This is a genomic window from Mobilicoccus caccae (assembly GCF_030161635.1).
Classification (GTDB): domain Bacteria; phylum Actinomycetota; class Actinomycetes; order Actinomycetales; family Dermatophilaceae; genus Mobilicoccus; species Mobilicoccus caccae.
Map to the genome: position 1 here is coordinate 2,912,590 of NZ_BSUO01000001.1, position 228,705 is coordinate 3,141,294.

Consider the following 228,705-nt stretch of genomic DNA (forward strand, 5'->3'; position numbering starts at 1 on the left):
CGGACTCGTTCTGACTCCTCCAGCCACAGCCCGTCACCGGGCGACACGTCGAACGCGTCGTGGAACTCGGTGAGGTTGCGCACGATGTTGGCCCGGAACTCACCCGGGGAGTGGGGGTCGATCGCGAGGAGCCGCTTGGCCTCCTCCGTGCGGGCCTTGAGCCGCCAGATCTGCGCCCAGCCGGCGAAGAAGCGCTGCTCACCGGTGAGGTCGTCGATGACCGGCGCGGACTCCAGGCCGCCCTCCCCCAGGCTCAGCCGGTAGGCGAGGTGGGCGATGGTGACCCCACCGAGGTCGCCGATGTTCTCGCCGACGGTGAGCGCCCCGTTGACCGTCTCTCCCGGCAGGTCGCGGGGTTCCAGCACGTCGTACTGGGCGATGAGCTTGCCGGCCCGCTCGTCGAACGCGGCGCGGTCCTCCTCCGTCCACCACTCGGCCAGGTTGCCGAGGCCGTCGTAGCGCGAGCCCTGGTCGTCGAACCCGTGCCCGATCTCGTGCCCGATGACCGAGCCGATCGCGCCGTAGTTGACGGCGTCGTCGGCCTCGGAGTCGAAGAACGGGGGCTGCAGGATCGCCGCGGGGAACACGATCTCGTTCATGCCGGGGTTGTAGTAGGCGTTGACCATCTGTGGCGGCATGAACCACTCGCCCCGGTCGACCGGCCCGCCGAGCTTGGCCCAGTCGCGGTCGGTCTCGAACTCGTTGGCCCGCCGGACGTTGCCGAGGAGGTCATCCGCGGTGAGCACGAGCGCGGAGTAGTCGCGCCACTCGTCGGGGTAGCCGATCTTGGGGACGAAGGTGCCGAGCTTGTCCAGCGCCTTGGCCTTGGTGGCCTCACCCATCCAGTCGAGGTCGGCGATGTCGATGCGGTAGGCCGCGATGAGGTTGTCGACGAGTTCGACCATGCGTTCCTTGGCCTGCGGCGGGAAGTGCCGGTCGACGTAGAGCCGCCCGACGCCCTCGCCGACGAGCATGTTGACGAGGTCGACGCCCCGCTTCCACCGGTCGCGCTGGGAGGGCGTGCCGGACAGGGTGCGGCCGTAGAAGTCGAAGTGCTGCTCGTCGATCTCGCGGGTGAGGAACGGCGCGGACGCACCGAGAACCCGCCAGGTCAGCCACGCCTTCCACCGTTCCAGCGGGATGTCCTGAGTGGCCGCCGACAGGGCTTCGAGGTAGCTGGGCTGGCGCACGACGATGCGGTCGAGCTTGTCGGCTGGCGCGCCGAGAGCCTCGAGCCACGCTCGCCACGGCACGTTCGGGGCGAGCTCGGCGAGTTCGTCGAGGGTCATCGCCGTGTAGGAGGCCACGACATCGCGGGTGCGCACCCGGTCCCAGTGCGCGGCGGCGAGGGTGCGTTCGGTCTCGTACACCTCGTCGTTGCCGAACGAACCGTGTTCTCCCACGAGGTCGTTCACCCGGGCGAGGTGCGCGAGGTAGGCGGTGCGCACGTCGGCGTACTTGTCCTCGCGGTAGTAGGACTCGTCGGGCAGGCCGATGCCGGACTGCTGCAGATAGGTGGTGTAGGTCTGCGAGTCGCGCTTGTCGGTGTCGACGTAGGCGGACACCGCGCCGCCGATCCCCTGGCGCTGCAGGCGTCCCATGAGCACCCACAGCCCCTCGACGTCGCTCACGGACGCGATGGCCGCGAGGTCGTCGGCCACAGGCGCGAGTCCGAGCCGCTCGATGCGGTCCTCGTCGAGGAAGGAGCGGTACAGCGCACCGACCTGAGCGCGCATGCGAGCGACCGCGTCTCCGTCCGCCACGTCACCGGACGCGGCATCGGACGTCGCCGCCTCGGCCTCCTCCAGGAGGGCGCGGACGTCTTCGCGTGCCTTCTCGGCGAGGATGTCGAACTCGCCGTAGCGTCCCTTGTCGGCCGGGATCTCGGTGCCCGCGATCCACGTGCCGTTGACGAATCCGAACAGGTCGTCCTGTGGTCGGATCGAGGAGTCCATCGCCGTGATGTCGATCCCCGACCGCTGCCCCGATGCCTTCACGCTGCCCCATTCCTTCGCCGACGGTGTTTCCCCTCACCGTAGCGAGGACCACCGACAACGCCATCGGCGGCGGATGTGTGAGGCTCGGTCAGAGACGACCCCCGACCCGTCCGAAGAGAGCGTGTTCGCAGCGTCACAAGGCCAGATGCAGCCGGAGCGCGGCGTCGACCTCGGCCATGACGTCGCTCGGCAGATGCCCGGCCGCTCCTCGCAGGCGGGACACGTCGACCGAACGGACCTGTTCGGCCTGTGCCTTCGAGTCGCGTGCCAATCCGGTCGCCGAGGCAGGAAGAAGCGCCTGAAACGACAGCACGCGGGCGGTGTTGCTCGTGAGCGGAACGACGGTGACCACGCCGCGTTCCAGTTGGAGGCTGGTCCGGGTGTGCGAGTCACGCCCCACGACCACCGCCGGACGCACCTTGTCGGCCTCACTTCCCACGGCCGGGTCCAGGGCGACCCACACGATGTCACCACGCCGCATTCGAGATCCCGTCTGCATCTGCGGCGGACCACAGCCGGCCTTCGCCCGAGGAGTCCCATTCGCGAGCCGCCTCTGCATACTCCTCGGCCAGTCGTTTCTCTCTGAGCAGCTCCACGGCCTCGTGGACCACCGCAGACCGTCCTGTCGACCGCTCGGACGCCACGGCATCCAGAAGGGCGACGTCCTCTTCCGGGAGACTCACACTGACCTTCATACTTTCCATACTACTGGCGCGGATACCAGCTTTCCTCCCCGAGCTCCATGTGGTCGGAACTGCCGGTCGCCGCAACTGCTCCCCGTCACAGCTCCTTCTTGAACCCCGTGTGGCTGGCGACGAAGCCCAGGTGCTCGTAGAAGCGGTGGGCGTTGCCGCGCGAGGTGTCGGAGGTGAGTTGCACGAGACTCGCCCCACGGCTCTTGGCCTGCGCGAACGCCCACTCGAACAGCGTCTCGCCGATACCGCGCCCGCGCAGGCTCGACAGGGTGCGCACGCCCTCGATCTGCGCGCGGGTGGTGCCGCGGCGGGTCAGGCTCGGGATGATGCTCAGTTGCAGCGTTCCGACGACCTGGCCGGACAGTTCGGCCACGGCCAGCATCTCGCCCGGGTCGGCCGTGAGCCGCGCGAACGCCGCCGCGTAGGGCGCGAGGTCTCCGCCCTCGCGGCCGGCGCCGATGGAGTCGTCGGCGAGCAGGTCGACGACGGCCTCGAGGTCCTCGATCCGCGCCTCACGCACCGTCACGGTGTTCTGCCCGTCGGCGTTCTGCCCGTCGGCGTTCTGCCCGTCGGCGTTCTGCCCGTCGGCCGCCGACGTCACGCCGGAGCCCCCAGCGCCTTGACCACCGCGGAGGCCGGCGGCTTGCCCAGTTGCTCCGACATCCACATGCTCGTCCCGACCATCGCGGGCAGGTCGATCCCGGTCTCGATGCCGAGTCCGTGCAGCGCCCACAGCAGGTCCTCGGTGGCGAGGTTGCCGGTCGCACTCTTGGCGTAGGGGCACCCGCCGAGGCCACCGGCGGAGGAGTCGACGATCGTCACGCCCTTGCGCAGCGCGGTCAGCGTGTTCGGCAGCGCCTGCCCGTAGGTGTCGTGGAAGTGGACGGCGATGGTGTCCAAGGAGATTCCCGCCTCCACCAACCCGTCCAGCACCGACTCCACCTGGCCCGCGGTGCCCACACCGATCGTGTCGCCGATCGAGAGTTCGTCGCAGCCGAGATCCATGAGCCGCCGCGCGACCGACACGACCTGATCGGGCGCCACATCGCCCTCCCACGGGTCGCCGAAGCACATCGAGACGTACGCCCGCACCCACAGGCCCTCGTCCTTGGCCCGCTTCGCGACCGGGCCGAACATGTCGAACTGGCCGTCGACGGTGGCGTTGAGGTTCTTGGCCGCGAAGGCCTCGGTGGCCGAACCGAAGATCGCGATGGCGCCGACCCCCGCCTCGAGCGCGCGGTCGAGCCCCTTCTCGTTGGGCACGAGCACCGGTCGATTGCGTCCGCGGGCGGATTCCCCCAGCGCGGTCAGCAGCTCGGCGGCGTCGGCGAGCTGCGGCACCCACGTGGGCGAGACGAACGAGGTCGTCTCGATGGTCTCGACGCCCGCGGCCTCGAGCCGCCGCACGAATTCGGCCTTGACGTCGACGGGAACGATGTTCTCCTCGTTCTGCAGGCCGTCGCGCACCCCGACCTCGTAGATCCGCACCCGCTCGGGCATCCCCTCGGCGCGATCGACCTGCGGTGTCCTCATGAGTTCCTCCTCGGGGTGCGGGCAACGGGCCCATCCTCGCGCATCCGGGCACGGCGCGGACGAACGAGCGCCCGGAACAACGACCACGACCCGCGGCGTTGTCATCTGTCGTCATGCCAGGAGCCCTCATCGTCCAGAGCGACAAGACCCTGTTGCTCGAAGTCGACCACGACGACGCCACCGCTGCGCGCCGCGCGATCGCGCCGTTCGCCGAGCTCGAACGCGCGCCCGAGCACATCCACACCTACCGCGTGACTCCCCTGGGGCTGTGGAACGCCCGCGCGGCCGGGTTCGACGCGGAGCAGGTGGTCGACGCCCTCGTCACGCACAGCCGCTACCCCGTCCCGCACTCCCTGCTCGTCGACGTGGCCGACACGATGGACCGGTACGGCCGGCTCGTGCTGACCAAGGAACTCGCCACCGACGGGGAGGTCGCGCGCCCCGGCGACGGCGGTCGGCTGGTCCTGCGCAGCACCGATCGGGCGGTGCTCGAAGAGGTCCTGCGGCACAAGAAGATCACCCCGCTGACCGGCGAGCGGCTCGACGAGCTGACCGTCGTCGTCCACCCCAGTGAGCGGGGACATCTCAAGCAGGAGCTGCTCAAACTCGGCTGGCCGGCCGAGGACCACGCTGGTCACGTCGACGGTGAGGCCCACCCCATCACCCTGGCCGGTGACTGGTCGTTGCGTCCATACCAGGACCAGGCCGTCGACGGGTTCTGGCACGGCGGATCGGGCGTGGTCGTGCTGCCCTGCGGCGCCGGCAAGACCCTCGTCGGTGCCGGGGCGATGGCCCGCGCGGAGACGACGACGCTCATCCTCGTGACCAACACCGTCTCGGCCCGGCAGTGGCGCGACGAACTGCTGCGACGCACGAGCCTGAGCGAGGAGGAGATCGGTGAGTACTCCGGCGCCCGCAAGGAGATCCGTCCGGTCACCATCGCCACGTATCAGGTGCTGACGACCAGGCGGAAGGGCTCCTACACCCACCTGGATCTGCTCGACGCCCGCGACTGGGGCCTGGTCATCTACGACGAGGTGCACCTGCTCCCCGCGCCGATATTCCGGATGACGGCCGACCTGCAGACCCGCCGCAGACTCGGACTCACCGCCACCCTCGTGCGTGAGGACGGCCGCGAGAACGACGTGTTCTCCCTGATCGGCCCCAAGCGGTACGACGCTCCGTGGAAGGAGATCGAGGCGCAGGGGTGGATCGCGCCGGCCGACTGCGTCGAGGTGAGGGTCGCCCTGCCGGAGGCCGAGCGGCTCGCGCACGCCACCGCCGAACCGGACGACCGCTACCGCCTGGCCGCGTGCAGCGCGGCCAAGGACCAGGCCGTCGAGCGGATCGTCGCGAAGCATCCCGACGAACCGACCCTCGTCATCGGCCAGTACCTCGACCAGCTCGAAGGACTCGCGGGCCGCCTCGCCGCCCCGATCGTCACGGGCAAGACGTCGGTGGCGCAGCGCACCCGCCTGTTCGCGGAGTTCCGCGAAGGCCGGATCCCCCGCCTGGTGGTGAGCAAGGTGGCCAACTTCTCCGTCGACCTGCCGGAGGCCTCCGTGGCCGTGCAGGTCAGCGGCACCTTCGGCTCACGCCAGGAGGAGGCCCAACGCCTCGGACGGCTGTTGCGCCCCAAGGGCGACGGGCGCACCGCGCACTTCTACACCGTCGTCGCCCGAGACACCGTCGACGCCGACTTCGCCGCCCACCGCCAACGCTTCCTCGCCGAACAGGGCTACGCCTACCGGATCGTCGACGCCGAAGACCTCTGAACACCCCCTCCCGGGATCACTCCGTGACCCACTGGTCGCCCAGAGTTCACCCAGTTCGGCCGCAGGTGCGCTGTGGGCCGGGTACGGTCACGGACACATGTTCACCTTCAGGCGTTCGCGCCTGCCTCGATCGGGGGATCGCATTGTTCCGTCAAGCCGGGTTCGCCCTGGGAGTCGCCGTCGTGGCTCCTCTCGCCTTCTCGCCGGTGGCGTTCGCCGCCGAGCTGACACCTGTCGACCCGAGGCCCGCGCCCGGCCTCCCTGCCCAGGTCAACGCACAGATTCGCGGCCTCTCCGCCGCTCCGGGGCCGACGCGTCCCAAGACCTCGATGACCATGACGCAGTACCGCGCGCAGAAGGTGCGCTGGAGCGCGAAGAACTGCACCAAGGCGACCCTGGCGGCCAAGGTCGCCGTCAAGGAGATCACGCCGAAGGTCGTCGTCGAGTGCGCCACGGTCAAGACCCCCTTGTCGTGGAGCGACCTGTCCAAGGGCTCGATGGACCTGCACTTCAGCCGCGTCCGGTCGACCACGCCGACCAAGAAGGCGAAGGCGCGCGTCCTGTTCGTCAACCCCGGCGGCCCCGGTGGCGCGGCCGGCCCGATGGCGGTGTCCGTCGCGGCCACCGCCACGGCGCTCCGCAAGACGCACGACATCGTCGGCGTCGACCCTCGCGGCACCGGCGGCAGCACGGCGCTCAACTGCCCGCCCAAGGCCCTGGGCGTCAGCGACTCCCGCGTCCTCACCTCCAAGGTGCGCAACGAGGCGCGCACCAACCTCAAGAACTTCGTGGCGGGCTGCGTCAAGAAGTACGACGCCTACCTGCCCCACATCACCACGCTGAACACCGTCTCCGACCACGACCTCGTCCGCCAGTTGCTGGCCGGACGCACGGTCAAGGCCGACTGGTACGGCGTCTCCGGCGGGTCGTGGATGGGCGCCTGGTACGCGCAGCGCTACCCCAACTCCCTCGAGCGCGTCGTCCTCGACGCCAACACGGAGTTCACCGCCGACTGGCGCACCAGCTTCGCCGCGTTCCCGATGGGCTTCCAGCGCCGCTTCGAAGGTCAGTTCCTGCCGTGGATGGCGCGCCAGAACAAGGAGTTCAAGGCGGGCAGCACCACCAAGCAGACCAAGGCCGCCTACGAGCGCGTCCGTGCGGCTGCCGGCAAGGGCAAGGTCACCGGCATGCGCGCCGACGACGTCGACGCCATCGTCATGATGCTCATGTACAACGACGAGTCCTTCCCGCTCGCCGCCCAGTTCATCGCCGGCACCGACGCCGCGCTGCGCAAGAACGGCAAGACCGACCCGGCCATCCCCAAGGAGTTCCTCGAGGCCATGGGCGACGACGCCGACGCCTCGGCGCTGACGGTGCGCACCGCCATCCTCTGCAACGACACCCCCTACACGCGCACCCCGGCCTCCTACGAGCGGGAGTTCCGCGGCAACATCGCTCGCTACCCGCTCGTGGCCGGGATGCACGACATGGTCATGGCCGGCTGCGCCTACTGGCCGTACAAGCCCGCCGCCGCACCCAAGATCGACGGCACCCGCGGGCCGGTCAAGCTCATGGTCCAGACCGAGTTCGACCCCGCCACCCCCATCGAAGGCGCCCGCAAGGCCCACGCGGCCAACGCGAGCACCCGGATGATCACGGTCGCCGGAGCCGGCGGCCACGGCGGCTACCTCGCCATGAACCCCTGCGTCGACAAGGCCGTCAACGCCTACCTGACCAAGGGCACGATGCTCACGCGGGACCTCACCTGCGCGGGCACTCCGCTGCCGAACGAGAAGAAGGTCTTCCCCGTCACCTGGAAGCCCTGACCCCCACTGCCGCAGACCGATGCCGCCGTCGCCCTCCGGGGTGGCGGCGGCATCGTCGTCCCCTCCCGCGCCCCCGCTCGTCCACAGGCCACGGCACACATCCCGCAAGCATTCAGCGAACTTACAGACAACCCGCGCATGCTTGTCGGGTGAGCACTCCGTCATCGTCCCCAGAAGCGCGGCTCCTCGTCGTCGAGGACGAGCCGAACATCCGTGAACTCCTCGCCACCTCGCTCCGGTTCGCCGGGTTCGAGGTCGTGACGGCCGCCGACGGCGCCACCGCCATCACGGTGGCCTCCGCCGAGCAGCCCGACCTCATCGTGCTCGACGTGATGCTCCCCGACATGGACGGATTCGCCGTCACCCAGCGCCTGCGGGAGAACGGCCGGCACATGCCCGTCGTCTTCGTCACCGCGCGGGACTCGGTGGAGGACAAGGTGACCGGTCTGACCGTCGGCGGCGACGACTACGTCACCAAGCCGTTCAGTCTGGAGGAGGTCATCGCCCGCATCCGGGCCGTGCTGCGCCGCACCCGGGGCGAGCAGACCGAGGACGCCGTCCTCCGCTTCCACGACCTCGAACTCAACGAGGACTCCCACGAGGTCCGCCGCGGCACCCGCGTCATCGACGTCTCCCCCACCGAGTTCAAGCTCCTGCGCTACCTGCTGCTCAACCCCAACCGGGTCCTGTCCAAGGCGCAGATCCTCGACCACGTCTGGGACTACGACTTCCGCGGCGAGGCGGGCATCGTCGAGTCCTACATCTCCTACCTGCGCCGCAAGATCGACCAGCCCGACGCGCCGGCCCTCATCCACACCCGCCGCGGCGTCGGATACGTGCTGCGGCTCCCGCCCGAGACGGTATGAGCCCGGCCCAGTTGGGTCGCCGTGCGGCCGGGGCGGCCGGGAGCGCGCGAACGCGGTTCACCGACATCTTCCGACGCTGGTCCCTGACCTGGCGACTCATCGCCGTCCTCGTCGTGCTGCTCGTGCTGGCACTGCTGCTGTCGAACGCGGTCACCACCATGCTGATGCGCTCGTACCTGCTCGACCGCACCGACGCCGAGTTGCAGTTCGCGGCGGCGCCGATCGCGGGGTCGGTCCTCGAGCAGTACCGGTACACGACCCGGGTCGACGAGATGCCGCGCAGCTACGCCGTGGTCGTCATGCGCGCGGACGGCACACCCGAACTCATCGTCACCCCGCGCGGCAGCGACCAGCCGGCCGTCCCACCGTTGTCCCGCGACGATCCCCGCATCCTCACCGGCAGCACCTTCACGGTCGGTTCGGTCGAGGGCGACGGGGAGTGGCGTGTCCTCGCCGGCTCGCTGCGCAACGAGACCGGCACGTACGCGGTGGCGTCCTCCCTCGACGGCGTCGAGGAGACCGTCTCGCGGATGCTGCTGGTCAGCACCGTCATCGGAGGCGTGGTGGTGACGGCCTGCCTCGTCATCGGATGGCTCGGGTTCCGGCGGGCGTTCCGGCCCCTGCGCCACATCGAGGACACCGCCGCGGCCATCGCCGCAGGAGACCTCAGCCGACGCGTGCCCGACCACAGGGCTCACGACGAGGTCGGCAGCCTGTCGCAGTCGATCAACGTGATGCTCAGCCAGATCGAGAGTTCGTTCACGGCCCGCCAGGCCTCCGAGGCCCGCATGCGCCGATTCGTCACCGACGCCAGCCACGAGCTGCGCACCCCCTGGCCACGATCCGCGGGTACGCCGAGCTCTACCGGCAGGGCGCGACCACCTCTCCCGAGGACGTCGGTAGTTCGATGCAGCGCATCGAGGGCGAGGCCACCCGCATGAGTGGGCTGGTGGAAGACCTGCTCACCCTCGCCCGGCTCGACAACCGGCGTCCCATGCAGATGGAGCCGATCGACCTCACCGTCATCGCCGGCGACGTCGTGCAGGACGCCCGCGCCCGCGACACCACGCACACGCTGCGCCTGACCGGCCTGGCCGGGCAGCGCCTCGGGCCGGCGACCGTGGACGGCGATGATGCCCGACTGCGTCAGGTCGTCACCAACCTCGTCGCCAACGCGCTGCAGCACACCCCTGCGGGCACGTCGATCACCGTGTCGGTCGGCACCGAGGACGACCGGTGTCGCGTCGAGGTCGCCGACAATGGCCCCGGCGTCGCCCCCGAGGCCATGCCTCACCTGTTCGAGCGGTTCTACCGAACCGATCCCGCCCGTGGTCGACAGGCCACCGGTGGTCACGGTCTCGGCCTGGCCATCGTCGCCGCCATCGCCCAGGCCCACGGAGGACGGACGGGAGTCGCGCCCACACCCGGCGGCGGCGCCACGTTCGTCCTCGACCTCCCCGTTCCGCACAGACCCCTGATGACCTGTCCGAGGAGATGCCATGAGCAGCACCCCGAACTCCCCCACGGCTCCCCGGAGCCGACCTGGCACAGCGAGCCGCATGGCCCCGCTTCGGGCCAGGCACCCGTGTGGGAGTCGCCGCAACAGCAGAAGCCGCCGCGCAAGCGGCGCCGGGGCGTGTGGGTCGTTCTCGCCGTCATGGTCCTGGTCATCGCCCTCCTCGGAACGGCGGCGATGATGACCCTGCGATCCGGGGTCCAGACCTCGGACTTCTCCCAGAACAGCGGCCTGCCGCAGGGCGCCGACGCCCCGCGCGCGCCCGTCGAGCAGGCGGATGCCTCGGCGCCCGACTGGTCGGCCACGGCGGCCGCGGTGTCTCCCAGCGTCGTGTCGATCGCCGTCGCATCGGGCCGTTCGGGCGGTGAGGGATCCGGGGTCGTCTTCGACAGCGAGGGCCACGTGCTCACCAACCACCATGTCGTCGCCGCGGCCGGCAACGGGGGGACGATCCTCGTGACCCTCGCCGACAAGCGGGTCTTCGAGGCCAAGATCGACGGGAGCGACGCCGCCACCGACCTCGCCGTCCTGTCCCTCCAGGGCGCTCCGGAGGATCTGCGTCCGATCTCCGCCGGCGACGACCGTCAGCTCAAGGTGGGTCAGCCGGTCATGGCCATCGGTAACCCGCTCGGCCTGTCGGGCACCGTGACCACCGGTATCGTCAGCGCGCTCAACCGACCGGTGAGCACCACCCAGGAGTCGCAGGGGCAGAACCCCTTCGGCGGGCAGCAGCAGGGTGAACTCGTGGTCACCAACGCCATCCAGACCAGCGCCGCCATCAACCCCGGCAACTCCGGTGGTGCCCTGGTGGACGCCTCGGGCAAGTTGGTCGGCATCAACTCCTCGATCGCCTCGCTCAGCCAGCAGTCGGGCAACATCGGCATCGGGTTCGCCATCCCCGTCACCGAGGCTCAGGCGGTGGCCAAGCAGCTCATGGAGTCCGGCAAGGTCAAGCACCCCTACCTCGGCGTGCGTCTGACCGACGCCATCGCCACCGAGGGTCAGACCAAGCGTCGTGCCGCCGGAATCGCCTCCGTCGAGACCGGAACCCCCGCCGCCGCCGGCGGTCTGCGCGACGGCGACGCCGTCATCGCGATCGACGGCACCCCGGTGGATTCCTCCCTGTCCCTCACCGCGCAGGTGCGGGCCCGGACCGTGGGTACGCCCACCAAGCTGACGATCCTGCGCGACGGTCAGCGCCAGGACATCCAGGTCAACCTCGCCGAGCGCAACTGACCGATCTCCGCCTCATCGTGAAGGCCGCCCGCGGATACCGCGGGCGGCCTTCGTGATGGTGAGGGAAAGGGAAACGCTCGCCCACCTTCCACCTCGGACAGTAGGTGAGGACGAAACCGTAGGGCAGGCGCTACTGTCCGAGACTTCTCCTGCTGTCTCGGGTGGGATGAGGTGTGCTCACAGGCCTGGGGGTTCGATCGCCGGGCGTCCGGAGGGGCGATCCGTCCAGCCCTTCCCGACGCCCAGCGCCATGAGGACGCCGACGATGACGATGGCGCCGCCGATGACCCCGAGGACGCCCGGCTGCTCGCCGCTGTAGAAGAACGCCGCCACCATGCCGAGTGGGGGGACGAGCATCGACCAGGGCGCGACCGACGAGGCGGCATGACGGCTGAGCAGCAGGTTCCAGATCCCGTACCCCGCCATCGAGGCCAGGTAGGTGATGAAGGCCAGTCCGAGGACGGACCGCAGGCTCATGTGCGTCATGGCCTGGGTGATCGCCGGCCACCCCTCGAGGAGGACCGAGAGGCCGAAGAGCGGGATCGGCGGGACGAGCGCCGACCACACCACGAGCGAGAAGCCATCCCGCGGAGGCCGTCTGCGGACCACGACGTTGCCCAGTGCCCACGACGCCGCCGCCCCGATCGTCATGAGGAACGGCAACGCCGGCGCTTCGGCCATGTGCTTCCACCCGACCAGCGCCATCCCCGCCAGGCCGATCGCGATGCCGACCACCTGGTAGGTCGTCGGACGCTCCCGCAGGATCACGGCCGCGATGACGACCGTGAACACCGTCTGCACCTGCAGCACCAGCGACGCGAGTCCGGCGGGCATCCCGAAGTTCATGGCCGTGTACAACAGCGCGAACTGCAAGAGACCCATCGTGGCCCCGGCAGCGACGACGGTCTTGATCCCGTTGCCCGGCGGTTTGATGAAGAGGACCGCGGGGAGGGCGACGAGGGCGAAGCGCAGAGCCGCGAGAAGCAGTGGCGGAAAGGTCTCCATCCCGATCTGGGCCGCCACGAAGTTCACACCCCAGATGACGGCGACGACACAGGCCAGAGCCTTGTCACGGGGAGGCATCACGCAGGACACCGTAACGGCCCCACGATGCACGCTTCGTGGCGGTCTCGACCGGCGGCGGGGATCTCGGGTCCCACCACCGGCGAAGAACGCCTCAGGCCCACCGGCATCCCCCCGAACCATCGGGTGGGCGGACGCCCAACGGGAAGGCTCACGAGTTGAAGAACAACACGAACAACATCGAGGACACGTCGACGAGGATCTCCGCAGGTCAGAAGCTCAGCGCACCGACGAGGACGTGATCGATGTCGTTCGTGTTGTTCTTCGCTCCGCGAGAGCCCCTCGGGGGACGTCCGATACCACCACGACGAACACCCCTCCCCGCCCTGCGGCGTGCACACCCGCGGCAGGCCTACGCTGCGGTCATGAGCGGATTCATGACACAGGCCGTGGCCGCTCTCGCCGGCCGCTACGACGAGCCGTGGCGCAGCTACCACACCCGCGAACACGTGGCGGAGCTGCTGGCGGCGTTGCGCTTCCTCACCGGCACCCCGCTGCATCCGAGTCTCGAACTCGCCGCGTGGGCGCACGACGCCGTCTACGACCCGCGTGCCGCCGCCGGGGACAACGAGCGCGCCAGCGCCGAGCTGGCCCGCGAGGTCCTGGACGGCGCGGGTGTCCCCGCAGAGATCACCGAGGAGGTTGTGAACCTCACCCTGGCGACCATCACGCACGCGCTGCCCGCGGGACCACTCGACCCCGAACTCGCTGCGCGCACCGAGGCCTTCCTCGACGCCGATCTGTGGATCCTGTCGGCCCCTCCGGAGCGATTCGCGCGGTACGAGGACCAGGTGCGGCGGGAGTACGCCTTCGTGCCCGACGACCGATTCGCCGAGGGTCGGGCCGCCATCCTGGCGGAGTTCGCCCGGCGCGAGCGGATCTACCTGACGGGCCGGGCCCGCGAGGCGTGGGAACCGTCGGCCCGCCGCAACCTCGCAAGGATCGGCCACCACGGCGAGCCCCCACACCGGGACTCGAGCTCGTCGCCGCCGAACCAGCCGAGTTCGTGACCCTCCGGCCCGTGCGCCGAGGCGGGTCCGCTGCCGGCCACCGTCGCCGCGAACACCGCGATGTGGCTGACGGGATGCAACCTCCCCGCGCCCGGACCCGACGTGAGCTCCTCGTGCAGGATGATCCGCTCGTACGCGCATGCCGCCAGGTCACCGGGCGCCACCTGCATGCCCGACTCCTCACGTAGCTCGCGGGCGGCTCCGTCGCGCACCGGCTCTCCGGGTTCGCGCCAGCCGCCCGGCCCCTCCCAGGAGTCGCGGTGCGTCGACCGGATCAGCAGGGTGCGGCCCCGCTCGTCGGCGACGAACGTCACCGCCGCCACCGTCGTCTCCTCTGGGGGCTCACGGTCGGAGGCGATGAGGTCGAGGCGGTGGCTCACCGGCAGGTAGGGCAGGCCGTCGGGGATCGCCGCGAGGGGCCGCTCTCCCCGCCTCTTGCGAAAGCGCAGCCCCGCCGCGTGCACGCGGCTGAGGATCTCCCGCGCCGAACTGGGCACGGCGCCGGCGGCGAGGACCTCCTCGTACCGTTCGCTCGGCACGTCGTAGTGGTCGCCGTCGTAACTGAGCGGGTGCAGGCCGACGCGCGCGGCGAACTCGTGCAGTTCCGCGTAGGAGGTGTCCGAGGCGACGTGACTCCACACGCGCCCGCGGGCCTCCCACGCGGGTGGGTCCACGAGGATCATCGGCGCCTCCTTCCGGCAGACGGTCATCCTGCCACCGCGGACCTCGGATCGGCGCACGGATCCGGGCCACGTCGCCACGACCATTTGAAGTCCATTGCCTTCACTTATTGACGCCAACGCGGCGCGAGCGCATGATGACGAAATGAATGCCCCCGCCGCCGACCGCCGTGTCAGGGGCAGTGGGTCACAGCGCGCACTCCGTGCCGCGAATCGGTCCCGCTTGGTCCGCGCCCTGCGCGATCACGGACCCTCGACCCAGGCCGACCTGTCCCGAGGCACCGGCCTGTCCGCCGCCACCGTGTCCAACCTCGTCCGCCTGCTGCTGTCCGAGGGGGTCGTCGAGACCGAGACGACCACGAGCTCCGGGCGGCGGGCGGTGCTGGTCAGTCTGTCGCGCCGAGCCGGGGACCGGTTCGCCGTCGGCATCGACATCGGACGCCGCCACCTGCGCGTCCTCGCGTGCACTCCCGCCCGGCAGATCCTCGGCGAGCGCGTCCGCCCCCTGCCGGTCGGCCACCTCGCCGAGGACACGATCGCCTGCGCCTCGACGATGCTGGACGAACTCCTCGTCGAGGCCGACCTCGACCGCGCGGACATCATCGGGTGCGGCGTCGGGATCCCCGGCCCCATCGACGAACGCACCGGCCAGATCGCGCACGGCGTGATCCTGCCCGAATGGGTCGGGCTGCCCCTGGAGGACCACCTGACCACGCAGCTCGGCCTCCCGGTCCACGTCGAGAACGACGCCAATCTCGGTGCGATCGCCGAGATCTGGTGGGGCGAGCACGGAGTCTCCGACCTGGAGGAACGCAGCGGAGGCGAGAACCTCGTCTTCGTCAAGATCGGGTCGGGCATCGGCGCCGGCCTCGTCATGGGTGGGCGCTTGCATCGCGGGCACATCGGCATCACCGGCGAGCTGGGGCACGTCGGGGTCACCGAGTACGGCCCGGTGTGCCGCTGCGGCAGCCGCGGATGCCTCGAGACGGTGGCCTCGGTGAGCACGATGCTCGACCTCATGAGGCCGGGCGACGCCGGTCCGGAGCCGACGATCGACGACCTCATCCGCCTGGCCCACGCGGGAGACCCGGCTACGTTGCGCATCGTCGAGGACGCCGGACTGGCCATCGGCCGCGTCCTCGGGGGCGTCGCCAACCTTCTCGGTCCGCGGATGATCGTCCTCGGCGGTCCCGTCATCCCGCTCGGCGATCTGCTCGTCGACAGCGTGAAGCGGGGCTTGGCGCGCTGGTCGAGCCCGGTCGTCGCCGGCGCGACCGACATCGTCATGTCGTCCTTGGACGGCCGCGCCGAAGCGCTCGGTGCGTGCGCACAGGTGCTCCACGAGGCCTCCGACGAGTCGTGGACTCCCCGCCGCGCCACGCGGGTCCCGGTGGCACACCGGTGAAGTCGCGACCACGGGTCCGGCGGGTCGGGCCGACGCCCTCGACGACGACCGCGCGACGTCACCGACGACCGACCTCGGCACTTGCCTTCAGTACTTGACAGCAACACGACTCTAGTCGTTCACTTTGTGAAATCAGGCCACGCCGACGTGGCCACACCAGGAGGGGCCACGCGAATGGCGAGTGGGACGAATGTGCTGGAGATGCGCGGGATCACCAAGGAGTTCCCGGGCGTCAAGGCACTCTCGGACGTCAACCTGAGCGTCCGCCAGGGCGAGATCCACGCGATCTGCGGAGAGAACGGCGCGGGCAAGTCCACGCTCATGAAGGTCCTGTCGGGGGTCTACCCGCACGGCACGTACGCGGGCGACATCGTCTACGACGGCCACGTCGTGCAGTTCAAGGACATCCGCGCCTCCGAGAAGGCGGGCATCGTCATCATCCACCAGGAGCTCGCGCTCATCCCCGAGCTGTCGATCGCCGAGAACATCTTCCTCGGTAACGAGATGACCAAGGGCGGCGCGATCGACTGGGTCGCCACCAACCGGCGGGCCATCGAGCTGTTGAACCACGTGGGCCTGCGTGAGGACCCGGAGACGCCCATCAAGAACATCGGCGTCGGCAAGCAGCAGCTCGTCGAGATCGCCAAGGCCCTGAGCAAGGACGTCCGGCTGCTCATCCTCGACGAGCCCACCGCCGCCCTCAACGAAGAGGACTCCGCCCACCTGCTCGGGCTCATCCGCGAGCTGCGCGACCGGGGCATCACCGCGATCATCATCAGCCACAAGCTGAACGAGATCCGCGCCGTCGCCGACTCCGTGACGATCATCCGCGACGGACGCACCATCGAGACCCTCGACGTCGCTATCGGCGACGTCGACGAGGACCGCATCATCAAGGCGATGGTCGGGCGCTCGCTGACCTCCCGTTTTCCCGACCACACCCCGAACGTCGGCGAGACGTTCTTCGAGGTGCACGACTGGACCGTCGAGCACCCCAACATCCCGGGCCGTCTCGTGTGCAAGGGGTCGACGTTCCACGTGCGCCGCGGTGAGATCGTCGGGTTCGCCGGGCTCATGGGCGCCGGACGCACCGAGCTCATGCGCTCGATCTTCGGCCGCTCCTACGGCACGCTGCGTGGTGGCCGGCTGATCATGAACGGCAAGGAACTCCGCCTCAAGAACGTCTCGCAGGCCATCTCCGCCGGCATCGGGTACGTGACCGAGGACCGCAAGACCCTGGGGCTCAACCTCCTCGACGACATCAAGACGACCACCTCCTCGGCCCGGCTGCGCAAGATCTCCAAGGCCCTCGTCGTCGACCGTGCCAAGGAGTTCGCCGCCGCCGAGCAGTACCGCAGGTCGTTGCGCACCAAGACCCCCTCGGTCGAGGAGGGCGTGGCCAAGCTGTCCGGCGGCAACCAGCAGAAGGTCGTCCTCGCCAAGTGGCTCTTCGCCGAGCCCGAACTGCTCATCCTCGACGAACCGACCCGCGGGATCGACGTCGGCGCCAAGTACGAGATCTACGGCGTCATCCAGCAACTCGCCGATGCCGGCAAGGGCATCGTCGTCGTCTCCTCCGAACTGCCCGAGCTGCTCGGGCTGTCGGACCGCATCTACACCATCTGTGAGGGCCGCATCACCGGCGAGCTCACCAGGGCCGAGGCGACACAGGAGAACCTCATGCGCCTCATGACCACGACGTCGCAGACCGCCACCTCGGCCCGATGACCCCGAACTTCCGAGCAAGAAAGCCTCGCCGACCATGAAGCACCTCAAGGCCATCTTCGGCAACGACACCCGCCAGTTCGGGATGATCTTCGCCCTCATCGCACTCATCGTCCTGTTCCAGGTGATGACCGACGGCCTGTTGTTGACGCCGACCAACGTCATCAACCTGTTCCAGGGCAACTCCTACATCCTCGTGCTCGCCATCGGCATGGTGCTCGTCATCATCGCCGGGCACATCGACCTCTCGGTCGGGTCGGTCGCCGCCGCGGTCGGCATCTGCGTGGCGATCGCCATGCGGGACTGGGGCATTCCGTGGTGGGCGGGCATCCTGCTCGGCCTCGGCATCGGTGCGCTGATCGGCGCCTGGCAGGGATTCTGGGTCGCCTACGTCGGCATTCCGGCGTTCATCACGACGCTGGCGGGCATGCTGATCTTCCGCGGCGTCAACCAGAAGATCGGCCAGTCCCTCACCGTTCCCGTGCCGAACGAGTTCCAGCAGATCGGCCGCGGATATCTCCCTGAGTTCGGACCGGTGACCGGCTACAACAACCCCACACTGATCCTCGGGTTCCTGCTCATCGCCGCCATCGTGTTCGGCGCGGTGCGCAACCGCATCAACCAGAAGAAGATCGGCGCCGACCTGCAGCCGGCCTGGACGCTGGCCGTGCGTCTGCTCCTCATCTGTGGCCCGCTGCTCGCCGTCACCCTGCTGTTCGCGTCCGGCCGGCGCGGCACCTCCTTCCCCGTCTCCGGCATCATCCTGGGGCTGCTCGTCGTCATCTACAGCTTCGTCAGCTCCCGCACCGTGCTCGGCCGTCACGTCTACGCGGTCGGTGGCAACCGCAGCGCGGCCCGGCTCTCCGGCGTCAACAGCAAGGGCATCGACTTCCTCGTCATGATGAACATGTCGATCCTCGCCGCCCTCGCCGGCATGATCTTCGTCGCCCGGTCCACCGCCTCCGGCCCGTTCGACGGCACCGGCTGGGAGCTCGACGCCATCGCCGCCGTCTTCATCGGTGGCGCGGCCGTCAGCGGCGGCGTCGGCACGGTCGTCGGATCCATCATCGGTGGACTCGTCATGGCCGTGCTCAACAGCGGGATGCAGCTGCTCGGCGTCGGCGCCGACGACACCGCCATCATCAAGGGCCTCGTGCTCCTGGTCGCCGTCGCGTTCGACGTCTTCCAGAAGTCCCAGGGCCGCCCTTCACTCATCGGCAACCTCATGGGACGGCGGCCTGCCATCGCCGAGGGCCAGGAGCCCACGACGCCGGCCACGAACGGATCATCGGCGGCCCGCTCCGACAATCCCAGGGCCCCGCAGACGGCCGACGGCACCTCGAATTCCGTGACCACCGGACGCAACTCCGACACGACCCCCGAACCACGCCCGACATCCAGTCGGTCGTCGACGACAATCACTGACCGTCCCGCCCGAAGAGAAAGAGAACGACATGCGCAGGATCACCACGATGGCCGTCGCCCTGACGGCGGCCTCAGCCCTCGCACTCGCCGGCTGCGGCCGCGCGGAGGAGAACCCTGGCAACGGTGGCGGGGGCCAGCCCGGAGCCACCGGTGGCGGCACCGGCGCCGCGGGTGGCGGGTTCGAGGGGAACGCCCTCATCGGCGTCGCCCTCCCGCAGAAGACGTCGGAGAACTGGGTGCTCGCGGAGAGCCTGTTCAACGAGGACCTCAAGGCCGCCGGCTTCCAGGCCGACGTCCAGTTCGCCAACAACGGCGTCTCCGAGCAGCAGAACCAGATCCAGTCGATGGTCACCAAGGGTGCCAAGGTCATCGTCGTCGGCGCCATCGACGGCGGGCAGATCTCCTCCCAGGTGCAGGCGGCCAAGGACGCCGGCGCCACCGTCATCGCCTACGACCGCCTCATCAAGAACACCGAGGCCGTCGACTACTACGTGGCCTACGACAACTACAAGGTCGGCCAGCTGCAGGGCCAGGCCCTCCTCGACGGCATGAAGGCCAAGAAGCCGAACGGCCCGTACAACATCGAGCTGTTCGCCGGATCCCCCGACGACGCCAACGCCAAGGTGTTCTTCGACGGCGCGATGAACATCCTCAAGCCGAAGCTCGACGACGGCACGCTCAAGGTGGCCTCCGGTCAGACGGACTTCACCCAGGCCGTCACGCAGGGGTGGAAGGCCGAGAACGCCCAGAAGCGCATGGACACCCTGCTCGCCGGCAGCTACTCCTCGGCCGAGCTCGACGGCGTCCTGTCGCCGAACGACACCCTCGCCCGCGCGATCATCACCTCGGTCAAGCAGGCCGGCAAGGACGTCCCGGTCGTCACCGGTCAGGACTCCGAGGTCGAGTCCGTCAAGTCGATCGTCGCCGGTGAGCAGTACTCGACGATCAACAAGGACACCCGCAACCTCGTCAAGGCCACCGTCGGCATGATCAAGGCCCTCCAGGCCGGTCAGCAGCCCGAGGTCAACGACACCCAGCAGTACAACAACGGTGTCAAGGTCGTCCCGGCCAACCTCCTCGAGCCGATGATCGTCACCAAGGAGAACGTCAAGGAGGCGTACGCAGGCGACCCGACGCTCTCCAAGCTGACCAACGGCTGACACGAGTTCGCCCGTCGCAACCACGCCGACGACACGAAGGGCCGGGAGGAACATCCTCCCGGCCCTTCGTCTGTGTCGTCGTACCGACAGCTGGGATCAGAAGCCCCTGTCGTTCTGGCTTCTTCCTCCCCTCTCCTACGGCCGAGGGCCCGGGCGCTACGCGCCAAGGCCCTCAACCTGCGGTTCGGGATACGTCAGAAGCCCATGCCGCCCATGCCGCCCATGTCGTCGCCACCCGGCATCGCGGGAGCAGCCTTCTCGGGCTTGTCCGCGATGACCGCCTCGGTGGTGAGGAACAGGGCCGCGATGGAGGCCGCGTTCTGCAGCGCCGAACGCGTCACCTTGGCCGGGTCGATGATGCCCGCAGCGATGAGGTCGACGTACTCGCCGGTCGCGGCGTTGAGGCCGTGACCGTCCTCGAGACCGCGCACCTTCTCGGCCACGACTCCACCCTCGAGACCGGCGTTGATCGCGATCTGCTTGAGCGGGGCCTCGATGGCGACCTTGACGATGTTCGCACCCGTGGCCTCGTCACCCTCGAGGTCGAGACCCGCGAACGCCTTCGCGCCGGCCTGGATGAGCGCGACGCCACCACCGGCGACGATGCCCTCCTCGACGGCGGCCTTCGCGTTGCGGACGGCGTCCTCGATGCGGTGCTTGCGCTCCTTGAGCTCGACCTCCGTGGCCGCGCCCGCCTTGATGACGGCGACGCCACCGGCGAGCTTGGCGAGACGCTCCTGGAGCTTCTCACGGTCGTAGTCGGAGTCGCTCTTGTCGATCTCGGCGCGGATCTGGTTGACCCGACCCTGGATCGCGTCGGCGTCGCCGCCGCCCTCGACGATCGTCGTCTCGTCCTTGGTGACGACGACCTTGCGGGCGGTGCCGAGCATGTCGAGCTCCGCGGAGTCGAGCTTGAGGCCGACCTCCTCGGAGATGACCTGGCCACCGGTGAGGATGGCGATGTCGCCCAGCATGGCCTTGCGGCGGTCACCGAAGCCGGGAGCCTTGACGGCCACGACGTTGATGATGCGGCGGATCTGGTTGAGCACCAGGGTCGCCAGGGCCTCGCCCTCGACGTCCTCGGCCACGATCAGCAGCGGCTTGCCGGCCTGCTTGGTCTTGTCGAGCAGCGGGATCAGGTCCTTGATGGAGCCGATCTTGCTGTTGACGATGAGCACGTACGCGTCCTCGAGGACGGACTCCATGCGCTCGGTGTCGGTGACGAAGTACGCCGAGATGTAGCCCTTGTCGAAGCGCATACCCTCGGTGAGTTCGAGGTCCAGCCCGAAGGTGTTGGACTCCTCGACGGTGATGACGCCTTCCTTGCCGACCTTGTCCATGGCCTCGGCGATCATCTCGCCGATCTGGTTGTCGGCGGCGGAGATCGACGCGGTCGCGGCGATCTGCTCCTTGGTCTCGATGTCCTTGGCCATCGCCAGGAGTTGGTCGGTGACCGCCGTGGCGGCCTTCTCGATGCCGCGCTTGAGCGACATGGGGTTCGCGCCGGCCGCGACGTTGCGCAGGCCTTCCTTGACGAGAGCCTGGGCGAGGACGGTCGCCGTCGTCGTGCCGTCACCGGCGACGTCGTCGGTCTTCTTCGCGACCTCCTTGACGAGCTCCGCGCCGATCTTCTCGTAGGGGTCCTCGAGCTCGATCTCCTTGGCGATGGACACACCGTCGTTGGTGATCGTGGGGGCGCCCCACTTCTTCTCGAGGACGACGTTGCGACCCTTCGGGCCGAGCGTGACCTTGACGGCGTCGGCGAGCTGGTTCATTCCCCGCTCGAGACCGCGGCGTGCCTCTTCGTCGAAAGCGATGATCTTGGCCATGTGCGGTGGTTCCTCCCACACGTTGCGGTTGACGAAGACCGGGCGATGCCCGCGACGGACGAGTCCCCCCGTCGGCACGCCGTTCGCGCGTCCGGGTGAACCCTCATCGGTACCGGTCGATCGGATGCGTCCCGACCCATGCGATGACACGCCGCCGGAACGGCACGATTCTGTCACTCACAGGCCGAGAGTGCTAACCCCATGATTAGCACTCGGGTGGGGTGAGTGCAAACGCCGAGACCGCCGGCTATAGGCGGCGGTCTCGGCGTGTGGGTGGGTTGCGGTCAGCTACCCAGGCGTCGCGCGCTGCGGGCGCGCTGGCGGGAGCTGCGCATCCGGCGCAGGCGCTTGACCAACATCGGGTCGTGTGCGAGCGCCGTCGGGTCGTCGATGAGGGTGTTGAGCATCTGGTAGTAGCGCGTCGAGGTCATGTCGAACAGCTCCTTGATGCTCTGCTCCTTGGCGCCGGGGTACTTCCACCACTGGCGCTCGAAGGCGAGGATGCGGCACTCGAGGTCGCTGAGCTGGGCCTGCTCCGGTGCGGTCGCCGTCGCCCTGTCCTGCATGCGTCCTCCTTCGCTCACCGTCGGGAGCAGGCAACGCCCCCGACGTCGGCCCCCGGTCGGGGCACCGGCTGCCATCGTGCCAGCAAACGACAGCGATGTCATTCACCGCCACCCCTCGACCTCCAGGCGCGTCGCGCCGCTCTGTCTCCCGCGAGGTCGCCGCGTCCGGCCCCGCGAGTCCACCGGGACAGGAGGCGCCGCGCGCCCGCCGCATCGTCCCGATATCGTCGGCCCCATGCCCGCCCCGCTGTCCGAACTCGTGCACCCCACCTGGGCGAAGGCCCTCGCCCCGGTCGAGGAGGACATCACCCGACTCGGGGAGTTCCTGCGTGCCGAACTGGCGGCGGGACGTCCGTACCTGCCGGCGGGCGCGCACGTGCTGCGCGCCTTCGAGCGGCCGCTGGACGCGGTGCGGGTGCTCATCGTCGGCCAGGACCCCTACCCCACCCCCGGTCACGCTGTCGGCCTGTCGTTCTCGGTGGCCCCCGACGTCTCCCCGATCCCGCGCAGCCTGGTCAACATCTACAAGGAGATGCAGTCCGACCTCGGGATCCCCGCCCCGAGCACCGGCGACCTCTCCCCGTGGGCCGACAGCGGCATCATGCTGCTCAACCGCGTCCTCACGGTGCGCCCCGGCGCGTCGGCCAGCCATCGCGGGAAGGGATGGGAAAAGGTCACCTCCTGCGCCATCGACGCCCTGGCGCGGGCGCACGAGTCCGGACAGCCGTTGGTGGCGATCCTGTGGGGACGCGACGCCCGCTCGCTCGCACCGGCGTTGGGAGGCATGCCGCGCGTGGAGAGTGCTCACCCCTCTCCCCTGTCGGCGAGTAGCGGGTTCTTCGGTTCCCGCCCCTTCAGCCGCGCCGACGCCCTCCTGCGCGAGCAGGGCGCCGACCCGATCGACTGGCGACTCCCGTGATCTCCTTCCTCACCCCACCCGAGCAGGGGTGGAGCCGCTACGTCGCCATCGGGGACTCCTTCAGCGAGGGCATGTGCGACGACGACCCGCAGCGCCCCGGGGAGTTCATCGGATGGACCGACCGCCTCGCGGCGCACCTGCACCGGATGTCACTGCAGGCCGGCGGGAGTCTCGAGTACGCCAACCTCGCCGTGCGGGGTCGCAAGCTCGACGACGTCGTCGGCCGGCAGCTCGACGCGGCACTCGAGCTGCGGCCCGACCTGGTCAGCATGGTCGGCGGCGGCAACGACATCCTCCGTCCGCGCGCCGACATCGACGCGCTGGCCACCCGCCTGGAGGACGCGGTCAAGGCCATCCGCGCGACCGGCGCCGACGTGCTCATGGCCACTCCGACCGACCCTCGCGACGCCCCGCTGGTTCGCGCGGTGCGCGGACGACACGCGATGTATACGGCCTGCATCTGGTCGATCGCGCGACGTCACGGGTGCGCGGTCATCGATCAGTGGGGATTCACGGCACTGCAGGACTGGCGGATGTGGGCGACGGACCGCATCCACATGAACGACGAAGGCCACCGCCGGGTCGCGCTGGCCGGATTCACCGCACTGGGGTACCGGCCGGAGGACGTCGACTGGGAGACCCCACTCCCCCGGCCCCGCCGCTGCCGCGCGCCGACCGCATCCGCGGGGATCGCGCGTGGGCCAGGTCCTACGTCGTGCCCTGGGTCGGACGCCGGCTGACCGGCCGCTCCTCCGGCGACGGACGCGACGCGAAGCGACCACAACCCCTCCCGCCGATCTGAACCGGCGGCGACTCACGCCCCACCCCGCCTCGCCGACATCGACACTCCTGCGGGAGGGTCTGGGCCTCGTAGACTCCTTCTCGTTTCGACCGCCACGTTCGGCCACAGGGGGAGTCATGGAATACAGGACCACGGTGGAGATCGCCTCGGACATCGGCACCGTCTGGGCCGCTCTGGCCGACCCGGAGGCGTGGCCGATCTGGCAGAAGGACGTCAAGAGCGTCGAGGCGGCTCGGCCCGGTACGCCGATGCGGTACGGGTCGGAGTACACGGTCAAGCAGGTGTGGTGGAAGTTCGACACCCAGAAGATCCAGATCCGCGAGGTCGAGGACCGGCGCCGACTGGCCTTCGGGGCGACGACCACGGCCGGCGAGTTCGTCTTCGAGTACCTGCTGAGCGAACGCCCCGACCGGCGCGTGGTCGTCGAGTCCGTGCTGCGGGCGGCGGACATGACGGCCCAGGCGAGCGGCTTCATGGGCGGCGCGGAGATCGAGAAGCAACTCGTGGCCGAGTCCACGATGTTGCGCGACCACTGCGAGTCGGCATCGCCGCAGGACGTCATCCGCGGCTGAGTCCACAGGGGGCCGGGCCGACCTCCGGCCCGGCCCCCGACCCCTCACCCGCGAGCGTCGCTCCCCCGAGGTGCGGCGAACTTGCGGATCTGTGAGGAGGCTCCGATGAGCGCCAGCCCGGTGAGCACGAAGAGCACGGCGCGCAGGATCCCGTCGACGGCGTGGAGGTCGATGAGGAACAGCTTGGCGACGGCCGCGACGAGCACGAGGTACCCCGCACGGGTCACGGGCGAGGCCGGCCGCAGGATCATCGCGACGGCCACGGCCACCCAGATCACGGTGGTCACCACGGCCGCGCCCATCTCGCGCGTCTCGGAGGCGCCGGGCAGGAGGCCGACGGCGACGACGGCCGAGCTCGCGCCGTAGAGCAGGAACGCGACGCCGACGAGCGTCCGGACGTCGTCGCGGACCTTCGGCACCTGGATGCGCTTCACCGTCGCCGTGTGCGCCGCACCGATCGCGGCCACGAGGACGCCGACCACCACGGCCTCCCACCGCGTGGACTCGACGGACCAGGACGTGACGAACAGGGCAGACAGAGGCACCATCGCGGCGAGCCTCAGGCAGGCGATCGCCGACAACACCAGCGAGGCGCACCAGAGCGCGGTGGACCGTCCCGACCTCGCCGCGAGGAGGAGGACCAGTCCCTCGAAGGCGAGCGCGATGGCGATCACGTCGTCGGAGGCCGGCAGCGCGACGGTGGCGAGGAAGAGATGCAGCACCGCACCGGCCGTCAGCACGGCGCGCAGGCGTGCCCGGTAGCGCCAGGCGGCGATGCCGCACGCCAGCGCGAGCACTGCTGCCGCGCCCGAGTCGAGGGAGACGCCTGCGAAGGCGACCTCCTGGCCGCGCAGACTGAGCACCGTCAGGGACGTGACGCCGAGGGCCGCCCCGACGACGACGACCTCCCCGAGCGCGGTCGCCACCCCCGCGACGAGGGCGGCTGCGGCCAGGGAGGCGAGCAGCCGGACGACGGCGGCGGTGTCGCCGACCGAGTCCGTCAGCAGGCCGACGAGGGCCACGAGGAGCAGCGCACCGGCGGCGAATCGGTACAGGCGCATCCACCGGTGTTCGACGACGACGAGCACGATGGGCAGGAAGGCGATGGTCGCGAAGATGGTGAGCCGGCCCATGGCCGCGTCGTCGAGATCTCCGAGCACCATCGGCAGGACGAGCAGGACCTGGGCATAGGACAGTCCGGCGAGGACGGGCCGACCCCAGCGATGGGCGACGAACACGCCGGCGCCCGCGATGACCAGCGCCGCCACGATGCCCGCCGATGCGGGCAGCCAGCCGTAGATCGTCGTCATGGCGACGACGACTCCGAACGCCGCGGCCGAACTCGTGGCGGCCAGAGCGACCGCCGCGTCCGGCGCGCGGTCCCGCAACCGCGCGGCCACGGCTCCGAGCGCGACGGTGAGCAGCGCCAGGCTGACCACCCGGGGAACCGGCCCGAAGATCCCCGCCGCGATGGCGACGGCCAGCAGGAATCCGACACCCAGGATCGTGACGAGTGCCCCGCCGATGGCGAGCAGACGCTCGGGGGTGAGCACGGTGCGCCGGGGCTGCCGAGGCAGCGCGGCAGCGCCAGAACCGCTCTCGTCGGCAGCACCGACCGTCGGCGCGGCCGAGGTCGGCCCACTCGCGGGGGCGCCTCGGGACGAGCGGCGGCGTCGGCACCTGCAGCGGCGGGTGCGGCAGCGCCGACGTCCTCCGCCGAGCCGCCCTTCCCCGGCGGGGACCACAGGTCGCGCCTGGCGCTCGGCCTGGCCTCGGCCGTCACGGACTCGCTCGGGGATTCCCCGGGGGCGGACGGAACGCGCGGGGCACTCGGGCCGGGCTCTCGCGGAAAGCTCGGGCCGGACGCGGCGCCCGGCGTCGTCCACGCCGGCGGTGGAGGCGGCGACGCAGTCGGCCAGGAGGTCGATCCGGTGCGCGACTGCGGCGCCTGCCCGGTGGACTCGCCCGGAGCCTCGAGGTGAGCGCCGGCCCGGGGCGCTGTCCTGGCCTGCGGCGTCGCGAGCGAGGCGAGCAGACCCTCACGGGCGTCGTCGTCGGTGGTGAGGGTCCGTCCGATCTCTTCGAGCTGCCGACGGATCCCGACGACCTCCTCCAGGAGGGCGCCGACGCGGGGATCGGTGGCGGTGCGGCCGAACATGGGAGCCTCCTGCGAGAGCGGGTATCGACTCCCCCATCGCACCAGGCCGCACCACCTACCGCCTGAGCCCCGATACCCACCTGTGGACGACGAACCTACTCATCCACCGTGATGTCGGCCCCCTCGACGCCGAAACCGCCGGCAATAGGCGGCGGTCTCGGCGTGGGAGAGGGTCGCGTCAGCCCCGGGCCATCTCCTCGTGCACGGCGGCGGCGAAGGCGTCGATGTCGGACTCGCTGGTGTCGAATCCGCACATCCAGCGGACCTCGCCGGTGCTGTCCTCCCACACGTAGAACGCGAAGCGCTCCTGCAGACGGGCGGTCACGGCCGGCGGCAGGATCGCGAACACCGCGTTGCCCTGCGGCTCACGGGTGATCTCCACGACGTCCCGCACCGAGTCCGCGAGTCGCTGAGCCATCGCGTTGGAGCGCCGGGCCGTGGTCAGCCACAGGTCGTTCTCGAACAGGGCGAGCAACTGCGCCGAGACGAACCGCATCTTGGAGATGAGCTGCCCGCTGAGCTTGCGCATGTACAGGGGTCGCTTGACCTTGTCGGGGTCGAGGACGATGACCGCCTCGGCTCCCAGCAGGCCGTTCTTCGTCCCGCCGAACGACACGACGTCGACGCCGATGTCGCTGGTGAACGCGCGCAGCGGCACGTCCAACGCGGCTGCCGCGTTCGCGATTCGGGCGCCGTCGAGGTGTACCGCCATGCCCTTGCCGTGCGCGTGATCGACGACGGCCTTCAGCTCCTCGACCGTGTAGACCGTGCCCAGCTCGGTGCTTTGGGTGACCGACACGATGTTCGGCTCGGAGTGGTGCTCATCGCCCCAGCCGTAGGCGACGGAGTCGATGAGTTCCGGGGTCAGCTTGCCGTCGGGGGTGTCGACGACCTCGAGCTTGAGCCCGGCCAGACGCTCGGGCGCACCGCACTCGTCGACGTTGATGTGCGCCGACCGGGCGCACACCACCGAGGTCCACCGGTCGGCCAGCATCGCCAACGACACGACGTTGGCCCCGGTGCCGTTGGCCACCGGGTACACCTGCGCCCGGTCGCCGAACTGCTCGCGGACCACCGCGCCCAGGCGTTCGGTGTACACGTCCGCGCCGTACGCGCCCTGGTGACCGCCGTTGACGATCGCGAGGGCCTCCAGCACCTCGGGCAGCACGCCGGAGTAGTTGTCGCTGGCGAAACCCCGATGCTCGGGGTCGTGCAGGCGAGGGATCACTGCGTCAGACACTGGCGGGTTCCGTTCAGGTCGGCTGCGGGGGTCTCCCACAGTGTGACCAGATGGGCCGCGAGGTCGTCCACGTGGGTGTACCCGGGGAACTTGCGGTCCGGGCGTTCCTCACGCATCGCGTCGGTGAGGAGCGCCTTGATCTGCACGACCACGGCAGCGGCCTCGGAGTCCGTGAAGGAGTCCGCGACGGCCAGCGTCCACGCCTCGGCGGCCGCCTTGGCCGCAGCGTAGGAGGCGTTCTTGGCGGTCGGCTTCTGCGCCTGGGTCGTCGAGACGATGGCGAACCGGCCGCCCGAGGCGATCAGCGCGTCGTGGGCGCCGCGGGTGGTGTGCTGCAGCGTCCGGATGAGCAGGTCGTGCAGCAGCGCCCAGTCCGCGAGGTCGGACTCGACGATGCCTTTGCCGCCGCGCCATCCGCCGACGAGGTGCAACAACCCGTCGATGTGGCCGTGCTCCGCGAGGACCTTCTCGATCGCCGACCTCGTCGCCGCCTCGTCCAGGAGGTCGACGACGAGCGGGGTCGCCCGGCCCGGGCCACCGGCCTCGTTCGCCCGCTCCACGACCGGGTCCAGCCGCTCGGCGACGTTGTCGATCGCCACCACGGTCGCGCCGCGACCGACCAACGCCGACACGGTCGGCGGCCCGGCCGCCCCCGCCGCACCCGCGACGAGGACGACCTTGCCGTTCAGTCCGTTCGTCTCGCCCCGACCCACGGGTGAGTTGGCCACCGCGCTCATACGGCGGCTCCCGCAGCCTTGGCTCCGCCGGCCACCGGCTCGGCGGCGCCCGCGAGGCCACCACCCACCGTCACGTCGGCGGCGGTGATGCCACGCGTCGACGCCACGACCGGGCCGAGCTTGCGGCTCAGGGCCTCGAAGAAGACGTTGAGCGGGAACTCATCGGGCAGGACCGCGTCCACGAGTTCCTTCGGCTTGCCCTCCAAGGGCAACGCATCGGCCCCCTTGGCCCACACCGACCGGGGGTGCGGCGTGACGTACGCCGAGACGAACTCGTAGGCGGCGATCCAATGCCCGGTCTTGCTGCGGTCGATGCCCTCGCGGTACAGCGTGCCCACGGCCTCAGCCAGCTCACACACGCTCTCCGGCACGCGCCGCCAGTCGAAGGACAGCCGGTTGTCGGTCCAGCGCAGCACGCCGTGCTTGTGCAACCACGCGAACAGCAGCTGACCACCGAGTCCGTCGTAGTTGCGCACCCGGCCGCCGGTGATCGAGAACCGGAAGATCCGGTCGAAGACCACCCCGTACTGCACACCCTTCGCGAACGGCTGGCCCTGCTTCTCCAGCTTGGTCGCCTCCACGAACGTGTTGAGGTCGCACCGCAACTCCTCCAGGGAGTACATCCAGTACGGCATGCGCTGCTTGATCATGAACGGGTCGAACGGCAGGTCGCCGCGCATGTGCGTGCGGTCGTGGATCATGTCCCACATCGCGAACATGCCCTGGCAGTACTCCTGACTGACGAGCAGCCGCTCGGCGTCGGGCGGCAGGTCCAGGTGGAGCAGGTCGGCGGCCGCGGTGGTGACGCGGCGGAACCGCGCGGCCTCACGGTCGGAGAAGATCGCGCCCCACGTGAACGTCGGCACCTCACGCATGGCGACCGTCTCGGGGAACAGCACGGCCGAGTCGGTGTCGTAACCGGGCGTGAAGTCGATGAAGTCGATCGAGAGGAACGCCTTGTTCGTGTAGGTGCGCTCGAGCTCGGCCAGCCAGTCGGGCCAGTACACGCTGACCAGGACGGCCTCGATGTTGCGGTCGAGGTTGCCGTTCTGGGTGTACATGGGGAACACGACGAGATGGACGAGCCCGTCCTCGCGGTGCTCTGCCGGACGGAACGCCAGGATCGAGTCGAGGAAGTCCGGCACCCCGAAGCCGCCCTCGGCCCAGCGGCGGAAGTCCTCCGCGCACTGGGTCAGGTACTCGGCGTCGTGGGGGAACTCGGGCGCGAGGGCGTCGATGCCCGCGCAGATGCGGTCGACGATCGCCGCGGCGGCGCCGAGGTCGTGCTGATCACCGTCGATGGAGCCGTCCTTGCGCTGCAGTGGACGGATCTCCTCGACGGCGGCCTTGAGGTCGAGCCATCGCTGGTCGACGGCGAGCCACGCGCCCGCCAGGCTCGCGCCGGCCTGTCCGCGGCCGGCGCCGGCGGCCCAGGTGACCAGGTTGATCCACAGGGCGCGGTGGTCGAAGTCGTCGATCGAGTCGTCGCCGAACAGGTCGGAGTCGCCGAGCACGACGAGACGACCCTCGCCCGGGCGGGCGGTCAGCGCCAGAGGCGCTCCTGCCGGGTCGGCAACAGCGCTGGTGCGCAAGAGGATTCGCACGTCCTCGGCCTTGCGGGAGTCGCCGTCCTGCACCGTCAGCGTGCCCGCACGGTAGAAGCACACCTCGTCGATACCGGACAGCACCCCGCCGCGCCGGTCGGCCGCGTCGGCGTCCGGGGCTCCCATGACCCACGCCGAGACGCCGTTGAACCGGTGGGTGCCGTCGTGCGCGGTGTCGTTGCGGATCCCGACGCCGAACCGGTCGAGCAGCTCGAGCAGGTTGGAGCCGTACGACCCCTGCTGGCACTCACCGAGGACGACGAGCCCTCCGCCGCCGCGGACGTAGGACTCCAGGGTGTCAAGTTCGGCGGGCGTGAACACGGGGCTGCCCGACCCGCTCGTGCGCTCGGAGCCGGAGTCGGCGGGGTGGGCCACCACGAGGACGTCGGCGTCGCGGAGCACCCCCTCGTCGATCTCGCCCTCGGTGTGCGGCACGACCTCGTACCCGCGGTGACGGAGGGTCTCCGCGGCCTGGGCGTAACTGGCGTCGGCCGGCTGGGCCGGATTGATCAGGGCAGCGGCCTGCAGGTCCAGCGACCATGCCTCGCTGTGTGATTCATCGACGACGACTCGCGGGAAAACGCTCATCGAGCGACACCTCCTCCTGTTGTTCGGGCGATCGGGGTCCACCCATCTCGACTGTACCGTCCGGACGGTCAGTCAAGGGTGGCGCATATCCCCGACGCTTGTCCATACCCTGCGCGCGCCGAAGGGGCCCGACAAGGGGGCCGGTCGCCCCACGTCGACGAACGGTCGCGGTAGCCGAGACTCACCGTCCACCACGAGCCGAACCGGTTGCTCCGCCGCGGTCGAACACACCGGCCACACCGGGCCCGACGCGCCGGACGGAAAGAGCACGTCTCGGAGAGACCCCGGGCCGGGCGCGGCTACAGTGACAGTCATCACGAAACGAGGTGAGGGCATGTCGATCACTCAGGCTTTCCTCGGGTGGCCGGTTCTCCGGCAACTGAAAGAGGGCGACTTCCTCGGGCGTGGGCCCGCGGTGGCCACGCGTCACACGAAGTCGTTGACCACCCGCACGAACACGGCGGATCGGGTCGCCAAGAGCGTGTGCCCCTACTGCGCCGTCGGGTGCGGCCAGAACATCTACGTCAAGGACGAGAAGATCGTCCAGATCGAGGGCAACCCCGACTCGCCCATCTCCCGTGGGCGCCTGTGCCCCAAGGGCAGCGCGAGCGAGCAACTCGTCAACTCCACGACCCGTCAGACCACGGTCCTCTACCGCGCACCGCACGCGAGCGAGTGGACCGAGCTGAGCGCGGCCGAGGCCACCGAGATGATCGCCGACCGCATCCTCGAGACGCGGCGGCGCACGTGGCAGGACGAGGACGAGCAGGGCCGCGCGCTCAACCGCACCATGGGCATCGCGTCCCTGGGCGGGGCGACGCTCGACAACGAAGAGAACTACCTGATCAAGAAGCTCTTCACCGGTCTCGGCGCCGTCCAGATCGAGAACCAGGCCCGTATTTGACACTCCGCCACCGTCCCCAGTCTGGGGGCCTCGTTCGGGCGCGGCGGCGCCACGCAGTTCGTGCAGGACATGGCGAATGCCGATTGCATCGTCATCCAGGGTTCCAACATGGCCGAGAACCATCCGGTGGCCTATCAGTGGGTCACCGAGGCCAAGTTGCGTGGGGCCAAGGTCATCCACATCGATCCGCGATTCACGCGTACGTCGGCCGTGGCCGACAAGCAGGTCTCGATCCGCGCCGGTAGCGACATCGTGCTGCTCGGTGCACTCATCAACCACGTGCTGAGCAACGACCTGTACTTCGAGGAGTACGTGCGCGCCTACACCAACGCGCCCACGCTGGTCGACGAGGACTTCCAGGACACCGAAGAACTCGACGGCATCTTCTCCGGCTACGACCCCGAGACCGGCACCTACGACATGACGTCGTGGGGGTACGACTCGGCCGCCGGCGACGACACGGTCGAGGGCTCGAGCGAGGACCAGCAGGACGAACACGGCAGCGAGAAGCGCGAGCGTTCCTCCGGTGACGAGTACGGCTCCGGGGGCCCCTCGCTCGAGCACGCGATCGTCAAGCGCGACGAGACGATGCAGCACCCCCGGTGCGTCCTGCAGGTACTCAAGCGGCACTTCGCCCGCTACACACCCGAACTCGTGGAGCGCACCTGCGGTGTCTCCCAGGACGACTTCGCCTACATCGCCGAGGCCGTCACCACCAACAGCGGCCGCGATCGCACGACGTGCTTCGCCTACGCCGTGGGCTGGACCCAGCACACGTTGGGAGCCCAGTTCATCCGCACGGCGGCGATCCTGCAGCTCCTGCTGGGCAACGTCGGTCGTCCCGGCGGCGGCATCATGGCGCTGCGCGGACACGCCAGCATCCAGGGCAGCACCGACATCCCGACGCTGTTCAACCTGCTCCCCGGCTACCTGCCCATGCCGAAGGCCGGCACGCACGACACGTTCGACGACTACATCAAGGCCATCTCGAGCAAGGACCAGAAGGGATTCTGGACCGAGGCGGACACGTACACCGTCAGCCTTCTCAAGGCCTGGTACGGCGACGCCGCCACCCAGGACAACGACTGGTGCTTCGACCGGCTGCCGCGCATCAACGGCAACCACAACACCTACGCCACGATGATGGGGATGATCGACGGGACGGTCGAGGGGTACTTCCTGCTCGGCCAGAACCCGGCGGTCGGCTCCAGCCACGGACGCCTGCAGCGCGAGGCGATGAGCAAGCTCAAGTGGCTCGTCGTCCGCGACCTGGCGCTCATCGAGTCCGCGACGTTCTGGAAGAGCGGACCCGAGATCGCCACCGGCGAGATGAAGACCGAGGACATCGGCACCGAGGTGTTCTTCCTGCCCGCTGCGGCCTACGCCGAGAAGTCGGGCACGTTCACCCAGACCCAGCGGCTCGTGCAGTGGCGCGAGGCGGCCGTGGCCCCACCGGGCGACTCCACCTCAGAGCTGGAGTTCTTCTTCGAGCTGGGCAACATCATCCGGCGCAAGCTGGCCGACAGCGCCGACCCGCGCGACCGGGCCGTCCTCGACCTCACGTGGGACTACCCGCTCGACGAGCACGGCGAGATCGACGCGCAGTCCGTCCTGCAGGAGATCAACGGGCGCTACCTCACCGGTGAGAAGGCCGGGCAGATGCTGCCGCTGTTCACCCAGATGAAGGCGGACGGCTCCACCAGTGGTGGCTGCTGGATCTACTGCGGGGTGTACGCCGACGGCATCAACCAGGCCGAACGCCGCAAGCCCGACTCCGAGCAGAACTGGGTCTCCCCCGAGTGGGGCTGGGCCTGGCCGGCCAACCGCCGCATCCTGTACAACCGCGCCTCGGCCGACCCCGAGGGCAAGCCGTGGAGCGAGCGCAAGGCCTACATCTGGTGGGACGCGGAGGCCGGCAAGTGGACCGGGCACGACGTCCCGGACTTCCCGGTCGGCACCCCGCCGGACTACCGGCCGGAGCCTGGAACGGGCGGACCTCGCGGTCTCGCCGGCGACGACCCGTTCATCATGCAGGCCGACGGCAAGGGCTGGCTGTACGCACCCAAGGGCATGCTCGACGGGCCGATGCCGACGCACTACGAGGCGCAGGAGTCACCGGTCGACAACCCGCTGTACACGCAGCAGCGCAACCCCTCACGGTTCGTCTACCCGCGCAAGGACAACCTGTCGGCGCCGTCGTACGGCGAATACGGCGTGGGCGTGTACCCGTACGTCTTCACGACCTACCGGTTGACCGAGCACCACACCGCTGGTGGCATGAGTCGCTGGCTGCCCTACCTGGCCGAACTCCAGCCGGAGTTCTTCTGCGAGGTGTCCCCGGCGCTGGCGAAGGAACGCGGTCTGGAGAACGGCGGGTGGGCGACGATCGTGTCGCCGCGCTCGGCGATCGAGGCCCGCGTGCTCGTGACAGAGCGCCTGCGCCCCCTGCGGATCGGTGAGCAGACCATCCACCAGATCGGTCTGCCCTACCACTGGGGTGTCGGCGGTGACGGCGCGGTCGTCTCCGGTGACGGCGCCAACGACCTGCTGGGTGTCACGCTCGACCCGAACGTGGCGATCCAGGAGAGCAAGGTCGCCAGCTGCGACATCCGGCCGGGGCGTCGCCCCACCGGGGAGGCCCTGCTGCGCCTGGTGGAGGAGTACCGGTCGTTGTCGGGCATCACCACGCAGACGGGCAACATCAGGCGCCATGTCGACGCGGAGCCGCGCGACTCCTACACCGACGACGCCTTGATCGCGCAGCGCGAGGCCGAGGAACAGCCGAGCCCTGAGGACGACTCGGCCGCCTCCGCCTCGGACGTCCCGGACGTCCCGGACGTCCCGGACGAGAAGGACTGAGTCGATGGGTTTCTGGCGCAACCAACTCTCGGGACCGACCGACCCGGCGCGCGACGCCGGGTGGGAGGATCCGCCGCCGCGCAAGGGCTTCTTCACCGACACCTCGATCTGCATCGGGTGCAAGGCGTGCGAGGTGGCGTGCAAGGAGTGGAACGCCCTCCCCATGGACCGCTTGGGGATGACGGGCGACTCCTACGACAACTCGATCTCCCTCGGCGCCAGCACGTGGAGACACGTGGCGTTCGTCGAGCAGACGACCGAGCGGGTCGAGAAGGCCCGGGAGTCGGGCCGCCGGTTGGTCGACCTGGGGATGCCGTCGATGCGCACCTCCGAGCCGGTCCCCGGCGTGCTGCCGAGGGCCACCGAACAGCTCGTCGGGTCCGCCGCGCGCACGGGACTCCCGCTCACCGGGCCCGGCACCGCCGCGTCGGTGGACATCGCCGATCTGTTCGCCGAGGCGCCCACCGACCTCGACGACACCGACGCCGCGCAACGGGCCGCGGAGGCCGCACTCGCCTCGGGCACCCTGCCCAACTTCCGCTGGCTCATCGCCTCGGACGTGTGCAAGCACTGCACCCACGCCGCCTGCCTCGACGTATGCCCCACCGGCTCACTGTTCCGCAGCGAGTTCGGCACCGTCGTCGTGCAGGACGAGATCTGCAACGGCTGCGGATACTGCGTCGCCGCTTGCCCGTTCGGTGTCATCGAACGGCGTGAGCGCCCCGACGGCGAGACCGGCGTGGTCAAGAACGAGGGCATCGCCCAGAAGTGCACCCTGTGCTACGACCGCATCGGCGCCGACCAGTTGCCGGCGTGTGCGCAGGCATGTCCGACGACGTCGATCCAGTTCGGCGACCTCGAGGAGATGCGCCGCCGGGCCTCCGAACGGGCTCAGACGCTGCAGGCCAAGGGGTACACCGAGGCGCGCGTGTACGGCGCCGACGAGAACGACGGCGTCGGCGGCACCGGGTCGATCTTCCTGCTGCTCGACGAGCCGGAGGTGTACGGCCTTCCGCCGGACCCGATCGTGACGACGGCCGACCTGCCCGACATCTTCCGCAAGGCCGGATTCGCGGGGCTCACCATGCTCGCGGGCGCGGCCCTGAGTTTCATCGGACGGCGAGCATGAGCACCCCTTTCGGTCCCCACTCCGAACCCGGCTTCGATCACCCCGGCCCCTCGACGTCCACCGGCGTCGGGCAGGACGAACCCCCGCCCTCCCCCGGGGTCATCGCCCCCGAGTTGGGCACCGTCGGCGCCGAGCCCACGCCGCCGCGCACGTTCGCGCAGACACGCTCGCGGGTCGACGACGCGACGCCTGCCGTCAAGCGCTCCCTGATCCAGGCCCGCGACACCGCCCGCACCGCCGTGGCCGGGCTCGGCAGCACCGTGCCCCACCTCGTGCGCTCGGTCACCGGCGGAACTGCGCCCTCGGACGCCGAGGCGCGACGCACCCGACCCGCCGAGGAACCGCAGGCGCGCGGTGGCGGTGGCCGTCGCAAGCGGCAACGCGAAGAGATCATGGTGCCGCCGGCGGAGTTCAGCTCCTACTACGGCCGCAACATCGTCAAGCCGGCGCCGTGGAAGCACGAGATCCCCGCCTACCTCTACATGGGCGGCCTGGCCGCGGGCTCGGCGTTGGTGGCGGCCGGCGGTGAGTTCACCGGCCGGCACGAGCTGCAGCGCAACAGTCGCCTCATCGCGCTCGCCGCGCTGGTCGGCAGCACGGGCGCGCTCATCGCCGATCTCGGCAAGCCCAGCCGGTTCCTCAACATGATGCGCACGGTCAAGCTGACCTCCCCCATGTCGGTGGGCTCGTGGATCCTCGCCGGATTCGGTGCCTTCACCGGTACTGCGGCCGTGTCCGAGGTGATGCGCTTCGTCGTCCCCAAGGACGTTCCCGGCCAACAGTTCTGGCCGATCGGTGACCGCCTCGCGAGCCTCGGGGCGGGAGCGTTCTCGGCCCCGTTGGCCGCGTACACGGCCGTGCTCCTGTCCGACACGGCCACTCCGACGTGGCACGCCTCGTACAAGCAGCTCCCGTTCGTCTTCGTCGGCTCCGCGCTGGCCGCGGCCGGCGGCGCCGCGATGACCTGCACGGATCCGGTCGAGTGCGGCCCGGCACGGCGCCTCGCCGTCGGTGGGTCCGTCCTCGAACTCGCCGCGTTCCAGATCATGCAGCGCGAACTCGGGATGCTGGCCGAACCGCTCCACGAGGGCAAGGCCGGCCGGTACCTCACCACCGCCAAGGCCCTGACGATCGGCGGCGCCACCCTCGCCGCCCTGTCCGGGCATCGGCGCAGCACGGCGATCCTCGCCGGGCTCGCCCTCAACGTCGGGTCGGCCCTCACCCGCTTCGGCGTGTTCGAAGCGGGGATGACCTCGGCCCGCGACCCCAAGTACACGGTCGTCCCCCAGCGCGAACGGCTGGAGAAGCGACTCGAACAGCGGCGCCTGGGTGAGCCACCCGAACGCAGCGAACAGGACCAGCGCGTCGCCCACCACAGCGGCATGGCCGTCAACCCCTTCTGAGCCCACCCCCTCACCTCCGCGGAACGCCTCGTCGCCTCCGCCCGACTCATCGGAGGCACCATGTCGAGTGTTCCCACCTCCTCCTCGACCGCCGAGCCGGCGAAGACCCGCAACCGGTGGGTGATCCTCGCCGGTGGCGTCCTCGTGCAACTCGCGATCGGCGCGGTGTACGCGTGGAGCGTGTTCAGCCGGGCGTTCCAGAGCGATCAGTCGGCTCTGCAACTGACCAAGGTGCAGGCGGCCATCCCGTTCGAGGTGGCCATCGGCATGATCTTCGTCGGCACGTTCATCGGTGGCCGCATCCAGGACCGGCGCGGTCCACGCACGGTCGCGCTCACCGGTGTCGTCATCTACTCCATCGGGATCATCCTCAGCTCGTTCGCCCGTGACGCGGGCGATTTGTGGATCCTCATCCTGGGCTACGGCGTGCTGTCCGGCTTCGGCCTCGGCCTGGCCTACATCGTGCCTATCGCGATGCTGCAGAAGTGGTTCCCCGACAAGGCGGGCCTCATCACCGGTATCGCGGTCGGTGGTTTCGGCTTCGGCGCCGTCATCACCGCACCGGTGGCCGAGTGGCTGCTGGGCGGCAACCGTGCGGAGCCCGCGGCGGCCTTCCTGCCGCTGGGTATCGCCTACCTCGTCCTCGGTGTCCTCGGTGCGCTCACGTTCGCCAACCCGCCGGCGAAGAAGACGGACGCCACGGCGACCTCCGGCACGACGCAGCAGCACGCCGGGCGCGACTTCACGCAGGCCGAGGCTCTGCGCACCCCGCAGTGGTTCCTCCTCACCGCCATCCTCGCGTTCTCGGTCACGGCCGGCATCTCGCTGATCTCGGTCGCGAGCGCCACCGCCGTCGACGTCGCGGGATTCTCCGGAGCCGCCGCCGCGGCCCTCGTCGGATTCCTCGGTCTGTTCAACGGCGCGGGACGCATCTTCTGGGCGTGGCTGAGCGACAAGATCGGCAAGATGCCCGCGTTCGTCGGCATCCTCGCCATCCAGGGTCTGGCGCTCATCGCCATCCCGCACGCGACGGCGGCGTGGGCGTTCGTCATCCTCGCCGCGCTCATCTACACCTGCTACGGCGGCGGATTCGGCGCGATGCCCTCGACCGCGGGACAGTTCTTCGGCGTCAAGAACGCCGGCGGTATCTACGGCCTCATGCTCATCGCGTGGAGCATCGGTGGCGTCGCCGGCCCGCTCATCACCACGGCACTCATCGGCGCGGAGCAGAACTACACCCTGGCCTTCACGGTGATCGGCGCCATCGCCGTCGTCGCGGCGGTCCTCCCGCTCATCACGAAGAAGCCGGCCCGCCCCACCACGTCCTGACGCACGAGCCTCACCTCGAGAACTCGAGCCGCCTCCGATCGGAGGCGGCTCGAGCTTGTGTGGGGGCTTCGCGCCGCGTGTGGGCGCGTCAGCGGGTTCCAGGCCGTCGCTCCTGGGTCGACGCGGACGGACAGGGTGTCCGGAATCCGAGAAATCAGCCCGACGTGATGGACGGCGACCCCTCGGACAAAGTTCTATTGCGTTATGTCTTTCATAACGCGACGTGAGGTGTCGATGGGTGGCCGAATGTGTCGGCCCCTGTGCTGTCGTCTCTGACCGCTCCCGTCCGCCTCCGCTCGATCCGAAAGACATCCGCCATGACTGCGACTGCCCCCGACACGACCGCGCCCGCCGTCGATCACGCCACCGTGACCGCCCTGCTGACCTCCCTGTTCGCCGGAACCACCCTGAAGGGCGCGGGCACGACCAGTGCGCGGGCCGCCTATCAGGACGCGCTCTACGGCCGGGCCGTCATCGTCGATCTGCGACCGACGCCCGCTCGTCTCGCCGACGGTGATCTCGGGGTCGACACCGTGCTGCTCGACCCCGCGCACCCAGCAAAAGGTCTGTCCCAGGTCCGGCGGATGGCCGAGGACTCGGCGGTCGTGCTCGTCTCGACCGACGGTGTGCTCGCCCGGCGCATCGCCGACCACCTGCACAGCGCGGGACTCCCCTGGGTCGACGCGGTCGACGGCGGATTCGCCGCCTGGCGCGCCGCAGGTCTTCCGATCACCGCCCAGGCGGCGTGAACCTGCCGAGCCGAACCAGCTCGTAGCCGCCGGCGCCGTCGCGCAGGTCGGCTGCGCAACCTCGCAGGTCAGCGCACGACCAGCGTGGCACCGTCCCGGGGCCGGATCGTCTCGCCGATGACGGGCGCACCGGGAATCTCGCCGACGACGAGCAGCCCGCCGGAGGTCTGCGCGTCGGCGAGCAGGACGAGTTCGTCCTCACCGACCGCCTGGTTCTCGACGGACAGGTGCGGGCGCACCCAGTCGAGGTTGCGGCGGCTGCCGCCGGGGACGAATCCGTCGCGCAACGCCTCCCGCGCGGCGTCGATGACGGGGACCGCGCGGTGGTCGATCATCGCGCTCACCCCCGAGGCCCGAGCCATCTTGTGCAGGTGCCCGAGCAGACCGAACCCGGTGACGTCGGTCGCCGCCCGCGCGCCCGCCGCGAGCGCGTCGCGGCTCGCCTGGGCGTTGAGCCGGGTCATGGAGTGAACGGCCTCCTCGAACCGCTCGCCGGTGGCCTTGTGGCGGTTGTTGAGCAGTCCGACGCCGATGGGTTTGGTGAGGCTGATCGGCAGGCCGGGTTCGGCGGCGTCGTTGCGCAGCAGGTGGTCCGGGTCGGCGATGCCCGTGACCGCCATGCCGTAGATGGGCTCCGGTGCGGTGATGGAGTGGCCGCCCGCCACCGGACACCCCGCCTCACGGCCGACGTCGAGACCGCCGCGCAGCACCTCGGTTAGCACCTCGTTGGGGAGCAGATCGGTCGGCCAGCCGACGAGGTTGATGGCGAGCACCGGGGTCCCGCCCATGGCGTAGACGTCGGAGAGCGCGTTGGCCGCGGCGATCCGCCCCCAGTCGTAGGGCGAGTCGATCATCGGGGTGAAGAAGTCGGCCGTCGAGATCACGGCGGTCGACCCCCACCCGGGCCGACCTCGACCCGCACGGCGCACGCGTCGTCACCGGCGTCCAGACCGACGAGCAGGTCCGGGTGACTCTGACCGATGAGCCCCGCCACCACCTCCTCGAGCTGGCCCGCGGGCAGCTTGCAGGCGCAACCGCCACCGGCGGCGAACTGGGTGAGGCGCAGTGCGTCGGACATGGGGTTCCCTTCCGGATCGCCCCCTCGTGAGCGGATCCGTCACCGACCCTACGTGTTGCCGGGAGCGGTAGAGGATCTGCGCCGCCGCCCTCCGAACGCACGCGCCAAACCCCACCGTGGCCTGGAGCCGGGGAACGCCTGCGACTTCTGCACTAGTTCTGCATTGATGGGATCATGCGCACCGCCACGTTCAGCGACTTCATCCGCCGCCCCACCCAGGTGCTGGCCGATGCCGCCGGTGAGGACATCCGCCTGACCCGGCGCGGCGAGGAGGATCTCGTGGTCTCCAACGCGACCCGGCACGATGGCCAGATCGGCGTGCTCGATCAGCTCTCTCGGCTGATCGCCGCGAGCCTGGACGAACGGACTGCAGACCGAATTTCCGACAGCATGTCCGACGTGCTGCCCTGGATCGATTTCCTCCCGGATGAGCACCGGCGCAGTTTCGTCGGGGAGTACCTCCGGACGGCCCGTGCGTGCGCCTCGATCGGCGATTTCCGCAAGCTCTCCATCGAGATCGAAGCCTGGAAGGAGAGTGCGACTGCCTATGCGGCCGGGATCGACCCCGCCGGTGCTGATCTGAATCTCCTGGACGAGCCGGTCGCAGTACAGCGCCCCGTCCTCACGTGAGCAAGAAGCAGGCTCCGTCCCGCGACCGGTGAACGAATCGAGTACCGCGTCGAGTTTCACAGCAACGCTGCTGCCAAGGGTTGGACCGATCTGCTGTCCACCACACGTAGCGCCACCACCGATGCCTGGGACCGGCTGACGGCAGCCCCCTTGGATGAGACGCAACGCCAGTACAAGCTCAAGGCCGACTATGCCCGGGTCTCTTGGCAGGGCGTGACCTACGGCCGACGGCAGTACAAGGTGTCTGACGGAGGCCGGATCTGGTACTTCGTGGTCACGCCCGACCCGCAGGGAAAGTGCGCGGGGTCGTCCGGTTGGAGCGGTGTTCGACAGGGCATCCCAAGGAGACCGACGCATCAGCGTCGGCAGGCTGACCGGGGCCGCGCAGCTCTCGGCTGACCGGCGGGGCATGGCGCCCGCACCGATTCGAGGAGGACGCAGTCGCACGGCCCGACAGGGGCACTCACAGCCGCTGGTGGCGGTGGTCTGAGGTGATCGATCATCACGCCAGGACTCACGAGGGCCGGTACCGCATGGCCACCACCCCCGACCGGAACTCGTGACGATCCACGAGGTCGAGCTGAATGCGTTCGCGCAGACCGGCGAACAACGTCGGCCCATGTCCGGCGAGGACCGGCTGCACGAGGAAGACGTACTCGTCGATCAGCCCCAGCTCCGCCAGTGCCAGAGGGAGCGTCACGCCGCCCACGTACAGGTACTCGCCCGGTTCCTGCTTGAGCCTCTGAACCGCTTGCCCCAGGTCGCCGCGCACCAGCTCGGCGTTCCAATCGACCCCGCTCAGCGTGCTCGACACCACGTACTTCTTCGCCGGATCGATGGACTCGGCGAACGGCAACTCCCGCTCACTCATCCATTCAGGCCACGTGCCCGTGGCGGGACGGCGCCATGCCGACTCCATCATCCCGTAGGTGACCCGGCCGAACAGCAGGGCGTCGGCCCGTTCCATCTCCTCGGCGGCCCAGTACCGCATCGACTCCTCGTCGGGAGGGAGGCCCGCCTCGTGGTGGCAGCAGCCGTCGAGGGTGACGTTGATCGAATATCGAAGTGCTCTCATGTCGTTGCATCTCCCTTGATGCGCGCAGTGTGCTCACGTGGATTCACGTCGGAGCGTCCTCGACGTAGGGCCGGCGCCCCCGCTCACGCCTCCACCGAGCCGCCGGCGGGGCTGAGCCGATCGGTGGACGCGCCAGGTCGCCCACGGGGGGACCGTGGACCGCATGGACATCATCGAAGTGGCGGGTCTGCGCAAGAGTTACTCGGGCCGCGCCGTGGTCGACGGGATCGACCTGACCGTCCGCGAGGGCGAGGTGCTCGGCATCCTCGGCCCCAACGGAGCCGGCAAGACGACGACCGTCGAGCTGATCGGCGGTCTGCGCCCCCGCGACGGCGGATCGGTGCAGGTGGCCGGCTTCGACCCGACCCACGAGGATCGCGTACTCCGTGAGCTGCTCGGGATACAGCTGCAGGAGGCCCGGCAACCGGCCAAGATCACCGTGCGTGAGGCGATCGACCTCTACCGCACCTTCTACCGGGCTCCCCGCGACACCGCAGAGCTCTTGGCCCGGTTCGGTCTGACCCGGCATGCCGACACCAGATTCGAGCACCTCTCCGGTGGCCAGCGGCAGCGTCTGTCGGTCGCCCTCGCCCTGGTCGGCCGGCCGCGGATCGCCATCCTCGACGAGCTGACCACCGGCCTGGACCCGGCGGCCCGGCGCGAGATCTGGCGGTTCCTCGTCGATCTCAAGGCAGACGGCCTGACGATCGTGCTCGTCACCCACTCGATGGAGGAGGCCCAATTCCTCTGCGATCGGGTCGCGATCGTCGCCGAGGGCAGGATCACCGCTCTCGACAGCCCGGCCGAGCTGGCCCACAGTGGAGGGCACACGCTGATCTGCTTCACCACGGACCAGCCGCCGTGCACCCTCGACGGGCTGCACGACCTGCCCTCCGTCCGGGAGGTGACGGTGACGGGATCACGGGTCGCGGTGCGCACCACCGCCAGAGGCCCCGAACAGGTACTCGCGTACCTCACGCGCGCCGACATCCGGTTCGACGGACTGCGGATCACCGGCCCCACCCTCGACGACGCCTACCTGGCCCTGACCGCCGAGGAGGTCGACCGATGAGCACCCGCCGGCCCTTCACGGCGTTGCTCGGCAACGAGACTCGCCTCCTCGCCCGCGAGCCGGGCCCGATCATCTGGGCCGTCCTGCTGCCGCTCCTGGCGGCCGTCATCACTCCCCTGGTCCCTCCCGTGGCGGCTCCGCGGCCGTTCCTGGACGGGCTGAGCTTCGCCCAGGTCTACCAACCGGTGCTGGTGCTCTTCACCTCCTCCGTGCTCGCGCTGCAGGTGCTGCCCACGATCGTCACGCAGTACCGCGAGCACGGAGTGCTGCGACGGTTACGCACCACGCCGGCTCCGGCCTGGCAGCTCCTCGCCGCGATCGTGGTCCTGGTGCTCGGTCTGAGTCTGGGCATGTCGTTCGTCCTCGTGGTGGTGCCGGCGCTGCTCGGCCTTCCTCTTCCGGCGAATCCGGCCGCCTTCGCCCTCACGGCCACGTTGGCCGCGCTGTCGTTCCTGGCCGTCGGTGCCCTGTTGTGCGGGATCGCCCGCACCTCCCGGGTCGGGGCCGGCCTCGGCGGGTTCGTCGCCGCCTGCATGTGGTTCATGGCCGGGATGTGGGTCCCGCGGGCGCTGTTCCCTCCGGCCCTGACCGCCGTCGCCGACCTCACTCCCGGAGGCGCCGCCGCCGACGGGATGCTGCGGGCGATGTCGGGGCAGTGGCCCGGTCCCGCCTCCATGGCGATCCTGCTCGTCTGGACGACGGTCGCATCAGCCGTGGCCGCCCGCACCTTCCGGTTCGAGGCGCCATGACCCACGTCGTGCAGTCCCGGACGCCCGGTCCACGGCACGCTCCTTCGGGGCCGCCGCTGGGCCGGGCGTTGGCGTGGACCCCGTACGTGCTGCTGGCCCTGGCGTTCATCGGTGTCGCGGCGGTCGACACCCGCCCTCGTGGCTCCGTCTGGTTCGCCTCGGTGCTCGGCCTCACAGCGGTGACGGTCGCGCTGCGACTGTGGTGGGGGCATCGGGCACGGTCCAGGCGGGCACTGGTGGCCTGCTTCGTGCTGAACCTGCTGCTCACCCTGGGCCTGCTGACCCTGAGCCCACTGTTCGGCGTGTACGCGTTCGTCGGCTACCTGGACGCCGTCGCGGTCTTCTCCGGAGCCGCCCAGCCCGCCGCTCTCGTCGCCGCGGCCTCGCTCAACGCCCTGGCCCAGTCGGGAGGGCCGCAGGGGGCGCTGGAGCGGCCGGTCCTCTTCGCGCTGCTGCTCGTCGTCAACGGCGCCCTGGCGGTCTTCATGGTGCAGGTCGACGGCCATCGACAGCGGACGGTGACCCGCCTCGAGCAGGCCCTGGCCGACCTGCAGGAGGCCGAGCGGGTCAACGCCGAGCTCCGCGACCAGGTGGTCCGGCAGGCCCGGGAGTCCGGCGCCTTGGAGGAGCGGCAACGGATCTCGCGCGAGATCCACGACACCGTCGCCCAGGGACTCATCGCCCTCCTGCGCCAGATCGAGGCGGCCGCCGAGGCGACGACCGTGCAGGACTCCCGAGGACATCTCGGCGACGCCGACGCCACGGCCCGAGAAAGCCTGGGCGAGGCCCGCCGTGCCGTGGCCGCGCTGGCCTCCCCGAGGTTGGACGAGACCGATCTGCCGGGGGCTTTGCGGACCCTCGTGGCCGGGTGGTCCGCCTCCAGCGGTGTGACGGTCGAGTTCGAGGTCGTCGGACGGCCGGTCGACGGCGCTCACGACGCCGACCTGCTGCGGGTGTGCCAGGAGGCGCTGTCGAACGTGGCGCGGCACGCTCGGGCCGCCCGCGTCGACGTGACCCTGGCCTACCTGTCCGGCGACATCCGATTGACGGTCCAGGACGATGGAACCGGGCTGCCTCGACCTCACCGGGAGGGGTGCGGCCTGCCCGGCATGCGTCACCGGATGTCCGCCGCGGGCGGCTCCCTCACCCTGCAGACTCGTGAAGGAGGCGGCTGCGTCCTGACCGCGGCCATCCCACGATGAGCACCGACGACCCACGCCCACGATCTCGCGCCGAGGACCTCGCCGACGCGACTGATCCGGTCGTCCCGGCGCTCTCCGCCGAGCGCGTGGTCCGGCTCGTCGTCGTGGACGACCATCCGGTGGTCCGCAGCGGGCTGGTCGGCATGTTCGAGGCCGAGGCGGGCATCGAGGTCGTGGGGCAGGCCGCCGACGGACGCGAGGCCTTGGTGGTCATCGACGCGACCCGGCCCGATGTGGTGCTGCTGGATCTGCGGATGGCCGGCGGGGACGGGCTCGACGCGATCGTCGCTCTGCGCGCCGGAGGTCGCACCACCCCGCGCATCCTCGTGCTCACCACCTACGACACCGAGCGCGACATCCGCACCAGCCTCGAGGCCGGGGCCGACGGCTACCTGCTCAAGGACGCCCGCCGTAGCGAGTTGGTGCACGCCGTCACCGAACTCGCTGCCGGCCGACCGGTGCTCACGGCCGAGGCGCTCGCCGTGCTGGCCCACCGCCGCACCGAACAACACCTCACCGAGCGCGAACTGGCGGCGCTGCGCCTCGTCGCCGAAGGCCTCACCAACAGCGCCGCCGCGGCCCGCATGCACGTCGGTGAGGCCACCATCAAGACCCACCTCAATCACGCCTTCGCCAAGCTCGGCGTCAACGACCGCGCCGCCGCCGTCCGCGTCGGCTACCAACGCGGGCTCCTCTAGAAGGTGCCGATCCCGCCGTCTTCCGCCGCTGATCGACGGGACCGATCGGCAGCCACCTAGTCTCGTGCGGGTGATCACTCTCGACATGTACGCGGACGTGCTCTGCCCCTGGGCCTACATCGGGCTTCGGCGGCTGGGCCTGGCTCTGGAGGAGGTCGGGCACGACGTCGAGGTGCGCTGGAAGCCCTACCTCATCGACCCCTCCGCCCCGCGTCCGTCCGAGTCGTTGGACCAGGTCCTCGGGGATGCACGCGCCTGGGAGGACCTGCAGGACCGGACGCCCGCCGGCGGTTCCCGCAGCGATCGCACGTTCGAGGTCCGTCGGCTGGCGGCCGACCTCGGCATCGGACCGGGATGGGGTCCACGGTGGCGCGCCAACAGCTGGGGCGCCCAGCGTCTGATCACCGCGGCCGGGCCGGCGGGGCCGGAACTCCAGTGGACTGTCGCAGAGGAGTTGTTGCACGCCCACTTCGTCGCCGGATGCGACGTGGCACGACTCGACGTGCTGGACCCGATCGCCGAGCGCCACGGCCTCCCGCGTCCGCGCCCTTCGGTGGACGGGGTCGACGCCCCGGCCTACCTCGAGCCGGGCGACGACCTGCGCGACGACCCGCTGGAACGAGCGACCAGGGAGGCGCTCCTGACCGGCCGCGCCCTCGGTGTGCAGAGTTCCCCGACGTTCGTGCAGGCAGATCGGATCGTCGCGGCCGGCGCGCAGCCGCCCGAGATCCTCGCCGAGGCGATCGCGGCCCTCACACCGGCGCGGGAGGTGCCGGATGAGGTCCGCCGCCTGCGGTCGGCCAGGGCCCTGCTCGAGATCCCCGACCCGCTGGGATGCCTGTACCTGCTGGAGCCCCTGCGACCCGAGCTCGATGGTGACCGCGGGCTGGAGTTGCTGACCGCTCGCGCTCTGCTGGCCTCGGCCAGCCTGGGCGCCGCCCGCGACAAGCTCGCGCAGCTCCTGGACGAGACGCCCGACGACGGTGAGGTCCACCTGCTCATGAGCCAGGCCCTGCGCCGCTCGGGAGACACCGCCGGAGCGGACCGCCACCTGCGCCGCGCGGGAGCGGTGTCCGACTGACCGGTCCGCTCAGGCCCCGAGGGCATCATCGTGATGCTCGCCCAAGCCCTGCGGTAGGGGTTCAGATCCAGCCGTGGTCCCGGGCGAGGCGGTAGGCCTCGACGCGGCCTCGCGCCCCCAGCTTGGCCGCAGCGGTCGTGAGGTGGTTCCGCACCGTGCCGGTCGCGAGATGCAGGGCACGCGCGGCGTCCTTGACCACCCCGTCGGCGCCGGCCGCCAGCAGTACCTCACTCTCCCGGGCGGTGAGTGGTGAGGGCGGTGCGGTCAACGCGTCCGCGGCCAACAGCGGATCGACGTAGCGGTTTCCCTCCTGCACCCGCCGCACGACGTCGGCCAGCGCGGTGCCGGGCGCCCCCTTGGCGAGGAACCCCCGCGCGCCCGAACTCAACGCGCGCCGGATCGCGAGCGGGTTGCCGTATCCGGTGAGGATGACCACCGCACAGTCGGGCAGCACCCGGCTCAGCTCACGCACGACACCGAGACCGTCGAGGCCCGGCATGGTCAGGTCCGCGACGACCACGTCCGGGCGCTGACCCCGGGCGGCCTCCACCGCCGACCTCCCGTCGGCGGCGCAGGCGACGACCTCGATGTCGGCCTCGCGCTCCAGGAGCGAGCGAAGGGCTTCGCGGATCAGCTCCTCGTCGTCGACGAGCAGCACCCGGATCATGCGGAACCCCTCGGCACGTCGACCTGAAGGACGAAGCTCTCCCCCACCACCGCCGACGACACGCGGGCCCCCAGCGGGTGACCCCGTTCGGCGAGACCGCGCAGGCCCGTCCCGCTCGGCCCGGTCGGTGGGTGCGGCCGGTCGTTGGTCATGGCCAGGCGGGCACCCCCGGCCCGGTCGTCACGGTGATCGCGCAGGTCGTGGCCCCGCTGTGGCGCAGCACGTTGGTCGCACCCTCCCGCACGACCGCTGCCAGGTACCGCGACGCATCGCCCGTCCCGACGGGGGTGGCATCGACCTGGGTGGCGATGCCTGCCGAGGCGAGCACACGGACAGCGGTGCGCAGTTGTTCGTCCAGGTCGAGCGGATCGTGGCCCCGCAGCGTCGCCCGGGCCCGCTGGAGGCCGGCCTCGGCCAACGTGCGGATCTCCCTGGCCTGTCCCGAGCTCGCTGCCGGGTCGGCGACCGTGAGGTCGGCGACCAGCTCGGCCTTGAGGGCGATGACCGTGAGGTTCTGGGCGAGGACGTCGTGGAGGTCGCGGGTCAGCCGCAGCCGCTCCTGGGTGACGGCCAGGGCCGTGCGTGCCTCCCGCCCGGTCTCGCTCGCGATGAGCAGGCGCAGGAGCCATACGGTCAGGGCACCCATCCCGGCCACGCCGACCGCGGTCACGAGGGTGAGGACGAGCAGATCCCTGAGGCCGCCGCCGAGAAGCACGCTCACGGCGCCGCCACCCAGGACGACGGCGGCGACGAGGACTGCGCCCCGACCGCAGGGGTGCAGCACCACCAGGGCACCGACGGCGAATCCGGCCACCCATGACCAGGGAACGGCCGACGGTTCGGCCAGGAGGGTGAGCGGTCCTGCGAGCGCCACCGTGGAGAGCACCAGGCCGAGGTCGGCGACCTGCGGCCCAGCGCCGTCCACCCAGGGCGTGACCGCACCGTGGAGTACCAGCCCCTGCGTCACGGCGTACCCGAGCAGCAACAGGGTGACTCCGAGGGCGGGCGCGCCGGGGACCCAGCGGACCTGGCTCGAGGCCAGCAGCAGGACGATGGGCAGGTTGAGCAGCAGCAGCGTCAGGACCAGGAGCCGCGCCTGCTGCGCCCGCGGTGAGTCGGTCACGGTGAGGTCATCGCCCGCGGCCCTCGCCCCGGGAAGACACCGTGGCGCGGTAGCTCAGGATCGGCATGTCCGTTCTCCTTCGACGAGCGGTCACGGCGTGGCGTGAACACCGTGGGGGGTGTGACGCCGTGGCGGCAACGATGCCCGCTGTGCCCGTCGAATCAATCAACCGATCCGCCCTCGTCACCCGTCCGATCGGAGGACGTCACCGTGGACGCCGCGCCACACCCCCGTGAGCTCGTCCCCGAGGAGGCGGGCGCTGTCCCCGTCGAGGGGGCGGGTGGGGGCGCGGGAGGCGCCACGTTCGGGCGCTGCGTCGAGTCGGCGCACCATCGGGGGCGCGGTCGACTCCGCCGACCGCGATGGGCGCGCAGGGCAGGGGTGACCCCATCCGGCAGCGCCGTGAGCGCGGTGGAAGGGACGACGGGACCTGGTCACAGCGGTTGCATCGCCCAGGCCGTCACCAACAGCGCGACGCCCAGACCGAGGTCGAGGACGAAGCAGGCCTCGGTGAGCGAGCGACTGACGACCTTGTCGCGGACCCGGTGGATCACGTCCCAGACGGTGTGCCCGAGCGCTGCGGCGGCCGCCAGGTACACGGCGAGCGCCGGCCCGGACAGCATCGCCGTGAGCGCGATGGCGGCGAAGCCGACGAATCCCGCGCTCTGGAGGCCGACCTCGCGTCGGGCCGATCCCGTGTGACGGAGGAGGCCGTAGACGGCGAATCCCACTCCCATCACCAGAGGCGTGGCGGTCACGTCGAGTCCGGTGAGGCGGGCGAGGACGACGGCGATGCTCACGACGACGACCATCACCCAGGAACTCCGTCGCGAGCCGACGGCGGCCGCGCCGAGGTAACACGTCGAGGCCAGGATGATGATCATCGCGGTCAGGTGGGGATCGGGGTCGGAGATGTTGCCGGCGAGTGCGAGCAGACCGAGGACCGACGGCCACCGTGCGAGCAGGTGATGTCCGACTGCGGCGGCGCGGCCGGATGGATGCGGTTCGTGCGTGCGGGTGTCGAGGTTCGTGGTGATCTTCATGTCCGACAGCGTCTGCTCGGCCACCGCCCGGTGGACCCGTGCATCTGTCACGGACGAACCGTGCGCCACGCCCTACAGTGGTGCGCGGAGGCGTCTGGGTTCCTGGTGGGCCCCGCGGTCTTCAACACCGACGAGGTCGAGCATCTCGGCCTGGCGGGTTCGATCCCCGTCCGCCTCCGCCACGTCGCAGCAGGGGTCGCCGACACGTTGTCGACGACCCCTGCTGCGTGTGCGGATCCTCAGTGTCCGGAACGCCTTTCGCCCTCGGACGTGGCGGTCTCGTCGACGACGATGGGCCGGACCTTGACCCAGACCAGGAAGATCCCGCCGGTGACGAGCAGCGCGATCCCGGCGATGAGGTTGGCGTTCACGCCGCCGGTCTTCTCCAGCGCGGGATCGGCGAACATTCCCATCGCGACGAGGATCACGCCGTAGATCGCCAGGAGCAACCCGATGATCGAGCGGATGTCGAAGATGCCGGCGGTGTGCGCCGTGGGTGCGGAAGTCGACATGGGTCTCTCCTCTTAGAACATCAGGTTGAGCGCGGTCACGAGCACGAGGGCGATACCGGCCAACGGCAGCGTGCGCCGGTACCAGGGCATCCCGGCCTCGTGGGGATCGACGAGGTCCTCCTTGGGCGTGGCCGAGTAGACCAGTCCGCGGAGTTGTTCGACGGGCTTCGGCTTGGTCATCAGCGAGACGACGATGCTGACGAGGATGTCCATGACGAAACCGACCGAGGCCGCGACGAACGCCATGCCCTGGCCGGGCAGGTCGATGACGCCCCACTGGCCGAGCAGCCAGATGAAGACGGCGCTGCCGGTACCGGTGACGAGCCCGACCCAGCCCGCGGTGGGGGTCATCCGCTTCCAGAACATACCGAGGATGAACGTGGCGAACAGCGGGGCGTTGAAGAAGCCGAACAGCGTCTGCAGGTAATCCATGATGTTGCTGAAACTCGCCGCGATCAACGCCGTGAAGATGGCCGCGACGGTGGCGAGCACCGTGGCCACGCGACCGATCTTGACGTAGTAGTCGTCGGGACGACCCTTGACGACGTAGTACTCCCAGATGTCCACGCTGAACACCGTGTTGAAGGCCGAGACGTTGGCCGCCATGCCGGCCATGAACGCCGCGAGCAGACCGGTGATCGCGAGCCCGAGCAGACCGTTGGGCAGCAGGTCACGCATCATCAGCAGGAGCGCGTCGTTGTAGGTGACTCCGAGCCCGGAGGCGCCGCCGGGCGGGCTTCCGCCGGCCTTGAGCTGGGCGATCTCGACGACGAGGACGCCCGCGATCATGCCCGGGACGATGGTGATGAACGGGACGAACATCTTGGGGAAGGCGCCGATGATCGGCGTCTTGCGGGCCGCGGACAGCGACTCCGAGGCCATGGCGCGCTGGACCTCGACGAAGTTGGTGGTCCAGTAGCCGAAGGACAGCACGAAACCGAGGCCGAACACGATGCCGACGACCGACAGGATCGGGCTGTCGAAGCCCGAGAGCGCCTGTCCCGGCCACGAGTTGAGCTGCTGGGCGGCGGGCGCACCGGCACCGGCGGCGGATGCCTCGGTGATGCGGTCGACCATGCCCTGCCAGCCACCGATCCGGTGCAGACCGAGCAACACCAGCGGGAGCAGCGAGGCGACGATGACGAAGAACTGCAGGACCTCGTTGTAGATCGCCGCCGACAGTCCACCGAAGGTGATGTAGGACAGCACGATCGCCGCCGCGACGATGAGCGCCACCCACAGCGGCCAGCCGAGCAGCGCGTGCACGATGCTGCCGAGCAGGTACAGGTTGATGCCGGCGATGAGCAGCTGGGCCAGCGCGAACGAGATGGCGTTGACCAGGTGAGCGCCGGGGCCGAAACGCCGGAGCATGAACTCCGGCACCGACCGCACCTTGGAGCCGTAGTAGAAGGGCATCATCACGACGCCGAGGAAGATCATGGCCGGGATGGCCCCGATCCAGAAGTAGTGGACGGTCGGGAGTCCGATCTCGGCGCCGGTGGCCGACATCCCCATGATCTCGACCGCGCCGAGGTTGGCCGACACGAAGGCCAGACCGGTCACCCAGGCCGGTAGCGACCGGCCCGAGAGGAAGAAGTCCAAGGAGTCGGAGACCTGACGTCTGGCCAGGACCCCGATCCCGAGGACGAAGGCGAAGTAGATCGCCAGGATGAGGTAGTCGACGACGCCCGCATCGATGAGCGTTTCGGTGGCCATGAGGTCCCCTCTCTGATCGGCCGGTGGGTCGCCTCGACGTGGCGCTCGGGCCGGGCTCCGGGGAGCTCATGTTTGCGTCACCATCGTCGCGATGGGAGCGATCCTCTGCCCCTATTCCCGTTCTGTCAAGAGGAGATCGGGTATTGCCCACGAGCGGCCGTCGTGCCATGATCCTGGCAACTGTTAGCGCAAACATGGGCGGGCGAGGTTCCGGCATCAGGTGGTCGGTCTCCGGTGGTGATCCCCGGTCTCGTCGAGGCCCGTCAGGGCGTGTGGACGAGGGAGTCGACATGGGCGAATGGGAGCAGGCCTGGACCGACGACGAGGCCGCCGCGCGGGCGACGGCGTCGTTCGCGGCAGCCTTCGGATCGGAGCCCGAGGAGGTGTGGGCCGCCCCCGGGCGCGTCAACCTCGTGGGTGAGCACACCGACTACAACGGGGGCCTGTGCCTGCCCATCGCGCTCCCGCACCGCACCTACGCGGCCGTGACCCGCAGGGACGACGATCGCGTCCGCGTGGTCACCGACCTCGGCGCCGAACAGCGGTGGGAGGGAACGCTCGCCGACATCGCCCCTGGCCGGCTCGACGAGGGCTGGGTCTCCTACTGTGCGGGGCCGGCCTGGGCGCTGGGCGAGGACGGGCTCGACGTCCCCGGGTTCGATCTCGCGCTCGTGTCGTGCGTTCCGCTGGGCGCCGGCCTCTCCTCCTCCGCGGCCGTCGAGTGCGCGGTCGGTCTGGGCCTGGCCTCGCTCGCCGGCACCCCGCTGGATGGTGACGACGCCGGGCGCGCGCGGCTGGCCCGGGCGTGCGTCCGTGCGGAGAACGAGGTGGCCGGAGCCCCGACCGGCGGGATGGACCAGGCGGCGTCGTTGCGCGCCCGGGCCGGCCATGCCCTGCTGCTGGACTGCCGCGACGGGTCGATCCGTCAGGTCCCCCTCGATCTGGACCGCGAGGGGCTGGCCCTCCTCGTCATCGACACCCGCGCCGACCACGCGCTCGTCGACGGGCAGTACGGGCAGCGGCGGGCCACTTGCGAGGCCGCCGCGGCGCGCCTCGGGGTGCCGACGCTCGCCGACATCACGGCCCTGGACGAGGCGCTCGCGTCCCTGGAGGACGAGACCGCCCGTCGCCGAGTTCGGCACGTGGTCACCGAGATCCAGCGGGTGCGCGACCTCGTCGGGGCGGCGGAGGCCGGTGACTGGCCCGAGGTCGGCAGGCTGATGAACGACTCGCACACCTCGCTGCGGGACGACTACGAGGTGAGCTGCACCGAACTGGACGTGGCCGTCGAGGCCGCCCGCGTCGCCGGTGCCCTGGGCGCGCGCATGACCGGAGGAGGGTTCGGTGGCAGCGCCATCGCGCTCGTACGGTCGGCCGACGCCGAGAAGGTCGGGGAGGCGGTGATTCGCGCCGCGGCGCAGGCCGGGATCGCGACACCGTCACTACACCTCGCCGTGCCGTCCGCGGCCGGGGAGCGCGTGGCATGACCAGCACGAAGACCCCCTCGTCCACGGGCCGCCAGTACGAGCTCCGCCACGGCGATCAGGTGGCGATCATCACCGAGGTCGGGGCCGCCCTTCGCCTGTACCGGGTCGGTGATCGCGACGTCGTCGTGCCGTTCGGCGAGCACGAGCTCCCGCCGGCCGTGCACGGCGCCGTCCTCCTCCCCTGGCCCAACCGGATCGGCGACGGCACGTATGAGTTCGACGGTGCCACCTACCGACTCGACCTCTCCGAGCCCGAGCGACACAACGCGATCCACGGGCTCGTACGCCACACCCGGTGGCGTTGTGTGGAGGCCCACGACTCCGCGATCGAGATGGCGCTCGAGCTCGTCCCCCGGGCCGGCTACCCGTTTCCTCTGGAGAGCCGGGTGCGCTACGACCTCGGAGCCGACGGCCTGTCGGTCTCGCTGGTGACGACGAACCTCGGTGACACCGACGCGCCGTACGGTGCCGGCTTCCACCCGTGGCTCTCCCCCGGCACGCACCGCCTCGACGACTGCCAGTTGTCCATGGACGTCGAGACTCGCGTCGAGGTCGACGACCGGCTCCTGCCCGTCGCGGAGTCCACCGACATCCCCCCGACGTCGACTTCCGCAGCCGTCGCCGGATCGGTGACACCCGGCTCGACGACGGCTTCGCCGCGCACGGCCCTCACCCGGAGGTGCGCCTCACCGATCCCGACGGGGTGACGGCGTTCGTGCTGGCCGTCGAGGGGGTCCGGTACTGGCAGGTGTTCACCGGCGACGGACTCCCGCAGCGTTGGCTCCGCAGCGGCCTGGCCGCAGAGCCGATGACCTGTGCGGCGGACGCGTTCCGCACGGGCCGGCATCTGGTGCGACTCGGCCCGGGGCGCAGCCACACCACGCGCTTCACCCTCGGGCTGCGGGCCTCATGACATCCGCGTCGGGCTCGCGTCGTGGTGGCGTGGGCTGGTCCACACAAGCCACGGCCCGCGACGTCGCGGCACTGGCGAATGTCTCGGCACAAACGGTGTCGCGTGTGGCCAACGGCGCCGAGAACGTCAGCCCGGAGACACGCGCGCGGGTGCTGGAGGCGATGGCCAAGGTCGGGTACACGCCGAACGGCGCGGCCCGCGCCCTGCGGTCGGGTCGCTCCGACATGATCGGCATCGTCGTCCATCACCTCACCCGCACCGGCGAGGCCAATATCGTGCAGGCGGTGGCGACGACCGCGCACGACCGCGGGTACGCCGTGACGCTCATGGACGCCTCCACCGGAGCGGCGAGCGACCTCAACGAGGCACTCGCCCGCATCGGGCCGGGCGTGGCCGGCGTGGTCGTGCTGGGCCTGGAGACCTCCGACGTCGACCGCCTGAAGGCTCCCGGCCGGTTGCCGGTCGTCGTGGCCGACTCCCGGTCCCTGGCCCACCCCGCCGTCGGGTTCGACCAGCGCGGCGGGGCTCAACAGGCCGTGGGTCATCTCCTGGGATTGGGCCACGCATGCGTGCACATGCTCGCCGGTCCCCAGAGCTCGCTCCAGTCACGGCTGCGTGAGCACGCCTGGCGCGAGTTCCTCACGGCGGCAGGACGTCCCGTTCCTCCGGTCCTGCGGGGCGATTGGAGTCCCGCATCGGGGTACGCCGCCGGTCAGGTGCTCGCGGCAGACCGCGAGGTCACCGCGATCTTCGTGGCCAACGACGAGATGGCGGCCGGGCTCATGCGCGCGTTCCACGAGGCGGGGCGGCGCATCCCGGACGAGGTGTCGGTCGTCGGATTCGACGACGTCCTGGCCGAATACCTCTGGCCCCCGTTGACGACGGTGCGCCAGGACTTCTCCGCGGTGGGCGACGGACTCGTCCGGCTCCTCTTGCAACGGATCGGCTCCCCCGTCGCCGACCCCGACCCGGTCTCCACGGTCGTCCCCGCCCACCTGGTGATCAGGGCCAGCAGCGGACCGCCGCCGGGTCACCGCTGACCCGCGGCCGCTCGAGCAGCGAACTGTGCCTGGAGACGGTGGGGCGCCAGGCCCTTCAGAGCACCCGGTAATCCGGGCCGAGCTCGGATCCCATGAACCAGCGCAGTTCCTCGGCCTCGACCTCGTCGCCACCGCCGGACTCGGCCCACGCCGACAGGCGCGTGTTGACCTCCGAGGAGAAGCAGCCCACCGTGCCGGCCAAGGTGACGATGTCGCCACGGACGGGCAGATCGCCGTCGACGCGGGGGTCGAGCTCGACGATCTCGGGGTCTCGCTCGTCGGCGGCGGGGATCTCGGTGAGGCTGGAACGCCCCAGGTGGGCGAGCTGCAGCGTGACCGTGAGTCCGCCGACCTCGTCCTTGACGCGCCGGCCCAGCCATCGGCCGAGGGCCTCGTAGTCGCCGATGACCGCCCGCGGATGCCACCCACGCACGGGATCGAAGTCGCGGTTCCATCGGTCGGTCCAGTCGCGCAGGTGGTCGGCGAGTTCTCCGGTGATGTCGACCTCCTCGGGGTCGACCGAACGCCCGTCGAACCAGAGCGGCGACTCGCGCCCGGTCTCGGTCGTCACCAGGAGCCCGGTGATCTCGCTCGGATCGACAGGGCTCGTGTCGATGCCCTCGACGTCGGCGAAGTCACGCGCCACCGACGGCCCGGAGTGCGGGTAGTCCGCCTCCCCCGAGGCGTACGGCGCCGAGTTCCACTCGACGTCGTCCTCGACCGGGAGATCGTCGTCCTCCCGCTCGATCTCGACCGCGGGTCCGTCGTCGGCCTCCACCTCGGGCACGAGGGGACGGTCACGATTCTCGTCGGCCCACACGGCGAGAAGATCCTCCTCGCCGGTGTCGTCGACCTCGGCCGGGTGCTCGGCCACCGGGGGCGCGGCCTGCTCCGCCGGCTCGGGCGCCTCGAACGTCCAGGAGGCGTCCTCGGGCGGATCCTCCACCGCCACATCGGCGTCCGGCTCCCGATCGACCACGGCCCGACCGGCCTCGTCGCTGCTCACGCGCTCGCGACAGAACGAGACCCAGCTCTCGGCGACCTCCTCGAACGGCTCTCCGCGCGAGCGCAGGCGGTCGTACAGCATCGTCGCCGTGTTCCGGGCGCCCTCGACGAGGTCGGCCGGATACCCCATCTGCCGGCGGTGGTCCTCGAACTCGTCCTCGTCGTCGACGAACACCTCACCGGTGAACCGGCGGATGACGTCGAGGTCGAGGTCGGCCGCGCTCACCTGCAGGACCCCGTCGGGACGGTGCCACCACGACGCCTGCGTGGTCACGTCGACGTAGACCCGCGAGCTGAACGTGCCGCCGGTGTCGTTGATCGTCGCCACCCACATGCCCTCGTGGGGGTACAGGCTCACCCAGTACGCGTCGGACGTGAACTCCAGTCCGGGCCGGGCGATGTGCCCGCCGGGGGCTCCGCCGACCCACACCCCGTACTCGTCGACGCCGAGGACGACGAGGTCGTACTCCCAGTGCGGCCGGCCGTCGTACTTGGTGAACACGGCACGTACCCGCGCGCCGAAGGGGAGTTCGGCCGGTGACAGCGTCCCCGCCTCCATGGATGCTCCTCTCGTCGCCCCCATCATGACCGGCCGGAACGCCGGGAAACAGCCGGACGCGCTGATGGCGACTAGTCTCGCCGGAGTCGTCACCGCACCAGCAGGAGGGATCGTCGATGACGGACCCGGATCGAAGGCGCCGGATCCCCCGCACCGACACCGTGCTCGCCGACCTCGGCGATCTCGTGGCGCGGCAGGGATCGGACCTCGTCAAACGAGCCGTGATCGCAGCGCAGGAGCGCGCGCGGGCCGGTGAGATCGCCCCCGAGGACGTCGCCGCCGAGGCGCGCCGGTCGGTGAGCTCCAGGCCGTCGACGACGATGAAACCCCTGATCAACGCCACCGGTGTGGTGCTGCACACGAACATCGGGCGTGCCTGCCTGTCCGAGGACGCGAAGGCGGCGTTGCTCCGTGCGGCCGGGCACGTCGACGTCGAGTTCGACACCGCCACCGGCCTGCGGGCACGACGCGGGCGCGACACCCTCGCGGCCCTCTCGGCCGCGGTGCCCAGCGCCGAGGACGCCCTCGTCGTCAACAACGGTGCCGCCGCACTCGTGTTGGCCACGACCGCACTGGGTGTCGCGCTCGGTCGCCCCGAGGTCGTCATGAGTCGCGGTGAGATCGTCGAGATCGGCGACAACTTCCGGCTGCACGAGCTCATCGCCTCCACGGGCGCGACGATCGTCGAGGTCGGTACGACCAATCGCACCTGGGCGCGGGACTATTCGGAGGCGATCACCGACCGCACCGGCCTCGTCCTCAAGGTGCACCCGAGCAACTTCGTCGTCCAGGGGTTCACGCACGGGGTCGACGTGGCCGAGCTGGCAGACCTCCTGCGCGACCTGCGCGAACGCCCCGACTCCCCGGCCGCCGGCGTGCCCCTCGTCGTCGACATCGGCAGCGGGCTCCTGCGCCCCGACTCCCTCCTGCCCGGAGAACCCGACGCCGCCACGACCCTGGCAGCGGGCGCCGACCTCGTGACGGCCAGCGGGGACAAGCTGCTCGGCGGTCCGCAGGCCGGGATCGTGCTCGGCCGGGCCGATCTGGTGGAGCGGATGCGCCATTCTCCCCTGGCGCGAGCCCTGCGGGTCGACAAGCTCACCCTCGCGGCGCTGGAGGCGACCCTCACCGGCGGCGTGACGCCCACCCACGCGGCGCTGCACGCCGACCTCGACGTGCTCCGCCGCCGCTCCGAGGCCCTCGCCGAACGGCTGCAGGGCAGCGGGGTCGACGCGCAGGTCGTCGACCACGTGGCGGCCGTCGGAGGCGGCGGCGCTCCCGGTGTCGTGCTGCCGAGCGTGGCGATCGCCGTGGCCGCGGACCGGGCCGAGCCGCTGCGCCGCGACGGCATCATCGCCCGGGTCCGCGGTGGACGGTGCCTGCTCGACCTGCGGGCGGTCGCTCCCACCGACGACGACGTGATCCACGACCGGCTCAGGGCCATCGCCGCCGCGAACGGGGACGTCTCGTGAGGATGCACGTCGTCGCCACGGCCGGGCACGTCGATCACGGCAAGTCCTCCCTCGTGCGGGCGCTCACCGGCATGGAACCGGACCGCTGGGAGGAGGAACGCCGGCGCGAGCTCACGATCGACCTCGGATTCGCCTGGACCACACTGGACTCCGGGGACCGGGTGGCGTTCGTCGACGTGCCCGGGCACCGCCGCTTCATCGGCAACATGCTCGCCGGCCTCGGGCCCGCCCCGGCGGTGGTGTTCGTCGTCGCCGCCGACGAGTCGTGGATGCCGCAGAGCGCCGAACACCTCGCGGCAGCAGCGGCGCTCGGCGTCCGGCACGTCGTCGTGGTCGTCACCCGGGCCGACCTCGCCGACCCGGCCCCGGCCCTCGAACGGGCGGTGACCGAGCTGCGCGCCGTCGGCATCGAGCCACGCGAGGCCCTGGCCGCCTCAAGCCGCACCGGCGAGGGGATCGCGGCGGTCAAGGAGGCCGTCCTCGGTCTCGTCGGCTCACTGCCGGTTCCCGATCCGGACGCCCGCGTGCGGCTCTGGGTCGACCGGGCGTTCACGATCCGCGGGGCCGGCACGGTGGTCACCGGCACGCTCGGCTCCGGGCGGATCCGCGTGGGCGACACCCTGGATCTCGCGGGTCGCCGCGTCACCGTCCGCGGCCTGCACGCCTTGGAGGAGCCGCACGAGGAGGTCCTCGCGCCCGCCCGGGTCGCGGTCAACCTGCGCGGGATCACCACCGACGACATCCACCGGGGGCACGCTCTGCTCACGCCGGACTCCTGGCCGACGACGTCGGTGCTCGACGTCAGGCTCACGCTGCCCGAGGGCGTGGCGGGGGCCGCCGAGCTGCCGGAACACCTCATGCTGCACATCGGGACCGCGGGCGTGCAGGCGCGGGTGCGTCCCCTCGGTACCGACGTCGCCCGCCTCACGCTGCCCGTCTCGCTCCCGCTCGCCCAGGGAGACCGCGCCCTGCTGCGCGATCCGGGCACCGGCACGGTCACGGGGCTGATGGTGTTGGACGTCGCACCGCCGGCCCTGACCCGGCGCGGGGCCGGGGCCCGCCGTGCGGCCGATCTCACGACGCGTTCGGAGGCGGCATCCCTCGCGACCGAGGTACGTGACCGTGGCCACCTCACGCCGGAGCAGGCCCGACGGCTCGGCGTGTCCCAGGACGAGATCACCGCTCCCCCGGCCGGAATCGCCTTGCGGGCGGGGGTGTTCGTCGACGACACGACCTGGCGGGAGTGGGGCGAGGCGTTGCGCTCGACCACCGCCGCCTACGCCCGAGAACACCCGCTCGAGCCGTGGATGCCGGCGGAGGCGGCACGTCGCGCGGTCGGTCTGCCGACGCTGGATCTGCTGGCACCCCTGGCCGCCGAGGCCGGCCTCACCCACGCACGTGGCCGCGTGCACGAACCGGGGTTGACGGCACACCTCGGCGCCGCCGAGGCCGGGCTCGCGTCGATCGAGGCGCGCCTGCGGCAGACGCCGTTCGCCGCCCCGGAGAAGCCCGACCTGGACGCCGCCGGTCTCGGCCCACGACAGATCGCCGCGGCGGTCGACGCCGGCCGGCTGATCCGCCTCCCCGACGACGTCCTGCTCCTCCCGCTGGCCCCCGCCCAGGCCATGCGGGTCCTCGCGGGCCTGCCGCAGCCCTTCACCACGAGCCAAGCGCGCCAGGCACTCGACACGACGAGACGCGTCGTCATCCCCCTACTGGAACACCTCGACTCCCGAGGGTGGACCCGCCGCATCGACGCAGGTCACCGCGAGATCGCCCGCTGACGCGACCTCGGAGGGTGTTCCACAGGTTGCTCCGGAAGATCGTCCCGTCGGTGGCCTCCTCCTCGAGCCGCTCCAGCGAACGGCCGCGAGTCTCGGGCACGACCAGGATGAAGACCAGCGCCACCGCTCCGATCAGCGCGAAGCCGAAGTAGGTGCCGTCGATGCCGAGCACCGCGAGCGCGTCGTCATGGCGTCCCTTCTCCACCAGCCAACGCGCAGACCACCCCGTCTCCCGGGCGCCGACGATGACGGCTCCGGGTGTGCGCGTCGCGTTCTTCAGGTGGTCGCGAGGTCCGCGCGGGGAGGAGCCACACGAGGCCCGCGCCCAGTGCGGTGAGGGCTCCGCCGACGGTGAAGAGTCCCGTGATGCCGATGACGTCGAGGAGGAGTCCGGAGACGCCGCCACCGGCCCCCTGACCGACTGCGATGGTCGCGAACAGGATGGCGGTGCCGGTTCCCATGGCGTGAGGCCACGCCTGACGGGCGAGCTCGATGGTCAGCCCGCACGCGATGACGTAGACGGCTCCGAACACGCAGCCACAGGCAGCAGCCATCGGGAGCCCCGTCGCGAAGGGGAGGCCTGCGATGCTCGCGCCGAGCAGGAGTGAACTCACCGACCACGACGTGCGGGTGCCGAACCTCGCGGAGAGATCGCCGGAGAGCGCGCCGACGACACCTGCGGCCCCGATCGCTCCCCAGAAGAGGAGGGAGGCGCCTTCGTCGAGGGACGCGGCGTCCTCTGCGGTGCTGCGACCGAAGGTCCAGAAGACGGAGCTGCCGAACCCCATGAGCATCGTCAGCGCCACGGGGAGCGCCAGGGCGGCCACGCGGCCCGGCGTCTCGGAGCCTTGCGTGGGGGTATCGGGGCGGGTCGTCTCCCGCGTGAGTGCGAGGAAGCCCAGGACCGACAGGATCGCGAGCACTGCCGCGGCCGTGAACAGTGTCCGCCAGCCGCCGGGCAGCATGATGAGCGCCGTGGCGAGCGCGACCCCGGCCCCCGTCCCGGCATTGGCGACGGCCTGCGCGCGGGGCTCGATGTGTGCGGGGGTGTCACGGGTGATGCGGTAGGCGATCGCGCCGGAGGCGAACCCGGCTGCAGCGCCGGCGACGGCAGCTCCCGTGAGGAAGACCCACGCGGTCGTGGCGGAGGCAAGAACGAGGCATCCCCCACTCCCGGTGAGAAGGCACATCAGCAGGCTTGCCCGCCACCGGCCCTGGCCCAACAGCACGCCGCTGAGGGCGCACGCTGCGACATACGTGACGAACGCACCGGTCGAGGCGAAGGCCAGCTGTGACGCGCTGACGATGCCCTCGTCCACGATTCGGGGGCTGCCAAACCGACGCCGAACCGCGCCATGCCGTAACAGACCGCCACGATCCCCATGCCCGCTCCGACGAGTGCGGTGCCGCGCGTCATGATGTGGGCCGGCAGAAGATCCGGCGCTTGGTCCACAGGCTGTCGAGCTCATACCTCACGTGATCACCACCGGAGGAGATCCGCGTGGGCAGGAGCGCGGGTACGACATCGGCGGGCGGCGCTCCACGATCGAGCGGAGAGTTCTCCCGCGCTCGGGGCATGAGATGTCTCCTGGCTGCGATTCGAGCGGGTAGCGGACTCGTCCCAGGCTGCCGTGGTTCGATCGGCCCTTGCTGTGGCCCTGAGCCACGAGTCGCTAGATTTGGGCCATGGTGCCTCGAGTGGCAGTACTCCCCACGCAGGGATCGACGCTCTTCGAAACGGGTATCCCGGGGGAGGTGTTGGGGGTCGACTGGGATGGGGAGCGGTTGTACGACGTCCGGGTTCACGCACCCACCGGACCGTTGGCCTTCGACGGCGGCGTCACGATGACCGGCGCGGGATCGCTGGCCGAGGCGGCCGACGCCGATACGCTCATCGTGCCCGGGACGTCCAACCGGCACGGTCCCTACGATCCCGCTCTGCTCACGACACTGCGTGACGCCTTCGAGGCAGGACGTCGGATCGTCTCGATCTGCACCGGCGCCTTCGTCCTCGGTGCGGCCGGGCTCCTCGACGGCCGAAGCGCCACCACGCATTGGCGTCATTGCGCCGAACTGCGACGCACCTACCCCCGCACCCTGGTCATTCCCGACAGGTTGTACGTCGACGACCTCGTCGTCACCGGGGCCGGGTGCAGCGCCGGCATCGACGTCTGCCTCCACCTCGTCAAGACCGACCATGGCATGTCGGCCGCGAACCGGCTGGCGCGCAACCTCGTCGTCTCCTCACATCGGCCGGGCGGCCAGACCCAGTTCGCCGGGCCGGATCCACTCGCCGTCGAGGCAGCCTGGCTCGAAGACCTCCACGCGTGGGTCCGAGACCAGGTCTGCGCGGTCACCGTCGAGGACCTCGCCTCCGCCGCCCACGTCTCCCGCCGCACGCTGACCAGACGATTCGATCGCGAACTCGGCACCTCTCCCGCTCGCTGGCTCAACGACGTCCGCATCCGGCGGGCCCAGGAAGTCCTCGAGACCACCACGCTCCCCATCGACATCGTCTCGGCCCGGAGCGGCTTCAGTTCTCCTTCGTCATTTCGGGCGGCCTTCCGCCGAGTCGTCGGCGTGAGCCCCTTTCAGTACCGCCAGGCGTGGAACCGCACGAGTCCGACCTCGGACCACCGAGCACTGCTTCACCCCCTGTCATCGACACCGGGAGTCCGGTAGACCCACACCCCGCCATCCGCTCGGTTCGGCGGCGCCGCGGCAGCGGATCGGTGACACCTCGGCGGCATCACTGTGGATCGCCGAGACGATCAGAGGTGCACGGACGCCCGCTCGGCCCCTGCAGGCTCGGGCTGCGCGGCGATGTCCGAGATGGTGGTCACGGTGACGGACAGCCCTGCTCCCAGCGCGGCGAGCGCCGCGGCCACGAAGACGCCGGGGGTGCCGCTCACGACCGCCGTCACGAGCAGGACCAGAGAGATCCCCGCCAAGACGACGGCTTGGGGACCGACGAGGTCGCGCGGTTCCGTCCGGTGGGGGTGGGGGTAGCTGTGGATCATCGGGGGCTCCTTCACTGCTCGCGCAGGAGGAGCCACGACGGCTGATCCTGCACGGCCGTCGTGCGCCCGGATAGGGCGGCTTTCATCGGGGTTTCGATGTCAGCTCAGGTAGCTGACACGTCAATCGTGCTACGGCCCCCTGGGTCTCTGTCAACTCGCCTCGTGCGCGATCGGCCTGGCCGACACACAGAGCACCGCGAACCACGAGGACTGATCGAGGACTGATCGAGGACTGATCTCGAGCCACCCCTCGGAGGCGGTCCGAACCGGGCGAGGCGGGTCGAGAGCCGCTGCCCCGAGTACCGTCGCCGGTCACCCTCGCGTGGGGTGGAGGCGGATCTCCTGGGCCTTGACCACGGCGTGGACAGCCGAGCCCGGAGCCAGTCGGAGGTCGGCGACGGCGCCCGGGCTGAGGTCGGCGGCGATTCTCGGGCCTGCTGCGAGCTCGACGCCCACCCGGATCACTCCCCCACGGTCGGCGAGGTCCGTGACGACCCCCGGCCACACGTTTCGCGGGCTGCCCGCGGGTGGCTCGGCGTAGAGCGCGACGGCCGCGGGGGACCACACGGCGACGGCCGTCGGGTCGGTCCCCAGCGCTTCGTCGCGGACGCCACGGACCGCGAGACCCGATTCGGTCCGCAGCACGTCTCCCCCTCGGTGCGGCCACGGACGTGATTGACCCCCGCGAGACCGGCCGCGAACGCACTCGACGGCGCGCGCAACACCTCTGCCGTCGGTGCGCACTCGACGATGCGGCCGTTCTCGATCACCGCCAGGTCGTCGGCGAGGGCGAGCACGTCGAGCAGGTCGTGCGTGACGAGCACGGCCGGCACCGACGACCGTCGCAGCTCGGCGCCGAGGACGCGGCGCATCTGGGGAGCGGCATGGACGTCGAGGGCAGCGAACGGCTCGTCGAGGAGCACGGCCCGTGGTTGCGACGCCAGCGCCCTGGCCAGGGCGACCCGCGCTGCCTGCCCCCCGGAGAGCTGGGCCGGGAACCGCCGGGAGAACCGTGCCGCGTCGACCTCCTCCAACAGGTGGGTCGCCCGACGCCGCGCCTCCTCGCGCGACCTCCCCTGCGATCGCGGACCGAACTCGACGTTCGCCTGCACCCGCAGGTGAGGGAAGAGCAGCGGTTCCTGCCCGAGGACGGCGAGGCGCCGCTCGTGGGGTGGGGTGAACCGGCCGCGGGCGGAGTCGACCAGCACCGTGTCACCGACCGCGAGGTAGCCCTCGGCGGCCCGCAGCAACCCGGCGATGAGATCCACCGTCGTCGACTTGCCGGCACCGTTGGGGCCGACGAGCGCGAGCGTCCGACCGGCCTCGACAGCGAGCTCCGCGTCGTAACCGCGCTCAGGGACGACAGCCCGAAACCTCAACCCGCTCATGCATGCTCCCGCGCGGGCGCGTCGGCGGCGACCCGGCCCCGCCACGGTGATCCGCCGTGGTCGTAGGACACGGTCACGATCGCGATGGCCACGGCGACGAGCAGGAGCGAGAGTGCCACGGCGGCGTCGGGGTCCACCTCCCGCTGGAGGTAGATCTCGAGCGGCAGCGTGCGCGTGACCCCCTGCAGCGACCCGGCGAACGTCAGCGTCGCCCCGAACTCCCCGAGGCAGCGCGCGAAGGCGAGGGTCGCGCCCGACCGCAGACCCGGCCACACCAGCGGCAGCGTCACCCGCGTGAGGGCGCGCGTCGGGGAGGCTCCGAGGGTGGCCGCCGCCCGCTCGTATCGGGTGCCTGACGTGCGCAACGCCCCCTCGACGCCGACGACGAGGAAGGGCAGCGCGACGAACGTCTGCGCCAGGACGACGGCGAGGGTGGTGAACGCGATGCTCACCCCCAGCGCCTCGATGTGCCGGCCGATCAACCCCATCCGCCCGAACGTCGCGAGGAGGGCGAGACCACCGACCACCGGGGGGAGCACGAGAGGCACGAGGACGATGCCCCGCAGCCACCGCACCCGGCGATCCACCCGGGCGAGGACGAGCGCGAGCGGCACCCCCAGGAGGATGCAGAGCAGCGTGCTCACGACCGCCGTGCGCAGGCTGAGCCACAGTGCGGCGAGCGAGGACTCGCTGGACAGCAGGGTGGGCAGGCCGGCCCAGTCGACCCGGGCGAGGAGCCCCGCGAGCGGGCCGGCGACCAGGCAGAGCGCGAGGGCGGCCGGGATCCACACCCATCTGGGCAGGGGCGTCACGGGCGTCCGAACCCTGCGTCCTGCAGCACGGCACGGCCCCGCTCACCCAGCACGTAGGCGACGAACGCCTCGGCCGTGGCTCGCCGCCCGGGCTCCGCTGCGCCGAACTCGGTGACCGCGATCGGGTACCGGTTGACCAGCGCCGTCGCCTCGGGGATGTCGACGATCTCGACCCGGCCCTTCGCACGCTTGGCGTCGGTGACGTAGACGATGCCGGCGTCGGCCTGCCCGGAGGTGACCTTGCCGAGGACATCGGTGACGGACTGCTCCTCGCTCACCGGTTCGATGTCGATCCCGGCGGCCTGCTCCAGCTTGCGCGTGGTCGCACCGCACGGCACCTGCGGTGCACACACGACGGTCTTCACCCCCGGCCCCGCCAGCGCGGCGAGGGAGGTGAGCCCCGCCGGGTTGCCCGAGGGCGTCACGGCGGTGAGCGTGTTCGTCGCGAAGACCCGCGCGCCCTCGCCCGCCACCGACCCGTTCTCGACGGCGGTGCGCATCTGTTTCTCGTCGGCCGAGGCGAACACCGCCCCCGGCGCGCCCTGACCGAGTTGTGCGGCGAGGTCGGAGGATCCCGCGTAGGAGAACGACACCCGCGCGCCGTGGGCCTTCTCGAACTCGGGGCCGAGGGTGTCGAAGACCTCGGTGAGGGACGCCGCGGCGAAGACGGTGATGTCGGCCGGCGCCGCCGCCTGGGTGGCTCCGCCCGTCGCGGCCGGCGACGGGGCCTGAGCCCCGCACCCCGCGAGTACGACCGCGCAGGCGAATCCGAGCGCGACGGCACGGACGGGCGCGAGCGCAGCCCTCCGGGAGGTGAGGCTCATGCGAGTTCTCCCAACGATTCCACGACGACGGTCGTGGCCTTGACGACGGCGGCGGCGAGACATCCGGGGCGCAGCCCGAGATCGCGGACCGCGTCGCTACTCATGAGGGACGTGATGGTGAACGGCCCGCAGCGCAGTCGGACCTGCGCCATCACCGAGTCGACGCGGACGTCGGTGACGATGCCGACCAACCGGTTGCGGGCCGACGTCGCGGCCCCACCATCGGGCGCCGCCCCTTGTCGCGATTCGGCGAACGCGACGAGATCGACCCCGGTGACGGTCGTGCGGCCGGAGTCGTCCTTGTCGGCCGCGAGATCGCCGCGAGTGATGGCGCGCCGCAGTGTGTCGTCGCTGACACCGACGAGGAGCGATGCCTCCCGCAGCCCGAACCGATCGCGCGTCTCCACGTTCCCCATACCGAGGATGGTATCCGCATATGCGGGAGCCTGATCGACAGATGATTCGCATCTGCGTTTCTCGCCCCACTGACAACACCGCAGTAGCGGGAAACTCGAGGTCGCCGCGTGTGAGCAGGGAGACCCACGAGAGTCGCCGAAGCCCGCCTGGTCACGCCGACCGGGCGCCGATCACCGAACGAGAGGCCGCCACCGCCCGAGGACCCGCTCCACCGTTCGCCCGATCCGGCTCCCTGAGCGGGCCTAATCTGGCCGCATGACTGCCACGCGACTGCTGCCGAGCTCGGAGGCCCACGACCTCATCGCCATGACCCGAGAGGTGTGCAACGAGCGCCTCCGGCCCATCGTCGACGAGATGGAGGCGAAGGCCGAGTTCCCGCGCGACATCTTCGCGTTCCTGGGCGACCAGGGCCTGCTCACCCTGCCCTACCCCGAGGACGTCGGTGGCGGTGGGCAGCCTTACGAGGTCTACCTGCAGGCGCTGGAGGAGATCGCGTCGGCGTGGATGAGCGTCGCCGTGGGGGTGTCGGTGCACTCGCTCACCTGCAACCCGATCTTCGCGTTCGGATCGGACGAGCAGAAGGCGCGCCTCCTGCCCGAGATGCTCGACGGGTCGAAGCTCGGCGCCTACTGCCTGTCCGAGCCCGATGCCGGTTCGGACGTGGCGGCCATCTCGACCCGCGCGCGTCGTGAGGGCGACGACTACGTCCTCACCGGCGTCAAGGCGTGGATCTCGCACGCGGGGCACGCCGACTTCTACACGACCTTCGCCCGCACCAGCGATGACGGCCCGCGCGGCCTGTCCTGCTTCCACGTCCCCGCAGGCACGCCCGGGATGGAGTTCGCGCCGCCGGAGCGCAAGATGGGCCTCGACTGCGACACCGTCGGCCAGGTGATCTTCGACGACGCCCGCATCCCTGCGGACCACCTCATCGGCGCCGAGGGGCAGGGCATGACGATCGCGCTGTCCGCCCTGGACGCCGGCCGTCTCGGCATCGCCGCCGCCGCGACCGGACTCGCCCAGGCCGCTCTCGATCAGGCCGTGGCCTACGCCAAGGAGCGCAAGGCATTCGGCAAGCCGATCTCGGAGTTCCAGGGCCTGGCGTTCCTGCTGGCGGAGATGGAGGCGGCGGTGACGAGCGCCCGCGCGAGCTACCTGCACGCGGCCCGCCTCAAGGACGCGGGCAAGGCCATGAGCAAGGAGGCCTCGGTCGCCAAGATGATCTGCACCGACGCCGCGATGCGGGTGACGACCGACGCCGTCCAGGTGCTCGGCGGCTACGGCTACACCAAGGACTACCCGGTCGAGCGGTACATGCGCGAGGCCAAGGTCACCCAGATCTTCGAGGGCACCAACCAGATCCAGCGCCTCGTCATCTCCCGCCACCTGCTCAAGTGAGGTCGTGAGGTCGTGAGGGCGCGGGCGCGGGCCTCCGCCCTCGTCCCGCGCCGAAACCGGCACCCTTCTGTGTCAAGCGGGGGTCTTGAGGGGGTCGTATTCTGGGTGGTGACGGGTCCGGGAAGTGATTGATCCGAAGTGTCGGTGTGGGGCTGTGAGCCGGCCGCGCTGGATGACAGTGACGCGCCCCGGTGTCCTCCTGGGCCCGTCCTTTGTGTGGTGAGGACGTCGTTGAGCATGGTGCGGTAGAGGATGTCGGATAGGCGTCGTTTCAGGCAGCGCATTGCTTCGCTGGGGCGTTTGCCGGCGGCGATTTTCCGGTCGTAGTAGGCCCGTCCTTGGGTTGTGGGGGTGCGCAGCTGGACGATGGCCATGATGTGCAGCACGTGGTTGATCTGTCGGTTCCCGCCGCGGGAAAGGCGGTGGCGGGTGTTGTCACCGGAGGAGGCGTCGATCGGGGCGGTACCGTTCCAGGACGCGAAGTGGCCTTTGCTGGGGAACCGGGTGATGTCACCGATCTCGACCAGCAGCCGGGCGGCGCCGGTGGGCCCGATGCCGTGCAACCTGAGCAGGGCGGTTCCGGTGCTCTTGAGGAGCTCGATGAGTTCCTTGTCCGCGCTCTTCTTGCGGGTGTGGATCCGTTCCAGGTCGACCACCAGTTCCAGGGCGACCCGTTTGCGGGTCTTGCCCAGGGCGTCCTTGGGTCGCACGCCGGTCAGGATCGTGCGGGCCTGGGCGGCGGACAGGTCTTTCTTGGCCCCACCAGGGACGATCGCAAGCAGCAGGGCGTGCAGCTGGCAGATCTTGCGGACGTGTTCCTCCCCGATCCGGCGGCGCCGGTCGACCAGCAGCCGCAGGACTTCCAGCTGTTCGTCGTGGGCCACCGACTGCAGCCCCGCGATCCGGGCCCCGACCAGGGCGATGGAGTGGGCGTCGGTGTCATCGGTCTTGCGGCCCTGGCCGGTGGCGAAGATCCGCATCCGGGCGGACAGCTTGGCCGGCACGTTGAATCGCCCCGGGTCTGATGGAGGCTCTCAATCCTGGGAAGGATGATGAGAGTCATGGCAGCACCGAGGAAGTACAGCGTCGAGCTCCAGCAGCGAGCCACGCGGATGGCGATGGACGCAAGGAAGGACCCGGAGTCGGCGCGTGGGGCGATCAAGCGGGTCGCTGACCAGCTCGGGGTTCACCCCGAAGCGCTGAGAAACTGGGTACGTCAGGCCGAGATCGACGGCGGTGTGCGGCCCGGCACGACCACCGACGATGCGACCAGGCTGGCCGAGCTTGAGCGCGAGGTCCGCGAGCTGCGCCGGGCGAACGAGATCCTGAAGACGAGCGCAGCTTTTTCGCAGCTGCGGAGCTCGACCGCAAGATCAAGTAGAGGTGCCCACCGCGGTGCTGGTCGACTACATCGACCAGCACCGCGACCGGTTCGGGGTCGAGCCGATCTGCGCCGTCCTGAAGGACGCCGGCGTCCAGATCGCCCCGAGCACCTACTACGCCGCCAAGACCAGGCCACCGTCCGCACGCGCGGTCCGCGATGCCGAGTTGGTCGTCGACATCAAGACCGCTCACAAGGCGAACCTGGGTGTCTACGGCGTTCGGAAGATCCACGCCGAGCTCAACCGCGAGGGCGTCAAGGTCGCCCGCTGCACCGTGGAGCGGTTGATGCGAGCCGAGGGCCTGCGCGGGATCCCGCGCGAGAAGACCCGCAAAACCACCATCGGCGACGGCGCTGAGACCGAGCGTCCCGAGGACAAGGTCAACCGGAAGTTCGTGGCCACGGCGCCAAACCAACTGTGGGTGGCCGATCTGACCTACGTCCGCACGAACGCGGGCTGGACCTACGTCGCGTTCGTCCTTGACGTCTTCAGCAGGATGATCGTGGGTTGGCAGGTGTCGACCAGTCTGCGGACCGACCTGGCGTTGGATGCTCTCGACATGGGCCTGTGGGCCCGGCAGCGAGCCGGCCAGGACGTCACCGGCCTGATCCACCACAGCGACCGCGGAGTCCAGTATCGAGCGATTCGCTACACCGAGCGACTGGCTGAGGCCGAGGCTGTCGCATCCGTCGGATCCAAGGGGGACAGCTACGACAACGCCATGGCCGAGGCGCTGAACTCGTTGTTCAAGGCCGAATGCATCCGCAACCCGGTGATGCGGCCCAAGGGCGGCTGGAAGTCGGTCGTCGACGTGGAGATCGCCGTCGCCGAGTACGTCGACTGGTTCAACCACCGGCGCCTTCACGGCGAGATCGGGCTCGTCCCGCCCGCCGAGTGTGAGGCCGACCACTGGGCATCACAACCCGCGAAGCATTACCATCAGAACCCGGTCCTCACCGAGGTCGGATCCAACTAACCGAGCCTCCACGAAACCCGGGGCGATTCACGTCGAGCCTGTCAAGTTGTCTGTGTAAGTGACCTGGGTCTCATGGGGTGTTACAGGTAGGGGTTGATGCGGTCGGGATAGATCAGGGCGAGCTCTCCCAGGGCGGCTTTCCAGCCTTGGATGACGGAACCCTCGACGAGCTTGCCGGGCGCCTTGCGGGGAGTTCCTCTGGGGGCGCCGGCTTCCTTGGCGCGTTCACGGGCCCGCTTGTCCTCGATGTTGCGGATGGCCAGCCACAGCAGCTTGATCGCGGCCGTGTCGCTGGGGAAGTGGCCGCGGTTCTTGATGATCTTGCGTAGCTGGTAGTTGAGCGACTCGATCGAGTTGGTCGTGTAGATGACCTTCCTCAACGCCGGCCCGAACGCCAGGAACGGGGTGAACCGCTCCCATGCGTTCTCCCAGGAGGCCACGGCGGCGGGGTACTTCTTGCCCAGGTTCGAGTCGGCGAACGCGGTCAGCGCCATCAACGCCGCGTCCTCGTTCGCGGCGGTGTAGATCGGACGCAGCATCGCCGCGACGGCCTTGCGGTCGGTGTAGGAGACGAACCGCATCGAGGCCCGGATCAGGTGCACGACGCACGTTTGGACCATCGCGCGGGTCCAGGTCGCCTCGATCGCCTCGGGGAAGCCGGTCAGACCGTCGCAGCAGACGATCAGCACGTCCTTGACGCCGCGGTTGGCCAGCTCCGCGCACACCGAGGCCCAGAACTTCGCGCCCTCGACGGCTTGGACCCAGATGCCCAAGACGTGCTTGACGCCATCCAGGTCCACGCCGACAGCGATGTGCGCAGCCCGGTTGGCCACGTGCGCGCCGTCACGGATCTTCACCACCAGCGCGTCGAGGTAGATCACCGGGTAGAACGCCTCCAACGGCCGCGTCTGCCACGCGGTGACCTCCTCGGCCACGGCGTCGGTCACGTTGCTGATCGTCTCGTGGGACAGCTCAGTGCCCAGCGTCGCAGCCAGATGATGCTGGATGTCGCGGATGGTCATCCCGCCCGCGTACAGCGAGATGATCATGTCCTCCAGTCCACCCAGACGCCTTGCGCCCTTGGGCACCAACGACGACGCGAAGGTGGAGTTACGATCCCTCGGCCGGTCCAAGCCGACGTCCCCGACCTCGGTCCCGACCGTCTTCGGGGTCGTGCCGTTGCGCGAGTTGCCCGAGCCGTTCCCACCCGGGTCGCCCTTCTCATACCCGAGGTGGTCGGTCAGCTCGGCCTGCATGCCCCGCTCGAGGACTGCCTTGATCATCTCGGGCAGGAATCCGCCCTCACCCGTCAGCGACAGGCCCCGCTCGTCGGTGGCGGCCATCAGCTTGTCGAGCATCTCGTCGTCGAAGAACTCACGACGCAACTGACGCGCTTCAGGCTCCTGCCCGGGCTCGTCGCTCTTCTTCGGCTTGGTCATAGCCATAGTCAATCTCCTTCAGGTGGGAGACCCCTCGCTTAAACAGACCATCTGACACCCCCGGCACGTCCACGACCTGCTCGCCCAGCGGCAACAACCTGGCCACGACATGTCGACCGATGCCCTCACAGCCCTCGACCGCCCACCTCCGTTGGGGCCAACGCCTGACGTACTCCAGCATCGCGGCGAAGCCGTCCTCGTCGGTGGTGAACTGTCCGTGTCCGAGGATCTGCTCCTTGGGAGTCATCACCTCGATCGTGACGGTGCGCTTGTGCGGGTCCATCCCGATCACGACCGGACCCGGTGCCTGCTCGTTCATCAGCTGCCTCCTGACATCCTCGACATCGGTTGTGTCGGTCCGGAGGGCACCGCTACTACCAGCAGAGCAATCCCTTCTTCAGCCTCTCCCGACCATGTCGGTGGCCGGAGCAGCGCAAGCCGGTCGAGAGTCACACCACCAGGATGGACAGCCGGAAAAGAGCGACTACCCCGACCACCTAGACCGAGCCTGGCCAGGCACCGATCCTGAGGTCAATAGAACTAGTAGCCGGTTATAGGCGGCGGTTTCGGCGGAAATGCTCCGCGTGCGGGCTCAGGGCTTGGCCGCCACCTGGGCCAGCTTCGCGGCGAGTTCGGCGTCGGTGAGCAGGCCCTTGGCGTGGAGGTCGGCGAGGACACCCATGAGCACGCCCTTGTCGGCCTCGGCCGACTTGGCGGAGGTGTTCTCGGCCTCCGGCTCCTGCGGCGAACCGGCCGGGGTCACCGCATCGACGACACCCTGGGCTGCGGCGTCCTGATCGAGCACCGCCTGGGCCGGGGCGTCGGCGACGGGTCGGGCGGGCACGGGAGCGATCGGCGCGGGCCGGATCGGGACCCGGCCGTGAGCACCGGGACGGGTCACCTCGAGGACGAGCCCCGGGACGATCTCCCGCAACCGCCCCACGAGGCGCCCGGAGTCCTCCACGTGCATCTTGCGCACCACCAACCGGCCCGAGGCCGTGGTCAGCGCGAACCCGTCGTGCACCACCGGGTCGTAGTCGAGCTTCTGCGCGCCCGCGAGCGCGTGGTCGCGGTAGTGGTACTTCGAGTAGTCGTCCCGCAGGCCGATGATCCGCCGGTCGGTGAGGATCAGCAGCCCGTCGCCGCCCGAATACAGGCAGGCGGCGAGCTCCTGCACGATCTCCTCGGGATCGATGATCTCGTGCAGGTTCTTGATGGCGGTGCGCGTCCCGAACGTCACACGCATGCGGGCCTCGGCCTCGGCGATGTCACGGCGCGGCGAACTCATGTGTCCCCGTACGGCAGATCGGCGAGCGACCTGAGCCTCTCACGACGTGCAGCGCAGGGAATCTCAGCGCGAGAGTGCCCTCTTGACGGCCGCGGCCACCCGTCCGCCGTCGGCACGCCCGGCGACCTCGGCCTGCGCGGCCTTCATGACCTGCCCCATCTGCGCCATGCCGGTGGCGCCCGTGGACGCGACCGCCGCGGCGGCGATGGCGTCGAGTTCGTCGTCCTCGAGCTGGGCCGGGAGGTAGGCCTCGAGGACGACGAGCTCGGCCCGCTCACGCTCGGCGAGCTCGGGACGTCCGGCGCCGTCGTAGGCCGTCGCCGACTCCTTGCGTTTCTTGGCCTCCTTGCCCAGCACGGCCAGGACCTCGTCGTCGCTCAGCTCACGCGCCTGTTTGCCGCCGACCTCGGCGTTGGTGATGGCGGTCAGCGCGAGACGCAGAGTCGCCGAGCGCACCTGGTCACGCTCACGGATGGCGGTGTGCAGGTCGTTCTGGATCGTGCTCTTGAGGCTCATGCGCCCATTCTCACCGACAGGGCGCTCAGGCGAGCTCAGTGGCTGTCGGCGCGCGTGAAGACGCTGGTGTCGCTCCATCGGCCGCGGCCGGTGAGGGCGCCGACGAGTTCGGGCCCGTGGCCGAGTTCGACGGCGATGCGGGAGGCGAGCGAGACGGTCTCGGTGACGGCCTCGGGGTGAGGCGCGAACTCGATCCCCGCGGCCCGCGCGATGTCGTACCCGTGCACGATGAGCTCGAAGGTGCGCGTCGGCAGGTACGTCGAGAGCAACATGCCGCCGGCGAGGGTGGAGACGACCGGGTCGACGTTGGCGGGCACCTTGTCCAGGACGCCCCTGACCTGCCGCGCCAGCCCGGCGAAGGCGGCGGGGATGTCGTCGCCGAGGGACTGCCCGGCCTCGACGCCACGCGCGGCGATCTTCTCGTCCTGTTGGGGTGAGTCGGCGACCCACACGTAGTAGGAACGCGCGTCCGGGCACGTGACGCTCGTCGCCGGCATCTTGAGATACGTGATGACCGTCGACATGGCACGGCTCGTATGGCCGATCAGCCCACGCATGTCCCACACACCCAGGCCGGGGCCGGCCAGAGCGTCGGCGGGAACGCGCGAGACGAGTTCTGCTACAGCGTCGGTCGTGTCGAGGAAGCTCCGTCGGGGGTCCATGGACGAAGGATGGAACAGGCCGCGCTCCCCCACAAGACCCCTGCCCACTGGGCGGGCATCCGAGGCACTCACATGAGGCCCATCAACGAGGGCAGCCCGGTCGACAGCGCGGGCACGTACGTCACGACGAGCAGCAGCGCGACCAGGGCGACGAGGTAGGGGATGAGCCTTCGCGTCACCTGTTCGATCGTCACCCCACTGATGCTGCACGCGACGAACAACACCGATCCGACGGGCGGGGTCATCGTGCCGATGCACATCGAGAACACGAGGACGACGCCGAAGTGGACGGGGTCCATGCCGAGCTCGGTGGCCATGGGCAGGAAGATCGGCGTGAAGATGAGGATCGCCGGCGTGATGTCCATGAACGTGCCGACGACCAGCAGCACGACGACCATGAGCAGATAGACGACGTACGTGCTGCCCGAGACCGACAGGACCGCGGCGCTGATGGCGTCGGGGATGCCCGTGTAGGCCATGACCCAGGACAGGGCCGAGGAGGCCGAGATGAGGAACAGGATGATGCCGCTGGTCGCCGCCGTGGCGAGCAGCACCTCCTTGAACGCCGACCACGACATGCTGCGGTAGATCAGCGACAACACCAGGCAGTAGAGCACCGCGACGGCCGCACCCTCGGTCGCGGTGAACACGCCGGCGACGATGCCGCCGACGACCACGACGATGAGCAGCAGGCTGGGGATCGCCCGCAGCGTCACCCGGCCGGCCTCGGCCAGGCTCGGCCGCGGCGACGTCGGATACCCGGCCTTGCGGGCGTGGACGTAGGCGATGGCCATGGTCACCAAGCCCATGAGGATGCCCGGCACATACCCGGCCATGAACAGGGCCGAGACCGACACCCCGCCCGCGATCATCGAGTAGACGATGAACGCCGTGGTCGGAGGGATGAGCAGCCCGGTCGGCGCGGAGGCGATGTTGACGCTGGTCGCGAAGGCGGGGTCGTAACCCTCGTCCTTCTCGCGGCCGTGCAGCGTCCCGCCGATGGCGGCGGCCGCCGCGACCGCCGAGCCCGACAGGGATCCGAAGATCATGTTGCCGATGACGTTGGTCTGGGCCAGCGATCCGGGGATCCGGCCGGCGATGACCTGGGCGAGGTCGATGAGCCGCCCGGCGATGCCGCCGTTGTTCATGATGTTGCCGGCGAGGATGAACAACGGGACCGCGATCAGCGAGAAGCTGTCGAGGCCGCTGTTCATCTTCTGCATGACGATGAAGACGACCTGTTCCCACGTGAGGAAGAACAGCGCGGTGACGATCGAGCTGATGGCGATCGCCACCGAGATCGGCACGCTGAGGACGAGCAGCAACAGGAAGACGGCCAGGAGCGCGAGGGCCGCGAGGGTGACGCTCATGCCGTGCCCCCCGTCGTGTCGCCGTCCTCGGATCCGGCGAGCGCCGCGTCGGGGTCCACGACGTCCTCCCAGACGTTGACGAGCTGCACGAGGACGATGAGAGCTCCCGCGATCGGCGCGACGCCGTAGACGATCGAGCGGGGGATGCCGAGCAGCGCGGACGTCTCGTGTCGCGCCGCGTAGGCGAGCAGTGCACCGCCGATCGTGATGACGGCCAGGGCGAACACGAGGACGAGCAGGTCGACGGCGACGACCAGCGCGCGACGTCCGGCCGTGGGCAGTGTGTCGCGGACCACGACCAGCGCCATGTGGCGTCGGGTCGCGAAGGCGTAGGCGGCGGCGACGAACCCGGTCCAGATCAGGCAGTACCGCACGAGCTCCTCCGTGAAGTCCGCAGGAGCGCCGAGGACGTACCGCGTGAACACCTGGTAGAGCACCAGCAGCGTCATGGCGATCAGCAGTGCCGCCGCGGTCCAGGCCAGGACGGCGGCGAGCACCTCCCGGGCGCGCAGGAGCACCGGTGGCATCCGACCTCCCGCGCTCGTGGCCGTCGACGTGGTGGTGCTCATCGCCTCGCGCTCCTCACCGTGGTGGTCACGTGCTCGTGCGGGGTGGCGGTCATCGTGCCGCGGAGATCGACTCGAGCACCCGGGCGACGCCGGGATACTCCTGCCGGTAGCGATCCACGAGCGGCCGCGTCGCCTCACGGAAGGCCCGGGTGTCGACGTCCTCCACGAACGTCACGCCCATGCCGCGCGCCTCCTCGATCGCCTTCTGCGTCTCGGCCTCCCAGGCCTTCGTGTGCGCCTCGGTGGAGGCGGCTGCCGCGTCGGTGAGGAGCTTCTGGTCCTCCGCGGACAGTCGCTCCAGCACGGGGGTGCCGATGACGAGGACGTCGGGGATCCGGGTGTGTTCGTTGACCGAGAAGGTCTTGGCGACCTCGCCGTGCTTGCTCTGGGTGAGCACGGTCTCGTTGCTCTCGGCGCCGTCGACGATGCCGGTCTGCAGCGCCGTGTAGGTCTCCCCCAGGGGCATGACGACGGGCGTGCCGCCGAGTGTGGAGACCATGTCGGTCTGCGAGCGCATGTCCTGCACACGGATCTTCAGGCCTTTGAGGTCCTGCGGCCGCCTGATGGGGCGGTCGACGGTGTAGAAGGACCGCGCGCCGGAGGTGTAGTAGGTGAGGCCGACGAACCCCTTGTCCGCGGTGGAGGCGAAGAACTCGCGCATCCCCGGCGACGTCATCGCCCTGCGGTAGCTCTCGGCGTCCTCGAACAGGTACGGCAGACCGAAGGCGTGGTAACCCTCCTCGACGGTCGCGAGCCCGGGCGCGCTGACCCTGGTCATGTCGACGACGCCCGCCATGAGCTGCTCGAGGACCTCGGTCTCGGAGCCGAGTTGCCCGTTGGGGTGGATCCGGACCGTGATGCGGCCGCCGCTGTCGTTCTTCACACGGTCGGCGAAGTCCTGCAGGGCCGTGGACGTGACGTGTGTGTCGCCGAGGCTGTGGGCGAGGGTCAACACCAGGGGGTTCTGCGGCGTGGCGTCCTCGCTGCGTCCGGCCCCACGACCGGCACAGGCGGTGACTCCGAGGAGGAGGAGGGCCGCGACCAGCACGGTCCACACCCGAGCGGTCGTCGATCGGCCCTGGTGGCGGACGGGGATCGGCCTCGCTGCGTGATCCCTGCGACTGCGGTGGCGCACGGGGTGATGCTCCCTCCGACGAGGCCCTCAGGGGCCCGGATGGGTCCGGATGCGCCCGACCCTACCGGCGCAGACCGCGCACGTCACCGACCTTCGGAGGACCGCCCGTTCGGCGCGATGCGGTATCCCATCCCGCGGACGGTGACGATCCGGTCGGCGCCGAGCTTCTTGCGCAGGTAGCCCACGTAGACGTCGACGACGTTCGAGCCGGGGTCGAAATCCATCCCCCACACCTGGGAGAGCAGTTGCTCCCGGCTGAGGACCCGGCCCGGGTGACGCAGGAAGGTCTCCAGGAGCGTGAACTCGCGCGAGGACAGGTCGAAGAGCCGCCCACCCACGCTCACCTGTCGGCCGTGGAGGTCGAGGACGACGTCCCCGGACTCCAGGGTCGAGGGGGACTCGGGGCGGGCGTCGCGCAACCGCAACCGGATTCGAGCGAGGAGCTCCTCGAACCTGAAGGGCTTGGCCATGTAGTCGTCGGCGCCCCCCTCGAGGCCGGCGATCGTGTCCTCGGCGGAGTCGCGGGCGGTGAGCACGATGACCGGGACCGTTCCGCCCTGGGCCCGGATGCGGCGCAGCACCTCGAAGCCGTCGATGTCGGGCAGCCCGATGTCGAGCACGACGAGCCCGACGTCACCGTGCAGCGCCACCGGCACGGCCGCGTGCCCTGAGTCGACGACGATCGGGGCGAACCCGGCGGCCTTGAGGCCCTTGGACACGAACGAGGCGATGCGCGGCTCGTCCTCCACGACGAGGATCGACGTCATGAGCTCTCCTCCAGGGTTCGATCGGAGTGACCGGACATCTCGGAGCGGTCCGGGCCGACCCCAGGGGCGGCCTGGGTCGACTGGGCGGGGATCGAGATGACGAACGTGGCGCCGGCGCCGGGCATGCCACGGTAGTCGACCCGCCCGCCGTGCGCCTCGGCGATGGCGGCGACGATGGAGAGCCCGAGGCCGGAGCCCGACCCGGACGGTGCCGAGCCGCGCTGGAAGCGCTCGAAGATGGCGTCCTGGTCCTCCGGCGGGACTCCCGGGCCGGTGTCGCGGACCCACACCTCGACCTCGTCGCCGGACCGCACGGCGCCGAGGGCGATCCGGTCGCCTTCGGCCGTGTGCCGGATGGCGTTGGACGTGAGCTGCAGGAGCGCCTGGGTGAGCCGGTTGGGGTCGACGTCGATCACGGCCCCGGAGGTGGCGTCGATGCCCCACGTGCGGTCGGCCAGCGGGCGGACCCGGTCGAGGACCCCGGTGACGACGTCGTCGATGTCGGTCGGGCGGAGGTCCACGAAGTCGGGCCGGGCGGAGCGGGCGAGCAGGACCAGCTCGTCGACCAGGCGTGACATGCGGTCGAGCTCGTCGAGGCAAAGGACGCGGGTCTCGGCCACGTCGTCGGGGTCGGTGGCGTCCATCATCTCGAGGTGGCCGCTGACGATCGTCAGGGGCGTGCGCAGTTCGTGACCGACGTCGTCGAGGAGCGCACGCTGGTCGCGGAAGGCGCGATCGAGCCGGTCGAGCATGCCGTTGACGGTGCGGGTGAGGCGGGCGAGGTCGTCGGCACCCTGCTCGGGGATGCGTTCGGAGAGGTCCTCCTCGGTGATGCGTTCGGCCGTCGCGGCCAGGCGGCGCAGGGGCCGCAGCTGTCGCCACAGCAGGAGGGTCGACACGACGCCGACCACGAGGAGCGCAAGGCCCGCCGAGACCGCGTACGCCCGGTGCATGCCGGTGGCCTCGTCGTACTCGGCGTCGAGATCGACGGCGGCGACGAACACGCCCTGACTCGGATCGCCGGCGACTCTGACGGGGACGGCCACGTACCGGATGCGTCGGCCCTCGTGGTCGAGGTCGGCGAGCTGCGGCGCCGTGTCGGGGGCGATGCGCGAGGCCGACGCCGCGAGCGCCTGCACCTCGCGGTCGGTGAAACGCGGCTCCCAGCTCGCGACGAAGGGGATCTGCCCGTCGATGAGCACGAGGAAGTCCTCGTGATGATCAGGCACGTTGCGCCGCAGCGCCTCGAACAGCAGGTGCTCGAGCGTGGCGAACCGCTCCCCCTCGGCGTCGCGCCCCTCCTGGGCCAGGGTGCGCAGCTCGGCCACCTCCTGGGACAGCGCCTGATCGACGCGGGCGTGGACGACCCGCTGGTGGACGATGCCCGCGACCACGGCCGAGAACACCAGACCCAACGCGGTCAGGACGACGACGCCGACGATGATCCGGGTGGTGACGCCGACGCCGCGGCGTTCACCCCGCATGGGGCGGCGGGGGCGTGATCGCGGACCGGGCATGAACACGGTGGTGCTCAGTCGTCATCACCGTCATCGTCATCGTCGTCATCATCATCGTCGTCATCGTCATCATCATCACGGTCATCATCGCCCGCGGAGGCCGGAGGGACGTAGCGGCGCGGCTCCGGCGGGGCGACCGTGCGACGGGGCGCGGCCGTGCGCGCCGGCCGGGCGTCGTCCCGAGCGCGCGACGAACTCTGCGTGCGTCCGGAGGAGCCCGAGCCGGATGACGAGCGGGTCGCGCGGTCACGATCCGCGGTCGTCCGTGGCTCCCCCGTCGCCGTGGCCTCGGCCGGGGAGGTCGTTGCCGTCGTCGGAGTGGCGGGCGTGGACGGGGAGGGGCTTGCCGGCGGGCTCGTCCCCTCGAGGTCACGGCCGTCGACGACCACGGCCCCACCGAGGGTGGGCGGCGGCTCCCAGGGCCGCAGCAGGGTCGTGACGGCGATCGCGAGGGCGATCCCGACGGCACCGAGGACGAGGGCGAGGACGAGGGCTGATGTGCGACTCACACCTCGACTGTGCGCCACGGGTGTTGCGCCCTCGTGAGGCGAGGATGAGAGCCGTCTCATGTTTCACGGGCCCGCAGGCGCCGGGCGCTCAGGCGTACCGCGCGAGCGCGTCGAGCGCCGAGGCGCCGTAACCCCCGCCGAACAGGATGGCGTGCACGAGCAACGGCGGCAGCTGGTACCAGGCGATGCGCTCCCGCCAGCCGTCGGCGAGGGGGTGGACCTCGTCGTAGGCGGCGTAGACCTCCGGTCCGAACCCGCCGAAGAGGTGCATCATCGCGATGTCGATCTCGCGGTGGGCGTAGTGGCAGGCCGGGTCGATGAGCCAGTTGCGGCCGGCGGTGTCGACGAGCCGGTTGCCTCCCCAGAGGTCGCCGTGGACGAGCGTCGGAGGCTCGGCCGGACCGCACAGGTCGGAAACGCGGGGGGCCACCGCCTCGAGGAGGTCGCGTGCCCGCGGCGAGATCCGTCCCTCCTCGATCGCGCGGGTGACCAGGGGTTCGAGCCGCCGGGTCAGGTAGAACTCCGGCCACGAGTCGTGCGGGGTGAGGTCGACGGCGACCGACCCGAGGTACCCGCCGGGGTCGTCCTGCAGACCGCCGAAGGTGTCCCGGGTGGCGCGGTGCAGGTGGGCCAAGGAGCGCCCGAGCTCGGCCTCGGTCGCCCCCGAGCGGCGAGGGGACTCCTCGATCCACTCCAGGACCAGACCGGTGGGGCTCTGCCGGATCACCTCGGGGACCCCGAGCGTCTCGGGGGCGTGCTCGCGCAGTGCCCGGAGCCCGGCCGCCTCCCGCTCGAAGAGGTCGGGCGTGGGTCGCCGCAGGGTCTTGAGGAAGAGCGGACCGTCGGTGGTGGCCAGGCGGTAGGCCTCGGCGATGTCGCCGCCGGACAGCGGCGTCACCTCACCGATGTCCAGTCCGTCCACGAGCTCGGGAGGCAGGGAGTCGGCGCGCATCCTCCATCCTTACCTCAACGCCGACGACGGCCGTCGACACACCCGGCGATCCCCGCGTCGGCCGAGGTCTGCGGCGTCGGATCAGGCCGAGGTGCCGTGGCGGAGGCGTTCGTCGTCGTCGAGGCCGGCCATGCCCCACCGCACCGCGGCGACGCCGAACCGCCCGGCCGCGCGGGCGGCAGGACGTGCCGCCGCCGGGAGCGTGATGCCGAGTTCGTCTCGGGCCCACCCGGGTAGCAGGACGATGCCACCGGCCGCGAGCAACGCGTACCCGGGTTTCGCCGCCAGTGGTAGCGGCGGCTCGCGCAGGAGGAAGGCTGCGGCCTCCTTGGCCGCCGGGGAGGCCTCGAGTTCGGGCCGGAACGCCTCGAGCTGCGCGTCGAGTTCGGCCGCGGTGCGGGGCAGGTCGTGCGCACCGAGGAGTTCGGCACTCGTGCGGGCCTGATCGACGAACCGGTCCGCGTCGGCGGCGGACAGCGGCCGGTCGGAGTACGCCTGATGAGCGGCGAGGAAGCACCACGTCTCGGCCACGTGGACCCAGCGCAGCAGGTGCGGGTCGCTCGCGCGGTAGGGCCGACCGCGGTGATCCTTGCCGCGGACCCGCTCGTGGATGGCCTTGACGTGCTCGATGGCCTCGGTCGCGTGGTCGACGGTGCCGAACGCGACGGTGGCCAGGTAGTGACTCGTGCGCTGCAGCCGCCCCCACGGGTCGCCCTTGTAGCCCGAGTGCCCGGCCACCCCCGCCATGGCCTGCGGGTGCAGCGACTGCAGCAACAACGAGGCGATGCCACCGGGGAACATCGCGGAGTCCTGGTTGACGATCCAGATCGGGTCGTCCTTCGTGAACCACCTCGGCCCGGGCGTCTGCCAGATGCGCTTGGCCGCCGTGGGGGCGTCCTCGCCGGCCACCCGGTCGCGCAGGGCACGGCCGAGGCGTCGCTGGGCACCGCGCGGCAGCGTCCGCAGACGCCCGATCACGTGGTCGACCTGGCCGGAGACGGGAGTGGTGGGCACCTCATGAGCCTACGGAAGGCGCGCGAGGTAGGCGAACCGGCGGGGGGCACATGCCCAGGGACGTCAGCCCGCCTGCCCATGGCGGACCACCACGCCCGTGACCAGGGTGATCGTCGCCGCGACGAGAACCAGGCCGACGCCGACGGGCACCTCCGGCACCCAGAGCCACAGGTAACGCAGGGGGACGTCGAGGAGCGGCGGGGCCGCGATCATCAGCGCGAGCGGGGTCAGGGCGAGGACGATCCCGCACACGCGCATCAGGCGGCCACGGGTGAGCAGGGCACACGCCACGACACCGACGAGACCGAGCCCGCCCAGGACTCCCCAGCGCAGTGTCGGCGGCGGGATCTCGGTGGGCACGTCGCCCCCGGCGACGTCGAGGAGCCGGTGGGCGGCGGCGTACAGGCGTTCCTCGTCCATCACCCCCGAGACCGGCAGGGTGACCGCTGCCACCCGGCCCTGCTCCGGCTCGAGGAACAGCGCGGTGAAGGAGCCCGGCACGGTTCCGGTGTGCCACACCACGGGACCGTCGGCAGCGGCGCTGACCCGCCACCCCAGGCCGGTCACCGCGCCGTCCGCCGGGCTCACGTCGGTCATCCGCCGCAGTCGCTCCGGATCGGCGAGCATCGCGCGCCCCACCTCGGCGAGTGACCGCGCCGACCCACCGAGGTAGCCGTAACCGGCGCCCGCGCCGTCACGGGGAGCCGGTTGCGCGACCGGGGACCACGGCGAGCGGTATCCGGGAGGGATGCTGCCGGGGTCCGTGACGAGGTGGGCCTGCGGAAAGGTCTCGTTCGCGAGGTCGCCCAGCGACCGGCCGGTCGCGCGTTCCAGCACCGCCGCGACGACGACGTAGCCCAGGCTGCTGTACCGGTAGGTCTGCCCCGGGTCGCCCTCGAGAGGGGTGTCCGCGGTCTCCGCGACCACCGACGCCGGGGTGCGCGCCGGGTCGTCGACGTCGAGTCGGTCTGCGCCGAAAGGGAGTCCACCGGTGTGGGCGAGCAGGTGGCGGAGCGTGACGTGGGCGCGGCGCTGATCCTCTCCCGCGAACTCCGGCAGCACCTGCACGACGGGGGCGTCGAGATCGAGGGTTCCCTGGTCGGCGAGGCGCACGGCGACGGTGGCGGCGATCGGCTTCGAGACCGACCCGACCAGCACGGGTGAGTCGGGTCCGAACGGGCTTCCGTGGCCATCCACGCCGGTGGCGCCCTCGCGGACGGTGCCGTCCTTCTCGACGACGACCCAGGCGGCACCGGGCGCACCCACCTCACGCACCGCCTCCCGCATGACGGCGTCGACGTCGCCGTCGCTCGCCGCGGTCTCGACGGCGCGGGACGGGCCGGGGCAGAGAAGCACCCCGGTGACCAGCACGATCAACCCCAGCAGGGCGTGTGCGCGTAACCATATAGCCATATGGTCAAGTTACCGTATGACTATATGGTTGACCTATGCCACGCCTCGTCGACTCGGAAGCCCGCCGCCGCGATCTGGCCGAATGCGCTTTGGCCATCGCCGAATCCGACGGCCTGGAGGCCGTCACCGTCGCCCACGTGGCGAGACGGGCAGGGGTATCCGTCGGCCACGTCCAGCACTGGTACCCCGCCAAGGAGAACCTGCTCATCGCGACGTACTCCGCGGCCCTGGCGCGGTCGACCGATCGGATCGACGACCTCGTCACGACCGGTGAGTCCCGCGGCGCGACGATCCGCGACATGCTCGGCGCCGCCCTGGCCGAGCTGCTGCCGACCGACGAGACCCGCCGTGGGGAGGCGCGTGTCCGCGCACAGTTTCACAGCCGGTCCGTCACCGACGCCCGCTTCGCCGACACCGAACGCGCCGCGATGCGGCTGCTCGCCCGACGCATCGCGACCGCCCTGGCCAACGGGTACGAGTGCGGCGAGACGGCCGCGGGCGTCGATCCCGACCGGGCGGCCTCCGAACTCCTCGCGCTGGCCACAGGACTCGCGACGTTGTCCCTGACCGACGACCACCCGGCCGAAGAGCTCATCACCGCCCGACTCGCCGAGCTCCTCCCCCACCGCTGCCGACGACGCTGACACGGTGCCGGATCGGCCGCGGGCCCCGTGAACACCGGACAGAATGAGGCGCAGCAGGGTGACGAGTGCGTGCGGCACGCCGAGGTCGCCGCCATTTCGCCTGATCCGAGGACTCCAGTGACGAACACGAACACCACCGACCAGGGCCCCGACATCGCCCGCCTCATCGACGCCGTCCCGACCGGCCTGTTCATCGACGGCGCCTGGCGGAAGGCATCCGGCGGTGGAACCCTCGAGGTGCGCAATCCGGCCACCGGCGAGGTGCTCACGAGCGTCGCCGACGCCACCGAGCAGGACGGCCTCGCCGCACTTGCGGCCGCCGATGAGGCGCAGTCGCGGTGGGCGGCGACACCCCCGCGCGAGCGCTCGGAGATCCTGCGCCGCGCCTTCGACCTCCTCGTGGAGCGCACCGAGGACGTCGCCACCCTCATGACCCTCGAGATGGGCAAGCCGCTCGCGGAGTCCCGTGGCGAGGTGGCCTACGCCGCCGAGTTCTTCCGGTGGTTCGCCGAGGAGGCCGTACGCATCCACGGCTCGTACATGACGGCGCCCAACGGCGCCTCCCACCTGCTGACGATGAAGCAGCCGGTCGGCCCGTGCCTCATGGTCACTCCATGGAACTTCCCGCTCGCCATGGGCACCCGCAAGATCGGGCCGGCGCTGGCGGCCGGCTGCACCATGGTCGTCAAACCCGCCTCGGAGACGCCGCTGACGATGCTCGCGCTCGCCGCCCTGCTCGCGGAGGCCGGAGTGCCGGCGGGGGTCGTCAACGTCATCACGACCAGCTCCTCGGGCGCGGTCATGGAGCCGCTCATCCGCGACCCGCGGGCACGCAAGCTCACGTTCACGGGCTCGACGGCCATCGGTCGCAAGCTCGTGGAGCAGTCGGCCGAGCAGTTGCTGCGGGTGTCGATGGAGCTCGGCGGCAACGCGCCGTTCATCGTGTTCGACGACGCCGACCTCGATGCCGCGGTCGACGGGGCGATGGCCGCGAAGATGCGCAACATCGGTGAGGCCTGCACCGCGGCCAACCGGTTCTTCGTCCACGAGTCCGTGGCGAGCGAGTTCGGCACGAGGTTCGCCGAGCGCATGTGCGCGATGACGGTCGGGGACGGCCTGGCCGAGGGCGTCACCGTCGGACCGCTCATCACCGAGAAGGCGGTCGGCGAGGTCACCGCGTTGGTCGAGGGTGCGGTCGAGGCGGGCGCCACCAAGCTGTGCGGCGACGAGGCGGTGCCGGAGGTCGGCAACTTCCTCGCCCCGACGGTCCTGGTCGACGTTCCGGGACAGGCCGACATCGCGCGGCAGGAGATCTTCGGGCCCGTGGCCGCACTGCAGACCTTCACCGACGAGGACGACGCGATCGCCCGCGCCAACGACACCGAGTACGGCCTCGCGTCGTACTTCTACACCCGTGACCACGCCCGGGCGATGCGGGTCGCCGAGAAGCTGCAGTACGGCATGGTCGGGGTCAACGCCGGCGTCATCTCCAACCCGGCGGCGCCGTTCGGGGGCGTCAAGGCCTCCGGGTTCGGTCGCGAGGGTGGCTTCGAGGGCATCGAGGAGTACCTGGAGACCAAGTACGTCGCGATGCCGCGCTGAGGACGGGGGACCTGCGCGTCGGCGCGTCGGCGCTGATCAGCGCCGGTCGCCGGGGTCTCCGTAGACGGTGCCAGACGCGCCGTAGGCGGGTCCGCCCGGGGCTGCGCCGGTGCCGAGGGCCAGCAGCGACATGAACTCGTAGACGACGTGCGCCGCGGCCAGGCCGGTCAGTTCGGCGTGGTCGTAGGCGGGGGCGACCTCCACGACGTCGGCGCCCACGAGGTGGCATCCGCGCAGGCCACGCAGGATCTCGTAGAGCTCGCGGCTCGTCATGCCGCCGGGTTCGGGGGTGCCGGTGCCGGGCGCGTGCGCGGGATCGAGCACGTCGATGTCGAGGGAGACGTACAGCGGACGATCTCCGACCCGCTCGCGCAGCAGCCGGGTGACCGCGTCGACGCCGAGGCGCATGACGTCGTTGCTGGTGACGATCCCGAAGCCGAAGCGGGCGTCGTCCTCGAGGTCCTGCGTGCCGTACAGCGGGCCGCGGGTGCCCACGTGACACAGGGCGTCGGTGTCGATCAGGCCCTCCTCGAACGCGCGCCGGAACGGGGTGCCATGGGTGTACTCGGCCCCGAAGTAGGTGTCCCAGGTGTCGAGGTGCGCGTCGAAGTGCAGCAGCGCGACGGGCCCGTACTTCTCGGCGTGGGCGCGCAACAGCGGCAGCGCGAGGGTGTGGTCGCCGCCGATCGTGATGAGCGAGGTACCGCCGGCGAGGAACTCGCTCGCGGTCCGCTGCGCCGTGGCGATGGCCTCGCCGATGTCGAAGGGGTTGAGCGCCACGTCGCCCGCGTCGGCGATCTGCACGCTCGCGAACGGCGATGTCGACTGCGCCGGATTGAAGGGACGCAGGAGTCGGGAGCTCTCGCGCACGTGCGTCGCGCCGAACCGCGCGCCGGGGCGGTAGGAGACCCCGGTGTCGAACGGCATCCCCAGGACGGCGACGTCGGCGTGGGATACATCCTCGATGCGCGGGAGGCGGGCGAAGGTGCCCAGACCCGCGTACCGGGGCGTGAGGGCGGCGTTCACCGGCCCGATCAATCCGTTCGACTCGACGCGAGGGTGGTCCATGACGTGCTCCTTCACCAGGCTCTGGGGATGCGCGCGCGGCGGGCGCTCGGGGGTCCGGCCCGTGAGAGGAGGCGCCGCGGAGGGATCGAGATCGTCGTGCGGGGCCGATATCCCTCACACGGTCTGCGCTCAGGATAGCCCGGATGTTCACCTGTGGACACCTCGTGTTTCTCTGAGGTCGATCTCCTACATTGGCCGAAATCGTGGCGGGGGGACGATGGTCCCCCGAGCCCCTGACCCGTGGAGGCACAACGCCGTGGACCTCAATCTCGCCATCGTCGTGTTCTACCTGGTGACGATGCTCGCGTTCGGCTTCTGGGGACGCTCGCGCACCAGAACCAGCTCGGACTACCTCGTCGCCGGTCGTCGGCTGGGCGGGTTCTTCTACACCGGCACCATGGCGGCGGTCGTCCTCGGTGGCGCGTCGACGGTCGGCGGTGTCGGACTCGGCTACCAGATGGGCCTGTCGGGGATGTGGCTCGTGGTCGCCATCGGCGTCGGAGTCCTGCTGCTGTCACTGCTGTTCGCGGGCCGGTTGCAGCGCCTGCGCATCCACACCGTCAGCGAGATGCTCGAACTGCGGTACGGGCACCGCGCCACCGACGCCTCGAGCATCGTCATGCTCGCCTACACGATCTTCCTCTCAGTCACCTCGAGCGGCGCCTACGCCACCGTCCTTCACGTCCTGCTCGGCTGGGAGCGTTGGGCGTGCATCCTCCTCGGCGGCGTGGTGGTGCTCGTCTACTCCGTCGTGGGCGGCATGTGGTCGATCACGCTGGCCGACCAGGTGCAGTTCTTCATCAAGACGATCGGCATCTTCTTCCTCATGCTGCCGCTGATGCTCGTCGCGGCCGGCGGCTGGTCCGGCCTGGCCGAGCGCCTGGACGCCGGCTACTTCGACCTCGTGGGCAACGCCGATCACGGCGCCGACACGCAGACGATCATCACGTGGTTCGTCATCTACATGTTCGGCATCCTCATCGGCCAGGACATCTGGCAGCGCGTGTTCACCGCCCGCACCCCGGGGGTCGCGAAGTGGGGCGGCACCGTCGCCGGCGTCTACGTCATCGCGTACGGCGCCGCGGGCGCGATCATCGGCATGGCCGCGCGGGCGACGATGGGTGACGCGATCAGCGCCCGCGACGACGTCTACGCCGAGGTCGCCAACACGGTCCTGCCGGTGGGTGTCGGCGGGTTCGTCCTCGCCGCGGCCGTCGCGGCGATGATGTCGACGGCCTCCGGCGCGCTCATCGCAGCGGCCACGGTGGCCCGCAACGACGTCGTCCCCATGCTCACCGGCAGCGGCCGGGCGACCAGCGACGACGAGAGCGATCCGCACAGTGAGCAGCACGTTCGTGAGAACCGCAGCTGGGTCCTCGGCCTGGGCGCGCTCATCATCGCCATCTCGGCGTGGATGTCCTCCCTCGAGGGCGGGTCGAGCATCGTCGTCGCCTGGCTCACGGTGGCCTACGACATCCTCGTGGGCGGCCTGCTCGTGGCGATCCTGGGTGGCCTGGTCTGGCGTCGTGGCAACGGACTGGGTGCCGGAGCCTCGATGATCGTCGGCACCGTCGTCACCCTCGCCACCATGGCGTTTCAGGCGCGGCAGCTCGGCTCGGTGCTCGACGGGATCCTCTCGAACGAACCCATCTACTACGGGCTGCTCTCCTCGCTCGTGGTCTACGTGGCCGTGTCGTTGCTGACCAAGCCCGTCGAGGTGGAGGTCCGCCAGGAATGGGAGCGTCGGGTCGCGGGTGCACGCCCCGACCTGCCGGGTCTGCGGAAGCACTTCCAGCACGACCTGCCGGAGCAGCCGGATCAGGCGGATCAGGCGGTCTCAGACGAGGCTCGGCGCCGGTCCTGATCGGCGGGGTCTGCGCGCAGATCGGTCGCCGGTCACGCCAGGCGGACGCCGCCGGATCCGGCGTAGGGCAGCAGGACGAACAGCACCACCGACTCCCCCTCGGCGAGGTTGCGCCACGTGTGCGGTTCGCGGCCGGGAAAGGTGAGGGTGTCGCCCGTCTCGAGGACGTGGGTGTCCTCGTTCAGCCTGACCTCGATGCGGCCGTCCACCACGTGCCACACCTCGGTCTCGCAGTCGAGGGAGTACAACTCCTCCTCGCCGTGCGCGCCGGGCTGCATGACACCCCGCAGGAGCTGCACGGATCGTTCGTCGCGGCCCGTGACCAGCCGCTCCTCCATCCCGACGCCGCCGAGGTCCACGGGCAGGGAGTCGGCGAGGCGGACCAGGGAGATCCGCGGCGAGGCGAACAGGGATCCGATCTCGATCTTGAGCACCTGGCAGAGGGTGACCAGGGAGGCCACGGACGGCGAGGTGAGGTCGCGCTCGACCCGGCTGAGGAATCCCTTTGTCATGCCGGAGAGTTGGGCCACCTGGTCGAGGGTGTAGCGGCGTTCCTGTCGTGCGCTGCGCAGACGCGCGCCGACCTGAACGACCTCTCTGGCACCCTGCACGGGAAGGGACTTCACGGCTTCCCCCGGTCTTTCGTCGATGAACTGCCTGGTCGGCGTGGCAAGCATAGGCTGCCACGGATCGCTGAGCGGGTCATCGGAGCGCCCCAGATGTTCGACCTCCGTCGGAGGACTCCTCGACCTCCGACCGGTGCGGCGCGGAGCTCGACGCTGCTTCACTGATGAGTGTGGAGACGACGCAGGAGACGACCGTGGCGACGACGCCGAAGACCGCAGTGACCTGGACCTGCACGCTGGGCGGACGGTTCTACGAGCTCGACGTCACCCCTGGACTCTCGACGCGGACGGTGCTGCGGGTCGACGGGCAGCAGGTACATGACGAGAAGGTCTCCGGCGACCGCCGCACGATCACCCTCGATGCGGACCGTCGCGTGGAGGTGCGTCTGTCCTCGCTGGGCAAGGTGCGGCGGGCCACGGTGCACGACGGCCCGGTCGATCTGGACTTCGACGCTCCGGCCGGCAGCCGCGCGGCACGCACCCAGGAGTGGGGACGCACCCATCCGACGCTCTTCGCGTTGCGGCACGTGGTGATCAAGGGCGGTGTCATCGTCGTCGCGCTCCTCGGACTTGGCGCCCTCGTCAAGGCCGTCGTCGAGCCCGTCGTGCGATGGATCGCCGAGCGGATGCCGGACATCCCCCTGCCCGACATCGACCTCCCCGACATCCCCTGGCCCTCCATCCCGCGGCCGGACATCACCCCGCCCGACTGGCTCGCAGCGTTCCTCACCTGGTTCGGCCAGTACGACCACATCGTCAAACCGCTGCTCATCGGCCTGGCCATCGCCCTGTTCGAGATCCGCCGGCAGCGACGCCAGAGACGCCTACGGGACTCGGCCACCGCGGACAGTCCGGACGAACCACCCACGGCGGGCGACCGCGGAGCTCCCGCGCCCTGATCGGCACCTGTCCCGACATGTCGACGTCACGGCCACGTCACCCGGTGTCCACATCGCGGGGATGAGGTGGACCAGACCTGGGCGGGCCCCAGACCCATTGCCGTAGAGGGAGACCGACATGGAACTCGATCGTCGTCACGTTCTGACGGGAGCGGGGGTGGGTGTCCTCGGTGGCGCCGCGGCCCTCGTCGCGCCCTCGGCCGCTCAGGCGGCGCCGTCACCAGCACCGGCCTCGCCCCGTCGCCCCGGCCCCATGCCTAAGGCCCCGAACGTGCCGGCCGCGCAGTTGGCGAAGGACGAGCGCTTCTGGCGTCGGGTCCGTGCGGAGTACGACGTGCCGCGCGACTACGTCAACTACGAGAACGGCTACTTCGGCACGATGCCGTTGCGGGTGGTGGAGGAGTACAAGCACCACATCGACGTGCTGGCGCGCGACAGCTCCTACTTCATGCGCAAGACCTACCCCGCCAAGGAGGAGGCCGCCCGCGCGCGGATCGCCGGCCTGCTGGGGGCATCGGTCGAGGAGATCGCGATCACCCGCGGCGCCACGGAGGCGCTGCAGAACCTCATCGGCGGCTACAACAAGCTCCGCGCGGGCGACCAGGTGTTGTACGTGGATCTCGACTACGACTCGATGCAGTACGCCATGGATTGGCTCGAGCAGCGGCGGGGCGTCACGGTCGTCAAGGGCGCCATTCCGGAGCCGGCCACGCACGACTCGGTGCTCGCCTATTACGAGTCCTTCTTCGCGGCCAATCCGCGGGCGAAGTTGCTGCTCCTCACGCATCTCTCGCACCGCACGGGACTCGTCGTCCCCGTGCGTGAGATCGTCGCGATGGCCCAGAAGCGTGGCGTGGACGTCATCGTCGACGCGGCGCATTCCTGGGGTCAGATCCCTTTCACCGCGAAGGATCTCGGTGCGGCCTTCGTCGGGTACAACCTGCACAAGTGGATCAGCGCGCCGTTGGGGATCGGCTTCATGTACATCCGCAAGGACCGTCTGGCCGACATCGACCGCGATCACGCCGACCAGGACTACCCGGAGTCCGACATCCGCTCCCGTGTGCACACGGGCACCTCCAACAGCGCCAATTTGTTGAGCCTGGAGGTCGCCCTCGACCTGCACGAGTCCATCGGCGTCGACAACAAGCACGCCCGCCTGCAGTACCTGCGTGACCTGTGGGTGCGCGAGGTCCGCGACGTGCCGCGCCTGCAGATCCTCACCCCGGACGACCCGCGCATGTACGGCGCGCTGACGTCGTTCCGCGTCGAGGGCCGCACCACCAAGGCGGACACCACGGCCATCACGAACTGGCTCATGGACCGCCACCACATCTTCACCGTGCGCCGAGGCGGCGTGGCCAAGGGCGAGGTCGTCCGCGTCACCCCCGGCCTCTACTCCAGCGCCAAGGACAGCGCCCGCATGGCCCGAGCCCTCCAGGAGATCACGCGGGTGTTCTGAGGGGAGCCAGCCCGTGCCGGCACGGCGCAAGCGTCAATCCGGCGACAGGCTCCGATGCGCGACCCAGAAGGTCAGAACAGGCGGTACCTGTCCTTGCTCACCGTGAAGCCGCGGCGCGTCGTGGTGTTGGTGCAGGTGACACCGGTCTTGGCCGACGCGCACGAGAAGCTGCTATTGCGCAGAGTCCAGCCGTATGGGAGCACAGCCTGCGGACTTCCCCACGATGAGAATGGCTTGACCCCGGTCCTGGCGAACCAGGGGCTGGCGGACGCGGGGGCGGTACCCATGATCGTGTCGCCGGCGCACAGGAACGCCGCGGTGCGGCCCAGTGCGAAACCGTTCCCCCAATCGAGGTCGCACCAGGACGGACGCTGAGGGGCCCGATAATTGCGCTGGGTGATGTCGCATCGCAGATTGGACGAGCCCATGCACATGATGTTGCCGCTCGGGGAGACGAAGGCGATCGGGCCAGAGGTCGTGATGACGCGGCCCTTGATCGTCGCCTTCGGCGCCGCGGGGCGCGTGGTCGGTCGCGAGGAGGTCGATGCACGGCCGGTGTGCTTCTCGCAGGCGATACCGTCACGGTCGCGGTCAAGGGTCTTGGGGAGGGACGCGTAGAGCCTGGAGTCGACCTTGAAGCTTCGAACGGGGTTGGCCTTGGCGCGGCCGGAGACCTTGTCCTTCGCGCCACGCTTGCCGACGCCGTTGGGGTAGTCCCGGTTGAGCATCGCACAGTTCTTGTACCTCGCCGCGGTCGCGGACGTCGGTGCGGCGTCCGCGGGTGCCGCCGCCAGGGGAACCGCCGCGACGGCGATCACGGCAGCCATCACGTACCTGGGAGTCCAAGACATGGAGCGCTCCGATCGCGTGCTCAAGGGTGCTGGGCCGCGCGCGACGGATGTCGGACGGCACTCTGCCTGGACACATCGGCACTCCCCCGCAGTCGTTACGGCCGTTTCGCCTGGGAGACGGGGGATCTCCTCGTCGAGATCCGTCTCAGGACACTCGAGTCCATGGCGCACGCGGTGATGGGCCTCGTCGTAGGCGGCCACCAGTCGTAGGCGTCGAGTCCGACGATGTCTGACGCCCACGGGACGGGATCGCCGTGGGCGAGCGCTTCGGCGCAGGCCCTCCCCCACTTCGGAGGGATCCGCTCGGGGCCGGAGAGCTGGCGAGGGGACTCGAACCCCTAACCACCTGTTTACAAGACAGGTGCGCTACCGATTGCGCCACGCCAGCGTGCGTCACGCGGCTCAGGCGAAACGCCGGGCCAGTCTACCGTGCCGGCATCCTCCGGACGGAGCGCCGCGCTCCGCCCGCACCCTCTCCGCGGACGTGCCCCACAGTCCCACCGACAGCCCTCGCGACATGGACGACGGCAGCGAAATGGTCGTCATGACGACCACATCGATGCCATCTGGCATGTCACCACGCCCGCCACCGCATTCGTCACCCAATTTTCGCGAGAAACCTTGCAGTCCAACGTGTCTCACCACGAAATCCCTGCAGACACGGACCCGAGAACCGCGGTTTCCCGGACACAACCTGAACGAATGTCGACAGAACGCGCGTCAGAACGCGCGTCAGAACGCGCATGAACGGGTATATGACGCCATCATGAACATAGATCGACACCTGTCGATCGCTGCCGCTCCGCCGAGCGGAACACGAAAGGAGCCGACATGATCACACTCGGACTCATCCTGCTCATCCTGGGCTTTCTGATCGAGGGCATGGCCATCCTCAAGACGATCGGCGCGATCCTGATCGTCGTCGGACTCATCCTCAACCTCGTGCCCATCGGCGGTCAGCGCCGACGCGTCTTCTAGGCGTCACGGGTCCCAGGCAGACAGACGAAGGCCCGGCTCCCACGTCGTGGGGGCCGGGCCGTCGTACACTCCCGCACCGATCAGGCGCGGATGAGGCGCCACGCACCGGTGAGCGTGGAACCGTTGAGGTAGCTCGCACCGGTGACGCGCTGGCCGAGGTGACGCTGCGTCTTGCGCACCGTCTCCGGGCCGACGATGCCGTCGACGCGCGCGCCGACCGTGCGCTGGAGCACGCGGACCTGCGAGCGGGTCGGGATCGGACCCTGCGAAGCACGCTGGGTGCTGCGCGAGGCGACCTTGGCCTTGGCGGCGCCGCCACCGGCGGCCGCACCGTTGGCGCGGGTCAGGCCGGCGCGCGGGCCACAGCTCGGCCATGCGCGCGGACCCTGCATGCGCAGCAGGTTCTTGGCGGTCGCGATCTGCTCCGACTTGGACGCGCGGTGCGGCAGATTCGCGTAGCGCGCGCCACCGGCGGCGCGCCAGCTGCTGGCGGAGAACTGCAGGCCACCGTAGTAGCCGTTGCCGGTGTTGATCTTCCAGTTACCACCGCTCTCGCACGCGGCGACGCGGTCCCACACGTTGCCGGCAGCGGCGACGCGGGTCTGGGGCTGGACAGGGGCAGCCGAGGCCGAGGGGGCCACGGCGATCGTTCCGCCGACGACGGTCGCGCCACCGATGATCGCGGTCACGATCGAGCGGCGCAGACGGGCAGTGGTGCCGGCGGCACGGTGCTTACCGAAGTAGTGCATAGGGATGGTCGAATCCTCTCCTGACGGCGCCTGTGGGGTTAGCTGTCGGGTTCGGGCGTCAGGTTGCCCGGCCGAAGAGAATCGGCTTCACCCCCAGATCGTCAGTCGACGATCATTGGCCGGATCGCGGCCTCTGGGTCCCCCACCTTCGTCTGCCCGGTCTCTCCGGCGAAGCACCCCCTGACGAAGCTCGGCGCGAGGGCGCGCAGATGTACGGATATGTGCAGTTGTTCTCGTCGGGCCCCCGAGGACAGGACCATGAACCTGTCGGCCAAACGCGAGTGACTCTAAGCCAGAGACTTGACCTGAGCAATACCTGGATCACATCTGCGCAACGATCCGGCAACCGGAATGTTGCGGGCGACGGCATCGTCGCACGTGGCAGGCACGCGCTGAATCCTCGACCGTGACCGTGCTGTGACCAAAGCGACATGAACACAACCCCGGCACGGACACCCCCTCACCATGCGGTGAACAGCGACGAGACGGTCTCGATGACCCCCTCCAGCGGCCACCACGACAGGGCCCAGCCGCTCGACTGGGTCATCAGACCGAGCACCCCGCCCGCCACGACCAGAACGACGACGCCCGCGACCGCACCGATCCGCCCGGGTGCGAGGCCACGCACGACACTGCGCGAGCCGCGCCGCAGGGTGCCGCCTCCGGGCCCCCACCACGCGACGATGAGCGCGGCCGACGCCCCGACCATGATCGAGGACGCCAGACCGAGCGGCACCCCCGCCACCCCGTTCGACAACGAACGCAGCCCCACCGAGAACGCGACCCCCACCAGCAGCGGCAGGATGCCCGCCACGACGGCCGAGAACGCCGACCCCAGCAGATGCCACGGGCTCGCGAGCACCGCCAGCGGCACGTCACGGTCGCGCGGCCCCCGGTGCATCCGCCGCAGCGCGACGGAGGTGACGACACGGTCGACGAACCGCGCCAGCCACGACCAGCCCAGCGCCACGAGCAGCCCGAGCGCCGGCAGATAGCCCGTCAGCGTGACCAGGACGAACCCGACGCCGAACAACGTGCCCATCCGGCGGGAGATCGGCGCCCGGGCCGCGAGCTCCTGCTGCGCCGGGTGCGCGAGTTGCGCCGGGTGAGCCCCGCCAGGCCCCGGATACCGCGGATCAGGAGGACGCCCGGAACCGGGATGACCGTAGGTCGACACGACCGGGTGTGGACGGTCCTCGAACGCCGCGTAGCGCTGCTCGGGAGGCGGGGAGGTCTGCGCCTCCGAGGGCCGCTCGCGCGGGGGTACGACGGGCATCACCCTCGTCGAGACCACCGGGTTGACCATCGTCGCCGGGTCCGTCGAGGCGGTGGGAACTCCGCCGGCACCACCTGCGCGTGCCGACCACGCCCGCGCTCCCGCGGCGGCAGCCGCGCCCCGCAGCGCGTGTCCGTGCCGCGCGGCGAACCCCTGCGTGCGCCCCTCACCCGTCTCGGCGCGCGGCATCGCCTCGGTGCGCGCCTCGCCGGGAGTCGGCATCGCCTCGGTGCGGGGAGGCGCCGTCTCGTCGGCCTCCGGACGCGAATGCGCGCCGGACACCGCCTCGGTCGGTGGGATGTCCGCGCGTCCCTCGTCACCCGTCTCCGTCGTCGACGACCAGGCCGACGACGCGACGAGGTCACGGCCCGGCGTGCCGATGGCGGCGCGGAGCTCGGCCAACGACGGACGACGCCCGGGATCGACGTCGAGCGCGGCCCGCAGCACGTCGACGAACCACGGCGCCAGCGGACGCAGATCGGCGGCTCCACGACGCACGCGGTCGAGCACGGCGCTGGTGTGTCCGGTGCCGAACGGGGACCGGCCGGTCGCGGCGAACGCCACGGTCGCCGCGTACCCCCACAGATCGGTCGCGACCGAGACGTCGTGCCCGTCGAGCAGTTCGGGGGCGATGTAGCCCGGCGTGCCCATGACCAGCCCGGTCGAGGTGAGCCGCGACTCGTCGGCGACGTGGGCGATGCCGAAGTCGATGACGACCGGCGAGGCGTTCGGCATGAGGACGTTGCCCGGCTTGAGATCCCGGTGCACCACGCCGGCCGCGTGGATGGCCTCGAGGGCGTCGGCCAGGGTCGCCCCGAACCTGCGCAGCGCATCGCCGGAGAGCGGGCCGTGCTCGCGCACCCACGCGTCCAGCGGATCGCCGGGCACGTACCGGGTGACGACGTAGGGCCGGGGTCCGTCGACGTCGGCGCCGAGGAAGGGGGCGACGGCCGGATGATCGACGCGCCGCAGCGTGGCGACCTCGCGGGCCAGCCGCGACCGCGCTCCGGGGTCGTGGGCCACGTGATCGCGCAGGACCTTGACGGCGACCGCGCGACCGGAGGAGTCGACACCGAGGTGGACCACCCCCATGCCGCCCTCGCCGAGGACGCCGTGCAGCCGGTAGGCGCCGATGCGCGTGACCTGCGCACCGGACGGGTCGATGGGTTGTGTGGCCACGGCACCTCCTCGCGGGCCCGTCCCCCGGGCCGGCCTCCCGGGCAGGACGTCCCTGCCGGGCCTCGTTCGGCTCCCACTGTAGAGACCGCCGGCGAGAGGATCCTGAAGGACATCTGAGAGCGCCTTCATCCGCGCGTCGCCGCGCCACCCGCGTTCGTGCGCGCCGACGCTCACGCCCGTCGACCCTCCGCCGACCCCTGATCTCCCCCGGGTCCGACGGGTGCCGCGCCACCCGCCCGCATAGGATGACGACGAACCCGGACGCGCGCAGGAGTTGATCACCCATGACTGGGGACCAGGCCACGTACGACTTCGTCATCGCAGCCAACCGGCTGCCGGTGGACCGCGGTGACGACGGTGAGTGGAAGCGGAGCCCGGGTGGCCTCGTGACGGCCATGGACTCGGTGATGCAGAACCGGGACGGCGCGTGGGTCGGCTGGGCCGGGGAGCCGGGCGAGGCGCCCGAACCCTTCGACGACTCCGGGATGCACCTGCACCCCGTGGCGCTGTCGGCCGAGGAGGTCCGCGACTACTACGAGGGCTTCTCCAACGACACGCTGTGGCCGATCTACCACGACGTCATCGTGCCCGCCACGTTCCATCGACGCTGGTGGGCCAACTATCGGGCGGTCAACCAGCGGTTCGCCGAGGAGGTGGCCAAGGTCGCCGCCGAGGGCGCGACGGCCTGGATCCACGATTACCAGCTGCAGCTCGTGCCGGCGTTCCTGCGCAAGCTGCGCCCCGACCTGCGGATCGGCTGGTTCAACCACATCCCGTTCCCGCCGGTCGAGCTGTTCGCCCAGTTGCCGTGGCGAGGTCAGATCATCGACGGCCTCCTCGGCGCCGACTTCCTCGGGTTCCAGCGGGAGGACGACTCCTGGAACTTCCTGCGTGCCTGCCGTCAGCTCGAGGGTCACGAGACCGACGGTGACACCCTGCGCCTGGACGGACGCACCGTCCGCGCCGCGGGCCTGCCGATCTCGGTGGACTTCGCCGGTCTGGACGAGCGGGCCCGACGTGAGGACGTGCAGCAGCGGGCCGCGGAGATCCGCGAGCAGCTCGGCAACCCCGAGGTCCTCATGCTGGGCGTCGACCGCCTCGACTACACCAAGGGCATCCGGCACCGGCTGAAGGCCTACCACGAGCTCCTGCTCGACGGGGAGTTCACCCCGCCCGACGTGGCCCTCATCCAGGTGGCCGTCCCCAGCCGCGAACGGGTCGAGGCCTACCAGACCCTCAAGGACGAGATCGAGCTCATGGTCGGCCAGATCAACGGCGACTTCTCGACCGTGGGGGCGAGCGCGGTGCAGTACCTGCACCAGTCCTTCGACCGCGACGAGATGGCCGCCATGTTCCAGGCCGCCGACATCATGCTCGTCACCCCCTGCGCGACGGCATGAACCTCGTCGCCAAGGAGTACGTCACCTGCCGGCACCGCGAGGACGGTGCGCTGGTGCTCTCGGAGTTCACCGGCGCCGCACACGAACTGCGCGAGGCCTACATCCACAACCCGCACGACATCCAGGGGTTGAAGAACCGCATCGTCCAGGCGATCCGCGACACCCCCGAGGAGCAGCACCGCCGCATGAAGGCCCTTCGGGCGACGGTGCGTTCGCACGACGTGCAGGAGTGGGCGGCCAAGTTCCTCGCCTCGCTGCAGTCGGCGCCGATCGAACCCGCCCAGAAGGACGTCGAGGACCTCACCGACGACGCACGGGCCTGACCGGCGACCGACACGCAGGAGGACGATCGATGCTCCCGCCCGACCTGATCGCCCGGCTCCGTGCGGTGGCCGACCTGCCTCGGGTCGTGCTGGCGACGGATTTCGACGGCACCCTGGCGCCGTTCGTCGAGGACCCCATGGCGGCGGCACCGATCGAGGGCGCCCTGGACCTCCTGCGGGCCGCGGCCCGGTTCGAGGGGGTCACGGTCGCGCTCGTCTCTGGACGGGACGTCGACACCTTGCGGCGTCTCTCGACGGTCACCGCGGAGTGTGGGATCGATCTCATCGGATCCCACGGCGCGCAGAGTTCCCGCGACGACCTGGCCGCCGGTGACCTGCTCGACGACGCCGCACGCACTCGTCTGGCCGACCTCGACGCAGCCCTCGTCGCGGTCCAGGGCCGGCACCCGCAGGCACGCATCGAGCGCAAACCGGCGGCCGTCGCCCTGCACACCCGAGGCCTGTCCCCCGACGTCGCCACCGCCGCCCTCGCGGACGCCTCCGCACTGGGCGAGCGCGACGGAGTCCACGCCCTGGCCGGCAAGAGCGTCGTCGAACTCGGTGTCGTGCAGGCGAACAAGGGGCTCGCGCTGCAGGCGCTCAAGGCGGCCGTCGGAGCCGACGCCGTCATCTATCTCGGCGACGACGTCACCGACGAACACGCCTTCACCCGCCTGTCGGCGGCGCGGAACGACGTGACGATCAAGGTCGGTGAGGGCGAGACGGCCGCCGCCCACCGGGTGCCCGCGATCGAGGACGTCGTCGCGGTCCTCGCGCTGTTCGTCGGCGAACGAGGACGTCGCTGACCCCACCCCGTTGCGCAAGCGGCGCCGGGCTCGCACCACACGGCGCGACCCCTGCGGCCTCCAGGGATGCCATGATGACGAGCACCGCGTCGTCGCGCCTCCCGGTTCGGCGGTCCGGTACTGCCTTTACGACGGATCGTCCGGCACGTTCCTGCCGGTGAAGGAAAGGACAACGACGTCATGGCTACGGTCAGGTTCGACGGTGCCACCCGCACCTATCCGGGTAACGACAAACCCTCGGTCGACGCGCTCGACCTCGAGATCGGCGACGGGGAGTTCCTCGTGCTCGTCGGCCCTTCGGGGTGCGGCAAGTCCACCAGCCTGCGCATGCTCGCCGGCCTGGAGGAGGTCAACTCGGGTCGCATCTACATCGACGACACGGACGTCACCGATCTGTCCCCCAAGGACCGTGACGTGGCCATGGTCTTCCAGAACTACGCGCTCTACCCGCACATGTCGGTGGCCGACAACATGGGCTTCGCGCTCAAGATCGCGGGAGTGAGCAAGACCGAGATCCGTCGTCGCGTCGAGGAGGCGGCCTCGATCCTCGACCTCACCGAGTACCTGGACCGCAAGCCCAAGGCGCTCTCGGGTGGTCAGCGTCAGCGTGTGGCGATGGGGCGGGCCATCGTGCGCGAGCCCAAGGTCTTCCTCATGGACGAGCCGCTGTCCAACCTCGACGCCAAGCTGCGCGTGCAGACCCGCACGCAGATCGCCTCGCTGCAGCGCCGGCTGGGCATCACCACGGTCTACGTCACCCACGACCAGGTCGAGGCCATGACGATGGGGGACCGCGTCGCGGTGCTCAAGGACGGCCTGCTGCTGCAGTGCGACACGCCCCGCCGCATGTACGACCACCCGAACAACGTCTTCGTCGCCGGCTTCATCGGCTCCCCGGCGATGAACCTGTTCGAGGTGCCGGTCGAGGGAGACGGGGTGCGCTTCGGTGACGCCACGATCCAGGCCGACCTCGGCACCCGTCCCGAGAGCGGCACGGTCACCCTGGGCATCCGCCCCGAGGACCTCACCATCGCCGACCGTGGCCTGCCCGTCACCGTGCAGGTCGTCGAGGAGCTCGGCGCCGACGCCTACATCTACACCCAGCAGGACGACGACCCCGCCACCGAGCGTCCCGTCGTCATCCGCGTCGACGGCCGCACCCCACCGGCCAAGGGCGACCGGGTCCACCTGGTGCCCAAGGGTGACCACGTGCACTACTTCGACAGCCGCACCGGGGAGCGCCTCGGCGACTGATCGTGCGCGTCCGATCCGCGACGCCACCGCGACACCCGAACGACGGCGACGCCCGAACCATGGACAATGACTACGGTCGGGCGTCGCCGTCGTCTGCGCCCGGGCCGCCGTGGTCGAGCCCACCGAGGGGAGGAAAGCCGTGCAGTTCATGACGTCTCACGCCGATCCCAAGCTGCTGGATCTGCCCTGGTCGACGCCGTTGGAGGAATGGGACCGCAGCCACCTCGCGGCCCTGCCCCGCGGCATCTCGCGTCACATCGTGCGGTTCGTCAAGGTGGGCCGGCGCATCATCGCCGCCAAGGAGATCCGCGACGACATCGCGGCCCGCGAGTACGACATGCTCCGCAACCTCGGGCGCATCGGGCTCCCCTGCGTCGTCCCCTACGGCGTCGTCAGCGGCCGCCAGAGCGTGGACGGGGAGCCGTTGGACGGCATCCTGCTCACCGAACACCTGCAGTTCTCCCTGCCCTACCGGGCGTTGTTCAGTCAGCGGCTGCAGCCCGACACGGTCCTGCGCCTGCTCGACGCCCTGGCCGTGCTGCTCGCGCGTCTGCACCTCGCCGGCTTCTGGTGGGGTGACGTCAGCCTGTCGAACACCCTGTTCCGTCGCGACGCGGGCGCCTTCGCCGCCTACCTCGTCGACGCCGAGACGGGGCAGTTGTTCCCGTCGCTGTCCAACGGGCAACGGGAGCACGACCTCGACATCGCCCGCGTCAACATCGCCGGCGAGCTCATGGACCTGGCCGCCGGCGGCGCCATCCCCGACGACGCCGACCCCATCGAGATCTCCGATCGCATCGTCAGCCGATACCGCCGGTTGTGGACCGAGCTCACCGGCCTCGAACGGTTCGAGCGCGGCGACCGCTGGCGCCTGGAGGAGCGGGTGCGCACCCTCAACCAGTTGGGTTTCGACATCGACGAGTTCGAGATCTCCACCGACGTCGACGGGGCCACGATCCAGATCCAACCGAAGGTCGTCGACGCCGGACACCACCGCCGCCGGCTGCTGCGCCTCACCGGCCTCGACGTGCACGAGAACCAGGCCCGGCGCCTGCTCAACGACCTCGACGCCTTCCGGGCCGGCGAGGGCCGCGGTGACGAGCCGGAGGAGTTGGGCGCCCACGACTGGATGCTGCGCGTGTACGAGCCCGTGGTGCGCAACATCCCCGAGGAGTTGTCGGCCAAGCTGGAGGCCGCGCAGATCTTCCACGAGGTCCTCGAACACCGCTGGTACCTCTCGGAGCGGACCGGCCACGACGTCACCACGCAATGGGCCTTCGCCGACTACCTCACCCACGTCCTGCCCGCCAAGCCCGACGAGAAGTCGGTGGTGGGTGTGGACACGGTGGAGATGCCGGTCATCGCGATGTTCCCGCCGGACGAGAACTGACCGCCTGCTCCGCCGCCAGGACCTACGTCGTCAGCCGTTCTCGGCCCGGCGCCGGGCCACCTCGTACAGCGCGACACCGGTGGCCACACCCGCGTTGAGCGACTCGATCTCCGCCGCCATCGGGATGGACACGATCTGATCGCACGTCTCACGCACGAGGCGGGACAGGCCCTTGCCCTCGGAACCGACGACCACGACCAGGGGTTCGGTGGCCAGCTCGAGGCCGGGAAGTTCGACGTCGCCGTCCATGTCGAGCCCGACGACGAAGAACCCGGCCTTGCGGTAGGCCTCCAGCGCACGAGTGAGGTTGGGCGCCTGAGCCACCGGGATGCGGGCGGCAGCCCCGGCGCTCGTCTTCCACGCGGAGGCGGTCATACCGACCGATCGGCGCTCGGGGATGATCACCCCGTGCCCACCGAACGCGGCCAGCGAGCGCAGGATCGCACCGAGGTTGCGCGGGTCGGTGATGCCGTCCAGGGCGACGACCAGGGGGATTCCGGGCGTCTGCGGGTCCACGAGGTCGGCCGGGTCGGCGTACTCGTACGGCGGCACCTGCAGGGCCAGACCCTGGTGCACGGCGCCGTCGGTGAGCCGGTCGAGCTCGCCGCGCGGGGTCTCGAGCATGGGGATCCCGCGCTCGGAGACGGTCTTGATGGCCTCACGGACGCGGTCGTCGGAGTCGATCCGGCTCGCGACGTACAACGTGGTGGCCGGGATGTCGGCCCGCAGCGCCTCGACCACGGAGTTGCGGCCGGCGACGATCTCGCTGCTGCGCGGTCCACCTCGCCGGGCCCCGCGCGCCGGGCCGGACGACTGAGGGCGGCCCTGGCGGGTCGTCGGCGCCTTCTTGCCCTTGTACGCCTTGTGGTTGACGCGGTCCTCGGCCTTGGGCGTGGGGCCACGACCCTCGAGGCCACGACGCCGGTTGCCGCCGCTGCCGACGTTCGCACCCTTGCGCGAGGCGCCCTTGCGGATGGCGCCTCTACGTTGTGAATTTCCGGGCATGTCAGTCCTCGTCGGGTCGGCGGGCGATCGACCATCGAGCACCCGCGGGGTGTCCTCGACGACGATGCCCGCATCGGTCAGGGCGTCACGGATGGCGTCCGCGGTGGCGAAGTCGCGCTCCTTGCGAGCGGCGGCGCGCGCGTCGAGCCGGTCCTGGACCAGCTTGTCGAGGGCGCCTTCGAGACCGGACCGCTCGCCCCCGCCCGCGTGCCAGGAGGTGTCGAACGGGTCGACGCCGAGCACGTCGGTCATGGCCAGCACCTGGCGCGCGGCCAGCGTGGCCCCGGCGGTGTCGCCGGAGTCGAGCGCGGAGTTGCCCGCGCGCACGGTGTCGTGGATGACGGCAAGCGCTCCGGAGACGTTGAGGTCGTCGTCCATGGCCGCGGTGAAGCCTGCGGGCAGATCGGCGACCGGCAACCGCTCCTGATCGGCGAGGGCGGATCCGCCCGCCCGCTCGAGGAACCCCTCGATGCGCGCGACGGCGGACTCGGCCTCGGCCAGCGAGGTCGGGTGGTACTCCAGCGTCGAGCGGTAGTGCGAGGACCCGATGTAGTACCGCACGGCCAGCGGACGCGCCTGGGAGGTGATCTCCGCGACGGTCATGCCGTTGCCGAGGGACTTGCTCATCTTCTCCCCGCCCGCCGTCAGCCAGGCGTTGTGCATCCAGTACCGGGCGAATCCGAGTCCGGCCGCCCGCGACTGGGCCAGTTCGTTCTCGTGGTGCGGAAAGCGCAGGTCGACTCCGCCGCCGTGGATGTCGAAGGTGTCGCCGAGGTACTTGCGGGCCATCGCCGAGCACTCGAGGTGCCAGCCCGGACGGCCGCGACCGTAGGGCGTCGGCCAGCTCGCCGTCTCCGGCTCGCCCTCCTTGTGCCCCTTCCACAGCGCGAAGTCGCGCGGATCCCGCTTGCCCCGGGGGTCGGCGTCGCCGGCCGCCTCCATGTCGTCGATCGACTGGTGGGTCAGCGAGCCGTACTCGGGAAAAGAGCGGACGTCGAAGTAGACGTCGCCGCTGTCGTCGGCGGCCGGGTAGGCGTGCTCGCGCTCGACCAGGGTGCGCATGAGCTCGACCATCTCGGTGATGTGCCCGGTGGCGCGCGGTTCGTACGTCGGCGGACGGATGCCGAGGGTCTCCATCGCCTCGGTCGTCTCGCGTTCGTGGGCGTAACTCCAGGCCCACCAGGGAGCGTCGTTCTCGGCCGACTTGCGCAGGATCTTGTCGTCGATGTCGGTGACGTTGCGCACGAGGGTGACGTCGTACCCGTGGCCGTACTCCAGCCACCGGCGCAGGATGTCGAAGGCGACGGCGAACCGCAGGTGCCCGATGTGCGGGGTGCCCTGCGTGGTGAGTCCACAGATGTACATGCCCACCTTGCCCGGCTCGAGCGGGACGAACTCACGGAGTTCGCGGGCTGCGGAATCGAAGAGACGAAGACTCACCGCGCCAGCCTACAAGGCGCGCGGAGTCGGTCTTTCTCTCGACCGGGTCCCGCGACGGTCCATCCGCACGTCAGGCGTCGACCCGCCGCACGAGGAGGGCCACCGCGACGGCGGCGACGCCCTCACCGCGACCGGTGAGCCCGAGCCCGTCGGTCGTCGTGCCACTGACCGTGACCGGGGCACCGCAGGCATCTCCGAGGGCCTTCTGCGCCTCGTCGCGACGGGTGCCGATCTTGGGCCGATTGCCGATGACCTGCACCGACACGTTGCCGATGTCGAAACCGGCCTCGCGGACCAGTCGTGCCGCCTCGGCCAGCAGGGTGCACCCCGATGCGCCCTCCCACTGAGGACGGCCGGTGCCGAAGTGTGCGCCGAGATCGCCGATGCCCGCAGCGGAGAACAGGGCGTCGCACGCGGCGTGCGCGGCGACGTCGGCGTCCGAATGTCCTTCGAGTCCGGGCTCCCCGGCCACTCGAGGCCGGCGACCCACAAGGGGCGCGGCGAGGACGCGAAGGCGTGGACGTCGGTACCGACACCCACGGTGGGCAGCGCGATGCGCACGTCATCCCCGTTCATGACCCGACCCGGGACAGACGCCGCTCGGCCATGTCGAGGTCGTCGCGGGTGGTGATCTTGGCGGCCCACGCATCGCCGTCGACGACATGGATGGGGGCGCCGGTGAGTTCGACGAGTGCCGCGTCGTCGGTGACGACCGCGTCGTGGTTCTCGCCGTGTGCGTGCGTGAGGACGGCGCGCCCGAACCCCTGCGGAGTCTGGATCGCGCGCAGGGCCGCGCGGTCGAGCGTCGCGGTGACGACACCGGAGGAGTCCACGGCCTTGATCGTGTCGGCGACGGCCATCCCCGGGATCACGGCTCCCCGGCCCTCACGCAGCGCGTGGATGACACGCTGGAAGAGTTCGGGTGGCGCGAGGGCGCGAGCCGCGTCGTGCACGAGCACCAGCCCGTCCTCGTCGAGGAGGACGGCCAGGCCGGCGGCCACCGACTCGCGGCGATCCGCCCCACCCGGGACGACGTCGACGACGACCTCACCCTCGCCCGACCCTGGACCGCGACCGGCGTCGGCCACTGCGGCAGACGCGATCTCGCGGGCCGCGACCAGCCAGGCAGCGGGCGCCACGACGATCAGATGGCCCACGTCGGAGCAGGCGAGACCCTGGTCCAGAGACCAGCGCAACAGAGAACGTCCGTGGAGTTCGACGAACGCCTTGGGAATATCGGCCCCCAGTCGGAGACCACTGCCCGCGGCGACGACGACGACAGCGACGCTCAGGAGGCCAACACCTCGTCGAGCATGCTCGACGCCTTGTCCTCGTCGGTCTTCTCGGCGAGCGCCAGCTCGGAGACGAGGATCTGACGCGCCTTGGCCAGCATCCGCTTCTCACCCGCGGACAGACCGCGGTCACGCTCGCGACGCCACAGGTCGCGCACGACCTCGGCGACCTTGATGACATCACCCGAGGCCAACTTCTCAAGATTGGCCTTGAACCGCCGGGACCAGTTGGTGGGCTCCTCGGCGTGCTCTGCCCGGAGAACCTGGAAGACCCGATCCAGGCCGTCCTGCCCCACGACGTCGCGGACCCCGACGAGGTCGCAGTTGTCGGCCGGTACTTCGATGGTCAGATCGCCTTGGGCGACCTTGAGGACGAGGTACAACTTCTCCTCGCCCTTGATGGTTCGAGTTTTGATCTGTTCGATGAGTGCCGCACCGTGATGCGGGTACACGACCGTCTCTCCGACATTGAAGACCATATGCTCGTATTCCCCTTTCGCGGACCTCCAGCTTACCACGAGCAGCGCTCCGAGCGGAAGCGGAGTGATCACATCGGTGCTGGTCAGTGCCTATGCCTCACCAGAAGTGAGGGTGGACCACACCTTGACAATCGGACGTCCGTTTCGTACACGCGCACAAGAACGACATCACGACGACGAGGCCATTCGACCCCACGACGCTGATCCCGTCGCAGCCTCCCGCAGGAGATCCGCACACCCCGGCGCGTCCGGCGGGCCTACGACCGGCCACGATTGGGTACTCTTGCCGCGTGACACGACGACTCTCCGCTGCACCGACGTCGCGCCGGCGCCCCCTGCTGCGCATGGCCGCCCTGGCTCCCATCGCCGCCCTCGCGCTGGCCGGGTGCCAGTGGACCTCCACCGTCCAGACGGACGAGGCGTACGAGCCGGCCGACGGCCGATCCACGACCCTCGGCGGTGTGCAGGTGAACAACCTCCTCGTCGTGAGCGACCGCAAGGGCGGTGAAGGCACCCTGGTGGGCCTGGGCGTGAACAAGACCAACCAGGACGTCGAGGTGTCCTTCGCGCTGGCCGGTGGCCAGCCCATCCGCATCGAGATCCCCAGCCACAGCAGCAAGCAGATCAGCGACCCCGACAACGGGCCGATGTCCACGCTGCCGAACATCCCGGTCGAACCGGGCGGTCTCGTCGACGTCGACATCGTCACGGCCGGAGCCGGCGGGCAGTCGCTGCGCGTGCCCGTCCTCGCGCCCTACCCGCCGTACGGCGACTACCACGAGTCCGGCCCGTTGACCCACGCCCCCACCGCCCCGGCGGCCCACGGCGACGGTCACTGACGCACGCCACACGCGTCGGCACGTCCCTCCCGACCCGCGACGAACGAACGCTCGCCCCGAAGGAATCCCCTTCGCGGCGAGCGTTCGTCGTGACCCGGCGGGTCGAGTCGGTCAGGGACTCTCGAACTTGTACCCCAGTCCCCGCACGGTGACGATGTGCGTCGGCTTGGCCGGGTCGGGCTCGATCTTGGCCCGCAGACGCTTGACGTGCACATCGAGGGTCTTGGTGTCACCGACGTAGTCGCTGCCCCACACCCGGTCGATGAGTTGCATGCGCGTGAGCACCCGGCCCGCGTTGCGCAGCAACATCTCGAGGAGCTCGAACTCCTTGAGCGGCAACGGCGTGTGTTGGCCGTTGACGGTGACGACGTGACGTTCGACGTCCATGCGCACCGGGCCCGACTCCAGGGTGTTCGGCAGCAGCTCCTCAGGCTCCTGACGCCGCCGCAGGACCGCCTTGATGCGGGCCAGCAGCTCGCGACTGCTGTACGGCTTGGTGATGTAGTCGTCGGCGCCGATCTCGAGGCCCACGACCTTGTCGATCTCGCTGTCCTTGGCGGTGAGCATGATGATCGGCACGGCCGACCGCTGACGCAGCGTGCGGCACACGTCGATGCCCGACAGGCCCGGCAGCATGAGGTCGAGCAGGACCAGATCGGCGCCGGCGCGCTCCATCTCCTCGAGCGCCTCGGGTCCGGTCTCCGCGACGGAGACCTCGTACCCCTCCTTGCGCAGCAGGTAGGACAGAGGGTCGGAGAACGACTCCTCGTCCTCCACGACCAGGATCTGGGTCATAAGCCTTACTCCTTCGCTCCGGGCTGGACAGCCACCAGGGATGTGGATGGATCCACTCCGTCGGACTCGACCTGAGCCCTCGGAAGCCGGATCGTGAACGTCGAACCATGCCCCTCGCGGCTCCACAGGGTGACCTCACCACCGTGGTTGGCACAGATGTGTTTGACGATGGCCAGACCGAGGCCGGTGCCTCCGGTGGCGCGGGACCGTGCGGCGTCCACGCGGTAGAACCGCTCGAAGACGCGTTCCTGGTCCTCCGGGGAGATGCCGCGCCCCTGGTCGGACACCGAGATCTCGACGACGTCCTCGAGACGACGCGCGACGACGGTGATGCGCGTGTCCTCGGGAGAGTACGCGATGGCGTTGGTGAGGAGGTTGGTCAGTGCCGTCACCAGCATCGAGCCGTCGCCGTAGACGTAGAGCCCCTCGGCGGCGGAGACGCGGAAGCTCATGTGCTTGCCCTCGGCGAGGGTGAGCATGAGGTCGACCGCCTCCTGGACCACCTCGTCGACGTCGACGAGTTGCGGGTCGCTCGGGGTCTCGGCCGCCTGGAGGCGGGAGAGGTCGACGATCTCCTGGACGAGGCGCGTGAGCCGGGTGCTCTCGACCTTGATGCGGCGGGCGAACCGCTCGACGGCCTCGGGGTCGTCGGCCGCGTCGAGCACGGCCTCGGCCAGCAGGGCGATGCCTCCGACGGGCGTCTTGAGCTCGTGGCTGACGTTGGCCACGAAGTCGCGGCGGACGGCCTCGACCCGCTTGGCCTGCGTGCGGTCCTCCAGCAGCAGCAGCAGATGCCGGTCGCCGAGCGGGGCCGCACGCGCGCCGACGGTGATCTCACCGCCGCCCATCATTCCCCGGGGCAGGTCGAGCTCGACCTCGTGGATGGTGCGCTGGCGCCGCACCGCGCGGGCGATCTCCAGCAGATCGCTCTGGACGAGCTGGTCGTCGCGCACGAAACCCAACGCGCGGGCCGTGGGGCTCACGGTGACCGCCCGCTCGTTCTCATCGAGCACGATGGCGGTGGAACGCAGGACCGCGAGGACGTCGGCGACGGCGGCGTCCTCGTTGCTGCGCGCCTGCTCCGGCACGCTCTGGCCCGGCCGTTCCGCCCCGGATCGGCGGTCACCCCGACCGATCAGCCATGTCCCGGCTCCACCGATGACGGCGCCACCGGCGGCTGCGACGAGGGCGACGACCAGGAACTCCACACGGCCAGCCTACGCGTTACGCCCTGGAACACATGTCGCCCGCACGTGCATCCAGGCAGTTCAGAGGCGTGGCAGACCCAGTGTTCACCGTAGGGGCGCATTCAGTTCACTCCCGCCTGGCAGGTTGACACTGCAGGCCCACACCTGGACGGGTTCTCCGTGCCCGAAAAGTCCCGGAGTAGCCTGGCCCGTCTCCACACATCCACCCCGGAACGCGCCTCGGCGCGTCCACACGCGAGAAGGACACCATGCGCGACGCCTTCCACGAGGACCTCGACAAGATCTCCGACCAACTCGTCGAGATGACACGCCTGTCGGCCTCCGCCATGAGCCGCGCCACGACCGCGCTCCTCGACGCCGATCTCGAACTGGCCGAAGGCGTCATCAGCGCCGACCAGGAGATCGACGGCATCCGATCCGACCTCGACGAACTGGCGGTCGAGCTCCTCGCCCGGCAGCAGCCGGTGGCCACCGACCTGCGCATCGTCGTCACGGCCCTGCACATGGCCTCCAGCCTCGAGCGCATGGGCGACCTCGCCGAGCACGTCGCCAAGGTGGCGCGCCTGCGCTACCCGCAGAGCGCGGTGCCGCCCGAGATGCGCGCCACGATCGTCGCCATGGGCCAGATCGCCGACCGGCTCGTCCTGCGTGCCGGCGAGATCATCGCCTCCAAGGACCACGAGGCGGCCAAGAACCTCAGCGCCGAGGACGACGAGATGGACGCCCTCCACCGCCGCGTGTTCTCCACCCTCGCCGCAGAGGACTGGAACCACCCGACCGACGTCGCGGTCGACATCACCCTGCTGTCCCGCTACTACGAGCGTTTCGCCGACCACGCGGTCGCCGTCGCCAGCCAGGTCGTCTACCTCGTCACCGGTCAGCGCCGGCCCAAGAACAGCGACGACCGCGAGCTCTGATCGCCCCGCCTCGGCGACGACACGTCCGAAGGCGCGCAGACACGAACGACGGTCCGTCCCCTCACCTGGGTGCGGACCGTCGTTCGTGTCGGGCCGGGCTACTTGCCCTGGTTGGCGACCGCCTGGATGGCGCCCTTGGCCGCCTCGGGGTCGAGGTAGGTGCCACCGGGCTCGACCGGCGCCAAGGACTCGTCGAGTTCGTACAGCAGCGGGATACCGGTGGGGATGTTCAGCCCCGCGATGTCCTCGTCGCTGATGCCGTCGAGGTGCTTGACCAGCGCGCGCAGGCTGTTGCCGTGCGCCGCCACGAGGACGACCTTGCCCGACTTGAGCTCGGGCACGATCTCGGCCTCCCAGTAGGGCACGAGCCGCTCGACGACGTCCTTGAGGCACTCGGTCGCGGGGTTCTCGCCGTCGATGTCGGCGTACCGCGGGTCGTCGGCCTGGCTGTACTCGTCACCCGGGTCGATGGGCGGCGGCGGCGTGTCGTAGGAGCGGCGCCAGAGCATGAACTGCTCCTCGCCGAACTCCTCCTTGGTCTGCTTCTTGTCCTTGCCCTGCAGCGCACCGTAGTGACGCTCGTTCAGACGCCAGGACCGCTTGACCGGGATCCAGTGTCGATCGGCCGCGTTCAGCCCGATGTTGGCCGTGGTGATGGCGCGACGCAGCACCGAGGTGAACACGATGTCCGGGAGAATCCCCTTCTCCTGCAGGAGCTCACCGCCGCGAGCCGCCTCGGCTCGCCCCTTGTCGGAGAGGTCGACGTCGACCCAGCCGGTGAACAGGTTCTTGGCGTTCCACTGACTCTCGCCGTGGCGCAACAGCACGAGGGTGTAGGTCATGCGCCCACTCTAGTTCTCGGTGCCCTCAGGGGGCCCATCCGGGCGCGCAGCCTCCGCAGAGGGGGACGTCGGTCCCGCCTCGTCGTCGACCTCCTCGCCGACGCCGGGCTCGTGGGCACTGACGCGGCCACGCTCCTCCTCGTCCTTGGCGAGGATCTCGCGGAAGGGCTCGAGGTTGGCGAGGGACTCCTCGCGCGACACCCGCCACGACCACTCCTTGCGCATCGAGGAGATGAAGCCCAGGACGAGCAGTTCGTTGAACACCTCGTCAGTGGCGGCCAGCACGACCCCGAGGAGCTGGTCGAGGTACTCCTCGTCGACCGCCCCGATGGGCACCTGCCCGGTGACGTAGACGTCGCCGGAGTCGTCGATGGCGTACGCCAGCCCCGGCAGAGCGAGGTTGCGCTGCAGGAGGAACCGGTAGACCGCCACGTGGTTCTCGTCGGGGCGGCGGATGACGAAGGCCGACAGCGACAGCGCGCGCCCACCGGCGATGAGTGAACACGACGTGCGCAGCTTGTTCTCGCCGGGCAGCGTGAGCACGACCTCGCCTGGCCGGGTCCCCTCCTCCACGTCCACCCCCTGCTCCGTGGCGAAGGCGCGGATGATCTCGAGGGCGCGGAGTGACTCGGGCGACGTGGGCATAGGCGTTACCTCGTGGGGAGTCGGGTCGGGTGGTCACGCGCGGGGGCGTGACTCCATGGCCTCACCGTAGACGGCGAGCAAGGAGTTCGCAGTCTCGCCCCAACCGAAGGATGCGGCGTGAATGCGGGCCAGATCGGAGAGTCGGGACCGCTCCGCCGGGTCGTCCAGGAGCCGCTCGAACTCCCGGCTCCAGTCGGCGATGTCGTGGGTCGGGACGAGGACGCCCCCACCGACCGCGGTCGGCAATCCGCCGACGTCGGCGGCCACCACCGGCGTCCCGCACGCCTGCGCCTCGACGGCCACCAGACCGAAGGACTCGTTGTAGGAAGGGACCGCGACGAGGTCGGCGGCGCGGTACCACTGCGCCAACCGTGCCCGCGAGGTGGGCGGGGAGAAGACGACGCGATCGGCGAGCCCCCGCTCGGCGGCGAGGTCCTCCAACCACCGCGGGCGTTCGAGCCCCGACCCGCTCGGACCGCCGAGGATCGCCACCCGCAGCCGCGGGGCGAGGTCGGGTCGCCGCCGGACGAGGTCGGCGACGGCCTCGATGAGCAGATCCGGCGCTTTGAGCGGCTGCACCCGGCCGACGAACACCAGGAGGAGGTCGTCGGCGTCGATCCCCACCTCCGCCCTCGCCGCCGCGACGTCACCGGGGGTGAACACCTCCAGGTCGACCCCGGGATGGACGACGCGGACCCGGTCGGGATCGGCATCGTACAGCTCGATCAACTGCCGCGCCTCGATGTCGGTGTTGGCGACCAGTCGATCGGCGGCCTCGACGACCTGCGCCTCACCGATCTCGCGACCTCTCGGCTCCGGGCGGTCCCCCACCGCGAGGCCGGCGTTCTTGACCCGCGCCATCGTGTGCATCGTGTGCACCAGGGGCACGTGCCAGCGGTCCGCCGCCAGCCACCCCACCTGGCCGGAGAGCCAGTAGTGGGAGTGGACGAGGTCGTAGTGGCCCTCGGGGTGCGCGGCCACCTCGCGCATCACCCCGGCGGTGAAGGCGCACAACTGACCGGGCAGGTCCTCCTTGGACAGGCCGTCGAAGGGTCCGGCGACGATGTGCCGCACGTGCACGCCGGGCACGAGTTCGACCCTGGGATCCACCCGCCGGTCGGTGGCCCGGGTGAAGAGCTCGACCTCGATCCCCCGAGCGGCGAGCTGACGGGCCACCTCGACGACGTACACGTTGAGCCCGCCGGCGTCGCCGGTACCGGGGCGTTCGAGCGGGGAGGTGTGCACCGTGATCATCGCGATGCGCCGCGGGGTGGTCATGTCCTCGTCCTCGGGTCGGTGTGGGGTGCCGGGTCGTCCGTGCGGCGCGGGCCCGAGCCGGGACGGGGTCGTACGGTGGACGCGTGCGCGCCGGACGTCCTGTGGGAGTGGTCACCAGGGGGACGACCGCTCCGAACCGGCTCAGACGCATGGACCGGGCGCTGGCCCACGTGGGTGCGGGGTTGCTGCGTCGTCCCGGCCCGGCTCCCCTCGTGGTGGATCTCGGATACGGCGCGGCGGGCACCACGACGCTGGAGCTGTGGCGCCGGCTCACGCGGATCCGCGCCGACGTCGAGGTCGTGGGTGTCGAGATCGACCCCGCGCGGGTCGCCGCGGCCCGTCCTCTCGCCCGCCCCGGACTCCGTTTCGTCCGAGGCGGATTCGACCTCGCCGGTCTCGACCGTGCCCCGATCCTGATCCGGGCGGCGAACGTCCTGCGTCAGTACGACGAGGGTGAGGTGAAGCCGGCGTGGGAGCTCATGAGTTCCCGCCTCGCTCCCGACGGACTGATCCTCGAAGGCACCTGCGACGAGATCGGCCGGCGCAGCACCTGGGTGTGGCTCGGCGCGGACGGGCCGGTGTCGCTGACCGTGTCGCTCGGCTTCACCGCGATCGAGCGCCCCTCGGACGTGGCCGAACGGCTGCCCAAGGCGCTCATCCACCGCAACGTGCCCGGTGAGCCGGTCCACGCGTTTCTGCAGGCCCTGGACTCGGCCTGGGACCGTCAGGCCCCGTTGGCGTCCTACGGCCGCCGTCAGCGGTTCGTCGCCACCTGCGCCCAGCTGCGGCAGGACGGGTGGCCGCTGATCCACGGGCCGCGCCGATGGCGTCTCGGGGAGATCACCGTGGACTGGCGTGCCGTGGCGCCGCAGACCTGAACGCACCTGCCCGCGTCGGCCTCCCCGTTCGGCCCGCACGTCGTCAGGAACGCTGGTAGTCGTCCTCGATGCGGACGATGTCGTCCTCGTCGAAGTGGCCGTAGCCGACCTCGAGGATGCGAGCCGGCGTGGTGCCGCTGTTGCCCATCCGGTGAACCGCGCCCTGCGGCACCCAGATGAGCTCGCCCTTGACCGCCTGCCACTGACGGTCGTCGACGGTGATGTCCATCGGCGCGTCGTCGAGGACCTGCCACATCTCGGCGCGGTGTTCGTGCGTCTGCAGCGACAGCCGCGATCCCGGCTGCACCGTGATGACCTTGACGGTCACCTGCGTGTTCGTCGTGAAGCTCTGGAACGCCCCCAAGGACGCTCCACGGTGAACACCTCGTCGCGCTTGTCGTCGATGCCGCTCATGTCGATCCGTTCTCCTCCGGCGCTCATGCCTGACTGGGTCGGTGCCGGGGCGACTACTCCCCCAACGAAAGTCCTGTCCTCCCTGGACGATCGACCCGGATTCTATCGGCCCCGGCAGCCACCTTCCGCCCCGGTTCCATGCGTGCGGGGCGAGTCCGGTTCTGTTCGCACTCGCCTCAGTCGGTCTCACCGAGGAACGTCGAGACCAGCTCGCGCACCCAGGATCGGTGACCCCACAGCACGCCGCCGGGCGGGAGGATCTCCAGGCGCGCCTCGGGCAGGACCTCCGCCAGCTCGCGGGCCACGTGCTCGGGGTGTGCGTCGTCGTCCGCCTGCCCGATGACGAGCGTTCGGGCGTTCACCCTGGCGAGCACCGCGCGGTCGGTCAGCGGGACCTCACCGGGCAGGGCCCGCAGCGCCCGCGACACCGGCGTCCCCGACAACAGACGCGCCTGCTCGGCCGCCCACGTGCGCACGGCGGGGCTGTCCCGCTGCGCCCGGGGTTGTTCGCGGACGAGGTGATCGGTGATGCCCTCGACGTCGCGCTCGTCGACGAGGTCGGCCAGGGCGACGAGCCGGGAGAGCGCGGCATCGGTACGGGGTTGGTCGAGCACGGCCGGCAGGACGAAGACCAGCCGCTCGAACCGATCGGGACTCTGCTCCAGCAGCGCGCACATCGCGCCGGCACCCATGCTCACGCCCAGGGCACGCGTCGCCTCGACCCGATCGGCCACGGCACGGAGTTCGGCACCCAGCGCGGGGTAGGTCCAGGCGTTCTCGGGCGCATCGGAGGCGCCGTGCCCGCGGAAGTGCAGGAACGACCGGCGACCGGGGACTCCGGTGGCGAAGGGTCTGGTCGTCGCGATCGACCCGGCGAGTCCGTGGGCGAAGATGCTGCTCGGCGTGCCGGATCCGAGCGACAGGTACTCCAGCGCTCCGAACGGACCGTCGACCCGGGAGGTGGCTCGCGAGAACGACGCGGTCACCACGACCCGTGGGGGCCGGAGCCGCTGGCACCGCCCTTGCGCTTACGTGCGCGGTAGGGCTTGAGCGCCGGCCGGACGTCGGCGAAGTAGACACCGACCGCCACGAGGGCGATGAGGCCGAACATGTTGAGGATGGCGGTGACGCTGACGAACAGCACCGCCAGTGAGATGCCGAGCGCGACGAGCCAGAAGGTCTTGCTCTGCTTGCCCTCCGCCGCGTAGGCACCCTTGTCGTTCATCGCGGCGTCGACGAACGCCCACAGGCCGAACACGAGCCCGGCGATACCGAGGACGAGGACGACCAGGTTCTGTGCCTGCGACAACCACTGCATGCGTCCAGCCTACGGGGTCAGCGCGGCGTGCCCGGACACCTCGGTCCCGTGATGCATGCGGGGCCTCAGACGTCGACGATCACCGTGAAGGGGCCGTCGTTGCACAGTTCGACGCGCATGTCGGCACCGAACCGGCCGGTGGCGACACGCACGCCCCGCTCGCGCAGCCCCTCCGCGACGGCGTCGACCAGGGGCTCGGCGACCGACCCCGGAGCCGCGTCGCTCCACGACGGCCGGCGGCCCTTGACCGTGCGTCCGTACAGCGTGAACTGGCTGACGACGAGGACACCACCGCCCACGTCCTCGACCGACTTCTCCTCCGCCAGGATGCGCAGCTCGGCGATCTTGCGGACCATCGTGGCGACCTCGTCCGGGCCGTCGGTGTGGGTGGCCGCCACGAGGGCGAGGAGGCCGGGACCCTCGACGGCCCCGATCTCCTCACCGGCGACGACGACACGTGCGCCGTCGACGCGTTGGAGGACCGCTCGCATCAGTCGTCGGACTCGACCACGCGGGCCACGTCGGCCGGCGTCGGGACGTCGAGGTGCGGCTGCGAGTCACCTGCCGCCGGGCTCGCAGCGGTCTTCTTGGCCGCCGAGCGCGGAGCGGTCTTCGGCTTCGGCTTCGGCGCGGCGGGTGCCCCCGAGGACGGGGTGGCCGACTTGGAGGCCGACTTCTTGGCCGCCGACGTCGACTTCGCGGCCGATTTCTTGGCGGTCGTCGTCGCGGTGGTGGGCGTGGTGGCCTGGGCAGCCTTGGTGGTGCGCTTGGCGGCCGGCTTGCTCGCGCCCTCGGCCGCCTTGCGCGCCCGCGGCGAGCGACGTGCCGAGGTGGAGGCTCCCGCCTCCACGCCTGCGGCGACGGGCCGCTCGACCTTGGTGCTCTCGGCCTCGCCACCCGCCGGGCTCGTCGAGGTGACGGAGGTGTCGGAGACCGCGGCCGCGCGCACGGCCGCACGGCGCATCGGGCGCGCCTTGATGCGTCCCGGGTGGCTCACGGCGTCGACGACGTGGTTGGCCTCGGTACGAACGACCTCGAGGGTGCGCTCGGCGGTGCGTCCGGCCTCACCGACGGCCTGGCCGGCGAGGTCGCGCCCGCGGCTCACGGTCGCGCCGGCCTGACGCGCGAGGCGACGTGCCTCACGGCGGGCCTTGGCCTCCTCCGCGCGGACGGCCGCATCCCCCTCGTCACGGGCCTTGCGCGCGATCGGCACCACACCGGAGACCGTCTTCTGACCGCGCTCGGTGAACTCCGCGTACCGGCTGCGGACCTCGCCGAACGCCAGGCCGGGGACGCGGGTCGTGCCACGGGCGATGTCGACGACGTCGCCGCGCAGCCTCGACAGCACCGGCGTGGCCTCCCGGGTGGACGGCGTGCCCGCGCCCTCGTCCTTGGCCGAGCCGAGTTCGCGCAGCGCGTTGGCCGTCATCTCGGTGGCTCCGACGAGCGCGTACACCGGCGTCAGGACGGTGGGCTTCTTGGGTGACTTCTTGCGGGACATGGCTCCCCTTTCAGGAGGATCAGGTGTCTGTGTCGGCGGGGCGGGCGGGGTCGCCGCCGCTGCCGGGGTCGGAGGATGTCGTGGCCCCGTCGACGGGACGCCGGGGGACGAACGAGTCGTAGAGGTCGAGCATGATGCCCCGCTGCCGGGCCGTGAGATGCCGGTCGAGCGCGAGGGCCCTGCGCACGTCGACCGCGCTGTTCTCGTGGCTCGCGTCGAGCAGCCCGGCGCGGACGTACAACGACTCGGCCGACACCTGCAGGCCCTTGGCGAGGGAGTTGAGGATCTCGGCGCTGGGGCGACGCAGGCCACGCTCGATCTGCGAGAGGTAGGGGTTGCTGATCCCCGCCGCGGCCGAGAGCTGCCGGACCGACAGCTGGGCGTTCTCGCGCTGCTCACGGACGTATTCCCCGAGGTCGCGCATGCCGGGGACACCGGGCACGTGCGGGGTGAGTCGAGGCATGACCCCAGTGTGCTTGCAGGAGTTAGCAGGTGCAAGCAGGAGTGAGCACGTGTGCGTGGAAGGTGTCCGAGGTCACTCGGCGGTGGGCGCGCAGCGGCGGCGAACCCGGCTCAGGGCGCCACGATCTGCGTCTGCGCCGCCGTCACCGTGGGGGCGTCGTCGACGCCCGCGGTCTCGAGCACGGCGTCCAGCGGCACCGACCGTTTGATGACCGCCAGGCCGATCGGGCCGTCCTCGTGGTGCCGGGCCACGCTGGTGAGACGCCCGACGACCCGGCCACCGGTCACGAGTTCCGTCCCGGCCGTGGGCAGCACGTGACCGGAGCCGTCGAGGTGGCAGAACACCAGACGGCGCGGCGGACGACCGAGGTTGTGCACGCGCGCGATCGTCTCCTGCCCCCGATAGCACCCCTTGTGCAGGTGCACGGCGGTGCGCAGCCAGTCGAGTTCGTGCGGGATCGTGCGGTGGTCGGTCTCCGACCCGAACCGTGGGCGCCAGGCGGCCACCCGCTCGGTCTCCGCCGCCCAGAGCCCGGCCAGATCACGATCACCGACCGCGGAGGCGAGGTCGGCCCGCGGCACGATGAGTTCGCGCCACGCCCGCCCGGTCGCGGGGTGGCCCTCGGCGGGGCCGTACAGGGCGGTGTCGCCCACCGGCCCCGGCCACGGATCGACCCAGGCCAGAGGTTCGCCCGGTTGCGACGGCTCACCGATCGCCTCACCGAGCACCGCGTAGTCGGTGCTCACGTCGGCGATCTCGACGCGGAGCATGAACCGCATCTTCTCGAGGAACTCCACCAACGGCGGCGCCGAACCCGGCTCGACGGTGATCCATGCCCGCTCCCCGTCGTCGACGAGGTGCAGCGCGTTCTCGATGTGGCCCTTGGGCGAGAGCAGCAGGGTCTCGGCGCCCACGCGGGGCGCGAGACCGGTGAGCTGCTGGGTGGTGAGCGAATGCAGCCAGCTCAGCCGGTCGGGACCGCTCACGGTGACGACGCCCCGATGGGAGAGGTCGACCACCGCCAGCCCCTGGGCGAGGAGCCGCTGCTCACGGACCGGGTCGCCGTAGTGGGCGGCGACCGCGGCGTCGCGACCCGAGCCGGGGACGGCGCCGGGCCGGTCGAGCAGCGGCGAGAGCTGGGTCTGGGAGTCGGTCACCTCTCCACCCTACGGAAGGCTCACCCGACCCTGGAGAGCTGGGCCGACAGGTGGCTGGTGAGCGGGTGCCCCTCGGCGGCCATGTCCATCACCCACATGAGCTTGTTCTCGACCAGGCCGTACATGCGCGTGGCCGCGGTGTACTCCCGGGCGGCCGGGCTGCGCATGACGCCGTCGGTGCGCAGGTTGAGCACGGGGCGCTTCTCCTCGCGCTCACCGGCGTACATCTCGACGATGCCGGTCGGGTGGGCCAGCAGCAGTTCGATCTCGCCGCCCTCGAGGACGCGGAAGAACCCGACCTCGCGGGCCAGGGGCTTCTCGATCGAGCCGTCCTCGGCCAGCAGGAACGCGCGGCTGTCGACCTCGAGGAACGGGCGGGTGTCGTGGCTGATCGTCAACTCCTGCCCGAAGTTGCGCGACTCCATGTCGGGGTAGCCGACGACGCCCACTCCCTCCCAGCGACCGACCATCCAGGCCAGGGGGGCGACGGCGGGGTTGATCGTGGCATCGAGCTCGAACGGCATGGTGCGTCCTTTCGGAGGATGAGTCTGATCTGCATGTCTGGTTGGGCGGGTCACCCGAGGGGCACGTCCACGAGCCAGGCGAGCCCGTAGGCGACGGCGCCGGTGCACAGCACCGATCCCGCGGCCGAGGCGAGCTGGGCGCGACGTCCCCACAACGAGGGAAGGACCGACTGGATCTGGCGGATGGCGTAACTCGCGCCTCCCGCGATCCCGCCGGCAAGAGCGACGACGGGCAGGTCGGAGCTGCCGAACATGGTGTGGACGACCACGGCGACGACGGCTCCGAGAAGCACCGAGGCCAGCGCGCACGACACGGCGATGATCCCGCGCGGCACCCGCCCGAGCCCGATGTCCGCCAGCGTCGCGGCGGCGGTGGCGGCCATGACCGCGGTGACCGCGTCACGGCCCGCGTCGGCGGTGACGAGCGGCACCAGGCAGACGGCCGAGCTGAGCAGGGCGACGCCCGCGGCACTGGCGGACACCGACTCGACCAGTCGAGGACGCGCGTCACGCCGCACGAGTTGATGCACGAAGGTGGCGATCATCGCCACGGCGACGGCCGCCGGCAGCCATTCGAGGGTGGTACGCGGCCGCACCATCGCCGGGACGAGCAGCACCACCACCGCGATGAGCTGGACGATCGTGGTGCCACGTGGGCTGGGCAGCCGCAGCAGCGACACCCACCCGATGGCCAACATCGTCATCGGCACCGCGAGCCCCACCACCGTGAGCGCCGTCGAGCCGGTGTGGGCGACGGCTCCCAGAGCGGCGGCGATGAGGCACGCCACGATCGACACCGACGGACGCCAGGGACGACGCGGCGGCCGGGGTCGGCCGGAGACGGGACGACCGGCCGGGCTCTGCCCCTGCCCCTGCCCCGGCTGCTGACGGATGCCGCTCACGAGCCCATCCTGTCAGCCACCGGCGAAGGGGGCAGGATCTCGACCGTGGCCCCGGGCGGCACCTCCACCTCACCTCGCGCGGGGACGCCCTCCACGAGGATCGACGCCACGCTCAGGACGGGGGCGAGTTCGGGGTGGGCGGCCTCCGCCGCGCCGAGGATGTCGGCGACGCTGCCGGCCTCGACGTCCTCGGACTCGACACCGGCCGCCGCGGCGGCAGCGGCCCAATAGCGCAGGGTGACAGTCACAGGGCCCACCTTCTCAGGACGGGCGCTCCCGGTGCCAACCCACCGTCGGACAGCTCTCCTTGCGGCGCAGTCCGGGACTCGGGGGCGCCGACCTTACAGTGAGGTCATGGCCTGCGTGGTGCTCCTTTCCGGCGACTCCGCCGACGACGCGCTCCCCTCGCTCGCCCTGCTGACCCACGACGTGCGCGTCCTGGCGCCCGATCTCTCGGCGCTGACCGACGTCCCGGGTGGGACCGTCGTGCTCGTCGACGCCCGCACGCGTCTGGCCCAGGCCCGCACCCTGTGCATCAGCGCCGCGGCCACCATGCCCGACCTCCCGCTCGTCGGGGTCGTCACCGAAGGGGGCTGACGGCGGTCACCGCGGACTGGGGCCTCACCGACGTCGTCCTCCCGGAGGCGGGGCCGGCCGAACTCGACGCGAGGATCCGCCTCGCGGCCGCGCGCGGCGCCGGGCCGGTGCAGCAGCGTGACCCCGAGCCCCCGCCCGGCGACCTGCTCATCGACGCCTCGGGCTACACCGCGCGACTCAAGGGACGCCCCCTCGACCTCACGTACAAGGAGTTCGAACTCCTCAAGTACCTCGCCTCCTCACCGGGGCACGTGTTCACCCGCGCGCAGATCCTCGAGGAGGTCTGGGGGTACGACTACTACGGTGGCACTCGCACCGTCGACGTCCATGTGCGCCGCCTGCGGGCCAAGCTCGGCCCGGAGTCCGAAGGACTGATCGGCACGGTGCGCAACGTCGGTTACCGCTACGCCAGCGCCTGAGGAGGGCCCCATGGATCCCCGCATCGTCGAGACCCTCGCTCCGGAGGTCGCCGCCGCGGTGCGCGCGGCGGCGGAGGACGTCCGGCGGCACGACGGGGTCGCGGCCCTGTCCGAGCAGACCCTGCTCCACCTCGACGCGCCCGCCGGCGAGCACCGGCACGTCCTCGCGGTCGACGGTGACCAGCTCGTCGGATACGCCCATCTGGACCACACCGGCGTCGAACCGGGCGTCGAGATCCTCGTCGTCCCCTCACACCGACGCCGCGGCGTCGCGACGTCCCTCTGGTCGAGGGTCACCTCCCTCGCGCCGACGGCCCGGGTCTGGGCCCACGGCGACCTGGCGGAGGCGCGCGGCTGGGCGGGCGCCACCGGACTCGTCGTGGTCCGCGAACTCCTGCAGATGGCAAGGCCACTCGCGGGTCTGGCCGACGTGGGCGTCGACCTGCCGCCCGGGTACGGCGTCCGCACCTTCACCCCCGCCGACATCGACGCCTGGGTGAGGATCAACGGCCGGGCCTTCGCCGATCACCCCGAGCAGGGGCGCGTCACCGCCGACGACGTGCGGGCGCGGATGCGCGAGGACTGGTTCGACCCCGAGGGGTTCTTCCTCGTCGACGGGCCCGACTCCCTCGCGGCGTTCCACTGGACCAAGACCGCCGACGGCGAGGGCGAGGTCTACGTGGTCGGCGTCGATCCCGATCAGCAGGGCAAGGGACTCGGCAAGGCGGCGACCCTGCTCGGTCTGCGCCACCTCGCCCGCCGCGGACTGCCGCGCGTCACGCTCTACGTCGACGGCGACAACACGGCCGCACTCGCCACCTACGAACGGCTCGGTTTCGAGCGGTCCGCGATCGACGTGATGTACGGGAGCTGAACCCCGCCGGGAGGAGCTCCGACGGGGCGGCGAACCGGCCTCCGATCGTGCAAACATGGTGCGCATGACAGCCAAGAGTGGGCAGGCCGAGAAGGTCGACGAGCTCGAGAACGCCGACAGGGCCGCGAGCGACGGCACGAAGGCTGCGCCTGTGGAGACCTCGATCACCGGCGAGACGAGTTCGGTTGCGGGAGCGCGTCCCCGGGCCGCCAACGGCAGGTTCCTCCCCACCGGCGAGGCGCAGCAGGGTCAGTTCCCGGAAGACCGCTTCCTCGACCGCGAGATCTCCTGGCTCCAGTTCAACGAGCGGGTCCTGCAACTGGCCGCCGACCCCGATCTGTACCTGCTCGAGCGCGCGCGCTTCCTGTCGATCTTCGCCAGCAACCTGGACGAGTTCTTCATGGTGCGCGTCGCCGGTCTGAAGCGGCGGATCGCCACCGGACTCGCCGTCCGTTCGGCCTCCGGCCTGGAGCCGCGTGAGCTGCTCGACCGCATCTACTCGACGGCGCAGCGGCTCATGGCCACGCAGGCCCGCATCTTCAAGGAGCAGGTGCGTCCCGCCCTCGCCGAGGACGACATCCGCGTCGTCGAGTGGGAGGACCTCTCGGAGGACGAGCGCGCCACGCTCAGTACGTGGTTCGACGAGCAGGTCTTCCCGGTGCTCACGCCGCTGGCGGTCGACCCGGCCCATCCGTTCCCCTACATCTCGGGCCTGTCCCTCAACCTCGCCGTCGTGCTGGAGAACCGCAAGACCGGCACCGAGCACTTCGCGCGCCTCAAGGTGCCGCCGCTGCTCCCGCGTCTGGTGTCGATCCCGGAGGAGGACGGCGAGGACCTGTACGCCGCACGGTTCGTGCCGGTGGAGGAGATCATCGCCGCGCACCTCGACGAGCTGTTCCCGGGCATGATCGTGCGGGCGCACTTCACCTTCCGCGTGACGCGCAACGAGGACCTGGAGGTCGAGGAGGACGACGCGGAGAACCTGCTCGCCGCCCTCGAGAAGGAACTCACCCGACGTCGCTTCGGGCCGGCGGTCCGCCTCGAGATCGACGACCGCATGGACGACCACGTGCTGCAACTGCTCATCCGCGAGCTCGGCGTCAGCCACCGCGAGGTGTTCCGGTTCGCGGCTCCCCTGGACCTCAAGAGCCTGTCGGCCATCGCCGATCTCGACCGCACCGAGCTCAAGTACCCGCCGTTCGTCCCCCGCACCCACCGCGACCTCAAGCGGGTCGAGAGCGCCAAGGCCGCCGACATGTTCGCGGCCATCCGCGCCAAGGACGTGCTGGTCCAGCACCCCTACGACTCGTTCTCCACGTCGGTGCAAGCGTTCGTCGAGCAGGCCGCGGCCGACCCCAAGGTCGTCGCCATCAAGCAGACGCTCTACCGCACCAGCGGCGACTCCCCCATCATCGACGCCCTCATCTCGGCCGCCGACGCCGGCAAGCAGGTTCTCGCGGTCGTCGAGATCAAGGCGCGGTTCGACGAGCAGAACAACATCGACTGGGCCCGCAAGCTCGAGCACGCCGGTGTCCACGTGGTGTACGGCGTCGTCGGTCTCAAGACGCACTGCAAGCTCTCGCTCGTCGTGCGTCAGGAGACCAGCGGCCTGCGGCGGTACTGCCACGTCGGCACCGGCAACTACCACCCCAAGACCGCTCGGCTGTACGAGGACTTCGGCCTCTTCACGTGCGACCCGCGCGTCGGTGAGGACCTGACCAAGCTGTTCAACCAGCTGTCCGGGTGGGCGCCGCGCAGCAAGTTCTCGCGACTGCTGGTCGCGCCCTCCTCGATCCGCTCCGGTCTCATCGACCGTATCGACGAGCAGATCGAGCTGGCGAACGCCGGCAAGGAGGCCTACGTCGGGTTCAAGGTCAACTCGATCGTCGACGAGACGATCATCGACAACCTCTACCGCGCCTCCCGGGCCGGGGTGAGGGTCGACGTGCTCGTGCGCGGCATCTGCGCGCTGCGGCCCGGCGTCGAAGGGCTCTCGGAGAACATCCGCGTCCGCTCCATCCTCGGTCGCTTCCTCGAGCACTCGCGCGTCTTCGTGTTCGGGCCGGACGGCGAGAACGGGGTCTACATCGGCAGCGCCGACATGATGCACCGCAACCTCGACCGTCGCGTCGAGGCGCTGGTCCGCATCACCGACCCGGGACACATCTCCGATCTGGTCGGCATCCTCGACCGGGGGATGAGCGATGAGTACTCCAGTTGGCACCTGGCGGGCGACGGGCGCTGGACGCGCCACCACCGGGGTGAGGACGGCGAGCCTCTGACCGACCTGCAGTCCGTCCTCATCGAGGAGCACGCCGCACGACGTCGCGACCGTCGATCCTGACACCACCGTGACGACGACACCGGCCGCGGGAACCATCCCGTGGCGCAAGCACGCCGGTCGCCTCGAGGTCGCGCTCGTCCACCGACCCAAGTACGACGACTGGGCCTGGCCCAAGGGCAAACTCGACCCGGGCGAGGAGTGGACGGCCGCCGCCGTCCGCGAGACGTGGGAGGAGACCGGGCTTCGCGTCCGACTCGGGCGTCCCCTGCCGACGAGCCGGTATCGCCTGGCCCGCGGTGAGAAGAAGGAGGTCCGCTACTGGGCCGCCGAGGTCACCGGTGGGCACGGCCGGCTGGAGAACGAGATCGACGAACTCCGGTGGGTCACACCGGGCCAGGCGCGCAGACTCCTCACCTACGACCGCGATCTCGACCAGCTCGAGGCCCTCACCGGCGGGCCGTTGCACACCCGCACGGTCATGGTGGTCCGGCATGCCCTGGCGGTGCCTCGCAAGCAGTGGGACGGTGACGACGACCGCCTCCGCCCCCTCAACGAGAAGGGTCACGAGCGCTCGGCCGCCCTCGTCCCGGTGTTCGCCGCCTACGACCTGACCCGCGTCGTCAGCTCCCCGTCGGTGCGGTGCGCCGACACGATGCGGCCCTACCTCGAGGAGGCGGGAGACCAGGTGTCGACCACCTGGAGCACGCCCCTGTCCGAGGAGGGTTTCGAGGAGCATCCCCACCGGCTCGCCAAGGCCGTGACGGGCGGCCTCGAGGGCACCGAGCCGGTCGCCCTGTGCAGCCACGGGCCGGTCCTGCGCACCCTGCTGGACCGGGTCCACACCCATTTCCGCACCCCGGGCAAGGCGGTCAAGCGCACTCTACGTGCCACCCAGCGCGAGAACCTCGACAAGGGAGAGGCGCTGGTCTTCCACGTCACGGTCGGTTCGAAGCCGGCGATCATCGCCGTCGAACGGCACCGTCCGTGACGTGAAACTCGGCTGGGAACATCGCCCGCCCTCTGTTACGTTCGACAGCGTGTGCCGGGCCGCGGCAGCCCCGGGTCCCAACATCAGCCGCTACGAGCGGCCACGCGCCGTGAGGCGCTCCCGGCCCGGCACACACCACTCCCCCGAACTCGCCCCAGCGTCATCATGGCGCCCGGCAGATCCACCTCGAACCGTGGGTGAGGGCGAGACAGCAGCGCGTGCGTGGCTGTCTCAGACGGTTCCTACTGTGTGAGGTGGGGTTGGAGCGCGTCGTCGTCCGCGGGAGAGGTGGGCGCGTGAGGCTCGGCACACGAGGACTCGGCGCACGGGGCCTCGGAGCCGTGGGGCTCGGCCGCGTGGAGTTCGGCGTCGTCCTCGGCCATGGACCGCGCACGACGGCCCGGGCCCTTCCAGTCGCACCGTGCACACGCTCCGTGGGCGAACGAGCCCACCTCGGTCGTCGGGTACGAGCGACCCGTCTCGACGTTCACCTCTGCGGCATGACGCCGAAACCAACCGAATACGGACACGGGCCCAACTCCTGACCTCACCAACCAGACGCGCTCAGAGTAGACCTGGACGATCGTCCGGTGGTCGTGATCTCAGATACGTCGAACGCCGGTCCCGAGGTGCGGGACCGGCGTCGCTGACGTGCGCTTTGGTGCGTGGATCCGAAACCGACCGGGCGACGATCGAGTTGGTGATTCAGGAGCCGCGATCGTCCGATGGATCAGCCGAACCGGCCGGAGATGTAGTCCTCCGTCGCCTTCTGGCTCGGGTTGTTGAACACCTTGTTCGTGTCGTCGAACTCCACGAGCTGCCCCGGCTTGCCCGTGCCCTCGATGTTGAAGAACCCTGTCCGGTCGGACACACGCGCAGCCTGCTGCATGTTGTGCGTCACGATGACGATCGTGTAGTTCTCCTTGAGTTCCTGGATGAGGTCCTCCACCGCGAGCGTGGAGATCGGGTCCAGCGCCGAGCAGGGCTCGTCCATGAGGACGACGTCGGGCTTGACCGCGATCGTGCGGGCGATGCACAGGCGCTGCTGCTGACCACCGGACAGCCCCGAGCCCGGCTTGTCGAGGCGGTCCTTGACCTCGTTCCACAGGTTGGCGCCCCGCAGCGAGGTCTCCACCAGCTCCTCGGCGGCCTTCTTGCTGATCCGACGGTTGTTGAGCTTGACGCCGGCAAGCACGTTCTCGGCGATCGACATCGTGGGGAACGGGTTGGGCTTCTGGAACACCATGCCGACCTTGCGGCGCACGAGCACCGGGTCGACGCCCTTGCCGTAGATGTTGTCGCCGTCGAGGATCACGTCGCCCTTGCAGTAGGCGCCGGGGATCACCTCGTGCATGCGGTTGAGCGACCTGAGGAAGGTCGACTTGCCACAGCCCGACGGGCCGATGAGCGCCGTGACGGTGCGCGGCTCGATGAAGACGTCGACGTCCTTCACCGCGAGGAAGTCGCCGTAGTAGATGTTGAGGTTCTTGACGTCGATGCTCTTCGACATGGTGGTTCAGCTGTCCTTCCGGGACGAGGTCGTTGACGAGGGTGCCGAGGTCAACGCCCGGCCTTGGGTGCGAACAACTTCGAGATCACCCGCGCGATGATGTTGAGGCCCATGACGATGAGCATGAGGACGAGCGCAGCGGCCCACGCGCGGTCCAGAAACGGCTCCGGCGGGATGCCCGGCGTGGCGTACTGGTAGTACGAGAACACCGGCAGGGTCGCCATGCGTCCGCTGAAGGGATTCGCGTTGTAGCTGGTCGTGATGCCGACCGTGACGAGCAGAGGCGCCGTCTCGCCGATGACGCGGGCGATCGCCAGCGTGACACCGGTGGCGATACCGGCCAGCGCGGTCGGCAGGACGACCTTGACGATGGTCAACCACTTGGGCACGCCGAGGGCGTAGGCCGCCTCGCGCAGGTCGTTGGGGACGATGCGGAGCATCTCCTCGGTGCTGCGAACCACGGTCGGGATCATGAGCACAGCCAGCGCGGTGGCACCGATGATGCCCGCGCGGGCGCCGGGCCCCATGAACAGCACCCACAGCGCGTAGGCGAACAGGCCGGCAACGATCGAGGGGATGCCCGTCATCACGTCGACGAAGAACGTGAGTGCCCGGGCAAGCCGATTCTTCTGGCCGTACTCGACGAGGTAGATCGCGGCGAGGATGCCGATGGGGATCGCGACGACCGAGGCGATGGCCGTGACGATGAGCGTGCCCTGGATGGCGTGGTAAGCTCCGCCGCCCTCACCGACGATGCCGCGCATCGTCAGGGTGAAGAACTCGACGTCGAACCGTTCGGCGCCCTTGCGGACGACCTCGATGAGCACCGAGACGAGCGGGATGAGCGCCAGCGCGAACATCGTCGTCACGACGCCCGTGACCAGGCGGTCGAGAGCGTGGCGGGAGCCCTCGGTCGCCCGCGAGGCGGCGTAGATCGTCACGCAGTAGATGAGGGCCGCCAGGACGACGATGCCGACCTGGTTGAACCCCCATCCGAGGAGGAAGGAGAGGGCGAACCCGGCGGCGATGGCCCCGAGGCCGATGGCACGCCGGATGGTCGGACTCAACGTGCCGTGTGCCAGCGTGCCCCCGGAGGCCCCGGAGGCGCCGGTCTTCGTGGCGCCGGACTGGGCGGTGGAACCGCTCGTGGACTCGGGCATCTGGCGCGCCTTCATGTGGTCGTCGGTACGAGTCATGTCAGTTCGCTCCCGAGAACTCGGAACGCCGGGAGACGATCCACCGGGCGATCATGTTCACGGCCAGCGTCACCGCGAAGAGCACGAGGCCCGAGGCGATGAGCACGTTTGTGCCCAGGCCGCTGGTCTCCGGGAACTGCAGGGCGATGTTGCCGGCGATCGTTCCGGGGTTGCTGTTGCTGACGAGGTCCAGCGAGATGCCGCCGGACATCGACAGGATGATGGCGACCGCCATGGTCTCGCCGAGCGCGCGTCCGAGGCCGAGCATCATGCCCGAGACGATGCCGGACTTGCCGAACGGCAGCACGGACATCTGGATCATCTCCCACCGCGTGGCGCCGAGGGCGAGAGAGGCCTCCTCGTGCAGGCGCGGCGTCTGGAGGAAGACCTCACGGTTCACGGCCGTCATGATCGGCAGGATCATCACGCCGAGGACGATCGCGACGGTGAACATCGTGCGGCCGGTGACGCTGGCGTCGGAGGAGAAGAACGGGAGGAACCCGAGGTTGTCGGCCAACCAGGCCGTCACCGGGTAGGCGGCGGGCGCCAGCACGTACACGCCCCACAGGCCGAAGATCAGCGAGGGGACGGCCGCCAGCAGGTCGACGAGGTAGCCGAGCGCCTGCGCCAGCTTGCGCGGCGCGTAGTGGGTGATGAACAGGGCGATGCCGATGGCGAGCGGGGTCGCGATGAGCAGCGCCCAGAAGGCCGAGTAGACCGTGCCGAACAGCAGCGGGGCGATGTAGGCCACCAGGCCTTTGCCGCCGGTGATCTGCTCGGCGGGGGCCACGAGAGCCGGCCAGGCCTGCCACAACAGGAACCCGGCGACACCCGCCAGCGAGGCGAGGATGAGGATGCCGGACCCGATCGAGGCGCCCGCGAAGATGCGGTCACCCGGACGGGACACCGCCTTCGGTGGCGAACCGGCTGTCTGCGTAGTCACGAAAGTCTCTCTCTTGACGGGGTGCAGGAATCTGGCGGGCCGTCAGGCCTCTCCGGTGATCGCACTTCGGTCCGGCCCACCCGGAGCGGGTGAGCCGGACCGAGGTCGTGCTGCGTTGTGATGACGCCGCGCGGATCAGCCGGCCGAGATGGCGTTGATGCCCTTCATGCCGTTCTCGCGAGCGGTGTTCGAGATCGGGGCGGAACCCGCGGCCTCGGCGGCGGCCTTCTGGCCGTCCTCGCTGACGGTGTAGGACAACCACGCCTTGACGAGGTCGGCCGTCTTCTGGTCGCTGTACTTGGTGCAGGCCAGGGTGTAGGCGGCGAGCACGATGGGGTAGGTGCCACCCTCGGTGGTGTCGCGCTTGAGGTCGATCGCGAAGTCGTACTGCGACTTGCGGTTCGGGGCCTTCTCGGAGGCGTCGATGACCTTGGCCGCGGCCTCGGGGCTGTACTCGACGAACTCCTCGCCGACCTTGACCTTGGCGGTCTTGAGGTCGCCGACCTGGCTGGCGTCGGCGTAACCGATCGTGCCGTCACCGGCGTTGATGGCCTGGACGACACCGGAGGTGCCCTTGGCTGCCTCGCCACCCTGGATCGGCCAGTTGCCGTCGGCCTCGTTCGTCCACTCCTTGGGAGCGGCCTTGTTGAGGTAGTCGGTGAAGTTCTCGGTGGTGCCCGACTTGTCGGAACGGTGAACCGGGGTGATGTTGGTGGCCGGCAGCTGCGCGCCCGGGTTGTCGGCGGCGATGGCCGGGTCGTTCCACGTGGTGATCTTGCCGGAGAAGATCTTGGCGATGGTGGGCGCCGAGAGCTGGAGGTTGTCGACACCCTGGACCTTGTAGGCCAGGGCGATCGGGGAGATGTAGGCCGGGAACTCGATGAGCTCACCGCAGGTGGCCGGGACCTTGCCCTGCTCCTCCTCGTCGAGGTAGGCGTCCGAGCCGGCGAACTGCACGGCGCCCGCGAGGAACTGCTCGCGGCCGGCGCCGGAGCCCTGGGGGTCGTAGTTGACCGTCGCGTCGGGGTTGGCCCCCTCGAACTTGGCCTTCCACGCCTCGACCGCCGCGGCCTGGGAGCTGGCTCCGACCCCGGAGATCGTGCCGGAGACGCCGGCCGAGGTGGCCCCACCGGTGGCGCCGCCGTTCTGAGCCGGCTGCTCGTTGGCAGGCGCACCACAGGCGGTGAGTGAGAAAGCGAGAGCGAGAGTGGCCGGCAGTGCGACCCGGCCGAAGGTGGTGCGCTTCACGTCTACAAGACCTTTCGAAGGTTGATGCTCGAAGTGGACGATCCGCGAGTCTCGGCATCCACATTCCGAAGGGCGTACATGGCGACGTTAAGGGGGGCGGTGACCAACCATCTCCCCCCAGGTGAACGAGACGTGAACGCAGGCAGGACACTCGTCCGACGTGTGAGGTGCGTCTCGCCAGCGCCTCACCAGGCGGGATAGTCCTTCAGACCAGGGACTCGCGCCGCCACAGCGAGGCGCACACCTCGAGGTCGTCGGCCATCGTCGCGATCTGCGCTGCGCCACTGGCCAACCCGCGCACGGCCAGGGACTCGATGGGCCGGATGTCGTCGCGCGAGGCACGTCCGGCGGCGATGACGCGGCAGAACGCGGCGGCCCGGTCGAGGGCGCCGTCGAGGTCGCCTTCGAAGACGCCGGTGAGCACCGAGTCGGCGAGCTGTCGCACCTCTTCGGGGCCGGGCGGGGTGGCGACGCCGGCGATCGCTCCCGACACCTGGGCGAAGATCAGCCCGTCACGGTAGTCGGCACTGGCCCCGACCGCGTCGCGCCGCACCCACTCGCGCAGGACGTACAGGCGCCACAGCGCTCCGGGGAGGCTGCGGGCCGGCCGCTCCGACCACAACTCCGCGACCGTGGTCAGCCCGACCTCGTCGACGAGCGCGACGAGGCGGGCCGTGAGCTCGGGGTCGCGCCGGGCCCGGCCCGTGCGCACGACGATGGCCGCGGTCTCGTGCGCGACCTGCATGATGACAGCCGGGTCGAGGCTCTCCTGCGCGAAGGAGTCGAGCGCCGCGGCGTCCAGCATCACCGGACGCCGGGGCCGGGGGCGGTCATCGGGACATCACTCGGAGGCCGGGCCGACGATGACGACCGAGTTCGGGACGAGGTGGAGCATCCCGTCGGCCATCGTCGTGGTCGCGTCGAGGGCGAGCAGGACGACCGCGTTGCCGCCGGCGCCGGTCATGTCGATGTCGACGTTCTCCCCCGAGAGGTTGACCGCGACGCGATGCTTGCCGCGCACGACGATCAGTGAGCCGTCGACCGGCCCCGGTTCGACGCCGACGGCGGTGAGATCGCCCGAGGAGAGGTCCGGGCGCGCGCGCCGCAACGCCAGCAGCGCGCGGTACCAGCCGAGCATCCGCTCGTGCTCGCCCTCGTCGACCTCGTCCCACGCCAGGGTCGACGCCTCGACCGTCGAGACGGCCTGCGGGTCCGGGACGTCGTCCTCGGTCCAGCCGTGGGTGGCGAACTCGCGCCGACGACCGCTGCGGACCGCCTCGGCGAGGTCGGGATCGGTGTGGTCGGTGAAGTACTGCCACGGGGTGGACGCGGCCCATTCCTCGCCCATGAAGAGCATCGGGGTGTACGGGCTCGTCAAGAGCAGCGCGGCACCGACGGCCAGGCGGCGGAAGGGCACCGTCGCGGCCAGGCGGTCGCCGGAGCGGCGGTTGCCCACCTGGTCGTGGGTCTGGAGCGAGGCGACGAACGCCGAGCCGTCGACGAGCTCGGGGTCGACGGGACGACCGTGCGTGCGACCACGGAACGTCGAGTAGGTGTCGACGTGGAAGAACGGGCTGGTGAGCACCGTCTCCAGCGCGTGCGGAGCGGCGAAATCGCCGTAGTAGCCCTGGGATTCGCCCGTCAGCGCCACGTGCAGGCCGTGGTGGACGTCGTCGGCCCACTGGGCGTGCAGGCCGAGTCCGCCGCGCTCGCGGGCGGTGACGGTGCGCGGGTCGTTGCGGTCGCTCTCGGCGATGAGGTGGATCGTGCGACCGCTCTCCTCGGCGAAGTCGTCGACCGCGGTGGAGAACTCCTCGAGGATGTGCAGGGCACGCTCGTCGTGCAGTTCGTGGACGGCATCCAGGCGCAGGGCGTCGAGGCGGTAGTCGCGGACCCACGACATCACGTTGTCCACGAGGTAGGCGCGCACGACGTCGCTGTGCTCGCCGTCGAGGTTGATCGCCGAACCCCAGGGCGTGTGGTGGCGATCGGTGAAGTACGGGCCGTAGGCGAGCAGGTAGTTGCCGTCGGGGCCGAGGTGGTTGTGCACCACGTCGAGCGCGACCGCCAACCCCCGCCGGTGCGCGGCGTCGACGAACCGCTGCAGCGCGGCCGGGCCGCCGTAGGGCTCGTGGACCGAGAACGGCGCCACGCCGTCGTATCCCCACCCGTGGATGCCGGGGAAGGAGGCGACGGGCATGAGCTCGACGGTGTCGACGCCAAGTTCGACGAGATGGTCGAGCTTCTCGATGGCCGAGTCGAGGGTGCGCCCCGGGGTGAACGTGCCGACGTGCAGCTCGTAGATCGTGGAGCCGCGCAGGTCGACGCCCGACCAGTCACCCGCCGTCCACTCGAAGGTGTCGAGGTCGACCACGGCGGCGCGGCCGTGCGGGCCGTCGGGCAGGCGGCGGGCCGCCGGGTCGGGCAGCACCGGGCCTCCGTCGAGGCTGTAGCCGTACCGAGCGCCCTCTGGCGCGGGCAGACGCACGGTCCACCAGCCGTCGGGCAGCGGCTCCATGTCGTGGCGCACGTCGTCGAGCTCGATCTCGACGCGTTCCTGCGCGAACGGCGCCCAGACGGTGAATTCACGGACGTCTCCGCGGCGGACTCCTGCTGCGGCGATCGAGGGGATCTGGCTCATGGGACTTCCTGCTGGACGGGCATGGGACGGGCGGATCGTGGCGGGTGGACGACCGGGGTGGCGGTCGGCACCGTGAGGCCGGTCATCGTTGCACGAGGACGGCGACGGGGCGACGCGAGAAGAGTTCGGCCAGGAGCCGCTCCCCGCCGGTGTGGGTCTCGCCGGTGAGGACGTCGGTCCACTCCCCTCGCCCAGGGTGACCGTGGCCTGCCCCCAGCCGCCGGCGGCGGACAGGCGGGCCGGCGCGCGGGTCACGAGGACGGTCACCGCTCCCTTGCCACCGCGACCGAACGCGCTGCCGAGGAAGGTTCCCGAGTGCGTGCGGGTGAAGCCGACGACGTGCTCACCGGCCGCGGAGATCGGGGCGTAGGCGGAGTTGTCGCCGAACAGCTCGGGCGAGTCACGGCGCAGACGCAACAGCGTGGAGGTGACCAGGAGCTTCTCGGCGTCGAGCGGGCTGGATCCGGCGACCTCCGGCAAGCCGGCCTCGACTCCGGCGGCGTCGAGCTCGGCGAGCAGCACCGAGCGCCGTTCGTAGTCGACCGGGCGGCGGTTGTCGGGGTCGACGAGGGAGAGGTCGACGATCTCGCACCCCTGGTAGGTGTCGGGGACACCCGGCAACGTCAGCGCGAGCACCTTCTGCGCGAGCACCGTGGCCCGCACCCCCTCGGCGTGCTCCTCCAGCGCGGCGTCGACCGCGTCGTGCAGACGTCCGTCGGTGCGCAGCTTGGCCGCGAACGCGACGACGCGGCGCTCGTACTCCTCGTCGCCGTCGACCCAGGCGGTGTGCTGCTTGGCCTCGCGCAACGCCTTGAGCAGGTACTCCTCCAGTCGGTCGTCGCCGATGTCGCCGACGCCGAGGATCGTCTGCCAGAGCAGGTGGGCCGTCGGGGTGTCGATGCCGAACTCCTCGGCCTGCTCCCGGCTGATCGCCGAGCACGTGGCCCACGCCTGAGCGTCACCGGCCACGGCGAGCAGGCGGGCGCGGACGTCCTCGCTGCGCTTGGTGTCGTGGGTGGACAGCGCGATCATGCCGATCGGCCAGTCCTGCTGCTGCCGGTCCGCCCACTCGTGCAGCACCGCCGGCGAGCCGTGGTCGAGCAGTTCGGGGTCGCCGCCGACCTCGTTGAGCGCGATCAGGCGGTGCCAGCGGTAGAACGTCGTGTCCTCGATGCCCTTGGCCATGACCGGGCCCCACGTCTGCTGCAGACGCACCGAGAAGTCGACGGCGGCGGGGTGGTCGTCGTCCTCGGCGATGGTGAGGGCGCTGAGCTCGCGCAGTTCGGGCTCGAGATCGGGGCGGGAGTCCAGCGCCGCGACGAAGGCCGAGGTGAGGCGCTCCCGCGCGATCGGGCTGAGGCGCTCGTCCGGGCGCACGTACGCGCGGTAGACCTCACCCGCGACGAGGAGTTCGACGATCGCGGCGCGCAGGCGCTCGGGGTCGTGCTCGGGGAGCACCTCGCGGGCACGGCGCGTCAGGCGCTCGACCTCGGGGCCGAGTGACTGCGCCACGACCTGGCGCTTGGCCGCGTCGACGGCCTCGGTCACGGTGTGTTCGCCGCCGGCCTCGTCCCAGCAGCGCGTGATGGCCTCGGCCACGACCGGGTCGGAGTCGACGAGCGCGGCGGTGATGGCCCGCATGCCGTCGTAGCCCGTCGTGCCGGCGGAGCGCCAACTCGTCGGGAGCGCCTCGTCGCCCTCGAGGATCTTCTCGACCCACACGGGCGTGCCGCGACGGGTGGCCTTGTCGAGCTGCTCCAGGTAGCCGGCGGGGTCGGCCAGGCCGTCCGGGTGGTCGATGCGGAAGCCGTCGATGAACCCCTGCCGGTGCAGGTCGAGCAGCAGCGCGTGCGTCGCCTCGAACACCTCGGGGATCTCCACGCGCACCGCGATGAGCGAGTCCACCTCGAAGAAGCGGCGGTAGTTGAGGACCGTCTCCTTGTCGCGCCAGGAGGCGAGGCGGTAGTGCTGTCGGTCGAGGACGTCGCGCACGCTCGTCTCGGCGTCGCCCTCGGTGCCCAGCGCCACGGGCAGGACGTGCTCGTAGTACCGGATGACGGGGGCGGTGTGCCCGTCGAGGTCGATCTCGTCCAGGGTGATCTCGCCGTTGTCGAGGACCTCGTCGAGGTCGGCACCGAGGATCGGCAGACCGATCCGGCCGCCGCCGGCCTTCCAGTCGATGTCGAACCACTCGGCGGTGCTGGCGTCACGACCGTCGCGCAGGACCTCCCACAACGGGCGGGCCAGGTGCTCGGGGGCGACCAGCGCCATGTGGTTGGGGACGACGTCGACGACGATCCCGAGTCCGTACTCCTTGGCGGCCTCCGCGAGCCGCTCGAACGCGACCCGGCCACCCAGGTCTTCGGAGACGCGGGTGTGGTCGACGACGTCGTATCCGTGCATCGAGCCCTGCGCCGCCTGCAGGATCGGCGAGAGGTACAGGTGGGAGACCCCGAGCGAGGCCAGGTAGGGGAGGATCTGCCCGGCGTCGTCGAACCCGAAACCCTCGTGCATCTGCAGTCGGTAGGTACCGGTGACGTTCATGGCGGAGCGGCTCCCTCAGGCAGGCACAGCGCACCCGGCCGGACGCGCCCGACCCACGGTACTGGCCCCCGGAATCCGCGCTCGACGGCCCGTGGCCCCTACTGCGGCGGACGATGCGCGCGGGGAGCGCCGAAACTCCTCGGTCCTTTTCAGGGCTCCCGCCGCTCGCCCTGCAGCGAGTGGAGCAGGTCAAGCAGCTGGCTCCAGCGACCCCGCATCTGCGAGAGGTCGTCGGGGATCTCGTCGATGGCCGCGTGCGCGGCGCGCTCACGCAGGGCCGCGACCTCCTGGCCGAGCAGCTCGTAGGTCTTCTCGATCTCGGCGACGAGTTCGTCGAGGGCGCCGTGCGGGTCCTGGCGGGGGTCGATGCTCATCATGTCCTCGGGATCGGATCGGGATCGGTTCGGGCCGTGGTCGCGCGCGGGTCGGGTCGGCAGCGACGCCGTCGTGGCTCAGAACGCCGTGGTCATGGCGGAGGCGAGGACCACGAGCCCGGGGATCGCCAGGAACGTGCCGACGATGTAGACGGCGGCCAGGGACCTGCGCTCCGTGGCGACCGCGGCCAGCGTGCCCGCCGCGCGCAACGGCACGTCCCGGAGGAACGGGAGCACGTAGATGACGACGATTCCGGTGACGTTGAACAACAGGTGCACGAAGGCGACCTGCAACGCGATCTCGGCGCCGTCGGTCCCGCTGAGGGCCATGGCGGCCAGCAGCGCCGTGAAGGTGGTGCCGACGTTGGCACCGAGCGTCATCGGGTAGATCTGCCTCGGTGTCAGGGCGCCGGACCCGGCGAACGGGACCATCATCGAGGTCGTCACCGACGAGGACTGCACCAGGACGGTGACGACGGTGCCGGCGATCATCGCGACGACCGGGTTCTTGCCCACCGCGGAGTGCAGGATCCTGCGCGCCGTGCCCACCATGACCGACTGCAACAGCGATCCCAGCAGACGCACGGCCAGGAAGATCATGGCCACCCCCAGCACGATGGTCGCGACCGGCCCCATCACGCCGGGGATGGCGAGGGTGAGCCCGGTGACCAGGTCGACGACGGGGTCCGTCATGAGGGACACGATGTCCGCCTCGCCGGGATCGGGCGCGTAGACGCCCGCGAACGCGTCGGCCATCGCCCCGCTGACGCGCTCGAGGAAGCCCGTGAGCAACTCCAACGGGAGCAGGATCGCGACGGCGAGAAGATTGAAGAAGTCGTGCATCGTGGCCGAGGTGAACGCGGGTTTGAACTCGCGCTTGTTCGTCACGTGGCCGAGGGATGCCAGGCTGTTGGTCACCGACGTGCCGATGTTGGCGCCCATGATCATCGGGATGCCGACCGAGAGTGGCATCGCGCCCGACGCGACGGCGGCGACCACGATCGAGGTCGTCGTGCTGGAGGACTGGATGATCGACGTGGCGAGCAGGCCGACGAACAGCGCCACGACGGGGTTGGCCGCGAAGTCGAACAGGCCTCGCGCCGCGTCCTCTCCGAGGGCCTTGAACCCGTCACCGATGGCACCCACCGCGCAGACCAGCAGGTAGAGCGCGAGGAGGACGCCGACCCACCGCAAGGCCTTCTGCGTCGTGGACAGGTCGTTCCGCTCGTCCTCTCGCGACACCTCATGATCGGGCCGAGCCGGCAGGTCGTCCCGGCGGCCCGGGGCCCGGCGTTCCTGCCGGGGGTGGTGGGGCAGGGTCGTCGTGTCGTCGGGGGAGTCGGCCTGGGTGTGGCGAGGGGCGGACATGCCTCCACGTTGGGAAACGTGAGTGCACCGATCATGACGAGCGGGTGACCTGAAGTTGAACTTCCTTGTGATGAAGCGGGTTCCACCGCTGCGGCGCACCAGCCGTCAGTCCATGCGACCCACGTCGACGACCCGGAAGACGAGTTCGCCCGCCTCGTCGGAGGCCGCCAGGTCCACCTCGGCCCAGATCCGCCAGTCCCGGTGGCCGGCGGGGTCGTCGAGGATCTGCTGGACCAGCCAGAACCCGGCCTCGCTGTCGGCGTCGACGACGAACATCGACGGGCCGCGCGCGTCCGGGCCCGTGCCGATCTCCTCGTGCTCCTCGAAGTACTCCTCGAGCGCGTCGGCCCAGTCGTCGGCGTCCATGCCCGGAGCGCCCACGGAGGTGGGTGCGTCGAGGCGGCCCAGGTCGTCGACACGTCGTCTCGCGGCCAGTTCGACCCGCTGCCACAGGGCGTTGCGGACGATCACCCGTAGCGCACGGGGGTTGCTCGTCAACGGCCTGGCCGTCGCCGAACGCGCCCGCACCTCCTCCAGATCGAGGTCGCCGCGGTCGGGATCGGTGAGGACCTCCCACTCGTCCAGGAGCGAGGAATCGGTCTGCCGGACGACCTCCCCCAGCCACTCGATGAGGTCGTCGAGTTCCTCGGTCTTCGCCGCGTCGGGAACGGTCTGGCGCAGCGCCTTGTAGGCGTCGGAGAGGTACCGCAGCACGACCCCCTCGGCACGGGCGAGGTTGTAGAAGGCGACGTACTCGCCGAACGTCATCGCCCGTTCGTACAGGTCACGCACGATGGACTTCGGCGACAGCGCCTCCTCGTCCAGCCAGGGGTGCGTCTGCCGGTACATCGCGAACGCCGCCTCGAGCAGGTCCTGAAGCGGCTTGGGCCAGGTGACCTCCTCGAGCAGCTCCATGCGCTCCTCGTACTCGATGCCGTCGACCTTCATCTCGGCGACGGCCTCTCCCCTGGCCTGGAACTGCTGGGCCATGAGGATCGGGCGCGGGTCGTCGAGCGTGGACTCGATGATGCTGAGCACGTCGAGGGCGTAGAGCGGGTCCTCGCGGTCGAGCAGGTCGAGGGCCGCGAGCGCGAACGGCGAGAGCGGCTGGTTGAGGGCGAATCCGCGCTGGAGCTCTTCGACGACGCGCAGGGTGCGGCCGGTCTCGTCGGGTTCGCCCAGCTTCTCCACGACCCCGGTGTCGAGCAGGGTGCGCAGGATCTCGATCGCCTGGCGCTGCAACCGCACCTGCTGACGGGGCGGCTCGTGGTTGTCGGTGAGCAGCTTGCGCACCGCCGTGACCGCGTTCCCCTCCCGCTGGATCATGTTGAGGATCGTCGCGTGGCTGACCCGCATGCGGCTGACCATGGCCTCGGGCTCGCCGTCGCGGATGCGGTGGTAGGTGTCCTCACTCCAGTTGACGAACCCGTCGGGAGCCTTCTTTCGCTGGACCTTGCGGCGCTTCTTCTCGTCGTCGCCGGCCTTGAGGAGCGCCTTGTGGTTCTCGATGACGTGGTCGGGGGCCTGCACGACCACCGAACCGCTCGTGTCGAATCCGGCCCGCCCCGCGCGCCCGGCGATCTGGTGGAACTCGCGGGACTTGAGCAGCCGCTGCTTGGTGCCGTCGAACTTCGTCAGCCCGGTGAGGACGACGGTGCGGATGGGCACGTTGATGCCGACGCCCAGGGTGTCGGTGCCGCAGACGACCTTGAGCAGGCCCTTCTGCGCGAGGGTCTCCACGAGCCGTCGGTACTTGGGCAGCATCCCGGCGTGGTGGACGCCGATGCCGTGCTTGACCAGGCGGGAGAGGGTGGCGCCGAACCCCTTGGCGAAGCGGAATCCGCGCAGCTCCTCCAGGATTCGTGCCTTCTCCTCCTTGGTCGTCACGTTGAGGCTCATCAGCGCCTGCGCCCGCTCGAGGGCGGCGGCCTGGGTGAAGTGGACGACGTAGACCGGCGCCTGATGGGTGGAGAGGAGCTCTTCGAGCGTCTCGTGCAGCGGCGTCATCGCGTAGTGGAACGACAGCGGCACGGGACGCTCGGCGCCGGCGACGACGGCGGTCTGCCGCCCGGTGCGGCGGGTGAGGTCCTCGGTGAACATCGCCACCTCCCCCAACGTGGCGCTCATGAGGAGGAACTGGGCCTGCGGCAGCTCGAGGATCGGCACCTGCCAGGCCCAGCCGCGGTCGGGCTCGGAGTAGAAGTGGAACTCGTCCATGACGACCTGCCCGATCCGTGCACCGGGCCCCTCGCGCAGCGCGATGTTGGCGAGGACCTCGGCCGTGCAGCACACGATGGGCGCCTGCGCGTTGACGGCGGCGTCGCCGGTGAGCATGCCGACGTTCTGCGCGCCGAACGTGGCGCAGAGGTCGAAGAACTTCTCGCTGACCAGCGCCTTGATCGGTGCCGTGTAGTAGGTACGGCGCCGGGTGCGCGCGAACTCCGCGAGGGCGAAGAAGTGGGCGCCGGCGGCCACCAGCGACTTTCCCGACCCCGTCGGCGTCGCGAGGATGACGTTCGAGCCCGTCACGAGTTCGAGGAGCGCCTCCTCCTGATGCGGGTACGGCTCGATCCCCCGCGCGGTCACCCAGTCGATGAAGGCGACGTACAGGTCGTCGGGGTCGAGGTCCCCCGCCGTCGTGGGCGAGAGATCGGTCAGGGCGTCGGCGAGCGTCGGAACGGTCATGAGGCTCCCATCGTCCCACCCACCCGCGACATCGCAGAACGCACCTCAGACGGCATCGAACCGGTCGTGATCACAGCCGTTTCGATGCGTTCTGCGATGCGGCGCGTCGTCAGCGCGTGAAGACCACCGTGGTGGAGCCACGCAGCATGACCCGGTCCTCCAGGTGCGCGAGGACGGCCTGGGCGAGGACGCGGCGCTCGATGTCGCGACCCTTGCGGACGAGGTCGTCCGGGGTGTCGCGGTGGCTCACCGGCTCCACGTCCTGGGCGATGATCGGGCCCTCGTCGAGGTCGGCCGTCACGTAGTGCGCCGTCGCGCCGATGAGCTTGACCCCCGCTCATACGCCTGGTGGTAGGGCTTGGCGCCCTTGAACCCCGGCAGGAAGCTGTGGTGGATGTTGATGCACCGCCCTTCCAGAGCGGTGGCGAGGTCGTCGGAGAGGATCTGCATGTACCGCGCGAGGACGACGAGGTCGACGTTCTCCCGTTCGACCAGCTCGAGGATCGATCGTTCCTGGTCGGCCTTGGTCTCGGGCGCGACCGGGAGGTGGTGGAACGGCACCTCGCCCAGCCCGGTGAAGGACTCACGCGGGTGGTTCGACACGACGCCCACCAGATCCATCGGCAGCTCACCGGTCCTGTACCGGTACAAGAGGTCGACGAGGCAGTGGTCGGCCTTCGAGGCGAGGACGAGGACGCGTCGCGGCCGGGCCGCCGAACGCACCGACCACTCCGCGTCGAGGCTGCGCAACACCGGGGCGAGACCGGTGCCGTACCCCTCCTCGCCCAGGTCGGTCCGGACGGGCACGAACGCGAGCCGTGCGAAGAACCGGCCCGAGAGACGGTCGTCGAACTGCTGACCGTCGGTGATGTCGCAGCCGAGCTGCGCCAGGGTCGTGGTCACCGAGGCCACGATGCCGGGCTTGTTCTCACACGAGAACTGCAGCACGTACGGGCGGGTCTGCTCGGGGGACTCGGCGCGCATCACGATCTCACTGGGGTGGGGGCTGGGTCGGACTCAGGCTCGGGTTCAGGCTCAGACCAGGAAGCGGTAGAACGGGCTGTCGGCGGGGATGCGTTCGATGTTCATCGGGCTCTCGGCCATGCGGGAGAGCAGCCCTTCGAGGTCGTCGCGGCGGGCGAGTTCGATGCCGACCAGGGCCGGTCCGGATTCGCGGTTGCTGCGCTTGACGTACTCGAACAGCGCGATGTCGTCGTCGGGGCCGAGGATGTCCTCGACGAACCGCCGCAGCGCTCCGGGCTCCTGGGGGAAGGTGACGAGGAAGTAGTGCTTGCGGCCGAGGTCGACCAGGGAGCGCTCGACGATCTCGGCGTAGCGGGAGACGTCGTTGTTGCCGCCAGAGAGGATGACGACGACGTCCTGGCCGGGTTCGACGTCGATCGAGGCGAGCAGCGCCGCCGACGCGAGCGCTCCGGCGGGCTCGGCGATGATGCCGTCCACCTGGTAGAGGTCGAGCATCTCGGTGCAGATCCGGCCCTCGTCGACGGTCACGAGGTCGAGGTCGTGGGGGGCGACGGTGGCGTAGGTGAGGTCGCCGGCGCGTCGGACCGCGGCGCCGTCGACGAACGTCTCGATCGACTCCAGCGTCACGGGTCCACCGGCGTCGATCGCGGCGCGCAGGCAGGCGGCGCCCGTGGGTTCGGCGCCGACGATGCGGGTGCGGGGGTGGCGTGCCTTGAGCCACGTGGTGCACCCGGCGAGCATCCCCGCCCCGCCGACGGGGACGACCAGCACGTCGGGCGCCTTGCCGAGCTGCTCGGTGATCTCGATGGCCGTGGTGCCCTGCCCCGCGATGGTGTCGGGGTGATCGAACGCGGGCACCTGCACGGCGCCGGTGCGCTCGGCGTCGGCGATGGCGGCCGCGGCGGCGTCGTCGTAGGTCTCGCCCTCGACGAGGATCTCGACCCGTCCCTCACCGAGCGCGGCGATCCGCTCGCGCTTCTGACGCGGCGTCGTGCTGGGCACGTGGACGCGCCCGTTCAGGCCGAGTTGCGCACAGGCGAAGGCGAATCCCTGCGCGTGGTTGCCGGCGCTCGCGCACACGACTCCCTGGGCGCGCTGCTCCTCGGGCAACTGGGCGATGAGGTTGTAGGCCCCACGCACCTTGTAGGAGCGCACCGGCTGCAGGTCCTCGCGCTTGACCCAGACCCGCGCACCTGTCGCCGCCGAGAGGCGGGCCGAGGGCAGCAGTGGCGTCTCGCGAATGACGGAACGCAGCCTGACGAAGGCGGCTTCGACATCGACGGCACTGACGGAGGTTTCGGTCACGGTCACATCATCCATCGTGCCTCCCCTGCCCGAGGGGTGGGACACGGGGTCCGGATGCCGAGAGCACCGGCGTCGAGTCCGGACAGGGCACCCCGCGTCGCCGAACGCCCGTCAGCGGAGAGTGACTCTGCGATCCCAGGAGTGGGCGGTGCGCCAGACGAGGGCGAGGGTGAGTGCGACGAAGAGGAGGATCATCCCGAACGGCATCGCGGTGGGGTCGGCGCCAGAGGTCATGGCGGCCAGGTAGTCGACTCCTACGAGGTGCAGCACCCCGTCGTTCACTGTGAGACCGAGCGGGACGGCGACGATCGAGACGAAGGTCAGCACCTGCGTGATCAGGTAGAGGGCGAACCAGACGAGGATCGGGCCTCCCGGTCCGAGCGCCGCGAGGCGCCCTTCGCTACCGATCGAGGCCGCGAAGTAGTACTGCACCAGGTAGGCGAGGGCCATCCCGACGACACCGGCGACGAGGACGATCCACGTCGTGATCGACAGGGCCTGCCCGATCGGCGCCATCAGGGAGCCCAGGTGCGTCCACGCGCTCACTCCGGGTGGGGCGACCCCCGCCGCGAACGCCCAGAATGGCAGCACGGCCAGGCCGAGGGTGAGCACGACGCCCGCGAAGACGACGAGGGTGCCGTACAGCAGCCGTGCCCGGTAGATCGCCGACCCGCGTACGGGGAGGGCATGGGTCAGGTAACCACCGCGGCCGTAGGCCGACCGCCAGTAGTCGACGGCGAGCCCGAGGAGCACGATGACCGGCGCGCCGGCGAGCGTTCCGACGGAGAGCAGGGCTCCCAGCGGCACGGACATCGTCAGCATGATGCCCGTGCCGACGAGCACGAAGAGGATGCAGGCCCCGGCGACGACGCCGAGGAACCCGCGGGTGCGGCGAAACTCATGGGCGAGCAGGGTGGTGGTCATCGGTGCATCTCCTTGAAGATCGCATCCAGCCCGGCGCCGTGCTCGGCGCGTAGGTCGTCGACATCGCCGGTGAGCACCACGCGGCCGCGGCGCATCATGACGACGGAGTCGAGCAGTGGCTCGAGATCGTGCACGAGGTGGGTCGAGACGAGAACGAGGGCGTGCTCGGGCAGGTCTTTGACGATGAGGTCGAGCAGGACGTCGCGAGCGGCGGGGTCGACACCCGAGATGGGTTCGTCCAGCAGGAACACCGAAGCGTCGCGCGACATGGCGAGGGCGATCTGCACCTTCTCGCGCATGCCCTTGGAGGCGTCCTTCATGCGCAGGTCGGTGCCGAACCCGAAGGAGTCGACGAACCGGGCGGCCTTGCGCTCGTCGAAGTCGGCGAAGAAGTCGCGGTACCAGCGCACGCAGTCCGAGATCCGGGCCCGGTCGGGCAGGTAGCTCACGTCGGGCAGAAAACTCACCCGCGCCTTGGACTCCGGGCCGGGGGCGTGGCCCACGATGCGTACGTCGCCGTCGTAGTCCTGCATCACGCCTGCGAGGATCTTGAGCAGCGTGGTCTTGCCGCAGCCGTTCTCGCCGAGCAGGCCGACGATGTGGCCGGGCGCGAGGGTGAGGTCGACCCCGTCGAGGGCGACGCTGCGACCGTAGGTCTTGGTCAGCCCGGTGATCTCGATGGCGGGAGTCATGTCGTCAGGCCTCCTCGTCGCCGGTTCGAGTGTCGTCTGCATGGGTGGTCCACCTTTCGGTCACCAGGGCGGTCGCGTCCTCCAGCGGAATGCCGAATCCCTTGGCACGGATGATGAAGTCGTCGGCGGCACCGGCGGCGATCTCGCGCCGGAGCCGATGGATGCGGGGGTGTCGTCGGTGACGAAGCGTCCGGCGGTGCGTTCGGAGCGGCAGAGCCCGTCACGCTCCAACTCGGAGAGAGCTCGCTGGACGGTGTTGGGGTTGACCCCCAGCTCGCCGGCGAGTTCGCGGACTCCGCCGATACGGCCACCGGGGCTCCATTCGCCGGTGACGATGCGCCGGGAGAACTCATGGATCAACTGATGCCAGATCGGCCTCGCGGGGTCGAACTCCATCGCCGCCCCCTCTCTGCCTGTGCTGCTGCATTAAGTACTTAGTACAGTAAGACGCGCTGGCGGTCCCGTCAACCCCCGCCTTGCACTCGTGAGAGGGGTGGAGCGTCCGCCGGCACTTCCCACTCACCAGTGGGCGCGCCTGCATCGTTCCCCGCCCACACCGATGCGCCGAGACCGCCGGTTATAACCGGCGGTCTCGGCGTTCTGTGTTCGTCAGGCCCTCAGGGACGACGTCGCGCCACCACACGGGCGTGGATCGCCTCGTCGTACAGGCGGTCGGCCCAGCGGCGGTATCCGCGGCCGGAGGGGTGGAAGCCGTCGGTGGCGAGGTCGCGGTCGTCGTCGAGTTCCGGAGTCGGCACGTGGGTGACGTCCACGTGACGCGAAGCGATCTCGGCGAGGACGTCGTCGAGCGCCCTGCCGTGCCGGCCCATGACGAAGCGCAGCGGCTGGGGCAGGGCGGGAAAGGCGCCGAGTTGTGGCACGCCCGCCAGGACGACGAGCGCTCCCGGCCGCAGGCACGCCCGGGTGCGTTCGAGCAGGGCGATCATCTCCCGCTCCCACCGGCCCACCGACGTCAGCCCGAGCGTGTCGTTGACGCCGAGCACGACGACGGCCAGGTCGTACTCGCCGACCACGTCGGGGAGTCGGCGCCCCCGGCCGGTCCGGAGTCGCGCACCGTTGCGGCCAATGACGGTCCACCTCACGGGGCGGCCGGTGTCGTCGTGGATCCGGCGGGCGAGCGCCGCCGCCATGCCCTCCTCGTGGGTGTCGACCCCTACACCCACCGCGGTCGACTCACCGACGACGAGCAGCCGGACGACGTCCCCGACCCCGGCCGCACCCGGCTCCTGCGCCCCGACCTCGGCGGACGCACCCACGACTCCCGTCGTCGGACCACCGGCCTCAGGGAGCCGCGGAACCCGGGCGAGGGTGCGGCTGCCCTGCGTCAGGAGCACCGGCGCGAGGACGAACGCGGCGGTGCGCGGAAGATGCGGCGAGATGCGGCGGACCAGAGCCATGAGCCGAGCATCTCAGGGCATCGCCTCCACTACGCCGCTCCCGGCTCATCGACGCACACCGCCCTTGGAGGCGCTGTAGCTGATCTGGCTCGTCGCGGCACCCATGACCGCCACGAAGGACGCGGTGTTGATGATCGACCCGCGGCCCTGCTCGAGCATGTGCGGAAGGGCGTACTTGCAGCACAGGTAGACGCTGGTGAGGTTGACCTCCTGCACGCGGCGCCAGGCCTCGAGCCCGGTGTCGAGGATGGAGGCGTCGTCCTCGGGAGAGATGCCGGCGTTGTTGAACGCGATGTCGACGCGGCCGAGCTCCTCACGGGTGCGGTCGAACAGGGCCCGGACACCGTCCCCCGCCCCGCCCCGCCTCGAGCCCGGTATTCACCGCCGAGCGACTCCACGACGTCCTCACGTTCCGGCAGGCGGTGGAGCCGGCTGCCGTCGCCCTGGCCGCGAGGTCGTCGCTCAGCTCCGACCAGCGTCGATACCTGCAGGACTGCTACGAGGCGGTGCACGCGGCGGACCGGGATCACTTCCGACCCTTCGACGCCCGGTTCCACATCGCCCTGGCCGAGGTGACCGGTTCGCCGTCGCTGGCCTCGACCGTCGCCGACGCCCGCGCCGCCGCGAGCGAGCTGCTCGACGCGATCCCCTACCTGGACAAGAACATCCACCACTCCGACGAGCAACACGCCGCGATCCTGCAGGCCGTCCTCACCGGCGACGCCGACACCGCTCGGTCGGTCATGGAGGAGCATCTGGAGGGCACCGCGGCCCTCCTGCGGGGCTTCCTCGCCGCACAGTGACCGAGCCCGGCGTCGCCACATCGGACTCGGCGACCCGAGCACCGAGCCCCCGCTGCGGTGCTGCATACTTCCGGGGAGGGTTCTGCGAACCCCAGGGCCTCTAGCTCAGTTGGTAGAGCATCGGACTTTTAATCCGCTGGTCGTCGGTTCGAGCCCGACGGGGCCCACCCGTCCCGGCGAAATCGCCGGACTCGAGTGCGCACCCGATGAGCCGGCGGATATCCTGATCGCAGGCCACGCGATCGCCAACGACGCGACGGTGCTGGCCGCGGACCACGACTTCGCACACATTGCGCAGGTCACAGACCTGCAGCACGAGTACATCGCCCCTACGGGCGCCACGACACGGACACCCGGCGTCGAGCTTTGACGGTTCATCCAGATTCCTGTCGCACACTGGAGCCGTCAGCGCACACTTCGCGAAGTACGCGCCAACGGTGTCGTGGCTTCACCTCTGCTCAGCATCGAGGAGAACCTCACATGTCCCGCACCATCACGCTCGCCACCTGGGAACAGGTCACCGGCGGGCTTCGTGACACCAACCCGTTCGACTTCATCGAGCACCAACTGGTGCCCCACTGCACGCGCGTCGGCCTCTACGACATCGTCCGCAGCTACTCCGACCAGGTCGCCGAGGCGCTTCCCGGGCACATCGACTTCGTCGACAACGCCTTCATCGCCTCGTCCGACGCCGTCACCGACCCCGAGGGCGTCCGCGCCGTCATCCTCGCCGCCATCAACGAGGCCGACGACCGGCACCGCCGTCTCGTCGAGAGCTGGCTCGCCTGAGGGGTGCCAGCCCTCAGGCCTCCAGGCGCTGCCAGTCGATGGCGCGCTTGAGGACCTTGCCGGTCGCCCCCTTGGGCAGCGCCTCGACGACGCGGAAGAGGTGCGGCACCTTGTAGGCCGACAAGTGCCCCTTGAGCCAGTCCCGCATGGCCTCGACGTCGAGGTCGGCGCCCGCCCGCGTGACGAGCACGGCGCCGACCTCCTCGCCGAGGGTCTCGTGCGGGACGCCCACCACGGCCGCCTCGACGACGTCGGGGTGGGTGTAGAGCACCTCCTCGACCTCACGCGGGTAGACGTTGTACCCGCCGCGGATGATGAGGTCCTTGGCCCGATCGACGATGCGCAGGTAGCCGCCCTCGTCGAGCGCGCCCAGGTCGCCGGTGCGCAACCATCCCTCCGGCAGGTCGACCGCGGTCGCCTCCGGGTTGTTCCAGTACCCCTTCATCACGGTCGGGCCGGCCATGAAGACCTCACCGACCTCACCGGCCGGGAGCACCGTGCCCTCGGGTGACCGCACCTCGACGGTCGTCCCCGGCAGCGGGACCCCGACCGTGCCGGGGCGCTGTTCGATGTCGAGGGCATGGTAGGTCGAGCCGCCCGTGGACTCGGTCAGCCCGTACCCCTCGAGGATCGTGCAGCCGAACCGTTCCTCGAACGCGCGGATCACCTCCACGGGCAGACTCGCCCCGCCGGACGCGGCGAGGCGGAGGGAGGCGACGTCGACCGGGCCGTAGTCCCCCGGCACGTGCAGCATCGCGATCCACATCGTCGGCACGCCGGAGAGCACGTTGAGCTGGTGATCGCGGACCAGCTCGACCATGGCGACCGGATCGAACGGGGAGAGCAGCGTCATCGACGCCCCCGCCGCCATGACCGCGTTGAGGCAGACGCACTGACCGAACACGTGGAACAGCGGCAATGCCGTGCCGAACCGTTCGTCGGCGGAGACGCCGAGCTGCGCGGCGAAGATCTGCGCGGTGTCGATGAGGTTGGCCTGGGTGAGTTCGACGCCCTTGGGTCGTCCCGTCGTGCCCGAGGTGTAGAGCAGGATCGCGGTCGCGTCACGACCGGCATCGACGGGCGCTTCGACCGGCTCGCCGGCCTCCGGGGGTGCCGCACCGTCGGGCAGCGGCCAGACATCGATCCCGAGATCGCGAGCCGCGGTGGTGGCGTTGGGCACGGCGGCGTGCCAGGCGATGACCAGTCGAGCACCGGAGTCCTGCAGCACGTACGCGATCTCCGGCGGCGCGGCCATCGTGTTCATCGTGATGACCACCGCCCCCAGCGCATGCGCGCCGTAGTAGGCGGCGAGGAACTCGGGCACGCTCGGCGCGATGAGGAGCACCCGGTCGCCCCGTTCGATGCCGGCCGAGGCCAGCGCACCCGCGTAGGCCCCGGCCTTGTCGCGGAGTTCTCCATAACTCCAGGTCACCTCACGGGTGCGCACCGCCGGTTGACCCGGTCGGGCGTCGGCGTGCTGCCACACGAAATCGGCGATGTTGGTCATGGAGCCCCTCCTCGACATGGACGCGCCGCCGACGCTATCCGAACGTGATCTCAGGTTCAACGGGTGTGGACAGGACCACGGCCATGCCGCGTCGGCGTGATCGGGCGGGTCAGAGCGGGAGATCGACGAGCTCGGCGAGGTCCTCCCGGTGCAGACCCGGTGTGCCGAGGGCCAACTGGTCGGACTTGGCCCGTTTGAGGTGGGTGTGCACCCGGTGCTCCCAGGTCATGCCGAGACCGCCGTGCAACTGCAACGCCTCCTCCGCCGCGTGCACCGCCACGTCGGAGCAGTACGCCTGAGCGAGTGCCTGGGCGACGCGGCTGTCGGGATCGTCGTCGGCGAGGGTGCCGGCGGCGTGGCGAGCGGCGGCCTGGGCCTGGACGACCTCGGTGTAGAGGTCTGCCAGGCGGTGCTTGATGGCCTGGAACGACCCGATGGGCCGGGCGAACTGGATGCGCTGCTTGCCGTAGGCGACGGTCTCCTCCAGGCACCATCGGGCCAGACCGTACTGCTCGGAGGCCAGCAGCGCGGCCCCCGCGCCGAGGGCCGCGTCGACGGCGGCCACGGCGGCCTCCCCGAGGCGAGCAGCGTTCCCTCTGCTTGCGGGATCACTTCCGCCAACCGGCGACTGGGGTCGAGCGAGACGATGGGCCTCACCTCGACCTCCTCAGCGGTGAGCCGGTGCAGGGTGACCCCCGCCTCGCCCTGGCGCGGCACGAGGAACACGTCGGCACCCGACGCACCGGCGACGGGGCGCACGCCCTCGGTCCCGATGCCCGCCCAGGCTCCGCGGCGGGCGGTCCAGGGCAGGACGAGCGCGGCGACACACTTCCCCTCGGCGAGGGCGGCCAGATCGTCGGTCGCCCCGGCGTGCAGCAACGCGGTGGTCGCGACGACCGCGCTCGTCAGAAAGGGCACCGGCGCGACCGCGCGGCCGATCTCCTCGCACACGACCGCGGCCTCACGCGCACCGGCCCCGACACCACCGTGCTCCTCGGGGACGAGCAGTCCGGCCACCCCGAGCTCGGTCAGGACCCGCCACACGCGACTCACGTCGGCGTCCGGGTCGTCGGCCAGTGCGGCGACGAACGGACCGTCGACGAGGCGGTCGAGCGTCGCGCGCACGCTGGCCCGCAGGGATTCCTCGACGTCGGAGTACAGAAGGTCGGTCATCGCGGCACGTCCTTGAAGGGAACGCCCTTGTCGGGGCGGTGTTCTGGGGGCAGTCCGAGCACCCGCTCGGCGATGACTCCCCGCATGATCTCGCTCGTCCCGCCCTCGATGGAGTTGCCCTTGGCGCGCAGGTAGCGAAACCCGGGGCCGCGGGCGAGGAAGGAGTTGGTCGTCGTGCGCGTCATCGTCCAGTCGTCGTAGGTCAGGCCCTCGTCGGGATCGAGTTCGAGGGCGAATCCGCTGACCTGCTGGGCGAGCCGGGCGAACGACAGCTTGAGGGCGGAGGACTGCGGGCCGGGCTGGCCCGCCTCCATCTGCTGGCCGAGGAGTTCACCGGCCAGGCGGGTGACCTCGCACTCCACCCACCAGTGCAGCAGCTCGGATCGCTTCTCGGGGCTGCGGACTCCGGGATCCTCGCGCCATCGGCCGGCCACCAGCCCGATCTGGCCGCTCTCACGGGCGCGGCCGGCGCCGATGGCGACCCGCTCGTTGTTGAGGGTCGTCGTCGCGGCCTTCCACCCCTCGCCCACCTCACCGATGCGATCGGCGTCGGGGATGCGCACACCGGTGAGGAACACCTCGTTGAACTCGGCCTCGCCGGTGATCTGCCGCAGCGGTCGCACCTCGACACCCGGGGTGGACATGTCGAGCACGAAGTAGGTCATCCCGGCGTGCTTGGGCACGTCGACGTCGGTGCGGGCCAGGAGGATCGCCCGCTGGGAGAGGTGCGCGCCGGAGGTCCACACCTTCTGCCCGTCGACGACCCACTCCTCACCGTCACGTACCGCGCGGGTGGCGACGGCGGCCAGGTCGGACCCGGCGCCGGGCTCGCTGAAGAGCTGACACCACGTCTCCTCGCCCGTGTACAGCGGCCGCAGATAGCGGTCGAGCATCGCGTCCTCACCGAACGCCAGCATCGTCGGTGCCGCCATGCCGAGGCCGATGGCACCGCGCACGAGGTCGGGGCCGGGTGCGCCGGCGGCGGCGAAGGCGTCGTCGACCTCACCCTGGCGGCGCCGGGACAGGCCCAGCCCGCCCCGACCCTCCGGAAAGTGCACCCACGCGAGGCCCGCATCGAACCGGGCGCCGAGGAACTCCTCGCGCGGGGTCGTCGTGGGGTCGAACCGCTCGAGCAGGAGTCGAACCCGATCCATGAGGTCGGTCATCAGGGGCCACCACCGGGGTGTCGTCGAACGGTCGGACAGTCCTCGCAACCTACGTGAACCCGCCTTCAGGTTCAATGGTCGGCCAGGACCGCGGGCAGTGCCTGAATCTCGGGCGTCTGATCTCAGCCGGCGGGGACCAGGAGGACCTTGCCGGTCGCGCCCCGCTGCTCCAGGGAGAGGAGGGCAGTGCTCGCGTCGTCCAGGGGGTGCGTGGCGCCGATGACGGGGGCCAGCGCGCCGCTCGCGAGGTGCGATTCGAGCTGGTCCCACTGCAGGCCGAGGTAGCCCTGACGCGTGAGGGCGTACGCCCCCACCCCACGCCGACGACCGAGACGTTGTTGAGCAGCAGCCGGTTGACCTTGACCTCGGGGATCGAACCGGCCGTGAAGCCGATGACCAGCAGACGGCCCTGCTCGCGCAGCACCCGCAGGGAGTCGGTGAACCGGTCACCACCGACAGGGTCGACGACGACGTCCACGCGCTTTCCGACCGTGTCCTTGAACCCCTCGACGAGCACGACGGAGTCCGCACCCGCCGCCCGGGCGACCTCGCCCTTGGCCTCGCTGGAGACGACGGCGATCACCTCACCGGCCCCGAACGCCTTGGCGACCTGGATCGACGCCGTGCCGATGCCGCCTGCCGCGCCGTGCACGAGCACGGTCTCGCCCTGCTGCAGCGCTCCGCGCTCGACGAGCGCGAAATGTGCGGTGCCGTAGTTGAACAGGAACGAGGCGCCCTGCTCGAAGGAGACGGAGTCGGGCAGCACGAACGTCATGTCGGGCGCGGCCACGGCCTTCTCGGCGAAGCCACCCAGCAGCGTCAGGGCGCAGACGCGGTCACCGACGGCCAGGCCGCTGCCCTCCGGGGCGCTCTCGACCACACCGGCCACCTCGGCGCCCGGCACGAACGGCAGGTCGGGCTTGATCTGATACAAGCCGCGGGTCTGCAACAGCTCGGGAAAGGCGACACCCGCGGCCTTGACGTCGATGACGACCTTGTCGTCGGCCTGAGGCTCGGGCAGGTCGACGATCTCGACCGCGGTCGGTCCGTCGAGGCTGGTGATCTGGACAGCACGCATGGGGGTTCCTCTCGTTCAGGGGGTCACGTCGGGCGTGGTGAGGCCGAGGGCGTTGGTCCAGAGGCGGGTCGCGGTGTCGACGACGTCCTCGACCGAGCCGCCCAGCCCGAAGATGTGGAAGGACTGCGCGAGGCGGCTGACCATGCCCGACAGGGCGAGCGAGGCGAGATAGGGGTCGACCCCGCGGTCGGCGAGCCCACGTTCCTGCAGGTCACGGATGGCGCGCGCGTTGCGTTCGACGAAGGCGTCGGCCCGCGTGCGGCGCATCCGCCGGAACCGTTCGTCGACGGCGGCCACCTGGTCGAGCAGGGCGTTGAGGCGGGCGTTGCGCCCGTAGGCGTCGAGGTAGGCGCGGTTGGCGGCGCGGATGATCTCCACGGGGTCCTCCGACTGGGCGAAGCGGCCGGTGCCGGGGTGCAGCATCTCGTGCTGCGCCTCGAGCAGCACCGCGGCGAGGACCTCGTCCTTGCCGTCGAACCACGTGTAGAAGCTGCCGATGGCGCAGCCGGCCTCGGCGGCGATGTCGACGAGGCGGGAGTCGACGTAGCCGTCCCGCTCGAACACGTGCCGGGCCGCGGCGATGAGCGCGGCCCGGGTGCGCTGCCCACGCTGCGTCTGCGGCTGGACCCCCACCATGCCCGGATCGACGATGTCGGGGAGCTCGCCGGAGTCGTTCTCGGCCTTCTCGGACGTCACCCGGCGAGCCTATCCGAACACGGTTTCAGGTTCGGTCCCACGACCGCGGCCTCTGCCAGGCGACCTCTCACGCGCGACCGGGTCGCGCCCGTCAGTCCTCGTCGGTGGCCTCGTCCTCGGGCTCACCGGTGGGACCGCCCTCGCTGTCGAGGTCGTGTCCACCGAGAGGTTCTTCGAGCCAGGCCTCCATCCGCCAGCCGGTGTCCGGGTCGCCGACGAGCGTCAGCATCGCGGTGTTGGGCACCCAGTGATCGGCGGCGTAGGCGAGGTCGATGTTCTCGCAGCGCAGGGCCGCCCAGACCCGGATCACGGCGCCGTGGGAGACCAGCAGCGCCGTGCCGTCGCCGACCTCACGGGCGACCTCCTCGACGACCTCGTCGAAACGCGCCATGACCTCGCGGCCGGTCTCGCCGTTCGCCACCCGCACGTCGGGGTCGGTGTCCCAGTCGAACACGCCCTCGATGTACTCCTCGATGGCGTCGTGATCGTTGCGCATCTCGAGGTCGCCGGCGGAGATCTCCCGGATGCCCCCGCGGATCCACGGCTCCATCCCCCGCGAGCGCGCCAGCGGTGCGGCGGTCTGCTGGGTGCGCACCAGGTCGGAGACGACGATGAGGTCGATCGACTCGTCGGCCAGTGCCGCCGGGATCGCCTCCGCCTGACGCCGACCGCGGTCCGACAGATCCGCTCCGGGGATCGCGGTGTCGAGGTGATGCCCGATGTTGGACGTGGTTTGACCATGGCGAACGAGGAACAGGCGCATGCCCCCCATCATCACCCACGGGCATCGGCCACACCGCCGCCCCTGGTCAACTCACGTGTGGCAGCGAGCTGAACTTCTCCAACGCGCGAACCGAACCCGAGATGATGATCTCGTCGCCCTGGTGCGCGATCGTCTCCCGGTCGGCGTACGTGAAGCCCATCCCGGGCTTCTTGATGCCGACGACCGTGATGCGGTGGCGCGAGCGCAGATCGGACTTGCCGAGGGGGATCCCCCAGGTGACGGTCGGCGCGAGGATGCGCGCGAGGCCGTAGCCGCCCTCGAGCTCCATGAAGTCCTCCATGGTGCCGACGATCTGGTGCGCGACCCGCAACCCCATCGCCCGCTCGGGGTAGACGACGTGGTGGGCACCGACCCGCGCAAGGATCTTGCCGTGCTTGCTGGTGATGGCCTTGGCCCAGATCTCCGGCACCCCCGCCTCCGACAGCGCGAGGACCGTGAGGACGCTGGCCTCGATGTCGGACCCGATCGCGACGACGGCCCGGTCGAAGGAGGAGACGCCGAGTTGCATGAGTGCCTCCTCGTCGGTGGTGTCCGCCTGGACGACGTGGGTCAGCTGCGAGGACCAGCGCTGCACGAGAACGGGATTCTCGTCGATCGCCAGGACCTCCTTGTCCATCTCGACCAGGGAGGTCGCGACCGACGACCCGAATCGTCCGAGACCGACGACGAGCACCGACTCGGCGACTCCGCGGATCCGCTTCTTGTCCGACACTGCACGCTCCTGGAATGGGTGGGGTGGGGGCGACGGGGGATCTCGACGAGCCCTCCCGCCTCTGCGATCAACCGACGATCGGCCGCTCTTCGGGCAGGTGGTAGTGACGCGTCGCGGTCCGCAGGGCGAGGGCCGAGGCCGCGGTGAAGGTGCCGACGCGGCCCAGGAACATGAGCACCATCAGCGTGATCTGTCCCCCGGCGGGGAGTTCGGGCGTGATGCCCATGGAGAGGCCGACCGTGCCGAACGCTGAGGTCACGTCGAACAGCACGTGCGGCAGCGGCAGGTTGGTCAGGATCGCGAGCATCATCGTCCCCCCGACGAGGCACGCGACGGCCAGCAGCGCCACGGTGACGGCCTGCCGCAGGGTCTCATCGCCGATGCGGCGGTGTGCCACCGTGACGTCCCGCTCACCGCGCGCCACCGCGAGGATGAGGAAGGCGAGGAGGAAGAAGGTCGACACCTTGATGCCCCCCGAGGTGCCCGCGCTACCGCCGCCGATGAACATCATGACGATGGTCGTGATCGTCGTCTCGTCCTTGATGAGGGCGTAGTCGACGATGTTGAAACCTCCGGAGCGTGGCATCACCCCGCCGGCGATCGCGGCCGTCACCTTCTCCAGCACCGAGAAACTCCCGATCGTGTCGGGGTTGTCCCACTCGAATATCAAGAAAGCGGCGAAGGTGAGCACGAACAGCAGGATGAAGCCGTAGAAGGACAACCGTGTGTGCACCGACCAGTTGCGCGGCCGGCGCCACTTCTGAAGCAGTTCCCAGAACACCGGGTACCCGATGCTGCCGGCGAACACCGTCACACTCATGACGATGATGGTCAGCGGATCGGCGATGAACCCCATGATGCTGTCGGAGTGCAACGCGAATCCGGCGTTGGTGAATGACATGCCCGCGTACCAGATCCCGTGCCAGATCGCCTGCGGCCATTCGGTCCCGTGGGTGAAGTGGAATCGCAAGGTGAGGATCACGGCGGCCACGGCCTCGGCGACGAGCATGCTCGTGGCGATCCGCAGCACCACCCGGCGGGCCTGTCCGAGGCTCTGGGTCTGGGTCTCCGTCTGCACGACCAGCGTTCCGGAGAGCTCGATGTGCCCCTTGACCAGGATCGCAAGCAGGGTCGCGATCGACATGATGCCGAAGCCGCCCATCTGGGTGAGCAGCAGGATGATGAACTGGCCGAACGGCGTCCAGTAGGTGGCGGTGTCGACGACGGTCAGCCCGGTGATGCAGGTGGCCGACACCGCCGTGAAGGTTGCGACCATCGGCCGGACCTGACCGTCGTGGTGCGTGGCGGGGATCAGCAGGAGCAGCGTGCCGATCGCGATGACGCCGAGGAACGCCAACGGCACGAGACGGACAGGTCGACGCATGACCTTGTCCACCACGGTGTTCGCCATGACGATGCTCCTGGCCGAAAGAACGCGGGGACCGGGCCTGACCTGAGGCTCGGCGATCCCCGACCGGGCCACGATCGTCGATTGTGACACCTCACCTGACCTGCGGCCAGAGGCGTTCTGTCCCACCGGCCTCCGACGCGGTTCAGTCCTGTGTCTGCGCCGCCCACAGGTTGAGTCCGCAGTCGACCGCGTCGGCGTCGATCGTGGTGAGTTCCTCGTCGGTGAAGGAGAGCCCGCTCAGCGCGTCGAGGTTGGCGTCGAGCTGCTCCACACTGCTCGCGCCGAGCACCGTGGAGGTCATGCGCTCGTCGCGCAGCACCCACGCGATGGCCATCTGCGCCAGCGTCTGTCCGCGGTCGTTCGCGATCTCGTTCAGCCGGCGCACGTGGGTCATGGTCTCGTCGTCCAAATCCGAGGACAACAGGGATCCCCGCGCGCGGCTCGGGAGTCCTCCGGGACGCCCTCGAGGTAGCGGTCGGTGAGCACGCCCTGGGCGAGCGCGGAGAACGCGATGCACCCCATGCCCTGGCTCTCGAGTTCGTCGAGCAGACCCTGCTCCTCGGTCCAGCGGTTGAGGAGGTTGTAGCTGGGCTGGTGGATGAGCAGCGGGGTGCCGAGGTCGCGGGCGATCTGCGCGGCCTCCTTCGTCTTGGCCGCGGAGTAGCTGGAGATGCCCGCGTACAGCGCCTTTCCGCTGCGGACGGCGTGGTCCAGCGCCCGCATCGTCTCCTCGATCGGGGTGTGGGGGTCGAAGCGGTGGCTGTAGAAGATGTCGACGTAGTCCAGGCCGAGCCGCGTCAGCGACTGGTCGAGGGAGGCGAGGACGTACTTGCGCGAGCCGCCGCCCTGACCGTACGGCCCGGGCCACATGTCCCAGCCGGCCTTGGTGGAGATGATCAGTTCGTCGCGGTAGGGCGCGAGGTCCTGCCGCAGCATCTGCCCGAAGTTGATCTCGGCCTGGCCGTAGGGCGGCCCGTAGTTGTTGGCGAGGTCGAAGTGGGTGACGCCCCGGTCGAAGGCGCGGCGCACGATCGCCCGCTGCACCTCCACGGGCTTGTCGTCACCGAAGTTCTGCCACAGGCCGAGGCTGATCACCGGCAGCTCGAGCCCGGACCGTCCACAGAACCGATAGACCATCGACCCGTCGTACCGCTCCGGAGCCGCCACGTAGTCACTCATCCGCAAGTCACGCATGCGCTCATTCTTCCCCCATCCCCACCTCGGACAGTAGGGGAGGTCTCACACAGCCGCGCGTGACCCACTGTTTCGTCCTCACCTACTGTCCGAGGCGGATGGGTTATCCACAGCGACTCTCCGGAACGGAACACGGTCGACCGCCTGGGGATGAACACGGCGGTGGATGCATCGCGACGGCCACCCTGCGGTCATGTCGATCTCGAACCCGCCACCCCCGCTGCTCCCCCTTCTCCCCGCTGTCACCCACTCTCGCTATCACGCACGCGAAGAGCTCCGCCGGGCGCTCGACGTCGACGTCGCCGCCCGCGTGGGACCCGACGCCTACCTCCTGCCCGCCACCCCCGCCGGCACATGGCAGCGCCGCCGGGAGGTCTCTCTGGCGCGATGCGTCGCCGCCTGCGATCGCCTCGGACCCGACGTCGTGCTGTCGCACGTGTCCGCAGCAATCCTCTACGGGCTATGGGTGCCCAACGCGGAGTGGCCCGTTCACACGACGCAGCAGTTCAGGGCCGGTTCACCGAGACAGGTCGACGAGCACGTCCGGCACTGCAGGCCCTTGACCGCCGACGAGGTCGTCGAGACACCAGCCGGACTGCGCATCACCTCGCTGGAACGGACCATCGTCGACACCATCACGATGCTCTCCCCCGACTGGGCCCTGGCAGTGGCTGACAGTGCGATGCGTCTGGTGCTCGGTCCGACCCGCAGTGACAAGAACGGTGAACGCGACCTCTTGCGGCGGGAATGGTCCGACGTCCTCGAGGAGCGAGGCCCGCGTCGAGGGAGGCGTCACGCCCGTGCGGTGCTCGCGATCGCCGATCACCGGTCCGAGTCCCCATTGGAGTCCCGGATGCGGTGCGCCGTTGCCCGCGCCGGTCTGCCTACCCCTGCACTGCAGGTAGAGGTCGTCACTCACCTCGGAGATCGATACGTGGATCTCGGCTGGTGGCTCACCTCTCCCGACGGGACCCGGAGGTTCGTCGGCTTCGAGGTCGACGGCGACGTCAAGTACGACGAGGCCGATTCCGAGAGCGCGCGCAACGCCGTCGCTGCGGAGAAGCGTCGCGAGGACGCCATCCGGGAGTCCATCAGGAGCGAAGGTTGCGAGGTCACCATGCTGCGTTCATCGGATGACATCGAGCACGACGTGGATCGGCTCGCACGAGCCCTCGATCCCAGCGGCCGGATGACCCGGATCCCCAACCTGGACCTCTTGTCGACGCGCGCCTACTCCATTCTCAAACAGCAGGCGAGGTCGAGACCGTAGCGCCTGCGGTGCTGTCTCACCCCTCACCTACTGTTTGAGGTGGATACGGGCGGGGGTCTCGTCAGCAGTTGATGACGTTGACCGCCAGGCCGCCTCGCGCCGTCTCCTTGTACTTGTCCTTCATGTCCCGGCCCGTGTCCCGCATCGTCTTGACCACCTTGTCCAGAGACACGAGGTGGCGTCCGTCGCCGTGGAGCGCCGTGCGGGCCGCCGTGACCGCCTTGACCGCCGCCACGGCGTTGCGCTCGATGCACGGGATCTGCACCAGGCCACCAACCGGGTCGCACGTGAGGCCCAGGTTGTGCTCCATGCCGATCTCGGCCGCGTTCTCGCACTGCGCCGGACTCCCGCCCAGCACCGCCGCCATGCCCGCCGCAGCCATCGAGCACGCCGACCCGACCTCGCCCTGGCAACCGACCTCGGCGCCGCTGATCGACGCGTTCTCCTTGTAGATCGTGCCGATCGCGCCCGCGGTGAGGAGGAACCGGCGGATGCCCTCTTCGTCGGCGCCCGGCACGAAGTCCATGTAGTAGCGCAGCACCGCCGGGATGATGCCGGCCGCACCGTTCGTCGGTGCCGTGACCACGCGACCACCCGAGGCGTTCTCCTCGTTGACGGCGAGCGCGAACAACGTCAGCCAGTCCATCCCGCGCAGGGGGTCCACGCTGTCGACCTGCAGCCGCAGCTTCGCGCGGATCTCCGGCGCGCGACGCCGCACCCGCAACCCACCGGGGAGGATGCCCTCGGTGTACATCCCGGCCTCGATGCAGGCGTCCATCGCGTGCCACAACTCGAGCAGACCGTCGGAGATCTCCTGCTCGCTGCGCCACGACTGCTCGTTGGCCAGCATGATCCCCGCGATCGACAGACCGGTCTCCTCACACACGGCGAGCAGCCCGTCGCCCGTGCTGAACGGGTACCTCACCGGCGTGGTGTCCTCGGTGATCGTCGTCTCCTGATCGGCGCCCTCCCCCACGACGAAGCCGCCGCCGACGGAGTAGTACGTCTTGGCCAGCAGGAGCGTGTCGCCCTCGCCGTACGCGGTGAACGTCATGCCGTTGGGATGCAGCGGCAGGCTGCGACGCCGGTGCATCACGAGGTCGTCGTCCTCGACGAAGGCGATGTCGTGATCGCCGTGCAGGAGGATCCGGCCGGAGGCGCGCACGTCGGCGACGTCGCCGGCGACCGCCCGCGGATCGACGAGTTCGGGCCGCTCACCGCGCAGCCCGAGGATGACGGCGGTGGCGCTGCCGTGCCCGTGACCGGTGGCGCCGAGCGAGCCGAACAGCTCCGCCTTGACCCGCGTCGTCCGGCCGAGGAGCCCGACGTGCTGCAACTCGTCGACGAAGGTCGCTGCCGCCCGCATGGGTCCGACGGTGTGCGAGCTGGAGGGGCCGATCCCGATCGTGAACAGGTCGAACACGCTGAGCGCCATTGCTTCTCCAGGTGGAGTCGTCAGGGGTGAGGCGGGTGTCTCACCGTACCGGCAGGCCGGGAGACGCGTCGACGCGTGACGAACGGCCCCGCGGCGGTGGGCCGGCGGGGCCGTTCGGTCGCGGGGATCAGCCCAGCGCGGGGTACAGCGGGAACGCGGTGGTCAGCGCCTTGACGCGCGCCTGCAGCTCGGAGACGGTCTCGTCCGACAGCTCCGGGTGCAGCGCCGTCGCGATGATGTCGGCGACCTCGGTGAACTCCGTGGCGCCGAATCCACGGGTGGCCAGGGCCGGGGTGCCGATGCGCAGACCGGAGGTGACCATCGGCGGACGCGGGTCGTTGGGAACCGCGTTGCGGTTGACGGTGATGCCGATGCGGTGGAGCAGATCCTCGGCCTGTTGCCCGTCGAGGGAGCTCTCGCGCAGGTCGACCAGGACGAGGTGGACGTCGGTGCCGCCGGAGAGGACGTGCACGCCGGCCTGCGCCATCTCGTCGGTCATCAGGCGCTCGGCGAGGATGCGGGCGCCCTCGACGGTGCGGTTCTGCAGCTCGATGAACTCAGGCTCGGCGGCCAGCTTGAACGCCACCGCCTTGGCCGCGATGACGTGCTCGAGCGGCCCACCCTGCATGCCGGGGAACACCGCCGAGTTGAACTTCTTCGACAGGTCGGGGTCGTTGGTGAGGATGACCCCGCCGCGCGGACCGCGCAGCGTCTTGTGCGTGGTCGACGTGGTGACGTGGGCGTGCGGCACCGGGTTGGGGTAGAGGCCGGCGGCCACCAGCCCGGCGAAGTGCGCCATGTCGACCATGAGGTAGGCGTCGACCTCGTCGGCGATCTCGCGGAACCTGGCGAAGTCGAGCTGCCGCGGGTAGGCCGACCAGCCGACGATGATCATCTGCGGGCGGGTCTCGCGGGCCAGGCGCGCGACCTCGTCCATGTCGATGAGGCCCTTCTCGTCCACGTGGTAGGGCGTGACCTCGAACATCTTGCCGCTGTAGTTGATCCGCATGCCGTGGGTGAGGTGCCCACCGTGCGCGAGATCGAGACCGAGGATGCGGTCGCCCGGCTTGAGCAGGGCGAAGTACACGGCCGTGTTGGCCTGGGCACCCGAGTGCGGCTGGACGTTGGCGAACCGGGCTCCGAACAGCGACTTGAGCCGGTCGCGCGCGAGGTCCTCGATGACGTCGACGTGCTCGCAGCCGCCGTAGTAGCGCCGACCGGGATACCCCTCGGCGTACTTGTTCGTGGCCACCGACCCCTGGGCCTGCATGACCGCGACCGGGGCGAAGTTCTCCGAGGCGATCATCTCGAGGGTGTGTTCCTGACGGAGGCGCTCGTCGTCCAGGGCCTTCGCGATCTCCGGGTCGACGTCGTTCAGCGGCTGATTCAGCAGGTTCATGGCGGCAGTCTTCCACGACGGGTGGCCGTGAGAAGAAGGTGGACGAGAATCGCGTCATGAGCTCTTCCGGTGACTCTCAGATCGAGCCCCTCGACGCGCTGCGCCGCATCGCGTTCCTCATGGAGCGCAGTCGTGGCGAGACCCGCAAGGTGGAGGCGTTCCGCAAGGCCGCGGCGACGGTGATGGCCACCGACGACGACGAGCTGCGCGAGCGCGCGCAGGCCGGCACGCTCACGGCGCTGCCGTCGGTGGGGGCGAGCACCGCCAAGGTCATCGAGCAGGCGCTGGCCGGGCAGGTGCCCGACTATCTCGCCAAGCAGGACGACGGCCCGCTCGTCGACGGCGGCGACACCGTGCTGGCCGCGCTGCGGGGCGATCTGCACTCCCACTCGGACTGGTCCGACGGTGGCTCCCCCATCGAGGAGATGGTCGCGACCTGCCTCGAACTCGGGCGGGAGTACCAGGCCCTCACCGACCACTCCCCCGCCTCAAGGTGGCGAACGGCCTGTCGGCGGAGCGTCTGGCCTCCCAACTCGTCGTCGTCGAGCGGATCAACGAGCACCTCGGCGATGAGTTCCGGCTGCTCAAGGGCATCGAGGTCGACATCCTCGACGACGGCGCCCTCGACCAGGAGGAGAAGATGCTCGACCGACTCGACGTCGTCGTCGCCTCGGTGCACAGCAAGCTGCGCATGGCGAAGGCGCCGATGACCCGGCGGATGATCGCCGCCGTGGAGAACCGGCACGTCGATGTGCTCGGCCACTGCACGGGTCGTCTCGTCGAGGGCTCGCGGGGAACGCGCGACCAGAGCACGTTCGACGCCGAGGCCGTGTTCGCCGCCTGCGCCGAGCACGGGGTGGCCGTCGAGATCAACTCGCGCCCCGAGCGGTGCGACCCGCCGGACGACCTCATCGCGATGGCGCTGGATGCCGGATGCCTGTTCTCCATCGACACCGACGCCCACGCGCCGGGCCAGCTCGACTTTCTCGCCTACGGCGCCGAACGGGCCGAGCGGTTGGGGGTCCCCGTCGAGCGGATCGTCTCCACGTGGCCGCTGGAGGACCTCCTGGAGTGGACGCACCGCCGCTGACCAGCATCGGACCGGTGCTACCGACCCCGCGACACACGGCCGGTGGAAGGGGTGGACCGGCCGGTTTTGGAGCTGGGCACTTCGTCACCTATGCTTCTTCAAGTCCTCGACGGATCCGAGCTGCTGGTAAGCACGGCGGCGAGGACCTGGAGAGACACCAGGTCCCCATCGTCTAGCGGCCTAGGACCCCGCCCTTTCACGGCGGTAGCACGGGTTCGAATCCCGTTGGGGATACGCAGTACAGTTGAACACCTCATCACGAGGCCCCGTAGCGCAGTTGGTTAGCGCGCCGCCCTGTCACGGCGGAGGTCGCCGGTTCGAGCCCGGTCGGGGTCGCTCTTCTTGTCAGGGCCAGGTAGCTCAGTTGGTACGAGCGTCCGACTGAAAATCGGAAGGTCGGCGGTTCGACCCCGCCCCTGGCCACCACATGAAAGCCGCAGATCGGATTCCCGGTCTGCGGCTTTCGCGTTGCCCCGCCGCTCCCCTTCGCCCCGCGCCGGAACGCGCGGAGATGCCGACCGGACTCCCACGCCTCACCCGAACCGGGCTCCTCGTGCATTCCCGAAAATAGCCTGAATGCCTTTTCATCCCTCGTCCAAGTCGGACGCCTGACTGCCCTAAACCCCCTCCGACCTGCGACGATGCAGTTGCCACAGCTGCTTTCATGACTTAACGTCAATGGTGGCGTCAGTCTCGGGGGGACCACAGCGCACGGCTGTAGCTGACGTGTGCTATCCGGTCGGGCTGATGGGGAGGGACACGAATGACCAGGGCTATGTCGGCCACTGAGCGTGCATATACCGATACGAGGGAGAAGATCCTCGACGGTCATCACGCCGGTGGTGAAGTGATCACCGAGGGGCAGGTCTCTGCCGCGCTCGGAATCAGTCGGACACCGGTGCGCGAGGCCTTTCTGCGCCTGCAGTCCGAAGGTCTGCTGGAGTTGTACCCCAAACGTGGCGCGGTCGTCGTCCCGCTCTCCGACGACGAGGTCGCCTCGGTGATGGAGACGCGGGAACTCATCGAGACGTTCGCGGCCACCAAGGTCCTCACCGAGTTCGACGAACCCCCGCGCGCCCTCGTGGACCGTATGTGGGAACTCGTCGGCGAACAACAACGCCACCTGCACAACGGGTCGATCGCCGCGTTCCACGAGGCCGACACCCAGTTCCACCTCGTCATGGTCGAGGCCTGCCAGAACGGCTTCCTCGTCGACCTCCTGCGCAGCCTGCGCGACCGCCAGCGCCGCCTGGCCTCCCGTCAGACGCGTGCGGCGACGCACGAACGCATGGAGGCTGCCTACAAGGAGCACGTCGCGCTCGTCGAGACGATCGCCAAGGGCGACCTCGACGACTCCCTCAGTTCCCTGCGCTCGCACCTGCGTCGCGCGCGAGGAGCGCTGCTGCAGCACTGATCCCCCCACGCCAGACGAGCCCGTCCTCCCTCCAGGACGGGCTCGTCGTCGTTCCCGGCCGTGCCGGCCGGGACGTCATGCGTCAGGACGCGCGGCGGTCCTGGCCGTAGGGGTCCTCGCCGTAGCCGAGGTCCTCGGTGGTCTCGGTCGTCCGGACCGTCTCCTCCTCGTCGGCGCCGAAGGACTTCACCACCGAATACACGAGTTGGCAGAGCAGCCACGACACGAGCAGCGCCGCGAGGAGGCGGACGACGGTCGGCCGGAACTCCAGGGAGCCGTCGAAGAAGGCCGTGAGCGTCGGCAGGGTCATGACGAGAGCGATGAGCACGACGAGCCCGAAAGGCAGGCCGCCGCTCTCCTCGACGATGACCTCTTCATAGGTCGTCGAGGAGCCCTTCTTGCCCTTGCGGCCCTTCTTGCCGCGCGCGCCGCCGCCCTTAGGCGGCCGTGACTTCCGCGACATTCACGACTCCAGACGTGACGAGGGTGAGCTGTCCACCGAGTTCGGCGTAGGACAGCACGGGGGTACGAGGGGCGGACGTCTCCAGGAGACGCCGTACCGCCAGACGCAGCGGCTGGGCGCAGACGAGCACCGGGGGTCACCGGCGGCCTCGGCCGCCTGCGCCACCCGCGCGGTCTCCATCGCGACGCGTTCGGCGAGCATCGGGTCCATCACGAGGAAGGATCCGGATTCGCCCTGTCGCAGGGTCTCGAGCATGCGCTGCTCGAGCAGCGGGTCGAAGGTGATGACGGACAGGCGACCGTCGACGGCGTGGCTGGACGCGATCGCCGGGCCGAGGGCGGTGCGGGCGGCCTCGACCAGCCCTTCGGGGTCGGGGCTGACCTTGGCGCGCATCGACATGGCCTCGAAGATGCGCACGAGGTCGCGGATGCAGACGCGCTCGGAGAGCAGCGACTGCAGCGTGCGCTGCACCTCACCGAGCGACAACGGTTGCGGCGTGAGCTCCTCGATGACCACCGGGTGGCTCTGCTTGACCATGTCGACGAGCATCTTGACGTCCTCGCGCCCGAGGAGCTGGGCGGCGTTGACGCGCACGACCTCGGCCATGTGCGTCGTGACGACCGAGCTGCGGTCGACGACGGTCGAACTGGCGAGCGCGACGTGCTCGCGGAGCTCGGCCGGCACCCACTTGGCCTCCAGGCCGAACACCGGCTCCTGCGTGACCATGCCGGGCAGGGAGTCCAGGTCGTCGCCGATCGCCAGCACCATGCCGGCCGGTGCCTGCCCGCGCGCGACCTCGACGCCGTGCACGCGGATCGCGTAGTGCCGCGGCGGCAGGTCGAGGTTGTCGCGGGTGCGCACGAGGGGGACGACGATGCCGATCTCCTGGGCGAGCTTGCGACGCAGGGCACGCACGCGGTCGAGCAGGTCGCCTCCGGAGGCGGCGTCGACGAGGTCGATGAGGTCGTAGGCGAGTTCGAGCTCCAGGGGCTCGACGCGCATGTCCTGGGCGATGGCGAGCGGGGAGTCCTTCTGCGGCGTGGTCGGCAACTCCTCGACCTCGGGGATCTCCTCCTCCTCCACGTCTCCCTCGTTCATCCTCGTGGCGACGAACAGCGCACCGACGCCGATGACGATGAACGGCAGCTTGGGCAGGCCGGGCACGAGACCGAGGATGAGGCACGCACCGCCGGCGATCTGCATCGCCTGCTTCTGTCGACCGAACTGGCCGAGCAGGTCCGACCCCATGTCACGTTCGGTCGTCGCGCGGGTCACGATGAGGCCGGTGGCGACCGACAGCAGCAGCGCCGGGATCTGGGAGACGAGGCCGTCACCGATCGACATGAGGCTGTAGGTGTGCATGGCGTCGGTGGCCGACATCCCGCGCTGCAGCATGCCGATCGCGAAGCCACCGATGAGGTTGACCAGGGTGATGATGACCGACGCGATCGCGTCACCCTTGACGAACTTGGAGGCACCGTCCATGGCGCCGTAGAAGTCGGCCTCCGCGGAGACCTCCTTGCGGCGCTTGCGGGCTTCGGCCTCGTCGATCAGGCCCGAGTTGAGGTCGGCGTCGACGGCCATCTGCTTACCGGGCAGCGCGTCGAGGGTGAATCGGGCGGCGACCTCGGCGACGCGGCCGGCACCGTTGGTGATGACGACGAACTGGATCACCATGAGGATGATGAAGATGACCAGACCGACGACGAGCGAACCGCCGATGACGAAGTCACCGAACGCCTCGATGACCTTGCCCGCGTAGCCGTCGCGCAACACCAGTCGCGTCGTGCTGATGTTGAGCGAGAGCCGGAACAGCGTGGCGATGAGCAGCAGCGCCGGGAAGATCGAGAAGTCCAGGGGCCGGGTCACGCGCAGGCTCACCAGCATGATGAGCACCGAGAACGCGATGTTGAAGGCCAGCAGCAGGTCGAGCAGGAACGGCGGCAGCGGCACGACCATCATGACGATGATCCCGATGATGGCGGCCGGGACGCCGATGAGGCCCAGTCGGCTCGACTTCACGGTCACCTCTTCGCTGCTGGTCGGGGATGGTTCCCGCTGCTGGTCACGCCGGTACGTCCCGGCTCACGGCCCCCTTCCCATCGGCCCTGCACACCCCGATCTGAGCGGGGCGCAACGCCGCTGAGCCCCGGTGGGAGGGCGCGCAGGGGTGGGGTCAGGCGGCCGCCCGCGCCGATGCCGGGGCCGCCACGCGGATGCCGAGGGCCTCGTCGGTGAGGTCGTCGGGCAGGGTGCCGTCGAAATCGGGGTGACGCAGTGGTGTCTCGTGCGTCCCCGAGCCGCGGCCCGACTCGGACATGCGCAGGACGAACGCGAGCACCTCGGCGATGGCGTCGTACAGCTCGAAGGGGATGTAATCGTCGATCTCGCAGAGCTTGTACAGCATTCGCGCGACGAGCACGTCCTCGACGACGGGGATCTCGTGGGCGGCGGCCTCCTCGCGGATGCGCACCGCGAGATGCCCGGTTCCCTTCGCGACCACCTGGGGGGCGCCGGAGCCCCGCTCGTACTTGAGCGCGACCGAGACGTGCGCCGGGTTGGTCATGACGACGCTCGCCTCGCCGACGGCGGCCATCATGCGACGACGCCCCATCTCACGCTGCTTCGCGCGTCGCTGACCCTTGACCATCGGGTCACCTTCCTGCTGCTTGTTCTCCTTCTTGATCTCGTCCTTGCTCATCTTCAGCGACTTCATGACGCGGTGACGCTCCATGCCGTAGTCGGCCGCCGCGATGACGAGGCCGACGACGGCGATCGTCGTGATGACGCTCATCGACGCGCTCATCACCACGTCCAGCACCGCACCCACCGACCAGGCACCCGACCCGGCGATCTGCGTCACGGCGCCGGAGACGATGTTGTAGGCCACCAGCCCGAAGACGCCGAACTTGATGAGGGTCTTCACCAAGGTCCACATGCCGTGCATGCCGAACATGTTCTTCAGACCCGAGATGGGGTTGAGCTTCTTCCATTTCGGCTTGAAGCGTTTGGAGTGCGGTTTCACACCGCCCTGGACCGCGTGCCCGAGCACGCCGGCGACCATGCAGCCCAGGGCGATGGGGGCGACCAGCACGATGGCGTCGAGGAGGGAGTTGCGAAAGAGGTTCGTCGCCTTGGTCAGATCCGGTTGTGTGATGACGCCCGCGACACCGTGCAACATCTCCGAGAAGCTGTCGCGCGTGTTCGACAGCACCATCGGACCGATCGCGACGAAGACGAGCACCGTCAACCACATCGAGAGGTCCTGGGTCTTGGGGAGGTTTCCCTCCTCCCGCGCCTGCTTGATCTTCTGCGGTGTCGCCTTCTCCGTCTTGCTCGACTTGTCCTCGGCCATGGCTCACCTGCCTCCGACCGCACGCCCGACGGCGGGGAACTCACCGAGCATCTCGCCGACGACGGCCTGGATGGCCCCCGGCATCATCGCGACCGCGAGCGCGGCGAGCGACACGACGAGGATCGTCTTCACGGGAAAGGCGAGCTGGAAGATGTTGAGGCTGGGCACGGCGCGACTCACGAGGCCCAGGGCCAGGTCGGTGAGGAAGAGCACGGCCAGGATGGGGGCGCCGATCTGCAACGCCGACATCACCAGCCGGTCCAGGTTGCCGGCGATGATCTGCGCCAACCGGCCGAGGTCGACGGGCGAGACCGGGAACACCTCGAAGGTCTGCAGCAATCCCCGCAACAGCAGCAGATGCCCACCCGTGGCGAACAGCAGGGTCGTCGCGATGAGCGAGTAGATGCGGCCGAAGACCGCCGACTGGGTGTTCGAGATCGGGTCGAGCATGGCCGCCATGGCGAACATGCTGAACATGTCGATGAGGTTTCCGGCCGCCTGCACGGCCGCGAACAGCATGTGCACCACGAAACCCACCGAGAGGCCGGCGAGGATCTGCCAGGTGACCGCCGTGACCATGTCGTAGATGCTGCCGATCCGCACCTGGTCCATGTACTGCGGAAAGAGCGGCAGCGCCACCGCGAACGCGAGCATGGAACGCACCCGCATCGGGATCGAACTGCCGTTGAACGGGGGCGCGATGATGAGGAACGCGACCACCCGGAGCGTCACGAGCAGCAGGGTGAACAGGCCGTGGAAGGCGAGCGTGATCTCCATCGGCTCACCTCGCCGACCGCAACATCCGCGGCAGATCGGCGAAGAGGTTCTCGGTGAAGGTGACGGCCTCGTGCATCATCCAGTTGCCCGCGAACAACAGCACGAGGGCCACCACGATGACCTTGGGCACGAACGTCAGGGTCATCTCCTGCACCTGCGTCACCGACTGCAACAACGAGATGATGAACCCGATGACCAGGCTCACGATGAGGATCGGCCCCGCGAGCTTGGCTCCCAGCACCATCGCCTGCACCGCCAGGTGCATCACGTCGTTGTCGCTCATGTCGTCATGTATCCCGACACCAACGCCGTCGTGATGAGGCTCCATCCGTCGACCATGATGAACAGCAGGATCTTGAACGGCATCGAGATCATGATGGGCGGCAGCATCATCATTCCCATGCTCATGAGCACGGAGGCGACCACGAGGTCGATGACGAGGAACGGCACGAAGATGACGAAGCCGATGATGAACGCCGTCTTGAGCTCGGAGAGCACGAACGCCGGCACGAGTGTCGTGAACGCCACGTCCTCGGGATTGGCCGGCTGATCCTGGTCGGGGTTGAGGGTGACCATCGTCTGGAGTTCCTGCTCACCCGTCTGGCGAAGCATGAACGTGCGCAGCGGTGCCTCTCCCGCGCTGAAGGCCTCGGTCATCGTCAGGGAGCCGTTGAGGTAGGGCTGGATGGCCTGCTCGTTGACCTGGTTGACCACGGGGCCCATGACGAACAGGCTGAGGAACAGGGCCACGCCGGCGATGACCTGATTGGGCGGGATCGTCGGGGTACCGATGGCCTGCCTCGTCAGGGCGAGGACGACGGCGATCTTGGTGAACGACGTCATCAGCAGCAGGATCGAGGGGGCGATCGACAGGATCGTCATCAGGACGATGATCGTGACGCCCTGGCTGCGGCCCTCGGGACCGCCCTCGAGGTTCACGGAGATCCCCGGGGCCGGGGTCTCGGCGTCGTCGACGGCCGGCATGGCACCCGGTGCGATGGCGGGCATCGCAACGGCGGCGGGAACGACGGCGGAAACAGCGGCAGGAGCGGCGGCCACCGAGGTCGTGGCGATCACGGACGTCGCGTGAGCCGGAGCCGCCGAGGCAGCAGCGGGAGCGGCGAGCCCGAGGCAGGTCAGCACGGCCAGGGCACACAGGCAGAGCAGGCGTCGAACGCTCATACCCGGCTCCCTCCACGATGACGACCGCCGCGACCGGCTCCGGTGGCATCGGCGATGAGACGGCCGGTCCGTCCCTGCCTGCGCAGGGCATCCAGCAGGCCGACGGACGCGGGACGTGGTCCGTCCTGCGTCACGGAGTCCTCCGTCTCGGCGTTCCCATCGGCAGGAACCTCACCCGCCGACAGGTGAGTGAGGACCGAAACTCGTGAATCGGTGACGCCGAGGACCAGCACGCGCCGTCCCACGCGCACGACCTGCACCGACGATCCCCGCGAGAGCTGCTTGCGGCCGAGCACGTCGATGTCCACCGGGGTGACGCGTGAGGACGGCGCGAAGCCGCCTCGCCGCGCCAGCACCCGCATGCAGAGCACGAGCAGCCCGAGGACCAGGGCGAGCGAGATCACCGCCCGCAGCAGGGTCAGCGCGAGCGATCCGTCGGTCACGCCGTTGCCCGACCCACGGCGCCGGGCTCGGGGTGCACCACCTCGGAGATGCGGACGGCGAACTCCTCGTCTACGACGACGACCTCGCCGTGCGCGATGAGGGTGCCGTTGACCAGCACGTCCACGGGCGCACCGGCGGCGCGGTCGAGCTCGACGACCGATCCGGGGGTGAGGCCGAGGATCTCCTGGACGGTGAGGCGCGTGCGGCCCAGCTCGACGCTGACGCCCATGATGACCTCGCGCAGGAGGTCGATGCGGCGCGGGTCGACGGGGTAGCCCGCGCCGGGCATGAACGGGGTGAGCGGCGGGGTGGGCATGCCGGGCAGGTTCATGTTGGCCTGGGCCTGCGCGGCCGCCTGGGCAGCGGCGACGGCGGCCTCCGCAGCGGTCTGCGGGGGCTGCTGAGCCTGCTGGGGGTAGCCGTAGCCGGCGTAGGGCGGGTACCCGGGCGGCGGGTAGCCGGCCTGCGCGTACTGCTGGGCGTACTGGTCGTAGCCGGGAGGCATGCCCGCGCCGGGCGTGAACTGCGGCTGCTCCTCGCCGGCCTGAGGTGCCGCACCGGCCTCCGCGGCGGGGGCCTGCGTCGAGGCGTCGCCCTCGGCGGCCTCGGCACCCTCGACGTTCTCGCCCTCGGCGTCTTCCGCACCCTCAGCGCCCTCGGCACCGGCCTCGTCACCGGCCTCCTCGGCCTCGGCGGCGGCGATGGCGGCGGCGAGTTCGGCCGCGGCGCCCTGACCGGTGCTCTCCTTGGGCATCGCGACGAGCAGCGCGGCGAGGGTCTGGTCGTGGAACACACCCGCGACGCCCGCCTCGTCGGCGTTCTCCAGCACGTCGAAGGGGTCCGTCATGTGCGACTGGCCCGACTTGAACTCGCCCATCTCACCCTTGAGGGCGGTGAGTCCGTCCTCGAGGGCGGCGGTCCACAGGGTGCGGGCCTCGGTGCGGTCGAAGACCTCACCGTTCTTGTGGTCGACGAGGCCGGTGATGATGAGCACCGCCGTCCCGACGGCGTCCGCCCCCTGCAGCACCGCCTCCACGGCGAACGCGCCACCCGGCAACGACATCGTCGTGGCCTGGATGGCGTCGAGGTTCTCGACGGTGAGCTCGTCCGCATTCGCGAAGTGAGCTGGCAGCGCCTGGGCAGCGGCGAGGAGGGCCGCGTCGAGCTCTGGCGTGGTGGGCATCAGTCTTCCTTCTTCGCGAACGGGCTGGTCATGAGGTCACGATCTGGCAGGCGAGCCGTTTGCCGTAGCTTCCGGGCACGGCCGTCGCGATGGCGATGCCGTCGGCCTCGAGGGTCAACGGCTGGTTGGTGGGATGACGCAGGGGCAACACGTCGCCGACCTCGAGGTCGAGGATGTCCCTGGACGGCAACGAGATCGGGGCGAAGCTGACGCGCACGTCCACGGGGACCTCGTGCATGCGTCCCTTGAGGTTCTCGGCGGCCTCGGCCTTGGCTCCGGTGAGTTCGACCTCCGGCTTGGCGTGCACGCTCTCCAGGACGGGCGCGATGGTCTCCACCGGCAGGCACAGCGTCGAGGTGGCCACGGTGTCGCCGAGCTTGATCTCGAACGCGGCCACGAGCATCGGGTCCGACGGCGGCGCGAGCTGGAGGAACTGCGGGTCGGACTCCAGCGACTGCACTTCACCGCGGATCCCGCCGAGCGCCTCGAAGGAGTACCGCAGCTCGTTGACCATCTGACGCACGAGGTTGCGGATGAGGCCGCTCTCGATCTCCGACAGGGCCCGGCTCGGCTGCTTGACGTCGCCCGGGCCGCCCAGCAGGCGGTCGATGACGCTCATGACGAGGTCCATGGGCAGCTGGAACACGCCGTCGCCCTCGAGCGGCGCGAAGTTCAGCACCGCCAGCAGAGAGGGGTTGGGCACCTGCTCGATGTACTCGTCGTACGTCGTCTGCGTGATCTCCTCGACGCTGGAGTGCGCGACGATCCGCAGCGTCGTGGACAGCACGGTCGCCATCTGTCGCGCGTACGTCTCGCAGGCCATCTGGAGCGCCCGCAACTGCTCGCGGCTGAACCGGCTCGGGCTCCGGAAGTCGTAGAGCTGCGGTTCGGCGTTCACAAGTCCTCACATCGGCCGAAAGTCGGCTGTTCTGAGCGTCCCTCGCAGGCTGCGGGCCTGCGCTCGGGGCGCGTCGTCATCACGTCGGTCCGGTGCGTCACTGCATGACGAACTGGCGGAAGTAGACCTGCATCACCGCGTCGTCGTAGCGCTTCTTCGTCTCGGCGGTGAGCTTGTTCCGGGCCTCCTCCTTCTTCTTGGGGTCGAGGAGGTCGTCGTACTTGTACTGGGAGAACACGGTGATGGCGGCGTCCTGGGCCATCGAGCCGTCGAAGGTCTCGGCGGCCTTCTCCCCCGCGGCCTCCGTGCCTTCCTTCGTGAGCTGGAGGGCGAGCTGCAGCTTGAGGAACCGGCCGTCGGCGAGGTTGAGCGTCATCTCGTCCTTGAGCGGCACGACGATGCCGGGCTCGGCGGTCGCCGCCTCGGACTTCTCGTCGCCGGAGCCGCCGAGCAGCATGAACACCGCGACGCCCGCGGCGGCGAGCACGACGACCAGAGCCGCCACGATGATGATGACGAGCTTCTTGCTCTTGGGCTTCTCTTCGATTGCGGTGTCGCTCATGGTCGTTCTCGTTCTCCTGGAGAGGTCGGGGTACTCAGGGTGGCGGGGGTGACCGCCCGCCCTTACGGCTTGGGCGTGGCGATCGCCGGGACGACGGTGGGTGCGGTGGGTGCGATCGCCGGCGCCTTGGGGGCGACGTCGCCGCTGGTGCCCGTGGAGTCGGCCGCGGCCAGGCCCGACTCGGCCTCGGCGGCCGGCAGGTAGGGCAGGACCACGACGGCGACCCGGCGGTTGCGGGCGCGGCCGTCGTCGGTGCCGTTGCTCTCGAGCGGGCGGGTGTCGGCGAACCCGGCGGGCGCGATCCGGCCCGGGGTGATCCCGTCCTGGATGAGCCGCTCGGTCACCATGCTGGCGCGGGCCGTGGACAGGAACCAGTTGGAGCGGTAGGTCCCCGAGATGGGCACGTTGTCGGTGTGGCCCTCGACGCTGACGTGGTTGGGCAGCGGCGTGAGCGCGGGCGCGATGGCGTCGAGCACCTTGGTGCCGGCCGGTTTGAGGTCGGCCTGACCGGTGTCGAACAGCACCTTGTCGGTGACGATGTTGACGACGAGGCCGCGCGCGTCGACGCTCATCTGCACGGCGTCGGACAGTCCCTGCTTCTTGAGCTCCAGGGCGATCTTGGCCTTGATCTCCTCGAGGTTCTTCTTCTCGGCGGCCGCCGCGGCCTGGCGGGCCTTCTCCTTCTGGATGGCCTGCTGCGCGAGCGCGGAGTTCTTGTCGTCGGGCACCGTGGAGGGCACGTCCTCGGACTGGGCCGGCTTCTGGTCCTTCATGATTCCGTCGCCGCCCTCGAAGTTGCCCGTCATGCCGGTGACGGCGACGTTGCCGAAGCCCTCGGCCGTGCCTCGGGCGAACTCCTCGAACTTCTTCTGGTCGACCTTGGAGATCGCGAACATGACGATGAACAGCGCCAACAGCAGCGTGAGGATGTCGGCGTAGCTGAGCATCCACCGCTCGTGGTTGGCGTGCTCCTCGTGCTCTTCCTGCTTCTTCTTGCGGGCCATCAGGCGGCCTTCGCTTCCTTGGCGTCGGTGACGCCGCCACCGGGCAGGGCCGAGCGCAGCTTCTGCTCGACCATGCGGGGGCTCGTCCCGGCCTGCACGGCCAGCACGCCCTCGACGATCATCTCCATGTTGGCGACCTCGAGCTGGCTGAGCCGCTTGAGCTTGCCCGACATCGGCAGCCACGCCATGTTGGCGATGAGCACACCCCAGAGGGTCGCGACGAACGCGGAGGCGATCATGCCACCGAGCGCGCCCACGTCGTCCAGGTTGCCGAGCGCGTGGATCAGACCGAGGACGGCGCCGACCACACCGAGGGTGGGGGCGTAGCCGCCCATGGCCTCGTGGAAGGCGATGCCGATCTTGTCGTGGTCCTTCTTGGCCGCGATGCGGGCCTCGAGCAGCTCGGCGATCTCGTCGGCGTCGGTGCCGTCGACGGTCATCTGGATCCCCTCCTTGAGGAGGGGGTCGTCGATCTCCTTGGCCATGTCCTCCAGGGCGAGCAGACCCTCGCGGCGGGCGCGGTCGGCCATCTTGACGATGACGTCGACGAGGTTGGAGGCGTCCGGGACCTTGGCGGTGAGGGCGGTCTTCATGCTGCCGAATGCGATCTTGTACTCGGAGAACATGAGGCCACCCATGGCGGCACCGAAGGTACCGACGATGATGAGCATCATCGCCGCCGGGTTGAGCAGCGAGGTCAGGTGTACGCCATCGAGGATGGCTGTGGCGATGACACCGGTGAAGGTGACACCGATGCCGATGATGGTTCCCTTGTCCATGGGTTCAGTTCTCCGAGGTCGAGACGGATCGGAGTCGGACCGGCGGCTCCGGGGGGCGGGGTGAGCCGAGGCGATGAGGACCGAGGCCCTGAACGCGCAGACTTCTTCGACGATGCGATCCACCGATTCCGCGACGACGTACTTCGTGCCGCTGACCAACGTGATCACCGTGTCCGGGGTCGCTTCGACGCGCTCGATCAGATCGGGATTGAGCGCGAAGGCGGTGCCGTTACGACGAGTGACGGTGATCATGGATGTCCCATCCGTGGCGGGGTCCGATAGCAGACCGTTCCTCGGCCTGCGGTGTCCTTATCGACGCCTGGCCCGAATTCGTGAAGGGTTGGCGGCTGAGCAGAGCCTGGGTGCGGGGCCCATGACGGGCCGATCCCCCGGGTCGCCGGCAACGCTCTCACCAGCGGCAACGCACTCCGGGCCGGACCTCCGGCCACGAATTCGACGGCAGCCGTATGGGACTCATGTCGGGCGCCCGAATACCACAGGCTGCGGACAGCCCTGTATGCAACGCCTCTCCCCCGGGGGAGTCGCCGATGTCAGGGTCGACCGCAGCCTGTGTGACCGTCCGCCGCTACCGGCTGCCTCCGGATCGCGCGTGTCTGGTCACCTGAGTCGTCGGCACACCTGAACGAAAGCTGAGAGTTCGGCGGATCACGAACCGAGCTCGGTGGCCAGCTCCTCGGCGATCTGGGCGGCGTTCGTGGCCGCGCCGCGGCGCAGGTTGTCGCCGCAGATGAACAGGTCGACGGCGTTCGGGAAGTCCTGGGTCTGACGCAGGCGGCCGACGAAGGTGGGGTCGGAGCCGGTGACGTCGACCGGGGTGGGCCATTCGTCGTGCTCGATGTCGTCGAGGACGACGACGCTGGGCGCCTGCATGAGCGCCGTCCTGGCCTGGTCGATGCTGATGACGTTCTCGAACTGGGCGTGCACCGACATGGCGTGCGCCGAGACCACCGGCACGCGCACACACGTGGCGGCGACCCGCAGCGAGGGCCGGTCGAGCACCTTGCGGAACTCGTCGCGGATGCTCATCTCGCCGGTGTTCCAGCCGGCGCCGGCCTCGGTGCCCACCCACGGGACGACGTTCATCGCCAGGGGGCCGGGAACGGCGAGCGCGGGGCGAGGCGCTCGTCGATGTGGCGGCGGACGTCGCCGATGTGCCGGCCCAGACCGCGATCGCCGGCGACGGCCTCGACCTCGTCGTAGAGCCGCTCCACACCGGAGGTGCCTGCGCCGGAGGCGGACTCGAACGTGGTCACCACGAGATCGGTGAGTCCCCAGCCGCTGTGCAGCGCGCCGATCGCATCGAGCATGACGAGCGTGGCCCCGGTCGGGCTGCTGATGATGCCGCGAGGACGGTTGCGCACCTGGGCGCGGTTGAAGGCGTGGACCACCAGCGGCACACCGGGCTCGGCACGGAACGCGCGGGAGGCGTCGACGACGACGGAACCGCCCTCGACCGCCACCGGCGCCCACCGCAGGGCCACCTCCGAGGGCACGAGGAACATCGCGACATCGACGCCGTCGAGGTTGTCGACGGTGAGTTCGCGCACGACGACGTCCTCGCCGCGCACCGAGCGCGTCTGCCCGGCGGAGCGGGAGGAGGCGAGCAGACGGATCTCACCCCAGATGTCGGCACGCTGACTGAGCAGGTCACGCATGACACTGCCGACCGCGCCCGTGGCGCCGACGATGGCGAGGGTGGGGCGACTGCGGTCGCCCACGGCGTTCACCGCCCGGTGCCTCCGTAGACGACGGCCTCTCCGTCGGCGGAATCGAGTCCGAATGCGCGGTGCACGGCCCGGACCGCGTCGTCGAGCTGGTCGGCGCGGGTGACGACCGAGATGCGGATCTCGGAGGTGGAGATCATCTCGATGTTGACGCCGGAGTCGGACAGCGCCCGGAAGAAGGTGGCGCTCACCCCCGGGTTGGACCGCATGCCCGCCCCGATGAGGGAGACCTTGCCGATCTGGTCGTCATATCGCAGGGATTCGAACCCGACGGACTCACGGATGCGGTCGAGGGCCTTGACCCCCGCCTGCCCGTCGGTCTTGGGCAGCGTGAAGGAGATGTCGGTGAGCCCGCTCTCCACCGCCGACACGTTCTGCACGATCATGTCGATGTTGCATTCGGCCTCGGCGACGACGCGGAAGATCTCCGCCGCCTTGCCCGGGCTGTCGGGAACACCGACGACGGTGATCTTGGCCTCGCTGCGGTCATGCGCGACGCCGGAGATGATCGGAGCCTCCACGCCTTCTTCTCCTTCGATCGGCTGGTCGATGATCATGGTGCCGGGCTTGGGCGAGAACGACGACCGCACGTGCAGGGCGATGCCGTGACGACGGGCGTACTCGACGGCGCGCAGGTGCAGGATCTTGGCGCCACAGGCCGCCATCTCCAGCATCTCCTCGGTGCTGATGTGGGTGACGCGACGCGCGGAGGGGACGATGCGCGGGTCTGCGGTGAAGACCCCGTCGACGTCGGTGTAGATCTCGCACACGTCGGCCTCGAGGGCCGCGGCCAGCGCGACGGCCGTCGTGTCCGACCCGCCCCGGCCGAGGGTGGTGATGTTCTTCGTCTCTTTGCTGACGCCCTGGAAGCCCGCGACGATCGCGATGTGCCCCTCGTCGAGGGCGGCGCGGATACGGCCGGGCGTGACGTCGACGATCTTGGCCTTGCCGTGCGACTCGTCGGTGATGAGCCCGGCCTGGGAGCCCGTGAACGACTGGGCGGCGTGCCCGAGCGTCGCGATCGACATGGCCACCAGGGCCATCGACATGCGCTCGCCGGCGGTGAGGAGCATGTCCATCTCACGCGCCGGGGGCATGGGGCTGACCTGCTCGGCGAGGTCGATGAGTTCGTCGGTGGTGTCGCCCATGGCCGAGACGACGACGCACACGTCGTTGCCGGCACGGCGGGTCTCGACGATGCGGCGCGCGACGCGCTTGATGCTCTCGGCATCGGCGAGGGAGGAGCCCCCGTACTTCTGCACGACCAGACTCACGAGCGTCTCCAGTGCTGGGATCGGGATGCTGAAGAACTCAGCCGGATATCGGGTGGCATTCTACCCATCTCACGCCATGGGCCGAGGCGGTCTCTGAGTGCGAGACTGACACCCGGGGCGTGCGGGGCTGCGGAGTCAGCGGTGCAGGGCGTCGAACTGGGCCTCGGCCACGGTCTCCTCGTCGGCGTCGAGCCGGGTGTGCCCGAGGATCGACTGCATCGCCCGCAGCGCGCTCGCCGCCCGCGCACCCCAGGTGGCGAGGTAGCTGAACTGCCACCACCACAGCGCCTCGGTCATGTTGCCGTCGGCGTGGTGGCGCAGACCGTGCATGAGCGCGGCGCAGATCTCGGCGATGTCGCCCGAGAGTTGCGACCGGGACAGCTCGGTGGTCGTCAACGGGTCGATGACCTCGGCGTAGTCGTCGATGCCGGTGAAGAGCTCGGCCAGGGAGAGGCGCAGCTCCTCCACGTCCTCGTCGCTGCCGAGATCGGGCTCGAACCGTTGCGCCGGCACGACGTCGTTGATGGCACCGAGACGGCTGCCCGTGACGAGGATCTGGCTGAGGGCGAGGGTGATGACGGGCACCGCCGAGTCGGGCACGGCTCCCTTGGCGACCTCGCGGACGACGGTGAGGAACGCCAGGGCTTCCAGCGCCGTCTCCTCGCCCAACGTCTGCAGGTCGGGGTCGAGCTCTTCGGGCACGCTGCGTCGAACCTCAGGCATACAGCACTCTCCTTCCTTCGAAAGCGCGACCGAGGGTGATCTCGTCGGCGTATTCGAGGTCGCCTCCGACGGGGAGTCCCGACGCGAGACGGCTGACCCGCACCCCCACTGTCTTGAGGATGCGGCCGAGGTAGGTGGCCGTGGCCTCCCCTCGAGGTTGGGGTCGGTGGCGATGATGACCTCGCCCACGCTGCCGTCCGCCAGGCGGGACAGCAGTTCGGTGATGCGCAGGTCGTCGGGTCCGATGCCCTCGATGGGGCTGATCGCACCGCCGAGCACGTGGTAGCGGCCCCGGAACTCACGGGTGCGTTCGATGGCCACGACGTCCTTGGGTTCTTCGACGACGCACACGGCCGTGGGGTCGCGGCGCGGGTCGCTGCAGATGCGGCACTGCTCGGCCTCGGCCACGTTTCCGCAGGTGATGCAGAAGCGCACGGTGGCCTTGACCTTGTCGATGGCCTGCGCCAGCCGCGTCACGTCCTCCTCGTCGGCGACGAGGATGTGGAACGCGATGCGTTGCGCGCTCTTGGGGCCGACCCCTGGCAGCCGCCCGAGTTCGTCGATGAGGTCCTGCACCGCGCCTTCGTACACGCCCCTCAGGCTACGTCCTCCCACCGACAGTCGGTCCCGTCGGCCGGGGTGAAGGCGATCGGCGCACCGCCGCGACCGGCGGAGCGGAGTGGTGGATCAGGCCGGTCGGCCGGGTGCGGGCGGCCGCACGTTGAAGGCGTCGACCCGCTCCTGGCCGGTGATCGCGGCGATGGCGTCCATGACCTCGTCGGCGATGATGCGGCGGGCCTTGCCCTTGGGCACGTCGTCGAAGCGGCCGGCGAACGACATCGGCTCGCCGAAGGTCACCGACACCTTCGTCGGGCGGACGAACCGGGAGTCCCCCGGCTGGATCTTGTCGGTGCCCGCGAGACCGACGGGCACCACCGGCGCCCCGGACTCCAGCACCAGGTGCCCGATGCCGGTGTAGCCGCGGTAGAGCCGCAGGTCACGCGAGCGCGTGCCCTCGGGGTAGATGCCGAACGCGCCACCGCGGGAGAGGTGTTCGAGGGCCAGCTCGAGGGACTTCTGCGCGGCGCGGGTCTCGTCGCGGTCGACGGGGATGGCACCGGCGATGGCCGTGAAGAAGAACCGGTTGATCGACCCCGAGACGCCGTGGCCGGTGAAGTACTCCGACTTGGCGAGGAAGGCGATCTGCCGCGGGGAGGCGGCCGGGATGACGATGCTGTCGTAGAAGGACAGGTGGTTGCTCGCGAAGATGCAGGGACCCGTGCGCGGAATGTTCTCGAGCCCGCGGATGTCCGGACGCAGGAAAGCATGGAAGAGCGGGTTGAACGCCATTCGCGCGAGTCGGTAATACACGGGTCTCCCCTCGTCGGAGCGCTGAGCTGGGGAGCACTCTACGTGCCGATCCGAGGCGCGGCGCCCGTCGTCTCGATCGCTCAGCTCTCCTCGTCGGAGATGACCACGCCACCGAGGACGTCGGCGATGACGGGCTGTCCGACGAGACCGGCGTCGGCGATGTCCTCGTCGTCGACGCTGGCGCCGTCGTCGTGGCTGCGGTCGGCCCGGGCGCGGTCGGGTGTGGCGTCGGCGCCGCCTCGGCCGTCGGTGGGTGGGCCCGCCGGGATCCGACCCCGGGCTGCGCGGATGGCCGCGCGGGCCTCCTGCGCGCCGGGGTGAGCGGGACGGGTCGCGGCATCGTCACCCGGCCCGGCCACCTCGGTCTGCTCGGCCGGACGCTGCGGTCGGCCGGCTGGTCCGGTCCCGTCACCGGCGTCTCGGGCATCTGGCTGCGCACCCGAAGGGGCCCCGCGTCCGTGTGCGGGGTCGGCTCCGCGAGCCGGCGCGGAAGGTCGTGACGCCTGGGCGCGTCCGCCGAACTGGCCGGGGTCGGGAGGCAGGGACTCCTCCTCCGGCGGAACGTCGTCGTCTCCCGGCGGCGGGACGTCGTCACCCGGAGGGACGTCGCGCGCGCCCCGGGCCGGTGCTCTGCCGGGCTGCTGCCCGCGCGGGTCACGGTGCGCCCCCTGCTCGCCCGAGGTACGTCGCTGATTCGGCCCGGGGGCGGACTCGCCTCTGGATCGGCACCCAGCTCCGGTCGGCCCCTCGCCACCCGGGTGTGCGAGGTCTGCTCTCGGGCCACCGGCGTGTTCGTCGCCGCCGGGAGCGCCGCCGCGGGGGTCGTGCTGCGGGCGACCACGTGGCGGCCCGGAGGCGGGCGGACCCTGGGGCGCCTCACTCTGCGCGCCCTGAACGGGGTCACGACGTGCCCCGCCCTGTCCGCCACCGGAGCGTGAAGGCGCGGATGGCGCCGCCCCGGGAGGCCCGGACGGTCCTGCGCCGCCCCCACCTCCGCCGCGTGAGGGCGGAGCGTCGCTCGCGGGAATCCCTTCGACGCGGGTGTCGATGCCGAGGGCCTCGCTCAGCGCCTGCCGGACGACCTCGCCGTGCGGTCCGTTGCGGAACGTCGTCGCCAGTCCCTTGGTCGAGAGCCCGAGGAGGAGCCGGGTGCCGTCGTAGTCGAGCACCTGGGCGTGTTCGGACAGGAACGTCCAGGTGACGCGGCGGATGTTGAAGATCCGGTCGAGCACGTCGGGCCAGTTGCGGCGGATCATCTCGGTGTCCACGCCGCCCCGCGGACCCGACCCGCCCCCGGCCGGGGCGGCCCCTCGGCGCTCCGCGGGTGCCTCGGCACCCAGGCCCTGCGGGCGTCCGCCGTGCGCAGCGCCCTCGTCCTGGCGAGCCGGACGCTGGTCGGCGTGGGCCGAGGGAGCCGTGGCCTCCGGCCGCTGTTCGGGCCTACCGCCACCACGCTGCTCCGCGTGCTGGGTAGGTCGTCCACCGCGCGGACTCTCAGGTCCGTCGGGGCGCGCTGCCGGCCGCTGTTCTGGTCCACCCGCCGAGCGATCCGCCCGCGGCTGCGCCTGCTGCTCGGATGCCCCGGCGTCGGGTCGGCCGCGCTCAGCCCGCTCGTCGGGCGCCGACTGCGGGGCCGCCTGGGTGCGGTCGGGGATGGGTGTCGCAATGCCGCCGCCGACGTCGAGGCGTCGCTCGAGGCGGTCGAGGCGCGCCGCGTAGCCGTGCTCACCCGATCCGGTGGGCAGGAGCAGACGCGCGACCAGGAGTTCGAGCTGGAGGCGGGGGAGGTGGCCCCGGTCATCTCGGTGAGCCCGGCGTTGACGATGTCGGCGGCGTAGGAGAGCTGACCGGCGCCGAACACCCCCGCCTGCTGCCGCATGCGGGTGATCTGGTCCTCGGGTAGGCCGCGCAGCACCGCGGAGATGCTCGTGTCGGCGTCGGGTGAGTGGCTGACCGCGGCGAGGACGATGAGGTCACGGAACCGTTCGAGGAGGTCCTCGACGAACCGGCGCGGGTCCTGGCCGGTCTCGATGACGCGGTCGATCTGCCGGAACATCCCGGCCCCGTCGCCGGCGGCGAGGGCGTCGACGCAGGCGTCGAGCAGCTCGTTCTCGGTGAATCCCAGCAGGGCGGCGGCGCCGGCGTAGGTGAGTCCCGCCTCGTCGGAGCCGGCCATGAGCTGGTCGAGCACCGACAACGAGTCACGCACCGACCCGCCGCCGGCGCGCACGACGAACGACAGGACTCCTGGCTCGACCTGCACGTTCTCGCGTTCGCACAGCTCTTCGAGGTAGCTCTGCAGGCGCGCGGGCGGCACGAGCCGGAAGGGGTAGTGGTGGGTGCGCGAGCGGATCGTGCCGATGACCTTCTCGGGCTCGGTGGTGGCGAAGACGAACTTCACGTGCTCGGGTGGCTCTTCGACGATCTTGAGCAGGGCGTTGAAGCCCTGCGGGGTGACCATATGCGCCTCGTCGATGATGTACACCTTGTAGCGCGACTGCGCCGGCCCGTACGCGGCCTTCTCCCGCAGGTCACGGGCGTCGTCGACACCACCGTGCGAGGCCGCGTCGATCTCGATGACGTCGACGCTGCCGCTGCCGCCCGTGGCCAGTCCCACGCAGGAGTCGCACTCCCCGCACGGGGTGTCCGTGGGCCCCTGCTCGCAGTTGAGACACCGCGCGAGGATGCGCGCGCTGGTGGTCTTGCCGCAGCCGCGCGGGCCGCTGAACAGGTACGCATGGCCGACGCGCCCGCTGCGCAGGGCCTGCATCAGCGGCTCGGTGACGTGTTCCTGCCCGATGACCTCGGCGAAGTCCTGCGGGCGGTAGCGGCGGTACAGGGCTGTGGTCACGCACCGAGGCTATCGGCCCCCACCGACAACCACTCGCAGGCGGATCAGAGGATGAGTGGCAGTGCGTTGAGAGCACCGTGCGCGAGGAGGATCGGCCACATCAATCGGTAGCGCGCCCAGAGGAACCCGAGGAACACCCCGATGACTCCCTGGTTGAGCAGCGCACCCGCGAGGCCGACGAGCACGTCGGGCCCGGGCCGGTGCAGCACCCCGCCGGCCGAGCCCAGCGCCACGTGCCAGGAGGCGAAGAGTACCGAGGTCACGACGATCGCCGGCCACGGCCCGGCGACGTCCTCGAGGCGGGTCTGGAGCCAGCGTCGGTAGAAGACCTCCTCGATCACGGCGTTGACGACGAATCCGACCACCAGGATCAGCACGAGGTCGGTCACGGGCACGGAGTCCGTCGACGGCGACGTCCTCGACGACCAGGGCATGAGGAACGTCAGCACTCCCCACGCGGCCACCGCCGCGAGCGCGCCGAGATGGTGCCGCGCCGTGGCGCCATGACGCGTCCGCGGGACCGGCCGGAGGCGCATGAGCAGGAGTGGAAGCGCCACGAGCAGCACGAGTTTGCCGCCGGTGAACGTCGGTTCGGCGACGCCGAAGGTCAGCAGCAGCGCGGTGAAGGCGAGAGCAAGGGTCGTGAGTCCGACGGCCTGGGGGCGCGCCGCCTCCGGACTCACCGGGGCGGTGCGGCGGCGTGGGGCGGCCAGGGTCGCGACGAGGATTCCGGCGAGCGCCGCGAGCCAGACTGACCACAGCGGGACGGTGGCTCCGGAATCCCCGGCCTCGACGTCCATCGCTCCGGCGTTCGCCCTGATCACGACAGAGATGGCTGCGAGCAGCACTCCCCCGACGACCACGGCTCGAGCCGCGACATGCGTCCGTGTCATGAGCCGACCGTACTGACCGCGCTTGGCCGCTGTGGCCACGTCGTCGACGACCCGGGCATGAAGGGACCCCCCGCGTACCTGGAAGAGCTCACCTACCCTTGCTGCATTCCTGCCCTGGGGGAGTTCGGAGAGGTACCACCACACGGGGGCCGACTTCACTGTAGTCCAGTGCCTCGCGGGAGCGGAAATCACGCCCGGGGCTCTGCCCATCGCCTACCGGATGCGGGTGAGGGTGCCCTTGGCGTCGAGGGTGACGACGGCGGTCTTCGATCCCACGCGGAAGGTGTACGTGGTGGTCGATCCCGAGATCACGGGCTTCACCGACACCGGTGTCGTGCCGGGGGCGGCGACGATCGCGGTCACCATGGCGGCCTTGGTGCCCTTCTGCGTGACGGTCGCGACGGGGGCCTTGTACTTGTGGAAGTAGTCGGTCCACTGCCAGCCCTGGATGGGCTTGGTCGAGCCCTTGACCGCGCCGAACTTCGTGGCGGTGACGCCGGCGGCGGGCAGTTGCAGCAGCGTGGTCGTCACGCCCTTGCCTGCGGCGGTCGCGCGGGTGCCCGAGGCCTTGAACGACACGTCGTAGGGCAGGTGCCACAGCTGGGTGAACGTCGTCGGCTTGTAGGAGGTGGCCTTGTCGAACGCCACGACGATCTCGGGGTCGGACATCACGACGATGCTGCGGACCCGACTCGTCTTGAGGTAGGGGTGTCGCTGAACTGGTAGAAGTCCGCCTTGGGCGTGAGCTTCGAGCGCACGAGCTTGGTGGCCGAGCCGTTGCGCATGCCGGTCATCACGAGTTGGTTGTGGGCCTCGGGGCCGATGTAGTGCGCCCGCCAGGCGTCCTGGTTGTAGGAGCCGGTGCCGGTGTCGACGAGGATCGGGCGTCCGATGGTGTGCCAGGTGATGGCGGTGTGGTCGCTGTGGCCGTGCCCGGTGCGCACCGGGCCGAACCGCAGCGCGTAGGAGGACTCGTGCGACTGCGGTCGCCACTGGTTGCCCCAGCCGGAGCGCCCGAGGACGTAGCCGGCGTTGTAGATCTTGACGCGCTCCTTGGGGGCCACGCCCTGCTTGCCGTCGGTGACGACCCACCGCTGCGCCTCGGTCATGGTCGAGGCGCTGGGCCGTTCGAGCTGGGTGTCGCCGAGCTGGTGGTAGGTGCCGTCGGGCTTGAGGGCGTACTCGAGGAACGTCTGCAGCGCGGCGCGGCGGGCCTTGATGGTGCGGGAGGCGGGGGTGTTGATGCCGCAGCGCGTCATGGCGGTCTCGACCTCGCCCCAGAGGTCGTGGTTCCAGCGGGCGTAGCCGACGGCCTGCTCGTTGTTGGCGCCCTGGCTGTCGATGACTCGCGTGATGTCCTTGGCCAGCTTGTTGGCGGCGTAGTCACGCAGGTCGCGGCGTCCGACGGTGCAGCCGATGCCGAGGATGGCGAGGGTCTGGTCGGTGCCGACGTTGTGGTCGGCCCATGTGTTCTTCTTCAGCCACTCGGCGTGCTGCACGAGCGTGGTGTTGAGCCAGCTCGGAACGGGTTTGCCGATCTGGGTCAGGCCCATGCGTAGGCAGATGAGGAAGTCGGCGCGGTCGTGGGTGGCGTTGCCTGCGCCGGGGCCGGTGGGCCAGGGGTAGCGGTTGTCCTTGACCCAGTCCTGGGCGATGGCGACGGCGCCGTCGATGGCCTTGGGGTCGCGCAGCCTCGTCGGCCCCTCGGTGGACCGGTACACGTAGGCGCCGGTCCACTTGAGGCCGTGGAAGAGCGTCTTCCAACTGTCCTGCTTGTGCGGGTCGAGCTTCCAGTTGATGTCGTGCCGCCCGTTGCCGACCTTGGTGCGCTTGTAGGGCCCCCAGGTGTAGAGGTCGCGGTCCAGGTCGGAGATGGGGTTGGCACGGTCCTGCATGCCGAACCCCGCGCACGGGAACGGGTCGGAGTCGGTACCCACGGCGGCGGCCGGCTGGAGGCCTGCGGCGAGTGGTGCGGCGAGGATGGCGCCGGCGGTGACGACGGCCAGCGCGGCGTGACGAGTGCGCACGAGTGGGTCCCTTCCCTGGGGTGCTGCCTGCCGCGGCGTCCTGCTGCGGCGTCACTTCCTATCGGCGGCAGGACGGGTGTCCTGACCGCCGCGGGTGTCGGGAATGGGCGATTCACAGCACAGGGGCCGATCGACGCCGGAGGAGCACACGACGAACGCCCCCGGCGCGGTGCCGGGGGCGTTCGAACAGGGGCGTGTCGGTCAGGACCGATCCGTGCGAGGACTCAGCGGAGGAAGTCCATGAGGCTCGGCTGGATCAGCTTGGCCGAGGCCGAGAGCGCCGCCTGGTAGGCGTTGCTCTGGATGGAGAGATCCATCGCGGCCTTGAGGAAGTCGGTGTCCTCGACCTTGGACAGGGCGACCTTGGAGGCGTCGTCCTGGCGTCCGTTGAGGGACTCCAGGCTCTGCAACCGGTTCACGCGGGTACCGACGGTGGCCTGCACGTTGAGGATGTTCTCGCGCAGGGTGTCGACGTTGTCGAGACCTTCACGCATCCCGGCGTCGTCGCCGTCCTCGATCGCCTGCGCCAGCTTGTCGAGCTCTCCGGTGCCCTTGACCAGGGCGGTTCCGAACGCCGCTCCGCCGGGGACGCCGACGTTCATCTGCCCGGCATCGCCCGGTGAGTCGGTGATCTGCCGCAACACGGGCAGCGCGTTGCCCTGGAAGTTGCCGTCGGCGTCGAAGGCGTTGTCCAGCGGCGTCGTTCCACCGAAGAGAGGCTGGTCGGCGTAGCGGCTGTTGGCCTGCTGGTGCAGGCCTGCGCGCAGCTCCCGGATCTCGTCGGCGATGGCCTTGCGCTCGTTCGGGCCGAGGGTGCCGTTCAGAGCCGCGAGGGTCTGGGTCCGGATGCGCTGGGTCATGTTCGACGTCTGGGTCAGCGCGTCGTCCGAGGCCGTGAGACGAGCCAGGCCGTCGGTGATGTTGGCACCGAACTGCGCCAACTGGCTCTGCTCCGATCGGAACCGCAGCGCCGAGACGGTGCCGACCGGGTCATCGGAGGGGCGGCTGAGCCGCTTGCCGGTGGTCAGCTGTTCGAGCGTCTGCTGCAGGCGTGTCTGGCTCTCGTTGAGACCGGCGAGTTGGGTCCGGTTCATCGAGTTCTGCGTGATGCGTAATGACATGTCGGATCACCCCTTTCAGCGGGTCATGTTGATGAGTGTCTGCAGCGTCTGGTCGATGACGCCGATGTACTTGGCCGCGGCCGAGAAGGAGTGCTGGAACCGGATCATGTTCGTCATCTCCTCGTTCAGAGAGACACCGGACACGTTGTCGCGGGCGTCCTCGGCCTTGCGGACGACGTTCTCCTGCACCTTGACGTTGCGGTTGACCGACTGCGCTTCCACGCCGAGGCGCACGACCATCGAGTTGTAGGTGGCGTCGGGGCCGTCCTTGTCACTGATGTGACGGGACATGGCGAGGAAGTTGTCGCCGTCGAGTGAGGCGACGGCCGGCGGCTCAGCCTTCGGATTTCCCTTGGAGACGGCCAGGCTGTTCGGCACGGCGTCGGCCTTGACGCGGATGTTGGCGGCGGTGATGGTCGTGCCGCCACCTTGTGCAACGAAGAGATCGGCACCCTTGACTCCGTCGACGGTGAAGCCCGCGGCCTGCTGGGTGTTGACCGTCTCGGCGAGCTTGGCCGCGACCTGGTCGAACTCCTTCATGTAGCCGGGGATGGTCTCGTTGAGAGCCTTGAGTTGACCGGCGACACGTCCGGTGCTGATTCCCGCGTCCCCGGCGCCACCGGTAGCCCACTCCACGGTGAGGGCCTTGGGATCGGTTCCGTCGGTGGGGTAACCGGCGGTGTTGGGGTCGACGACCTTGAGCGAGTTGGCGTTGATGCCGCTGACAAGGGCGACGTCGCCGATCATCACGTCGACGGCCTGGCTGTTGAACGGCGCGCCCTGGTCGGCCGCGGCCGGCCGCACGGTGGCGCCGGTGAGTTCGGAGATCCTCGCGATGAGCGCGTCGCGCTGGTCGAGCAGTTCGTTGCTCGGCACCTTGGCGATGTTGTTGTTGCGGATCGCCTTGTTGAGGGCGGCGACGTCCTCGGCCATCGTGTTGATGTCGGTGACGTTGGCCCCGAGTTCGGAGCCGGTGTCCTGCCACTGCGTCTTCATCGAGTTGCTCATGTGGTTGAGCTGGCTCGCGGTGTTGACGGCGTTCTCGAGGGCGGCGGAACGGGGAGCCTGGTTGGCAACGCTGGGGCTGTTGCCGGCGGCACCGAAGGAGTTCCACAGCTCGGAGAGCTTCTTCTGCAGGCCGGTGTCGCTGGGCTCGGTGATGGTGCGCTCGATGGCGGCCATCGTCTTGGCCTGTTCCTGCAGGCTGCCGAGGTCGGCATTGGTGTTGCGGGCGCGTGCCTCGAGGAACTCGTCGTTCATCCGGGTGACGCCGGTGACCTTGACCCCTTCACCGGATCCGTCGTAGCGGGACCAGAAGGCGGGGACGCCGGGGCCACCGATCGATTCGAGGTCGACGCGCTGGCGGGTGTACCCGGGTGTCGCGGAGTTCGCGACGTTCTGACCGACGACGTCGAGGCCCCGCTGTGCGGCGTGGATCGCCGAGGTCCCGATGAAGAGTCCTCCGAACGCTGACATGTTTCTCTCTCATCCGTGAGTGGAGGGCAGTGTTGCCCGGGTGGCCCGATTCGGCGTTACGCGCCTGGACGGCCGACTTCCTATCGGAGAGGGGTGCCGCGACTTGAACGGTTGATCGCGCGGACTCGGTGAAAACTTGGACACCTCTGCGGGTGACCTACCGGTAACCGGATGAGCCGGCTGCGCGCGAGTGCGGCGTGCGTCAGACGGAGGAGTCGAGGAACATGGCGATGGCCTTGTTCCCGCTGCCCTTCTGCCCCTGCTGGGCGAGGTGAGCCATGTCGGATTCGGTGGCGGCGAGCTGGTACTGCACGAAGGTCGTGAGCAGGGTGATGCGCTGCACGAGGTGGGTGACGCGGTCGCCCAGTTGCGCCGGCAGCGGTCCGAGTTCGGCGGGCGGCTCCCACACGGGGACGCTGGCTACTTCACCGAGGCGCACCTGCTCCTCGTGCGCGTCGAGCTCGTCCTCCATTTGGGTGAGGGCGGCTTCCCAGGCGGCAACGGTCGTCACCGCGGTCACCGTTCGCCGTTGACGCCCTGCGCGGCGACCTGGTGCCAGGCCTCAGCGAGGGGCTCGAGCACCTCACGCACGTCGACAACGCGCTGGAGGTTCTTCTCCATGTTCGCGTTCATGAGCATGTCGATCGCCCATTCGTAGATGCGCTTGAGGTTCTCGCCCTCCTTCCACACCGACGTGTCGAGCGTGGAGTGGAATTCCCAGAGGATGTCCTGGGCGTGGCTCAGGGCGTTGTGGGTGGATTGAATGTCACGTGCACCCAGTCCCGCCTCCGCGTCGTGCAGGTCCTTGAGGAGCCGGTCGTACAGCATCGTCACCAGCTTGGCGGGCGACGCCGTGGTGACGGCCTCACGGGCGTAGCGGTTACGGAGGTGGGACTGGGTGGTCATACGTGAGTCCTTCTCATTCGATCGACCGGTCAGCTACCGGTCGGAAGGGTGGCGAGCTGGCCTGACAGCCACTGCCCCTGCGAATTCATCTTCGAGAGGAGTGACTCCATGGCGTTGAACTGTGCACTTAGAGTCGCCTGACGCATGGTCATGCGATCTTCGAAGCGCGTGATCTGGTCGGTGTAGTTCTTGACCATCGACTGCTCACCGTTGATCCGCAGCGTGAGCGTGCCGTTCGTCGCATCGGTGGCCGTCTTGCTCACGTCGTTGAGCTTGGCGGCGACCGAGTCGACGACCTTCTGCACTGCCGCGGAGTCCTTGGCGTACGCCTCGGAGAACTTCGCCTTGTCGAAGGTGATTGTGCCTGCCTTATCGACCGAGATTCCGGCGAGCGAAGGCAGAGCCGTGGTGGACCCTTGGAATGCGTCCCGGATCTTGTACGTCAGATCGCGGGTCGTGGAATCGCCGAGGAACGGTCCGGAGGCCGACGGGTTGTCCTTGTTGTAGCCACTGTTGATCTTGATGTTGCTCAGGGCGCCGTTGGCGGCCTTGACCATCTCTTCGATCTTGGTGGCCATGCCGTCCACGTCGTTCTTGAGGTCGATCGTCACCTGGGCGGCGGGGTCGGCCTTGACGGGGCTGATCGTCACACCCGGCAGGAGGTCCTTGACGTCGCGGGTGGACGACTTGACGTCATAACCGGACGTGGGGTCACCGACGTGCAGGACGGTGTCCTGCCCCTTGGCGACCTCATTGAAGGCGCCGAGGACGTCGGCGACGACCGGTGGCGTCGTGCCATTGGTGACGTTGACGTTGGACTGAGCCCCCGTGCTGGCGGCCGTGATCTGCAGCTTGTACGTGCCGGTCGCAACCTGGACCATGGTCGCCTTGACGTCAGTCCCGGCCTGCTGGTTGATGGCAGCCGCAACATCGGCGAGCTTGGCGTCGGGACCCACCTTGATGCTGGTGGTCTTTCCGCCGACCTCGACGTTGAAGTCGAACGCTGCGCCACCGTTGACGACGTCGGTGGACGCGAATCCCTTGTCCCCCATCACGGCGCCGGCCTGAGCGATGCTCTTCACCGAGAACGTGAGGGTTCCCGCCTGGGCCTTGTCGCCGACGGTCGCGGTCGCGATGTCCTTGTTGCTGCTCGTGGCCGACACCGCACTCCATGCCGGAGTCTGAGTGATCGACGTGGGCACGAACTTCTGTGCCACCTCACCGAGCGACTTCATCTGGCTGTTGAGGCTGGTGAGGGCGCTGATGAGCGCCTGCGAGTTCGTGCGGCCCTTGGTGAGATGCTGGCCGGCCAGTCGTTCGACCGACATGAGCTGCTTGACCATCGACGCAGTGTCGATGCCCGATCCCAATCCGCTGATCTGCATGATTCCTCCTTCCGTGGATGGAACGAACAACGACTCAGGGGGCGCGGGCGCATGGCCCACGCCCCCTGAGGGTTGTTCAGTTATGTGGTGCTAGATCAGCCCAGGAGACGCAGGACGCCCTGGCTGGACTGGTTGGCCTGAGCCAGCATCGCGGTACCGGCCTGCTGCAGGATCTGCGAACGGGTGAAGTTCGTCATCTCCTTGGCCATGTCGGTGTCGCGGATGCGGCTCTCGGACGCGGCCAGGTTCTCCGCCGACACACCGAGGTTCTTGATGGTGTGGTCGAGACGGTTCTGCAGAGCACCGAGGTCGGCACGCTGGGTCGAGACCGACTTGACCGCTGCGTCGATGGAGGAGAGGGCTGCCTGCGCCCCGGATGCCGTCGACAGGTCGACGGCGCTGATGCCGAGGCCGGCAGAGTCCATCTTGGTGATGCTGACGGCCATCGTCTGGCCGGCGTTCGCGCCGATCTGCAGCGACTTGCCCGAGAAGGTCCCGTCGAGCAGGTTCATGCCGTTGAACTGCGTGCGCTCCGTCGTGGAGTCGACCTCCTTGACCAGCGCGGCGACCTCCTTCTGGATCATCTCGCGGTCATCGTCGGTGTTCGTGTCCGACGAGGACTGCACGGCAAGGGTGCGCATACGCTGAAGGATGGCGTGCGTCTCGTTGAGCGCACCCTCAGCGGTCTGGATGAGGCTGACGCCGTCCTGCGCGTTGGCCTGGGCCTGGTTGAGGCCGCTGACCTGGCTGCGCAGCTTCTCGGAGATCGCGAGGCCGGCAGCGTCGTCCGCTGCGCGGTTGATGCGAAGACCCGAGGAGAGGCGCTCGAGGCTCGTCTGCATGGAGCCCTGCGTGCCGTTGAGGTTGCGGTACGCGTTGAGCGCGGCGACGTTGGTGTTGATCTGCAGACCCATGATGATGCTCCTTCGTGGATGGGGGTCCGGGCCGCCTTCCGTGGCGACCCGAGGACGCTCGCGTCCTGCGAGAGTCCAGTCGGGACTGAAGCGCCCCGGCGGGTGCCGGGTTCTTCGCCCCCGACACCTGATCCATCGGCTCAGCCTCGGCGTGACTCAAGCATTTGTCGGGGAGATTTTTGTGCGCGCTAGAGAGCCTAGGTGGTCACTGGCTCCGGTAAAGAGGCGATCCGCTTCTGGCGCAGGCTTTCTGCCACCGCAGGTCCGACCCCCTCGCTGGCCTGAAACTCCTCGATGATGGCCGGCAGGTACCCACGATCCGCCTCGACCAGCACCTCAACGAGAGCCTCCAACGGCAACCCACCCCACATTTTCAGAAGAAGGTCCCCGTGCTTGCGTTTGATCTGGCCATAGCTGGCCATCAGTCGGATCAGACAGGCTGCTGCCTCGTCGTACACTCCGACATGCAGACAGGCGTCCATCCGGGCCTTGATGAGCACCATGGGTGACTGAACGACGCGCATCGAAGTCTCGAGTGAGTCGATGTTCCGCAACAGCGCCAAGGCAGCTTCGACATCCCCTACAGCCGCGAGCCTGCGGGCGTCCAGATAGTCACAATACGAGGTCGGGCCACCTTCGCCTCTGAGTTGCGCGGTGACCTGCGCAGCCTCGCTAAACTCGCCGACGTCGATGAGGCAGTCGGCCAGGTTCTCAAGTCCCCACCACCTGTAACGCATCCCAGACTTCATGCCGCGCACTCGACGGAGGTCCAGGAGGGCGCGGTCCGGATCTACGGGCCGCACCGAACGTGCACGATCGACGAGACCCCTGATGAGGGTGTCGGTGTCACTTCCCGATTCCGCCTCGGCCACCACCTCTTCCGCGATCGCGGCGTTCCGTCGGAGCTTCTCCGCATACAACTCCTCGTCGGAGTACCCATGGTGGTGAACCGCGATCGTCGATCGCCCGACGTCGTAGGAATTGAGCGTCATCCCCTCACACCGAGCAACGACCTGCTCGTGAATGGCTCCGCTGTAGTGCGCGCGGCCCGGTCGCAGCAGACGGACGGAGATGAGAGTCTGCAGCTCACGCCCGTGCCGCACGTCGACGACCGGAACGTCCATCGTGTCGTAACCGAGCCCTCCGGACTTCAGTGCTTCCCGCAAGGCGCGCTTCAGCGTAGGCACATCAGCCTCGACACGCTCATCCGCGTCGATGATGAGCACCCACTTGGCGTTGGCCATGGAGATGGCGGAATTACGCGCGCGCGCGAAGTCCGCGTCCCAGAAGCCACGTTCCACCCGCGCCCCTGCTGCTTCGGCGATCTCGATGGTGCGGTCACTCGAACCGGTGTCATAGACACATACCTCGGACATGAGCGGCCCGAGCGCTTCAAGCGACGCGAGGCAACCAGGCAGATTCTCTTCTTCGTTCTTCACGATGAGGGCGGCAGCGAGCAACGGGGTTTCCATATCGGCCCCATCGGCAGGCGTGGAGGACAATCAACCGCCCGTGGTGAAGCGCGGACTAGCCCGGATCGTTCACGAGACTCGGGTGTGATCGGCGCGTAGAAGCACGGAAGTGCCTGTCCAGCAGGGGAAACTTGGGTTTGCGACGACTCAAGATCTCCGAACCGGAAGGCACTCCGTAGGTGAAGCGTACTTCGTGGTCTACCGGCTTGTCCGTGACCTCCGATGGTGTCGGCGTGGTGGCCCATGCGGGCAGCGTCGCCACCCGCCTTCTGGCCGACCGGGTCGGCCTCACGTCCGAGTTGTCCAAGGTGATGGTCCGCCGCAACTTCGTCCCCGGTCACGACCGCGGCAGGGTGCTGACCGACGTCGCGGTGATGCTCGCCGACGGCGGGGAGGCGATCGCCGACATCGACGTGCTGCGCCACCAGTCCAGCGTGCTGGGCCGTGTCGCGTCGGCGCCGACGGTGTGGCGGGCACTGGACGAGGTCACACCTGGCCGGTTGAAGAGGATCCAGAACGCGCGGGCGCGGGTCCGCCGCCAGGTCTGGTCCCAGCTGCCTAACGGCGTCCCGGCGAGCAAGGTCGCCGGGACCGATCTTGACGATCTGATCGTGCTCGATACCGACGCGACCATCGTGATCAGCCACAGCGAGAAGGAGAACGCGGCGGCCACGTTCAAGCGGACCTTCGGGTTCCACCCACTCGGGGTGTGGTGCGACAACACGAGTGAGTTCCTCGCCGCCAAGCTCCGCGCTGGCAATGCCGGCTCGAACACCGCCGCCGACCACATCGAGGTCCTCACCGACGCGATCGCGCAGATCCCCGGCACGCACCGCAAGAAGCTGCTCATCCGCTCCGACGGCGCGGGCGCATCGCACAAGCTGCTGGACTGGCTTACCGAGCAGAACCGGGTCCGTGGCCGCAGCGTGGAGTACAGCGTGGGTTTCGCGGTCACCGAGAAGATCCGCGACGCCATCGACCTGGTCCCGAAGAAGGTCTGGATCCCGGCACTGGACGCCGACGGTGGGATCCGCGAAGGAGGTGACGTCGCCGAGCTCACCGGGCTCTTGGACCTGAGCAGCTGGCCGACCGGAATGCGCGTCATCGTGCGCCGCGAACGACCCCATCCCGGCGCCCAACTGTCGCTGTTCGAGGAACGTGACGGCTGGCGCTACCAAGCCTTCGTCACCAACACCACGACCGGACAACTGGCTTTCCTCGAGGCCCGGCATCGGGCGCACGCTCGGGTCGAGGACCGGATCCGGCACGCCAAGGACTCGGGGCTGGGGCGGTTCCCCTCGCGGGAGTTCGAGATCAACCGGGTGTGGCTGATGCTGGTGCAGATCGCTGCCGACCTGACCGCATGGACCCGGCTCCTCGCACTGACCGGAGACGCGAAGTCGCTGGCGGCGTGTGAGCCGAAAGCGCTGCGCTACCGCTTCCTTCACGTCCCAGCCCGGCTGACTCACAGCGCCCGCCGACGACGCTTGCGGATACCCGAGTCGTGGCCATGGGCGGCCGCGATCGTCGCAGTCTTCGCCAACATCGCCGCGATCCCACAACCCGCCTGACCCCCCGTCCGCCCACGACATCACGACCCGGAGAACCGCAGCCCGGCAGCGCCAGCCGGCCCAACGTCGTACCCGCGCACCGTCATCGACTCACCCCACGCAGCGATGCCGTCGTCGGCACCGTCATGAAAGACCGGGGCTAGGGGCTGAACCTGCTCAGGCGCTCGGACAGCGCGTCCCGATCACCCACGTTGAACGGGAAACTGCCTCCGACTCCAGCCGATACGTGGTAGGTGACGACATCCTGCAGCCGCAAGATGGTGCTGACGACCTGCGTGACCAGAGAGTCCGCGTCCCCGTCCGGCACGACGGCGGTGTCGTACGGAGTAGAAGCGGCCTCGTCGAATGACTCGATCTCAAGGCCGGAGAGATCCCCGTCAGAACCGATGCCCGCAAGCAAGACGTGCACACAGGCTGCGTCCTCAGGTGAGGGCTGATGGGTAACTGCGAAGACGAGGCGGACCGGGGCAGTCCGCGGGACGATGGCCCGGAACGCCCGCAGCATGGCCAGCGGGACGGCGGCCGACGACCAATCGGTAGCGACCAAGAAGCGGGGTCCGAACACCTCCGCGGTCGGAGCTGCAGGGTCAACCGGTGACTCGATACTGTCCAGCAGCGTTCCGAGGTCGAACTCGACTCCGTGCGTAGACATCCAGCCTCCAGTTGTCGATCTCGTGCCGACTCGGACAGGTATCGCCCAAATCGGCCAGGCCCACGCGCATCTGAGCCACCGGCTGCATGAGGCGCCGTGCGCCTGATGACAAGGCAAGCGCGTCTCCGACGGGCTGAAAGGCGTATCGCCCTGTCGTGACTCAGGTTCGGCCGTGCGCACCCGATGGAACATCTGTGACTGCGCGCGACCGGGTTCTCATCCGGCACCCCACTGATCAGCCGGAGTACCTGGCCCATCTCTTGCCTCCCGTGCTGGGGATGCTGGGTGCGACGGACGCAGTCGCGGTCGTGTCCGCCCAGTTTCGCGAACCTACCGCCATGGAAAAAGAGAGGTTGACGACTCTGTGCTCCAAGGTAGCGCAGAGCGACTCATCACCCCTGCCTACGGTGACACTCCTGGGCCGCGCTGAGGCCGACCAATACGGACCCACGATCACTCTCACCGCGCACGCAGCCCCCCATCAGATCGTCGCCGAGATCGTTCGATTGGCGTCGCACCGGTCCACGCTCGGGCTCGAGACGCACTCACCGGTCGAGACGCTACGAGTTGCGCGGGATGCTGCCATCAGCCATCGAGACCTTGCGTCGGCTCGCGTGGAGCGACCCATCGTGGCGGTCATCGTTCAGGTTCAGTCGACCTGGGGGCTGTCGAGTCCGTCGTGCAGGCTCTCAGCTCGGACCCATCGGTCCGGGTCGAGCTCGTGGCGGTGGACAGCGAGCAGGACAAGCGGTCCCTGTCGACCGCCGACTTCGTGCGTGGCCAGGGGTTCGAACCTCGTGATGTCACCTGGCTGGACAGCATGGCGGGGGACCCTGAGTCAGGGCTGTCTCTGGCCTTGTTCTACGACCCGTGGGACGGGCTTCGCCCTGCGGCTGCTTCTCCACTCGCCCTGGCCAACCGTGGAGTGCGAATCGCGTATGTTCCGTACGGGAACAATGTCGGAGACGGACCCAAGATTCGCAAGATGGCCTACGACCTGCCCACCCATAGACTGGCGTGGAGGGCATTCGCCCGATCCGAGCGGCAACGGGACATGTACGGGCGGTACTGCGCAACCGGCAACCGCCACGTCCAGGCGCTCGGACTTCCAAAGTTCGATCGTGTCGTCGCGCTACGCCGGCGCACTCCGCCCCGCCGCGGACCTTTGACGGTCCTGTGGAACCCCCATTTCACATTGGGGTCAGGAGGCTGGTCGACATTCGATCGCTTCCTAGGTCCACTGGTCGAGTGGGCCGCCGATAACCCCGGCGTCCGTCTCATCATAAGACCACACTTCCGCCTGTTCCACGACCTCCCCCACCTTGGACAGGATGGCGCAACTCTTCTCAATATCATGACGAAGGCGCCGCGAGCTTTCCCCAACATCACGCTCGACGAATCCGCAGACTACCTCGACTCTTTCGCTGAAGCAGACGCTCTGATCTCCGACACGAGTTCACTTATCTCCGAGTTCACCCTCACTGAAAAACCCATCCTCTACCTCCACCGCGAGGATGGACCAGGGATCAACGAGGATGCTCAATATTTCTTTGAGACTGCCGTCGCTTCAGACTGGGCAGGAGTTGAAGGCTTCTTAGCACGACTGAGCCGAGAGATCGGCGACGTGCGGGCGGGGGAAGACCCTGGCCATAAGCGTCGAGAACTTCTTGTCAATCGACATTTCCCACTGGAAGACGGAGGGGCTGGAGCGCGGATCGCCGCTCATATCGCCGGAGCCTTAGCAACCGAACGCAAGGCGGCCACTCCGACCGGCGCCGGGCAACAAACGATCGGGCAAACATGAGTCAGCCATCACACCACGACGCGAGTCGGATCACCGGCGTTGCAACCGATATCGACTCAGCCTCCGTAGCTGCCTTCTTTGCCGATCGCGCCACCCGCGCCGGCGGCCCGAACCCTCTTTCGGCGGTCATCTATCAGGACAGGCACCCCGAACTGGCGCGCGCGCGCGACACTCACGAACGCTCCTTCGCCGTGCCCCGCCTGAAGCTCGACGGTGCCCGCATCGCCCTGGATGTCGGGTGCGGAATAGGACGGTGGGCGCCAGACATCATTGATCACGGAGTCGACTACGTGGGAACTGACTTCAGCGCGGAGTTGCTGGAACATGCCCGGTCGGCGCACGGGCAGGCGTCCGTCCGATTCGTGCACCTCGCCGCACAGGACCTTTCGCCCAGCACCCTTGGGCGCAGTGACTTTGACCGAGTCCTGCTGGCCGGTCTGCTGATCTACCTCAACGATGTGGACGTCCGGCGCGTACTGCACGGCATCGAGTCGGTCTGCGCCCCCTCCGCCCTCCTTTACATCCGTGAGCCCGCCGCCGTCACGACCCGCCTCACGCTCAAGGGCCACTGGTCGGAAGAGATGTCATCGCAGTACAACGCCATCTACCGCAGCATCACGGAACTGAATGCGCTACTAGCCGACACTCTGCTACAGGCGGGCTTCAACGTCGTCGAGCGCGGAGACCTTTACCCTGAGCACTTGAACAATCGGAGCGAGACCCGCCAGGTCTACTACATCCTGGAGCGCCCCGCGTGATGCGCACAGCATTCGCATTCGACCTGGACGGGACGATCACCCAGGAAGAGCTCCTGCCCGTCATGGCGACTCAGTTGAACCTCGAACACGAGATGCGCACCTTGACTGAGCTGACCCTCTCAGGCACAATCCCTTTCGACGATAGTTTCCGCCTGCGTTGCGCGATCTTGCGCGCCGTCCCGATCTCGACAGTCCAGCAGATCGTGTCTCAGGTAGCACTCGCGCCCCAGACGCTCGACTTCATTCAAAGGAACCGCGACTCATGCTTCGTGGTCACGGGCAATCTCGACGTCTGGATAGCACCGATCATCAACCGTCTCGGATGTCGGTCGTTCACTTCTACCGGACTGCATGAGGGTGACAACCTCATAGGCGTCGCCCACGTCCTTGACAAATCAGAGGCCATTCCTCACATTCGGCGTCACTTCGATCGCGTCGTGGCCATTGGAGACAGCGTCAATGACATCCCCATGTTCTTCGAATCTGATATCTCGGTGGCCTGCGGCAACGTCCACGAACCCGCGATCGGACTTCAGCAGATCTCCGATTATGTCACCTACGATGAGAGGTCGCTGTGCCGACTGTTGAACACGCTGTCATAGCCGCTGCGGGTTTCGGTTCCCGACTAGGTCGGGGCACCCCAAATGTTTGGTCGAATTTCGCGGACAAACACTCATGCAACGACAGCTCGCCCTGCTAGATACCGTTCCAGATGTCCGCATAGTCGTGGGATTTGAAGAGCAGGCGGTCATCGACGAGGCGAGACGGCATCGACCCGACATCCTCGTGGTCCGCAACCCCGCCTACGCCAGCACGACGACGCTCGACAGCTACGCACTGGGCGCGAGGCACCTAGGCCAGTCGTGCTTGTTCATGGACGCCGACATCCTGTTCGAGCCTGGCTCGCTCGGCAACTTCGTCACGTCCTGCGACGACGCGCCGGTCATCGGCTACACCGACGCCAAGACCGTCGACGCCGTATTCGTCGCGGTCGAGTCTGAACTGGTGACGAGCTTCTCGCGGGAGCAACGCACCCCCTTCGAGTGGGCGAACATAGCTTTCCTGCCGCCCGGATATTGCGAGGGAGGAGCCCGTTCGGTGTACGAACATTTGAGCCCGCGACTCCCCCTGCGAGGTCGGTACATCGATAGCTACGAGATAGACCGTCCAGAAGACCTGGAGATGGCCGAGAAGGGCTACATAGGTCTTCTGGCGGTCGCCGCAGCTCAGCAGGGTGCGGCAGCATCTAGTGCGGCGCAGGCGGCCGCCCACCTCGAGCAGGGGCACCTTTGAGGGCAAAACCGCGAATGGTGTAGATGATCCGGATGAAGCCGATGCAGCACGGGCACCAGAAGCATCAACTCCCAGATCGCCTCCCTGACCCTGTAAGGTACTCGTATGACACGCCTGCTCAACCTTCGTGCTACCGACGAAGATCTGGCGCTACTCTCGTCCATACGCCGCCCCGACGAGACCATCTCCGACGTCCTCCGTCGCGGGCTGCACGCCGCGCAGATTCTGGAACGCCGCGAGCTCATGCGCGAGGAGTCACGCGCGGTGGCAGCAGATCCCGCAGACCGGGCAGAGTCCAAGACCGTGCAGGCCGAACTGGCAGCCCTTCGTGCGTGGTGATATCCACGAACTCCCCCGTCCCCGCGATCCCGTGGGACACGAGCAGGCCGCCCCTCGATTCGCCGTGGTCATCCAATCCGACGATCTCGAGTTGTCCACGGTCATCGTGGCGCCGACCTCCACGAAGGCCCTGGACACGTCCTTTCGACCCGCCATCACCGTCCTCGGTCGGCGCACCGCTGTCCTCCTCGAACAGATGACAGCCGTCGACCCCGCCCGCCTCGGGCGTCAGGTCGGACGCGTCGATCCCGAGGACATGCGCGCCCTCGACGACGCCATCCGACGCGTCCTCGCTGTCGACCTGCCGTGGTGACCGAGGTACATCGACGCTGCTGCTGATCAATGGGCTCTCAAGCCCCCAGGGACCGGTAGAGCAGTGACACATTGGCTCCCATGCACCTGACACCTCGTGAGGAGGAGCGGCTGCTGATCGCGGCCGGCGCGGATCTGGCTCGGCGCCGCATCGCGCGAGGCGCCCAGCTCGGCGCCACCGATGCGATCGCGCTGGTCAGCGACGCCGTGCTCGAAGCGGCGTGGGACGGGGCGACACTCGACGCAGCCATCGAAGTCGGCAAGGCCGCAGTCCCTCCACACGCGCTCCTCCCCGGCACCGCCTCACTCGTCCCCCAAGTTCAGGTCGAAGCGCTCTTCCCCCACGGCTCCGTGCTCGTCGTCGTACCAGCACCCTTCGGCCCGCCCGAGCCCGACGGCCCGGGCGCAGTCCGCCCCGGCACCGACCGGCGTGCCCTCGCCCCAGGGCGTCGCCGAAGCCCCTGCACCATCCACAACGCCGGCAGAGACTCGATCTGGATCTCCTCCCACGCCCCGCTCGACGCTCTCAACGACGCCATCACCATCGGCGGACTCCCTGACGGACGCTGGCGACTCGACGTCCCCGCCGGAATCTCCCGCCGCATCGACGCAGGCGAGCAGATCGAGGTCACTGCCGTCGAGATGACCGGAGAAGCCCCATGACCAGCATCGACGCCCGCGACTACATCTCCCTCTACGGCCCGACCACCGGCGACCGCATCCGCCTCGGCGACACCGACCTGTGGGTCGAGGTCGAGGCCGACGACACCGAAGCCGGCGAAGAACTCGTCGGCGGCTGCGGAAAGACCGCCCGCCACGGCGCACTCGTCACCCCACGCGCCGGCCGCGACAGCGCCCTGGACATGGTGATCCTCGGGGTCGTCCTCATCGACCCGATCCTCGGCGTGCGCAAGACGAACATCGGCATCAAGGACGGCCGCATCGTCGGCGTCGGCCGCGCCGGCAACCCCGAAGTGCAGACCGGCGTCGACCTCGTCGTCGACTCCCACACCGCGATGATCCCCGCCGAAGGACTCATCGCCACACCGGGATTGGTCGACAGCCACGTCCACCTCTCCAACGCCGACCTCGCCCAGGCAGCCCTGTCCTCCGGCATCACGACGATCGTCGGCATGGGCATCGGCGGGGTGTGGGACGTCGGCGCCAACCCCGAGACCAACCTGCACTCCCTCATCGCGGGCTGGTCGGGCATCCCCATCAACGCCGCGTTCCTCGCCCGCGGCTCGAGCACGTCGACCGAACTCCTCGAACGCGCCGCCCTCGCCGGCGCCGGCGGGTACAAGATCCACGAGGACTGGGGCGCCTCCCCCGCCGTCATCGACAAGTGCCTGACCGTCGCCGAGGTGACCGACCTGCCCGTCGCCCTGCACACCGACACCCTCAACGAGACCGGATACCTCGAGGACACCATCGCCGCCACCCGCGGCCGCACCGTGCACGCCTACCACGTCGAAGGCGGCGGCGGACACCCCGACCTCCTGCGCATCGTCGAGCATCCCCATGTCCTCACGAGCTCGACGACCCCCACCCTGCCGCTCACCCCCGACACCGTCGCCGAACTCGGCCCGATGACGATGACCGTCCACCGCGGTCACGCATCGGTGGCGAGCGACGTCGCCATCGCCGCCTCCCGCATTCGCGAACACGCGATCGCCGCCGAGAACGCCCTGCACGACATGGGCGGCATCGCGATCATCAACTCCGACGCCCTCGGCATGGGCCGCATCGCCGAGATGGGCCGCCGCGCATGGCAACTCGCGCACGTCCAGGCCGGCCTCGCCGGTGAGACCGGCCCTGACCACCCCGCCAACGAGCGGGTCAAGCGCTACCTCGCCAAGATCACCATCAACCCGGCCATCGCCCACGGCCTCGCCGCCCAGGTCGGCTCGATCGCGCCCGGCCGGATCGCCGACATCCTCCTGTGGCACCCCGCCTGGTTCGGCACGTCCCCGGAGACCGTCGTGAAGTCCGGCTTCGTCGCGTGGGGCGCTGCCGGGTCGGGGTCGGGCTCGACCCGCCTCACCCAACCCCGCCGCATGCGCCCCTTCTACGGCGGCCTCGGCGACGCGCCCGCCCGACTCGCGCACGTCTTCGTCTCCACGGCAGCGACCGAGAACCCGGCGTCACTGTCGGCCCTGCCCTCCGGCCGCACCTACACCGCCGTGACACGGTCGCGTGGTCTGACCTCCGCCGACATGCTCCACAACACTGCCAACCCCCGCATCGACGCCGTCGGCGAACCGCACCCGGCGATCGTGAACGGCCGCGAGATCCCCGTCCACCATGCACGCCGGCTGCCCCTCACCCGCCTGCACCACCTCGCGTAAGGATCCGGATGACCCACGACAACGGCCCCCGACGCGGCCTCCCACCCCTCGACCTGGTCCTCTCCGGGGCGAACATCGTCACCCTCGACCCGCACACCCCCGCGGCCTCCTCGATCGCCATCCATCAGGGCCGCATCCTCGCTGTGGGCGACGCCGAGGAACTCGCCGACCTGCCCGCCCGCCACCGCATCGATCTCGGCGGTGCCACCGTCGTCCCCGGCTTCGGCGACGCCCATAACCACATGGCCTGGTACGGGCTCGCCCTCGAAGAGATCGACCTCATGGGCATGGCCGACCTCGAGACGCTCTACGAGGCCGTCGCCGAACGCGCCGCCACCCTCCCTCCCGACACCCTCGTCATCGGCAGCGGCTACGACGACACGACCCTCGGCGGGACGCCGGACCGCGCACGCCTCGACTCCGCAGCCCACGGCCGGCCCGTGTGGCTGAAACACCGCAGCGGGCACATCTGCATGGTCAACACGCCCCTGCTCGACCGCATCGGCGTCCTCGCCGGCTCGGCGACCGTCCCCGAGGGCGGAGTCGTCGTCACCGACGAGAACGGACCCACCGGAGTCTTGCAGGAACAGGCCCAGAACCTCGTCGTCGCGCTCGTCACGCCCTACCCCCTGCACACCCTCGAAGACGCCATCGCCCGGGCCAGCCAGGTGTACGCCACCGAAGGACTCACCCACGTCACCGAGTGCGGCATCGGCGCCGGCTGGGTGGGCCGGTCACCCTCGAACTGGCCGCCCACCAGCGATGCCTCGACGCCGGGCGCCTGAAAGTACGCACCCGACTCATGCCCACGGTCGCCGGACTCCACTCCGTGCGAGGCACCGACGACGACGGCATCGACCTCGGTCTCGACCTGGGCCTCACGACCGGTCTGGGCGACGACCACCTCCGCATCGGGGCGATGAAGATCTGGCTCGACGGGTCGCTCATCGCCCGAACCGCCGCGATGACGCAGGACTACGCCTGCCGCTGCAACCCCGACCACCCGGCCGGCTACCTCCAGGACGACGCCGACACGATGCGCCGCCAGATCCTCGCCGCGATCGCCGGAGGCTGGGACATCGCCGCGCACGCCATCGGCGACGCCGCCGTCGACTTCGCCCTCGACGTGTTCGAGGAGGCCGCCTCGTCCGGGACACAGACGGGTCGCCGCCCGCGTCACCGCATCGAGCACGCCGGGATCACCTCCGACTCCCAGATCACACGGATGGCGCGTCTTGATGTCACCCCCGTGCCACAGATGCGATTCCTCCGGGAGTTCGGCGACGACATGGCCACCTCGATGGGTCCCGAGCGCGCAAAGCTGCTGTACCGGCACAAGTCGTTCCTCGACGCCGGTCTGCGCGTGCCGGGCAGCAGCGACCGGCCCGTCGCCGAGGGCGCCCCGCTCCTCGCGATGGCGACCATGCAGGACCGGCTCTCCGAGTCGGGAGTCGTCCTCGGACCCGACGAACGCGTCGACGCCGTCACCGCCCTGCGCGCCTACACCGTGGACGCCGCGTGGATCGCCCGCGACGAAGACCGCCGCGGCGCCCTCACCCCCGGTAGGCTCGCCGATCTCGTCGTCCTCGACACCGACATCAGCCGAGCGGCGCCCGAAGACGTAGCCGCCACCACGGTGCTCGCGACCGTCCTCGATGGTCTGGCCACCCACGACACCGGGATCGGACTCCCGGTCGCCCCTCCGCCCGCCTGATTCGCATCGGAGCCCCCATGACCTCCCCCTCCACCCCGCACCGCACGGCCGACACCGCGGCCGAAGCGCGCAAGGTCGCGTTCGGCGCCTTCGTCGGGACCGCTCTCGAGTGGTACGACTTCTTCCTCTACGGAACGGCTGCCTCCCTCGTCTTCAACCGCGTCTTCTTCGTCACCGACAACCCTGTCGCGTCGACGATGGCGGCGTTCGCGTCCTTCGGTGTCGGGTTCGCGGCCCGCCCGGTGGGTGCCGTCATCTTCGGACGCATGGGCGACAAGGTGGGTCGCAAGAAGACCCTCATCATCACCGTCATCATGATCGGGGTGGCCACCGCGCTGATCGGTCTGCTGCCGAGCTACGTCACCATCGGTGTGGCCGCACCGATCCTGCTCACGCTCCTCCGGCTCGTGCAGGGGCTGGCGGTCGGCGGCGAATGGGGTGGCGCGGTCACCCTCGCCATCGAGCACGCCCCGCCCGAGCAGCGTGGCCGGTTCGGCGTCATGCCCCAGATCGGATCGCCCGTCGGCACGCTGCTGTCCTCCGGCGCGTTCCTGGCGGTGGGGCTCCTGCCGCAGGAGGACTTCATGTCCTGGGGCTGGCGGCTGCCGTTCCTCGCGGCGATCCCGCTGCTGGCCATCGCGCTGTACCTGCGGGTGAAGATCGAGGAGTCGCCCCTGTTCGAGGTGATGCTCAAGGAGGAAGAGCTGGCGAAGACGCCGGTCCGCGACGTCTTCTCCCTCACCCGCCGCGAGCTGCTCATCGGCGCCGGCTCGACCCTGCTCGGCGTCGGCGGCTTCTACCTCGTGACGACCTTCGCGATCGCCTACGGCACCGGAACCCTCGGACTGCCCCGCTCGCTCCTGCTGGGCGCGACCCTGGCGGCCGCAGCCGTCGAGATCGTCATCCTCATCGCGTTCGGTCGCGCCGTCGAACGGTTCGGAGCCGGGCGGGTGACGCTCCTCGGTGGCGTGCTCAGTGCCCTGGTGGCCATCCCAGCGTTCCTCATGCTCGACACGCGAAACCCTGCGATGGTCGTCCTGGCGATCGTCATCGCCGTCGCGCTGCTGTCGATCCCCTACGCCGCGTCGGGAGTGCTCCTCACGTCGCTGTTCCCGGCCAACCTGCGTTATTCGGGCGTCGCGCTGGCCTCCAACATCGGGGCCGTCGTCAGTGGCTTCGTCCCCTTCGCGGCCACCTGGGCCTACGCGGCGACGGGCAACTCCTCGATGGGACCGGCGACCCTGCTGATCCTGCTCTCCCTCGTCACCGCCGGCAGCGGATTCCTCGCCTCCCGGCGTCGCGACGCCACGGCCGAGGAGCTCAGCGGCACGACGCCGAGTGGCAGTCCGCGGCGTCACGCCTGATCAACTGCGGCGCCCGACTCACCGAAGCGTCGCGTCTGCGAGGCGTCGCTCACCCCTGCCGCAGCAGTGCTCGAACTCGATCTCGCAGCACCGGGAGATCCCGCGTGGCGGCGACCCACACGATGTCCAGGTTGGTCGCCCGGTCGTTGTGCGAGAGGCGATCACGCATTCCTCGAAGTGCCCGCATCTGTGTCGCCCCAAGAGCATCCCGCACCGACTCGGGCAGTTCTCCCACGGCATGTCCGAGGTCCTCAGCCGCTGGTCACGCCGTGCGCTTGTCCCGCGCGGCGAGGCGGAGGGCGATCACCATGACGACGAGGGCGATGACGAACTGCGCCACGAGCGGGAGGACGGCGGAGGTGGCGTTCGACTGCGTCGCGCCGAGGTCCTCGCCTCGGAGCAGCCCGGCCGCGACGAAGACGACGTTGTTGGCGATGTGGATTCCGCACGCCGCTTCGATCCCCGCCGTCTTCCACGCCACGAACGAGAACAGCGCTCCGAAGCAGAAGAGGGAGATCAGCACCGGCAGGTTCGTCGCCGCATGCAGCAGGGCGAAGGAGAGGCTGAGAACGAGGCTGACGATCCAGAACTTGGCGGTCGAGACGCCGATCTTGCCCAACAGCATCTGGGTGCCGAGGGCTCGGAAGAGCAACTCCTCGGAGACGGCCTGGAACGGCACGATGAGCACGACCGCCACGAGGGCGGCCAGGACCGCGCTGTCGAGTCGGGGCGTCGTTCCCCTGAGCGCGAACTGCACGGCCGACATCGCCGCGAAGACGACGAACGCCAGGGCGGTGGACGTGGCCAGCAACCCCCACCGGACACCGGGGAGATGCGACATCAGATCAGCCGGCCGCATCGAGAAGACGAACCGCGCGACCGCGAGGGCCACCAGCCCCCACAGGGCCGTCGGCAACGCCGCCTGCAGAGTGCCCATGACCGGAGAGGGACGCGTGGGCGCGCCACCGTCGCCGACCGTGGCCATCCCCAGCACCGACCCCGCGACGACCGCGATGACAGCGCATCCCAGGATGACGAGCACGAACCCGAGGACGACACGCCCCCACCCGTACGAACCTCCCCTGCGGGTGCGCGGCCAGGTGTAGAAGCGCTCGCGCCGCGCGTCCAGGGAGGCGGGTGCGCGGTCATCGGTAGTCATGCTCATACCCCCAGTGTCGGCGCGCAGGCTGACCCACCTGAGACGTTCGGCCGCAACAGTCCTCGCTCGATGAGCGACGAAACGCCTTGAGACGGGCTGGATGTCGGTGGCCTGTACCGCCCCGACACCCCTGGTGGGCGAGGTGACTCCACGGCCTCACCAGGCGTCGGCGGGGCGGTCGTCACGCGGTGTGCCCGGACGCAGCGAAGTCGCCGGGGCTGTTTCGCGCGCTCGCGTGCTCTCGCCGGGGAGAATGTCGCGAGGAAGTCTCACGAAGGGGACAGCATGTCGGGGCTATCAGCTTGTCCGTACGCGACGCCCAACGACGACGACCTCACGGGAGTCGTCACCCACCTGGCGGAGCTGACGACCCGCCGCGGCCCCGAGCCCCGCGACCCCAACGAGCCGGAGGTGCGGTGGCTGCTCGAGGCGGGCATCCGCGCGCTCGGGGAGGCCGTGCTCGACCGTGAGGCGAACCACGACTCCCACGTCGCCTACACCAACGCGAACGGCCTGTTCGACACGTTGCCGGTCGAGCGGGTGATGGAGTCGTTCCGCGACATGTGCCGTGAGCAGGGCGTCGACCCGGGCAGCGCCAACAAGGCCCGCCTCATCAGACGGTGGACGTTCGCGGCCAACTACCAGCTCGACCTCGCCGCCTACCTCTTCCGGCCGGCGGTGCACACCACCCGCCTCACCGAGTCCCACGCGCGGCTGCTGCAGGCCATCCCGGAGCTCACGTTCGGGGAGCTCATCACCCGCATCGCCACCGAGGAGACCGAACGCTCCCCCATCGGGCACCTCTACCGCCTGCAGAACGTCATGCGGCTGATGTTCCCCCGCGACGAGACGATCCGCGGCTACGTCGCCCGCAACTACGAGGTGCAACTCGCCCTGTGGGCCGCGAGCTACGCCGCCATCGGCACCGCCTACCAGCTCCCGATCAACCTGCACGAAGACAGCCTCATCGACCTCTCCAAGGTCCTCGGGCTGGTCATCGAAGGCGCCGTCCTGCGCGCCACCGGCTACCCCGACAACGCGACCTGCGTCGACGGCACCCTCGCCGCCGTCGTCGCCCTGCGCAGCATCCTGTGCGCGCTCACGGGAGTCTCGTGGGACGAACTCGCCGAACGCACCGCCCAGGTCGCCACCCCCGAACGCAGCGACAACACGATCACCGCCTTCTCGTAGGGAGCACCCGAGCGCCGAGGTCCGGCCGCGAGCCCGCGCCGGATGCATCCAACCGGCGTTCACGAGTTGTGTGACCCTTCAACGCCATCGCCTCCGTTATGCATTCGTGACATTCGGGAGGATCGCACCGCGCTGTGGTCGGCCGTACAGGACGACGTTCCGACTGCACCCCGCAGCACGGGCCACGAGCGTCGTGGGCATCCCACGAGACCCTCACCGCTTCACGGATGAAGACATCAGAGAGAAGGACCTCATGAGCACCGCTCGCCCCGTGCGCACCGCCCGGACCATCGCCGCCACCGTCGCCCTCGGCCTCACCGGCGTGGGTCTCGCCGTGCCGGCCACGGCCGCGACCGCTCCGAAGGCCCTCGCCATCAAGGCGTCTCAGTACCCGCGCCTCATCGACCGACCCGGGTCGGACAACGATTCCATCCAGTTCACGAACGTTCCCGGGATCGACTGGAAGCTGAATGGGACCTCCGTCGCATTCACCGGTGGCAAGTCCGTCGCGGACTCCCCCGTCACCGCCGCCTCGACAGTCACCTTTGCCGCAGTGACCGGTGACCCGAAGTACACCTTTACCGTGCCGGCGGGACTGCCCTCTCAGTGGACCTTCCCCGCCCCCAGCAGCACGCCTGCACCTCCCGTGGACGTGTCCACGATCTCGGCGACCTGGAACGACGTTCCCGGCAAGAGGGATTCGGTGACCCTGACCAACGTCAAGGGTGTCGTCTGGACCGTGACCACCGGATCCACCACCGCCACCTACGACAGTGCGTCCTTCGGCACGAAGACCGATCGCGTGGTGCCGGCCGTGCCCGGGAGCACCGCGGTCACCGTGGCCCCTGATGCCGGCTACACCCTGTCCGAAACGGCCCCCACCTTCACCAACACGCTCACCGAGGCCGACACCGTCATCCTCCCGGCGACGCTCAACGACCGTGTCAGCGTCGGTGACAACCCCGCCGACGCTCACAAGGGCTACGGCCCGGGCGCCGCCTACGAGACCGTCAAGATCGAAGGTCTGCCCGGAGTCGTGTGGAAGATCGGCAGCAGCACCAAGAAGGTGACGGTCAAGGGCACCGCCTACCTGCGCGTCGACCCCGACGACCTCGTGGCGAACAAGGTCAAGGTCGAGGCGCTGGCGCTGAAGGGCTACCAGCTTCCCGACGGATATGCACCGAAGGACGTCGACTTCACCGACGGCGCCATGGCCGCCAAGGTGGTCAAGAACGAGGACATCAAGGAGAGCGACCTCGCGGGCACGGCCAAGGACACGCTCAAGCTCACGAGCGACCGCTCGTTCACCTGGTGGGTCGGTCAGCCGGTCAAGCAGAGGGACGGCAGCGAGAAGATCGTCTACAAGGCGGTCAAGGCCGACAAGACCGGCGTCGCCACCTACAAGCCGCGCTTCACCAAGGGGAGGCGACCGCCAAGGTGTTCGTCAAGCCTGTCGCCAACCGCGGGTTCACCGTCGGCACGTCCGAGCTGACGAAAACGGAGTACGCGTTCACCAGCGACGCTCGTGACATCGCCCGCGTCAACCAGGGTGTCGTCTCTGGCACCACCGCCACGTTCACCCCGGCCGAGGGCGTCGTCTCCTGGTCCGCCAAGTACTCGACCACGAGCGGGACGAGGACGTCGAACAAGACGCTGGCGATCAAGGCCACCGACATCACGAACACGGGCGCGACGAGCATGACCGTCGACTTCGGCACCGGCGCCACTCCCGTGGTGACCACCAAGATCGAGCGCGACTACCGCCTGATCCAGCCCACCCCCTGATTCGACCGCCGGCGGTGCGCCCGCCGGCACGACTCCACCTCTCACGGAAGAGACAGCCATGACCCACGGATTGGGTACGAAGATCTCCGTCGCGGCCGCCGCCGCGCTGACCGCGCTGGTCCCCGTGACCACCGCGCACGCGGCAACGAGCGATCCCGAGGTGACCATCACCGACGGCTGCGGCCGGGTCGACTTCCTCGATATCGACGTCCGCGGGTCGTACTGGCTGCAGGTGCTCCCCGACGGAAAGGCGCCGAAGAAGGCCACAACACCGATACCCGACGGCCTGAGCGCAGAGGAAGAGGCCGCATTCAAGCGGGGCCTCATCCGGATCGGCGATTCCTGGCGACGCACCGATGACGACTCGAAGTCGTTTCTGCTCATCAGGGTGCTGCAGTACACGGGCAACGGCACTTTCGAGTACCTCCCACTCCTGCTCGCGGGCTCGGACAACACTCGGGGCACCGAGCAGTTCAAGCTCACGAACGAGGACTGTGTGCAGCCGGCGGAGCCGACGTTCGTCGACGAGGTGGGGTCGGCCAACGACACCGTGACGATCCCGTCGGTGCGGGGTGTGAAGTACTCCGGCAAGCCGGGCGTCTCGCCGGGCAAGGGCACGGTCACCGTCACGGCGACTCCCGACAAGGGATTCCGCCTCGCGACACCGGACGGTATTCCGTTGCCGGAGGACCAGACCCGCTGGACTCACACCTTCGACGCCACCTCCTCGGTCCAGGTGCCCGACAACAGGATTCCGACGCTGCGACTGGGCGACCCGATCCCCGCCACCAAGACCAAGCCGGCCGGGCGCGGGCCGAACATCGTCACCGTCAAGCACGTCCCCGGCGTCACGTGGATCGTCGACGGCAAGCCTCAGAAGACGTCGGAGAAGGCCACGACCATCGAGGTTCCGGTCGGAACGAAGACCTCCGTCGAGGTGCAGGCCGTGAGCGCCGACCCCAAGGCCTACGCCCTCTCCGGCACCACCGAGTGGGTCATCAAGCTCGGCGGACCCGCGACCAAGCCCGCGGCTCCCACCGTGCGGGCCTCGACGGAGTCCCTCATGCTCGGGGCGAGCACCGTCCAGTGGGCACCGCCCGCGGGCTACCCGGCCACCAGCAAATTCAACGTGCGGTACCGCGTCATCACCCTGACCGGCAACAACGTGCGCGCACGGGCACCGTGGCGCCCCTGGACCCAGGAGACCCGCGCCCGCTCCGCCGTCATGCGCGCCAAGCCGGGCAGCATCATCGAGGTCACCGCGCAGGCGGTCGCGAACGGACGCGTGTCGCCGTGGTCGTCGGCGACGACCGTGTGGTTCCCCACCGACGTCAGGTCGGCCCCGGGGCGGACGTGGCGGATGATCAAGCAGAACGGCGCCGTCGGCGGCACCATGGCCATCACCCCGCAACGCAACTCGGCCTGGACCGCCAAGACGCCGACCACCAACCGCATCATGCTGTGGTTCGGCACCTCACCCACCGGCGCCCCCGCCGCGATCTACGTCGACGGGCGACGCGTCGCCACCGTGAACACGCGCCACAAGAACACCAAGGTGCGTCAGGTGCTCAAGCCGATTCCGGTGTCCTGGGGCAAGCACGTCGTCACCGTCGTGCACAACGGACCGAACGGAAAGACGCTGCGCCTCGACGGCGTCGCGTACGGACGCTGAACGTTCTCACCGAGCACCGGCGAGGTACTCCTCGAGGCCCGGGGGTCGTCAGATCGACTCACACACACCGGACTGCGGCCGTGCTCCTCCTGTAGGAGGAGCACGGGCGCAGCATCGTGGTAGCGAGCGGTTAGGGTCGGCGTCGGCGGACCGTCCCGGGCGTGTCGTCGGGTCAGACCACCGCCCAGACCGCGGCGACCGTCGCGAAGCCGACGACCGAACCGATGGTCGACAGGAGCGTCCAGGTCTTGATGCCGTCGGCGACCGAGAGGCCCAGGTATCGCGTGACGATCCAGAAGCCGGAGTCGTTGATGTGCGAGGCGATGTATCCGCCGAAGGCGATGGCGCACAGGACCAGCACGTTCTCCACCGGGCTGAGGCCGGCCTCCGCCACCGACGACTGCACGAGCCCGGCCGTGGTGAGGATGGCGACCGTCGCCGAGCCCTGCGCGATCCGCAGCGACGCGGCGATGAGGTACGCGCTCAACAACAGCGGCATGCCCATCCCGGCGAGGGTGCCCGACAGCGCCGCACCGACGCCCGTCTCGATGAGCACGTTGGCGAACACGCCACCGGCGCCGGTGACGAAGATGATGACCGCCACCGTCGGCAGCGCCGAGTCCATGATGTCGCCGCGGCGCGTCATGTCCCAGCCCTGATTGCGGCTGACCAGCACGTACGCGAGCAGCACGCCGATCATCAGCGCGAACGCCGGGGCGCCGACGAACCCGAGCCAGCCGCGCATCGGGTCACCCTCGGGCAGCAGCATCGCGCCGGTCGTGCCGACCATGATCAACCCCAGCGGGATGAGGATCAGCGCCAGCACCATCCCCGCGCCCGGAGTCCGCTTGCCCGCCTCCGGCGTGTGCTCGCTGGCCTCCAGGGCGGCGGTGGCGGGCGAGTCGCCGAGCGTGTACTTCTCGAGGTTCATCTTCTTGCTCACGAAGAAGCAGACGACGCTCATCGGGATGCACGCGAGCAGACCGATGATCGTCAACAGGCCGGGGTCGGTGCCGAGCGTCGCCGCCGCGGCCACCGGGCCCGGGTGCGGCGGAACGACGACGTGGACCGCGAGCAGCACTGCGGCCACCGGCAATCCGATCCGCAGGGGCGAGATGCCGGCCACGGCAGCGAACCCGAACACGATCGGGGCGAGGATGATGAACCCCACGTCGAAGAACACGGGGATGCCGAGGACGAACGCCGCAGCGGTCACCGCCGCGATGACCCGCTTCTGCCCCAGCTTGTCGGTGAACGTGCGCGCCAATCGCTCCGCGCCGCCGGAGGCCTCGATCATGCGGCCGAGCATCGCGCCCAGACCCACGATGATCGCCACCGACCCGAGTGTCTTGCCCATGCCGGCCGTCAGTGTCGGGATCACCTCCCCGACGGCGATCCCACCGGCGAGCGCCGTGGCACCCGCGACGAGCAGGATCGCGACGAACGCCGGCATCTTCAGCTTGATGACGAGGAACAGCAGGCTCGCGATGGCGACCACCGCGAGCCCGAGCAGGTAAGCGGTGCTCATGCCTGTGCCTCCTTCTGGCGGCGCGACGGCGCGACGACGGTGATGACGCTGGAGTCGTCGGAGGCCTCCAGGCCGGCGGCCTGCCCGAGCAGGTAGAGCTGCTCGGCGGCGGCGGCGATCGGGGTGGCCAGCTTGGCCCCACGAGCAGCGTCACCGACGATGCCCATGTCCTTGACGAAGATGTCGAGACGACTGCGCACCTCGGCGCCGTCCTCGTCGTAGGCCTGCAGCATCCGCGGGCCACGGTCACCAAGCATGAACGACTGCGCGGCACCCGCCCCGAGCGTCTCCAGGGCGACCGCCGGGTCCAGCCCGAGGGCGTCCGCGAGCGCGAGCGCCTCTGCGCCGGCGGCGATGTGCACCCCACAGAGCAACTGGTTGACGGTCTTCATGGCCTGCCCGTCCCCCGGCTTGTCGCCGACGCGCACGAGCGTCCCGGCCATCGCCTCGAGCACGGCACCGGCGGCCGCGTACCCCTCGTCGGTGGCACCCACGGTGACCAGCAGCGAGCCGTCACCGGCCCGGGTCGGTCCGCCGGAGACCGGCGCGTCGACGAGGTGCAGCCCGGCCTCGTCCAGCCGGCCTGCGATGTCGCGCACCGCCTGGATGCCCACCGTCGAGGTCAACAGCACGACCCCGCCCGGGGTGAGCGCGCCGGCGATCCCGGCCTCACCCCACAGCAGCTCACGCAGTTGATCGGCGGTGCGGACGGCGACCAGCACGACGTCGGCGCCCTCGGCCGCCTCACGGGCCGAGGTGCGTCCGCCGTCGAACATCGCGGCCCGCTCGGGCAGCGGATCGAAGCCGCGCACAGCGAAACTCCCGGACAGATGGCGGGCCATGGGTAGGCCCATCGCCCCCAGTCCCAACACTGCGACCGTCGTCATGCCTGGTGACCTTTCGAGGAGAGGGTGTCGACCACGGCCGACAGGGAGGACGCGTCGCCGACGTTGCCGGCGAACACGATGTAGGGGATGCCGCGAGCGGGGCCGTCGACCGGCTCCCACAGCGAGACGATGCCGGGGAGCATCGGGCCGACGGCGATGGCCCGCTCGATGCCGAGGGCGTGCTCGGCGACGTCGGAGCTGGTGATGCCGCCCTTGGCCACGACGAACCGCGGCGGACGCACCTTCAGGACTCCGGCGACGACGTCGACCAGCGCGGAGGAGACCCGCCGCGAGATGGCCAGGGATTCCTCTGCGTTCTCACCCTTCACGAGGGTGCGACTGGTGCGCACGATCACGTCTCCGCTGGTCAGCGCCTCGGCCGCCCGGTGGATCAGCTCGGTGAGATGCGGCTGCCGCGTGGCGTCGTCCAGCACCGCGTGGACGTCGATCTCGACCTCGACCAGGCCGCGGTCGGCGCGCAGCCGTTCGAGCTGGCGGGTGGTGAGGCCGACGTGGGAGCCGATGGCCACCAGCCCACCGACGTCAGCCGAATCGCCTTCGTGCTGCTCGCGGCTCGCGCGGATGCGGTCGACCTCCTCGGACGTCAGCGGCGTGCGCTGCTCCTGCCCGATCCGACCGCGCACGAACGGCGGTCCGACGCGGTAGAGCAGGCGGGCGCCCTGGGTCTCGGCCTCGTCCAGCGCGAGGGCCAGCAGGCGGAAGTCGTTCTCGGTGACGATGTCGACGGCGACCGGGGTGCCGCCGGACAGCCCGGTCAGGAGGGCCACGGCCGCCGCGCGGTCGGTGCGCAGGGTGGTGAGGTCGAGGACCTCGACGTCCTCGGCGCGGATCCGGCCGTCGGTCTTCTCCTGCACCCATGCCCGCAGGTCGGAGTGGGAGTAGCCGAAGGTGGCGTCGGTCGCGAACTCCGTCTCCGCCACGGGGGTGTACCCGTCCTTTGCCGTGCCCATGTAGTGCACGCCACCGACCGTGATGCGGCCCGCGTCGCCGAACGCCGGGACGAGCACGACGCCGTCGACGCTCTCCCCCGACTGCTGCTCCACGACCTCCGCGAGCACGTCGGTCTCGAGCGGGAAGTGGCCCCGCAGAGTGGAATCGGAGCGGGAGACGAACCCGATCGGGCGGCCCGTCGTCGCGGCGGCCTGGAACGCGGCGGCGGCGACATCGCGGTTGCGTTGCGCGGCGTCGTCGGGGCCGAGGCTGCGCGAGTTCGTCATGACGTAGACCGCGGGGGCCCCGGTGGAGAACGCCCACTCCAGGCTCGCCGGGAGGCTGTCGGGCGACCAGCCGGTGATGACGGGCAGGTTCGAGACGGACTGCGTCCCCGTCGGGTCGTCGTCGAGAACGACGAGCACCCGGCCGGATCGGGCGACGGCGTCGGCGACCTGGTCGGCCCCCACCTCGTCCCCGTCCGGGACGTCCGCGAGCAGATCGGACAGAGCAACGGCCATGGATCTCTCCTTTGAGATCGACTCATCAGATATCTGATGAGAGACCCTAGGAGACGACGGCGCCGGACACAACCCCCAGTTCCGGCGGGCGAGTCGTCGCGCGAGTCGGGGCGGACGTGCCCTGCCTCAGGACCGGTCGAGGACGTGGATGCGCAGGTCGTCGGAGGTCTGGCTCATGTGGGCACGCATCGCCTCACGGGCGCCCGGCCCGTCGCCCGCGCGGACGGCCGCGGCGATCGCGGTGTGGTGCGCGATGGCGTGCTCGCGGATGACGGGCACGGCGGAGGTCTGGGCGCGCGTCTTGCGCAGGACCCGGATGAGGGGTTCGTACACCACGGCGAGGAAGGGGTTGCGGCACCCGCGCAGGATGACCCCGTGGAAGGCCATGTCGGCGACGACGAAACCGTCGAGGTCGTCGCGCTCGTGCGTCTCGCGCATGACCTCCACCAGCCGGTCGAGCTCGACGAGATCGGCCTCGGTCCGCCGGTACGCACACGTCTCGGCGGCACCCACCTCGATCATGCGACGCACCTCGATGACCTGCAGCGACACCTGATCTCCGGCGCCCTCGCGCCCGACGAACGCGCTGATGGCGTCGGCGTCGGTCCACTCCGTCGGGGGCATCACGTACGTGCCGCTGCCGTGCCGCACGTCGACGATGCCGCGCGAACGCAGGGTCTCGACGGCCTCCCGCACCGTCAGGCGGCTGACGTGCAGCTCGGTGGCGAGGACGGACTGCGCCGGCAGGGGCGCCTCGATGTCGAGCTCACCCCCGACGATGCGTTCGAGCAGATGATCGACGGTCTGCTGTACCAGCCGCTCGCGTGCCACGAGGTCCTCCTTGTCGGCCGGCCAGATGCGCACCCAGGATACGAACTCGAGGCGATTCGTCACGGACCATCCGCCCCGATGACCCGCCGGAAAACCTCGAACCGCCTCTCATCGGAGGCGGTTCGGGGCGGTTCGAGGGTGGTTCAGCGTCGGCGGCGGCGGGCCGTTCCGAAGATGCTGCGGGTGATCTCGCGGCCGATGGCCGTGCCGGCGCTGCGCAGCATCGAGCGCATCATCGGGTTCTCCATGACCTGCTCGAGCATGCCCGGGTCCTGACGTTCCCGGGCCCGTTCACGGCGGGGTTCGGAGTCCTGCGGGATCGGGATGGGCTGCGGGCCGCCTTGTGATGCAGGTCGATCCGCCTCGGGTGCCGTCTGCCCGGCGCCGCCCTCGGCAGCCTCGCCTGCACCGGCGACGCGTGCGGCGAGCTTCTCGTACGCGGACTCCCGGTCCACCGCCTCCTCGTACTTGGCCCTAAGGGGGAGGCGGCGATGACCTCCTGCATCCGTGCCTCCTCCATGGGCGCCATGAGCGACTGCGGCGCCCGCATCCGCGTCCAGGCCACCGGCGTCGGCACGCCCCGTTCGGACAGGACGGTGACGACCGCCTCGCCGATCCCCAGGCTGGTCAGCAGTTCTCCCAGGTCGTACTCGCTCTTGGGAAAGGTCTTGACGGTCGCGCGCAGCGCCTTCTCGTCCTCCGGGGTGAACGCGCGCAGGGCGTGCTGCACCCGGTTGCCGAGCTGCCCGAGCACCCCGGCGGGCACGTCGCGCGGGCTCTGCGTGACGAAGAAGACCCCGACGCCCTTGGAGCGGATGAGGCGGACGGTCTGCTCGATCTGGTCGACGAACTCCTTACTCGCGTCGTCGAACAGCAGGTGCGCCTCGTCGAAGAAGAACACGAGCTTCGGCTTGTCGACGTCGCCGACCTCGGGGAGGTCCTGGAAGAGGTCGGCGAGCAGCCACATGAGGAAGGTCGAGAACATCGCCGGGCGATCCTGCACGGCGGGGAGTTCGAGGCAGGAGATGAGACCGCGGCCGTCCTCACAGGTGCGCAGCAGGTCGGCCGTGTCGAGTTCGGGCTCGCCGAAGAACACGTCGGCGCCCTGGTCGGAGAACGCGATCAGGGAGCGCAGGATCACTCCGGCCGTCGCCGAAGAGAGACCGCCGAGCTCCTTGAGGTCGGCCTTGCCCTCGTCCGAGGTGAGGTGCTGCACGACGGCGCGCAGATCCTTGAGGTCGAGCAGCGGCAGGCCACGCTTGTCGGCGTAGTGGAAGACCAGGCCGAGGCTGGAGGTCTGGATCGCGTTCAACCCCAGCACCTTCGACAGGAGCATCGGACCGAAGTCGGTGATCGTGGCCCGCATGGGGATGCCGCTGCCACGGCCACCGAGGCTGAAGAACTCGACGGGGAATCCCGCCGCCTCCCAGGTCTGCCCGACGTCGGCCGCGCGCTGGGAGGTGCGCTCCGAGGGCGCGCCCGGAGCTCCGAGGCCGGACAGGTCGCCCTTCATATCGGCGAGGAACACCGGCACGCCCGCGGTCGACAACTGCTCGGCCATGAGCTGCAACGTCTTGGTCTTGCCGGTGCCCGTGGCCCCGGCGACGAGGCCGTGCCGGTTGAGCACCGACAGCGGGAGACTCACCTGCACGTCGGGGTGGGCGGTGGGCGAGGTCGACGCACCGGAGACCGCGGCCCCCAGATGCATCGCCGCCCCCGTGGTGGCGTAACCGGATCGGATGGCGTCGAGCTGCTCGGTACTCACACCGGGCAGAGTAGGCGCTCGGGGCGGCGCGGGGCACCCCTGGTGATCCTGACCTGCGACGTCGGCGTGGCACCATCGAGGAGTGAGGGCGCCTCCGACAGTCACGGGGCAGGCGATGCGAGGAGGACGCAGGTGAGCTACGCGTACACGGGCGGGATGCCGACGGATCGCCGCCGCCGGCGACGCGCGATCCGCCTCGGGCTGCTGCTGCTCCTCGTCGTGCTGCTGATCTTCGCCGGACTCCGCCTCCTCGACGGGATCCAGAGCGCCAGGACGCCACCTTCCGCGGCGCCGTCCCCCAGCTCCACGTGTCTCGAACCGCCGGCGGGTGTCACCGTCGACGTCCTCAACGCCACCACCCGCGCCGGCCTCGCGGGTGTCGCCGCCGACACCCTGCGTGCCCAGCGGTTCGAGGTCGGGACCGTCGGCAACGCCCCCGCGGGCACCAAGCTCACCGGCCCGGCCGAGATCCGGCACGGCACCAAGGGCAAGGACGGGGCCGCGGTCCTCGCCCGGCACGTGCGGGGTGCCGTCATGGTCCAGGTCGACCGCGCCGACACGCGCATCGACCTCGTCATCGGCGAGGGGTTCGACGCCGTGACCCCGCCGGCGGATCCGCCGACCTGCTGAGGCGGCGCCGCGTCAGCTCACGGCCCTCACCAGGGAACTCTCCACCGGGTCACGTTCGTCTTGTGGTGCAAGGGGATTCGCGAGGGCAGGACGCGAGTGGATCGAGCGACCAGAACAGTCGTCAAGTTTCTCGAAAATCCTCTTGGACATCCGCCCACCCCGCCGATAGGCAGGTGTCGGCACGGGGCCGACACCCGGCGGGGGCCGGACGCACAGATCGGGGAAAGATCATGAGCACCAGCACCATTCACGACAAGCTGCGGATCGCACTCGCGGACCTGACCGGATCGGTCGCCGTCATCGAGGCCGCGTTCACGCCCTGGGACGACGACCAGCGCGCCGCGCTGGAGGGCCTCCTGACGGAGATGACCTCCTCGAGGACCTCGACGCGGCGGTGTTCGAAGCGGCCGCCTGACCGGCCGGCCCACGCATCACGACGCTCGACGGCTCGTGTCCTGCGCTGCAACTGAGGGGATGCAGCGCGCGGTCACGAGCCGTTCGTCGTTCACGCCTGCTGCACGCAGTCTCCAGGCAGTCGTCCTCGGCCCATGCGCCGACGGCCCCGGATCTGGCCGAACTCCGGCGGCGGCGCGGGCGCCGAGCCTACGCTGATCAGGACGACGCCACGTCCCGTCGGGGGCTTCGGACGCGGGTGTCGACCGAGGTCCGCGAAGGAGATGGCGCCGTGCTGGAGGAGATCGACCTCTCCACGGTGAGCCCCGCCGTCCACCCCGAGGAGATCGAGGAGATCCGCCGGTTCCTGGCGCAGCACGGCCTCGAACTCGACGCGAGCATCGAGGTCTTCCTCCTGGCCCGCCACTACGGCACCCTGCACGGCTGCGCCGGGCTCGCCGGCGACGTCGTCAAGTGCGTGGCCGTCAGCGACGAGATGCAGGGCCAGGACCTCCTGCCCCGGTTGATCCTCGAGCTGTCGTTCCTCGCGCTCGACCGCGGCCACTCCCACCTGTTCCTCTACACCTCCCCGCGCAACGAACAGGCGTTCACCGCCTGCGGATTCCACCCCATCGTCACGGTGCCCGACACGGTGCTGATGATGGAGAACACCCCGCGCGGCATCCACGCCTACACCGAGGAACTGCAGATCTACCGCCGTCTGCGCGAGCGCGTCGGCGGGGTCGTGCTCAACGCCAACCCCTTCACCCTCGGGCACCGGCACCTGCTGACCCGCGCCGCGATGGAGTGCGACTACCTGCACGTGTTCGTCGTGCGGGAGGACGCCTCCCAGTTCCCCTTCGACCAGCGGTTCGCCCTCGTGCGCGCGGGCGTGGCCGAGATGGACCTGCGTGACCGCATCCACGTCCACCCCGGCACCAAGTACGTCGTCAGCAAGGCCACGTTCCCCACGTACTTCCTCAAGGACCGCGGCATCGTCGACCTCGTCGCCACTGCCGTCGACCTGCTCATCTTTCGTCAACACATCGCGCCCGCGCTCGGCATCACCCACCGCTACGTCGGCACCGAGCCCTACTGCGCCGTGACCCGCCGCTACAACACCGACATGCACCACTGGCTCGAACGACGCGACCTGACCGACGGCGCCCCGCCGGTGCAGGTCGTGGAGATCCCACGGCTCGAACGCGAGGCGACCGCGATCTCGGCGACCGAGGTGCGCCGGCGGCTGCGCGACGGCGACCTCGACGGCCTGCGCGGACTCGTCCCCCGGCCGACCTTCGAACTCCTGACATCCACCACCGGAGGTAGCTGATGCGCATCGTCGACGACTCCCTCGCCGGGACACTGGAATCCAGCGATGCCGTCGTCCGGGTCTCCCCCACGACGAGCTGGAGGTCACGGTCGTCTCCACCGTCGAGGCCCAGTTCGGAGCCCAGATCCGGGCAGTGGTGAAGGAGACCCTCGCCGAGCTCGGCGTCGACTCCGGACGCATCGTCGTGGAGGACAAGGGCGCCCTCGACTGCACCCTGCGCGCGCGGGTCCAGGCCGCCTGCCTGCGCGCCTCCGGCGACGCGATCGACTGGAGCGTGCTGTGAGCGAGACGACCCACGCGGGCGACCCGGCGCGTCACGGACCTCACCCCGACGCCCTGGCCCGCGCCCGCCACCCCCACCGGATGCCGCACCGCAGCATGCTGTTCCTGCCCGGCTCCAACGCGGCGATGCTGTCGACGGCGTACATCTACGGCGCCGACGCCGTCATGTTCGACCTCGAGGACGGAGTCGCCCTGCGCGAGAAGGACAGCGCTCGACTGCTCGTCATGCACACCCTGCGCAGCGGCCTGTACGCCGGTGTGGAGACGGTGGTGCGCATCAATCCCCTCGACACCCCGTTCGGGCGCGCCGATCTCGAAGCGGCCGTGCGGGCCGGCGCCGACGTCATCCGCCTGCCCAAGACCGAGACGGCCCAGGACATCGTCGATCTCGAGGCCGCCGTGGAGAGCATCGAACGCGACTGCGGCCGGGAGGTCGGCTCGACCAGGCTCATGGCCGCCGTGGAGTCGGCCGCCGGCGTGGTCAACGCCGTCGCGATCGCCTCCTCCAGCCCGCGGCTGACCTCCATCGCGCTGGCCGGATTCGACTACGTCATCGACATGCGCACCACCCGCGGCGACGGCTCCGAACTCTTCTACGCCCGGTGCGCGGTGCTCCACGCCGCCCGCGTCGCGCGCATCGCCGCCTACGACGTGGTGTTCTCCGACGTCGAGGACGAGGAGGGGTTCCTCGCCGAGGTCGACGTCATCAAGCGGCTCGGGTTCGACGGCAAGTCGCTGATCAACCCCCGCCAGATCGACCTGCTGCACAACGCCTACGCCCCCACCCAGGACGAACTCGACCGCGCGCGACTGGTGGTCGAGGCCGCCGAGCACGCCGCGGCCGAAGGTCTGGGCGTGGTCTCCCTCGGCGGAAAGATGATCGACGCCCCGATCATCGAGGCCGCCCGCCGCACCATCTCCTACGCCGCCGCGTCGGGCGTGCGGCTCGAGACGACAGGAACGACGTCGTGAACACCGGCTCCTCCTCGGGTCCCCAGGACAGCGGCGGCACCACCCGCCTGGCCGACGCCCTGCCCGCGGGTCACGCGGCGCTCGGCGGTCACGCGCTCTACTCCGACTGGGCCGCGGCCACCCCGCACCTGCGCGACCACGGCACCAAGCGGTCCCGCAAACTCGTCGACACCCTCGAGCAGGCGATCGCCCGGTCGGGATTGGAGGACGGCGGCACGATCAGCTTCCACCACCACTTCCGCGAGGGCGACGCGTGCGTGCTGCACGTCGTGCGCACGCTCGCCCGGATGGGGTACCGCCACCTGACCCTGGCGGGCAGCTCGCTCAACAAGTGCCACGCCGGGCTCGTCGAGCACATCCGCACCGGGGTGATCCGGCACATCTACACCTCGGGCATGCGGGGCGAGCTGGCCGCGGAGATCTCCCACGGCCTCATGGACGAGCCGATCGACATCCACAGCCACGGCGGTCGGGTCGCGCTCATCCAGTCCGGGGAGCTGCACATCGACGTCGCGTTCCTCGGCGTGCCCTCCTGCGACGCGATGGGCAACGCGAGCGGCACCAGCGGGCGGGGCCGGTGCGGCTCGCTGGGCTACGCCAAGGTCGACGCCCGCTACGCCGACACCGTCGTCCTGCTCACCGAGCAACTCGTGGACTACCCCCACCTGCCCGCGAGCATCGGCCAGGACCAGGTCGACATGATCGTGGCCGTCGACACCGTCGGAGACCCGGGCAAGATCAGCATCGGCGCCGCGCGCATCACCAGCAACCCGCGCGAGCTGCTCATCGCCCGCCACGCCGCCGACGTCATCGAGCACTCCGGGTACTTCCGCGACGGGTTCTCCCTGCAGACCGGGTCGGGCGCCAGCTCCACCGCCGCCACCCGGTTTCTCGAGCCCCGGCTGCGACGCCGCGGCATCACGGCCGGATTCGCCCTCGGCGGCATCACGGCCGGCATCGTCGACCTCCACGCCAAGGGGCTCGTCGAGAAGCTGATGGACGTCCAGAGCTTCGACGTCGTCGCCGGCCGCTCACTCGCCGAGAACCCTTGCCACACAGAGATCTCCGCCGACCAGTACGCGAGCCCGCTGGGCAAGGGCGCGGCCGTCGACGAGCTCGACGTCGTCATCCTCTCGGCACTCGAGGTCGACCTGAACTTCGACGTCAACGTCGTCACCGGATCGGACGGTCTGATGATGGGCGCCTCCGGCGGGCACTGCGACACCGCCGCCGGCGCCAACCTCGCGATCGTCGTCGCGCCGCTGATCCGCGGCCGGATCCCCACGGTCGTGCCGCGCGTGACGACGCTGGTCACGCCGGGAGAGAACGTGGGCGTCCTCGTCACCGACCACGGGATCGCGGTCAACCCGGCCCGCCCCGACGTCGCCGCGCGGCTGACCTCGGCCGGGCTGCCGGTCTGCAGCATCGAGGAGCTGTACGAGCGGGCGACGGCGATCACCGGCGTCCCCGCGCCCATCGAGTTCGGCGAGCGCGTCGTCGGCCGCATCCGGTACCGCGACACGAGCGTCATCGACGTCGTGCGTGAGGTCGCGAGGTCTCGATGACCACCGCCGTGACCCTGCAGGAGGTGCTGACCGCCCGCGAGCGTCGCGCGATGCGGCAGGCCGATCTCGCCCGGGAGTACGGCCCGGCCGCGCCCGGCGGGTCGGCCGATCGTGCGGTGGTGAGCGTGACCCTGGTGGTGCCCGGCCCCGACAAGAACCCGCCGTGGGCCCCCGCGGTGTTCGCCGCGGCCATGCGGCAGGTGGCGGACTCCCTGGCAGGCGCGAGGATCCTCCACACCGAGACCCACGAGTGTGCGAGCGGCCCCCACGGGTACGCCGTCGTCGAAGGACCGGGGCCGCGCGAGGTCAAACGGAGCCTGGTGCGCGGCGAGGAATCCCACCGCTGGGGGCGGCTGTTCGACCTCGACGTCGTCGTCGACGGCGTGCCTCTGCAGCGCTCGGACGTCGATGCCGCACCGCGCCGCTGCCTCGTCTGCGACGGACCGGCGTCCCCCTGCGCCCGGTCGCGGGCCCACGACCTGCCGACGGTGCTGGCCGCGATCGAGGAGCTGCTGTGCTCATGACACCCCCGCCGTTGCCGTCCACGGCTTCGGACGCCGACCTCGAACGCCTCGCCCGGCTCGCCGACTCGGCGCTGCGCATCGAGGCGCGACTCACCCCCAAGCCCGGCCTCGTCGACGCCCGCAACGCCGGCGCCCACGGCGACATGGACCTGCACACCCTGTACGTGAGCGCGCAGGCCCTCGCGCCCTGGTGGGTCACGTTCGCCACCTGCGGGTCGCTGCACGTCGACGCCCACGACGCGGAGCTGCTCACCGCGCTGCGCCGGATCGGGCGGGCGGCGGAGGACGCGATGTTCACCGCCACCGGCGGGATCAACACGCACAAGGGCGCGGTGTTCGCGTTCGGTCTCCTGCTCGGGTGTGCCGGTAGGAGACTGGGCTCAGGTCGAGGTGTCGACGTCGGCGTGTGCGACGACGTGGCCGCCCTGGCCACCCCGCTGCTCGTGGACGACCTCGTCACCAGTGCACGCGAACCGGTCACCGCCGGTGAACTCCTGTACCGGGCACACGGATTGACGGGGGCCCGCGGCCAGGCCGCTTCGGGGTACGCCACCGCGCGGGACGTCGGTCTCGTCGCGTACCGGGAGGCCCTGGAACTCCTCGCCGCCCAACCGCATCTCGCGCTCGGCCCGATGGCGCGCGACCGCGCCCTGCTGCACGCGCTCCTCGCGCTGCTCGCGGTGAACAACGACACCAACCTGGCCCACCGCGGAGGTCCGGAGGCGATGACCCGCGTCGCCGCCCGCGCCGACGGCCTGCTGCGCCTCGGCGGCGCGCTCAACCCCCACTACGTGCGCCTCATCGAGGCCTTCGACGACGAACTCACCGACGCCGGCCTCTCCCCCGGCGGCACCGCCGACCTCCTGGCCGTCACCATCTGGCTCTCGGCCCTGCCGCCGGCCTCGCACCTCCATCACTGAGCAGATCCGCTCGCCCACCGACGATTCGCCGAGACCGCCGCCTATTTCCGGCGGTTTCGGCGTTTTCGGGTCGGCGGGGATCAGGCCAGGCCGCGGGAGCGCAGGAGGAGCCACCAGCGGGCGGCGGTGTCGGGGTCGGTGAGGTCCAGGCCCGTCTGTTGCGCCGCGACGTCGAGGCGGTGGCGCAGCGTGTTGCGGTGGACGCCCAACTCCTGCGCCGCCGGTTCCAGCCGGCCCTGATGTCGCAGGTAGGCGACGACGGCGCCGGTGAGGTCGGCGCGGCGGTAGGCCAGGAGGCGGGCGAGGGCCTCGTGGTCGGGGCCCGGGTCGTGCAGTTCGGGAGTGATCTCGAACGCGCCGCCCGGGAGGCGGTCGACCCGCGCCTGCAGCGCAGGCAGCGCCGCGGCGACATCGTCGGGGCGCAGAGGGGAGGACGCGACGACCCGCCACCTCGGGTCGGTCGCCGGCTCGGTGAACGCGTCGGCCGCGACGATCGCGAGCAGCCGTCCCGGTGCGTACACGCAGGCGGCGACCGCCTCCGGCAGATGCGCGGCGAGGGTCGCGGCGTCGACGGTGGGAGGGGTCCGCGTCCGATCCACCAGGGCCGCCACGACCATCCGCACACACGGCGGCAGGTCGACACCCAGGTCGCGCGACAGCGACCGGGCCGCCACCACGTGCCCGCGCAGCAGCAGCCACGCGAGCCCGGACCGCGCCACCCGGTCGGCGTGGGCGCGGCCGACGTCCTCGCCGTGATGGAGTTCGAGCAACGCGGCCGCCGTCAGTGCCAGGCCCCGCAGCGACGGCGCGAACGGCCGGGCACTCGCCGTCGCCAGGTAGGCCACCGGGTGGCCGTGACGCGCGATCGGGTGCAGGACCACGTCGAGATCCCCCACCGGAAAGGTCGCCGAACTCGGACCCGCCGCGTACAGGTGGTGGACCTCGGCGGCGGCCTGCCCGGCCGGCTCGGCCGCGGCGGCGGGCCACACCGTGTCGACCGTCCCGTCGACGGCCACGGAGGCCGCCCATCCCCCGACCGCCCGCGCGAGCACACGGATGATGTCGGTCGCCGCCGACCCTCCGGCCGCGGCCCGGACGAGGGCGTGATGAGCACCGAGGGCGGCGGACAGATGCTCGGTGTCCTGCCGGGAGAGCTGACGCCAGAACTCCCGGGACAGGAGGAGGAACGGCGTCTCCTCGGGAACGAGGAACAGCGGGAGTTCGGCAGTCGCGCAGGCACGCACGAGCGCCGGCGGGCAGGTCTCGTAGACCGGTCCGAGCCCGAAGCCGAGGCCGGCCACCTCGCGGTCGACGAGCCGCGCGACGTACGCCTCCACCGGGACCCGCGTGCCCACCAGGTGCATCCCCGTCGTGAGCAACAGCTCACCACCGGCGAGGAAGGGTGGGATCCGGCAGCTCACTCACGTGCACGCCGGTGACGACCTGACGCAGCGAACCGGGCGTGATCGGGCGCAGGTCCGCACCGAGCGCGGTCACGAGCGTCTCCAGGGTGATCATGCGTGTCCCTCTCGTCCCGCGTGCGGGGGTCGACCCCCGACGACGCGGCCATCATTGTGCATCTCGACGACGACGGCGCCGAAGTTGCCGAGATCGACGATGCGCGTGCGGATACCCGCGCCCTAGCGTGTCGTCCACGGCGGGGCCGGCCTGGCCCCCTCCCCCACGGCGACGTCGCCCTGTGCAGGCGTCGCCCGTTCCCCCGCGAAGGAGTCCGACGTGGTGCCCACGACGACCGACGAGCCCACCACGAGCGCCCGACCCGCCGACGAGGGTGGGACACCCGCGCCGCGGCTGAGTCAGGAGCGCATCCTGCGCACCGAGGTGCCCGGCCCGCGCTCACGCGAGCTGCACGCCCGCCGGGTCGCCAACGTCCCCACCGGATTCGGCATCGTGCTGCCCGCGTTCATCGAGCGCGCCGAGGGCGGGATCCTCCTCGACGTCGACGGCAACCAGCTCGTCGACCTCGCGAGCGGCATCGCCGTGACGTCGGTGGGCGCGAGTCACCCGGCGGTCGTCGCGGCCGTCAAGGCCCAGGCCGACGCGTTCACCCACACCTGCTTCATGGTCACCGAGTACGACGCCTTCGTCGAGGTCGCCGCCCGCCTCAACGCCATCGCGCCCGGCAGCCACGACAAGCGCACCGCGCTGTTCACCACCGGCGCCGAGGCGATCGAGAACGCCGTGAAGATCTCGCGGTCCTACACCGGCCGCACCGAGGTCGTCGTGTTCGACCACGCCTACCACGGCCGCACGCTGTTCACGCTGGGGATGACGGCCAAGGAGGCTCCGTACAAGTCGGGCTTCGCGCCCTTCCCCGACCACATCCACCGCGCCCCGTACGCCTACCCGCTGCACTGGCGGACCGGCCCGGAGAACTGCGTCGCCGAGGCGCTCGCCGCGTTCGAGGAGCTGCTGGAGCGTGTGGGGCCCGAGCGCGTCGCCGCAGCGGTCATCGAGCCGATCCAGGGTGAGGGCGGGTTCATCGTCCCGCCGGAGGGCTTTCTGGCGGGCATCCGCGAGATCACCGCCCGTCACGGCATCGTCATGGTCGCCGACGAGATCCAGGCCGGCCTCGCCCGGACGGGCACGATGCTCGCCGTCGACCACGAGGGCATCGTCCCCGACCTCGTCTGCACCGCAAAGGCCCTCGCGGGCGGGATGCCGCTGTCGGCGGTCACCGGTCGCGCGGAGATCATGGAGGCCGTCGGCGCGGGCGGCCTCGGCGGCACCTACGCCGGCAACCCCCTGTCGTGCGCCGCGGCGGTCGCCGTCCTCGACCTGCTGACCTCCGACCCCTCCTGGCTGACCAAGGCCCGCCGGATCGAAGAGCTCATCCGCCGCGAACTCGAACCCCTCGTCGAGCAGACCGGCATCGTCGCCGAGGTGCGCGGCCGCGGCGCGATGATGGCGGTCGAGATCTGCCACCCCGGCACGAACGAACCGGACGCGCCGACGACCAAGGAGATCGCCACCGCCTGCCACGAGGCCGGAGTCGTCGCCCTGACCTGCGGCACCCACGGCAACGTCCTGCGCCTGCTGCCTCCGCTCGTCATCGAGGAGGACCTGCTCCTCGACGCGCTCGAGGTGCTCACGGCCGCCATCCGGAAGGCCGCGGCGTGAGCGTGACGCCGGCCGTCGACGCCGGTCACGACCCCCGCACCGGGGAGCGACGCGCGGGCCTCGCGCACACGACCCCGGACGAGCTCGCCGCGATCCTCGATCGGGCCGTCCAGGCCGCTCCCGTGGTGGCGGGCACCGCGCCGGCCACCCGGGCCGCCTGGCTCGACGCCGTGGCCGACGGGCTGGAGGCGCACGCCGACGAGCTCGTCGCCATCGCCGACGCCGAGACCGCCCTCGGATCACCGCGCCTGCCGGGCGAACTCGCCAAGGCCGCCGCCCAGGCGCGGTTCTACGGATCCGTCGCTGCGGAGGGGTCGTTCGTCGACGCGCGGATCGACACCGCGGGCGGCCCCGCCGGGGTGGATCTGCGCCGGGCACGCCGCCCGGTGGGTCCGGTGGCCGTGTTCGGAGCGAGCAACTTTCCCTTCGGGTTCGGTGTCGCCGGACACGACACGTGTTCCGCTCTGGCGGCGGGGTGCCCGGTCGTGGTCAAGGCGCACCCGGCGCACCCGGAGTTGTCCGGACGACTGGCGCAGGTCGTCGCCGACGCGTTGACGTCGGCCGGGGCGCCGGAGGGGGCGTTCGCGCTCGTCGTCGGATTCGACTCGGGCCTGGCGCTCGTCGACGCCGACCAGGTCGCGGCCGTCGGATTCACCGGCTCGCAGACCGGCGGGATGGCGCTCGTCGAACGCGCCGCGGCGCGCCCGCGGCCCATCCCCGTCTACGCCGAGATGGGCACCGTCAACCCGGCCGTCGTCACCCGCGCGGGGGCGGCCGGCCGCGCGGAGGACATCGCCTGCGGCTTCGTGGAGTCCTTCACCCTCGGAGCCGGGCAGTTCTGCACCAAACCCGGGCTCCTGCTCGTCCCCGCCGGGAGCGAGATCGGCGCTCGGGTGGCCGACCTCGTCGCCGAACGCGACGGGGCGCACGCCCTCACCCAGGGGATCGCCGCGGCGTACGCGACAGGGCGAAGTGACCTCGAGGCCGCCGGCGCCCGGGTGCTCGCCGACGGTCGTACACCGGGAGCCGGGAACGCCGTGCAGGCGGTCCTCGCCCAGGTCGACGCCAAGGCGCTGACACCCGGATCTCGCCTGCTCGAGGAGTGCTTCGGACCGCTCGCCCTCGTCGTGGAGTACGCGAGCGACGACCAGCGCGACCAGCTGCTCACCACCCTGCAGCCGAGCCTGGCCGCCGCGGTGGCCTCCGGTGGGGAGGGTGACACCGAGGTGGCATGCGTCGTCGAGCTGTTGTCCCACCAGGTCGGACGTGTCGTCGTGGACGGCTGGCCCACCGGTGTCGCCGGCACGTGGGCCCAGCATCACGGCGGTCCGTGGCCCGCGACGAGCCGGCCGGACGCGACGAGTGTCGGCGCCGCGGCTCTCGACCGGTTCACCCGGCCGGTGGCCTACCAGGACGTGCCGGCGAGTGCCCTGCCGCCCGAGCTCACCGATGACAACCCGTGGGGCCTGCCGCGACGGATGGACGGGCGGCTGCAGCAGTCCGGCGACAGCGACAGCGACGGCGGCGGCGGATCTCGAGGCGGCGCAGCATGAGTCGCCCACTCGAGGGTGTGCTCGTCGCCGACTTCAGCCGGGTCCTGGCCGGGCCGCTCGCGACGATGACGCTGGCCGACCTCGGCGCGACGGTCGTCAAGATCGAGCGTCCGGGCGCCGGTGACGACACGCGCGCGTGGGGTCCGCCGTGGACCGAGGCAGGCGTCGCGACGTACTTCGAGAGCGTCAACCGGAGCAAGCGGTCACTGACCCTCGACCTCGCCGATGCCGACGACCTGCCGCTCGCCCAGGAGCTCGCGCGCCGGGCGGACGTCGTCGTCGAGAACTTCCGCCCCGGTGCCCTCGCGCGCTACGGACTCGACTACGACTCCGTGACCGCGACCAACCCTGGTGCGATCTACGCGTCGGTGTCCGGATTCGGTTCCGGCACAGGGGCGGACCTGCCCGGCTACGACTTCGTCGTCCAGGCCGTCGGCGGGCTCATGAGCATGACCGGGGCCCCGGGGGCGAGCCGACCAAGGTCGGGGTGGCCCTCGTCGACGTCCTCACCGGCAAGGACGCGACGATCGGCATCCTCGCCGCGCTCGCCGAGCGCGAGCGCACCGGGCTCGGCTGCCACGTCGAGGTCGACCTGCTCTCCAGCCTGCTCGGCTCGCTCGTCAATCAGGCGTCGGGATACCTCGGGGCGGGGCGGGTTCCGGGTCAGATGGGCAACCGGCATCCCTCGATCGCGCCGTACGAGACCCTCTCCTGCCGCGACGGGCTCATCGCCCTGGCCTGCGGCAACGACGGCCAGTTCCGCAAGCTCGCCACCGTTCTCGGGGAGCCGGGCCTCGCGGAGGACCCGCGGTTCGCGACGAACGCCGCCCGCGTGGGTCATCGCGAGGAGCTGGTCACCGCTCTCGAGGGCAGGCTGTCGGTCGCCGACGTCGCCGACTGGCAGGCGCGTCTCACGGCCGCGGGGGTTCCGGCCGGCCCCGTCAACGACCTCGCGGGGGCGTTCGACCTCGCCGAGCGGCTCGGACTCGCCCCGACCCACGACCTCGGCCCCGGCGTCTCACCGCAGGTGCGCCACGCCGTCACCTACAGCCGCCCGCTGGTCACCGCCCCCGCCCCACCACCCCGCCTCGGCGAGCACACCGACTCCCTCCGCGAGTGGTTGTCCGACCCCTCGCACTCCTCACGCCCAGCCCCATGAACCACCTCGACTCGAGAAGAGAACGGACCATGAGCCACAAGCAGGCCCCCAAGCACCGCAACCCGCTCGACCTCGCCGACATCGACGACGCCCTCTCCTCGGAGGAGAAAGCCATCCGCTCCTCCGTGCGGAGTCTGCTCGCCGACCAGGTCGACCCCTACATCGGTGAGTGGTTCGAGAAGGGTGAGCTGCCGAACGTGCGCGAA

Annotated in this window: 198 protein-coding genes, 6 tRNA genes, 1 other RNA gene, 20 pseudogenes, 1 riboswitch and 1 other annotated feature (3 of these 227 running past the window's edge); of the genes and pseudogenes, 87 read left to right on the forward strand and 138 right to left on the reverse strand. The window is 70.0% G+C overall.

From position 1 onward, the window contains the following. Positions 1–14: the 3' portion of a helicase-associated domain-containing protein gene (locus tag QQK49_RS14280; protein ID WP_284304511.1), read on the forward strand. Its footprint begins 2,425 nt before the window's first position; 14 of the gene's 2,439 nt are visible here — the last part of the coding sequence; its start codon lies off the left edge, out of view; its stop codon occupies positions 12–14. Here QQK49_RS14280 and QQK49_RS14285 read toward each other — a convergent pair. The 5 genes from QQK49_RS14285 to QQK49_RS14305 all read right to left on the reverse strand — a co-directional run. After that, a protein-coding gene (locus tag QQK49_RS14285) for a M13 family metallopeptidase (protein ID WP_348536193.1) crosses the window boundary here: on the reverse strand, positions 1–1,997 show its 5' portion. 10 nt of this gene lie to the left of the window's left edge; only the first 1,997 of its 2,007 coding nucleotides appear in the window; its start codon is at positions 1,995–1,997; its stop codon lies beyond the left edge, outside the window. The two genes, QQK49_RS14280 and QQK49_RS14285, sit on opposite strands and share 24 nt — an antisense overlap. 133 nt (positions 1,998–2,130) lie before the next feature. Further along, complete coding sequence (locus QQK49_RS14290) at positions 2,131–2,478, reverse strand: type II toxin-antitoxin system PemK/MazF family toxin (protein WP_284304512.1); 348 nt, start codon at positions 2,476–2,478, stop codon at positions 2,131–2,133. After that, positions 2,465–2,692 (reverse strand): ribbon-helix-helix protein, CopG family, encoded by a 228-nt coding sequence (locus QQK49_RS14295; RefSeq protein WP_284304514.1) that lies wholly within the window; start codon positions 2,690–2,692, stop codon positions 2,465–2,467. Before QQK49_RS14295 ends, QQK49_RS14290 begins: the two co-directional genes overlap by 14 nt. Before the next feature lie 85 nt (positions 2,693–2,777). Further along, positions 2,778–3,293, reverse strand: coding sequence for a GNAT family N-acetyltransferase (locus QQK49_RS14300; RefSeq protein ID WP_348536194.1), 516 nt, complete (start codon positions 3,291–3,293; stop codon positions 2,778–2,780). Continuing rightward, positions 3,290–4,225 (reverse strand): hydroxymethylglutaryl-CoA lyase, encoded by a 936-nt coding sequence (locus QQK49_RS14305; protein WP_284304515.1) that lies wholly within the window; start codon positions 4,223–4,225, stop codon positions 3,290–3,292. The genes QQK49_RS14300 and QQK49_RS14305 overlap by 4 nt, the downstream gene beginning before the upstream one ends. 113 nt (positions 4,226–4,338) lie before the next feature. Here QQK49_RS14305 and QQK49_RS14310 point away from each other — a divergent pair, with 113 nt between their 5' ends. The 5 genes from QQK49_RS14310 (at position 4,339) to QQK49_RS14330 (ending at position 11,444) form a co-directional block, all read left to right on the forward strand. Further along, the gene (locus tag QQK49_RS14310) at positions 4,339–6,000 is read left to right on the forward strand and encodes a DNA repair helicase XPB (protein ID WP_284304516.1); all 1,662 of its coding nucleotides are present in this window, start codon (positions 4,339–4,341) and stop codon (positions 5,998–6,000) included. 182 nt (positions 6,001–6,182) lie between these two features. Next, positions 6,183–7,826: an alpha/beta hydrolase gene (locus tag QQK49_RS14315; RefSeq protein WP_284304517.1), complete on the forward strand. Its 1,644-nt coding sequence runs from the start codon at positions 6,183–6,185 to the stop codon at positions 7,824–7,826. A gap of 149 nt (positions 7,827–7,975) precedes the next feature. Further along, a complete protein-coding gene (locus tag QQK49_RS14320) occupies positions 7,976–8,692 on the forward strand; it encodes a response regulator transcription factor (protein WP_284304518.1) in 717 nt (238 codons plus the stop codon). Beyond that, complete coding sequence (locus QQK49_RS14325; RefSeq protein WP_284304519.1) at positions 8,689–9,633, forward strand: HAMP domain-containing protein; 945 nt, start codon at positions 8,689–8,691, stop codon at positions 9,631–9,633. The genes QQK49_RS14320 and QQK49_RS14325 overlap by 4 nt, the downstream gene beginning before the upstream one ends. Next, complete coding sequence (locus tag QQK49_RS14330) at positions 9,534–11,444, forward strand: trypsin-like peptidase domain-containing protein (RefSeq protein WP_284305914.1); 1,911 nt, start codon at positions 9,534–9,536, stop codon at positions 11,442–11,444. The genes QQK49_RS14325 and QQK49_RS14330 overlap by 100 nt, the downstream gene beginning before the upstream one ends. 177 nt (positions 11,445–11,621) lie before the next feature. Here the strand turns inward: QQK49_RS14330 and QQK49_RS14335 are convergent, their stop codons facing one another. Continuing rightward, positions 11,622–12,527 (reverse strand): EamA family transporter, encoded by a 906-nt coding sequence (locus QQK49_RS14335; protein ID WP_284305915.1) that lies wholly within the window; start codon positions 12,525–12,527, stop codon positions 11,622–11,624. A gap of 880 nt (positions 12,528–13,407) precedes the next feature. Beyond that, entirely contained in the window at positions 13,408–14,220 is an 813-nt protein-coding gene (locus QQK49_RS14340; protein WP_284304520.1) for a DUF4031 domain-containing protein, read from the reverse strand. A gap of 220 nt (positions 14,221–14,440) precedes the next feature. Here QQK49_RS14340 and QQK49_RS14345 point away from each other — a divergent pair, with 220 nt between their 5' ends. The 4 genes and pseudogenes from QQK49_RS14345 to QQK49_RS14360 all read left to right on the forward strand — a co-directional run bounded on the left by QQK49_RS14345 (position 14,441) and on the right by QQK49_RS14360 (position 19,932). Further along, positions 14,441–15,622 carry an ROK family transcriptional regulator gene (locus QQK49_RS14345; RefSeq protein ID WP_348536195.1) on the forward strand — a complete coding sequence of 394 codons (1,182 nt, stop codon included), beginning with the start codon at positions 14,441–14,443 and terminating at the stop codon, positions 15,620–15,622. Positions 15,623–15,823: 201 nt separating this feature from the next. Further along, a complete protein-coding gene (gene mmsA, locus QQK49_RS14350) occupies positions 15,824–17,350 on the forward strand; it encodes a multiple monosaccharide ABC transporter ATP-binding protein (protein WP_284304522.1) in 1,527 nt (508 codons plus the stop codon). Positions 17,351–17,384: 34 nt separating this feature from the next. Beyond that, positions 17,385–18,575, forward strand: a pseudogene (mmsB, locus tag QQK49_RS14355) (multiple monosaccharide ABC transporter permease); the annotation flags it as partial. A gap of 226 nt (positions 18,576–18,801) precedes the next feature. Beyond that, positions 18,802–19,932 carry a substrate-binding domain-containing protein gene (locus QQK49_RS14360; protein ID WP_284304523.1) on the forward strand — a complete coding sequence of 377 codons (1,131 nt, stop codon included), beginning with the start codon at positions 18,802–18,804 and terminating at the stop codon, positions 19,930–19,932. A 194-nt stretch (positions 19,933–20,126) separates the two neighbouring features. Here QQK49_RS14360 and groL read toward each other — a convergent pair whose 3' ends face one another. Both groL and QQK49_RS14370 read right to left on the reverse strand, forming a co-directional pair. After that, a complete protein-coding gene (gene groL / locus QQK49_RS14365; protein ID WP_284304524.1) occupies positions 20,127–21,761 on the reverse strand; it encodes a chaperonin GroEL in 1,635 nt (544 codons plus the stop codon). A gap of 284 nt (positions 21,762–22,045) precedes the next feature. After that, positions 22,046–22,327, reverse strand: a complete 282-nt coding sequence (locus tag QQK49_RS14370) for a DUF3263 domain-containing protein (RefSeq protein ID WP_284304525.1) — start codon at positions 22,325–22,327, stop codon at positions 22,046–22,048. Positions 22,328–22,562: 235 nt separating this feature from the next. Here QQK49_RS14370 and QQK49_RS14375 point away from each other — a divergent pair, with 235 nt between their 5' ends. The 3 genes and pseudogenes from QQK49_RS14375 to QQK49_RS14385 all read left to right on the forward strand — a co-directional run bounded on the left by QQK49_RS14375 (position 22,563) and on the right by QQK49_RS14385 (position 24,620). Next, a complete protein-coding gene (locus QQK49_RS14375; RefSeq protein ID WP_284304526.1) occupies positions 22,563–23,246 on the forward strand; it encodes a uracil-DNA glycosylase in 684 nt (227 codons plus the stop codon). A 71-nt stretch (positions 23,247–23,317) separates the two neighbouring features. Then, positions 23,318–24,048, forward strand: a pseudogene (locus QQK49_RS14380) (SGNH/GDSL hydrolase family protein). 116 nt (positions 24,049–24,164) lie between these two features. Beyond that, entirely contained in the window at positions 24,165–24,620 is a 456-nt protein-coding gene (locus tag QQK49_RS14385) for an SRPBCC family protein (RefSeq protein WP_284304527.1), read from the forward strand. Positions 24,621–24,664: 44 nt separating this feature from the next. On the opposite strand, the gene QQK49_RS14390 is transcribed toward QQK49_RS14385, so the two are convergent. From QQK49_RS14390 to QQK49_RS22865, 4 genes are all read right to left on the reverse strand, one after another. Next, entirely contained in the window at positions 24,665–26,173 is a 1,509-nt protein-coding gene (locus QQK49_RS14390; RefSeq protein ID WP_284304528.1) for a DUF2339 domain-containing protein, read from the reverse strand. A gap of 783 nt (positions 26,174–26,956) precedes the next feature. Continuing rightward, positions 26,957–28,018, reverse strand: coding sequence for a threonine aldolase family protein (locus QQK49_RS14395; RefSeq protein WP_284304529.1), 1,062 nt, complete (start codon positions 28,016–28,018; stop codon positions 26,957–26,959). Beyond that, the gene (locus tag QQK49_RS14400; protein WP_284304530.1) at positions 28,003–28,755 is read right to left on the reverse strand and encodes an SDR family NAD(P)-dependent oxidoreductase; all 753 of its coding nucleotides are present in this window, start codon (positions 28,753–28,755) and stop codon (positions 28,003–28,005) included. The genes QQK49_RS14395 and QQK49_RS14400 overlap by 16 nt, the downstream gene beginning before the upstream one ends. Then, a complete protein-coding gene (locus QQK49_RS22865; protein WP_348536196.1) occupies positions 28,752–30,947 on the reverse strand; it encodes a DUF6421 family protein in 2,196 nt (731 codons plus the stop codon). Before QQK49_RS22865 ends, QQK49_RS14400 begins: the two co-directional genes overlap by 4 nt. 334 nt (positions 30,948–31,281) lie before the next feature. On the opposite strand from QQK49_RS22865, the pseudogene fdh reads away from it, so the two are divergent. From fdh to QQK49_RS14430, 5 genes and pseudogenes are all read left to right on the forward strand, one after another. Then, positions 31,282–34,632 (forward strand): annotated as a pseudogene (fdh, locus tag QQK49_RS14410) (formate dehydrogenase); the annotation flags it as partial. Positions 34,633–34,714: 82 nt separating this feature from the next. Continuing rightward, positions 34,715–35,839, forward strand: coding sequence for a 4Fe-4S dicluster domain-containing protein (locus QQK49_RS14415; RefSeq protein ID WP_284304531.1), 1,125 nt, complete (start codon positions 34,715–34,717; stop codon positions 35,837–35,839). Continuing rightward, positions 35,836–37,242 (forward strand): NrfD/PsrC family molybdoenzyme membrane anchor subunit, encoded by a 1,407-nt coding sequence (gene nrfD, locus QQK49_RS14420; RefSeq protein WP_284304532.1) that lies wholly within the window; start codon positions 35,836–35,838, stop codon positions 37,240–37,242. The genes QQK49_RS14415 and nrfD overlap by 4 nt, the downstream gene beginning before the upstream one ends. Before the next feature lie 60 nt (positions 37,243–37,302). Continuing rightward, positions 37,303–38,571, forward strand: a complete 1,269-nt coding sequence (locus QQK49_RS14425) for an L-lactate MFS transporter (protein WP_284304533.1) — start codon at positions 37,303–37,305, stop codon at positions 38,569–38,571. Between the two features lie 317 nt (positions 38,572–38,888). Further along, positions 38,889–39,320, forward strand: a complete 432-nt coding sequence (locus QQK49_RS14430) for a rhodanese-like domain-containing protein (RefSeq protein ID WP_284304534.1) — start codon at positions 38,889–38,891, stop codon at positions 39,318–39,320. Positions 39,321–39,388: 68 nt separating this feature from the next. Here QQK49_RS14430 and selD read toward each other — a convergent pair. Beyond that, positions 39,389–40,398, reverse strand: a pseudogene (gene selD, locus QQK49_RS14435) (selenide, water dikinase SelD). A 174-nt stretch (positions 40,399–40,572) separates the two neighbouring features. Here selD and QQK49_RS14440 point away from each other — a divergent pair. Then, complete coding sequence (locus QQK49_RS14440) at positions 40,573–41,028, forward strand: hypothetical protein (RefSeq protein WP_284304535.1); 456 nt, start codon at positions 40,573–40,575, stop codon at positions 41,026–41,028. Between the two features lie 514 nt (positions 41,029–41,542). Here the strand turns inward: QQK49_RS14440 and QQK49_RS14445 are convergent. After that, on the reverse strand, positions 41,543–42,103 hold the full coding sequence (locus QQK49_RS14445; RefSeq protein WP_284304536.1) for a dihydrofolate reductase family protein: 561 nt from the start codon (positions 42,101–42,103) through the stop codon (positions 41,543–41,545). Positions 42,104–42,266: 163 nt separating this feature from the next. Between QQK49_RS14445 and QQK49_RS14450 the strand changes: the two genes are divergently transcribed. From QQK49_RS14450 to QQK49_RS14470, 5 genes are all read left to right on the forward strand, one after another. Next, entirely contained in the window at positions 42,267–43,175 is a 909-nt protein-coding gene (locus QQK49_RS14450; RefSeq protein WP_284304537.1) for an ABC transporter ATP-binding protein, read from the forward strand. Then, entirely contained in the window at positions 43,172–43,924 is a 753-nt protein-coding gene (locus QQK49_RS14455; RefSeq protein WP_284304538.1) for an ABC transporter permease, read from the forward strand. Before QQK49_RS14450 ends, QQK49_RS14455 begins: the two co-directional genes overlap by 4 nt. After that, positions 43,921–45,126, forward strand: coding sequence for an ATP-binding protein (locus tag QQK49_RS14460; RefSeq protein WP_284304539.1), 1,206 nt, complete (start codon positions 43,921–43,923; stop codon positions 45,124–45,126). Before QQK49_RS14455 ends, QQK49_RS14460 begins: the two co-directional genes overlap by 4 nt. Further along, positions 45,123–45,824 carry a response regulator gene (locus QQK49_RS14465; protein ID WP_284304540.1) on the forward strand — a complete coding sequence of 234 codons (702 nt, stop codon included), beginning with the start codon at positions 45,123–45,125 and terminating at the stop codon, positions 45,822–45,824. Before QQK49_RS14460 ends, QQK49_RS14465 begins: the two co-directional genes overlap by 4 nt. Positions 45,825–45,894: 70 nt before the next feature. Then, positions 45,895–46,905 (forward strand): DsbA family oxidoreductase, encoded by a 1,011-nt coding sequence (locus tag QQK49_RS14470; protein ID WP_284304541.1) that lies wholly within the window; start codon positions 45,895–45,897, stop codon positions 46,903–46,905. A gap of 61 nt (positions 46,906–46,966) precedes the next feature. Here the strand turns inward: QQK49_RS14470 and QQK49_RS14475 are convergent, their stop codons facing one another. The 3 genes from QQK49_RS14475 to QQK49_RS14485 form a co-directional block, all read right to left on the reverse strand. Then, entirely contained in the window at positions 46,967–47,572 is a 606-nt protein-coding gene (locus QQK49_RS14475; RefSeq protein WP_284304542.1) for a response regulator transcription factor, read from the reverse strand. Positions 47,573–47,720: 148 nt separating this feature from the next. Then, complete coding sequence (locus QQK49_RS14480) at positions 47,721–48,695, reverse strand: sensor histidine kinase (protein ID WP_284304543.1); 975 nt, start codon at positions 48,693–48,695, stop codon at positions 47,721–47,723. 434 nt (positions 48,696–49,129) lie between these two features. After that, positions 49,130–49,789, reverse strand: a complete 660-nt coding sequence (locus QQK49_RS14485; protein WP_284304544.1) for a hypothetical protein — start codon at positions 49,787–49,789, stop codon at positions 49,130–49,132. Positions 49,790–49,824: 35 nt separating this feature from the next. On the opposite strand from QQK49_RS14485, the gene QQK49_RS14490 reads away from it, so the two are divergent. Continuing rightward, a tRNA-Sec gene (locus QQK49_RS14490) sits at positions 49,825–49,920 on the forward strand. A 57-nt stretch (positions 49,921–49,977) separates the two neighbouring features. Here QQK49_RS14490 and QQK49_RS14495 read toward each other — a convergent pair. Then, positions 49,978–50,250, reverse strand: coding sequence for a hypothetical protein (locus tag QQK49_RS14495; RefSeq protein WP_284304545.1), 273 nt, complete (start codon positions 50,248–50,250; stop codon positions 49,978–49,980). Between the two features lie 12 nt (positions 50,251–50,262). Continuing rightward, positions 50,263–51,966 (reverse strand): sodium:solute symporter family protein, encoded by a 1,704-nt coding sequence (locus tag QQK49_RS14500; RefSeq protein ID WP_284304546.1) that lies wholly within the window; start codon positions 51,964–51,966, stop codon positions 50,263–50,265. Positions 51,967–52,256: 290 nt separating this feature from the next. Between QQK49_RS14500 and galK the strand changes: the two genes are divergently transcribed. The 3 genes and pseudogenes from galK to QQK49_RS14515 all read left to right on the forward strand — a co-directional run bounded on the left by galK (position 52,257) and on the right by QQK49_RS14515 (position 55,406). Further along, entirely contained in the window at positions 52,257–53,453 is a 1,197-nt protein-coding gene (gene galK / locus QQK49_RS14505; protein ID WP_284304547.1) for a galactokinase, read from the forward strand. Further along, positions 53,450–54,366: pseudogene (locus QQK49_RS14510) on the forward strand (aldose 1-epimerase family protein). Before galK ends, QQK49_RS14510 begins: the two are co-directional and overlap by 4 nt. Further along, the gene (locus tag QQK49_RS14515; protein WP_284304548.1) at positions 54,363–55,406 is read left to right on the forward strand and encodes a LacI family DNA-binding transcriptional regulator; all 1,044 of its coding nucleotides are present in this window, start codon (positions 54,363–54,365) and stop codon (positions 55,404–55,406) included. The pseudogene QQK49_RS14510 and the gene QQK49_RS14515 overlap by 4 nt, the downstream one beginning before the upstream one ends. 55 nt (positions 55,407–55,461) lie before the next feature. Here the strand turns inward: QQK49_RS14515 and QQK49_RS14520 are convergent, their stop codons facing one another. Beyond that, positions 55,462–56,970, reverse strand: a complete 1,509-nt coding sequence (locus QQK49_RS14520) for a DUF402 domain-containing protein (protein ID WP_284304549.1) — start codon at positions 56,968–56,970, stop codon at positions 55,462–55,464. 116 nt (positions 56,971–57,086) lie between these two features. On the opposite strand from QQK49_RS14520, the gene selA reads away from it, so the two are divergent. Together selA and selB are read left to right on the forward strand one after the other, a co-directional pair. Next, entirely contained in the window at positions 57,087–58,442 is a 1,356-nt protein-coding gene (selA, locus tag QQK49_RS14525) for an L-seryl-tRNA(Sec) selenium transferase (RefSeq protein ID WP_284304550.1), read from the forward strand. A 2-nt stretch (positions 58,443–58,444) separates the two neighbouring features. Next, on the forward strand, positions 58,445–60,226 hold the full coding sequence (gene selB, locus QQK49_RS14530; protein WP_284305917.1) for a selenocysteine-specific translation elongation factor: 1,782 nt from the start codon (positions 58,445–58,447) through the stop codon (positions 60,224–60,226). Positions 60,227–60,411: 185 nt separating this feature from the next. Here selB and QQK49_RS14535 read toward each other — a convergent pair whose 3' ends face one another. After that, entirely contained in the window at positions 60,412–61,545 is a 1,134-nt protein-coding gene (locus tag QQK49_RS14535; protein WP_284304551.1) for an MFS transporter, read from the reverse strand. Between the two features lie 367 nt (positions 61,546–61,912). Here QQK49_RS14535 and QQK49_RS14540 point away from each other — a divergent pair, with 367 nt between their 5' ends. Then, positions 61,913–62,908, forward strand: a complete 996-nt coding sequence (locus tag QQK49_RS14540; RefSeq protein ID WP_284304553.1) for a GlxA family transcriptional regulator — start codon at positions 61,913–61,915, stop codon at positions 62,906–62,908. 89 nt (positions 62,909–62,997) lie between these two features. Here the strand turns inward: QQK49_RS14540 and QQK49_RS14545 are convergent, their stop codons facing one another. The 6 genes from QQK49_RS14545 to QQK49_RS14570 form a co-directional block, all read right to left on the reverse strand. Next, positions 62,998–63,246: a hypothetical protein gene (locus QQK49_RS14545; RefSeq protein WP_284304554.1), complete on the reverse strand. Its 249-nt coding sequence runs from the start codon at positions 63,244–63,246 to the stop codon at positions 62,998–63,000. Positions 63,247–63,558: 312 nt separating this feature from the next. Further along, a complete protein-coding gene (locus QQK49_RS14550; protein WP_284304555.1) occupies positions 63,559–63,711 on the reverse strand; it encodes a TOBE domain-containing protein in 153 nt (50 codons plus the stop codon). Then, entirely contained in the window at positions 63,708–64,634 is a 927-nt protein-coding gene (locus QQK49_RS14555) for an ATP-binding cassette domain-containing protein (RefSeq protein WP_284304556.1), read from the reverse strand. Before QQK49_RS14555 ends, QQK49_RS14550 begins: the two co-directional genes overlap by 4 nt. Next, positions 64,631–65,446 (reverse strand): ABC transporter permease, encoded by an 816-nt coding sequence (locus QQK49_RS14560; RefSeq protein WP_284304557.1) that lies wholly within the window; start codon positions 65,444–65,446, stop codon positions 64,631–64,633. The genes QQK49_RS14555 and QQK49_RS14560 overlap by 4 nt, the downstream gene beginning before the upstream one ends. Further along, entirely contained in the window at positions 65,443–66,270 is an 828-nt protein-coding gene (modA, locus tag QQK49_RS14565) for a molybdate ABC transporter substrate-binding protein (RefSeq protein ID WP_284304558.1), read from the reverse strand. The genes QQK49_RS14560 and modA overlap by 4 nt, the downstream gene beginning before the upstream one ends. After that, positions 66,267–66,686, reverse strand: coding sequence for a TOBE domain-containing protein (locus tag QQK49_RS14570; protein WP_284304559.1), 420 nt, complete (start codon positions 66,684–66,686; stop codon positions 66,267–66,269). The genes modA and QQK49_RS14570 overlap by 4 nt, the downstream gene beginning before the upstream one ends. Positions 66,687–66,942: 256 nt before the next feature. Between QQK49_RS14570 and QQK49_RS14575 the strand changes: the two genes are divergently transcribed. After that, positions 66,943–68,085: an acyl-CoA dehydrogenase family protein gene (locus QQK49_RS14575; RefSeq protein WP_284304560.1), complete on the forward strand. Its 1,143-nt coding sequence runs from the start codon at positions 66,943–66,945 to the stop codon at positions 68,083–68,085. Here the strand turns inward: QQK49_RS14575 and QQK49_RS14580 are convergent. Further along, entirely contained in the window at positions 67,983–69,089 is a 1,107-nt protein-coding gene (locus QQK49_RS14580) for a transposase (protein ID WP_284304561.1), read from the reverse strand. The genes QQK49_RS14575 and QQK49_RS14580 overlap by 103 nt on opposite strands. Before the next feature lie 57 nt (positions 69,090–69,146). Between QQK49_RS14580 and QQK49_RS14585 the strand changes: the two genes are divergently transcribed. Beyond that, a protein-coding gene (locus QQK49_RS14585; RefSeq protein ID WP_431310540.1) for an IS3 family transposase occupies positions 69,147–70,443 on the forward strand; the annotation gives its coding sequence in 2 pieces (ribosomal slippage) (positions 69,147–69,437 and positions 69,439–70,443; 1,296 coding nt in all). Further along, positions 69,425–69,573 (forward strand) — a sequence feature (AL1L pseudoknot). (Overlaps the previous gene by 149 nt.) 80 nt (positions 70,444–70,523) lie before the next feature. Here the strand turns inward: QQK49_RS14585 and QQK49_RS14590 are convergent. From QQK49_RS14590 to QQK49_RS14655, 14 genes are all read right to left on the reverse strand, one after another. Then, positions 70,524–71,801, reverse strand: a complete 1,278-nt coding sequence (locus tag QQK49_RS14590) for an IS256 family transposase (RefSeq protein WP_431310566.1) — start codon at positions 71,799–71,801, stop codon at positions 70,524–70,526. 37 nt (positions 71,802–71,838) lie between these two features. Next, complete coding sequence (locus tag QQK49_RS14595; RefSeq protein WP_284304563.1) at positions 71,839–72,201, reverse strand: IS110 family transposase; 363 nt, start codon at positions 72,199–72,201, stop codon at positions 71,839–71,841. Positions 72,202–72,474: 273 nt separating this feature from the next. Then, the gene (locus tag QQK49_RS14600) at positions 72,475–73,170 is read right to left on the reverse strand and encodes a hypothetical protein (protein WP_284304564.1); all 696 of its coding nucleotides are present in this window, start codon (positions 73,168–73,170) and stop codon (positions 72,475–72,477) included. A 63-nt stretch (positions 73,171–73,233) separates the two neighbouring features. Further along, complete coding sequence (locus tag QQK49_RS14605; RefSeq protein WP_284304565.1) at positions 73,234–73,686, reverse strand: GatB/YqeY domain-containing protein; 453 nt, start codon at positions 73,684–73,686, stop codon at positions 73,234–73,236. A gap of 35 nt (positions 73,687–73,721) precedes the next feature. Further along, the gene (locus QQK49_RS14610; RefSeq protein WP_284304566.1) at positions 73,722–74,348 is read right to left on the reverse strand and encodes a maleylpyruvate isomerase N-terminal domain-containing protein; all 627 of its coding nucleotides are present in this window, start codon (positions 74,346–74,348) and stop codon (positions 73,722–73,724) included. Between the two features lie 68 nt (positions 74,349–74,416). After that, positions 74,417–75,718 carry a TRAP transporter large permease gene (locus QQK49_RS14615; RefSeq protein WP_284304567.1) on the reverse strand — a complete coding sequence of 434 codons (1,302 nt, stop codon included), beginning with the start codon at positions 75,716–75,718 and terminating at the stop codon, positions 74,417–74,419. Then, a complete protein-coding gene (locus QQK49_RS14620) occupies positions 75,715–76,287 on the reverse strand; it encodes a TRAP transporter small permease (protein ID WP_284304568.1) in 573 nt (190 codons plus the stop codon). Before QQK49_RS14620 ends, QQK49_RS14615 begins: the two co-directional genes overlap by 4 nt. A gap of 49 nt (positions 76,288–76,336) precedes the next feature. Further along, positions 76,337–77,335 carry a TRAP transporter substrate-binding protein gene (locus QQK49_RS14625; protein WP_284304569.1) on the reverse strand — a complete coding sequence of 333 codons (999 nt, stop codon included), beginning with the start codon at positions 77,333–77,335 and terminating at the stop codon, positions 76,337–76,339. Positions 77,336–77,505: 170 nt separating this feature from the next. Then, positions 77,506–78,189: a response regulator transcription factor gene (locus tag QQK49_RS14630; protein ID WP_284304570.1), complete on the reverse strand. Its 684-nt coding sequence runs from the start codon at positions 78,187–78,189 to the stop codon at positions 77,506–77,508. Next, complete coding sequence (locus tag QQK49_RS14635) at positions 78,186–79,706, reverse strand: sensor histidine kinase (protein WP_284304571.1); 1,521 nt, start codon at positions 79,704–79,706, stop codon at positions 78,186–78,188. The genes QQK49_RS14630 and QQK49_RS14635 overlap by 4 nt, the downstream gene beginning before the upstream one ends. A 14-nt stretch (positions 79,707–79,720) precedes the next feature. Next, positions 79,721–80,215 (reverse strand): hypothetical protein, encoded by a 495-nt coding sequence (locus QQK49_RS14640; protein WP_284304572.1) that lies wholly within the window; start codon positions 80,213–80,215, stop codon positions 79,721–79,723. A gap of 88 nt (positions 80,216–80,303) precedes the next feature. After that, positions 80,304–81,167: a fructosamine kinase family protein gene (locus tag QQK49_RS14645; RefSeq protein ID WP_284304573.1), complete on the reverse strand. Its 864-nt coding sequence runs from the start codon at positions 81,165–81,167 to the stop codon at positions 80,304–80,306. Between the two features lie 81 nt (positions 81,168–81,248). Then, positions 81,249–82,145, reverse strand: a complete 897-nt coding sequence (locus QQK49_RS14650; protein WP_431310592.1) for an oxygenase MpaB family protein — start codon at positions 82,143–82,145, stop codon at positions 81,249–81,251. Between the two features lie 99 nt (positions 82,146–82,244). Beyond that, the gene (locus QQK49_RS14655) at positions 82,245–83,594 is read right to left on the reverse strand and encodes a serine hydrolase domain-containing protein (protein WP_284304574.1); all 1,350 of its coding nucleotides are present in this window, start codon (positions 83,592–83,594) and stop codon (positions 82,245–82,247) included. 35 nt (positions 83,595–83,629) lie between these two features. Here QQK49_RS14655 and QQK49_RS14660 point away from each other — a divergent pair, with 35 nt between their 5' ends. Together QQK49_RS14660 and QQK49_RS14665 are read left to right on the forward strand one after the other, a co-directional pair. Beyond that, positions 83,630–84,238, forward strand: coding sequence for a TetR/AcrR family transcriptional regulator (locus QQK49_RS14660; RefSeq protein WP_284304575.1), 609 nt, complete (start codon positions 83,630–83,632; stop codon positions 84,236–84,238). Positions 84,239–84,355: 117 nt separating this feature from the next. Then, the gene (locus tag QQK49_RS14665) at positions 84,356–85,840 is read left to right on the forward strand and encodes an NAD-dependent succinate-semialdehyde dehydrogenase (RefSeq protein WP_284304576.1); all 1,485 of its coding nucleotides are present in this window, start codon (positions 84,356–84,358) and stop codon (positions 85,838–85,840) included. 36 nt (positions 85,841–85,876) lie between these two features. Here the strand turns inward: QQK49_RS14665 and speB are convergent, their stop codons facing one another. Further along, entirely contained in the window at positions 85,877–86,908 is a 1,032-nt protein-coding gene (speB, locus tag QQK49_RS14670; protein WP_284304577.1) for an agmatinase, read from the reverse strand. 217 nt (positions 86,909–87,125) lie between these two features. On the opposite strand from speB, the gene QQK49_RS14675 reads away from it, so the two are divergent. Then, positions 87,126–88,772, forward strand: a complete 1,647-nt coding sequence (locus QQK49_RS14675; RefSeq protein WP_284304578.1) for a sodium:solute symporter family protein — start codon at positions 87,126–87,128, stop codon at positions 88,770–88,772. Positions 88,773–88,804: 32 nt separating this feature from the next. Here QQK49_RS14675 and QQK49_RS14680 read toward each other — a convergent pair whose 3' ends face one another. Continuing rightward, positions 88,805–89,398 (reverse strand): cupin domain-containing protein, encoded by a 594-nt coding sequence (locus QQK49_RS14680; RefSeq protein WP_284304579.1) that lies wholly within the window; start codon positions 89,396–89,398, stop codon positions 88,805–88,807. A gap of 164 nt (positions 89,399–89,562) precedes the next feature. Here QQK49_RS14680 and QQK49_RS14685 point away from each other — a divergent pair, with 164 nt between their 5' ends. Both QQK49_RS14685 and QQK49_RS14690 read left to right on the forward strand, forming a co-directional pair. After that, positions 89,563–90,297 (forward strand): hypothetical protein, encoded by a 735-nt coding sequence (locus tag QQK49_RS14685; RefSeq protein WP_284304580.1) that lies wholly within the window; start codon positions 89,563–89,565, stop codon positions 90,295–90,297. 118 nt (positions 90,298–90,415) lie between these two features. Further along, positions 90,416–91,759: an aminotransferase class V-fold PLP-dependent enzyme gene (locus QQK49_RS14690; protein WP_284304581.1), complete on the forward strand. Its 1,344-nt coding sequence runs from the start codon at positions 90,416–90,418 to the stop codon at positions 91,757–91,759. A gap of 71 nt (positions 91,760–91,830) precedes the next feature. Here QQK49_RS14690 and QQK49_RS14695 read toward each other — a convergent pair whose 3' ends face one another. Together QQK49_RS14695 and QQK49_RS14700 are read right to left on the reverse strand one after the other, a co-directional pair. Continuing rightward, positions 91,831–92,610, reverse strand: coding sequence for an excalibur calcium-binding domain-containing protein (locus tag QQK49_RS14695; protein WP_284304582.1), 780 nt, complete (start codon positions 92,608–92,610; stop codon positions 91,831–91,833). A 315-nt stretch (positions 92,611–92,925) separates the two neighbouring features. Then, positions 92,926–92,998: transfer RNA gene (locus QQK49_RS14700), tRNA-Thr, on the reverse strand. Positions 92,999–93,441: 443 nt separating this feature from the next. Between QQK49_RS14700 and QQK49_RS14705 the strand changes: the two genes are divergently transcribed. Further along, complete coding sequence (locus tag QQK49_RS14705; protein ID WP_284304583.1) at positions 93,442–93,588, forward strand: hypothetical protein; 147 nt, start codon at positions 93,442–93,444, stop codon at positions 93,586–93,588. An 80-nt stretch (positions 93,589–93,668) separates the two neighbouring features. On the opposite strand, the gene QQK49_RS14710 is transcribed toward QQK49_RS14705, so the two are convergent. Together QQK49_RS14710 and QQK49_RS14715 are read right to left on the reverse strand one after the other, a co-directional pair. Then, on the reverse strand, positions 93,669–94,337 hold the full coding sequence (locus QQK49_RS14710) for a transglycosylase family protein (protein WP_284304584.1): 669 nt from the start codon (positions 94,335–94,337) through the stop codon (positions 93,669–93,671). 12 nt (positions 94,338–94,349) lie between these two features. Then, a riboswitch (cyclic di-AMP (ydaO/yuaA leader) is annotated at positions 94,350–94,518 on the reverse strand. Positions 94,519–94,797: 279 nt separating this feature from the next. Further along, entirely contained in the window at positions 94,798–96,792 is a 1,995-nt protein-coding gene (locus QQK49_RS14715) for a serine/threonine-protein kinase (protein WP_284304585.1), read from the reverse strand. A gap of 284 nt (positions 96,793–97,076) precedes the next feature. Here QQK49_RS14715 and QQK49_RS14720 point away from each other — a divergent pair. The 4 genes and pseudogenes from QQK49_RS14720 (at position 97,077) to QQK49_RS14735 (ending at position 101,965) form a co-directional block, all read left to right on the forward strand. Continuing rightward, positions 97,077–98,515 (forward strand): annotated as a pseudogene (locus tag QQK49_RS14720) (alpha,alpha-trehalose-phosphate synthase (UDP-forming)). A gap of 29 nt (positions 98,516–98,544) precedes the next feature. Beyond that, positions 98,545–99,321: a trehalose-phosphatase gene (gene otsB / locus QQK49_RS14725; RefSeq protein ID WP_284304586.1), complete on the forward strand. Its 777-nt coding sequence runs from the start codon at positions 98,545–98,547 to the stop codon at positions 99,319–99,321. Positions 99,322–99,501: 180 nt separating this feature from the next. After that, positions 99,502–100,575 carry an ABC transporter ATP-binding protein gene (locus QQK49_RS14730; RefSeq protein ID WP_284304587.1) on the forward strand — a complete coding sequence of 358 codons (1,074 nt, stop codon included), beginning with the start codon at positions 99,502–99,504 and terminating at the stop codon, positions 100,573–100,575. A 148-nt stretch (positions 100,576–100,723) separates the two neighbouring features. Then, complete coding sequence (locus tag QQK49_RS14735; protein ID WP_284305919.1) at positions 100,724–101,965, forward strand: DUF4032 domain-containing protein; 1,242 nt, start codon at positions 100,724–100,726, stop codon at positions 101,963–101,965. Between the two features lie 30 nt (positions 101,966–101,995). Here the strand turns inward: QQK49_RS14735 and rlmB are convergent, their stop codons facing one another. The 5 genes and pseudogenes from rlmB to QQK49_RS14760 form a co-directional block, all read right to left on the reverse strand. Further along, positions 101,996–102,970 (reverse strand): 23S rRNA (guanosine(2251)-2'-O)-methyltransferase RlmB, encoded by a 975-nt coding sequence (gene rlmB / locus QQK49_RS14740; protein WP_284304588.1) that lies wholly within the window; start codon positions 102,968–102,970, stop codon positions 101,996–101,998. 1 nt (position 102,971) lies between these two features. After that, positions 102,972–104,410, reverse strand: a pseudogene (cysS, locus tag QQK49_RS14745) (cysteine--tRNA ligase). 70 nt (positions 104,411–104,480) lie between these two features. Further along, a pseudogene (gene ispF / locus QQK49_RS14750) lies at positions 104,481–104,986 on the reverse strand (2-C-methyl-D-erythritol 2,4-cyclodiphosphate synthase). Further along, the gene (ispD, locus tag QQK49_RS14755) at positions 104,983–105,702 is read right to left on the reverse strand and encodes a 2-C-methyl-D-erythritol 4-phosphate cytidylyltransferase (protein WP_284305920.1); all 720 of its coding nucleotides are present in this window, start codon (positions 105,700–105,702) and stop codon (positions 104,983–104,985) included. Before ispD ends, ispF begins: the two are co-directional and overlap by 4 nt. Next, entirely contained in the window at positions 105,699–106,181 is a 483-nt protein-coding gene (locus QQK49_RS14760) for a CarD family transcriptional regulator (protein WP_284304589.1), read from the reverse strand. Before QQK49_RS14760 ends, ispD begins: the two co-directional genes overlap by 4 nt. Before the next feature lie 290 nt (positions 106,182–106,471). Between QQK49_RS14760 and QQK49_RS14765 the strand changes: the two genes are divergently transcribed. Beyond that, the gene (locus tag QQK49_RS14765; protein WP_284304590.1) at positions 106,472–107,020 is read left to right on the forward strand and encodes a hypothetical protein; all 549 of its coding nucleotides are present in this window, start codon (positions 106,472–106,474) and stop codon (positions 107,018–107,020) included. Between the two features lie 111 nt (positions 107,021–107,131). Here the strand turns inward: QQK49_RS14765 and QQK49_RS14770 are convergent, their stop codons facing one another. After that, on the reverse strand, positions 107,132–107,815 hold the full coding sequence (locus tag QQK49_RS14770) for a response regulator transcription factor (RefSeq protein WP_284304591.1): 684 nt from the start codon (positions 107,813–107,815) through the stop codon (positions 107,132–107,134). 5 nt (positions 107,816–107,820) lie between these two features. Next, on the reverse strand, positions 107,821–109,023 hold the full coding sequence (locus tag QQK49_RS14775) for a sensor histidine kinase (protein WP_284304592.1): 1,203 nt from the start codon (positions 109,021–109,023) through the stop codon (positions 107,821–107,823). A gap of 248 nt (positions 109,024–109,271) precedes the next feature. On the opposite strand from QQK49_RS14775, the gene phoU reads away from it, so the two are divergent. Next, positions 109,272–109,940 carry a phosphate signaling complex protein PhoU gene (gene phoU, locus QQK49_RS14780; RefSeq protein ID WP_284304593.1) on the forward strand — a complete coding sequence of 223 codons (669 nt, stop codon included), beginning with the start codon at positions 109,272–109,274 and terminating at the stop codon, positions 109,938–109,940. A 98-nt stretch (positions 109,941–110,038) separates the two neighbouring features. Here phoU and QQK49_RS14785 read toward each other — a convergent pair whose 3' ends face one another. From QQK49_RS14785 to mshA, 3 genes are read right to left on the reverse strand one after another with little or no spacing between them, the layout of a single operon-like run. After that, positions 110,039–110,782 (reverse strand): phosphoglyceromutase, encoded by a 744-nt coding sequence (locus QQK49_RS14785; protein WP_284304594.1) that lies wholly within the window; start codon positions 110,780–110,782, stop codon positions 110,039–110,041. Positions 110,783–110,791: 9 nt separating this feature from the next. Beyond that, positions 110,792–111,427 carry a type III secretion system chaperone family protein gene (locus tag QQK49_RS14790; RefSeq protein ID WP_284304595.1) on the reverse strand — a complete coding sequence of 212 codons (636 nt, stop codon included), beginning with the start codon at positions 111,425–111,427 and terminating at the stop codon, positions 110,792–110,794. 33 nt (positions 111,428–111,460) lie between these two features. Then, the gene (gene mshA / locus QQK49_RS14795) at positions 111,461–112,705 is read right to left on the reverse strand and encodes a D-inositol-3-phosphate glycosyltransferase (RefSeq protein WP_284304596.1); all 1,245 of its coding nucleotides are present in this window, start codon (positions 112,703–112,705) and stop codon (positions 111,461–111,463) included. Between the two features lie 149 nt (positions 112,706–112,854). On the opposite strand from mshA, the gene QQK49_RS14800 reads away from it, so the two are divergent. Further along, a complete protein-coding gene (locus QQK49_RS14800) occupies positions 112,855–113,583 on the forward strand; it encodes a class I SAM-dependent methyltransferase (protein ID WP_284304597.1) in 729 nt (242 codons plus the stop codon). 43 nt (positions 113,584–113,626) lie between these two features. Here the strand turns inward: QQK49_RS14800 and QQK49_RS14805 are convergent, their stop codons facing one another. The 10 genes from QQK49_RS14805 to QQK49_RS14850 form a co-directional block, all read right to left on the reverse strand. Further along, positions 113,627–113,947 (reverse strand): phosphomannose isomerase type II C-terminal cupin domain, encoded by a 321-nt coding sequence (locus tag QQK49_RS14805; RefSeq protein WP_284304598.1) that lies wholly within the window; start codon positions 113,945–113,947, stop codon positions 113,627–113,629. A 226-nt stretch (positions 113,948–114,173) separates the two neighbouring features. Continuing rightward, positions 114,174–114,983, reverse strand: coding sequence for an alpha/beta fold hydrolase (locus QQK49_RS14810; protein ID WP_284304599.1), 810 nt, complete (start codon positions 114,981–114,983; stop codon positions 114,174–114,176). Further along, positions 114,980–115,315 carry a DUF2516 family protein gene (locus QQK49_RS14815; RefSeq protein ID WP_284304600.1) on the reverse strand — a complete coding sequence of 112 codons (336 nt, stop codon included), beginning with the start codon at positions 115,313–115,315 and terminating at the stop codon, positions 114,980–114,982. The genes QQK49_RS14810 and QQK49_RS14815 overlap by 4 nt, the downstream gene beginning before the upstream one ends. A gap of 65 nt (positions 115,316–115,380) precedes the next feature. Beyond that, positions 115,381–115,806 carry a D-aminoacyl-tRNA deacylase gene (gene dtd, locus QQK49_RS14820; protein ID WP_284304601.1) on the reverse strand — a complete coding sequence of 142 codons (426 nt, stop codon included), beginning with the start codon at positions 115,804–115,806 and terminating at the stop codon, positions 115,381–115,383. After that, positions 115,806–116,816: a hypothetical protein gene (locus QQK49_RS14825; RefSeq protein ID WP_284304602.1), complete on the reverse strand. Its 1,011-nt coding sequence runs from the start codon at positions 116,814–116,816 to the stop codon at positions 115,806–115,808. The genes dtd and QQK49_RS14825 overlap by 1 nt, the downstream gene beginning before the upstream one ends. 19 nt (positions 116,817–116,835) lie before the next feature. After that, on the reverse strand, positions 116,836–117,279 hold the full coding sequence (locus QQK49_RS14830) for a helix-turn-helix domain-containing protein (protein ID WP_284304603.1): 444 nt from the start codon (positions 117,277–117,279) through the stop codon (positions 116,836–116,838). A 110-nt stretch (positions 117,280–117,389) separates the two neighbouring features. Then, complete coding sequence (gene ygfZ / locus QQK49_RS14835) at positions 117,390–118,436, reverse strand: CAF17-like 4Fe-4S cluster assembly/insertion protein YgfZ (RefSeq protein ID WP_284304604.1); 1,047 nt, start codon at positions 118,434–118,436, stop codon at positions 117,390–117,392. A 20-nt stretch (positions 118,437–118,456) separates the two neighbouring features. Continuing rightward, on the reverse strand, positions 118,457–118,960 hold the full coding sequence (locus QQK49_RS14840) for a heme-binding beta-barrel domain-containing protein (RefSeq protein ID WP_284304605.1): 504 nt from the start codon (positions 118,958–118,960) through the stop codon (positions 118,457–118,459). 50 nt (positions 118,961–119,010) lie between these two features. Next, the gene (locus tag QQK49_RS14845; RefSeq protein ID WP_284304606.1) at positions 119,011–119,862 is read right to left on the reverse strand and encodes a hypothetical protein; all 852 of its coding nucleotides are present in this window, start codon (positions 119,860–119,862) and stop codon (positions 119,011–119,013) included. Beyond that, entirely contained in the window at positions 119,859–120,110 is a 252-nt protein-coding gene (locus QQK49_RS14850; RefSeq protein WP_284304607.1) for a MoaD/ThiS family protein, read from the reverse strand. Before QQK49_RS14850 ends, QQK49_RS14845 begins: the two co-directional genes overlap by 4 nt. A gap of 106 nt (positions 120,111–120,216) precedes the next feature. On the opposite strand from QQK49_RS14850, the pseudogene QQK49_RS14855 reads away from it, so the two are divergent. From QQK49_RS14855 to QQK49_RS14870, 4 genes and pseudogenes are all read left to right on the forward strand, one after another. After that, positions 120,217–120,878: pseudogene (locus QQK49_RS14855) on the forward strand (winged helix-turn-helix domain-containing protein). Positions 120,879–120,888: 10 nt separating this feature from the next. Continuing rightward, complete coding sequence (gene mshD, locus QQK49_RS14860) at positions 120,889–121,752, forward strand: mycothiol synthase (protein ID WP_284304608.1); 864 nt, start codon at positions 120,889–120,891, stop codon at positions 121,750–121,752. 64 nt (positions 121,753–121,816) lie between these two features. Beyond that, entirely contained in the window at positions 121,817–124,096 is a 2,280-nt protein-coding gene (locus QQK49_RS14865; RefSeq protein ID WP_431310593.1) for an RNA degradosome polyphosphate kinase, read from the forward strand. Between the two features lie 7 nt (positions 124,097–124,103). Next, positions 124,104–125,024 carry an NUDIX hydrolase gene (locus QQK49_RS14870; protein WP_284304610.1) on the forward strand — a complete coding sequence of 307 codons (921 nt, stop codon included), beginning with the start codon at positions 124,104–124,106 and terminating at the stop codon, positions 125,022–125,024. 730 nt (positions 125,025–125,754) lie between these two features. Here the strand turns inward: QQK49_RS14870 and pstB are convergent. From pstB to QQK49_RS14955, 16 genes and pseudogenes are all read right to left on the reverse strand, one after another. Next, a complete protein-coding gene (pstB, locus tag QQK49_RS14875) occupies positions 125,755–126,534 on the reverse strand; it encodes a phosphate ABC transporter ATP-binding protein PstB (protein ID WP_284304611.1) in 780 nt (259 codons plus the stop codon). 50 nt (positions 126,535–126,584) lie between these two features. Further along, entirely contained in the window at positions 126,585–127,730 is a 1,146-nt protein-coding gene (gene pstA / locus QQK49_RS14880) for a phosphate ABC transporter permease PstA (protein WP_284304612.1), read from the reverse strand. 1 nt (position 127,731) lies between these two features. Continuing rightward, the gene (gene pstC / locus QQK49_RS14885) at positions 127,732–128,673 is read right to left on the reverse strand and encodes a phosphate ABC transporter permease subunit PstC (RefSeq protein WP_284304613.1); all 942 of its coding nucleotides are present in this window, start codon (positions 128,671–128,673) and stop codon (positions 127,732–127,734) included. 135 nt (positions 128,674–128,808) lie between these two features. Beyond that, positions 128,809–129,921: a phosphate ABC transporter substrate-binding protein PstS gene (gene pstS, locus QQK49_RS14890; RefSeq protein WP_284304614.1), complete on the reverse strand. Its 1,113-nt coding sequence runs from the start codon at positions 129,919–129,921 to the stop codon at positions 128,809–128,811. Positions 129,922–130,126: 205 nt separating this feature from the next. After that, a complete protein-coding gene (locus QQK49_RS14895) occupies positions 130,127–130,726 on the reverse strand; it encodes a hypothetical protein (RefSeq protein WP_284304615.1) in 600 nt (199 codons plus the stop codon). Between the two features lie 36 nt (positions 130,727–130,762). Further along, the gene (treY, locus tag QQK49_RS22870; protein ID WP_348536200.1) at positions 130,763–135,106 is read right to left on the reverse strand and encodes a malto-oligosyltrehalose synthase; all 4,344 of its coding nucleotides are present in this window, start codon (positions 135,104–135,106) and stop codon (positions 130,763–130,765) included. Between the two features lie 149 nt (positions 135,107–135,255). After that, a complete protein-coding gene (locus QQK49_RS14910) occupies positions 135,256–135,483 on the reverse strand; it encodes a hypothetical protein (RefSeq protein WP_284304617.1) in 228 nt (75 codons plus the stop codon). Between the two features lie 75 nt (positions 135,484–135,558). Further along, positions 135,559–136,848, reverse strand: coding sequence for a Na/Pi symporter (locus tag QQK49_RS14915; RefSeq protein WP_284304618.1), 1,290 nt, complete (start codon positions 136,846–136,848; stop codon positions 135,559–135,561). 105 nt (positions 136,849–136,953) lie between these two features. Beyond that, positions 136,954–139,533, reverse strand: coding sequence for a DEAD/DEAH box helicase (locus QQK49_RS14920; protein WP_284304619.1), 2,580 nt, complete (start codon positions 139,531–139,533; stop codon positions 136,954–136,956). A gap of 109 nt (positions 139,534–139,642) precedes the next feature. Beyond that, a pseudogene (purU, locus tag QQK49_RS14925) lies at positions 139,643–140,517 on the reverse strand (formyltetrahydrofolate deformylase). A gap of 51 nt (positions 140,518–140,568) precedes the next feature. Then, complete coding sequence (ilvA, locus tag QQK49_RS14930; RefSeq protein WP_431310541.1) at positions 140,569–141,837, reverse strand: threonine ammonia-lyase IlvA; 1,269 nt, start codon at positions 141,835–141,837, stop codon at positions 140,569–140,571. A 96-nt stretch (positions 141,838–141,933) separates the two neighbouring features. Further along, the gene (locus QQK49_RS14935) at positions 141,934–142,746 is read right to left on the reverse strand and encodes a hypothetical protein (RefSeq protein WP_284304621.1); all 813 of its coding nucleotides are present in this window, start codon (positions 142,744–142,746) and stop codon (positions 141,934–141,936) included. Then, entirely contained in the window at positions 142,743–143,480 is a 738-nt protein-coding gene (locus tag QQK49_RS14940) for an ABC transporter ATP-binding protein (protein ID WP_284304622.1), read from the reverse strand. The genes QQK49_RS14935 and QQK49_RS14940 overlap by 4 nt, the downstream gene beginning before the upstream one ends. Positions 143,481–143,498: 18 nt before the next feature. Beyond that, positions 143,499–143,834 carry a GntR family transcriptional regulator gene (locus QQK49_RS14945; protein WP_284304623.1) on the reverse strand — a complete coding sequence of 112 codons (336 nt, stop codon included), beginning with the start codon at positions 143,832–143,834 and terminating at the stop codon, positions 143,499–143,501. A 221-nt stretch (positions 143,835–144,055) separates the two neighbouring features. Continuing rightward, entirely contained in the window at positions 144,056–144,856 is an 801-nt protein-coding gene (locus QQK49_RS14950) for an SGNH/GDSL hydrolase family protein (protein WP_284304624.1), read from the reverse strand. A 54-nt stretch (positions 144,857–144,910) separates the two neighbouring features. After that, a pseudogene (locus QQK49_RS14955) lies at positions 144,911–145,162 on the reverse strand (SDR family NAD(P)-dependent oxidoreductase); the annotation flags it as partial. 104 nt (positions 145,163–145,266) lie between these two features. Here QQK49_RS14955 and QQK49_RS14960 point away from each other — a divergent pair. From QQK49_RS14960 to QQK49_RS14970, 3 genes and pseudogenes are all read left to right on the forward strand, one after another. Next, positions 145,267–145,659 (forward strand): annotated as a pseudogene (locus QQK49_RS14960) (FadR/GntR family transcriptional regulator); the annotation flags it as partial. Positions 145,660–145,753: 94 nt separating this feature from the next. Next, a tRNA-Lys gene (locus QQK49_RS14965) sits at positions 145,754–145,826 on the forward strand. A 313-nt stretch (positions 145,827–146,139) separates the two neighbouring features. Further along, positions 146,140–146,448, forward strand: coding sequence for a hypothetical protein (locus QQK49_RS14970; protein WP_284304625.1), 309 nt, complete (start codon positions 146,140–146,142; stop codon positions 146,446–146,448). Positions 146,449–146,461: 13 nt separating this feature from the next. Here QQK49_RS14970 and QQK49_RS14975 read toward each other — a convergent pair whose 3' ends face one another. The 10 genes and pseudogenes from QQK49_RS14975 to mgrA all read right to left on the reverse strand — a co-directional run bounded on the left by QQK49_RS14975 (position 146,462) and on the right by mgrA (position 156,169). Next, the gene (locus QQK49_RS14975; RefSeq protein WP_284304626.1) at positions 146,462–147,955 is read right to left on the reverse strand and encodes a class I adenylate-forming enzyme family protein; all 1,494 of its coding nucleotides are present in this window, start codon (positions 147,953–147,955) and stop codon (positions 146,462–146,464) included. 109 nt (positions 147,956–148,064) lie between these two features. Then, complete coding sequence (locus QQK49_RS14980) at positions 148,065–148,520, reverse strand: acyl-CoA dehydrogenase family protein (protein ID WP_284304627.1); 456 nt, start codon at positions 148,518–148,520, stop codon at positions 148,065–148,067. Between the two features lie 359 nt (positions 148,521–148,879). Beyond that, a pseudogene (locus QQK49_RS22880) lies at positions 148,880–149,128 on the reverse strand (acyl-CoA dehydrogenase family protein); the annotation flags it as partial. Continuing rightward, positions 149,125–150,294, reverse strand: a complete 1,170-nt coding sequence (locus tag QQK49_RS14985) for an acyl-CoA dehydrogenase family protein (RefSeq protein ID WP_284304628.1) — start codon at positions 150,292–150,294, stop codon at positions 149,125–149,127. The gene QQK49_RS14985 and the pseudogene QQK49_RS22880, both read right to left, overlap by 4 nt. Positions 150,295–150,343: 49 nt before the next feature. Continuing rightward, complete coding sequence (locus QQK49_RS14990) at positions 150,344–151,372, reverse strand: NADPH:quinone oxidoreductase family protein (RefSeq protein WP_431310542.1); 1,029 nt, start codon at positions 151,370–151,372, stop codon at positions 150,344–150,346. A gap of 15 nt (positions 151,373–151,387) precedes the next feature. Then, the gene (locus tag QQK49_RS14995) at positions 151,388–152,068 is read right to left on the reverse strand and encodes a TetR/AcrR family transcriptional regulator (RefSeq protein WP_284304629.1); all 681 of its coding nucleotides are present in this window, start codon (positions 152,066–152,068) and stop codon (positions 151,388–151,390) included. Positions 152,069–152,159: 91 nt separating this feature from the next. Further along, entirely contained in the window at positions 152,160–152,831 is a 672-nt protein-coding gene (locus QQK49_RS15000; protein WP_284304630.1) for a histidine phosphatase family protein, read from the reverse strand. Between the two features lie 46 nt (positions 152,832–152,877). Next, entirely contained in the window at positions 152,878–153,564 is a 687-nt protein-coding gene (locus tag QQK49_RS15005; RefSeq protein ID WP_284304631.1) for a potassium channel family protein, read from the reverse strand. 67 nt (positions 153,565–153,631) lie between these two features. After that, complete coding sequence (locus QQK49_RS15010) at positions 153,632–154,975, reverse strand: TrkH family potassium uptake protein (RefSeq protein WP_284304632.1); 1,344 nt, start codon at positions 154,973–154,975, stop codon at positions 153,632–153,634. Positions 154,976–155,117: 142 nt separating this feature from the next. After that, positions 155,118–156,169 (reverse strand): annotated as a pseudogene (mgrA, locus tag QQK49_RS15015) (L-glyceraldehyde 3-phosphate reductase). A gap of 193 nt (positions 156,170–156,362) precedes the next feature. On the opposite strand from mgrA, the gene QQK49_RS15020 reads away from it, so the two are divergent. Further along, positions 156,363–157,439, forward strand: coding sequence for a hypothetical protein (locus QQK49_RS15020; RefSeq protein WP_284304633.1), 1,077 nt, complete (start codon positions 156,363–156,365; stop codon positions 157,437–157,439). 61 nt (positions 157,440–157,500) lie between these two features. Here QQK49_RS15020 and QQK49_RS15025 read toward each other — a convergent pair whose 3' ends face one another. Together QQK49_RS15025 and glyA are read right to left on the reverse strand one after the other, a co-directional pair. Continuing rightward, on the reverse strand, positions 157,501–158,874 hold the full coding sequence (locus tag QQK49_RS15025; RefSeq protein ID WP_284304634.1) for an L-serine ammonia-lyase: 1,374 nt from the start codon (positions 158,872–158,874) through the stop codon (positions 157,501–157,503). 127 nt (positions 158,875–159,001) lie between these two features. Next, positions 159,002–160,273, reverse strand: coding sequence for a serine hydroxymethyltransferase (gene glyA, locus QQK49_RS15030; protein ID WP_284304635.1), 1,272 nt, complete (start codon positions 160,271–160,273; stop codon positions 159,002–159,004). A gap of 80 nt (positions 160,274–160,353) precedes the next feature. Between glyA and QQK49_RS15035 the strand changes: the two are divergent. From QQK49_RS15035 to QQK49_RS15055, 5 genes and pseudogenes are all read left to right on the forward strand, one after another. Next, positions 160,354–161,363, forward strand: a pseudogene (locus QQK49_RS15035) (PHP domain-containing protein). A 161-nt stretch (positions 161,364–161,524) separates the two neighbouring features. Next, positions 161,525–161,597: transfer RNA gene (locus tag QQK49_RS15040), tRNA-Glu, on the forward strand. A gap of 28 nt (positions 161,598–161,625) precedes the next feature. After that, positions 161,626–161,699: transfer RNA gene (locus QQK49_RS15045), tRNA-Asp, on the forward strand. A gap of 13 nt (positions 161,700–161,712) precedes the next feature. Next, positions 161,713–161,789, forward strand: a tRNA-Phe gene (locus QQK49_RS15050). Between the two features lie 349 nt (positions 161,790–162,138). Beyond that, positions 162,139–162,777, forward strand: a complete 639-nt coding sequence (locus QQK49_RS15055; protein ID WP_284304636.1) for a GntR family transcriptional regulator — start codon at positions 162,139–162,141, stop codon at positions 162,775–162,777. A gap of 82 nt (positions 162,778–162,859) precedes the next feature. Here the strand turns inward: QQK49_RS15055 and QQK49_RS15060 are convergent, their stop codons facing one another. The 31 genes and pseudogenes from QQK49_RS15060 to QQK49_RS15210 form a co-directional block, all read right to left on the reverse strand. Beyond that, positions 162,860–163,240 (reverse strand): hypothetical protein, encoded by a 381-nt coding sequence (locus QQK49_RS15060; RefSeq protein WP_284304637.1) that lies wholly within the window; start codon positions 163,238–163,240, stop codon positions 162,860–162,862. Further along, positions 163,215–165,262, reverse strand: a pseudogene (gene flhA / locus QQK49_RS15065) (flagellar biosynthesis protein FlhA). Before flhA ends, QQK49_RS15060 begins: the two are co-directional and overlap by 26 nt. 154 nt (positions 165,263–165,416) lie before the next feature. Then, on the reverse strand, positions 165,417–166,595 hold the full coding sequence (locus QQK49_RS15070) for an EscU/YscU/HrcU family type III secretion system export apparatus switch protein (protein ID WP_284304638.1): 1,179 nt from the start codon (positions 166,593–166,595) through the stop codon (positions 165,417–165,419). Between the two features lie 3 nt (positions 166,596–166,598). Continuing rightward, positions 166,599–167,372 carry a flagellar biosynthetic protein FliR gene (locus tag QQK49_RS15075; protein WP_284304639.1) on the reverse strand — a complete coding sequence of 258 codons (774 nt, stop codon included), beginning with the start codon at positions 167,370–167,372 and terminating at the stop codon, positions 166,599–166,601. A gap of 4 nt (positions 167,373–167,376) precedes the next feature. After that, positions 167,377–167,655 (reverse strand): flagellar biosynthesis protein FliQ, encoded by a 279-nt coding sequence (gene fliQ / locus QQK49_RS15080; protein ID WP_284304640.1) that lies wholly within the window; start codon positions 167,653–167,655, stop codon positions 167,377–167,379. Next, positions 167,652–168,554: a flagellar type III secretion system pore protein FliP gene (fliP, locus tag QQK49_RS15085; protein ID WP_284304641.1), complete on the reverse strand. Its 903-nt coding sequence runs from the start codon at positions 168,552–168,554 to the stop codon at positions 167,652–167,654. Before fliP ends, fliQ begins: the two co-directional genes overlap by 4 nt. Next, positions 168,551–168,997 carry a flagellar biosynthetic protein FliO gene (locus QQK49_RS15090; RefSeq protein WP_284304642.1) on the reverse strand — a complete coding sequence of 149 codons (447 nt, stop codon included), beginning with the start codon at positions 168,995–168,997 and terminating at the stop codon, positions 168,551–168,553. The genes fliP and QQK49_RS15090 overlap by 4 nt, the downstream gene beginning before the upstream one ends. Beyond that, positions 168,994–170,181 carry a flagellar motor switch protein FliN gene (gene fliN, locus QQK49_RS15095; RefSeq protein WP_284304643.1) on the reverse strand — a complete coding sequence of 396 codons (1,188 nt, stop codon included), beginning with the start codon at positions 170,179–170,181 and terminating at the stop codon, positions 168,994–168,996. The genes QQK49_RS15090 and fliN overlap by 4 nt, the downstream gene beginning before the upstream one ends. A 28-nt stretch (positions 170,182–170,209) precedes the next feature. Continuing rightward, positions 170,210–171,079: a flagellar motor switch protein FliM gene (gene fliM / locus QQK49_RS15100; protein ID WP_284304644.1), complete on the reverse strand. Its 870-nt coding sequence runs from the start codon at positions 171,077–171,079 to the stop codon at positions 170,210–170,212. Positions 171,080–171,176: 97 nt separating this feature from the next. After that, positions 171,177–171,641 carry a flagellar basal body-associated FliL family protein gene (locus tag QQK49_RS15105; protein ID WP_284304645.1) on the reverse strand — a complete coding sequence of 155 codons (465 nt, stop codon included), beginning with the start codon at positions 171,639–171,641 and terminating at the stop codon, positions 171,177–171,179. Between the two features lie 62 nt (positions 171,642–171,703). After that, positions 171,704–172,645 (reverse strand): OmpA/MotB family protein, encoded by a 942-nt coding sequence (locus QQK49_RS15110; RefSeq protein WP_284304646.1) that lies wholly within the window; start codon positions 172,643–172,645, stop codon positions 171,704–171,706. Continuing rightward, positions 172,645–173,676 (reverse strand): flagellar FlbD family protein, encoded by a 1,032-nt coding sequence (locus tag QQK49_RS15115; protein WP_284304647.1) that lies wholly within the window; start codon positions 173,674–173,676, stop codon positions 172,645–172,647. The genes QQK49_RS15110 and QQK49_RS15115 overlap by 1 nt, the downstream gene beginning before the upstream one ends. A 414-nt stretch (positions 173,677–174,090) precedes the next feature. After that, positions 174,091–174,528, reverse strand: a complete 438-nt coding sequence (locus QQK49_RS15120) for an Asd/ArgC dimerization domain-containing protein (protein WP_284304648.1) — start codon at positions 174,526–174,528, stop codon at positions 174,091–174,093. Further along, on the reverse strand, positions 174,525–175,172 hold the full coding sequence (locus tag QQK49_RS15125; protein WP_284304649.1) for an aspartate-semialdehyde dehydrogenase: 648 nt from the start codon (positions 175,170–175,172) through the stop codon (positions 174,525–174,527). The genes QQK49_RS15120 and QQK49_RS15125 overlap by 4 nt, the downstream gene beginning before the upstream one ends. Then, on the reverse strand, positions 175,169–176,443 hold the full coding sequence (locus QQK49_RS15130; RefSeq protein ID WP_284304650.1) for an aspartate kinase: 1,275 nt from the start codon (positions 176,441–176,443) through the stop codon (positions 175,169–175,171). Before QQK49_RS15130 ends, QQK49_RS15125 begins: the two co-directional genes overlap by 4 nt. Positions 176,444–176,578: 135 nt before the next feature. After that, positions 176,579–177,166, reverse strand: a complete 588-nt coding sequence (locus QQK49_RS15135) for a DUF5063 domain-containing protein (protein WP_284304651.1) — start codon at positions 177,164–177,166, stop codon at positions 176,579–176,581. Next, positions 177,159–177,757 (reverse strand): annotated as a pseudogene (recR, locus tag QQK49_RS15140) (recombination mediator RecR). Before recR ends, QQK49_RS15135 begins: the two are co-directional and overlap by 8 nt. Before the next feature lie 96 nt (positions 177,758–177,853). Further along, on the reverse strand, positions 177,854–178,516 hold the full coding sequence (locus QQK49_RS15145) for a lysophospholipid acyltransferase family protein (RefSeq protein ID WP_284304652.1): 663 nt from the start codon (positions 178,514–178,516) through the stop codon (positions 177,854–177,856). Positions 178,517–178,617: 101 nt separating this feature from the next. Continuing rightward, positions 178,618–179,793, reverse strand: a complete 1,176-nt coding sequence (locus QQK49_RS15150; RefSeq protein WP_284304653.1) for a hypothetical protein — start codon at positions 179,791–179,793, stop codon at positions 178,618–178,620. Then, entirely contained in the window at positions 179,790–181,388 is a 1,599-nt protein-coding gene (locus QQK49_RS15155; RefSeq protein ID WP_284304654.1) for a DNA polymerase III subunit gamma and tau, read from the reverse strand. The genes QQK49_RS15150 and QQK49_RS15155 overlap by 4 nt, the downstream gene beginning before the upstream one ends. 44 nt (positions 181,389–181,432) lie before the next feature. Next, positions 181,433–182,281: a CPBP family intramembrane glutamic endopeptidase gene (locus QQK49_RS15160; RefSeq protein ID WP_284304655.1), complete on the reverse strand. Its 849-nt coding sequence runs from the start codon at positions 182,279–182,281 to the stop codon at positions 181,433–181,435. A 56-nt stretch (positions 182,282–182,337) separates the two neighbouring features. Then, positions 182,338–182,436: signal recognition particle sRNA small type (ffs, locus tag QQK49_RS15165), an RNA gene on the reverse strand. 58 nt (positions 182,437–182,494) lie between these two features. Next, complete coding sequence (locus QQK49_RS15170; protein WP_284304656.1) at positions 182,495–182,950, reverse strand: hypothetical protein; 456 nt, start codon at positions 182,948–182,950, stop codon at positions 182,495–182,497. Next, on the reverse strand, positions 182,950–184,308 hold the full coding sequence (locus tag QQK49_RS15175; protein ID WP_284304657.1) for a heparinase II/III domain-containing protein: 1,359 nt from the start codon (positions 184,306–184,308) through the stop codon (positions 182,950–182,952). The genes QQK49_RS15170 and QQK49_RS15175 overlap by 1 nt, the downstream gene beginning before the upstream one ends. 224 nt (positions 184,309–184,532) lie before the next feature. Beyond that, positions 184,533–185,429: a flagellar hook-associated protein FlgL gene (flgL, locus tag QQK49_RS15180; protein WP_284304658.1), complete on the reverse strand. Its 897-nt coding sequence runs from the start codon at positions 185,427–185,429 to the stop codon at positions 184,533–184,535. Positions 185,430–185,444: 15 nt separating this feature from the next. Beyond that, complete coding sequence (gene flgK, locus QQK49_RS15185) at positions 185,445–186,905, reverse strand: flagellar hook-associated protein FlgK (protein WP_284304659.1); 1,461 nt, start codon at positions 186,903–186,905, stop codon at positions 185,445–185,447. 202 nt (positions 186,906–187,107) lie between these two features. Continuing rightward, positions 187,108–187,416, reverse strand: a complete 309-nt coding sequence (locus QQK49_RS15190; protein WP_284304660.1) for a hypothetical protein — start codon at positions 187,414–187,416, stop codon at positions 187,108–187,110. Between the two features lie 5 nt (positions 187,417–187,421). Then, the gene (fliS, locus tag QQK49_RS15195) at positions 187,422–187,811 is read right to left on the reverse strand and encodes a flagellar export chaperone FliS (RefSeq protein ID WP_284304661.1); all 390 of its coding nucleotides are present in this window, start codon (positions 187,809–187,811) and stop codon (positions 187,422–187,424) included. A gap of 29 nt (positions 187,812–187,840) precedes the next feature. After that, positions 187,841–189,196, reverse strand: coding sequence for a flagellar filament capping protein FliD (gene fliD, locus QQK49_RS15200; RefSeq protein WP_284304662.1), 1,356 nt, complete (start codon positions 189,194–189,196; stop codon positions 187,841–187,843). Between the two features lie 95 nt (positions 189,197–189,291). Continuing rightward, complete coding sequence (locus QQK49_RS15205; protein ID WP_284304664.1) at positions 189,292–190,110, reverse strand: flagellin N-terminal helical domain-containing protein; 819 nt, start codon at positions 190,108–190,110, stop codon at positions 189,292–189,294. A gap of 197 nt (positions 190,111–190,307) precedes the next feature. Beyond that, a complete protein-coding gene (locus QQK49_RS15210) occupies positions 190,308–191,582 on the reverse strand; it encodes a glycosyltransferase family 2 protein (protein WP_284304665.1) in 1,275 nt (424 codons plus the stop codon). A 179-nt stretch (positions 191,583–191,761) separates the two neighbouring features. Between QQK49_RS15210 and QQK49_RS15215 the strand changes: the two genes are divergently transcribed. Next, a complete protein-coding gene (locus tag QQK49_RS15215) occupies positions 191,762–193,153 on the forward strand; it encodes an IS1380 family transposase (RefSeq protein ID WP_284304666.1) in 1,392 nt (463 codons plus the stop codon). Between the two features lie 139 nt (positions 193,154–193,292). On the opposite strand, the gene QQK49_RS15220 is transcribed toward QQK49_RS15215, so the two are convergent. Further along, the gene (locus QQK49_RS15220; RefSeq protein WP_284304667.1) at positions 193,293–193,805 is read right to left on the reverse strand and encodes a histidine kinase; all 513 of its coding nucleotides are present in this window, start codon (positions 193,803–193,805) and stop codon (positions 193,293–193,295) included. Between the two features lie 679 nt (positions 193,806–194,484). Here QQK49_RS15220 and QQK49_RS15225 point away from each other — a divergent pair. The 11 genes and pseudogenes from QQK49_RS15225 to QQK49_RS15275 all read left to right on the forward strand — a co-directional run bounded on the left by QQK49_RS15225 (position 194,485) and on the right by QQK49_RS15275 (position 203,737). Next, positions 194,485–195,609, forward strand: a complete 1,125-nt coding sequence (locus QQK49_RS15225; protein WP_284304668.1) for a hypothetical protein — start codon at positions 194,485–194,487, stop codon at positions 195,607–195,609. Further along, the gene (locus tag QQK49_RS15230; RefSeq protein ID WP_284304669.1) at positions 195,606–196,367 is read left to right on the forward strand and encodes a class I SAM-dependent methyltransferase; all 762 of its coding nucleotides are present in this window, start codon (positions 195,606–195,608) and stop codon (positions 196,365–196,367) included. Before QQK49_RS15225 ends, QQK49_RS15230 begins: the two co-directional genes overlap by 4 nt. Then, positions 196,367–196,969 (forward strand): HAD-IB family phosphatase, encoded by a 603-nt coding sequence (locus QQK49_RS15235; RefSeq protein WP_284305921.1) that lies wholly within the window; start codon positions 196,367–196,369, stop codon positions 196,967–196,969. Before QQK49_RS15230 ends, QQK49_RS15235 begins: the two co-directional genes overlap by 1 nt. A 34-nt stretch (positions 196,970–197,003) precedes the next feature. Then, positions 197,004–197,660: pseudogene (locus QQK49_RS15240) on the forward strand (NTP transferase domain-containing protein); the annotation flags it as partial. Positions 197,661–197,765: 105 nt separating this feature from the next. Further along, positions 197,766–197,999 carry a hypothetical protein gene (locus QQK49_RS15245; protein WP_284304670.1) on the forward strand — a complete coding sequence of 78 codons (234 nt, stop codon included), beginning with the start codon at positions 197,766–197,768 and terminating at the stop codon, positions 197,997–197,999. A 31-nt stretch (positions 198,000–198,030) separates the two neighbouring features. Further along, positions 198,031–198,312 (forward strand): type II toxin-antitoxin system PemK/MazF family toxin, encoded by a 282-nt coding sequence (locus tag QQK49_RS15250; protein ID WP_284304671.1) that lies wholly within the window; start codon positions 198,031–198,033, stop codon positions 198,310–198,312. An 80-nt stretch (positions 198,313–198,392) separates the two neighbouring features. Then, positions 198,393–198,974 carry an urease subunit gamma gene (locus QQK49_RS15255; RefSeq protein ID WP_284304672.1) on the forward strand — a complete coding sequence of 194 codons (582 nt, stop codon included), beginning with the start codon at positions 198,393–198,395 and terminating at the stop codon, positions 198,972–198,974. Further along, entirely contained in the window at positions 198,971–200,659 is a 1,689-nt protein-coding gene (locus QQK49_RS15260; protein ID WP_284304673.1) for an urease subunit alpha, read from the forward strand. The genes QQK49_RS15255 and QQK49_RS15260 overlap by 4 nt, the downstream gene beginning before the upstream one ends. A gap of 8 nt (positions 200,660–200,667) precedes the next feature. Then, a complete protein-coding gene (locus QQK49_RS15265; RefSeq protein ID WP_284304674.1) occupies positions 200,668–201,444 on the forward strand; it encodes an amidohydrolase family protein in 777 nt (258 codons plus the stop codon). Positions 201,445–201,461: 17 nt separating this feature from the next. Next, on the forward strand, positions 201,462–202,373 hold the full coding sequence (locus QQK49_RS15270; protein ID WP_284304675.1) for an amidohydrolase: 912 nt from the start codon (positions 201,462–201,464) through the stop codon (positions 202,371–202,373). Between the two features lie 17 nt (positions 202,374–202,390). Continuing rightward, entirely contained in the window at positions 202,391–203,737 is a 1,347-nt protein-coding gene (locus QQK49_RS15275) for an MFS transporter (protein ID WP_284304676.1), read from the forward strand. Positions 203,738–203,786: 49 nt separating this feature from the next. Here QQK49_RS15275 and QQK49_RS15280 read toward each other — a convergent pair whose 3' ends face one another. Both QQK49_RS15280 and QQK49_RS15285 read right to left on the reverse strand, forming a co-directional pair. Further along, positions 203,787–203,972 (reverse strand): HepT-like ribonuclease domain-containing protein, encoded by a 186-nt coding sequence (locus QQK49_RS15280; RefSeq protein ID WP_348536205.1) that lies wholly within the window; start codon positions 203,970–203,972, stop codon positions 203,787–203,789. Positions 203,973–203,999: 27 nt separating this feature from the next. Continuing rightward, a complete protein-coding gene (locus QQK49_RS15285; RefSeq protein ID WP_284304677.1) occupies positions 204,000–204,896 on the reverse strand; it encodes a CPBP family intramembrane glutamic endopeptidase in 897 nt (298 codons plus the stop codon). Positions 204,897–205,181: 285 nt separating this feature from the next. On the opposite strand from QQK49_RS15285, the gene QQK49_RS15290 reads away from it, so the two are divergent. The 4 genes from QQK49_RS15290 to QQK49_RS15305 all read left to right on the forward strand — a co-directional run bounded on the left by QQK49_RS15290 (position 205,182) and on the right by QQK49_RS15305 (position 209,544). Continuing rightward, positions 205,182–206,087: a hypothetical protein gene (locus tag QQK49_RS15290; protein WP_284304678.1), complete on the forward strand. Its 906-nt coding sequence runs from the start codon at positions 205,182–205,184 to the stop codon at positions 206,085–206,087. A gap of 253 nt (positions 206,088–206,340) precedes the next feature. After that, positions 206,341–207,579 carry a hypothetical protein gene (locus QQK49_RS15295; protein WP_284304679.1) on the forward strand — a complete coding sequence of 413 codons (1,239 nt, stop codon included), beginning with the start codon at positions 206,341–206,343 and terminating at the stop codon, positions 207,577–207,579. Then, positions 207,525–207,872 (forward strand): hypothetical protein, encoded by a 348-nt coding sequence (locus QQK49_RS15300; protein WP_284304680.1) that lies wholly within the window; start codon positions 207,525–207,527, stop codon positions 207,870–207,872. Before QQK49_RS15295 ends, QQK49_RS15300 begins: the two co-directional genes overlap by 55 nt. Positions 207,873–207,930: 58 nt before the next feature. Further along, complete coding sequence (locus QQK49_RS15305) at positions 207,931–209,544, forward strand: hypothetical protein (protein ID WP_284304681.1); 1,614 nt, start codon at positions 207,931–207,933, stop codon at positions 209,542–209,544. Positions 209,545–209,716: 172 nt separating this feature from the next. Here the strand turns inward: QQK49_RS15305 and QQK49_RS15310 are convergent, their stop codons facing one another. The 5 genes and pseudogenes from QQK49_RS15310 to QQK49_RS15330 all read right to left on the reverse strand — a co-directional run bounded on the left by QQK49_RS15310 (position 209,717) and on the right by QQK49_RS15330 (position 215,970). Next, on the reverse strand, positions 209,717–211,072 hold the full coding sequence (locus tag QQK49_RS15310; protein ID WP_284304682.1) for a GntP family transporter: 1,356 nt from the start codon (positions 211,070–211,072) through the stop codon (positions 209,717–209,719). Next, complete coding sequence (locus tag QQK49_RS15315; RefSeq protein ID WP_284304683.1) at positions 211,069–211,959, reverse strand: NAD(P)-dependent oxidoreductase; 891 nt, start codon at positions 211,957–211,959, stop codon at positions 211,069–211,071. Before QQK49_RS15315 ends, QQK49_RS15310 begins: the two co-directional genes overlap by 4 nt. Next, positions 211,956–213,431 (reverse strand): four-carbon acid sugar kinase family protein, encoded by a 1,476-nt coding sequence (locus QQK49_RS15320; RefSeq protein WP_284304684.1) that lies wholly within the window; start codon positions 213,429–213,431, stop codon positions 211,956–211,958. Before QQK49_RS15320 ends, QQK49_RS15315 begins: the two co-directional genes overlap by 4 nt. Positions 213,432–213,557: 126 nt before the next feature. Then, complete coding sequence (locus QQK49_RS15325) at positions 213,558–214,325, reverse strand: FadR/GntR family transcriptional regulator (RefSeq protein ID WP_284304685.1); 768 nt, start codon at positions 214,323–214,325, stop codon at positions 213,558–213,560. Between the two features lie 80 nt (positions 214,326–214,405). After that, positions 214,406–215,970: pseudogene (locus QQK49_RS15330) on the reverse strand (helicase HerA-like domain-containing protein). 189 nt (positions 215,971–216,159) lie between these two features. On the opposite strand from QQK49_RS15330, the gene QQK49_RS15335 reads away from it, so the two are divergent. From QQK49_RS15335 to QQK49_RS15370, 8 genes are all read left to right on the forward strand, one after another. Then, a complete protein-coding gene (locus QQK49_RS15335) occupies positions 216,160–216,657 on the forward strand; it encodes a LytR C-terminal domain-containing protein (RefSeq protein ID WP_284304686.1) in 498 nt (165 codons plus the stop codon). Positions 216,658–216,887: 230 nt separating this feature from the next. Further along, positions 216,888–217,127 carry a hypothetical protein gene (locus QQK49_RS15340; RefSeq protein ID WP_284304687.1) on the forward strand — a complete coding sequence of 80 codons (240 nt, stop codon included), beginning with the start codon at positions 216,888–216,890 and terminating at the stop codon, positions 217,125–217,127. 215 nt (positions 217,128–217,342) lie between these two features. After that, positions 217,343–218,383 (forward strand): [citrate (pro-3S)-lyase] ligase, encoded by a 1,041-nt coding sequence (gene citC, locus QQK49_RS15345; protein ID WP_284304688.1) that lies wholly within the window; start codon positions 217,343–217,345, stop codon positions 218,381–218,383. Positions 218,384–218,507: 124 nt separating this feature from the next. Next, positions 218,508–218,666: a hypothetical protein gene (locus QQK49_RS15350; RefSeq protein WP_284305923.1), complete on the forward strand. Its 159-nt coding sequence runs from the start codon at positions 218,508–218,510 to the stop codon at positions 218,664–218,666. After that, positions 218,663–219,637 carry an aldolase/citrate lyase family protein gene (locus QQK49_RS15355; RefSeq protein WP_284304689.1) on the forward strand — a complete coding sequence of 325 codons (975 nt, stop codon included), beginning with the start codon at positions 218,663–218,665 and terminating at the stop codon, positions 219,635–219,637. The genes QQK49_RS15350 and QQK49_RS15355 overlap by 4 nt, the downstream gene beginning before the upstream one ends. Further along, positions 219,634–221,202 (forward strand): citrate lyase subunit alpha, encoded by a 1,569-nt coding sequence (gene citF, locus QQK49_RS15360; RefSeq protein WP_284304690.1) that lies wholly within the window; start codon positions 219,634–219,636, stop codon positions 221,200–221,202. Before QQK49_RS15355 ends, citF begins: the two co-directional genes overlap by 4 nt. Continuing rightward, entirely contained in the window at positions 221,199–221,726 is a 528-nt protein-coding gene (citX, locus tag QQK49_RS15365) for a citrate lyase holo-[acyl-carrier protein] synthase (RefSeq protein ID WP_284304691.1), read from the forward strand. The genes citF and citX overlap by 4 nt, the downstream gene beginning before the upstream one ends. Then, positions 221,723–222,646, forward strand: a complete 924-nt coding sequence (locus QQK49_RS15370) for a triphosphoribosyl-dephospho-CoA synthase (protein ID WP_284305924.1) — start codon at positions 221,723–221,725, stop codon at positions 222,644–222,646. Before citX ends, QQK49_RS15370 begins: the two co-directional genes overlap by 4 nt. 80 nt (positions 222,647–222,726) lie before the next feature. On the opposite strand, the gene QQK49_RS15375 is transcribed toward QQK49_RS15370, so the two are convergent. Both QQK49_RS15375 and QQK49_RS15380 read right to left on the reverse strand, forming a co-directional pair. After that, positions 222,727–224,067 carry a PucR family transcriptional regulator gene (locus QQK49_RS15375; RefSeq protein ID WP_284304692.1) on the reverse strand — a complete coding sequence of 447 codons (1,341 nt, stop codon included), beginning with the start codon at positions 224,065–224,067 and terminating at the stop codon, positions 222,727–222,729. Continuing rightward, on the reverse strand, positions 224,030–224,164 hold the full coding sequence (locus QQK49_RS15380; protein WP_284304693.1) for a hypothetical protein: 135 nt from the start codon (positions 224,162–224,164) through the stop codon (positions 224,030–224,032). The genes QQK49_RS15375 and QQK49_RS15380 overlap by 38 nt, the downstream gene beginning before the upstream one ends. 219 nt (positions 224,165–224,383) lie before the next feature. Between QQK49_RS15380 and gabT the strand changes: the two genes are divergently transcribed. The 4 genes and pseudogenes from gabT to QQK49_RS15400 form a co-directional block, all read left to right on the forward strand. Next, positions 224,384–225,787, forward strand: coding sequence for a 4-aminobutyrate--2-oxoglutarate transaminase (gene gabT, locus QQK49_RS15385; protein WP_348536207.1), 1,404 nt, complete (start codon positions 224,384–224,386; stop codon positions 225,785–225,787). Next, entirely contained in the window at positions 225,784–227,340 is a 1,557-nt protein-coding gene (locus QQK49_RS15390; RefSeq protein ID WP_284304694.1) for an aldehyde dehydrogenase family protein, read from the forward strand. The genes gabT and QQK49_RS15390 overlap by 4 nt, the downstream gene beginning before the upstream one ends. Before the next feature lie 65 nt (positions 227,341–227,405). Beyond that, positions 227,406–228,499: pseudogene (locus QQK49_RS15395) on the forward strand (CaiB/BaiF CoA transferase family protein). A gap of 29 nt (positions 228,500–228,528) precedes the next feature. Continuing rightward, on the forward strand, positions 228,529–228,705 hold the 5' end (the start) of the coding sequence (locus QQK49_RS15400) for an acyl-CoA dehydrogenase family protein (RefSeq protein ID WP_284304695.1). 1,035 nt of this gene lie beyond the right edge of the window; only the first 177 of its 1,212 coding nucleotides appear in the window; the start codon lies at positions 228,529–228,531; its stop codon lies off the right edge, out of view.

Bases quoted from the DNA above. Each gene is read 5' to 3' on its own strand.
- QQK49_RS14290 (WP_284304512.1), bottom strand. From the start codon at position 2,478: ATGCGGCGTGGTGACATCGTGTGGGTCGCCCTGGACCCGGCCGTGGGA.
- QQK49_RS14295 (WP_284304514.1), bottom strand. From the start codon at position 2,692: ATGAAGGTCAGTGTGAGTCTCCCGGAAGAGGACGTCGCCCTTCTGGAT.
- QQK49_RS14305 (WP_284304515.1), bottom strand. From the start codon at position 4,225: ATGAGGACACCGCAGGTCGATCGCGCCGAGGGGATGCCCGAGCGGGTG.
- QQK49_RS14310 (WP_284304516.1), top strand. From the start codon at position 4,339: ATGCCAGGAGCCCTCATCGTCCAGAGCGACAAGACCCTGTTGCTCGAA.
- QQK49_RS14325 (WP_284304519.1), top strand. From the start codon at position 8,689: ATGAGCCCGGCCCAGTTGGGTCGCCGTGCGGCCGGGGCGGCCGGGAGC.
- QQK49_RS14335 (WP_284305915.1), bottom strand. From the start codon at position 12,527: ATGCCTCCCCGTGACAAGGCTCTGGCCTGTGTCGTCGCCGTCATCTGG.
- QQK49_RS14340 (WP_284304520.1), bottom strand. From the start codon at position 14,220: ATGATCCTCGTGGACCCACCCGCGTGGGAGGCCCGCGGGCGCGTGTGG.
- mmsA (WP_284304522.1), top strand. From the start codon at position 15,824: ATGCGCGGGATCACCAAGGAGTTCCCGGGCGTCAAGGCACTCTCGGAC.
- QQK49_RS14360 (WP_284304523.1), top strand. From the start codon at position 18,802: ATGCGCAGGATCACCACGATGGCCGTCGCCCTGACGGCGGCCTCAGCC.
- groL (WP_284304524.1), bottom strand. From the start codon at position 21,761: ATGGCCAAGATCATCGCTTTCGACGAAGAGGCACGCCGCGGTCTCGAG.
- QQK49_RS14370 (WP_284304525.1), bottom strand. From the start codon at position 22,327: ATGCAGGACAGGGCGACGGCGACCGCACCGGAGCAGGCCCAGCTCAGC.
- QQK49_RS14375 (WP_284304526.1), top strand. From the start codon at position 22,563: ATGCCCGCCCCGCTGTCCGAACTCGTGCACCCCACCTGGGCGAAGGCC.
- QQK49_RS14385 (WP_284304527.1), top strand. From the start codon at position 24,165: ATGGAATACAGGACCACGGTGGAGATCGCCTCGGACATCGGCACCGTC.
- QQK49_RS14400 (WP_284304530.1), bottom strand. From the start codon at position 28,755: ATGAGCGCGGTGGCCAACTCACCCGTGGGTCGGGGCGAGACGAACGGA.
- QQK49_RS22865 (WP_348536196.1), bottom strand. From the start codon at position 30,947: ATGAGCGTTTTCCCGCGAGTCGTCGTCGATGAATCACACAGCGAGGCA.
- QQK49_RS14415 (WP_284304531.1), top strand. From the start codon at position 34,715: ATGGGTTTCTGGCGCAACCAACTCTCGGGACCGACCGACCCGGCGCGC.
- nrfD (WP_284304532.1), top strand. From the start codon at position 35,836: ATGAGCACCCCTTTCGGTCCCCACTCCGAACCCGGCTTCGATCACCCC.
- QQK49_RS14425 (WP_284304533.1), top strand. From the start codon at position 37,303: ATGTCGAGTGTTCCCACCTCCTCCTCGACCGCCGAGCCGGCGAAGACC.
- QQK49_RS14430 (WP_284304534.1), top strand. From the start codon at position 38,889: ATGACTGCGACTGCCCCCGACACGACCGCGCCCGCCGTCGATCACGCC.
- QQK49_RS14440 (WP_284304535.1), top strand. From the start codon at position 40,573: ATGCGCACCGCCACGTTCAGCGACTTCATCCGCCGCCCCACCCAGGTG.
- QQK49_RS14445 (WP_284304536.1), bottom strand. From the start codon at position 42,103: ATGAGAGCACTTCGATATTCGATCAACGTCACCCTCGACGGCTGCTGC.
- QQK49_RS14450 (WP_284304537.1), top strand. From the start codon at position 42,267: ATGGACATCATCGAAGTGGCGGGTCTGCGCAAGAGTTACTCGGGCCGC.
- QQK49_RS14455 (WP_284304538.1), top strand. From the start codon at position 43,172: ATGAGCACCCGCCGGCCCTTCACGGCGTTGCTCGGCAACGAGACTCGC.
- QQK49_RS14460 (WP_284304539.1), top strand. From the start codon at position 43,921: ATGACCCACGTCGTGCAGTCCCGGACGCCCGGTCCACGGCACGCTCCT.
- QQK49_RS14465 (WP_284304540.1), top strand. From the start codon at position 45,123: ATGAGCACCGACGACCCACGCCCACGATCTCGCGCCGAGGACCTCGCC.
- QQK49_RS14475 (WP_284304542.1), bottom strand. From the start codon at position 47,572: ATGATCCGGGTGCTGCTCGTCGACGACGAGGAGCTGATCCGCGAAGCC.
- QQK49_RS14495 (WP_284304545.1), bottom strand. From the start codon at position 50,250: ATGTCGACTTCCGCACCCACGGCGCACACCGCCGGCATCTTCGACATC.
- QQK49_RS14500 (WP_284304546.1), bottom strand. From the start codon at position 51,966: ATGGCCACCGAAACGCTCATCGATGCGGGCGTCGTCGACTACCTCATC.
- galK (WP_284304547.1), top strand. From the start codon at position 52,257: ATGGGCGAATGGGAGCAGGCCTGGACCGACGACGAGGCCGCCGCGCGG.
- QQK49_RS14515 (WP_284304548.1), top strand. From the start codon at position 54,363: ATGACATCCGCGTCGGGCTCGCGTCGTGGTGGCGTGGGCTGGTCCACA.
- QQK49_RS14520 (WP_284304549.1), bottom strand. From the start codon at position 56,970: ATGGAGGCGGGGACGCTGTCACCGGCCGAACTCCCCTTCGGCGCGCGG.
- selA (WP_284304550.1), top strand. From the start codon at position 57,087: ATGACGGACCCGGATCGAAGGCGCCGGATCCCCCGCACCGACACCGTG.
- selB (WP_284305917.1), top strand. From the start codon at position 58,445: ATGCACGTCGTCGCCACGGCCGGGCACGTCGATCACGGCAAGTCCTCC.
- QQK49_RS14540 (WP_284304553.1), top strand. From the start codon at position 61,913: ATGGTGCCTCGAGTGGCAGTACTCCCCACGCAGGGATCGACGCTCTTC.
- QQK49_RS14545 (WP_284304554.1), bottom strand. From the start codon at position 63,246: ATGATCCACAGCTACCCCCACCCCCACCGGACGGAACCGCGCGACCTC.
- QQK49_RS14555 (WP_284304556.1), bottom strand. From the start codon at position 64,634: ATGAGCGGGTTGAGGTTTCGGGCTGTCGTCCCTGAGCGCGGTTACGAC.
- modA (WP_284304558.1), bottom strand. From the start codon at position 66,270: ATGAGCCTCACCTCCCGGAGGGCTGCGCTCGCGCCCGTCCGTGCCGTC.
- QQK49_RS14570 (WP_284304559.1), bottom strand. From the start codon at position 66,686: ATGGGGAACGTGGAGACGCGCGATCGGTTCGGGCTGCGGGAGGCATCG.
- QQK49_RS14575 (WP_284304560.1), top strand. From the start codon at position 66,943: ATGACTGCCACGCGACTGCTGCCGAGCTCGGAGGCCCACGACCTCATC.
- QQK49_RS14590 (WP_431310566.1), bottom strand. From the start codon at position 71,801: ATGCTCGACAAGCTGATGGCCGCCACCGACGAGCGGGGCCTGTCGCTG.
- QQK49_RS14595 (WP_284304563.1), bottom strand. From the start codon at position 72,201: ATGAACGAGCAGGCACCGGGTCCGGTCGTGATCGGGATGGACCCGCAC.
- QQK49_RS14600 (WP_284304564.1), bottom strand. From the start codon at position 73,170: ATGAGTTCGCCGCGCCGTGACATCGCCGAGGCCGAGGCCCGCATGCGT.
- QQK49_RS14605 (WP_284304565.1), bottom strand. From the start codon at position 73,686: ATGAGCCTCAAGAGCACGATCCAGAACGACCTGCACACCGCCATCCGT.
- QQK49_RS14610 (WP_284304566.1), bottom strand. From the start codon at position 74,348: ATGGACCCCCGACGGAGCTTCCTCGACACGACCGACGCTGTAGCAGAA.
- QQK49_RS14615 (WP_284304567.1), bottom strand. From the start codon at position 75,718: ATGAGCGTCACCCTCGCGGCCCTCGCGCTCCTGGCCGTCTTCCTGTTG.
- QQK49_RS14620 (WP_284304568.1), bottom strand. From the start codon at position 76,287: ATGAGCACCACCACGTCGACGGCCACGAGCGCGGGAGGTCGGATGCCA.
- QQK49_RS14630 (WP_284304570.1), bottom strand. From the start codon at position 78,189: ATGACGTCGATCCTCGTCGTGGAGGACGAGCCGCGCATCGCCTCGTTC.
- QQK49_RS14635 (WP_284304571.1), bottom strand. From the start codon at position 79,706: ATGCCCGGTCCGCGATCACGCCCCCGCCGCCCCATGCGGGGTGAACGC.
- QQK49_RS14645 (WP_284304573.1), bottom strand. From the start codon at position 81,167: ATGCGCGCCGACTCCCTGCCTCCCGAGCTCGTGGACGGACTGGACATC.
- QQK49_RS14655 (WP_284304574.1), bottom strand. From the start codon at position 83,594: ATGGCTATATGGTTACGCGCACACGCCCTGCTGGGGTTGATCGTGCTG.
- QQK49_RS14660 (WP_284304575.1), top strand. From the start codon at position 83,630: ATGCCACGCCTCGTCGACTCGGAAGCCCGCCGCCGCGATCTGGCCGAA.
- speB (WP_284304577.1), bottom strand. From the start codon at position 86,908: ATGGACCACCCTCGCGTCGAGTCGAACGGATTGATCGGGCCGGTGAAC.
- QQK49_RS14675 (WP_284304578.1), top strand. From the start codon at position 87,126: ATGGTCCCCCGAGCCCCTGACCCGTGGAGGCACAACGCCGTGGACCTC.
- QQK49_RS14685 (WP_284304580.1), top strand. From the start codon at position 89,563: ATGAGTGTGGAGACGACGCAGGAGACGACCGTGGCGACGACGCCGAAG.
- QQK49_RS14690 (WP_284304581.1), top strand. From the start codon at position 90,416: ATGGAACTCGATCGTCGTCACGTTCTGACGGGAGCGGGGGTGGGTGTC.
- QQK49_RS14695 (WP_284304582.1), bottom strand. From the start codon at position 92,610: ATGTCTTGGACTCCCAGGTACGTGATGGCTGCCGTGATCGCCGTCGCG.
- QQK49_RS14705 (WP_284304583.1), top strand. From the start codon at position 93,442: ATGATCACACTCGGACTCATCCTGCTCATCCTGGGCTTTCTGATCGAG.
- QQK49_RS14710 (WP_284304584.1), bottom strand. From the start codon at position 94,337: ATGCACTACTTCGGTAAGCACCGTGCCGCCGGCACCACTGCCCGTCTG.
- otsB (WP_284304586.1), top strand. From the start codon at position 98,545: ATGCTCCCGCCCGACCTGATCGCCCGGCTCCGTGCGGTGGCCGACCTG.
- QQK49_RS14730 (WP_284304587.1), top strand. From the start codon at position 99,502: ATGGCTACGGTCAGGTTCGACGGTGCCACCCGCACCTATCCGGGTAAC.
- QQK49_RS14735 (WP_284305919.1), top strand. From the start codon at position 100,724: ATGACGTCTCACGCCGATCCCAAGCTGCTGGATCTGCCCTGGTCGACG.
- rlmB (WP_284304588.1), bottom strand. From the start codon at position 102,970: ATGCCCGGAAATTCACAACGTAGAGGCGCCATCCGCAAGGGCGCCTCG.
- QQK49_RS14760 (WP_284304589.1), bottom strand. From the start codon at position 106,181: ATGGTCTTCAATGTCGGAGAGACGGTCGTGTACCCGCATCACGGTGCG.
- QQK49_RS14770 (WP_284304591.1), bottom strand. From the start codon at position 107,815: ATGACCCAGATCCTGGTCGTGGAGGACGAGGAGTCGTTCTCCGACCCT.
- phoU (WP_284304593.1), top strand. From the start codon at position 109,272: ATGCGCGACGCCTTCCACGAGGACCTCGACAAGATCTCCGACCAACTC.
- QQK49_RS14785 (WP_284304594.1), bottom strand. From the start codon at position 110,782: ATGACCTACACCCTCGTGCTGTTGCGCCACGGCGAGAGTCAGTGGAAC.
- QQK49_RS14790 (WP_284304595.1), bottom strand. From the start codon at position 111,427: ATGCCCACGTCGCCCGAGTCACTCCGCGCCCTCGAGATCATCCGCGCC.
- mshA (WP_284304596.1), bottom strand. From the start codon at position 112,705: ATGACCACCCCGCGGCGCATCGCGATGATCACGGTGCACACCTCCCCG.
- QQK49_RS14800 (WP_284304597.1), top strand. From the start codon at position 112,855: ATGGACCGGGCGCTGGCCCACGTGGGTGCGGGGTTGCTGCGTCGTCCC.
- QQK49_RS14815 (WP_284304600.1), bottom strand. From the start codon at position 115,315: ATGCAGTGGTTGTCGCAGGCACAGAACCTGGTCGTCCTCGTCCTCGGT.
- dtd (WP_284304601.1), bottom strand. From the start codon at position 115,806: ATGCGAGCGGTCCTCCAACGCGTCGACGGCGCACGTGTCGTCGTCGCC.
- QQK49_RS14825 (WP_284304602.1), bottom strand. From the start codon at position 116,816: ATGTCCCGCAAGAAGTCACCCAAGAAGCCCACCGTCCTGACGCCGGTG.
- QQK49_RS14830 (WP_284304603.1), bottom strand. From the start codon at position 117,279: ATGCCTCGACTCACCCCGCACGTGCCCGGTGTCCCCGGCATGCGCGAC.
- QQK49_RS14840 (WP_284304605.1), bottom strand. From the start codon at position 118,960: ATGCCGTTCGAGCTCGATGCCACGATCAACCCCGCCGTCGCCCCCCTG.
- mshD (WP_284304608.1), top strand. From the start codon at position 120,889: ATGGATCCCCGCATCGTCGAGACCCTCGCTCCGGAGGTCGCCGCCGCG.
- QQK49_RS14865 (WP_431310593.1), top strand. From the start codon at position 121,817: ATGACAGCCAAGAGTGGGCAGGCCGAGAAGGTCGACGAGCTCGAGAAC.
- pstB (WP_284304611.1), bottom strand. From the start codon at position 126,534: ATGTCGAAGAGCATCGACGTCAAGAACCTCAACATCTACTACGGCGAC.
- pstA (WP_284304612.1), bottom strand. From the start codon at position 127,730: ATGACTCGTACCGACGACCACATGAAGGCGCGCCAGATGCCCGAGTCC.
- QQK49_RS14895 (WP_284304615.1), bottom strand. From the start codon at position 130,726: ATGCTGGACGCCGCGGCGCTCGACTCCTTCGCGCAGGAGAGCCTCGAC.
- treY (WP_348536200.1), bottom strand. From the start codon at position 135,106: ATGAACGTCACCGGTACCTACCGACTGCAGATGCACGAGGGTTTCGGG.
- QQK49_RS14910 (WP_284304617.1), bottom strand. From the start codon at position 135,483: ATGATGAGCATCGACCCCCGCCAGGACCCGCACGGCGCCCTCGACGAA.
- QQK49_RS14915 (WP_284304618.1), bottom strand. From the start codon at position 136,848: ATGTCCGCCCCTCGCCACACCCAGGCCGACTCCCCCGACGACACGACG.
- QQK49_RS14920 (WP_284304619.1), bottom strand. From the start codon at position 139,533: ATGACCGTTCCGACGCTCGCCGACGCCCTGACCGATCTCTCGCCCACG.
- ilvA (WP_431310541.1), bottom strand. From the start codon at position 141,837: ATGGATGATGTGACCGTGACCGAAACCTCCGTCAGTGCCGTCGATGTC.
- QQK49_RS14935 (WP_284304621.1), bottom strand. From the start codon at position 142,746: ATGACCACCACCCTGCTCGCCCATGAGTTTCGCCGCACCCGCGGGTTC.
- QQK49_RS14940 (WP_284304622.1), bottom strand. From the start codon at position 143,480: ATGCAGACGACACTCGAACCGGCGACGAGGAGGCCTGACGACATGACT.
- QQK49_RS14945 (WP_284304623.1), bottom strand. From the start codon at position 143,834: ATGGAGTTCGACCCCGCGAGGCCGATCTGGCATCAGTTGATCCATGAG.
- QQK49_RS14950 (WP_284304624.1), bottom strand. From the start codon at position 144,856: ATGGCTCTGGTCCGCCGCATCTCGCCGCATCTTCCGCGCACCGCCGCG.
- QQK49_RS14970 (WP_284304625.1), top strand. From the start codon at position 146,140: ATGTCCCGCACCATCACGCTCGCCACCTGGGAACAGGTCACCGGCGGG.
- QQK49_RS14975 (WP_284304626.1), bottom strand. From the start codon at position 147,955: ATGACCAACATCGCCGATTTCGTGTGGCAGCACGCCGACGCCCGACCG.
- QQK49_RS14985 (WP_284304628.1), bottom strand. From the start codon at position 150,294: ATGACCGACCTCATGGATCGGGTTCGACTCCTGCTCGAGCGGTTCGAC.
- QQK49_RS14990 (WP_431310542.1), bottom strand. From the start codon at position 151,372: ATGCGTGCTGTCCAGATCACCAGCCTCGACGGACCGACCGCGGTCGAG.
- QQK49_RS15000 (WP_284304630.1), bottom strand. From the start codon at position 152,831: ATGCGCCTGTTCCTCGTTCGCCATGGTCAAACCACGTCCAACATCGGG.
- QQK49_RS15010 (WP_284304632.1), bottom strand. From the start codon at position 154,975: ATGGCGAACACCGTGGTGGACAAGGTCATGCGTCGACCTGTCCGTCTC.
- QQK49_RS15020 (WP_284304633.1), top strand. From the start codon at position 156,363: ATGTCGATCTCGAACCCGCCACCCCCGCTGCTCCCCCTTCTCCCCGCT.
- QQK49_RS15025 (WP_284304634.1), bottom strand. From the start codon at position 158,874: ATGGCGCTCAGCGTGTTCGACCTGTTCACGATCGGGATCGGCCCCTCC.
- glyA (WP_284304635.1), bottom strand. From the start codon at position 160,273: ATGAACCTGCTGAATCAGCCGCTGAACGACGTCGACCCGGAGATCGCG.
- QQK49_RS15055 (WP_284304636.1), top strand. From the start codon at position 162,139: ATGTCGGCCACTGAGCGTGCATATACCGATACGAGGGAGAAGATCCTC.
- QQK49_RS15060 (WP_284304637.1), bottom strand. From the start codon at position 163,240: ATGTCGCGGAAGTCACGGCCGCCTAAGGGCGGCGGCGCGCGCGGCAAG.
- QQK49_RS15070 (WP_284304638.1), bottom strand. From the start codon at position 166,595: ATGGCCGAGGACAAGTCGAGCAAGACGGAGAAGGCGACACCGCAGAAG.
- QQK49_RS15075 (WP_284304639.1), bottom strand. From the start codon at position 167,372: ATGGAGATCACGCTCGCCTTCCACGGCCTGTTCACCCTGCTGCTCGTG.
- fliQ (WP_284304640.1), bottom strand. From the start codon at position 167,655: ATGAGCGACAACGACGTGATGCACCTGGCGGTGCAGGCGATGGTGCTG.
- fliP (WP_284304641.1), bottom strand. From the start codon at position 168,554: ATGAGCGTTCGACGCCTGCTCTGCCTGTGTGCCCTGGCCGTGCTGACC.
- fliN (WP_284304643.1), bottom strand. From the start codon at position 170,181: ATGCCCACCACGCCAGAGCTCGACGCGGCCCTCCTCGCCGCTGCCCAG.
- QQK49_RS15105 (WP_284304645.1), bottom strand. From the start codon at position 171,641: ATGAGCGACACCGCAATCGAAGAGAAGCCCAAGAGCAAGAAGCTCGTC.
- QQK49_RS15110 (WP_284304646.1), bottom strand. From the start codon at position 172,645: ATGGCCCGCAAGAAGAAGCAGGAAGAGCACGAGGAGCACGCCAACCAC.
- QQK49_RS15115 (WP_284304647.1), bottom strand. From the start codon at position 173,676: ATGATCACCGTCACTCGTCGTAACGGCACCGCCTTCGCGCTCAATCCC.
- QQK49_RS15120 (WP_284304648.1), bottom strand. From the start codon at position 174,528: ATGAACGTCGTCCCGTGGGTGGGCACCGAGGCCGGCGCCGGCTGGAAC.
- QQK49_RS15135 (WP_284304651.1), bottom strand. From the start codon at position 177,166: ATGCCTGAGGTTCGACGCAGCGTGCCCGAAGAGCTCGACCCCGACCTG.
- QQK49_RS15145 (WP_284304652.1), bottom strand. From the start codon at position 178,516: ATGGCGTTCAACCCGCTCTTCCATGCTTTCCTGCGTCCGGACATCCGC.
- QQK49_RS15150 (WP_284304653.1), bottom strand. From the start codon at position 179,793: ATGATCCGCCGCAACTGGCCCGACGTGCTCGACCGGATCTTCAACATC.
- QQK49_RS15160 (WP_284304655.1), bottom strand. From the start codon at position 182,281: ATGACACGGACGCATGTCGCGGCTCGAGCCGTGGTCGTCGGGGGAGTG.
- QQK49_RS15170 (WP_284304656.1), bottom strand. From the start codon at position 182,950: ATGTCCGACCCCGAGATCGTCGTGGCGTTCGACAAGGCCACCTCCTAC.
- flgL (WP_284304658.1), bottom strand. From the start codon at position 185,429: ATGTCATTACGCATCACGCAGAACTCGATGAACCGGACCCAACTCGCC.
- flgK (WP_284304659.1), bottom strand. From the start codon at position 186,905: ATGTCAGCGTTCGGAGGACTCTTCATCGGGACCTCGGCGATCCACGCC.
- fliS (WP_284304661.1), bottom strand. From the start codon at position 187,811: ATGACCACCCAGTCCCACCTCCGTAACCGCTACGCCCGTGAGGCCGTC.
- fliD (WP_284304662.1), bottom strand. From the start codon at position 189,196: ATGCAGATCAGCGGATTGGGATCGGGCATCGACACTGCGTCGATGGTC.
- QQK49_RS15205 (WP_284304664.1), bottom strand. From the start codon at position 190,110: ATGGGTCTGCAGATCAACACCAACGTCGCCGCGCTCAACGCGTACCGC.
- QQK49_RS15210 (WP_284304665.1), bottom strand. From the start codon at position 191,582: ATGGAAACCCCGTTGCTCGCTGCCGCCCTCATCGTGAAGAACGAAGAA.
- QQK49_RS15220 (WP_284304667.1), bottom strand. From the start codon at position 193,805: ATGTCTACGCACGGAGTCGAGTTCGACCTCGGAACGCTGCTGGACAGT.
- QQK49_RS15230 (WP_284304669.1), top strand. From the start codon at position 195,606: ATGAGTCAGCCATCACACCACGACGCGAGTCGGATCACCGGCGTTGCA.
- QQK49_RS15235 (WP_284305921.1), top strand. From the start codon at position 196,367: ATGCGCACAGCATTCGCATTCGACCTGGACGGGACGATCACCCAGGAA.
- QQK49_RS15245 (WP_284304670.1), top strand. From the start codon at position 197,766: ATGACACGCCTGCTCAACCTTCGTGCTACCGACGAAGATCTGGCGCTA.
- QQK49_RS15255 (WP_284304672.1), top strand. From the start codon at position 198,393: ATGCACCTGACACCTCGTGAGGAGGAGCGGCTGCTGATCGCGGCCGGC.
- QQK49_RS15260 (WP_284304673.1), top strand. From the start codon at position 198,971: ATGACCAGCATCGACGCCCGCGACTACATCTCCCTCTACGGCCCGACC.
- QQK49_RS15265 (WP_284304674.1), top strand. From the start codon at position 200,668: ATGACCCACGACAACGGCCCCCGACGCGGCCTCCCACCCCTCGACCTG.
- QQK49_RS15270 (WP_284304675.1), top strand. From the start codon at position 201,462: ATGCCCACGGTCGCCGGACTCCACTCCGTGCGAGGCACCGACGACGAC.
- QQK49_RS15275 (WP_284304676.1), top strand. From the start codon at position 202,391: ATGACCTCCCCCTCCACCCCGCACCGCACGGCCGACACCGCGGCCGAA.
- QQK49_RS15285 (WP_284304677.1), bottom strand. From the start codon at position 204,896: ATGACTACCGATGACCGCGCACCCGCCTCCCTGGACGCGCGGCGCGAG.
- QQK49_RS15290 (WP_284304678.1), top strand. From the start codon at position 205,182: ATGTCGGGGCTATCAGCTTGTCCGTACGCGACGCCCAACGACGACGAC.
- QQK49_RS15295 (WP_284304679.1), top strand. From the start codon at position 206,341: ATGAGCACCGCTCGCCCCGTGCGCACCGCCCGGACCATCGCCGCCACC.
- QQK49_RS15305 (WP_284304681.1), top strand. From the start codon at position 207,931: ATGACCCACGGATTGGGTACGAAGATCTCCGTCGCGGCCGCCGCCGCG.
- QQK49_RS15310 (WP_284304682.1), bottom strand. From the start codon at position 211,072: ATGAGCACCGCTTACCTGCTCGGGCTCGCGGTGGTCGCCATCGCGAGC.
- QQK49_RS15315 (WP_284304683.1), bottom strand. From the start codon at position 211,959: ATGACGACGGTCGCAGTGTTGGGACTGGGGGCGATGGGCCTACCCATG.
- QQK49_RS15320 (WP_284304684.1), bottom strand. From the start codon at position 213,431: ATGGCCGTTGCTCTGTCCGATCTGCTCGCGGACGTCCCGGACGGGGAC.
- QQK49_RS15340 (WP_284304687.1), top strand. From the start codon at position 216,888: ATGAGCACCAGCACCATTCACGACAAGCTGCGGATCGCACTCGCGGAC.
- citX (WP_284304691.1), top strand. From the start codon at position 221,199: ATGACCACCGCCGTGACCCTGCAGGAGGTGCTGACCGCCCGCGAGCGT.
- QQK49_RS15370 (WP_284305924.1), top strand. From the start codon at position 221,723: ATGACACCCCCGCCGTTGCCGTCCACGGCTTCGGACGCCGACCTCGAA.
- QQK49_RS15380 (WP_284304693.1), bottom strand. From the start codon at position 224,164: ATGATCACCCTGGAGACGCTCGTGACCGCGCTCGGTGCGGACCTGCGC.